Genomic DNA, 230686 nt, shown 5'->3' on the forward strand with positions numbered 1-230686 from the left:
TATCGCTATGATATCAGTATTCTCTATCTGCTTCAAGGGCAATATGCACTGGAATGTTGAATTCAGGTCATCAAATTCCTTTATCACCCTGCAAAGTTAAAGCACTACATTGTTTAATTCAAGGAAAAGCCTCCGAGAGCGTGTCCCGGAGGCTTTAAGTTGGAACAAGGACTGTTCCGACCTCGACCGATTAGCAGTCGAAGTAGAGGCTGTACTCGTGCGGATGAATGCGGATCGCTACTGCTTTTGCTTCATCACGTTTGAGGTTGATGTAGTTTTCAATGAATTCTTTTGTGAATACGCCGCCTTCAGTCAAGAACTCATTATCAGCTGCCAATGCATCAAGTGCTTCTTCGAGGGAAGCTGGCACACTGCGGATGTTTTCTTTATCTGCATCAGACAGGTCATAGATGTTTTTGTCGAGCGGACCATATCCAAGTTCAGTTGGGTTGATTTTACGTTTGATTCCATCCAGACCCGCCATCAACATTGCGGAGAATGCCAAGTATGGGTTAGCTGTGGAGTCTGGTGTACGGAACTCGATACGACAACCTTTTGGCGTCACAGCTGCAACAGGAATACGAACTGCTGCGGAACGGTTACCTTTGGAGTAAACCAAGTTAACTGGTGCTTCGTAACCAGGTACAAGACGTTTGAATGAGTTTGTACTAGGGTTAGTCAAAGCGATCAGTGCCGGAGCATGGTACAAGATACCTCCGATGTAGTGCAGAGCCATTTCACTCAGGTTAGCATATCCCGCTTTGTCATAGAACAATGGGGAATCGCCATCAAAGATGGATTGGTGAACGTGCATTCCGCTACCATTATCACCGAACAATGGTTTTGGCATGAATGTTGCTACTTTACCATATTGACGTGCCGTGTTGTGCACGATGTATTTGTATGCAAGCAGGTTATCTGCTGTTTTCTTCAGTGTATCAAAACGGAAGTTGATTTCGGCTTGACCCGCTGTCGCCACTTCATGGTGATGACGCTCGATAGACAGGCCCGCTTCTTCCAAAAGGCGACACATTTCGCTACGAATATCTTGTTGTGTATCCACTGGCGCTACTGGAACATATCCACCTTTAGTGCGTACTTTGAAACCAAGGTTTCCGCCTTCTTCCTGACGGTTGGTATTCCAAGAAGCTTCTTCTGAATCTACGAAGTAGGAAGAGCTGTTCGTGCCGCTCTCATAACGTACATCGTCGAAGATGAAGAACTCGGATTCAGGTGCGAAGAATGCCGCTGTACCTACACCGCTCTCTTGCAAATAAGCTTCTGCTTTAACAGCGATGCTGCGTGGGTCACGCTCATAACGCTCGCCATCTGGAGTGAAGATATCACACATAACATTCAATGTAGGGTGTGCAGTGAACGGATCGACATAAGTCGCTTCAGGGTCTGGCATCATAACCATATCGGACTCTTCAATTCCGCGGAAACCTTGGATAGAAGAACCGTCAAAAGCTACTCCATTTACGAACGTGTCTGCATCAACAGCCGAAGCTGGCAACGAGATGTGATGTGCACGACCAGCTAAATCTACAAAACGAAAATCTACCCACTCGATGTTGTTCTCTTGAATTGATTTCAATACGTTTTCAACCGACATGTATTCGTCCTCCCAAATATTCCGAACATTAAACAACCCCACTAAGAAAATGTCTAAATTCGAATTTTTTTCTGTCGTCATTATAAATTTTAAAACATAACATCGTCAATACTTATGTAAGGTATTTTTTGAAGGGATGTTAGATATACTCACACTTTATAAATAACATAAATTCATATAACAACTATTTTTATATACATTTAACTGGTTTAATGCGGTAAAGCGACCCCTATTTTAACCTAAATCATGGGAAAAACTTCACATCATAAATGTTTCTTATCACTATTGATTAATAAATACGTTCAAAACTGCAAAATATGCAAAAAACCGAGCATCTATCTGATTCCGTTGCAATGAACGAGATCAGAGGAGATGCCCGGATGATGATCCAGACCTTGACTATGAAATTCTTATTAAACGCCTACACGTGCCGGGAAAAATTCTGCCGGCTGTTTGGCTGTGCTGAATGATTTACCCACGATTGGTGCCAATTTCTCCAGATCCTGCAATAGGTTAGCGAATTGGTCAGGGAACAAGGATTGCACACCATCTCCTGTCATGGAGTTATCCGGATCGGTATGCATTTCAATGATCAAGCCATTGGCACCCGCAGCAACGGAAGCTTTTGTCATCGGTTCCACCAGTTCACGTCGTCCAGTACCATGGCTCGGGTCAGAAATAACCGGCAAATGGCTCAGAGACTGCAGAACAGGGATCGCGGACAGATCCAGCGTATTCCGTGTGTAGGATTCAAACGTACGAATACCACGTTCACACAGCATAACATTTGGGTTACCACCCGCAAGAATGTATTCAGCCGCATTCAACAATTCATCGTATGTCGCACTGAAACCACGTTTCAACAATACCGGCTTGCCACACTCACCCAATTTGCGGAGCAGGTCAAAGTTCTGCATGTTACGTGTGCCTACTTGCAGAATATCTGCGTACTCGGCGCAAATATCCACATACTCAGGTGTCATGACTTCTGTAATGGTCAGCAGATCATGTTTCTTGCCTGCTTCCGCCATCATGATCAATCCTTCTACACCCGTTCCCTGGAAGCTGTAAGGACCCGTACGAGGCTTAAATGCACCACCACGTAACACTTGCCCACCAGCAGCTTTCACAAGCCCTGCAATCTCATCAATCTGTGCAGCGGATTCAACCGCACATGGTCCGCCCATGACAACAAGTTCTTTTCCGCCGATATCTACACCTTTGATGGAGATCACCGTATCTTCCGGATGGAAGTCGCGACTTGCCAATTTGTAAGACTTCGAGATTTTAACGACATTCTCGACACCTTTCATTTGGCGAAGATGCTCTTGCATTTTAGGTTCAACTTTACCAATCAAACCAATGATAGTACGATCCTCTCCGCGAGAGATATGCACCTGAAGCCCTTCTTTTTCAATAACTGCAACGATATCCTGAATCTGTTCCTCCGGTGTAGCTTTGCCTGCAATAACGATCATATTAATTCCCATCCTTCCTTGTATGAGAGCACAATCATTTCTTAATGTGCGTCTGATTAAATTTAAAAACTCTGTCTCGCTTAAACGCTTGTTCGCTTTTAAGCTTTTATCCGTTAAAGTGAATATACCATAGTTATCTGATTGCGTCAAGGTACACATTCCTTATCCATATACAAAAAGAATCCTGCTCCGCAGGCTCCGACATTCGGATCTGCATAACAGGATTCTTCTCAATCACATCTCGTTTTTAATTCAGACTTACTTTTACATTTCCTTTGCCCTAAGGTGTACGTGTTTTTTCTCTAACTGGAGGCAACAGTTTGCTCATGTTCACGGTACGTTTGATCTCCCACGTCTCCGACTTGTCATGTTCATACTGTTCCAGGTAAAGGATGACTTCTTTCGTGATCGGTGTTGGTGTTGATGCACCCGAAGTAACCGCCACCTTATTTACACCTTTCAGCCATTCTTGCTGAATCTCGGAAACATCAGATACACGGTAGGCCGTAACACCCGCAATCTCCTCCGACACTTGTGCCAGACGGTTAGAGTTATTGCTGCGAGGATCACCCACCACGATAACCAGGTCCGACTGACCTGCCTGTTCCGCAACAGCTTCCTGACGAACCTGAGTTGCAAGGCAAATCTCATTATGAATCTCTGCGCCCGGAAACTTCTCCAGCAGACGGCTCATAATGTGTTTGATATCCCACTGGCTCATCGTTGTCTGATTTGTAATAAGGATTTTGCCTGGAGATACGTTCAGCTCTTCGATCTCTTCTTCCTTCTCGATCAGATGAACGAGATCTGGTGCAACACCAACGGCACCTTCTGGTTCAGGGTGATTCTTTTTGCCGATATAGATGATCTGATAACCTTCTGCCGTCTTCTCCCGAATGAGATCATGGGTCTTGGTGACATCAGGGCATGTTGCATCCACTGTTGTCAATCCTTTGTCCCGTGCCAACTTGCGCACTTCAGGAGATACACCGTGAGCTGTGAAAATAATCGTGCCACTCTCCACTTGGCTCAAAATATCCATCCGGTTCGGACCATCCAATGTAATAATACCTTCATCTTCAAAGGAATCCGTCACATGTTGGTTATGCACAATCATACCCAATATATAAATAGGTCGTGGTAAATCCAGATTGCGTGCCGCTTGACGCGCGAGCACCATCGCATCCACAACGCCGTAACAATATCCCCGCGGCGAAATTCGTAGTACTTCCACTTGGTTGCCACCCGCTTTCTTTCTCGGCAACGTTGCCGATGTAATTGCAGTCCTGTCTATTATACCTTTATTCGATAGGCGGAGCAAAGACAACCGGCAACCAGATAATAAAGGTGGTTCCTTCTCCACGTCTGGTCACAACCTCAACCGATCCATGGTGTTCCTCAATAATCCACTTCGCAATCGAAAGTCCCAGACCTATGCCCGGTGTAGCCCCGCGGGATTCATCTGCCCGATAAAAACGATCAAAGATGAACGGCACTTCGTCCCGATCCATCCCAATACCGGTGTCGCTAATGCGTAGTCCCACCTGGCCCTTGTATAATACGGCATCCAGCGTCACAGAGCCTTCAGGTGTGTATTTAAACGCATTTTCGATGAAAATAAACAGCATCTGTTGCAGATAGTCCTTGCTACCATTCACATAAATGCCGTTCAGGATGGAAAAATCTCCTGGAAGCCAGTCTGCCTGACGATCCAGAAATTGTGCTCTGCGTGCTACTTCCTGTACGAGTATCTGCAGCGGGATCGGATTCAGTTCAATTTTCTGACCCGTATCCGCTCTCGCCAGCGATAACATGTCGCTGATCAGCCTGCTCATACGTTTTCCCTCGTCCGCCATATCTTCAATGGCTTCCAGCGACATTTGTTTGACAGTCTCCTCATCCAGATTCGGTCGGTCGCTTCCTTCCTGATCCCACAGCTTCTTCAAGAAGTCTACGTTCCCGCGAATGGTGGTCAGCGGCGTACGCAGTTCATGCGATGCATCGGATACAAAGCGGCGCTGGGCAGCATTCGTCTCCTCCAAACCACGGAATGACAATTCTGTACGTTCAAGCATATTATTCACCGTTTCAATCAGACGCCCGATCTCATCCTTCGGCCCAGCATATTGAATACGTACACTTAAGTCATCTCCAGATTGAATCTGATTGGCGGCATCAATGACAGTCACGAGCGGACGCATCGACTTGCGAGCCAAGACGAGACCTGAGGTAATAGCGAGGGCCATCGCTACCAGCCAGCCAAAAACCAAAATATTAAGCAACGCTTCCAGCAAGCGCTCTTGTGAACTTACATTCGCACCAACCTGAAGAATTCCACGTACTTCATTGGTACCCTGAAGAGAAAGGGGAAGCTGATTCACCAGAAACGGTGTACCATCCACATAGATCTTGGATATGCCTCGCTTTTCAAGAATTTCATTGGCTTTTAATACCGGAAACTGAATCTCCAGTTTTTTCATATTGCCGGAAATTATGCCTGAGCGACTCTGATAATCCCAGAGTTGAATGTAAATTTGTGCCTCCTGAAGCTGGCTCTCTGTAAATGGGTCCAGATCCAACGACTGCGAAAGAGGATTTACACCAATTTGATCCGTAATCCGGGCACTTTTCACCTTTAATTGCTGTTCGACTTCCTGATAGGAATTAAAATAAACAAAGGCATAGATGACAACGCCCCAAAAAATAAGCACGGCGGCCAGAATACCAGAATACCATGCGGTTAGTCTTAACCGAATGGACATGTCAGGAGTCACCTCTCAGAATATAACCGGCTCCCCGGATGGTCTGGATTAGACGTTTGCCACCGTATTCTTCAGTCTTCTGTCTGAGCATGGCAATGTATACTTCAAGCACGTTAGACTCACCGCTGTAATCATAACCCCAGATTTTATCCATAATCAGATCACGGGACAGTACCCGTCTTGGATTTTGCATGAACAGATTCAACAGTTCGAATTCTTTGGCAGTCAGCTCCAGACGCTGCCCATCTCGCAATACTTCACGTGAGTCATTGTCCAAAATGATATCTTCATACATTAAGCGGTTGTCCGGCGTACCCGCACTATCTGACTTGCGGCGTAGCAATGCACGGACACGTGCCAATAATTCTTCCAGCGCAAAAGGTTTTACAAGGTAGTCATCGGCTCCTGTGTCCAGTCCGGTCACCCGGCTCTGTACTTCATCCTTGGCCGTAAGCATCAGCACAGGCACTTTGCTGCCTGCTTCTCTCAATCTGCGACATACCTCAAATCCGTCAATCTGCGGCATCATCACATCCAGCACAACGATGTCCGGCTCCTTGTCCATCAGTTTGCTGAGGCCTTCGGCTCCATTGGAAGCCGTCTGTACCTCATATCCTTCAAAAGCCAGCCCCCGGCGGAGCATGGATACAATTTTTTCGTCATCATCCACAATCAAAATAGTTGAGCGCATGGTGGTCTTTCTCCTTTATCCTAACGTTTTATCCCATTGTAACAGGCAGAAGCACAATCTGCATCTTCAAGTAGGCGTCTCCAATCCGTCCTGGTCCATTGTAACCCTGCTTCATCAGGGCAAAAAAACGGAAGGGCCTTCAAACCCTTCCGTTGTGTTAATCCTTGCCCGATATTTATGGTTGCTGCTGTTGTGTATCTGTGGTTTGTGAAGTATCAAAATCATTTTTGTTGCCGATTTTGATTTTCAAATCCATCTTTTTACCATCACGCACCACGTTCAGTGTAACTTCACTACCGATTTCCTGTTTCTTGATAAAATCAATCAGATCTTGACTTGTCGCGTACGGCGTACCATTGGCACCTGTGATGATGTCATATGCACGAAGATCTGCTTGGTAAGCCGGTGATTGGAAGATCGTGCTGGCTACAACTGAACCTTCGGTAACGTCTGTTCCCATTTGTTTAGCAACTTCAGGCGTGAGAGCCATCAGAGACGCACCGATAAAGGGTACTGGCTCTTTGGGAACTTCTTTGTTCTCTTTAAGATATTTAACGGCTTCAGAGATGACGCTCGACGGGATTGCAAAACCAATTCCCTGTGCATCTGCGCTTACTGCAACGTTCATTCCGATAACTTCCCCATTCAGGTTAAGCAACGGACCACCGGAGTTACCCGGATTAATCGAAGCATCTGTTTGCAACAAATGGCTGTACTCACGTGTTTTTCCTGTTTCTTCATCTGGAATGCTGATCGTACGTTCTTTGGCACTCAGTACACCTGCTGTAACCGTGTGTTCGAATCCTTCAGGATTACCAATAGCTACAAGCCATTCACCGACTTGAGTACTGTTGGAATCACCCAGTGGAGCTACAGGGAACGCATCGTCACCACTGTTTTTCTCAATTTTCAATACAGCCAAATCCAGATCAAAGCTGCTTCCCAGCAATTTAGCCTCATAAGGCTTGCTGTTGTTCTCCAGGGTTACCTGGATTACATCTGCACCCTGAACAACGTGTTGGTTCGTCAGGATATATCCTTCTTTGTCAAAAATGAACCCGGAACCAATGCCCATAGGCACAAGCTGATTACCGCTTTGTGGTTGCTGGCTTTGGCCTTGATTGCCTTCCGTTCCGCCCCCATTACCAAAGAAGTATTGGTACAGCGGATCACTTGTATTTGATCCACCCTGACCCAATCCTGTACGTGAGGACTGCTTCGCGAGTGTTTCGATTTTGACGACAGCCGGACTTGTACTTGTTACTACGGAAGACACATCTTCTTTGCCTGTTGGCAGTAACGACGCTGTGACATTGTTGCCTCCGCCTGTGTTTGTAGACGCTTCCTGTCCTGAACTTTGATTGTCTGTGTTCGTAAGTGCCGTCTCCGGTGTGAACATGTTTGTTCTATCAGCTGTGTACATGAGAACGGTGATGACCAGCATCCCGGCAATAAAGGAAAATAGAAGTGATCTTACGGAAGAACGTGGCTTGCGGTTATTATAGTTCCAGTTGCCTTTGCCGCCATTCCCTTGATCTCCACCGTTACCTGAGCCGTTTCCGCCGCCTGCTGATGATCTTTTCGCTTGTTCGGATGGTTCACTATTATAGTAAGTAGGTACGGGTCTCACCGGATCAGGTTTTGTAATCTCTACATTTCCTTCTTCACGCTGATTAGTGCTTCCCATGTGATTTGCTGTATCTTCCTGATTCACGGACTGAAAAGGTCCATAAGAATAATAATAGGAGGATTCGTCCGTTCCGGAAGAATTGCGATTCTCCGTTTGTTTGGTTTCGTTTTCCTCGTCTTGACGGTTCGATCTATAGTTGCGTTCGTCCATGCCTCTCTACCTCCCAATCTCTTATTCCCAAGAGATATTCTTTAACTGTCCTTATTTTGTACTTTAAACCTTAACCGTACCTTAAAAACAATTAAAAAGGAGATAAAAGCACATAAGAATAGACTCTTTTCCCCGTCACGACAGCATTTTACCCTTTCGTTTTCACCCATCCCTGACGATGAGCATAGATGGCCAACTGTGTACGATCGTCCATCTCACATTTCATCAGCAGGTTACTTACATGTGTTTTGACGGTTTTGATACTGATATGTAATTCTTCTCCAATGTCTTTGTTGGTCTTTCCCTCTGCAATAAGCAGCAGCACTTCCTTCTCCCGTTCAGTCAGACCCGATTCACTCTCTCTCGCTGTACGTTGTCTGATTCCCCGGGTTAACGCCTGCGAAACATCACCTGTCATAACAGGCATGCCTCTATATGCCCCTTGCAGAGCATAGATCAGTTCTTCAGCAGAGACTGTCTTCAGTACATAACTTACCGCACCCGCTTCAATCGCTTGCACAACCAGATCATCCTCCAGGAAACTGGTGAGCATCACAATTTTCATCCCTGGAAATTCAGTCATGATGGCTTTTGTTGCTTCAGCGCCATTCATTACAGGCATCATCAGATCCATCAGGATCAGGTCCGGCATTTCACTATCATTTAACTTACGTAACTGATCAAGCGCATCTTGCCCGTGGCCCGCTTCTCCCATCACATGAAAAGTAGGTTCCAGCATCAGATATGTTTTCAACCCCATGCGCACCATATCATGGTCATCCACAATCATCACGTTTACTTTACCACTCATTGCGTCTCCCCCTCTGGTTCACTCAGCAACGTTCGGGAATTTCGGGATCAATACCCGTACCGTCGTTCCCGCTCCCGGTTTCGATATAATCTGAACTTGCCCCCCAAGCTTCTCCGCCCGTTCACGCATGGTAGATAACCCGTATGAACCCGGACGCTCCGCTTGCTGTAAAAATCCCTGACCATCATCGCTGATGCTCATGCTGATCTGATGTTCACTCTCCCGTATGGACAGACTAACCACTCCCGCTTCTGCATGCTTCACAACATTGGCAACCGCCTCCTGAATAACAAGAAACAGCTGGTGCTCAATGGCATCCGAGATTCCGCCATCCAGTTCCAGCTCTTTCACACCTTTAAGACCATTCTGCCTGCAATAATCAGGAAACCAACTATCCAGTGCTGCGGTGAGGTCACGCCCTTCCAGCTCCACCGGTCGAAGTTGGGCAATCAGTCCTCGCATCTGACGCTGTGCAATATGTGACATCTGGATTAACTGGTCCAGTACTTTGCCACCATGTTCCGGATTCATCTCCAGCAGTCGCGGTAAGGACGAAGCCGACATATGCATGGCAAACAGCTGCTGGCTAACCGTGTCATGGAGGTCCCTTGCCATTCGTTTGCGCTCTTCAAGCACAGCCCGCTCCGAGGCTTGCTCCTTCTCAATGACTTCCTGCTCACCGAGGCGCTGAAGCAGTCTCATCTTTTTCTCAATCGAATCCATCATGACATTGAACTCCTGATAGACACGACCAAACGAAGCGTCATCCGCTTCAGGCATGCGCACCGCCAGATTACCCTTGGACACTTTCAACATGTTGAGATCAAGCAGGTCGATCTTGCGTTGGAGTCGTAATGCAGCGATATATCCGGTGATAACGGTGGCCAGCACAACAACAGCAACATAGGTCCATGCCCGCTGACGACCAGCCCCCATCAACACCTCTCCATACAATAGATAGAATCCGCCCAGCGTAATCAGACCAGTTAGCGCAAAATACATCATCAGTTCCCATTTATTGGCCTTGAGAATTGTTCGAATCATGCATTAACCCACCTTATTCACTTTGACGTCTCCGATAAACACACTTACAATAATCCGTACTTTTTTGCTTGCTTCATGGTAATGGGCAGTTTCAGCCTGGGCACTACTCAGGAATCCGCCGCGTTTCTGGTTCAACAGTGACATATCTCCAATGAAGGAATTTGTCGTCACCGTCACACCCAGATCCATATCTTCTGGTACAAATACTTTCACATCCCCAATAAATGAAGAAATGACAATCTTCGTCTCCCCATAAGGAATCTGTGCCTTGGTCAAATCAATTACAGTATCTCCGATAAAAGCCGAGATGTTCATTGGTTTTAACGAGAACACTTCCTGCCCCATGTACAGATCACCGATGAACGCCGATTTATTAATGGTATTGCCACTGCCATAATCCCCATAACCATTTCCGTAGCCATCATCATAATGTTCTCCATATCCCGTATCGTTAGAGTTATACGATTGATGTTTCTTCTTATATTGATGCCCTTGTGATGATGAATCCGTTGATCCTGTGAAGTGAGGGCCATGTGCATCGTTTTTCTGTTCCTGTTTTGGTTTGCCAAATGTTTTCTCGAACTGTTCGTCAAACGACGACGGCATCTCCAGATCCTCCGGAGCCAACGGTTTATAAGGTTGCTCAGGTGCTGGAGGTGGCTGCATCTTGTCATGATGTTTCCGATCACGACGTCGTGGCCCGATCAGTACGAACAATCCTCCGCCAATCAGCATAACCGGGATCAGATAACGAATGAACTCCCCCATGGAGTAATCAATCCATCCCAGGTTACGGGCAAGAAAGTAACCACCAATTGCCAGTACAATTACCGGTCCTATAAAGGCGTAACCCCCGTTGCGACGAATCTCGGAGATTCCTTTGACCCCCCACCAGATTAGAAATAACGGCCAATATGTTCTGAAAATATATCCTACATCAATGTCATATCCCAATTGTCTGAACAAGATCATCGCACCAATAGCAATAAGAGGTATGCCAACCCACCAGCGGTCACGCGTCGATCGTTTCATCGCTCATGTCTCCTTTGTCTGTATTATGTAATCAGTGTAACTCAGACAAGACAATGAGAACAGCGGCGGCAGGTGGAATTCATCTCGGTCTCGAGACTGAGATGGGAGGATATTAATGTAAAAAACTTCGCATATGTAAAACACCCCGGAGCTGCTGCTCCAGGGTGCTGAATCATCATTTGATTAATGAATCTTCAATTATTTTTTGTATTTCGATGCTTTGCCTTGACCTTGGCCAGTTTGGCCTGTGTTTTCTACACCGAACTCGGCATTGTATTTTTCATCAGGTGTTTGGAAATTATCTTGTACTTTGTTTTGAGCGGATTGCTTCACTTTTGCTGCTGCATTCTCTTCTCCAAACTCTGCATTGTACTTCTCGTTTGGCGTTTGGTACCCTTGTGATTTTTTAGCCACAACGAATCACCTCTCTCTTCATATTTACGATGCATTGCTGCACCGCGGGGTTCGTCCCCAGTCAGTATTATGTGAAGAGAGCACTTCAGTTATTCATGTTCAACATGTGAAATTAAATGGCCTTGTCCAACCACGAATCCGGTACAGATTTGTACACATCGATTGCATCGGCCAACTCGCTGAGCATCTTCTCTGTACATTTCCCAGCGCCTTGCCTGATCACCTGTACCTCCACATCTTTTTTGCCCCACTCTTTGTACACTTGCTTGGTTGTCGGGAAATACAGATCGATTTTATTACCTTTAATCGCTGAACCCGTATCTGCAACAATTCCGTAACCATAGCCCGGAATGTACAGAATGGACCCCATTGGGAATAATTTTGGATCAGCTGCAATCGTGGAAACTGTTTCTTTATCACGACGTACTTTGACACCGGAATACGTAATTCCGTATTGAGGATGTTTGGGTCCTTTTCCTGTAGACTCAACACCTGCCGTATATCCCGTTGCTGTAACCTTTTGTGTACCCAGGATTTGTTCTGAACGCGGAGCAAGCACCGGCATAGACGGATCTGCCACTTGTTTCTCTGGAAGCTCAGGTCTTGGAATGACCATTGGTTGTGGTGACCACAATAAAGCCATATACACCATGGTCGTCAACTGAGCCTCATCGCTGTATTGATGGCTAACCTGTTCCGGAAATTCTTGATCAGACTTGCTCGAAGTTTCAATAATTGGACCTTCAATGCCGCTGCTCTGACTCTCGACATGCAGTACTGTACTTTCCTCTTCAAATGTATAGGCATCCGCCTGATTCAGGTTGATCATCATCCCGGCGAATATTACACAGCCAACCAATAAACCCCGTATATGTTTCTTTTGAATTGAGAATTGCTTTTTCATTGTATAACCTCCCCCTCACTGCAAAGGTTTTCCAAAAAGCAATTAATCTATACTTTTTACTGCAAACACTACGAAAAAACGCCTGAATAACATAGGTCAATCCCATGTCATTCAAGCGTTATGCAGAGTGATCAGCGCAACTTATGCACTGGTTATCTGATAAATCATTTGTTCATTTATACCAAACGTGTTGCAATTTCTTCTTTCAATTGAGCGATAATTTCATCGACCGGTTTCATGCCCAGATCGCCTTCTCCCCGCTTACGCACGGATACGGCTTCTGCATTACGCTCATTCTCACCAACAACAAACATATAAGGCATTTTCTCAAGCTGCGCCTCACGGATTTTATATCCAAGCTTCTCGTTCCGCAGATCGGCTTCAGCAGAGATTCCCGCACGTTTCAGTTTCGCTTCCACTTCACGCGCATAATCGTCGAAGTTTCCGGATACCGGGATCACTTTTGCCTGTACCGGAGACAACCACAATGGGAAAGCTCCTGCAAAATTCTCCAGCAAGAATGCTGTGAAACGTTCCATTGTACTAATTACACCGCGGTGAATAACGACTGGACGATGTTTCTGTCCGTCATCGCCCACATATTCAAGTTCAAAGCGCTCAGGCAACAGGAAGTCCAGTTGAACCGTAGACAATGTCTCTTCTTTGCCCAGAGCTGTTTTGATCTGTACATCCAGCTTCGGACCGTAGAACGCCGCTTCACCTTCAGCTTCATAGAATGGAAGGTCAAGTTCTTCCACAACTTCACGCAGCATGCGTTGGGACATCTCCCACATCTCGTCGTTCTGGAAGTATTTCTCGGTATCCTGCGGATCACGATAGGACAGACGGAAACGGTATTCGTTAATACCGAAATCCTTATAGACTGTTTGAATCAACTCGATAACACGAGCGAACTCTTCTTTGATCTGATCCGGCCGTGCAAAAATGTGTGAGTCGTTCAGTGTCATTGCACGTACACGATGCAAACCTGTTAATGCCCCCGACATTTCATAACGGTGCATCATACCAAGCTCTGCAATACGGATTGGCAGATCACGGTAGCTGTGCATGCTGGACTTGTACACCATCATATGGTGAGGACAGTTCATTGGACGGAGAACAAGTTCCTCGTTATCCATTACCATTTTCGGGAACATATCTTCCTGGTAGTGCTCCCAGTGTCCAGATGTTTTGTACAATTCCACGTTACCCAGAACTGGTGTGTATACATGCTGGTATCCCAGGCTTTCTTCCAGATCCACAATATAACGCTCCAGAGTACGGCGCAGCTTCGCACCGTTAGGCAACCAGATTGGCAAGCCTTGACCGACCAGTTGGGAGAATGTGAACATTTCCAGCTCTTTACCCAACTTACGGTGATCCCGTTTTTTAGCTTCTTCGAGGAAGTGCAAATGCTCGTCCAGCTGTGCTTTTTTCACAAAAGCCGTACCATAGATACGTTGAAGCATTTTGTTTTTGCTATCTCCACGCCAGTAAGCACCCGCGACATTCATCAGTTTGAACACTTTGATTTTGCTAGTTGATGGTACGTGAGGGCCACGACACAAGTCGAAGAATTCACCTTGCTCATAAATCGTAATCACGCTGTCCGCTGGCAAATCACGAATCAACTCAAGTTTGTAAGGATCGCCCACTTCTTCGAACGTTTTGATCGCGTCCTCGCGGCTAACTTCCTTACGTACAATTGGCAAGTTCTCATTCACAATACGTTCCATTTCCTTCTCGATCTTTTGCAGATCTTCAGGATTGAGCGCATGTTCGAGGTCCATATCATAGTAGAAACCATCTTCAATGACAGGGCCGATACCGAGGCGTACCTCTTTGTTACCATATAAACGTTTCACTGCTTGAGCCATCAAGTGAGCTGTACTATGACGCATCACTTCAAGTCCTTCTGGTGAATCCAGAGTTACGATCTCCACCAATGCTCCTTCATGAAGTGTTGTGGACAAGTCCACCACGATACCATCCAGCTTGCCGGCTACGGCATTTTTGCGCAATCCGCTGCTAATTGAAGCGGCTACGTCCTCAATGCTACTGCCATCCGCGTACTCACGTACCGAACCATCCGGTAATTTAATGTTCACTGCCATTTGTCTCATTCCTCCTGTTAATGTAACCTTCGTGTCCAGATATTTATGGACTGATTATCTATTGCTATTCCAGTCATTTTGCAAAGGAACGCAAAAAACACCCGTCCCGGCAAAGGGACGAGTGATATATACTCGTGGTTCCACCCTAATTCAGCTGATTCATCCATATTCGGAAATACAGCCCTCATTGGCATGACGATAACGGGCATGACCCGGCAGATCCTTACTCGCGGATAATCCCCAATAAAGGCGATATTCTAACTCCACTTTCAAAATTGCAGCTACAAAGGGGTAAACCATACGTGATATCCGGAGGAAATTTCAGCCTAGGTTCCTCTCTCTGCACCGATCTTGCGTGTGGTTGTTGTCTTTGTCAACGCTTTTGGTTCAATGGTTCACATGAAAAATTCATGGATCAACAGTTATTATAATTGCCGAGATCACTTGCGTCAAGACCTGTCAACAATCCTGAGCGCAACACTTCGCATTCCGGGCAATGATGACATATTTGCACTTTGTCTTCAAAGATCTGGCATATGGTCGAGATGATTGGCAGATCCGGGGTGCGTGTATGGAGCATGACCTTCTCAGGAGAGATTGAGATGAGTGTACTTACAATCATATCTTCAATATCCATCTCCAGTTCAAGACCCGGCATTTCCACAACGACCTGTTCATCCTTTTGCACGGGTAACAGATTAAGTCCAGCATCCAGGACCTGAAATTCATGCATTCCCTTGTGTACAAGATGAACCAGAGGTACTTTGGCTTCTTGAAAAAACACAAAATATTTTAACAACCCCATAAACTCTTCATACTGCCGATCCATCCAGAACTCATCCAGCGCATACTCCACTAATTCCTGAAGCTCCTGCTTATATGGCCGTATGCGGAAGTTGATAATGCCTTCAAGGTGAAAAAAGTGAACATCCTCTAGGTCCTGCCGTAGTCCACTGGCTAACGTAGTACGACGGCGCTCTCGAAGTCCGGGCTGATCCAGATCACCATTTAATAGAAGTGGCATGCAGATTCGATTGACCTTTTCCACCTCATGCTCATCCATGACAGAACACGCCTTGGCGATCATATCCTCCACCATGCTCCGTTCTTGTGTCTCCATAATGAAGTCGGCGAGTCCAAGGGAGAGCAGATCACTGATCCGGGGAAGCCATTGCTGGAAGTCTTCGTGATTCTCATTCCCTCTGCACACCCAGGTTGCTCTTCCATCATTATGTTTGAAGGTGAGCCGAAATCCTCTTTTACTTATATGTAAACCTTTGGTTTTTTCCTTGACACAACGATAAAATTGATCCGCTTCCTCTTGCCCCGATACATCGGTCCATACAGCAAACAGTTCCACAAGAATCACTCCTTTCCTTCCTGTTCAAAGTATATGGCAAGGCCGATGGGGATATACGAAGCGGATTGATGGAAAGCGTGTCATGATTTCTCAGTATATTATAAAGAGGTTTGGAGTTAAGACAAAAATGTGTTATTATTTTAATAACAGTATATTTCACGGGAAAGGAGGGAAGCCAAAATGAGACAACAACCTAGAATACTCCACTACACTATCATTATCATTTTGTGCGTTTTCCAAGCCTTGTGCTTCCCTATTCCGATGCAGTCCGAATCTGCCGTTGGGGTGTCTGTAGAAGCAACTTCCAACAAGGAAGTGCTGTTGCAAATACCCGAATCCCAGCAGAAACCTGTCATTCGCAAATATCCACAAGTTATGTCCAAGCTGATTGCGGTTACGCATAATAAGCCTGTCTTTCTTGTCCTCGCATTGTTATTGATGCTGCGAATCCCTACAACGGGTCTGTCCTTTAAACCGTGGTATTGTCTGTTTAAACGCAGATTATTTCTGCTACCTATTAAGTTTACCAGCATGTATGTATCCCTCACCCCTATAGCACCAAAATACGTGAACGCTCTTCACTAGCCGTTACGACGTATTTACAGGTTGCTTTTGCATGAAGACACCTCTGTAATGAAAGACGGTGCGCTTGTGCATAACTTATAACCCTTTTAGCACACGTTAGATAAACCCATGTTTATGACAGTACCTATTTTTGTTGTACCCACACCGACAAATTCAAATCATATGGCTGTGTCAGGAATTTCTGGCTCTGTTTACCCGCATCTTTTGATGTTCCCTTGAGCAGCAGATTAATCATTTTCGGGAAATAAGCCTGTCTTCTGTGGCCAGCCCCTAATTATAAGGAGGCAACAATCCATGGATGTACGCGAAACAGACTTGCCGGGAATCGGCAAAAAATTTCAGATTGAAACAAGCAGCGGTGATAAAATTGTCATTATTATTCACGATGACGGTCGCCGGGAAATGTACCACTTCGAGTATGATGATCCCGATCAAAGCATCTCGATGATCACACTTGACGATTACGAAGCACGTCAGATCGCTGCTATTGTTGGCGGATTAACTTACAAGCCAAAACAGCTTGAAAATATTGAAGTAACGTTTGACGACCTGATTATCGAGTGGTACAAAATCGAACCATCCTTCGGAAGTATCGGTAAATCCATCGGTGAATTGGACGTACGTCAAAACTCTGGGGCAACGGTTATCGCCGTTGTAGAGAAAAATCACAAAAAACATATCAGCCCAGGTCCGGAGGTAGTTATCAGTGCAGAATCCACGGTGGTAGCCGTTGGCGAACGCAATCAGCAGAAACTGTTTAAATCCCTCCTCCTGACTGGAAGGGGGTAAATAGATGGATCATTTGATATTCGAAGTAGGTCTGGCCCTTGTGCTCATTGCAGCAGCCGGCCTTTTATCGGCAAAACTAAGATTTTCGGTCGTTCCATTTTATATTCTGATCGGGATGGCCGTTGGGCCACATGCCATGAAAATCTGGCATCTGGACTTCCGTTTTATTGAGAGTCAGCCTTTTATTGAATTTATGGGTCGGATCGGTATCCTGTTCCTTCTCTTCTACCTTGGACTTGAATTCTCGGTAGGTCGTTTAATTAAATCGGGTCGCTCCATTGCAGTAGGCGGCTCGATCTACATCGGCATTAACTTTACGCTGGGATTAATATTCGGTTTTGTGTCCGGTTTCCCAGTTGCAGAAGCACTTATTATCGCAGGTATAACTACCATCTCTTCCAGTGCCATTGTGGCCAAGGTACTCGTCGATTTGAAACGAACGGCCAATCCGGAAACAGAGATGATATTGGGTATTATTATGTTCGAAGATGTATTCCTCGCTGTATATATCTCGATCTTGTCCGGACTTGTGCTTAGTGATTCATCCTCCATCGGAGGCGTCATCATGTCCGCACTTATTGCCCTCGGATTCATGCTTATCGTGATTATCCTTGGACGCAAAGCAACACCGCTACTAAACAAATTGCTTAAAATTCGATCGAATGAACTATTCTCTCTCGTTGTATTTGGAGCCTTGTTCCTGGTAGCTGGTTTCTCTGAAACCATTCATGTTGCCGAAGCGATTGGTGCATTACTGGTTGGTCTGGTGCTTGCTGAAACAGAACACGCAAAACGGATTGAGCACTTGATTCTACCGTTCCGTGACTTCTTCGGAGCCATCTTCTTCTTCAGCTTTGGATTGTCCATTGATCCGTTGTCCTTGGGTGGCGATGCCGTATGGTTAGCTCTGATTGCAGTTGTTATTACATTGTTCGGTAACTTCCTGGCGGGTATGCTGGCCGGGCGCAGTGCAGGACTTTCACCCAAAGCATCGGCGAATATTGGATTAACCATTGTGTCACGGGGTGAGTTTTCCATCATCTTGGCCAACATGGGTAAAGCCGGGGGACTGTTGCCAATGATTCAACCATTTGCCGCGCTGTACGTCCTAATTCTGGCCATTCTGGGTCCTTTATTAACCAAAGAGTCCAAACATGTATTCCGTTTATTGGATAAAATATTCAAGTTCAAAGATCCTCGGAAAAAGAAAGAAGAACCAAAGGTGCTGCAGAAAGAAGGATAACACCTATGTCTGTACAGAACAGACATACTAACGTACTTCGCGGCTCTTACGCCGATCTTTCTGTGACTAACCCAGGGAGAATGGCTCGAAAGCCGCACTAAGGAGGATGACCTATGAAAGCACCTCTGATATCGGCTAATCCGGTGCCAAACACCGCCAAGACCAGGATATCGTCTACCCGCCGCTGGTTAAACCTGTTTCTCGTTATTGCGGGCGGAATTCTGGCCTCCGTGGGACTTGAATTGTTCTTACACCCCAATAAAATTATTATTGGAGGCATTACAGGCATTTCCTCACTCTTCGCCCACTGGACCGAAATGAGGATTGGATTGTTCCTATTTTTATTCAATGTGCCGTTTATATTTCTGTCTTACAAGATTGTGCAGAAGAAATTTGTACTGGTTACTGTTCTAGGTCTGGTTGTCTTTTCGATCGGTGCCATTGTGCTTCATCCCATGCCGCCACTTGTAGAGCATCCGCTGGCTGCTGCCATGTTTGGCGGATTATGCCTCGGACTCGGAATTGGACTCGTCGTGCGGTATGGCGGGACACTGGATACGCTGGAAATCGGTGATCCGTCTTCCCGCCCACCTGAACGTGTGTTTAGCGGAAAACGGATGCTTATCGAAAAAATAATCATGCTTCTTAACTTGTTGATACTGACAGCCGCTGGTGTTGTCTTTGGCTGGGACCAAGCGATGTATTCCGTAATCGCCTACCTTATTGCTTATGAAATGGTGTACATTGCGTTCAGGGGCTTCTCTTCCAAACGCAAAGTATGCATATTGACCACACAAAGCTCTCAAGTTGAAAAAGCTGTACGCAAACGGCTACGCCGTGAACCTGGAATTCTGGAAGCCACTTCTGACTCAACACAACTCGCGATGGCGGAAGGATGGATCAGGCAAATCCCGGGTGCACTTTATTATGAGGTACATGTGCTGGAGATGATCTGGTTGAAGTCCATTGTGCGTCACATTGATCCACATGCGGGTATTGTAACGAATCCGGAAAAATAAAAAAACGCTCTCTTACCCTATGGATGGACAGTATTGTCCACCAAGGTCAGAGAGCGTTTTTTTCTGTTATTATAATTAATTGATATTATAGTTCAACGATAGCTTTGACTACATGTGAATCTGGCAATAACCATTGATCTATTGCCGTAGGTAGCTCATTAAATTCCACTCGGTGTGTGATGTACCCATCCATACTTAGTTTCTTTTGACGCAAGGTCGACAGGACCTGTTCAAAATCTTCACGGGTTGCGTTTCGACTGCCCAGGATACTCATCTCCCGCTTGTGAAATTCGGGGTCATGAAAGATAATATCCGCTTTCACCAGTCCAACAAAAATGAGTTGACCACTATGCGCCACATATTGAATGGCCTCATTCATGGAATTCACGTTACCTGTTGCATCGAAGACAGCTGTAGCATAGTCGCCTCCCGTAATTTCAGCCACTTGTTGTACAGTATGTTCATTGGCCTGTACTAGGTCATCCGCTCCAGCCCAAGTCCGGCTAAGCTCCAGCCTGTCCAGATTACGATCAACGGCAATAACACGCGCTCCAGCCTGTTTGGCGAATGCCATCACACCCAATCCAATGGGGCCAGCTCCAATCACAACCACATGCTCACCAGGTTTAATTCCTGCTCTTCTGACGGCATGGGCTCCAATGCTTAATGGTTCTACCATTGCCGTCTCATCCAGCGTCAAACCTTCTGCTGAGAGCAGATGTGAGACAGGCACGCTGATTTTTTCTCTCATGCCTCCGTCTACGTGCACACCCATGACTTGCATGGACGCACAACAATTGGTTTTTCCACTGCGACATGCAATACATTGACCGCAGTGCAGATACGGAATAATACTTACCTGATCCCCAGGCTGTAACCCAGCCTCGTTCGGACCGATTTCTTCAATAACAGCCGCCAGTTCATGGCCCAGAACACGAGGATAGGTAAAGAATGGCTGGTTGCCTTTGTACGCATGCAGATCCGTTCCACAGATCCCAATCCGCCGAATGGCAACCAACGCCTCTCCTTCTGCTCGTTCCGGTTGAGGCAGGTCCTGGAGCTTTAATTGATCTATTTCTTCACATACAATGGCTCTCATCGTAGTTCCCCCTTGGATGCTTCTGCTGTCGTGTTGCTTGGCTTCGTATTATATTCAGGTCTTCCGCTTGACCATGTCTCGTTATGCAATGGAGCCAGAATGCGCAGCACTTCATCCAGCAGGCTCTGATCCATCGGTTCCTCTATCCAGGCTGCATTATTGAGGATATTGCGCTGGCTGGCACTGCTCACCAGTGTTGTCGGAATTCGTTCATTCGACGTGGAGAATTGCACGGCCAACTTGGTAATGTCACTGCCTTGTTCTGCACAGAAGCGGGCAGCCTTTAGGCAGAGCTCTTTCACCCGATCATCTGCCGGATGCCAGGCAGGAGCCCCTCGGGTACTCAACAAGCCCATAGAAAGAGGCGAAGCATTGACGAGGCCAATTTCTTTTTTTTCCAACAGGGGCAATAACGATAATAATGAGGTATCATTCAATGAATAATGACAATACGAGATGATCGCATCCGCATCGATCTGTGGCAGAACCTTCTCGAACAACGGCAAGGGCAATCCACAAATGCCCGCATGTCGTATAACTCCCTGCTCTTTCAGACGCAGCAACGTTGGAAAGGCTTCTTCTACGATGATCTCTGCTGGCACAAATTCAATATCATGCAGGAACAGAATGTCGATATAGTCTGTATGCAGTCGATCCAGGCTCTCTTGCACGCTATCCAGAATCCGCTGACGTGAAAAATCAAACTCATTTTCCCCATACCGTCCGGCTTTGGTTGATAACATATATGAACTGCGCGGCAAGCTACGGATGGCTTCACCCAACACGGACTCCGCTTTTGTCAGCCCGTAGTAAGGCGAAACGTCTATGTAATTCATCCCCGCATCTACGGCCGCATGTACAGTGCGAATCCCTTCGTCCCGGTCAATGTTACGAAATACAGAACCGAGTGAGGATGCTCCAAAACTCAATACAGGTACGTCCAGTTCCGTCTTGCCAAGTATTCTTCTCTTCATCGGTTTAACCCCTTCCAGCGTGTCTGACTACACAAGTTCCCTTTCATTGTAACAGTTCAATTTCAATATAAAATATCGGCAATTGCGTAACATGTACTGTTTGATGACCTCGAACCGCAGAAAGAAATCAAAAAGCCCGCCGTCTCTCCAAACGGAGTAGTCAGCGGGCATGGCTTCATAAATACTTATCTAACGATCAAAGTTTATAAAGAGTAGTATTGAATTAATTAGAATTAGTTCTGCATTACGAAATCTTCATGTACGGCATTTTCTTCGTCGAACATGCGCACAATCTCGTATCGGGTGTTACGTTGTGCCGGGATATAACCGGACTCCCGAATCAAACGGAGAATGGATTCAATGTTAACTTTGTAAGTTGCACCAGCAGCAGATACAACGTTCTCTTCAATCATCGTGCTACCGAAGTCATTACAGCCAAATTCAAGCGACTTCTTACCGATCTCAGGACCCATCGTTACCCAAGAGGATTGAATGTTCTTGATATTATCAAGTACCAGGCGGCTGATGGCTACAGTCTTCAAGTACTCTTCTGGAGTCTGACGCTCCAGCTTGAGGTTTGTATTATCCGGCTGGAAAGTCCAAGGAATAAACGCCAGGAAACCTTCGGAGTCATACTTGTTCGCAATACATTCGTCCTGAGCTTCACGTACACGGAGCAAGTGTAATGCACGCTCTTCCATCGATTCACCAAGTCCGATAACCATCGTTGCCGTGGTGTTCATACCGATGCGGTGTGCAGTTTGCATAACGTCCATCCAATCACGCCATGAACCTTTCAAGCGACTGATCTTCCGACGTGTGCGGTCATCCAGAATTTCAGCGCCGCCGCCAGGCAAGGAATCCAGTCCAGCTTCGTGAATGGCACGAACAACTTCTTCCAATGTAAGGCCATCGGATACTTCAACCATTTTCATAATCTCCGCTGGGGAGAAAGAGTGCATCGTGATGTTCGGGAAACGCTCTTTGATAGCTTTCAACAGGTCTGTATAATAGCTGAAAGGCAAGTTTGGATTCGTTCCACCTTGCATCAAAATCTCGGTACCATTCACATCTTCCGTTTCCTGAATCTTCTGGAAAATCACTTCGTCCGGAAGCACATAACCTTCATCCGAACCAGGTCTGCGGTAGAAAGCACAAAAACGGCAGTACACATCACACACGTTTGTGTAGTTGACGTTACGCCCAATTACAAATGTTCTGTATGGTTCAGGGTGCATGCGTTTCATAATGACATTAGCAGCTGCCCCGATTTTGTCCACTTCATTGGATTCAAATAACTGAATCGTGTCTTCCAAGTCCAAACGTTCGCCCCGAAGGGCTTTATCTAAGATACGGTCTACCGTACTCATCGTAAAAAAGCCTCCCTCATGAAGAGAAATTATATAACGATCCGTCCCAACTTGTTCAAGAGAAGCAAGTTCTGGTGGCAACATCGCATTTCTGTACTCCACATATCGTAACACAGGTTACATGTGAAAAAAAGCACCTTATGTACAGGTGCTTTAAAAATAAGTAAAAATTTTTACATATGGAAAAGAATTAGTTCGAACTTAAGTGATACACATCGGCGGATTCGGGCATCCATTTTTGTTAGGATTCCTGAAGTGCTTGCTCCAAATCTACAATGAGATCTTCGATATCTTCCAGACCTACAGAGAAGCGCAGCAACCCATCTGTAATGCCACGGTCACGGCGAACCTCAGCCGGCATTGCCGCATGAGACATCATCGCTGGGTAGGACAGAATACTCTCCACAGCTCCCAAGCTTACAGCAACAATGGGGAGCTTCACCCGGTTAAGAACTGCTTTTGCACGATCACCTGAACCGACGTCAAAAGAAACGACAGCTCCATATCCTGTGGACTGGCGCTCATGTGCCTCACGGCCCGGATGATCCTCAAGTCCAGGATAAAACACAGCGGTAATATCACTGCGCTCATTAAGCCATGCCGCCAGTTTGGCTGTGCTCCGTTCACTATGAGCCATACGAGCCCCCAAGGTTTTCATCCCGCGCATCAGAAGCCAGGATTCTTGTGCCCCGAGTACAGTTCCAAGTCCATTTTGCAACTGTTTCAGTTGTACGCCAAGTGATTCCGTGCGAGCAACCGCTAACCCTGCCAGTACATCACTGTGACCTCCGAGAAACTTCGTAGCACTATGTACGACGATGTCCACACCAAGCTCAATTGGACGCTGATAGTACGGTGTCATAAAGGTGTTATCCAGAATCGTGATCAGGTCATGTTCCTTCGACCAGTCAGTTACGGCAGCGATATCCGTAATTCGCAGTGTAGGGTTGGAAGGTGTTTCCATATAAACTGCCTTGGTGTTTGGCTTGAGTGCCGCTTTTACTTCATCTATATTGGTCATGTCTACAAAGGTTGTCTCGATCTGCATACGGCTTAATATGGAAGTAAGCAAACGATACGTACCTCCATATACGTCTTCCGTAACAATCATGTGATCCCCTGCGGAGAACATCATGAACACGCTGGATATCGCGGCCATTCCCGATGAATAGGCGAATCCTCGTGCACCGCCCTCCAGCAGTGTGATGTAATCTTCCAAAGCCTGACGTGTCGGATTACCCGAACGACTGTAATCATGTTGAGGCGGATTGAAGATATCAAAATGATGGAATGTTGATGCTTGGTAGATCGGTACACTGGACGCTCCAGTCGTTTTGTCAATCTCATCTCCAAAATGGAGCAATTTGGTATCAAATTTTAACTCGGATTTGGGCTTGTTGTTGGACTCACTCATGAGTGCACGCCTCCTTCCACTTCCTGTTGTGCAACTGTCAGAGCATTGCCGAGATCTGCAATCAGATCTTCGGCATGTTCAATGCCTACGGAGAACCGGAGCAGACGGTCATCCACACCTACGGCTTCACGAATTTCAAGCGGAATATCCGCATGAGTCTGTACTGCTGGATAAGTCATGAGTGATTCAACTCCGCCGAGACTTTCGGCAAAAGCAATGAGTTGGATATGACGTAGCAACGGTTCAACATAACGTGCATCCTTCACTTTGAAAGAGAAGATACCTGTGTTACCCGTGGATTGTTTGTTCTGTATCCCATACCCCGGATGATCGGATAGACCTGGATGATACACTTCAACCACCGCTGGGTGCTCAAGCAAGTATTTGGCAATAGTAATTGCATTGTGCTCATGACGCTCCATGCGAAGAGCCAGCGTTTTCATACCTTTCATCAGCTGATAGGAGTCACTTGGAGATAATACCGCTCCAATGGAATTATGCAGGAACGCCATCTCAGCAGATAACGCCTCACCTTTGGTAATAATTAGTCCGGCGAGCACATCATTATGTCCGCCCAGATATTTGGTAGCGCTATGAATGATGATATCGGCACCCAGTTCAATCGGACGTTGGAAAAATGGAGTCAGCAACGTGTTGTCAACAATGGTCAACAGGTTGTAACTTTTCGCCCAGGAAGCGACAGCTTCCACATCTGTGATCATCATCAGTGGATTGGTTGGTGTCTCAATAAATACAGCTTTGGTATTCGGCTGACGAACCTTCTCCAGTGCTGCCAGGTCATTCGTGTCCACATAACTTGCAGTTACGCCGAAACGGGACAGAATACGTTCCAGCAGACGATAGGTTCCACCATACAGATCCAGCGATACAATCAGATGATCCCCTTGACCAAACATGGCAAAGATCGTTTGCAGCGCGGCCATTCCCGAGCTACAGGCAAACCCTGCATCACCGGACTCCAGCGCTGCGGCGGCTTCTTCCAATACTTTACGGGTTGGATTAGTCGTACGAATATAATCAAACCCCGTGCTTTGTCCAAGCTTCGGGTGGCGAAACGCAGTGGATTGATAGATCGGAAAGTTAATGGCGCCTGTTACCGGTTCATTAATGGACCCAATTTGTGCTAAGCGGCTTTCGATTTTCAACTTGTTGTTGTCTTCCATTGCTGCATCCTCCTGTAATCTCGATTAGATTTGCGGGCCAATATCGTAAGGTGTTTCTTGATACACATAGTAATTGAGCCAGTTAGAGAATAATAAGTTGGCATGAGCGCGCCAAGTAGCTGGTGGCACACGGGAAGGGTCGTCATTCGGATAATAATGCCTAGGCAATGCGATATCCAAACCTTTGGCTGCATCCCGGTCATACTCCCACTTTAATGAGAACGGGTCATACTCGGCATGTCCTGTGGCAAAAATCTGTTTGCCGTCTTTGGTAGCAACCAGGAAGATCCCCGCTTCCTCAGATTCAGCCAAAATCTCTAAATTCTCATTCTTTTCAATATCTTCGCGTCTCACTTCCGTATGACGGGAATGTGGAACGTTGAATACTTCATCGAATCCACGCAACAACGGAACATGTGGTTTATTGATGGTATGTGGGAAAACGCCAAAACACTTTTCATCAAGTGCAACCTTGGGTACGTCAAAATGATGGTATAAACCTGCCTGAGAAGCCCAACATATGTGGAGGGTTGAAGTCACATTGGTTTTGGTCCATTCGAAGATCTCCTGGATTTCATTCCAATAGTTCACGTCTTCGAAATCCATCTGTTCCACCGGGGCACCCGTAATGATCATTCCATCGAAACGACGGTGCTCAATCTCATCAAAGGTTTTATAGAACAGATCCAAATACTCTTGAGACGTATTCTTCGACGTATGGGATTTGGGATGTACAAGAACGACATCCACCTGAATAGGCGTGTTTCCCACCAGACGAAGCAATTGTGTTTCGGTCGTTTCCTTTGTGGGCATCAGGTTTAATATAGCGATACGGAGTGGACGAATATCCTGCTGATATGCAGAAGTTTCATCCATGACGAAGATATTCTCTCCTTCAAGTACTTCTTTTGCTGGTAGCGTATCGGGTATTTTGATTGGCATAGTAAGTCTAACTCCTCCTTGTGCATAGATAGATGCAGCCACCCTTGGCTTGATGTCTTCACATCAATACAGTTATAGACTGCCTTGAGCTTGTAAAAACATTGAATTGCTCTTTCATCCAACGTTACAAACAACCTCAAGTTCCTTAGCGAAAATCACTGCTGAGAAGTCGGGGCATATGACAAAGACCTTCCTCGGATTTCGAGAAAGGTCATATGTAAAATAGATATGCGCCTCTCTCATCTCTCAGTTACAACAGTGCCACCTGACACTTAGTCGCTGCAAGAATTAGCACCGTGCGGTATACCGCCGGTTGCCGGGTTTCATCGGGCCAGTCCCTCCACCTACTCTTGATAAGATTTCGCTGTATTAGATTGTAATTAAATATGGTTCACCGTCTACTTTATTACATTAATGCCCTCACGTCAAGTTGCAGTTCGATGTCTGCTTCCCAGATCGGAACCGTTCATCATCCGTTGTCATACACTGCCTCAGGGCGCGAAATAGACACATTTTTGCGCTTGAAAGCACCTTGTACCAGCGGTATACTAAACAAGGTGTTATAAACCCTTATGTGAGAGGTGACATATTAAATGGATGGCGACCCGAGGCCTGACTGGCAGCCGAATTCCGACAAACTGCATAGAGAACTGACATCAGCATGCCGGCAGCGGGACGTGACTTCCGTTTGATTATATAGTGAACGCAGCCCTGATCTCCAGGCTCCGCTGCCGACCGGCTGATTTGTTCTTTTTGCGCCCATAATGATAATATCCGCCAAGTTGGCGGGTGCAGAAGGAGTAGATTAACGATGAAAATCCGGTTGGTAAACAACGGTGTATTTATTCCGGTGGACGACATTCAGCAGGCGCTGACTCCACCAGCGGAAGGATTTTACTGGATTGATGCAGACGTAGACGATTTGGCGGTACTTCAGCCGCTGTTCTTGATGCATGATCTGGCTGTAGAAGACTGTCTTAGTGACGAAGAACAACGTCCGAAGATTGAAATTTATGAGAACCATTATTTTATTGTGATTAATAGCATCCGTTTTGATGATGAAGAGATATTTCTACGTGCGGTCAACTTATTCCTTGGCAGACATTTCATTATTAGTGTTACCAAGCACAAGATCAGCGAATTGCGCACACTGAAACCGATCCTGTGGGAACAGGAAATCAGTACACCGGATCGTCTGCTGTATTTGCTGGTTGACTTGATTGTTGATAATTATTTCACCGTAGGTGACCGAATTGAAGCACGAATCGAGAAGCTTGAGGAAGACATTCTGATGCACACCAAAAAGTCACATTTGAGTGAAATTATCGGGCTGCGCAGTGAGATTCTGTGGCTGAAGAAAGTGCTCGGACCTCAGAAAGAGGTCATTAATACACTCAACAAAAAAGATCTGCGTCTCATCGATGATCAACTGCAAAAGTATTTCAGTGACATCTATGAGAATGCTGTAAAAATATCTGAAACCTTTGAGACTTATCGCGACCTGATGGGCAACTTGCGAGAAGCCTACCAATCCAGTATTGCGAACCGGGCGAATGAAATCATGCGTGTATTTACCGCCATTACCACGGTCTTCATGCCGCTGACGGTCATTACCGGTATATACGGCATGAACTTTACGAACATGCCAGAGCTTAACTGGAAATACAGCTATTTTGTTGTGATTGGCCTGATGGTTACTCTGGGCCTGAGCATGTTCTTCATTTTCCGCAAGAAAGACTGGGTATGAACTCGTATGAAATAACAAAGACGAAGCGCTCCTCCGGGAGAAACGCCTCGTCTTTTTTCATTTCTGATTATTAACCAACATTCTTCTCTGTCTCTGCGTGCCGACGGAAGCGGATTCGAATCATGCGCAGTCTTTCATAGACCTGCTCCAGACTTCCTCCATCGGGTTTCTCTCCTCCATACACCTTATGTAATACTGGCTTCAGGAACGTATCTCCCAGCTCCTCATACGCACTCCATACGGCCTCTTGTTCGTTCTCTGGCATCACTGCCAGCTCCACATCAAGAAGACAATCGGTGTCATAACCTTCGTGATCCAGTGCCTCTAACAGCTCAACCAACTCGCGTCGGGATAATCCAGATCGATTAACAATCTCCTCTAACGTATGCCCTTCCTTCATGCCTTCAAGCACCTGCTTACGCGTGGTGAACTTATCAAGTTCCTGCTTGTACTTCTGCTCTCTCTGCTTGTATAACCAACTCTCATACTCTTCTTCCTTCAGCGCCGTGTATACCCAGTCCAGCGGGAATGTCGTTGAACGCTCCAGTCCGGTTGTAATCTCCATCCATTCCGCACCATACTCAGTTGCTTTGCTCTCTCCTACGCCCGGAAGTTGCATCAGTTCATCCAGCGATTGCGGAACAAAGGCACTGATCAAACGCAGCAGACGATTCGTTGCAATAAAATACGGTGCCTTCCGGTCAGACACAGCTCTCTTCCTGCGCCATGTGCACAGATCCGTATATAATTGTTCATTGCCGTATAACTCACTGTAACAATGGAGCCGCTGTCCACCATAACTGCGTGACTTCAGATCATCATTCTCATGAAATAACCCCTGCAACTGCGGTCGGTACCCCTCACTCATCTGTATGGTAAGCTGATGACGGTAAATATGAAGCAGCTCCTCCCAAGAAGTCCCTTCATACCAGATGCTGTCCTCACGCTCTCCTTCCTCGTAGCGACTCCATCCCAGCTGCCAACTATCTTCCTCTTCCCCAATCCATAACTGTGCATACTCTGCATTCTGATCTGACATTCTGGACAATCTGTTCATGAAAATGACTTCCATTTTCGTTCCCTCCCTTTGAATATTCAGCTTATACGAGTTAGAGATACTACCTATAGGCAGCACAAAAAAACACCCCTCCTGCAAAATCCATGCAAGAGAGGTGCTTCCTCATTAACCGTACTATGCTGTTGCCCATATCATACCACAATGGTAAAATTCGTCAATCCCTTAATGACCTACTTATTCAATGCCAACTTGGCAAGCGCCAGTGAACCACACAGACCCGCATTGTCACCAAGTCCTGGTGAAACAACATACTGGTCAATGTCGGATTGAAGTGCCGGATGCTGAACGTATCCAGCCAGCAACTCCTGCAGTTTGCTACGAACCATCGGGAACAGGTGCTCCTGCTTCATTACTCCGCCACCCATGACAATTTTCTGCGGAGAGAGAATCAGAACATAGTTCATCAGGGCGTGTGCCAGGTAATGTGCTTCGATCTCCCAAGCTTTATGATCTGCAGGCAGTTCATAAGCCGGTTGCTCCCAACGTTTGTTAATGGCCGGTCCTGCTGCAAGGCCTTCGAGGCAGTCACCATGATACGGACAGAAACCCTCGTATGTATCCTCCGGATGTCTGCGTACAATGATATGTCCCATCTCTGGATGTGACAATCCATGGACCATTTTACCGCCAACCACAGCACCTGCACCAATACCTGTACCCACAGTGATATACAGACAGCTCTCAAGACCTTGTGCAGCGCCCCAGGTTGCTTCTCCAAGTGCCGCACCATTCACATCCGTATCAAATGTCATCGGCACATCAAAATGCTCCTTGAGCTTGCCAATCACGTTATACTGTCCCCAATGTGGTTTCGGTGTTGTTGTGATATAGCCATATGTTGGGCTTCCTTCAATCGGATCAATCGGACCGAATGAGCCTACACCCAGAGCTTCAATGCCTTTGCCTTCAAAAAATGAAATCACTTGAGCCATGGTCTCTTCCGGTGTTGTTGTTGGAAAACTTACGCGTTCCAGAACTTCTCCGTTTTCTGTGCCAATACCACATACAAATTTGGTTCCTCCTGCTTCAATTGCGCCTAAGATCGTCATGTTAGTCACACTCCCAAGTTAGTTTAAAAAGGAATTCGAATTGCTTTACTTGATGACACGATAATTACCCTGCTACTTGTTCTCCAGCTTGGACAATCGTTTCATTAACGTTTGCCTCCAGCTGTCTGACAGCGCAGGAATGGCCAGCAACGCCTGAATACCTTCGACATTTTCTTTCCCCTGATGCATGATTCGATTGGCTTCAAGAACCGTCATTGAGGCTGGATCGGTGCTGATCCGTCGAAATATCGATAAAGGCCCTACCTCACCTTCTTGCAGTACACGAAAGTAAAAGCCGGTATATCCACTCTCCTGAAAATAAACAGGCAGCTCCTTATAGTCATACCTCGCACCCAGCTTGAAGCAAGGTTGTCTGGGCTGACTGACCTGCACTGTGGCTTCGCCCAACTCGTACACATCACCAATCCGTACGTCTTCTTCGGCACAGCCTTCAACCGTCAGATTTTCTCCACAAGCTCCCCAATCCAGCTTGCGATTCATCAGTTGTTCCAGCGCCGGATAACGACTGTAATCGTATACACAAACGGCTTTGTCCGGGCCGCCATGATGCACCAGATCCGCCTGCGCGTCCCCTGTCATTCCAGTGAATGACAGGAAAACCGCGTCGGATACAGGATGTTTCACAATGCCGCTCAGCACTTCACGCTTCTGCCCAGGGAGCGGCCGCGGCAGTCCTACATTAATGGCCAGAACAGCTGTATTGCCCTTCCCTGGCTTTCGATCAGATGTGAGTGTCATTTGCGTCATACCTCCCATAATCACTTTCTTTTAACGCACAGAGCCGCCAAATACGAGTGTATTACTCAATAGCCGACCTGGAGAAGTCAGCATTTTGCCCCCTGCATACATACCCGAGGAAGCACCGCCATCCAGATTCATGGCCTGTTTGGCGCCAAGCTTCTGCATCACCGCTGCCCACTCCTTGATTGTTGCTCCGGAAACGGTAGCCAGCATAACAGAACCGTCCGCCATGATCGCAATACCACTTCTGGCTCCGGAAGCATTAAGAATCTTGGCATCCTTGAAACCTTCGCTCGTCGGATTGACAGCTACCTTGCCGTCTTTTACCAGACGGGGTCCTGCCCCAACAGCAGTCACTACATCTTGCCAAGGGATCTCTTTGCCTGCTGCGTTCGTATACTTATAATTCATTTCTACGGTCGAACCAACGGTGAAACGGTCCGAAGAAGACTTCTGATTACCTGTGAAGACCAGTACCGAGCCATTCTTAGGAATCGCTACATTTGTATTGGGCACTTTTTTGGTCACGATACCTTTCTCCATGACAACCGCAGTGCCACCTTTGAATCCGACTGTGGCACCTCGTTCAGGCGTATACAGCATCGTAATGCTTGCGTTCGCTGAAGGTGTTCGATTAATAAAGGTTGCATACCAACTCCGTGATTTACCTTTTGTATCCGTTACTTTACCTGTCAAACTCACCTGAAGTGAATCCATGATCGCCGAGCCGTCTTCCTTAAATCCGATGGATGTTCCGTATCTTCCAATATGTATGACCTTACCATTTGCTATTAACATACCGTATGGATCTGGTGCTCCGTTATATGCTTCAAAAAATGCTCCGTTAATGGCTGCTTGCGCACCATAGGCTTTCACAATCGATGGCAATGTTGCCGTCTGGCCAACTTGCTTCTTCGCGAGTCCCACGGTAACCGATGTTCCCTTTGGAATCGAAACGGTCTGTACGGTAAAATTACGTCCTGCTGCTTTTACTTTCTGTACTTTGGTGTTAATTGCTGCTTTGGCATCCACTGTCTGTGGTGCACTTACTGCTCCCGAAAGAATTACGGGCAAGGCCAGGACGAGGGCCATAGCCCCTGTCCACCACTTTTTGCCTGTTCGTACGTTATTCATGTTGCTCACCCTATTGCCACTCCCATCCAAGAGCCAAGGCTCTTCATCTCAAGTTGTTCAAACTTGTCCATCACCATATCCGGATCAAGACGCAATTCACAGATATCCAGCGCGCAGGCAACCGGAACAGCACAATGAATCTCTGCCAGTTTGCGGGACAGATGAAGCATGTCCAAATCATTCTCAATCTTGTTACGCACCGAAGGGGTCAGTTTATCCATGTTGCTCAGAATCCCTTCAATGGAGCCGTATTCCTGTACAAGCTTCAACGCTGTTTTCTCACCAATTCCCCGTACTCCCGGATAATTGTCGCTGGCATCTCCCATCAGACCCTTCATGTCAATCACTTGACGAGGTGTCAGTTGTTTCTCAGCCATGAGCGTTTCAGGGTTGTACACCATGTAGTTGCCATGGCCTTTTTTCATAATAATGATACTTGTGCGGTCATTAATCAGTTGCAACATGTCGTGGTCACCCGTCAGTACCATAACATTCATATCGGTCTCTTCGGTATAATACTTCGCAAGCGTCCCGATGCAATCGTCGGCTTCGAATCCTTGTGCACCTATATTCGGAATACCCAGGCTATCCATGACTTCACGAATCAGAGCAAATTGGGGAATCAGGTCATCCGGAGCTTCGGCTCGGTTGCCTTTGTAGGCTGCATATTCTTCACCGCGGAACGTCTTACCGCCCATATCCCAACAACATACGACATGACTTGGCCCAAAAGTCTGAACCGCATCCCAGAAATAACGGATAAATCCGTAGACTGCGTTGGTAGGCAATCCTGCCTTTGTACGTCTGATATATCCGCTTGAAGATGTCGCATAAAAAGCACGGAACAACACCGCCATACCGTCTACCAGCAACAAAGTAGGTTCATTACGTTGATTCACTTGAATTTGTTCTCTCCTATCTAAATCTAGCATATAAAATATCGAAACTAATTCTATCATTATAGCATAGTTCCGCCAACCATCGTTCAGCCAAAAAAGCCCTGAATTTTGAACAATTCAAGGCTGATATTCAGCGCGTTTATGCGTTATTCCATTCCTGCTCGTACGTTTCTTCCTTGAATCCAACCGTCACCTTTTCTCCATCCGTAACGATCGGACGTTTGATCAGTCGACCATTGGAAGCCAGTAAACGAATCTGTTCATCAGCGGACATGCCTGGAAGCTTGTCCTTCAATTGTTGTTCTTTGTATACTTCCCCACTCGTATTAAAGAACTTTTTCACTTCCAGCCCACTCTTTTGGATGAGTTCTGTTAGTTCAGATTCTGAAGGCGGTGAGTCAAAAATAGGGATTAACTCCAGCTCATGTCCTTGAGCTTCAAGCCATTTTACAGCTTTGCGGCATGTGCCGCATTTGGCATATTGATATACTTTTAAGTTACTCATGGTATGTGTTCCTCCTCTGCTCCGGTTTCGACTTCTCACTTCCCTTGGTTTGCTTTGCAAATCCAAAAGTCGCTCCAAATCGATACCATCGCCATGTAATTTTACTGACTTTTGCGAATGAGATCAAAAACTCACATTCGGCTATATTTTTTCGGATCAAAATCTTACAGCTTTTGTATCCTTAAAAGCTTTTGAGATTTGAATTCTTGAAATATTTAACATGAAATGGGTAAGCATCAATACATTAAACCATAAAGATTAGCCTACGGTATGTTGTTCGGGTGCATAAAGCATCCCTCACACAAGTTAGCCAACTAGCGTTGACTGACAAGCAGGACGGGCTTTGCACAAAACTACGGCAAAGCCGTCATTTCTTAGGGAAGTGCTTTGGCGCTTTCTCCTAGAGCATCTCCCTTGGAGCTGCCTCATCATTCAAACGCTTCTCTAGCGCGGCCATATCTGCTGGAAAAGGAGCTTGAAACGTTATGCGTTCCTTTAGAATTGGATGTTCAAACGTCAGCTCACAGGCATGTAATGCCTGGCGTTCGATCCAGGTATCCCGTTCTTCTCGAACAGCCATGGTCTGCTCATCGATATCATGCACAGGTAGTGTCTTGTACATTCGATCACCGATTAATGGACAGCCGATGGACGTCATATGTACCCTGATCTGATGGGTTCTGCCACTTTCCAGCTTGAGGCTTATCGCACTGGCGCTGCCCCCTGACCAACGTGTTACGGTCGTGTACAACGTTCTTGCAGCGTAGCCATCAGGTGTTACGATTCGGCGGTGTGGCTCTTCAGGATCGCGATCGATCGGTCCATCTACTGCCCCCTGTTCCGGGACAGGACTGCCGTGCACAAGTGCAATATATTTCTTGTCCACTGTTCCTGCAATCATCTGTTCAGAGACATGTTGATGCACATAAGGGTTCTTGGCTATGGCGAGCACACCTGACGTTTCCTGATCAAGTCGATGAATCGGTCTGAACCGAAAGCGCTCGCCCTTGGTTTTCCAGTAATGAACAACGCCATTTGCCAAAGTACCCGTATAATGTCCATGTGTCGGATGAACGATGATGCCCGCATCCTTGTTAACAATAAGCAAGTGCTCATCTTCATACAGGACGGTAAAGGGAATAAGTTCAGGCAAAATATCATCCGATTCCTCTTGCTCCATCCGAACTTCAACGACATCACCCGCAGCTACCTTGACGCTAATGTACACGCGCTCTCCATTAAGCATGATACCTTGCTCCGTCAGCTTAATTTTGGACAAAAGCTTACGCGACACCAGCAGCCGGCGCTGAAGCACGGTCTTCAGCAGCCAGCCATCTTCTTGTTCGGTCACCGTGTAGACAATCGGCGAATAATACTGGCTCATTCTTTGCGGCGGAAGACTTTTTTGCTCCGCACATATTCAATATCCGCCACCTGTTGTCTCGCGTTGGCCGTCCGTGCAACCACGAAGAAGTAATCAGACAGTCGGTTTAGATACCGTCGTACAGACGGATTAATATCTGTATGTTGTCCAAGTGTTACCGTGCGACGCTCTGCGCGACGACATACAGTACGGCACACATGAAGAGCAGAAGACAGCTGACTGCCACCAGGAATAATGAACCGTTCCACTTTTGGGTTCTCTGCATCATACTGGTCGATCCATTGTTCCAGACGTGTGACCATTTCATCTCTCACCTTATATTTGGTCTCACTAATCTTCACAAAGGCCAGATCCGACCCGCAATCAAACAGTTCCTGCTGAACTTCCAACAGGTGTTCACGCAGATCTTCAAATTCCCCTTGAGCCGAGTCAATAAGGCTGATCGCCTGGCCTACAAAACAGTTCAACTCATCAATCGTACCATAAGCCTCAACTCGGTCATCATCCTTGATGACGCGTCCACCGATGACCGAAGTCTGTCCTTCGTCACCTGTTCGTGTATATATGCCCATCGTTATCCCTCCAATTGGTAATATAATAATGAATACGGGAATGCCATTTTTTCAGAAACCCGTCTATCGCTTTACACGTATATAAGAATTGGTGTGCTCTGCCGAGTATACGACAAATCAAAGGAAACCAAAAGTAAAGGAGACGATTATGCAAAACTGGATAACCGATTTCATGGAACAATACGGCTACATAGGCATTGCACTCATTATTGCTCTTGAGAACGTATTCCCCCCGATTCCATCCGAAATCATCTTGCCGTTTGGCGGATTCATGACCACCTATACCAGTCTCACTCTTCCGGGAGTTATTATCGCTGCAACTATTGGTTCTGTCTTTGGTGCTGTGATCCTGTATGGTATTGGTCTACTCATTGACGTCGAACGCCTTGAGAAAATTGTGGAACGCTGGGGACATGTTCTGCGCATCAAAAAAGAGGATATTCACCGTGTCGATGCATGGTTTGACAAATATGGCATGTGGACCGTATTATTCTGCCGAATGGTTCCCCTCGTTCGTAGTCTTATCTCCATTCCCGCAGGCATGTCCAATATGAAATTTGGTTTATTCCTTCTCTTCACAACCATTGGTACATTGATCTGGAATGTCATTCTAGTCTGCGTTGGTGCTGCGCTTGGCGCATCATGGGAGAGCATTTTGCACTTTATGGACGTCTATTCCATTGTAGTGTATGTCATTCTGGCCATCATTCTCATCGGATGTATCATCTGGTGGATCAGACGTAGCAAAAAGCAGAAATAAAAAGAATAGCTTAATAAATAAAGCCTCCTCGCCACCAATTCGTGGTTAAGGAGGCTTCTTTATATCACCCGTTTATGTCATCTCGCTATCGTTCATCTTCATTTCGCATGCCCTGACTTTTAAGATCGATAGCCAGACCAGATACCAGCAAGTACATCTTTTCAGCATGTATCTGCAGCATCCGATTAACCGAAGCCATTCTCGCTGTAAATATTCGTTCTTCCTCGGTAGGATGCAATGTGCCATGCATTTCATTGGTAATCACAAGCAACTTCCCCTGATAAGACAATAATGCATCAAGCAAAAGCTGTGTCTCTGAACGCTGATGATCCAGATCCTTTGTTGCCCTGAAACCGGCAGCCATCCAGGAGGTCAGACTGTCTACAATTACAATTCGCTGATCCGCCAAAAACAGATTGGATTCCCGATTAATCTGGGTGATCACCTCTGTCAGATGCTGACCGTTCCCGGCATGAATGGCACGATAATGAGCGGATGGCAATTCGGGAATAACGGGATCATGATCACCGGTGGATAAATATACACCCTCCCGGCTAATCCCGGCTGCGTACTTGAGGGCAAACCGGGTTTTACCACTACCTATGCCGCCTGTGACCGTAATCAGCAATCCGCTTCCCTCCTTCCATAGCCATTCTGAATTTTCTTTACTCTGTCAGCGCCTTCAGCACTTTTTTGGATTCTTCGACATTGGAAGATGACACTGGAATGGTAGCGAACAAATTGCTCGCAGCATATTCTACATCTTTAAACATTTTCATATCTTCGAGTGGAATGCCGTAAAGATGTGATTCTTGCTTGAGATCTGAACCTCCATCTCCTTCACCCTTCTCTACCAATACTCCACCCTCAAATACACCCCGTTCAAACTTCTTGGGATCAAAAGTATCATCCAGCGGAACATTGGAGCCATTACTTCCGTATTGTTTCATGTCGGATTCAGGCAAAATAAAGATATCATGTCCTCCAGCCGCATATTCTACCATAATTTTCTGAACATCATACATCGCACTGGTGATCACTTCTACCTTGGGTTCCTCGCCCAGTTTCTGTTGCAGATTGGCCTGTAACTGCTCTGAGATTACAGATGGATTTCCTTGGTTATCAATGATGAATATGGAAAAACCATCTTTACCTCCACAACCAGCAAGCAGAAAAACGATAGAAATGATTGCAGTAAGCCCCCAAAATCTCTTCATTCCAGTTCCCCCTTTAGTCTCCTATGTCCAATATATCACAATTGTTCCACGCAAAAAAATAACCTGGCTTATCGGGGGATCACCCTGCCTTTACACACAAAAAAAGAAGACCTTCTCAGGTCTCCCTTTCTTTACTTTCTAATTCGATTAATGAAACGTTTCAATCCAGCATAAACGTTATTTTGCTTTAATCGGGTTAGCCTTCATATATTCATTAATCTTTAAATCCAGCAAACTGCTGATCTCAATTACAATATCGGATGTGAATGATTTCTCTTCGAGGAAGATCTGTTCCATCTTGCGACGAAGCATATGAATTTCATCTTCCAAGGAAATGTCATGCAAAGATGCGTTATCGGGTTTCACCGACCATCGGTCGCCATGATCGCCTTCTGCCAGATAGTGCCCACGATTCGTCGGTAAATCATATTCAACACAAAACAAAGCTAACCCCTCCTTGGAAAAATGGTTTCCAAATTTATGAAAACTTATTTCAAATTGAAATTATATCACATTATTTTGTAAAAGAAAGTTATTTTTTTCCAATGATAAAAATGTAACTTTTGTAAAAAGATTCTACTTTAGTATTAACCCTCTTTTTGCAGTTTGTAAACAAAGTTTCCGATTCGTTCCAAAGCTTCATTTAATTGGGTTACAGAAGTAGCGTAAGAACAACGCAAGAAGCCTTCACCCTGAGGGCCAAAAACATTGCCCGGAACAGCAGCCACTTTATTCTCCGTTAACAATCGCTCAGCAAACAGGTCTGAACTCATACCCGTCTTTTGAATGCTCGGGAATGCATAGAATGCTCCCTGAGGTTCATGACAATCAAGTCCAATATCTCTGAAGCCCTGCACAATTAAACGTCTACGCTGATTATACGATTCTACCATCCGATCTTTCTCACCCAAACCATTTGTCAACGCCTCAAGTGCAGCAACCTGACCCATGGCCGGCGCACACATTACCGTATACTGATGGATTTTGAGCATGGCTGCAATAAGCTCAGGATGACCACACATGTAACCGATCCGCCAACCTGTCATTGCAAAAGCCTTCGAAAATCCGCTTACGAGAATGGTCCGCTCCTTCATGTCAGGGATAGCTGCAAAGCTAACATGTTTTTGCGTATACGTCAATTCAGCGTAAATTTCATCCGCGATCACAATCAGATCATGCTTTTTAATCACTTCAGCAATAGGCAGCCACTCTTCATACGTCATGATGGCTCCAGTGGGATTACTCGGATAACACAGAATAACCACTTTCGACTTCGGTGTGATACCAGCTTCAAGTGCTTCGGCCGTTAACTTGAACTGATCTTTCGCGTAGGTTTCAACACCAACTGGTATACCGCCACCGATAGAAGCGATTGGTGAATACGCCACGTACGAAGGTTCAGGAATGAGAATCTCGTCGCCAGGTACGATTAATGCGCGCAAAGCCAAGTCAATCGCTTCACTGCCACCCACGGTAACAATAATCTCATCCTTGGGATCGTATTTGGTATCAAACTGAGTATCCAGATATTCACTGATGGCTTCTCTCAACTTCGGCATACCTGCGTTGGATGTGTAGCTGGTCATACCTCTTTCCAGCGAGTATACACAAGCTTCACGCATATGCCAAGGGGTAACAAAATCAGGTTCACCCACACCCAATGTGATAATATCCTTGTTGTCTCCAACCAGATCAAAAAATTTACGAATTCCGGATGGAGGTATCTGCTGCACGAGGGGTGCCAGATAAGATGTCATTTTCTTGTTGTTCCCGGTTGTCTGTTCATTCACTATCATGACACATCTTCCTTTACGGCGAGATCATGAGACGGTTGTCTTCCTGATGGTCTTCAAAGATAATCCCGTCCTGCTTATATTTTTTAAGAATAAAATTCGTTTTGGTTGAAAGTACAGAGTCTATCGGAGACAGTTTCTCCGACACAAAATTAGCGACTTCACGCAGGTTGCCACCTTCCACTTCAACGAGCAGATCGTATGCACCGGACATGAGATATACGGACTTTACTTGCGGATAGAGATAAATACGTTCGGCAATCCCTTCAAAACCACGACCACGCTCCGGCGTGATCTGCACTTCAATCAGGGCCGTTACTTTTTCATCATCTATTTTGCTCCAGTTCACGACGGTTGCGTATTTCACGATGACGTGGTCTTGTTCTAGCTGTGCCACGGCGTTCTTGATCTTGTCTTCCGACTCCCCCAGCAGCGTCGACAGCAGTGCGGGAGTCCTTCTCGCGTCTTCCTTCAGCAGATCCAGAACTTTTAATTGCAGATCGTTCAAATCTTTCATGGTTTTCCCTCCAGCGTCATCCAGGTTCCTGAAAATGAATTAATACTTATATTACATGAATTTGACGTTGATGCATAGACAAAAGACCGCCTGCCCTGAATTCAGGCAAGCGGTGGTATGGTCCTCTAACGTTAGGTGCTTCAAACCTCTTTTGCAAAGGTTACATGTAATAAGGGTTACCGTAATTCGGTTGATGCTGAGACACATTAGGAGCTTGGCTATATGAACTGTTCTGCGTATTCTTTTCCTGAATGAATTGCTGACACTTTTGTTGGGTCTGGTGGGCGGACTGAATTTGCTTGTCCACGTCCTGACGAAGTGCCTTGGACGAGACAGAATACATGTTGTTTTGCTGCATCAGATTGAACAGTTCCCCTTGTAATCTTAGGGTATCGTTTGTCAGGTCTGTGAACATTCGACGTGTCATGGGGCAGGAAGCTTCCGTTGTCGCAGTCGTATATTCGCGCGAGGTTCGTCTTAAATCTGCAAGAATCGACTTCAGCAGATCCTGCTCCTGCATAAAAGCGCCATTAGATGATAAAGATTGAGAATACATGCGTTTTCCTCCTATACAGTTAGAGTTGTCTTCAATTACTGACTTGCGCCGGTGCAAGAGACTGATGTTGCTGCAATGCATTGACAAGCGTGTTCAGATGTTGTTCATGTGAGCGAACATAGTGATTCAGAGCTTGTTGAATTTGTGGATTATGTGTGATGGAAGCTGTGGCTGCACACTGCTTAATCAGCAGTTCTTCATTGGTGATAGAGTCCGCAATGTAGTTCAATTCCTTAGGACTCAGCGCTTGCATAGTATGATTCTGCATGTTTCGATGGCCTCCTCGGCATAAAGTTTATGCGCAATTATTGTTAACCCGGTCACACAAAAGTATACAAATTTAAATTATAAAGGAGATGTTTCTAATGGATCTGGTCTATGGCACACCTTTCTGGCCCTCCACTTTCAATTCAACATTTAATTATTCTGCTCTGCAAGAAGACATCTCTTGTGACTGCCTCATCATTGGTGGGGGCATGGGGGGCGCATTGACATCTAAACTACTCACGGAACAGGGTGTTAACACTGTTGTGATTGATAAGCGAGACATTGCCAACGGCAGCAGTTCTGCCAATACAGGTCTTTTACAATACACCAATGACAAGACACTAACCTCATGTATCCACACTTTTGGTGAAGCAAAAGGCGTACGTTTTTATGAGCTTTGTCGTGAAGCCATGAAACAACTTGCTCAAATTGCAGACAGCCTGGATACAGACCCTTGGTTTATCCCACGAACAAGTTTTTGTTTTGCGAGCAGTGAAGATGATGTGGCCCTATTGGAGGAAGAATATCAGACCTTGAAGCGTTATGGTTTTGAAGCTGAACTGTGGGATGCCGACAAAATAAGCCAGCATTTCCCCTTCAGCAAACCCGCTGCACTGTACACCATGGGAGATGCGGAAGTGAACCCCTATCGTTTTGTTCATGCCTTGTTTGAATCCGCCAATAAGCGTGGCGCTCGAATCTATGGTCAGACGGAGATGATACACTGTGAATACGATGAAGATGGTGTAGTCTGCCACACTGCCAACGGTAAAATCCGTGCCAAGAAAGTCATATTTGCTGCCGGTTACGAGACACAGGACATCAAAAAGGATCGCGGAGCCTATCTGAAAACGACCTACGCGATTGCTACCAAACCGTTGTCTGATCTTAGTGAATGGTTTGAACACAGCATGATTTGGGAGACAGCTCGCCCATATTTGTATATGCGAACAACACCGGACGGAAGAATCATCGCAGGCGGTTTGGATGAAGAAACACCTCGAGAGGATCAACGTGAAATACGTTCAAAACACCGGGGAGATACACTACTGGAAGAGGTCCGTTCCTATTTCCCTTTAGATGATCTTGAAGTCGATTATGCCTGGGGCGCTGTGTTTGGTAATACGTATGATGGCCTCCCCCTGATCGGTACACATCCCGATTATCCGCATTCATATTTTGTAGAAGGATATGGAGGTAACGGGACCGTATACAGCATGATTGCTGCTTCCTTAATTGTGGATGCTATTACTGGCAAACAAAACCCTGATATGGATCTGTTCTCTCTCACACGTACAAATAAACCATCTCCTGTATAACCAACAACTGAATCAATACAACTACAAACAGGGTACAGCACACGGAAAGTTCTCTTTTCCCGCCGCTGTACCCTGTTTATATAAGCCTGCTAAGCCGAGGGCTCTTGTCCTTCCGTTCGGTTCAATAACTTGCGCATAAAGATCCATCCAATTAGCGGAGAAGCACCAAGGACAATAATAAGCCAGGTCAACATGCGTAGAGACGGAGCATTTAAGACCGTCACAATAAATATGGCCAACCCACATAGTCTGCCAAGCATCAGGCATAACTCTCTCAAAACGACAAGTTCAACCCTTTTCTCCACATTTTCGCCACTTGTGCCCATCATGTCGAATCCCGCTGATATCATCGGTAATACATATAACGGCATCGCAACAGCACTCCCAATCCCCATGATTAACAGCGTACCATAGGTCACTTTCCAGAGAAGAGGAAGAAGCACAACGAGCAGAATGAGGGCTCCAATGAACATGCCTTTTGATCTATACTGTGGTTTAAACCATTTCCCGGCTGCCCAATAACTTACTAGTGCCACAGCAGAAGTGATGAGTGAGAACTGCCCCAATTTGTACTCCTGTGCGGTAGCCAAATATACAAGCAGTGCAATCAGGAAGGCAAAGACACCTTCACGTGCACCCTGAGCGAATAAACCCAAGCCTAAGGTCCTCCAGGGACTATCCCGCTTGGATAGCTGTATCCAAGGTTCCGACCAGCGGTATGTACCGCTCACCTTTCTTTTTTTCAGAAAAAAACTAAAAACTACTGCTATGACATAAATAACGAGTGATACCGTGAAGATGAGCCGATATCCCGTGTTGTCTGTCATGCGAGTAATAATCAGACCGGAGAACCATGGACCTATAATTCCTGTCATCGAACCAAGTAACCCGACCCAGCCATTGAATAAATCCCTGTTTTCCCGATCCGTTATTTCAAAATACACAACATTAAATGCAATCCAGAATAACCCCAAGGAACAACCTAGTAGCATACCCAGAGGCCATATCCAGTCTACAGCTTTGGAACCAGCCCAGAGGACTATCATATAAAATATGCCGGACAGCGCAGTACCTAGTCGTAGTGCACTCATTTTATTGTGTTCCTTGACCCATTTGCCAGCAAGCCAGAATGTCAGTCCAATGGCCAGTTGCTGGCTGAGAGTGAACCACCCCAACATGGCATAATCCGGACGGCTTTTCCACAGAAACACATTCAAAAAGGTTCCCGACAGCGCTCCGGCTAACGCAAACAATCCATTCACGCCCAAAAGCAGAATGGATTGTCGGCCTAAAGTAATCTTCATCTGCTCCTCCTTCATCCACCTGAATTGAACTATGTACAGGTAGGTCTTAGGGTTAACGTGCCCCAAGCAAGAGGAAAACATGATGAATCTTCAGGATTGCTATGAAATTGGTTAGAATCTCCAAAATGTTTATTCCTGCGTACTCAGGTTCTTGATCAGACGCAGACGATCTTCCTCAGACAAACTGTATTGAACTTGGAAACATCCCGAGCATACATAGGTCAATACTTTAAACGGTGATGCCAATAGTGACCCTTCGCCTGAAGCTGCGTTAGCAACTGGTGTGAAGTTATCCTGCGTTGCAACTTGTGTACCTGCGAGAATCATGAATTCCCGGCAATTCGGGCACTCCGGTACTTCTTCTTGATGATCAAGTTGCTTCTGTACACCTTGTTCATACTGAATGAGATCATTACCTTCATCCGCGTATTTGGTTAACGTTCGCAACTCCGGCAATTTGAGTTCAACTTCATCCCCCCACAGATCTGAAAGATCCGTAGTCTGTTTCTCGTTCGTTACATCGTCTACATCATAGATGTCGTCCTCAGCTTCATCGTTCTCTTCATCATCGATGTTAATGTTGAGTGTACGGTATCCTTTTAACTCATTGTGACAATAAGGACACTCTTCTTCAGGACCGAGTTCCTCATCCCATACAATCTCCGTCTGACACCAAGGGCATACTGTTGTTTCCATATTGATCAACCTTTCTCTTTCATATAATCATGTATTCATTACATAGATGACACCGATGGCAAAAAACACGATCGATGCCGCAAACAGAATCCGTATCAATATCTTCATGACCAGTCCCCCTAGATAATGCTCGCGCCAATAACAAACGACAGCGAGACTGAAATAATCATGGATATCAATCCGACAGCTCGGTTATCCGATTCGATCTCCTTGTCAATGGAGAACACGGGTGTCAGGAATTCGAACAAAAAGTAGGCAATGAGCAGAAGGATAAACCCTACGAATGACCATGTCATGGCTTCATATACCGAAGATTTCGCTTGTATGCAGAACCGCAATACGTTGCAGATCCCGAAGATCTTACCTCCTGTAGCCATCGCAACGGCCACATTGCCCTTCTTGATCTCCGTCCAGCATTTATACTTGGTCACCAGTTCGAAGCAAGCCAGAAATACGAGCAGCTCCATAATCGCTACCGAGAAAAAACCGAGTACCATCCCCAAGGGATGAGACAGCAATTGGTCAATGCTTTCTATCACGCACCGTTCCCCTCTCCCATCTGCGACCTTCATGAATAAGGTCGCAGAATATCATTGATTCATGGACCGGCTATTCCAATTCTGCGACGGTCACACCGTTCCCGCCTTCTCCGTAATTGCCCAGCCGATAGCTTTTAATATGTTTATGCTTACGCAGGTAATCCTGAATACCGGAACGTAAAATTCCTGTACCTTTACCGTGAATAATATAAACTTGGCCCAGGTTGGCAAGGAAAGCTTCATCAATGAACCGGTCTGTCTCCATCAGGGCTTCTTCCAGGTTGGTACCACGCAGATCCAATTCACTTTTCACATTGTCATCACGTGTGCGCTTCATACCCGTTACCGGTTTTTGCTTTGGTTTGACTGCGGGAGCCGATTGCTGCAGTTCCAGGTCATCCAGGGATACTTTCATTTTCATAATCCCCAGTTGTACCATAGCGTCTTTGCTACCCGCCATCTCTACAACATGGCCTTTTTGATTCAAACTGTAGACAAGCACTTCATCACCAGGACCGATAGCACGAGTCTTCGGCGCTGTTGCCGTCTTCTTGACCGTTTTTCTGCGTTTCTCCGGTTCAGCCTCGTCCAGCTGTTTGCGGGCAGCAATGAGTTTGTGCTCCTTCACAGAAGCACCTTCTTCCATAGCCAACAGGCGAAGATCTGCTATAATCTTCTCCGCTTCCGCGCGAGCCTTGTCCACAATGCTGCGTGCATCTTCTTCTGCTTTTTCAATCCGGCGATCACGCTGTTGTTCCAGCTTCTCCAGTTCGGTCTGATGACGACTGCGTAATTTCTCCATATCCTGGCGCAAGCTCTCTGCCTTCTCACGCTCTTGTTCGGCCGTAAGACGGTTCTCTTCAAGAGAAGCAATCATGTGCTCAATCCGTTGATCCTCTTCCTTCACTTCGCCACGGGCGTAGTCGAGAATGTAACCCGGCAGTCCCAGTCGCTCTGCAATGGCAAATGCATTACTTCGTCCAGGTACACCCACCAGAAGGCGATAGGTTGGACTCAGTGTATTGATGTCAAATTCCATGCTGGCATTAATAACACCTTTACGCTCATATGCGTATGCTTTCAGTTCACTGTAGTGAGTGGTTGCAACCATGCGACATCCCGTCCGGTGCATATGCTCCAGCATGGAGATCGCCAGTGCGGAACCTTCAGCCGGATCTGTCCCTGCGCCAAGTTCATCGAGCAATACCAAACTTTTTGGTGTCATGTTTTTCAGAATACGAATGATGTTGGTCATATGACTGGAGAAAGTACTCAGATTCTGCTCGATACTCTGCTCGTCCCCAATGTCTGCATAGATCGCATCAAATACACATAACTGACTGCCATCCTCAGCCGGAACAAATAAACCGGACATGGCCATCAGGCTCAGCAATCCAATCGTTTTGAGCGTTACCGTTTTACCACCCGTATTGGGACCTGTCACGATAATGGATGTGTAATCATTGCCCAACTCTATGTCAATTGGAACCACGTTTTCAATCGGAATCAGTGGATGACGGCCTTTCTTGAGCTTCAGGAACCCGCGGTCATTCATGCGAGGCAATGTTGCTTTCAGTTCACGAGCCAGACGTGCTTTGGCAAAGATAAAATCAAGTGATCCCAGCAAGTCGACATCATACAACAGCCACTCTCCCTGCTCACTGACAAGTGCCGTCAATTTCTGCAAAATAATTTCTATTTCGCGTTCTTCCCGAATCCGGGTTTCACGTAATTTGTTGTTCATTGCAACAATCGATTCCGGCTCAATGAACAATGTCGCACCCGAACCGGATTGATCGTGCACAATCCCGCCAAAGTACGAACGATATTCAGCTTTCACCGGGATAACAAAACGGTCTCCTCTGATGGTGATGAGCTGATCCTGAAGCATCTTGGATACGGTAGAGGATCGAATCATGGAATCCAGTTTTTCGCGAATCCGCGCTTCTCCGCCTCGCAGCTCACGACGAATCTGCGCCAACGTAACGCTTGCACTGTCGGCAACCTCTGCATTATCGTCAATACAGATTTTGATTGCATCCTCAAGCGTTTTTTGCTCTGACAGTTGATCACTGATATAGAACAAAGATTCGATGGGCTCATCTTCATGCAAAGTACCAATCTGACGTTTCAATCGCCGCGCTGCAAAGGTTGTATTGGATATTCCCAAAAGTTCGTGAGGGTTAAGTGTCCCTCCAATTTCAGCACGTTTGATGGAAGCCGTAATATCTACAATTCCCCCAAACGACGGTGAGCCTTTCAAGCGATCAAATGTGAAGGCTTCATCGGTTTGCTGCAGCAACCGCTTCACTTCTTCAAGTTCACTGCTTGGTTCAAGTTGCTCCGCTTTCTTTTTTCCCATGGTCGTCTGGGCAAAGCTAAGCAATGTATTTAAAATTTTGCGATATTCCAGTGTGTGTAAAATTTTCGTGTCCAAGTGTACAACTCCTTCCAAACTATATCTGTATTATAACGAAAGAAACTTTCTTACGCTATTTAACGAATCCTTCCACACATAACTTCAACCATAACACCACAAACTACAGGTGTCAGGATTGTGCAACCTCTCCATCCCCTTGGAGTTGCCCTGCTCAGTTCAATCCGAATAAAAGGAGGTAAACACCATGAATTTCCTGGGACATGTCGTGCGATTTGTCATCGCTGCAATTGTATTAATGGTGGTCAGCTGGATCGTTCCCGGATTCGCCGTTGGTGGCTTCTGGAGCGCTCTGTTGCTTGCTCTTGTCATTGCCCTGCTCGGCTGGATCGTTGAAGGTATCTTCGGCAAAAGAGTCAACCCGTTTGGTCGCGGTATTGTCGGATTTATCGTTAGCGCACTGGTGATTTGGCTTGGTCAATATGTTGTAGATCATGTTGAAGTCAGCCTGCTCGGTGCCATTCTCGCTGCGCTGGTTATCGGGATTATCGATCTATTCATCCCGGTATCCACCCCTTTTGATGCCGGACGAAGCTCCAAAAGTTAATCTCCACTTCACCCTAACGTCCCCGTGTATTCTCCTAAACCTCTGAAGGCCCTGTGCCGGAAGGGGTTTATTTCATTCGGGCAGTACACACGGCTCTGCCGTGCACGTACAATTTTCAAAAAAACGACATACGCAGCGTGTACAGGCATCCACATATTGCGGTATGATGACTGGAGCAATCATTCAAATTTTATCCATATCACGCTTTAAGGAGGCACATGATGAAGAAAGGCATAACATGGCTTGCTGCCTGTATGTTAATTCTGGTCCTCACTGCATGTGGAGGAGCAAAACAGTCCGCAGAATCTGGCAGCAATGGATCCGATGCTGATGCTGGAGTTACAGCCAGTGAAGAATTGGTCATCAAGGCAAGTAACTATGAATTCGATCAACCTGAGTACCATCTTAAAAAAGGCGTTCCCGTTAACATTGTTTATAAAAATGAAAACGGAAATCACGGTATCCTTGTGCCTGAGCTGAATCTTCAACTGGATACCAAAAATAGCTCCAAAGTCATAACCCCGGACAAAGTTGGTGAGTTTGAAATGTCCTGTTCTGTCTTCTGTGGTTCAGGACACAGTAGCATGATCTCCAAAATTATCGTTGAAGAATAGTATTCAAGACAAGGAGCCCCCGCAGCGACGGGAGCTCCTTCTTTTAGTATAACAAATTGTACCAGAGTACGTTGCCCACGAGCCAGTTCTGCTGCATTCATTCCGCTAGGTCTGGTCCTGTTCAATCAATTCAATCCATTCGTTATATTCCGTCTGCAATTTCGTATATTCATCATGCAACTGACGATATTCCGTGTTCAGCTGCTCTGCCTTCTCCTGCTCCATTTCACGTTCAACCTGTAACAAACGTAATTGATTGGCCGCTAGTTCGTAACGCTCCCCCATCTCAAGCAGTTCAGTTTCCATGATCTCTTTCTCTTGGGTCGCTTCTGCACGTAACTTGTCCAGCTGCTGTCGTTCTTGTTCCAGTCCCTCCAGCAACTCACTACTTGCCGCACTTTCTCTCTTCCAAACCGTCAGTTCATTCTCAAGTGTAGCCCAGCGTTCCTGCCAGGATTGTTCCTGAGCCGCCCATTCATCTGCACGGCGTTGCCACACCTGGTCGTTCTGCTCTGCTTGTTCAACGCTTGAGCGAAGTTCTTCTTCACGTCTTGTCAACTGCTCCAAACGGGATGCCAACTCGGTCTGTTTGGCTGACAGTTCTTCGTATTTGATCTGCCATTCCAACGCTTCTTCCTCAGTCTGGGCTAGCCGGCTCTCTTGCTCAGAGTAACGCTCGGAAAGTTTAGCCGAAGACTGTCTCGCTTCTTCAAGTGCGCTCACAATCTCTTGTTTCTCCTTGCTCAATTCATCCAGCTTGGAACTGTAATTCTCTTCCCGTTGTAATGCATCACTGTAATCATTACGGATTTGTTTATAGTTATCCTGAAGTCGGTTCAGCTCTTCCCGAACAACATTTAGCTCAACTTCAAGCTGATTGCGTTTCTCTTCCAAAAGCTCTGCATCCTTCTGGTATTGCACAGCCTCTTCATGGTTGAAACGAGACTCTTCCTTCACCACGGACAATTCATCATGAAGGGATTGCACACCAGACTCCAACGTTTCATTTTGTTCAGCAACTTCAAGAATCTGATTCTCCAGGTCTCCGATTTCAGCCAATCGCTGCTCAGCAAGATCCTTCAAGGACTGCTCACGTTCCGTAAGCGTCCCGATCTCATTCTGCAATGTACGCACCGCAGCATGAGCCTGTTCAAGCACTTTTTGCAGTCTGCGCTGTTCCTCTTCCGACTTCACTTCAGCCTCACGAAGCTTTTGGGCTTCCTGTTCAAGCTGTGCATGTTGCTCCTGAAGTTTGCGTAGCTGCGCTGCGAGAGAGGTTTCTCTATCCACAGTTTCATTATACTTCTGCTTCCATTGTTCCTGTAGATCACGGGATTGCTGGGCAGCCTGTTCCGTTTCACGCAGAAGCTCCTGCAACTGGGAACGGTCCTCTTTCAACTGCTCCAGTTGTTGCTCCAGTTCCGTAATTCGACGAGTCTGAACTTCCTGTTCCTGTTTACGGACCCCATGCTCATGACGTAACGATTCCAATTGACCACGCTCATGCTGAAGCTGCTGTTCTTGCTCTGCAACCAAGTCCTGTGCACTAATGAGCTGGGTCATTACTTCTTCTAATTGTTCTTCGACATCTAATAGTCGAGCCTCCGCCTGTTTACGTTGTTCCTCAAGTTGCTGCTTGAGCTTGCCCTGTTCTTCTTGCAACAAGGCCTCTGCCGCCGCTTCGGCTTCTTTCGCCTGGGACGCTGCTGCTTCCTTGGCTTGCTGCAATTGTTCCTCGAGGGCTGCTTCTTTCTCCATCCATTCGAGTTCCAACTGCTCGGATAACGCCTTGAACTCCGCATTCAACTGATTTATCTCAGTCAGGCGCTTCTGCTCCGCTTGTTCCTGCAAGTCAGCCCGTTCCTGATTCGCCTGATCCGTGAGCTCTTGTGTCTGTTGCAGCGCTTTTTCTTCAGCCTGTTGAAGACGAAGTTCCATCTGTTGCTGAAGTTCGTTATATTGCAGCGCTGCCTCTTCCTGAGCTTTCTTCAGATTGCTCTCTGCCTGCTCCAACTCTGACAAAATGGCCGACTCGGCTTCTTCCTTGGCTGTCTGGACCTGCTGCGCAGCCTTGGCTTCAATCTGTTGACGTTCTGCAACGGCACGGCTTTCGGCTTCTTTTAATTGAGCTGCAGTCTTGTCCTGCAACTCTTTATATTGCGCCGCAGCTTTGGCCTGCGCCTGCTGCAATTCGGCTACAGAACGGTTTTGAGCTTCTTTGAGCTGGGAAGCAGCCTGTGCCTGTGCATTTTTAAGCTGGTTAGCCGCTTTCTCTTCCATTTCCTTCAGCTGTTTCGTTCCCTTGGCTTCTGCTTCCTTCAGTTGTGCTGTCGCTTGGGCCTGCAATTTCTGCACTCGCTCCGTTGCTTGAGCGCGTTCTTGCTCCAGCAGCTTATTCAACTTGGCTATCTCTGAATTTTTGTCCGATTCGGACTTTTGCAACGCCTGCTCTGCTTCAATCTTCAGCTGTTGCAAATCAGCAAGAGCCTGGTCACGCCGTTCCAATTCTTGTTGATGTTCATTTTGTATGGCGTTCAACCGATTCAATTCGTTTCTCAGTTCTGTACGTTCTCCAGTGAGCATCTTCAGTTCATTACGGATTTCCTGAGTCTGAAGAGACTGTTCAGCCATATGTACAGCCGCCAGTACCGCAATACGCGGAGTATCCAGACGGGAATTTTGCTTGGAGATTGCGCCCATACGCTCATCCACCAGGTTAGCTACTTGTTTCATATAGTCGGCACTGCTGCCAACCAGTTTATAGGAAGTCCCGTAGATCTCTACGGTGACGCGTGTACGATCAGGTGTAGTCACAGTTGTGCCCTCCTTCAAGTCTGTATGTTGATTCTAAGCTGTAATCACAAAAAAGTCACATCGATCCTCTAATGCTAAGGATTCGATGTGACTTCAAACAATTCCTGCTAATCTTTGTTCAAAAAATCTTCTTTTGTCCTATTTACGCAATTCCGCTCCGAATTGCTCTTCCAGACGAGCCACTACACGGGCGTGAACTTCAGTAACTTCCTCATCGGTCAGTGTACGTTCACGATTCCGGTATACCAGTGCCATCGCCACGCTTTTCTTGTTTTCACCCAGTTTACTACCAGTAAACACATCGAACACCTGTACAGTTTGTAACAATTCACCCGCCGATTCACGAATGGTGCGCAGCATATCTACCGCTTCAATATCCTCATTCACAACAACCGCAATATCACGTTCCATGGCTGGGAAACGCGGAAGTTCACGATAACGAATGTCAGCGTCTGCTTCATTGTAGATCGATTCAAGTGCAATCTCTGCGATGTACACATCATTCAGATCATACTGCTGTTGCAGTTCCGGATGCAATTGACCCAATGTACCGATCAATGTGCCTTCCCCGCCATCCTTACCTTCCAGGTAAACCGATGCGGAACGTCCCGGATGGAATCCTTCAGGGCTGTTTGCTACCAAGCGAATGCGTTGTTCAAGCCCCACATAGGCGAACAGATGCTCAAGAGCACCTTTCAGATCGAAGAAGTCTACTTTCTCCGCTCCAACATTCCACTGCTGGCTTGCACGATTACCAGTGAGCAACAAGCCCAGTACCGGAATCTCATGTGGTTGCTTGGTCAACTGATCTTCTTCAGTGAAGAACACATTGCCCACTTCAAATACAGCCAGTGAATCCTGTTTACGGTTCATGTTATACACCGCTGCATCCAGCATTTGCGGCAAAATACTCGTACGAAGCACACTGCGGTCCTCGCTCATAGGCATCGCGAGTTTCACGGCTTTACTTCCTTGTGTCAACGCCGGAAACAGGGTCGCTTTATCCGGGTGTACAAAGGAGTAACTGATCATTTCCTGCCAGCCACTGCCTGAGAGCAATCCACGAATCGTGCGGCGCATTGCTTGAGAGCGTGTATATGCCCCTGGAGTCGTCGGTCCTTCAATCCATGTGGTTGGAATGTTGTCGTATCCGTACAGGCGTGCAATCTCTTCAAACAAGTCTACATCAAGCGTAATATCCCCTCTGCGTGTTGGCACTTCCACATCCAGCAATCCTTGATCAGCATCACCACATGCAAAGTGCAAGCGAGCGAAGATCGTTTTTACCTCAAGCAAAGACAGATCGGTTCCCAGATAACGATTCAGTCGGTCCAGCGACAATTGAATTACACGTTTCTCCGCAGCTTCTGCTCCAGCTTCCACGATTCCCTGGTGCACTTCACCTTCAGCATAACGCTGAATCAGTTCAGCCGCACGATCCAAAGCCGTAATGACCGCACCCGGGTCTACTTCCTTCTCAAAACGCATGCTTGCTTCGGAACGCAGCCCCAGTTGGCGCGACGTTTTCCGAACGGTTCCGCCATCGAACTTGGCGGACTCCAGCAACAGATTCACCGTGCCTTCCGATACTTCGGAATTCTCCCCACCCATAACCCCAGCGATGGCTACCGGTTTCACGCCGTCTGTGATGAGCAACATGTGCGGCTCCAGCTTGCGCTCTTGGCCATCTAACGTAACAATCGTTTCGCCTTCGTTGGCCATCCGCACTTCAATATGGCCCTTTTCCAGCTTATCCGCATCGAATGCATGTAGCGGTTGACCGTATTCCAGCATGACATAGTTCGTGATATCAACGATGTTATTGATTGGGCGAACACCTGCCGCCATGAGACGGTTTTGCATCCACAGCGGGGAAGCACCCAGCTTAATGCCAGTTACATAACGAGCTGCATAGTGAATGCATTGCTCCTGTGCCTTGATCTCTACAGAGATATGATTCGCGGCTGCATCACCAATTTCAACCAGTTGGTCTTTGGGACTTGGCAGCTTCACTTCACGACCCAGAATGGCACCCACTTCATAAGCTGCACCACGCATGCTGAGACAGTCGGAACGGTTCGGTGTCAGGTCCAGTTCAAGCACATGATCGTCAAGACCAAGAACCTGACTGATTGGCGTGCCAACCTCTGTTTGTTCCGGCAGAACGAGAATACCTTCCTGCTGATCTTTCGGCAGCAATTTGTCGTTCATGCCCAGCTCTTTGGCGGAACAGATCATGCCAAGGGAGACAACACCGCGCAGTTTGGCTTTTTTGATATCCAATCCACCAGGGAGCTTTGCTCCAACCAGGGCTACGACTACTTTTTGGCCTGCATCCACATTTTTCGCACCACACACGATCTGAAGATCTTCTTCCTGACCAGCATCAATGACACATACATTCAGTTTGTCTGCATCGGGGTGTTTCTCCTTGCTCTTCACATAACCTACAACAACTTTATTGACGCCCTTGTTGCGGTTCTCCACTACATCAATTTCGACACCCGCACGGGTGATTTTCTCCGCCAATTCCTGTGGCGTCACACCTTCAAGGGAAATATAATCAGACAGCCAATCTGTCGATACTCTCATGGACGTTCACTTCCTTCATCTATAAATTGGTGTTCCCTGTTCATTCTTCATCCGCTTGCTCTATATGGTTAATCTTTCTTGTCTTAAAGTTACAGCCGTCCAAATTGCTTCAGGAAGGTCAGATCGCTATTGTAGAAGTGACGGATATCATCGACACCATACTTCAACATCGCAATACGTTCTACGCCCATTCCAAATGCAAAACCACTGTATTTCTCCGGATCATAACCACCCATTTCCAGTACTTTCGGGTGAACCATACCGCCGCCCAAAATTTCAAGCCAGCCTGTTTGCTTACATACCCGACAGCCGCTGCCGCCACATTGTACACAGGTTACATCCACTTCTGCACTTGGCTCTGTGAACGGGAAGAAGCTTGGACGCAGACGAATTTCTGTGTGGGAACCGAACATTTCGCGTACGAATTGCAACAGGGTTCCTTTCAGATCGCTCATACGAATGTTTTCGCTGATGACCAATCCTTCAACCTGGTTGAATTGGAAAGAGTGCGTCGCATCGTCGTCATCACGGCGGTATACTTTACCTGGGCAGATGACTTTGACAGGCACTTCGCCCTTCATGCTCTGCATGGTACGTACTTGAACCGGAGATGTATGGGTACGCATCAACAAGTCTTCGGTAACATAGAAGGAATCCTGCATATCGCGCGCCGGGTGATTCTTCGGCAGATTCAATGCTTCAAAGTTGTAATAATCCATTTCGACTTCAGGACCTTCTGCAACGCGGTATCCCATACCGATGAAAATATCTTCGATCTCCTGTACCACTTTGGTCAGTGGATGCAGTCCGCCTTGACGTCCACGACGTCCTGGCAGAGTCACATCAATTTTCTCGGATTGCAGACGCTTCGCCGTCTCTTCCTTCTGGAACTGATCCTGCTTGCTGTCGATGACTTCCTCAATGGCAGCCCGAACATCATTGGCTACTTGACCAATAACTGGACGTTCCTCCGCACTAAGCGCACCCATACCACGCAAAATCTCAGTTAATGCACCCTTTTTCCCCAAATACTTTACACGCAGATCACCGAGCGTCTGCGGATCATTCACACCAGACAACTGCTCCAGCGCTTCGATCTTCAATGCCTCTAAACGTTCTTTCATGTGTAATTGCCCCCTTTTTGTGGTGTTTTTGCAACAAAAAAAGGCCTTCTCTCCCCTGAAGGGACGAAAAGACCGTGGTACCACCCTTGTTAGACATCCATTGCTGCGTGGCCCTTCTGGCCTGCAACTGGTTCTGTCTCACTTTGTACGGAATAACGACCGTTAACCGTTTGCCCCTACTGTTGCCTTTGTGTCTGCACACAAACAGGTTCAGGGAACCGCTTCGGAGTGAATTTCGGCAGCCTTGTTCTACAGAAACGCTCTCAATCTACGGCGCTTCCTCCCTGTCCAGAGGCACTGCTTACTTATCTCCATCATCACGTTTGCTTTTAAGTTAAACCTCTAGAGGTTGTCAAAAAGTCCGCTTTTGATTACGAATGATGCCTGACGGCATCATCAGCGTCGAATATGGCATTCAGCCGAATAAGCAGATGCTTACGAAGTATGTTTCCTTCGGAAACATTGTAGTTGCTCACGTAGTTTCCTACGCTCCGCTACTCCATTTCTATCTTCATCCCATCTTCTTGGTACTGAAAACCGATCTTTTTGAACACTTCCCCATATCGATGTAATCATCGATGATCGTTCATAATTATATGCAAAATAGATCGAAATAGCAAGCCGTCCATATTCTAATTTATGCTTGCACCCTTATCTTTCAATTGTTTCAGGCGCTGCTGGATTTCCCGAATCTCAGCTGCCTCGACTGCTCGCTCATTCGAATGCTCGGGCTGTGTCAGACTGTCTTTTCCAACAGTGCTCACAGGAGACAGCAACTCCGATAGGCGCATCTCCAATCGTAACCGCTCGTCATCGGATTCCCGGGTCTCCAGCGCCACCTCCCGAAGTTTGGTGGACTGCTCCCAATCCGACACACCTCCTTCAAACAGAGTTGCTGTGCCACCAGCCTCCAGATCGCATAACCGATTCGCGAGCGACTTCGTCAGCATCCGGTCATGGGATACAAGCACCAAAGCACCTGAAGCCTGTTTTAATACATTCTCCATGACTTCCTGGGTATCGATGTCCAGATAGTTGGTCGGTTCGTCCAGCACCAGCAGATTCGCTCCGCCAAAATACAGTCTCAGAAATGCCACTCTGCACTTTTCCCCCATGCTCAAATCCCCAATGTGCTTGAATACATCATCTCTGGAAAATAGGAAACATCCCAGAATGGTCCGTGCCGCACTTTGTGTCATGGATGGAAGGGTAAGCAAGCTGTCCAGCAGCGTCAGATTTTCGGGAAGCCCTTCCAGCTCCTGTGAAAAGTAACCGATTTTCAGCTGTGGATGCCGTGTGACCTTGCCTTGCGAAGGTTCCAGTTCACCAATCATCAACTTCAGCAGTGTTGTCTTGCCCGTTCCATTAGGACCTCGTACAGCAAGCCGATCTCCACGTTCCACAGCAATCCGAAGATCGCGCAGCAATGGTTTGTCGCCCGTATATGAAAAACTCACCTCTTCCAGCGCAAGCAGCTGGCGTGCAGCCAGTGGATTCATCTGTAATTCCATGTTCAACTTTGCAGCTTCACGAGGTTTATCCACCCGTTCCCGCTCTAAACGTTCCAGCTGTTTTTGTTTCGCATGGTAACGTGAAATATTTTTGTTGGCTTTGGCTTTGTAGAAACTCTGGGTGATCTTCACCTCCACATCAGTCGCCGAATTATGCGCTTTATGGAACCATTCCTGATAATTTCGAATCGTTTCTTCCAGCGCTTTACGTTCCAACTCCTGCCTGCGGTAGATCGTTTCCTGTTCCCGTAATTCACGCTCTTTGTGGATCTTGTAGTCGGAGTATCCGCCCTTGTATTTGGTTAGGGCATCTGGACTAAACTCAATGACTCCTGTTGCCACCTGATCAATAAACGTACGATCATGTGATACAAATAACAGCGTACCTTCATATGAGGATAACCACTCTTCCAGCCAGCGCATGCTTCCCTCATCCAGATGATTCGTCGGTTCATCCAGGATCAGGAATTTGGGTTTGCTGACAAGCAGCCCCGCCAAACGAGCCTTTGTTTTTTGTCCACCACTCAAGGAATGATAGGGTCTGTTCCAATGCTCTGCGGATAATCCAAGGCGAGTCAGTACCTTCTCTACCTCAGTCTCCCACATATAACCGTTCAACTGTTCATATTGCTCCATCACTTGTGTATAAGCTGCAAGCAGCTCTTCATCCGCTTCAGTGCTCATGCTCAACCGTTGTTCCAGTTCTTCCAAGTTCCGTTTCACTTCATAGATCTGACCGCTCTCACGCCGGACCGCATCCAGTACATTCATCCCGGTCTCAATCTCCGAGCGCTGGCGCATGAACCCCCATTCCTGCTGAGGGCTATGACGTTCGATCCGTCCACCACCATGCTCCTCACCCAAAATGATGCGTAACAACGTTGTCTTGCCGCATCCGTTGCGACCCAAAATGGCGAGTCGTTCGCCCTCATTAATCTCCAAATTCAATCCTGTAAACAATTCAATACCGTTCCACTCTTTTGATACTTCATGTAAGCGTACCAATGTCACCATGAGGCCTCATCCTTCCTGCATCCTTTTTGCCGAACAAAAAAAACCGCTGGCATCAGCCGGCGGTTTGGCAATTCAGGGTTGGATCAAGCATTCAAAGACAGATCTAAGGTAAGCTACGGCATGAACAAAGAAACCCAAAATACAGGGTACACGTAAACCTCAATGGCTTACTTGCTCCATACCTTTTCCCATAGCTGAATTTGGACACACGAATCCCCTCATTGCTCAGCCGCTCTGGCTGACTGCGTCATAAAACCGTCTGCAGTTAACTGGGGTTCAATTCATGTGTTTTACTTCATGGGACGTATGGTTACCTCTCATTCATGTGTAGTATCAATTTCTCCGTTATTGTACCAGATCATTGTAAAAAAGCAAAGGGTATATACATTAAACTAAAGAATACTTACTTACTCGCCACTCCGAAAACAGAACAATCTTCTGATCGCTGTTACCACGAGATTTCTTTTAAGGTAATAGAAAAAGCCCCTGCATCGCAAGGGCTTCGGTACTGCTTCGTTAAGCGGGTGATGGGAATCGAACCCACGCTATTAGCTTGGAAGGCTAAAGTTCTACCATTGAACTACACCCGCATGATTGAAGATATATTGTTAAGTTCCTTAGGAATTTAACAGTGATTTTACAAATAATAATATACCATGATCCTCTATAGCATGCAAGTCATATTTTCCATTTTTTTCATTACGCATCCATCAAAAAAAGCAGGAGCACCCTCGCGCCCCCGCTGTTCCCTATCCTGTAGGCTTATCCACATCTCTCAAAAACTGCTTTTCAAATTCAGCGGCTTTAATCGGTTTGCTGAAGAAATAACCCTGAGCCTCGTGACAGTGTTGATTGCGAAGAAAGACCATCTGATCTTCGTTCTCCACGCCCTCAGCTGTGACTTTCAGTTGTAAATGATGCGCCATTGAAGTGATGGTAGATACGATCGCTGCGTTATTGCTGTCCTCCATGACTTCATTCACAAATGAACGGTCAATCTTAAGCCGATCAATCGGCAGATCCTTCAGATAGTGCAACGAGCTGTATCCCGTTCCAAAATCATCAATACTGATATGCACACCAATTTCTTTGATTTTGCGCAACTGTTCGAATGACCGGTCTTTATCAAATGTCATGCTCTCTGTAATCTCCAGTTCAAGCCATACAGGCTCTAGTCCCGTCTCTTTGAGAATGCCATTGATATTGTCCAACAAATGGGAGTGCCTGAATTGTCTCATCGACAGATTCACCGAAACACACAGTTTACGATAACCGGCTTCCTGCCACTGTTTGTTCTGTGCACACGCTTCACGAAGCACCCATTCACCAAGTGGCACAATGAGCCCACTCTCTTCTGCCAGAGGAATAAAATCCGCCGGAGATACCGAGCCTCGCTGCGGATGCTGCCAACGCACCAAAGCTTCCATGCCAACGATTAGCCCACTTTGCAGATTAACCTGCGGCTGGTAGACCAGGTAGAACTGACCTCGATCCAACGCCTTGCGCAGATCATTCTCAAGCTGCAAACGCTCCTGTGCCTTCATCTGCATCGCATGGGCAAAACGATTCAGTTCCATTCCTTGTTCCTTAGCACTGTGCAAAGCCGTATCGGCATTTTGAATAATCTCCAGTGGTGACTCCCCATCATGTGGGAAAATGGCCATCCCAATTCCAAGTGTCAGATGATACTCATTGCCATCAACCAAGACGGGCTTCTCAAAAAGTTGCAAAATGGATCTTGTCCGACGCAACGCTGTATCGGTTGAACTGAAATCTGTCATCGTTAATGCAAACTCATCTCTTCCCAATCCAAAGACTTCTTCTCCTGGAAGGGACAATTGTTTCAGTCGTTGACCTACCTGACGCAAAACACGGTTAGCCGCTTGCTGTCCAAGCGAATCATTAATGGTTTTGAACCGATTAATATTCAGGACCAATACACCAACAAGCTGTTCCTGTACCACGGCATCATCCATCATCTTTTTCAACTGCTGTGAAAGGCGACGACGGTTTGGAAGTCCCGTTACATCATCATGATGAGCAATATAGTTCATCTTGGCTTCCGCGACCTGCTGTTGCAGGAAAGGTGTGTCCACTACGGACGTATACAGTCCTTTTTGGATGAAAAAATATGCCATACAATTACTCAGCAATCCTAATAACAGATTGAGATCGTTCACCCCAGTTGCTGAAACAAAATAACATTCACCAAAAAAGAAACACAGAATGCCACATAGAATGGTTGGTAAATCACTGTCTTTGGTTTTTTTCCATTGTACAAACAAAAGAACTGCAATAATGCCATAGAGCAATCCAACCATAAGATGAACTCGAGTGAAGATACCACCAAGCACTTCCCCATCAAGCATACTCGGCAATATGCTCCATTCCTGAATAGCCAGTATGTACAAAATAACAAAGGTACCCAATGTCCCACTTAACAGTAAGAATTTGCGTGGTAATGCAAACTCTTTCTCATTTAAGGTATACACGAGCAGTAAACCTACGGAACATACCAAAGATCCCATGGTTGACATCATTAAGGAAAACTCCGATTCCATCATGGCTCCATTTGGAATCTCTTCTGCAAATGAAACGATATGAACCAGTTCAAACAGACCAATCAATAAAAAGAGTGTTGTCAATAATGTCCTCCGAAGCGTTAGCTTCTGTGTCCGAAACAACCAGCTTTGATTATAGATGCCGATACAAGCCGCTACCGCAGCAAATCCACCCAAGAGTGTCAAAACCGGGTAACCCGATATGATCAGATCAGAGCTTGAAGAAGAACGAAACCATTGACTTGCGAGGAAACATAATAAGCCGCCCACAGCGACCCAACTTATTTTTCTCTGATCTTGCAGATTAACCTTCATGCCGTGTTTTCCTTCCCGGGATCACCTATCCTGAATTACATTAACCAAACTCAACAACTTACTACACGATTCGACAAAAAACATATTAACCAACGTTCAATTCACATGCATACACATGCTATCTGGTACATAATAACATTTAATTTTGTATACGTGAACTAAAAAATAGTTACTCCTAGGAATATTTATTCACAAATATAGAGAAAAACAAGGCATTAAGAACTAAAAAAACATGGATCTCCAGTTAGAGTCCATGTTTTCCTATTTTACAACTGTATTTCAGACTATATTACTTCTCAAAATTCACTTCTGGTGTTGTTAATTTATCATAAAAATCAACAACCTTATCCTTGTCTTCCGATGAGCGAATCGCCATTGCTGAACGTGGATGCTCGTCCAACGCACCTGTAATCATGTAAGGCAGAATGTAACCCCATTCTTCTTTTTCTCTGAGCGGAACCATCAACTGTTCCAATACACCAAGTACTGGACGCAGATTGTATTTTGTTCCTTTCAGATGAGCTACGAGCAATTCGGTTGGACAGTTTCCAGCAGCACGGCCCATACCATACACAGAAGCATCAAGCAGTTCGACGCCAAGCTCTGCCGCAACCAATGTGTTAGAAAACGCAAGTTGCATATTATTATGTGTGTGAACACCAAGACGTTTGTTAGGCAAGTGAGTCTTGAACTTCTCTACCAGATATTTCACATCATTATGGTCCAAGCTACCGTAGGAGTCTACAATGTAAACAACATCCACAGCGCTTTCTTTGATCAATTCAAATGCTTCCAGCAATTCATTCTCCATAACATTGGAGAGTGCCATAATATTAAGTGTAGTTTCATATCCACGATCATGGAATGTTTGAACCAGTGCAAGTGCCTTGTCTACATCTTTGCTGTAGCAGGCAACCCGGATCAGATCCAGCATGCTCTCACTGCGAGGCAAGATATCATTTTCGTCCACACGTCCAACGTCAACCAGTGCAGACAGTTTGGTATTGCCTTTTTGAGGAATAACTTTACGCAGGAAATCATCGTTCAGGAAACGCCATGGTCCTGCTTCCTCAGCACCTTTAAGCAACTTCGGAGAGTTCTTATATCCAATTTCCATATAATCAACGCCGGCTTCATTCAATCCAGCATATAGCTGTTGAACAAAGTCCACGCTAAAGTCCCAATTATTCACCAATCCGCCATCACGGATCGTACAATCTACAATTTTGCAATGATTTGTCTTCATTAATGTCTGCTCCTTTTCTGACCAACTTGTGTATTCCTCTCATGATACTTGAACGTGACAAGAAAAGTAAAGGGATTCCGGACTTATTTACTTCGATAAGATCTCCAGATTCGGTCAATCTCAACCATATCAGAACGATCGGGAGCTTTCTCTCCATAACGAACGGCATTATACGTATCTGGTAGTCTCGCAGACAGCTCATCTTCTTCTACCTTCACACCATTCTGAATAATGGTCTGTGCAGCCTCCAGCGGAGTATGCGTCCCCTGTATTTCCACGCCTCGATGAGCTGCTCTTTCAATCCAAGTCCGATAGTAATACCGAACACGTTCGGCATCCTGTGCAGGGGGCGCCTCTTTCTTGCGAAACCAATTCTTTCGGACTTTTGCTGGCGCATCAAGCGTCTCACTGACATCGATATACTCCGTCCGTGGTTCTGCCTTCTTTTCACCTGGTTGTAACATCCCCTTGAATCGGTCCATAAGTCTGTTTATCGTTTTTTGTCCCAACCTCAGAAGCAGCCACAGAATTGCTCCTGCTACAGCACACATCACTACCCATCCGAGGATGTTCCAGAAGACTGAGGGCTCGGATGGCGGCTCTCTCCAGTCATTCGGTATATTTAACTGCTGATTGGGGTTGTCCATTGGTAATCGTGGCTCCTCGCCGGAAATCGGACCAAACCATCCCCTGATCCATGCGAGCAAGCGATCACGTAGCGGTCCCAGCCAGGCAGCCAGACTTGGGAAAGCACCAATCGCTACGATAACAATAAACATCCACATGAACCGCTGATGATTCGCACGTGCAAAATCTCTTAATACCAATCTTCTCTTGCCGTCATTGAGTATTGCCTGATCCAGTTGTAGCATATATCGTCCAACCAGCCAAAAGGCAAAACTGATCACTCCCGCAATATAGATCCATAGGGTATAGGTTTGTATCGGCTGCATGAATTCCAACGAATTCGAAGCAATCATAAGCACGATTGCACTAATTACACCCATAATCTGCAAGCGCCATAACAACACTGAATGAAAGACTGGCTGGAAGGTCAGACCTGTATAAGCCGATATGACTCCACACAGTACCAATGTGATGATATCCGGCAACGGGAGAATAAGGCTCATCCCAACAACGAGTGCGAAGAGAAATCCTATGACGAGTGCCGTTAATCCACGAATGAGTGTGCTTTTCTCGCTAAAACCTGGAATTTTATGCTGAATGAACTGTCCTAACCAACCTACAAGAACAACCAGGATGAATAATGTGTACGGCAAATGTTCCATTGCGTAGAATGAAGCAAGCGTAAATATCGGAAAAAGGTATATGGCAGCCATCAAGACGGCAAGCATTGCTATGAGTCCTGTGGTCGTCGCTACCGGTCTGTTCCTCATGCACTCACCGCCTTCGTATTACCCTTCACGTCCTCTACCGGGAGAATCGTTACACGATGTCCTTGTTCGTGCAGACGTGCAATCTCGTGCTCCATAGCGGCAGATACATAGGATGTAATCAGCAGATAGCTGCGGATTTGCTGTGCTTCTTCATTCAGACGTACTTCATCATTCAGGAATTGCTCCATGGGCACCATGCATTTCAACTCTGCCTCAGCCATAGCTTCCAGTAACCGTTCCAGATGGGGCGTGCCATAATCCGGTTCAATCCGAAGTGTATCGCGGCCTCCACCCACATGATAACCATTATGGGCGAAACCTGCTGGCAACCCTCTACCGATGGCATCCACTGCAGCCGTGGCAGCGTAACGAAGTGCCCGCTCAATCTTTTCCGGTCGAGTAACAACACTCCACATATCTGCAGATTCCTGAATGTTGACTACTATCCAGGATTGCGGATCAGCCGTCCATCCCTGTTTGTAGACTTGTAATTCACCTGTACGTGCACTCGCTTTCCAGTGAATACGATTCATGGGGTCGCCTGCACCATAAGGCCGAACACCCAGGATCAAGAAAGGATCTTCAACGATCCATCGTGATACTTCCACTTCTCCCTGCCATACCTGATAAATTGCAGGAAGATCCTCTGCATTCACTAATGAAGGATACACGATCATAGACATTTGCAAAGGAATCGGTTTGGTGGAACGCCACACGCCAAAGAGATCCCCCCCTGTCATCGTTGCTGTATTTAATGGATAAATCCCACGCTGAGTACATGTAAAAGGATGCTTGCGCGTAATACGAGTAAACGGTTTTAACGTAAAAATACTCTTATGGTTCTGATAGATCTCGCCTTGACTAATATCCATACCTGAGCCGGAACGAAATACAAACGACACTGGCATCATCGATTCAAGTCTGAGCCACGGTACGGAGACTCGTTTCTCATTCGATATCGTCTCCACCATCTCAAGTTCATCTCCAGCGTAACAACGCAGCTTGCTGAATTGTCTGCTGTACCTGAGTTTTCGCAGTGCAGGTCGTCCAAACCACACACCATGTATAACAACGACAATGCCTCCAACAAGGACAAGCCATAATAATGCCATAAGATTAACGCCCGCTTGTAGCGAGATTCTCCGTAGGCACTTCTGTCTGATTCAGAAGTTCCTGGATGATACGCTCCGCCAAGCCCTCTTGTTGTCTGATCCGGTTACGGAATACCAGTCGGTGGGCCAGCACAGGTTCCGCCAGTACTTTAATATCATCAGGCAAAACAAAGTCTCTGCCATGCAGTGCAGCCCAGGCCTGACTTGCCTTGAGTAATGCCTGAGCCCCTCGTGGACTTACGCCAAGCGAGAGCTCGGGATGTTGCCTTGTCGCTTCGGTTAACTGAATGATATATCGTAGCAAATCTTCATTGATTTGCACTGTTTTATACGTATCCTGCGCCTTCAAAAGTTCTTCACGACTGATCACTGCCGAGAGATCATCAACAGAAAGACTGGCTACCGTACGTCTCAAAATTTCTACACTCTCTTCACTGCTTGGATAACCCATGCGAATTTTCATCATAAAACGATCCATCTGCGCTTCAGGTAGTGGAAAAGTTCCCTGGTTATCTACAGGATTCTGGGTGGCGATAACGATGAATGGCCGTTCCAGCTGTCTCGTTGAACCGTCGATACTGATCTGGCGCTCTTCCATACACTCCAGTAAGCTTGATTGTGTACGCGGTGTAGCCCGGTTAATCTCATCGGCTAGTACAAGATTGGCAAACAAGGGGCCGGGTCGGAATTCAAAATCCCCTTCTTTTTGATTAAAAAAATGAATCCCTGTTAAGTCCGAGGGCAGCAAGTCCGGTGTAAACTGTATCCGTTGGAATGTGCAGTCCAATGAGGAAGCTACCGATTTGGCGAGCATCGTTTTCCCAGTACCCGGTACATCCTCCAGCAGCACATGTCCTGACGCTATGATCGCTGTCATCACCAGCTCTATCGTATGCTCTTTTCCCACAATCACTTTTCCCACATGATCCATCAGTTGTTGATTCATTCGTTCCATTCCTTGGATTTCCATCTGCATCTCATCCTTCCGTTATGGAGCTTATGTATTCGCATTCATTACTAACTATAACCGTTATTGGCAACATAAAACAAAGGAGTTGGCAAATGGCCAACTCCTCGACTCCCCGCTTTTCTCAATATACCAAGGGTAACATAATTATAAACCGCGTGCCTTCGCCCTTTTTGCTATCCACAGAGATGGTGCCTCCATGGTTCTTGATGATTCGGTAACTCACCGAAAGTCCAAGCCCCGTTCCGCTCTCCTTGGTCGTGAAGAATGGATCAAACAGACGTACAAGCGTGTTATGGTCCATCCCATGACCGTTATCCGCAATGGAGATCTGCACGAACTTGTTTTCCGTGGCGGTAGATATTCGAATTAGACCCGTATGTTCTTCGCCAACTTCCTCAATGGCATCCATTGCGTTTTTCACCATATTCAAAATAACCTGCTTAATCTGTTTGACATCAATGGACACATTCAGCGGGGCATCCCCTTCATCCAGTACGATCTCGCATCCCTTCATCAACCCTTCGCTTTCGGTCAGCAAGACCACCTCTTTGAGCAAAGAGTCGACGGATATCACGGTCTTCTGTGGAGCTGACGGTTTGGAAGAATTCAAAAATTCGTAGATGATGTCATTCGCCCGATCAATCTCCGTCAGTATGATTCGAGCGTACTCGTCTTTGCCGAGCTGCAGCAAATGGGGCCTGAGCAGTTGGATGAACCCACGGATTGCAGTCAACGGATTACGAATTTCATGAGCAATAGATGCTGAAATTCGCCCCAGCATCGCAAGTTTGTCATTTTGATAAGCGGTCTGTTCAATTTGTTTATAATCAGATACATCTTTGACGCTGAACAAGAAGTCGCCATCCATCTGATCACCGTACGTCACAGTAACCAGCCAATGCCTTCCGTATTCATCAATCAATTCATGATAGCGCTTACGGTGAAAAATAGTTTCCCGATAGATACGTAAAATTTTCTTTTTCTTGAATCGGCTCATCTGCGGATGATGCAGCATTTGCATCAGGGTGCAGCCGCTCAACAGACTTCTTGGAAGTTCCAACAACTTTGCCATCTGAACGTTAATAAACGTCAATACACCGTGACTGTCAAACAACATAATACCGCTATCCAGATGTTCCAGTACATTCTCGTACTTGTTGTTATCCAGATGCACAGGCGGGAAACCATCCGTTGGTTGAGGCACTGTATCCTGAAATTCACTAATCATGTCAGGTTCCTCCTTTTCACGTAAATGATAAACTTGCCATTCGGACATCATATCATCACAGAAACAGGAAGGGCCGATTTTATTGTTCATTACCGGTGCCCTTTCGTTGGGGGGCTGAGCCGAAAATATGGATGGCATGGCCGGAACTCAAGCTGGTCTATTCCCGGTAACCAACAGTCGATCCGGAAAATCATATACGTTTGTTCCATTCTGACCTTCTCCTATTCCCAAACACGAACATTTTTTGCTCCGCCTCTTTGCAAGTCTGTTTTTATCATAGACAAGTTTATAGAAGAGAGTCAATCGGAGAAAGTGTCGAATGGAAATTATTTTTAAAAAAACCTCGAATTAGTTCCAGAACACAGCACAAAAACGAAGCCGTTTCACCCAGTAGGCAAATCAGCTTCGTTTTTAATATCTTTAATTGGTGATATATCCGAGAGCATCTATAGTCCGGTCTTATTATGCTGAATTTTCAGTCTGCGCTGACTCATCACAGCTAATCGACGTTTAAGTTCGCTTTCCCACTTCTCGTCTTTGGTTTCCTTGGCGAGCCTGAGCAAATCCAGAGCCATATCAATCTGGCGCTGCACAATGACCATGGCATCCTCGCTCTCACGGTTTACACAGTTTTCGAAAATGGCATCCTCATCTTCTGTAACATAATCTTGAAAGTCGATCTCGGATGCACCGTCTCCATGCGCATATTCAGCCAGGATTTCGTATTCGTTTTCCACTTTATAATGCACCTCAACCCGGTGACACACCGGGCAAAACAGCAGGGGAACATTATGAACCTGGGTGCGGTAATGCTTCAGCGTGCCCTTCGTTCCAACCATACTTGCCCCACAACAGTAACTCATTTTTGTTCACCCTCCTTATTACGTGCCGGGACTTTTTTGTTAAAATGCAATCCCGTACACTTACAGCACTTCCAAAAAGGAATAGTTCCATCAGTGTATCACATTCATGTACAGATTATAAATGCAGAGCACCGGAATATTTACCGGGTTTCCATACCCTATTCGCCTTAAAGGCCATCAATTCCTCTTTCAACAGATAAAAAGAAGACTTTCTTCTAATATATTATTAACACGCTTAGCTGCTTGTTCAAACACTTTTGATTAACTTCGTGATAACTTCCGGCAAAAGGGTGCAAAAAGCCCTCAATCCCTAACGGGATGAGGGCTTGAACAAAAACCGTTCAAGTTAATCTGGCTTACAGGTTAGTGTCGCCTGGTTTCCAGTTCATTGCACACAATCCGCCGGATTGCAGTGCTTGCAGTACGCGAAGTGTTTCTTCAACACTACGGCCTACATCGTTGTGGTTAACCACTTGATATTTCAATTCGCCTTCTGGATCGATGATGAACAGACCGCGCAATGCTACGCCTTCTTCTTCGATCAGAACGCCGTAATCTTTAGCCACTTGCTTCGTGATGTCAGAAGCCAGCGGGAAGTTCAATTGACCCAGACCATTGCTGTCTACAGGTGTGTTGATCCATGCTTTGTGGCTGTGTACGGAGTCTACGCTCACGCCAAGAATTTCTGTATCCAAAGCTTTGAATTGCTCGGAAGCAACGCTCAAAGCTGTAATTTCAGTTGGGCACACAAATGTGAAGTCCAAAGGATAAAAGAAGAATACAAGCCATTTGCCACGATAATCGGACAGTTTAACGGAACCGAAGTCTTGTCCGTCTCCCGATACTGTTTCCATTGCGAAATCCGGTGCTGGTCTACCTACCAAACGTTCTGCCATAACTAAAAATTCCTCCTTTGGGATTATGTAAGCAACCTTGCGGATTGCTCATCATCAAGAAAAACGCGTACGCTTTTCCTGTAATTAAAATAATTTAATACTTGATAACAAGTACAAGTAAAATGTTATCATCCGGACTTCCCAAAGTCAAGATTATAAACATTATTTTTTTATAATCATTATAAATAAGGGTTTTTCGTGGCAAAAATGATAAAGGAACAGCCCTCTGTACATTCCATAACTGGAAACAAAGGGCTGCCTGTAGTTGGTAATATAATTACGCCTGTTTCTGAATAGCCGCCACGATCAAATCGCCCATTTCGGTCGTGCTGATCGCTGTGCTCTTGTCTACAGCAATATCACTCGTGCGGTGTCCTGCATTCAATACATCCGACACAGCTGCTTCAATGGCATCCGCACCTTCTGTATAACCAAAGGTTGTACGGAACATCAACGCCAAAGAGAGAATGGTTGCAATCGGATTAGCGAGGCCTTGACCTGCGATATCCGGTGCGGAACCGTGTACCGGCTCATAGAGTCCAAAGCTGCCCTCTCCCAGTGATGCAGATGCGAGCATACCGATGGAACCTGTCAACATCGCTGCTTCATCACTCAAGATATCTCCAAACATGTTTTCCGTTACGATGACATCGAAGCTGGACGGACGACGCAGCAATTGCATCGCGCAGTTGTCTACCAGTACATGCTCCAGTTCAACATCCGGATAATCCGGTGCTACCCGGTTCACGACTTCACGCCAGAGACGGGAAGTTTCCAATACGTTGGCTTTGTCTACAGAAGCCAGCTTTTTGCGACGTCCTTGCGCAATTTCGAACGCCTGACGAACGATCCGCTCCACTTCTGTTACATTATATGCACATGTATCCACAGCCTCTTCGCCCTGTGCACTTTCACGTCTGAACTTCTCTCCGAAGTAGATACCACCTGTCAATTCACGTACCACCATCAGATCTGTACCTTCCAGTACTTCAGGCTTCAGAGTTGAAGCATCCTTCAGGCAATCAAATACGACAGCCGGACGCAGATTGGAGAACAATCCAAGTGCTTTGCGAATACCCAGCAGGCCTGTTTCCGGACGAAGCTCCTTGCTGTTGTTATCCCATTTTGGACCACCAACCGCTCCAAGCAGGACTGCATCTGCACTTTTACATACGCTCAGTGTTTCTTCAGGAAGAGGTGTACCCTTCTCATCAATCGCGATTCCGCCAAACAACGCATGCTCTGTCTCAAAACGATAACCGAATACTTCCTCCGTACGTTTAAGAACTTTCTCAGCCTCAGCTACGACTTCAGGGCCGATTCCGTCACCTGCAATAACTGCAATTTTTTTTACGTCTGCCATTGGGTTGTCCACTCCTTATATTTCATTCATTAATTATTCATAAAGTAACGTCTCATATTAACTCTCTCTTTTGTATCATATTCCAAGGTCATTTGACCAAGATATACAATCTATGACTTTAATAGATTTTACCTATAAGCCAATAGAGATTGGCCTTTCCAAGTTGTTCTGACCTCCCGGCTGGGTTAAAATATAGCTGAATTCAAATCAGGTACGCAGGAGGGATAAGCAATATGCAATATTCGTATTTGGGTAAATCAGGCCTCAAGGTCAGTCGAATCTGTCTCGGTACCATGAATTTCGGGCCTGCTACAGATGAAAAAGAAGCTTTCCGCATTATGGACGCAGCACTCGATGCAGGCGTGAACTTTTTTGATACCGCTAACATCTACGGCTGGGGTGAAAATTCCGGCCTTACCGAAGAAATTATCGGACGCTGGTTCAATCAGGGCGGGGGCAGACGTGAAAAAGTAGTGCTGGCCACCAAAGTCTATGGCTCCATGCATGATGATACAGATGGCCCTAACAACGAAGCCGGCCTCTCCGCCTACAAAATCAGACGACATCTGGAGGGTTCCCTCCGCCGCTTACAGACCGATCATATCGAGTTATACCAGATGCATCATGTAGACCCTGCCATATCGTGGGACGAGCTGTGGGGTTCGTTCGAGAATGCCGTTCAACAGGGGAAAATCGGTTATGTAGGATCGAGTAACTTTGCTGCATGGCAGATTGCAATCGCTCAAAGTGAAGCCAAGAATCGCCATTTCCTCGGCCTGGTTTCCGAACAACATAAATATAGCCTCAACTGTCGTTTGCCTGAGTTAGAAGTACTGCCCGCAGCCAAAGAGCTGGGCCTCGGCGTCATTCCATGGAGTCCACTGGATGGTGGATTACTGGGACGTAACGCTCTGCAGAAGCTGGAAGGAACACGCAGCGGGGGCATCGCTGGACGGATTGAGCAGCAGCAAACTCAGCTTGAAGACTTTGCCGCACTGTGTCGTGATCTCGGTGAACCACAGGATACGGTGGCTTTGGCTTGGGTTGCAGCCAATCCGGCAGTGACCGCCCCGATTATCGGACCGCGTACGCTGGAGCAGTTTGAGACCGCACTCAAATGTTTGGACGTGACTTTGGATGAAGCCGTTCTCAAACGTCTGGATGAGATTTTCCCGGGTCCAGGTGGACATGCACCTAATGCATACGCGTGGTAATAGCTTGATAGCGTAAGCCAATACAATAGGTAATTGTAGAAAATGTACTGTGTTTTACTGCCATAATTATATAAATCAGCATTTTGCATAATTCGAATTATACCGCTCACGGGTACAAGATATAGACGAACAGAATCATTTCGATCTATATCTTGCTGATTGGAAGACGCTTAGAGGATTTATGCAAAATGCTCAAATACAAGCAAAAGAGTCTGACCCTCCACAGGAGAGTCAGACTCTTTACGTCCCTCACTGAACGTAACAAAGCAAGCCGAACGATCTTCTATATCCATTAAATTAAAGATAGATCATTCTAGCAGCATACATGTGTCTCAGCTTAAAGTTCAGTTCAATGAAAGGTGCGTGCTTCTTGCATTGGAGCCTACAGATTAACGTTTACACGGTTCGTATATGTCTTGCGCTTCTCAATCAATTGATTCAGGCCGTCTACATAGGCACGTGCACTTGCACCCAATATATCTGTGCTTACGCCACGTCCTTGTACCGAAACCTGATTCTGAGTCAGCACAACATGTACTTCACCCAATGCATCCTTACCATGTGTTACCGATTTGATGGAGTAGTCAGACAACGTTACGTCTTCCCCACTCACTTGGTCAATCGCATTGTAGATTGCATCTACCGATCCGTTACCCTCTGCTTGCTTCTCAATCGTATCCCCGTCAAGCGTTGCAATGCGGACTTTGGCCGTTGGTACCGATTCATCTCCGTACGTTACAAAGATGGATTCCAGTTTATACACCTCAGGTGCATCCTGCAATTTCTCTTCAATTACGGCAAGCAGATCTTCGTCAGTAACTTCTTTTTTCTTATCAGCCAGATCTTTGAACTGGGCAAATGCCCGATTCAATGCTTCTTCTTCCAGCTCATACCCCAGATCAATCAACCGTTCACGGAAAGCATGTCGCCCAGAATGTTTACCCAGTACAAGTTTACTTTCCTTCAGACCGATGGACTCTGGAGTCATAATCTCATACGTTGTTTTTTCCTTCAGCATGCCGTCTTGGTGAATGCCGGATTCATGTGCGAAGGCATTTGCCCCAACAATGGCTTTGTTTCCAGGCACAACCATACCTGTCAAACGGCTAACCAAACGACTTGTCCGTGCAATTTCAGACAACTGCAGAGATGTTTTCGCCTGGAAAAATTCCTGACGTGTCTCCAGTGCCATAGCAATTTCCTCGATCGCCGTGTTTCCCGCACGTTCACCAATGCCATTGATCGTACCTTCGATCTGATCGGCTCCGTTGAGAATGGCTGCAAGTGTATTGGCCGTCGCCATACCCAAGTCATTATGGCAGTGGGCACTCAGCTGTACCTTTTCAATACCGTGTACATTCTCCTTGAGATGTTTGAAAATGTTTCCGTATTCATATGGGCTCAGGTAACCAACCGTATCCGGAATATTCACGACGGCTGCACCTTCTTCAACAGCCATATTCACCATTTCCACGAGGAAATCATACTCGGTACGACCTGCATCCTCAAGGGAGAATTCGATCTTCGAGAATGTTTTCTTTGCATAACGAATCGCGGAACGAGCTGTATCCAGTACCTGCGCTTTGTCCATACGCAATTTATGTTGGCGGTGAATAGGTGAAGTTGCCAGGAAAACGTGAATGCACGGGTCCTGTGCACCTTTAAGTGCTTCCTTAACCGCATCAATGTCTTGCTCTCTGGAACGGGACAAGCCAATTACAGTCACATTTTTGACCGCATTTGCTACTGCATTGACAGCTGCCAGGTCACCTGGAGATGCCGCCGGGAAACCCGCTTCCATCCGGTCAATGCCAAGCCGCTCGAGCTGATGGGCAATTTCCACCTTTTCACGAGTGTTCAGATTGACTCCCGGGGATTGCTCTCCATCACGCAGCGTTGTGTCAAATACATAGATTTTACGCACGCTTCGCACCTCCTGTACTTGTTATATATGTTTCTCTGAACCAGCAATAGCGGCTCACGCATAAGCACGGCCGCTATTCCCAGTTAAAGCTCTAAGTTTACTTGAATACCTTAAAGTGCATGTTCTAGAAGTTAATGCTTACTTCTTGATCCAGTGCATCATCTCACGCAATTGTCCGCCAACCACTTCGATTGGGTGTTCAGCTTCGTTACGACGAGTTGCTGTCAAGAATGCACGTCCGGATTGGTTTTCCAGAATGAAGTCGCGTGCGAATTTACCTTGTTGGATATCAGTCAGGACTTCTTTCATTGCTTTCTTCGTATCTTCAGTTACAACGCGAGGTCCAGTTACATAGTCACCGTACTCAGCTGTGTTACTGATGGAATCACGCATGCTTGAAAGTCCACCTTCATACATCATGTCAACGATCAGCTTCAGTTCGTGCAGACATTCGAAGTATGCCATTTCAGGAGCGTAACCCGCTTCTGTCAATGTTTCGAATCCAGCTTTTACCAATGCACTTACACCACCACACAGAACAGCTTGCTCACCGAACAGATCTGTTTCTGTTTCTTCACGGAAGGAAGTTTCGATAACCCCTGCGCGTGTACAACCGATACCTTTAGCATAAGCCAAACCGATTTCTTTAGCTTTACCCGTTGCATCTTGCTCAATCGCGATCAGGCCCGGTACACCAAAACCTTCCACATAAGTACGACGTACCATGTGACCAGGGGACTTAGGAGCTACCAGCAATACATCGCTGTTTTTTGGAGCAACGATTTGACCGAAATGAACGTTGAAACCGTGTGAGAAGAGCAATGCAGCGCCTTCTTTCAGGTTTGGTTCGATTTCGTTTTTGTATACAGAAGCTTGAGTTTCGTCTGGCAGCAAGATTTGAACTACATCTGCGCGGCCTGTTGCTTCAGCCGGGGACAGAACTTCAAATCCGTCATTTTTTGCAGTGTCGAAGGATTTACCTTCACGAAGTCCGATGACTACGTTCAATCCACTATCACGAAGGTTTTGAGCTTGGGCGTGGCCCTGGCTACCATAACCGATTACCGCGATCGTTTTTCCTTTCAATACGTTAAGCTCTGCATCCTGTTCATAATAAGTAGTTACTGGCATGTTTATAAGTCCTCCTTTGTATTGTAAAGAACCCTTCATTAATGAGCGGGTGTCTCAAGGGACCGCCTCGCTTGGAGTGTCAAAAGCATCTCTGGTCTGATCCGTTCAGACACCCGCCCATTAATGCGGGAATGAAGCTATATTTTCAAGCGTTACATCACTAAAATGTTAAATTACAACTGTTAAGGGACTGACACTCACATAAGATCAACTGTATATGTTAGCTAACCGTCGTCCCTCTTCATTCATTATAACTTTATACGTTGCCGCGTACCAATGCAGTTATGCCTGTACGGGACAATTCGCGAATGCCATATGGCTTGAGCAATTCAATCATAGCATCAATTTTGTCCGTATCTCCGACTACCTGCACAATCAGGCTACCTGGACCAACATCTACAACGGATGCGCGGAATGTTTCTACCACACCCAGAATTTCAGGACGCTCGGAAGGCTCAGCTTTCACTTTAATCAAAGCGAGTTCACGGGCTACCATCGGTTTCAGGCTGAAATCAACCACTTTAATAACATCGATGATTTTGTACAATTGTTTCTCAATCTGCTCCAGCGTTTTATCGTCACCAATGGTGACAATAACCATCCGGGAGAGTCCAGGTTCTTCCGATTGACCTACGGTAATACTCTCAATGTTAAATCCGCGTCGACCGAACAACCCTGATACACGCTGAAGGACGCCTGGCTGATCGTTTACCAATATTGAAATCGTATGTCTAATCATTCGTCAGCATCCCCCATCAGCATTTGATCAATTGTTGCTCCCTGCGGAACCATTGGATACACATTTTCATCCTTGCGTACTACGAATTCTACAACGACTGGTCCTGGTGTATCCAAAGCTTCCTGCCAAGCACGCGCTGCTTCTTCCTTATTCGTTGCACGCAATCCTTTCACGCCATATGCTTCAGCCAGTTTTACAAAATCCGGGCTTCCTGCCAGATCAATGTGGCTGTAACGGTTCTCATAGATGAGTTCCTGCCATTGGCGAACCATTCCAAGTACCTGATTGTTAATGATCACAATTTTTACCGGTATATTGTTAATGGCACAGATTGCGAGTTCTTGGGAACACATCTGCATTCCGCCGTCACCGTTAATGGAGATAACGAGTCTGTCCGGATTGGCCATCTGAGCACCAATTGCAGAAGGGAATCCAAAGCCCATCGTTCCGAGACCACCCGAAGTTACCCATGAACGTGGTTGATTAAACTTGTAATATTGTGCCGCCCACATCTGATGTTGTCCCACATCCGTAGTCACAATCGCTTCACCTTTGGTTGTATCATTCAACATTTCAACAACCCACTGCGGTTTCAGCACTTCGTCTGAATCCGTATAGCTGTATGGCTTCTCTTGTTTCCACTGTTTGATCTGGTCTCTCCATGCATCTGCACGCTCTGCACGTCCAACTTCTTTGTTGGCTATTTCAAGTACGGTCTTCACATCACCAACGATTGGAATATCGGTTGCAATGTTTTTACCAATCTCAGCCGGATCAATATCGATATGAACGATTTTGGCATGTGGAGCGAATCCGTCCAGCTTACCTGTTACCCGATCATCGAATCGTGCGCCGATATTAATCAGCAGATCCGACTGTTGGATGGCCAGGTTGGATGTGTATGTTCCGTGCATTCCTGGCATCCCTGTCCATAATTCATGCCCACTTGGGAATGCACCAAGCCCCAGAAGGGTTGTCGTAATCGGAATGCCTGTCTTCTCAACAAACTCGAACAGTTCTTCATGTCCTCCCGAGTATACCACACCGCCACCAGCCAGAATCATTGGACGTTCTGCTTCCTGAATGGCCTGAGCCAAACGGTCTACCTGCAATTTGTTTGGTACTGTTCGTGGATTGTACCCTCTTAATGTAACAGGTTCAGTACTCGGTTCAAACAAGGTTTTGTTGGCTGAGACATCTTTCGGAATGTCGATCAGTACAGGACCTTTACGGCCGGTGTTGGCAATATGGAATGCCTCATGAATGATACTCGACAAATCCTTAACATCTTTTACCAGATAGCTGTGTTTGGTGATCGGCATTGTAATCCCGGTAATATCCGCTTCCTGGAAAGCATCCGAGCCGATCAGGCTGGAATTAACATTTCCCGTAATGACAACCAGCGGCACAGAATCCATATATGCCGTGGCTATTCCAGTAACCAGATTGGTTGCTCCCGGCCCGGAGGTAGCGATACAAACACCAACTTTGCCGCTTGCACGTGCATATCCGTCAGCTGCATGAATTGCACCTTGTTCGTGACGGGTTAAGACGTGTTTGAAATCCTCGAAACCATACATTGCATCGTAAATGTACAACACTGCGCCACCCGGGTAACCAAATACGCAATCCACACCTTCAAGCAACAAGCTTCTCAGCAGAATCTCGGAACCGCTAATGACCTCCGGCTTCATCCATTTTTCACGTAATTCATCTGTCGATCGTACTTCTGGAATTTGAGCTCCCATTAGTCATCCTCCTCTCGGAATTTACACCATTCTGACATTTAAAGTTACAAAAAAAACCTTCCATCCCCTGCAAACAAGTTCATGCTTGCGAGGGACGAAAGGTTATCGCTTCCGTGGTACCACCCAACTTTGCCCGAAATTTCGCAATAACGGACCTTACCAGGTACAACAAAACGAATAGCTCAAACGAACATAGTCGTTTCCCATACCTGTTGTCTGTAACGCAGACATACGATTTTCCCTAATACGCGAAAGGAGTGACATCCAGTGCTTTTCAGGAAAACAGCTCCGAGGTGAGCTCGTATATAAGGGGTAATGGTGGTGGTTTCAGCAATTCCAGCCACTCTCTGAGCAAAAGAGCCCTTAAAACTTCGTCCTCTTCATAGCCGATGAAATATTCTCGTTAAATGTTAGGAACATTATATGATTCCTCCAACCGATAAGTCAATACCTGTTTTGCATAAAAATTCAGAGAACCTTCTTTCCTTCCTCTTCAGCCTATAAGGTTGCCCTAATCCCAGCGCTTCATTCAGTCACCTTTTATCTTGCTTCGGGCATAGGATATACGAGCAGCACGACTGGTCCTGAAAGGAGGCTCCGCATGGTGATTCGGCAACGCACATCCAAGCTGGATGATGGCGCCATCATGAAGCTGATTGACACTCAACTTGTTCCTTTATCCCATATGAGCGAAAAGGAAATTAATAAAATCCGCAAAGAAATACCCCTGCGAATGAACAGGGGCATGACCTTTGTTGTCTCGCCGGAGCCAGACAAAGCTGCTGTGGCATTCATCCATTTTCTCATGCATGGGGAATTGCTCTATGTCGATATGATGGCCGTTAGTCCGAAAGAACAACGCAAACGTTACGGGCAAACTTTGTTGCTCAAAGCAGAGAGCTTTGCGGTATCCCGGGGTTGTCGAAGATCTAAAGTGATGGTGGATGAGGGCAATACCAAAGGGCTTCAGTTTTATCAAAAAAATGGATACAGCGCGATTCGATACATCATGATAAGCCGCTGCTACGAATTGGAAAAAACATTATAGAATGTCCTAGAAAAATCCTGGTGGGCGTGGACCTGGACCATAAGGGCCGAATCCAGGACCAGGTCCATATCCGCCACCAGGTCCTCCAGGTCCATATCCCGGTCCGTAGCCTGGACCATATCCAGGCCCTGGTTTTGGTCCAGGTCCATATCCGGGACCACCTCCATAAGCATAAGGCAGTGTGGCAATAGCGAGCAGATCAAACAATACCAGTGGCAGAATCGCTTTTGTACGTACTTTTTTGCCATTCAAACGCTTGAGTACCAGTTTGTTGCCCGATACTTTCAACAGCTTTCCCGTAACCCGAGTGCCGTCTTTTTTGATTGCAACAATATTTTTGCCTATTAATTTCATCGCTTCATCACGCGTAACTTGTTGTTTCATACTTTCCCCTCCTCCTCGGATCGTTCAAAACAGTGTATTCGTCCATCACTGAATTCGCCTGTTTCTTTGTCCCTACCTGAAAATATGGGTATCTGCACGAGAACCAAGTTAAGCGTGTAAAAGTCGATGGGCGTTCAAGAAAACAAAAAAAGGCCCGCACATGGCGGACCCTTTATCAGAACTCTGAATAGCTAAGCTGATATGGAAAAGGTTGTTACCTTTTACCCGGATCATAAGCTTCACCGAGTGCAGACGGAGCCGAAGAACGTCCAACCGCTGCAACGAGAACGATGATGGTAAGCAGGTAAGGCAACATGAAAATAATTTCCTGGGGAATACTTTGTGACCATTCAAACAACTGTACATAGTTTCGGATCGCTTGTGAGAATCCAAAGAAGACAGCCGCACCAAAGGCACCAATCGGATTCCACTTACCAAAAATCATAGCTGCAATGGCAATATAACCTTGGCCGGAAACCGTATTGTGTGAGAATGTACCCGTAGTCGTCAACGTAATCGCAGCTCCACCAATAGCCGCAAGCGCACCACTGATCATAACGCCAATATAGCGATAACGAAGCACTTTAACACCAACTGTATCAGCCGCACTTGGATGTTCACCTACAGAACGAAGACGCAGACCAAATGGCGTTTTGAACATGATGTAATACGTCAGGAATACGAACAGAATGGCCAGATATGTTGTTGGATATACGTTCTTGAAGAAGGCTTCTCCAAGCAAAGGAATGTCTTTCAACAATGGCACATCAAACTTGCTGAAACCTTGAACCAACGGTGAATCACCAGAACCTTCAAACAACAGTTTAACCAAGTACAACGTACTTCCTGCTGCCAAAAAGTTAATGACGATACCACTGATAATCTGATCTGCTTTAAATGTGATAGACGCAACGGCATGAATCAGAGATACCATTACGCCCAATACAATCGCGAGCAAAACCCCCATCCAGGCCGATGTCGTTCCGCCCATGCCCGCTTCTTGAGCATAATGCGCCCCGATTCCAGCTGCAAAGGCACCAAAGACCATAAAACCTTCAAGTCCAAGGTTGGTTACACCTGATTTTTCCGAAAAAATTCCGCCGAGTGATGCAAAAATCAATGCCGTAGCAAAGACAAGCGTCGTATTGATAATTTGCCCAATTGTCAACAAGTCCATCTACAACACCTTCTCTTTCTTACGCTTCGAATAGAACGGTTTAAGTATCCAGCGCACGATGCCTTGTGCCGCAATGAAGAAGATAATCGAACCGATCACAATCCGAATAATCTCAGGCGGAACATCCGCAGCAAAACTCATACCTGCAGATCCGTACGTGAGGGTACCAAACAATACCGCCCCCAATAACACCCCAAATGGATGATTCAAACCAATCAGGGCAACCGCAATTCCGTCAAAGCCTGTTCCCGGTGAACCCGACATTACGGTTTGGTATTGGAACACACCAAGAACCTGGAATGCACCACCAAGACCGGCAAGCATACCACTGATAAACATCGCTTTTACGATATTCCGGTTAACATGCATACCTGCATATTCAGCCGCATTAGGGTTGTAACCTACCGCGCGGATTTCATAACCTTGTTTTGTTTTCCACATATAGATATAAAAGAGCACAGCCATCACAAGGGCAATCAACGTCCCCATGTGTACACGCGAATTGCCCATCAGTTCAGAGAGCCATGTCAAACTAATCGAAGCCGATTCGCTGATATCCACGGAACGATTCTCGCCCTTCAACAGCAAGAATTGGCGAACGATAAGGTTGGCGAGATATAGACCAATCCAGTTCAACATGATACTACTGATAACTTCATTGACCCCACGTGCCGCCTTCAGATAACCAGCAATAGCGGCCCACAGACCACCAAACAATGCACCGGCAATCAAAGCCAGTGGCGCATGAAGGTAGATCGGCAAACCTGCAAACTTAACACCAACAAATGTTGCAGCGGTCATACCAACGAGAAATTGACCTTCTCCCCCGATATTAAACAACCCCGCACGTGATGCAAATGCAAATGCAAGTCCAGTCATAATTAGTGGTGTCATTTCCCGTACTGCTTCACCAAAGTTGTACATGTCGCCAAATACCTTGGTGAACAATGCACCATAGGCTTCAATTGGATTGTAACCACCAATCAGCATGACAACTCCACCGAGAATAAGACCCATAATAATAGCTACTACAGGTAAAATAAATGAATCTCGCGTAAACCATTTCAATACGTTATTCATGCGCAGTACCTCTCTTTTGGGTGCTGCCCGCCATCATCAAGCCGAGCTCCCTGTCATTGGTTTCTTCCGGCAGCACCTCGCCAACGATCTGACCTTCATAAATAACAGCAATTCGGTCAGATACATTGATAATCTCATCAAGCTCAAATGAAATCAGCAGAACAGCCTTCCCTTGATCGCGCTGTGCAATCAGTTGCTTTTGAACGAACTCAATAGCCCCTACATCCAAACCACGTGTTGGTTGCGCAGCGATAAGCAGTTCAGGGTTTTTATCTACCTCACGGGCGATAATGGCCTTTTGCTGGTTTCCTCCGGACAAGGACCGAGCTTTGGTCTCGATGCTTGGTGTACGCACGTCAAATGCCTCAACAAGCCGCTTCGCCTGCTGTTTGATGGCATCGAAGTTAAGGAACCCTTTACGGGTGTATGGTGCTTTATAATACGATTCCAGAACGATATTTTCACTCACTGAAAAATCAAGTACAAGTCCGTGTTTATGTCGATCTTCCGGAATGTGGGCTACACCCGACTCCGAGATATGGCGCGGAGAATGATTGGACAGCTCCTTGCCCTCCAAAAGAATCGAACCGCTCTCTACTTTACGAAGTCCGGTAAGGGCTTCAATCAGTTCACTTTGACCGTTACCATCCACGCCTGCGATTCCGACAATCTCTCCTGCACGTACGTTCAGGTTAAGTTGGTTTAGAACCGAAATACCTTCTTTATTCTTGGCCGTTAATTTACTGACTTCGAGCACATTGGCTCCAGGTGTAGCCGGTTTTTTGTCCACTTTGAATGTGACATTCCGCCCCACCATTTTCTCTGCCAGCTCATTCGGATTGGTTTCCGATGTTTTAACCGAATCAATTACTTTACCCCGACGGATAATCGTTACCGTATCGGAGATTTCCATGATTTCTTTCAGTTTGTGCGTGATCAAAATAATGGACTTTCCTTCAGCTACAAGCTTCTTCATGATAATCATCAGTTCTTTGATCTCTTGAGGAGTCAATACGGCTGTAGGCTCGTCAAATATCAGAATGTCTGCACCGCGATACAACGTTTTAACAATCTCTACACGTTGCTGCATTCCGACAGAAATATCATGAATTTTGGCATGAGGATTCACCTTAAGTCCATACTGTTCGGAAAGACGCTGAACTTCAGCGGCTGCTTTTTTATAGTTAATATTGAGACCCTTCGTTGGTTCAGATCCCAAAATAATGTTCTCTGTTACCGTGAACGGCTGTACAAGTTTAAAATGCTGATGCACCATGCCTATGCCAAGATCGATCGCTCGGTTAGGGCTGTCGATGATGACAGGCTTGCCATTCACTTCAATGGAACCTTCATCTGGCTGATAGAGACCAAATACAATATTCATCAACGTTGACTTACCAGCGCCGTTTTCGCCCAGTAGCGCATGGATCTCGCCCTTACGAAGCTGAAGGCTGATGGCGTCGTTGGCAACAATGCCTGGGAAACGCTTCGTAATTTGTTTTAACTCAACGACGGGGGTTGCTGCACCCATGTAATCACCCTTATAACTGATATAGTGTGGTTCCGCAAACGTAAAAAAAAACGTCTATCGACGTACTTTCAAAAAAGACAGACCGCGCTTAGCTGAAGTTTTTCTTGCGATAATCGAATGGTTCAACTCATTAAGAACAACTCAATTCCATTATCTTAAGAAAAGCTCCTACCGGAGCGTTGGTGCACAGTGACCTTGTACAATTGTTATGATGACTTGATCAAATGTTCCTGTTCTTGCAATCATAAGGCCGGTCAAGACCGGCCCCAATGATTATTCATTTGCGACTAAGATCAAAATTACTCCGTAGGAACTTTGATTTCGCCGCTGATGATTTTTTCTTTGTACTCTTCTACTTTAGCAAGTGTATCAGCAGGTACATTGGCAGTAGAGGTATCAGCAATACCTACGCCGTTTTCTTTCAAAGTCAGGTTCTCGGAACCACCAGCGAATGTACCATCAACTACTTCTTTGTTAACGCGCTTAACTGCTTCGTCAACTTTTTTGATCATGGAAGTCAAAGTGATCTCATCACCAAACTCAAGAGATTGGTCTTTGTCTACACCGATAACCCATACATCTTGACCTTGCTTCTTACGAGCACTTGCTTCGTTAAACACACCGTTACCTGTTGCGCCAGAAGCGTGGAAGATAATATCTACGCCTTCATTGTAAAGTGTTGCTGCTGCTGCTTTACCCAAGTCAGGTTTATCAAATGCACCTGTGTAGTTAGAAATGAATTGAGCATCAGGGTTAACTGCTTTAACGCCTTCTCTGAATCCTACTTCAAACTTTTTGATCAGTGGGCTTTCCATACCGCCTACAAAACCAATTTTGTTGGATTTAGTTGTCAGACCAGCCACAACACCAACCAGGTAAGATCCTTCTTCTTCAGCAAATGTTACGGATTTAACGTTAGGAGCATCAACAACACTGTCGATGATCGCGAGTTTAGCATCAGGGTTTTGCTCAGCTACAGTTTTGATTGCATCAGCCAATTGGAAACCGATACCCCAAGTCAGATCATATCCGCCTTTAACAAATTCGTTCAGGTTAGGAATGTACTCTTCATCGGATTTACTTTGCAGGTATTTAACAGCAGTACCTGTTTCTGTTTCGGTCGCTTGCAAAGCTTCCCAAGCGGATTGGTTAAAGGATTTGTCATTAACTCCACCTACGTCAGTAACCATACCGATTTTGAGATCGGATTTCGCTTCAGTGGGTGTACCACCTTTATCTCCTCCGGCATTTGTTTCTTCTTTCGGTTTGCTACCGCAACCTGCGAGCATAACCGATACCGCCAGCAACATTACCAAAGACAAGCTGAGCATCTTTTTCATTTCTCTTTTTCCCCCTTAATGATATATCCCTCATTCCAATCCAGCCTACAATTGAACGGTTAACAGATAGCAGGAATGACTTTTATGCAGAATGTATGGTTTCTTCGACATTAAAAGCGCATTCTCACCCTTAAAGCATCCTATCATCTGTCGAAAAACCGAACATTATGACATGGAGAGAAAAATCTAGGACTAGCCTACTAGAGGTGATTATACAATCAACCAGTGTTAAAATCCAGATGTTTCATCACCAAATATCACATATTTTTGTTCTTTTTTTATTGAAAACGCTTAATAATTTAGCGATTTAACACACTAACGTTACAACGATGTGATGTTATATAACAAAAACATATCGCGAACTTTAGTGATGAGTGGGATTTACCTGTTTTTATTTGTATTATTTCACCGTTCGTATTTTATGTATTCCCATGGATCGTTATTCACCAGTTATCTAGTTTCATTGTTCCCTTCCAGACTACAGCCTATTCGCTCTACTCATTCAGAGATTCATCTTCGAATTTCTTCCAAGCCGTAAAAAAAGCCGCCATATAGGTACGGCGGCTTGTATCATACAATTTAAGCGTTGATTTTGCCTTTAGCTACAGTAGCCAAAGAGTTGAACGCATTGATGTCGTTAACGGCCAGATCAGCCAACATTTTGCGGTTCATGTCTACTCCAGCAAGTTTCAAACCATGGATCAGTTTGTTGTAAGACAAACCATTCATACGTGCTGCAGCATTGATACGAACGATCCACAGTCTGCGGAAGTTACGTTTCGTGTTGCGACGGTCACGGTATGCGTATACCAGGGATTTCATTACTTGCTCGTTAGCTGTTTTAAAAATACGGTGTTTGGAACCGAAATAACCTCTTGCCAGTTTCAAAACCTTTTTATGACGACGACGTACTACAAAACCGCCTTTTACTCTTGCCATATTAAAGAACCTCCCAAATAAATATAAATGTATCCGTGGTATGTGTACGGCCGTAGCCGATCCCCCATACGGAATGTACTAATTAAAATTAGCCTTTCAAGTTAGCCAAGCCTTGTTTCAAACGTCTAACATCCCCGGCAGCCATAACTGGGTTACCGTTCAGAACGCGCTTAGCACGTTTGGATTTGTGGGAAAGCAAGTGGTTTTTGTGAGCTTTGTAACGAAGGACCTTACCGGAACCGGTAATTTTGAAGCGTCCTTTCAAACTGCTGTGTGTTTTCATTTTAGGCATTTTGTGTTTCCTCCTCCAATGTTATCAGGCTTTAGGAGCCAAAATCATGATCATACTGCGGCCTTCCAATTTCGGTTGACGTTCAACAGTACAAAGTTCTGCAACTTCTACCTTAACGCGCTCCAAAATCCGTTGACCAATCGCGGCATGTGCAATTTCACGTCCGCGATAACGAACAGAACATTTCACTTTGTCGCCTTCGTTCAAAAACTTAACTACATTACGAAGCTTCGTTTGATAATCGTGCTCCTCAATATTGGAACGGAACCATACTTCTTTAATATCAACAATTTTCTGGTTCTTACGGGCTTCTTTATCTTTCTTTTGTTGCTCATAGCGGAATTTGCCATAGTCCATAATACGACACACCGGCGGTTTAGCCTGTGGTGCCACATTGACCAGATCCAAATTCAGGTCAATCGCCATTTGCAGTGCTTCGCGAATGGGCGTAATCCCAATTTGTTCTCCTTCAGCTCCGACAAGGCGTACTTCCTTCGCCCGAATCTCATCATTAATCATGTGATCTTTACTAATAATCGTCCACCTCCAGGTCATTTTGAATATCCAGTTAAACAAAAATAAAAGGGATGCCGGTCAAGCTACCGACATCCCTGTAATCAACACAATTCTTCATGAGTATACACTTCATAAATTATTGGGATCGTTGACCAGCCAACATGTTTGTTGATCAGGTGAGAAGTCGGACTTCTGCTTGTGATTCCATTGCTATTCGCTTTAAGGCACTTGAATACTATATCACCCATGAAATACATTGTCAACATTCTTCACAACTTTTTTTTCGTGAATTACCCATTTGTGATATCAGATGTCAACAAAGTATCGCATGCATGTTCCTTACCCTTGTTTGCTTTGCACCTCATCCAACCGTACAACACGTGTATGTTGAGTGTGGCTCCACTGTTTGTTGTTCTGCGTAAAGAAAGCGTAGAACGTAATCGGGTACCAAGACAGCAGGTAGATCGGGAACAAAATCAGATATAGATAAACTTTGGCAAAGGTAACCTTCTCCAGCGCCATGGACAACAGGAACGTCAGAATGTTCAAACCAATAGCCACGAACCCAACCCATAACGGGAAGTATCCATAAATATTAGCAATGTGCGGACCACTGAATATAGCCATGTCTACCCACATCACAGCCGTCATCAGGAACGTAAGCAACACCACATATACATTGGCTCCGTAGATAGCAAGGTCAAATTTCACCAGGCTTCTTTCCTTAATGGACTGCCATAGCAGCGGGAAGAAGTATCTACGCGCAACTGTAAAGTGACCTTGCATCCAGCGCAGACGTTGTCTCGCTGAAGCTTTGAAGGTTAATGGCTTCTCATCAAATACTTTGGCGTCATAGTTGAAAACAGGATACACATTACGTTGCACACTGCGCATCGTAAACTCCAGATCCTCAACCAGACTTGTTGCCCCCCAACCAATTTCCTTCAACAGGTTGGTCTCAAAGCACATTCCGGTTCCTCCGAGGAAATTCGCCATATTCAAGTTATGACGAGACAATTGCCACAGACGGTTGATGTACCAGTAAGATACACCGTAAGCTGCAGTAATCCAGGAATCCTCCGGATTTTTCGTATCAATGTATCCTTGGATAACACGCGAACCATTGTTCAAGTCATCATTCATCTCAAGCAAGAAGTTACGGTCAACCAGGTTATCCGCGTCAAACATAACAACTGCGTCATACTGACGTGGCAATTTCCACAGGTACTTAAGCATCCATTCGATGGCGTACCCTTTACCTCTTAAATCGGCATTGGTACGCACACAGGCGTTTAATCCATGCTCTCTGACAATTTGAGCCGTTCCATCCGTACAGTTGTCACAGATGACAAACACATCGTACAGATCTTCCGGATAATCAAGTTGTTTCAAGTTCTCCATCAAGGCACCAATGACTTGTTCCTCATTGTGTGCTGCGACGAGTACAGCGAATGACTTTGTAGCCGGATAATGTTTCTTTTTCTTTTTCTTAATCAGACCGAACAGCGAAAACGTGAATTGGTACACGGCTAGCAGTGCCAGAATGACCTGCATCGTGACGAATATAGCGTCCAACATCGTTCTCTGTTACCCCCTTTTTTTCAAAACCCAGTTTACTCAAGCATTTCTCTTCCTGATTCTGCAATTTATTTTTTTTTTGATCTGCAGAATATGACCCTGTTCTTTTGTGTACTACGTGAATATATCAGGCAATGTTTCAAAGCTTGGTTGCTATCAGTTGGCTGCTTTATCGATTCTGTATCCTTTTCAGTCATTTGTCAAAACCCCAATTCCACTTTTTGAAGCAGAAATGTGATCTTTAAACGCTGAATAGACACTTCGTGATACCACAACCTCGCATTCATGCCTGTTATATCTTATTTTCAGCCGTTTACTTGATTTTTATTTCTAAAGTCCCTGCTTTTTTCATCAGCATGTTATTCTTCGTCAGAGGCTCTATAACAAATAACGCAAACAGACCTCAAAAAGTTTGAAACAGAACTCACATTTTTTTTACCTCATTTCAGCCATGTTGAATCATTGTATCTTTTTTGGCTGACCCAAGTCAAAAAGTTAAGATGGGTATATATCCACTCTTTAACATGAATTTCACTTTCTTTACATGGGTTCTTCTTGAAAAGGACAACATTTAAAAATATGATAAACATATACCTGAAATAACCTCAAGTTCATGAAAAACGGTTATATACTAATCAGGACGAAACCGGATGCAGAAAATCACCGGAAATAATGCCGCCATTACGGGCGGCCTGACTGGCAGGAGGCCAATATGAGCCGTTTATTCTTAAAGTTTCAAGATTATGATCGAAATGTTTTTATGTGGATCAACGGCCGACTTCATAATCGTTTTATGAATTTTTGGCTGTATTATTTCACCCATCTGGGTGGAGCAACTTCATCTATTGCAATATCGTTGTTAATCTGGCTGCTTGCTCCAGCTCCATGGAGCACAACAGGACTCCAGGCATGTATCGCCCTTGCGGTCAGCCACATCCCTGTAGCCATCGCGAAAAAATTGTATCCCCGCATTCGACCTTATCTGGCCTTGCCGGATACAATTACGTTCCGTAATCCCCTGACGGATCACTCGTTTCCTTCAGGGCACACAACTGCCATTTTTTCGGTCACAGTTCCCTTTATGACCACTGATCCGATCTTATTGCTAATATTGTTGCCTGTGGCCCTTATTGTCGGATTCTCTCGAATTTATCTGGGGTTACACTATCCTTCCGATGTTCTGGCGGGTGCCACAATAGGTACTTTAGTCGCACTTGCAACAGTTGCATTCTGGTCTTAAAGCCGATATGTTAGACTCAGAAAAACCTAGCAGGAACAGGTGAAGTAAGCGTGGAGAAAAAAAGAGTATTACTATTATCTGAAGGCTTTGGTACGGGTCATACTCAAGCCGCCTATGCACTGTCCAGCAATTTGCGAAAGCTCTCGCCAGACGTGCAGACAAAAGTGCTTGAACTGGGAAGTTTCTTAAATCCAAAGGTTGCACCTCTGATTATAACAGCATACAAAAAAACGGTTACCAACCAACCCAAACTTTTCGGATACGTATACAGACACCAATATAAAAAATCATTGAACAGGCTGACCACACTGGCGTTGCATAAACTGTTCTATACACACACACGCAGCGTTGTGCGCCAGTTACGTCCCGATGCGATTGTCTGTACACATCCGATTCCAAGTGCTGTCATATCCAGACTGAAACGTCTGGGTGTACAGGTTCCCCTATGCACAGTCATCACCGACTATGATGCACATGGGACGTGGATTAACCGTGAAGTAGACCTTTATCTGGTTTCTTCAGATGAGGTTAAGTCCAAACTAATGCTACGAGGCGTACCTGCAGACAACATTCGAGTCACGGGCATTCCGGTGCATCCAAATTTTTGGGAGCATCCCGGACGAGAAGAGATCCGAAGCAGATTTAACCTCAAGAACATGCCTACTGTACTGGTGATGGGCGGCGGTTGGGGAATGCTCAGCGACAAGCTGGTCCATCCGCTGCTGACACGTTGGCATGAAGATATTCAGATCATTTTTTGTCTGGGTCGCAATGATAAAACACGGATCAGCATGGAACAGAACCCGATGTATCGCAAAGAAAATATTCACATTATGGGGTACACCAACGAAGTGGACAAATTAATGGAAGTATCCGACCTTCTGATCACCAAACCTGGGGGAATGACATGCAGTGAAGGCTTGGCGAAAGGAATTCCCATGTTGTTCCACAACCCTATACCTGGTCAGGAAGAAGAAAACGTCCATTATTTTACAGCAAGAGGGTTGGGAGAACCCATAACTTCGCCCGACGTAGTGGTTAAATGGATGAACAAGCTGTTGCATTACTACCCGGATGTTGTACGCAAACGTCATTTGGCGGAAATCGCCAAGGTTCATCCAATGCAGAGCGCTCAAAGTATTATCGATCTGCTGGAGGACGTTCGTCCTTCATCCGCAGAAGAGGCCCATTTATGAATTTATCCCATTAGGATGTCGCTTCCTGTATTCTTCGTCCAATCACGCCTCTAACCAACGGCTTCAAACAAGCCTGCAACCACATTGAAAAGGTGCCTTCGAATTTGAAGGCACCTTTTCTTTATGAAGGAAAGTACAAACTATTGTATGCCTGTAGACTTCAAATACTCCTGCCACTGCTTGGTGTATTCTGCCTGAATTTTTTCCAATCCTGCTTGTTTAGCCTTCTCCATAAATGTGTTCAATCCAGCCCCTACGTCTGCCACCAAACCTACATTAAGCGGATACAGATATTGTTTTTCCACTTGTTCCAATGCAGCCTTCTCGGCTTGGTACGGTGTCCAGTCTTCAGCAAATCCGGTATAAATATCCGGCTTTTTGATTTTGTCGAGATCTTCAAACATGGTCAGCACGTCATCAAAGGTTTTATCATAGAGCATGAATTCCGGATTACGCCATGCCCAACCATTCATACCCTCACGTGGGAAGCCGTTGGTTTGTGCATCTCCGACCATTTTGTAGTATCCATTATCTACCTCGAAGTTTTTGCCTTCAACGCCGTATTCAGTCAACCAATTATATCGTTTGTCTGTCACCAGTTTCTCATAAAATGCCAATGCTTTTTCCGGGTTTTTACTGCTACGCGGAATCGCAAAACCATTGTGGATCGGGTGAACCGGTTGTGCAAACCCTTTCGCATTCGGGTACGGGAAATAAGCCAGTTTCCAATCTGGATGAGTAGACTGCACCTTGATAACATCTGCATTAAATTTGTTCGGGTTCTCCCCGGACAGAACAACAGCCGCTTTTCCATTTTGCAGCAATGAGTTGGAAGTATCCTTTACATTCAGTACGTTTTTCGGGAAAAAGCCTTTATCCATCCAGCGTTTGTATGTTTTCAGGTCTTCCAGATGTTGCGCCGATCCCCAGTAGGACGTCACGGTTGTTGGTGTTTCATACATAATATCCAGTCCATATGGAAGTTGACCTGCTGTATTAACCAGCTTGGATGTCAATTGACGAATACCATGGGTATGGTTGGCATTGCTATCCGCAATCGGAATCATATTGGGTTCGTTGGCTTTGATGCCCTCCAGATACGCTTCTAGCGTCTCCAAGGATTCCGGTTTTGGAAGATTGTACTTCTCGCGCAAGTCCTCACGGTACGCAATTCCCTCGGTTACATACTCAATCCAAGTTGATGGAACAGTATAGATTTTGTCATTGATTTTGACAGCATTCCACATGTCATCAGGGACATGAGCTTTCAGCGCCGGCGCTGCTGTAGGCAGCATTTCATCCAGTGGCAGGAACGCGCCCTTCTTGGCATAGGACTGGTAGAATGTCCAATCCGCTGTGAAGATCAGATCGATCGGCTGCCCGGAAGACAGCAACAATTTATATTTTTGATCCCAGTCGGTCCATGAGGTGTAGTTGAATTTCACATTGACGTTCAGATCAGCCTCAGCCAGCTTATTGATCTCGGATTCAATAACAGGTAGATCTTTCGGAGCATCCCCAAGCATGTAAAATTGGAGCGTGACTTTCTCGCCTTTGTTCCCGGATGTTCCTCCCTGCTCGCTTCCTTGCGTCGATCCCCCCGAATCGTTATTACATGCGGCAAGTACCCCGGCGAACAACATCAGGGCAAGTACCAGAGACAGGTGCCGAATTGTTTTGTTACGCATACGCATCCTCCCTTTTTGTGGTGAACCTTTATATGTTAGCGCAGACTCGCCATGTTTCAGACCTGAAATGATATCAGTGGCCTGACGCCCACAGCGCGTTCACGTTCTAACCTTTCACTGCACCAATGGTGAGTCCTTTAACAAAATAACGTTGTACAAACGGATACAGGAACAAAATCGGTCCCGTTACAACGATAGCCATTGCCATCTTGGTTGATTCGGTAGGCACATCCTGACTGAGTGTGATCCCTGTGCCAATCGCCATCTGGTCAATGAATGTGATCGTGTTCATCGTGTTGTAGAGATAAAATTGCAGTTGGTACATATCCGGGTTGTTAATGAAGAGGGATGAGGTAAACCAGTCATTCCAGTAACCGAGTGCCAAGAACAGACCTACGGTGGCGATACCAGGCATCGCCAGTTTCAACACAATGCTGAAATAGATGCGGAAGTCATTCGCTCCATCAATTTTGGCGGACTCAATCAATTCATCCGGCACTGCCGAGCGAATGAAGTTTTTCATCAGGATAATGAGGAATGGCGTCATCAGCCCCGGGAAAATAAGTACGGTGTACGTATCTGTGAGATTGAAGTAGTTCGCCAGCATAATGTACCAAGGCACAAGTCCCCCACCAAACAGGGTTGTGAAGTAGATAAAAAACGAGAACGTGTTCCGATATTTAAAATCCTTACGTTGGAGCACAAATCCGGCCATCGTGATGAGGAACAGCCCTAGCGTAGTCCCCACCACCGTTGTAAAGACCGTTACCCCATAAGCTTTGAGTACCTGAGTCGGGAATTTGAACACCATTTTGTAACCTTCCAGGGAAAAGTCCGTTGGAAAGAGGTGATAACCATCCCTCACAATGGACTCGTTGCTGCTGAATGAACCGGATAGAATCAGCAGAAACGGTAGCAAGCACATGATTGATAAAATGATGATGAAGCTGTAGGAAATCAGTTGGAACATGAAAGTGAATTCCGAATCTCTGAGACGAGTATTCGTACGAGTGTGAGTATTCATTGGCGTGTTCATGATCGTTCTCCCTCCTGCCCTGCGGGCGTTCTAGAACAAGGCGTAGTCCTCATTTACTTTGCGGATAATATAGTTGACGGTCATGATCAAAATGAATCCAAACAAGGACTGATACAGACCAGCAGCCGTTGCCATCCCGATATCAAACGTTACTTTCAGTGAACGATACACATACGTATCAATAATATCTGTAGCGTTGTACAACACCCCGTTGTTGCCGATCAGTTGATAGAACAGGTCAAACTGCCCCTTCATAATGCTGCCGAGTGAGAACAACAACAGGATGACAAAGGTTGGCTTCAGCATTGGTACCGTAATGTACCAGATCCGCTGAAATATATTCGCCCCGTCGATTCGGGCAGCTTCATAATACTCGTCACTGATACCCGTTATGGCGGCCAGATAGATGACCATGCTGTATCCAAGATTTTTCCATAGATAAAAGATGATGATCAGGAACACCCAGATCCAGGGTGTGTTATAAATGTCGACCGGGCCGGCCTCAAAACGTTTGAGCACCGTGTTCACAAAACCCGACTCGTAGTTGAACATGTTGTAAGCGATTACACTTAATAGTACAAATGAGATGAAATACGGCAAGAACATGACGGATTGCGTGATTTTTTTGAATAACCTGCCCCGGATCTCGCTAAGCATGATCGCACAGAAGATCGCCAGACCGTTTCCTAATATAATGAAGGCGAGATTGTAACCCACGGTATTGGTTGTGAGCTTCAGCAACATTCCGGATTGCCATAGGAACTTAAAGTTCTCCAGACCGACAAATGGACTACCAAATAATCCGCCTTCAAAATCATACCGGGTGAACGCATAATAGATGCCGACCATCGGAAAATACGAGTTAATCAGAAAAAAGATCAGCGTGGGCAACAGCATCAGAAACATGATTTTGTTTTTGTTCAATTCTTTGAGCATGGCTCGATCCCTCCCGAATTTCTTGCGGTGCTACGTGGTGGAGCTCTCTTTTTATTGTAGATGCTCTCTTCACTCACGGATACTGAAGCTTCCCTTCAGAAAATGAACGATTCTGCGAAATGAACTATGAACAAAATGAACGAACCATGAAATGAACAGACATTCACATACATCCGTTCACAAATGTTGATATCGTGCATAGGCTACACCTAGTGAACAATCCAGCGAAAGTTGAACTTTATGTAGAGAAAACAGGCAAAATGGCCTGTCCAGCATTGATGTAAACGCATACATAATATATAATTCAAGTTACTCTTGCTCTTCTGTACATCGATATATGAAGCCTCACATATGTATATGAAATTCTATGTTGTTCACCCAAAATAGGAGGTCTGAGGGGGAAACAGAATGCGTAAACGTTCAGAGGACAGTCAGAAGGTCTTCACACGGATTCTGATCGGCATTATTATCAGTACCGTCGCTACCTTACTTGTGGCTTCTTCTATTTTGTACGTCAACTATAATCGAATTGCTCTTCGTCAGGTGTATCGTACAGATATGAACAGTCTTACTCAAACCAGCCGTGAAGTGGCCAAAATGACCGAGACTGCAAAATCATTGTCATATCAGATTTATCAGGACTACACCATCTCTTCATTACTGCTCTATTCCAAACCAAATATCTATGAAATCACATCGGCGATGGAGCAGCTCGACAACTACCGTATGTCCCTTCCCTTTATTGAATCCATCTATGTATATAACTCCAAAAGTAATGAATTCTTTATCAGTTCCAACGTGCGCAATGGGCAGCAGTCCATCTCGGAGATCGATGATCAGGGGATTACAAGCATCCTCCAACGCTTCCATGACTATAAACCTTTTGTGCCCATCCCGCGTACATATCAGGTCGGCTCTACCGAAGCAACAGAGGTTAACAGCTACACCTATCTCTGTTATGACACGATTAATGATAACGCGAAGCTAAACTATGCTGTCATCGTTAATATCAAGGATGATTGGCTCAGTCCCAATATGAATGCTGTGGATCAACCAGGCAAAACCTTTATCGTGAATGAGAAGGGAGACCTTTTATCTGACTTTGGCGACCGTGCATTGATGAAAAATCTCTCCAGCGAAGCTTTTATGAAGCCAATTATGCAGGATACGGGGCAATCAGCTTACTTTACCGAGAAGGTCGACGGAGAAAAATCTCTCATCACCTATACCGCTCCCGATGACCTGGGTTGGCGTTATGTGAGAATAACACCTTATGATCTGATTACTTCAGATATACGGAGTATGCGCACACATACCGTTCTGTTTTGTGTTGGACTTCTCTTCGCAGGGTTGCTGCTCTCTTACCTTGTGTCCCGCAAACTATATCACCCTATTGATAAGGTGCTTGTTCGTTTACGTGTGATGGAAGCAGAGCGACGTGGCAGTCTTCATTTGTTACGGCAGGATTTTCTACGAGGGGCCCTGCAAGGCCGCGAAACAGTAACTGGAGGTATGCTGGAAGAACGGATGAAGTTCTATGGTTCCTCCATTGATGTTCAGCGTGCATCCAGGCTGGTATTGCTGCGTATTGACCATTTTACCGAATTCTGCGAAACGTACCGTGATGAGACCCAGCTTGTAAAATACGCCATGATGAACATATGCACCGAGACAGCCGATCTCCACTACAATGCGGAAGCTGTCGACATGGGCGGTGATCTGATCACACTCGTCTTCAATGAAAAAGAGGAAAGCGATGAACTTGGACAACCTGCTCATAACCGGATCGAAGAGCTGCTGCGTATGATGCAGGCCGCTGTAATGACCCATTTGAAATGCTCCATCTCCTGTACGATCGGTACGGAAGAAGATTCATTGGAAGACAGTATTGCATCCTACACCAGATCAGCCGAAGCCTCACTGCATCGTTTGTTCATGGGACCGGGCTGTCTGATCTATACCTCTGACATCATGGCTTATCATGCCAAGGAGTACGCATTCCCAGCAGGTAAGGAAAGACAACTTGTCGATCATCTAATGACAGGCAAGACGCGAGAAGCAAAACAAGTCTATGCAGACATCGTCGGCGAGACAGCCGATTATCCATTTACCGTCTTCCAACTAGCCTTATCCCATCTGACGATGACACTGAACCATGTACGAAATACCCTCAAGAAGAATAATCAACTCACGCTTGATTCAGTCTCGGATGGTCTAATGCTGCCTGTCAAAGACGCGGAAGACATTAGTGAAGTACATGAACACTTCTATCGGATGTTTGATGAGCTTGGTTCCAAAGTTGAGGAGAAACGCACGCTGAAGCACGAAGAGTTGATTCGCAAAATCAATGGCATTATAGAGCGGGACTATGCGGACCCCAATCTCTGTCTAACTTCCATTGCAGATGAGTTGGGCATGTCGCCCATCTATGTGAGCAGGCTCTACAAACAGCTCACCCTGAAAGGGCTCACGGACGTGATTAACGAAACCCGCATAGCCAAGGCTCAGCATCTGCTGGTGGAGACGGAGAACTCCGTTGCCGATATTGCCGAGAGAACCGGCTTCACCAACAGTTCATACTTCTATCGCATGTTCAAAAAGTTCAACGGGGTTACACCAAACGATTATCGCCGCAAAGAATTTCATTCAGAAAACTTCTGAAATCATCCCAGACTTGAGTTTATGGAGTAATGCACATCGATTGTTAATGCAAAAAAAGAGCGACTTATGAGAATGAATCATTCACCTCATGTGTCGCTCTACTTAATTGAGTTTAAATTAGATTTCGATTTATTCCTGTTCCTGATCTTCGCCAGACTCATCCGAAGCTTCACGAACTTTATACTTGTCCAGACGTGTCTGCTGATACTCACGCAAGGCCTCTTCACCCACAATCACTTCAACCCGGTGAATGTTCATACCTTTACCCATGAATTTCTGCTCGTACTCCGTCATCACATGTTCTTCATTCAAACCATCACGATGCAGATTCAAAGAAATATTGGTCATTTGCAGGCCGAAGTCGGCAATGGCGTTGAGTGAGAAATCAAACAGCGTCTCCGAATCGGTTTTGAAATGAATCTCACCTTTGGGATTAAGCAATTCCGTGTATTTCTTCAGGAAGCGCGGGTGCGTCAAACGACGACGTGCATGCTTTGCTTTTGGCCAAGGATCACTGAAGTTCAAATAAATGCGTTCCAGTTCTTCCGGTTCAAAAACTTCTTCGATCTGTTCAATATTCGCCAGCGCAAGCTTCAGGTTCGGAGGTGTCTCCACATCAGCCTGACTCCACGCATTACGAGCTTTCTCACTGGCACGACGCACCAGTTCATCATACATATCAATACCGATGAAATTAAATTCCGGATATTTATAACTCATTTGGCTGATAAATTGACCTTTACCCATACCAAATTCCACGAAGATCGGGTGATCATTGCCAAACAGTTCAGACCATTTTCCTTTATGTTGCTTGGGGTCCAGTACAACAAGATCAACTTGCTGCTCCAGATTTTCTCTTATCCCTTTTCTGCCACGTAAACGCATTTTATTCCTCCGTTTGTCCCATACTTGTCTCAGACTTATTTTGCCGAAGAACTGGCAAATTGTAAAGAGCAATGAAAAGGGAATCTTCGGATCTGCCACTTTGGGCAAATCTCAAAGATTCCCTCTTCGATTTATTTGGAATTGGGGTCCAACTACTTTAGTAGTTCATAGTCTACCTTATCTTGGTGTGAAAAATCAAATGTCTTTTCGAAAGCATCGCGAACTTTTTGTCTTGCAGCCGCTTTCACTTTCGGATTTCCATTAAAACGAACACCTGTTAAAGCCAGTGCTTCTTCTGCCGTCAATTCAACAGACACATGATTCAATTCATTGTTTTTAACTTGGGAATTCATTCATATCACCTCACGGTATAGTATGGTCCATGACGTCAACGTTGATTCAAATGCTATGATGAATAATACCCATTAGATGGTGTCTGACGCTGATTTAAATATAACATAAGGTGTAAACTATAGCAAGGAGAAAACCTTGATTTTACGGCCTATTTTTGCGTTTCGATTCCCTTTTTTTTTAGTTTTTTGATACAATGATAAAAGTTCATGAAGACACCTATAATCGCTATCCATCGTCTATGACGGAAATCGCATAGCGCTTCTTCTTTTGTTCACGTATGATTACGGTAATTCGACAGCCAAAGGAGTACCCTGAAGATGAATGCACCTGCATTACAGTCCCCTCTGTTGTGGGGAGATAAACGATTCCATACCTGGAATTATGAGATGCGAGATCAATTTAACAATAAGGTTTTCAAAGTGATGCTGGATGCTGGATTCACCTGTCCCAACCGCGACGGTTCCATTGCCAAAGGTGGTTGCACCTTCTGCAGTGCGCGTGGATCAGGCGATTTTGCTGGCAGCAGACGTGAAGATCTGGTCACTCAGTTCAATACAATTCGAGATAAACAGCACCTCAAGTGGCCTACAGCCCATTATATTGGCTATTTCCAAGCCTATACGAATACGTATGCTCCGGTTGAGGAGCTGCGTGAATATTTTGAAGAAATTCTTGAGCAACCCGGTGTTGTTGGTTTGTCCATCGCCACTCGCCCGGATTGTTTGCCAGATGACGTTGTTGATTATTTGGCTGAACTGAACGAGCGCACCTACCTGTGGGTTGAGATGGGGCTTCAAACGATCCATGATTCCACATCAACATTGATTAATCGCGCGCACGACACGAAGTGTTATGAAGAAGCGGTTGAGAAACTGCGCAAACGGAATATACGTGTGTGCACACATATCATATATGGTCTGCCTCAAGAGACACATGAGATGATGCTGGACACTGGACGGGCAGTTGCCAATATGGATGTACAGGGAATCAAGATTCACCTGCTGCATCTGATGCGCAAAACACCAATGGTGAAGCAATACGAAGCTGGTCTTTTACGTTTTCTGGATCAGGACGAGTATATCAAGCTGATCGTAGATACACTGGAGATGCTTCCACCGGAAATGATCGTACACCGTCTTACAGGCGACGCACCGCGTGATCTGTTGATTGGACCGATGTGGTCCATGAACAAATGGGAAGTGTTAAACTCCATTGATCGTGAGCTGCGAGAGCGGGATTCATGGCAAGGTAAGTATTGGAGGCGAGCATAGATGGGCTTTCTTTCGGTTCTCAGCTGTGCGCATCAGTGGATTGCTTCCCGTCTGCAGCCAGGTGATCTGGCGATAGATGCAACGGTGGGTACAGGAGCAGACACACTATTTTTGGCACAACAAGTTGGCCGGCGTGGTCAAGTCATTGGATTCGATATTCAAAGTGAAGCCCTCACGCTGGCACAGGCCCGGATTCGAAAACAAAATGATGAAGCCAAGCTTGGCTCCATCTCCATGCTTCAACTAAGCCATGATCGAATGGCAGAAGCAGTTCCTGAGTCATGGCTTGGTACGGTTGGTGCAGTTATGTTCAATCTGGGGTACCTGCCTTCAGAAAGTGCAGATTCCTCCATCATCACCGAGACTGACAGCACGATCGCTGCACTCGAGGCTGCACTGGCTTTATTACGTCCTCGCGGAATTATTACGGTTGTGCTCTACCCCGGTCATGACGGAGGGGCACAGGAAGCAGAAGCTGTATTGGACTGGTCCTCTGCCCTTCCGGTGGAACAGGCACAGGTTGTGATCTATCGCCAATTGCAGCGAGAAACTTCTCCTTTTCTGATCGGAATCGAGAAAAAATAATTTCCTTTGTTCACCAAATACAATAAACTAGACACAATCGCAAGGCGAGCTATTAACGGCTTTTTCTTACTGCGATCTGTGTTCTACATCTACATATGCAAACGTATTCACTTGTTTGCTCATGGCGACTACATACCCATGACTGATTAAAGCGATCCACCATTTCATATACTAGAGGAGAGATTACTGATGTCTACGCCATACCCATTACAATTCCAACCTGAGTTCAAAGAACGTGTGTGGGGCGGTCGTGCGCTGGAGCAATTCGGCCTTACGCCCCCTGAAGGACATATCGGAGAAGGATGGATGATTGCGGATCATCCCAACGGTACAACCAAGGTATTAAATGGAGCACTGGCTGGCAAAGGTCTGGATGAAGTTCGTGAACAACTGGGCACCGAATGGCTTGGAACCAAAGGTGTCTCTGAAAAAGGCGGCCGTTTCCCCCTTCTGATTAAGCTGCTTGACTGCAACGATGACCTGTCCGTTCAGGTTCATCCAACAGACGATTATGAGGCACTTCCTCCAGGCGAGCTTGGCAAAACAGAAATGTGGTATGTACTCGACGCAAAACCGGGCGCACACATCATCTATGGCTTGAACGACGGCGTTGATCGGGCAACATTAAAAGAAGCATTGGAAAACGGCACGGTGATGGATACCCTTCGTCAGGTACCTGTAGAGGCCGGCGATACGTTCTTTATCCCTGCGGGAACAGTGCATGCGCTCTGTGCAGGTGTCGTTGTCGCTGAGATTCAGCAAAACTCGGATACGACGTACCGCATATACGATTATAATCGTCCAGGGCTGGATGGCAAACCACGTGAGTTGCATGTTGAAGACTCATTAAATGTCACCGCCTATGAGGGCGCAGGTGCCTCAACGATGAAAACAAATAACGCTACTCCTGGTGAATGGCTCAAGCTTGCGGAATGCCCTTATTTTGTAGTTGAAAAAGGTATTGTGAATAAACGTTGGGAACTCTCCACCAATCCTGACAGCTTCACGATTCTCGTTGTCTGTGAAGGAGAAGGAACTTTGGAGTGGGCACATGCTGAATCAGACAGCATTGAATTGAAAGCTGGACAATGTTATCTCTTGCCAGCCAATCTGGGTTCTTATACATTGAACGGGAATACCACTGTTCTTCGCTCTTATCTACCCTAAATCAAGCTTATATGTGACCTGTGAAGGAGGAATTACACGAGATGCAGGAATCTACCTTTGCCTTGGTCGCTAGTGAAGGTACCCGTATTCATGTGTACCGCTGGCTTCCCGATCCGGATTGTAACGTTAAAGGTGTAGTGCAAATTGCACATGGCATGGGCGAAACGGCAGCCCGATACGCCGAATTTGCCGACATCCTTACCCAAAATGGCTATGCGGTTTATGCCAATGACCATCGGGGTCATGGCAAAACTGTGGAGAATGCCAAATTGCTTGGTAATGCTGGTATCGATGCCTTCCGCTGGATGGCGAGTGATATGATCAATCTGGGCGAAGTAGCCGCCAAGGAGAATCCTGGGGTGCCCCTGTTTCTAATGGGACACAGCATGGGCTCATTCTTGGTACAACATCTCATGTACGCTGGTCATGAGCAGTACCATGCCTTTATTTTATCCGGGACAAACGGCAGACGCGGTCTGCTCCGGTTTGGAGAGAAACTCGCCTTTTTACAATGCGGCATTCAGGGGGCTACCCACCCCAGCATGCTGCTCAACGCGATTGTATTTGGTGGATTTAATCGCTCTTTCCGCCCTGCAACTACACCGTTTGATTGGTTGTCCCGGGACTCACAAGAGGTTCAGCGATTCATTGATGACCCCCTGTGCGGAGCCGTCTGTACAGCAGGCTTTTTCCGCGACTTTTTCAAATTGCTGCTTGAAGTCCATTTTCCACACAATATGGAGCGCATACCCAAACACAAACCCGTATACCTGTTCTCAGGTGAGAAGGACCCTGTCGGACTTCATGGCAAAGGCGTTCTTAATCTGGTCTCGCAGTATAAGAAACTTCACCTGGAGAATATTGAGTATCGCCTTTATCCGGATGGACGCCATGAAATGCTGCATGAGATTAACCGAACAGAAGTGGCCCAGCACGTTGTGAACTGGCTAAAGCGGAATACCCCTGACTCGAATACACCCCCTAGTCCGTTGAACCTGACTGAGACCGCTGACTCTATATAATAGACTCGGAGAACAACATATCAAAAGCCAAAAGAAACCCCTGAATCGGATACACAGCTCACGCTGCACTCCAGTTCAGGGGTTTTCTTGTTAAGCGATATGAATAATAGCTATAATCAAACGTTATGGATTAACCTTCAATTAACAGGGATTCCGGGTCTTCAAGCAGTTCTTTCACGGTCACGAGGAAACGTACCGCTTCACTACCGTCGATAATCCGGTGATCGTAGGACAACGCGATGTACATCATTGGACGGTTCTCCATCCGCTCTGCATCAATCGCCACTGGACGAAGCTGAATCTTATGCATCCCCAGAATACCCACTTGAGGTGTATTCAGAATTGGCGTAGACAACAAGGAACCAAATGTTCCACCATTGGTTATGGTGAACGTTCCACCTTGCAGATCAGATAACGCCAGCGTGTTGGAACGAGCTTTGGATGCCAGGTCCGCAATGCTCTTCTCGATCTCGGCAAAGCCCAGACGATCGGCATCACGCACAACCGGTACAACCAGTCCTTCCTTCGCAGATACGGCGATGCCGATATCATAATACTTTTTGAGTACAACATCTTCGCCATCAATCTCTGCGTTAATTGTAGGGAATTTTTTCAGAGCCCCCACAACCGCTTTGGTGAAGAAGGACATGAAGCCCAGGTTAATCTCATGTTTCTCTTTGAACTTGTCCTTACGGCGTTTACGTACATCCATGATCGCAGTCATATCAACTTCATTAAACGTAGTCAACATGGCTGCTGTCTGCTGAGCCTCTACCAGACGTTTCGCAATGGTTGCACGACGGCGAGACATCCGCTGACGCTCCACTGGTTTGGTATAGGTAGAACTTCCAGCTGCTGGAGCTTTACTCGCAGGTGGAACAGCAGGAGCAGGCGCCTGATTGTTATGGCTCTTCACATCATCCTGGTATACCCGTCCAATCGGATCTTTGCTCTGGACCTGATCCAGTTCGATACCACGTTCACGTGCAAGCTTACGGGCAGACGGTGAAGCCGTCTTGGCACTATCAGATGACTCTGGCGCTGCCGCAACAGGTGCCGATGGTGGTGTTGGAGCTTCAGGTGCAGGAGTAACGGCCTTTTTCTCTTCAGCTGCTGGTTCGGAAGCGGGTGCACCGCTTCCTCCTCCAGAACCAGCTGAGAGTGTACCGATCGTTTCACCGATCTCGACCGTCTCTCCTTCCTGACGAATGATCTTCTCCAGCACGCCACTTTCTTCTGCGCTGATCTCAATATTTACTTTATCCGTTTCCAGTTCAAGAAGTACATCACCCTGATTAACGGTATCCCCTTCTTTAACCATCCATCTGGATACAGTTCCCTCAGTTATTGACTCACCCATTGCAGGTACTTTAATTTCACTCACAGCTGTTACCTCCCCAGTGGAATATTATTCTTCGTCGTTTGTTTCAACGCAGATGTAATAATCTGTTGCTGTTCCATACTATGCACAAGCTGATAACCGCTGGAAGGACTTGCGTGTTCCGGGCGACCTTCGTATCTAACGGTTGTGCCTTCAGGGGCAACTTCACGAAGACGAGGCTCCATGTATGTCCAGGCACCCATGTTTTTGTTTTCTTCCTGTACCCATACCAGTTCTTTTACATTGCTGAAACGTGCGAGTATGCGTTTAATCTCTTCTGCCGGGAACGGATATAGCTGTTCCACTCGAATGATGTGAAGCCATGACCAATCAGCTTTATCTTTTTCAAAAGCATCTTCCAAGTCAATGGCAATCTTGCCACTGCACAAAATAATGCGCTCTACGCGATCCGGCTGTGTACCCAGTCCGGCTTGCTCCAGCACAAGCTCAAACTTGCCTTCACTGAATTCGACTGCCGGTGAAGCAACACGCGGATTCCGAATGAGACTTTTCGGTGACATCATCACAAGTGGACGAGCATCTTCCGTTTCAGTCAAGGAAGCTTGACGACGCAACAAGTGGAAGTACTGAGAAGCACTCGACAAGTTGGCAACCGTCATGTTGTCTTCTGCACAAAGCTGCAGGAAGCGTTCAAGACGAGCACTTGTATGCTCAGGTCCCTGACCCTCATTCGCATGTGGAAGCAACATGACCAGACTGGATTTCTGAGACCATTTGGCACGACCCGCTGATACAAACTGATCAAAGATAACCTGTGCACAGTTGGCAAAGTCACCGAATTGAGCTTCCCAGATGACCAGTGTATCGGGTGAATATACGTTATATCCGTATTCGAATCCAACAACGGATTCTTCAGACAACGGACTGTTATAGATTGCAAAGGATGCTCTTGCCTGTGGCAAGTGATGTAATGGGCAGAACTTTGCTCCATTTTCCGAATCATGCAACACCAGATTCCGATGAGCGAATGTAGCACGCTCGGCATCCTGTCCACTAATCCGAATTGGCTTGCCATCTGCCAGAATGGTTGCAAATGCGAGTGTCTCCGCAAGGCTCCAATCCACTTTTTCCCCTTCGTTCAGGGAAGTGCTCCGGCGTTGCAAAATTCGCTGTAACTTCGGATACACATTGAAGTTCTCAGGCCATTTCAGCAGATCGGCATTAATGCTGCGAAGATTCTCAAGCGGTACCGCAGTCGGAGTAATCGTAACAGCCTCCGGCTCACTGATTTTCCGCTGATAATATTCATGTACTTCATTTTTCTTCATCTGGTCATAAGCTTCTTTTAATTTGTTCGTTACTCCATCGCGAATGCTCGTAATGGATGCATCATCGATAATCGATTCCTCTTTCAACTGATCCTGATACAAGTGGCTTACCGTTGGATGGTTTTTCACCTTGTCATAAACGATAGGTTGAGTTGTTTCGGGATCATCGGTTTCGTTATGGCCGTAGCGACGATAACCGATCAAGTCGATCAGGAAATCCTTTTTGAAGCGATTGCGATACTCGGCTGCCATACGAATGGCTGCAATACAAGCATCCGGATTGTCCGCATTCACGTGTACAATCGGAATTTCGTACCCTTTAGCAAGGTCACTTGCGTAGTACGTTGAACGGGAATCACTGCTATCTGTAGTGAAACCCAGACGATTGTTGACGATAATATGGATGGTTCCGCCATTCTGATATCCTGGCAGAGCTTTGAAGTTAAGCGTCTCTGCAACGATCCCTTCTCCAGGGAATGCTGCATCACCGTGCATCAAAATGGTAGCTGCCTTCGTCACGTCTTGCTTCGGATATCCAGGGTCACGACGGTCATCCTGAGCCGCACGAGCAAACCCTTGTACAACCGGATTAACGTATTCCAGATGGCTCGGGTTATTCGCCAGAGTAAGGCGTGCCTGCACAGTTTCCCCGTCTTTCACAAAACGGTTGGCACCCATATGATATTTGACATCCCCCGTCCAACCGTAGTTGATCCCAGTCGAACCTTCCGATGGAACCAAATCTTTGTTCGGAGCATGATGAAATTCAGAGAAAATCTTGCTGTACGGTTTGCCCAAAACATGAGCCAGTACATTTAACCGTCCACGGTGGGCCATACCCATCAGAATGTGGCTTGATCCGGCTTCTGCCATGATGCAAACTGCTTCATCCAGCATCGGCACAAGCACATCGTTACCTTCGATGGAGAAACGTTTCTGCCCAACAAATGTTTTGTGAAGATAATCTTCAAATTGCTCGACTTCAACCAAACGTTCCAGCAAAGCCTTACGTTCTTTCGGCGTAAGTGGAGCCGGTGATGTCCGAGATTCCGCACGACGATTCAGCCACTCACGCTCTTGAACTTCGTGCACATGACTGAATTCGTAGGCCATGGGTCCAGTGTATATCTGACGCAAACGTTGAATTGCATCCCATCCGGTTGCTGTCTGCCCATCTGCACCTTCCCAGATCAGGGAAGCAGGCAAAGCTTTCAGATCTTCTTCGTTTAATTCAAAATGCTGAGGTTCCAGCAAAGATGTGTCTGTATCTTCACTGATTCCAAGCGGATCTATATCTGCAGCAAGATGACCATAGGTGCGGATGTTCCATACCAGTTTACCCGCTGTAACCGCTTTCTGTAATAGTTGAATGTCTACGCTTCCGGAAGCCGATTGGGCGTTGCCGGAATTCAAGGTTGTGCGTGCATCCCTACCAGACATCGGCGGTGCACCCCATTGTTCAAATAGTTCACGATAAGCCGGTGTAACCGAACCAGGGTCTTGAGTGAATAATTCATATTGTTCCTGTACGTATCCCATATTGGGGCCATAGTAACTTTCCCAGGGCTTCTTGTTGCCTTCCACGATCGTCATCGACGTTCCCTCCGTCTTGATTTAGTCATAAGTTTTTGACGGAAATCATTGACTAAGCCGTAATTTGCGTTCGTTCAACATTTTAAGCGAAATTTTTCATGAAGTCCAATAATCGTGCTGTTGGTGGTAGTAACGTTAGTCCGACGCTCCCGTCAAGGTTTGTCTGCGTTTTCAAAATCAAAGTAAAACAATGATTGTATATACCGTCGCACAGATGTCGAATACTGTCCTGATCCGTTCGAAGGTTACACTTTCTCCACTTCTTCAAGTGAAGTCCATGTTCTACTATCTATTCTATAAACTTTTACGCTCAGGAGCATTTCCTATTTTTAGTTCAATTGATGCATAAATTAGATGAATCGAATAAATCGATCAATTTGGGTAGAACAACGAACGCCTAATTACAACAAAATAGGCATACGATCTCCCATTTTACCTCCTTAATTGAATTGTGGTCCATTATGTGCAAAAACAAACCGTCAAGTTAAACATTAACCATTTGACGTCACATTCAACAAATAATTGGGGTTTTCTTCAGGAGACCCACAGCAAAAAGCTGGCCCAGACATAAATTATCCGAGCAGCTTCTTTGGATTCATCAAATTTAAGTTAACAATAAAGTTGAGGATGCACATCAAGATGTACTTTTGCTAATCATATACTCTGCAAACGGCGTTAGGGAAAGATCTCTAACTTGCTCCAGTGTAAACCAGTCCGCGCCCAACGAATCTTCACCATCGGGTTCTTTTTTGATATGATCCGGCTGACTGGCTGCGGTCAAAACAACATCATACAACATCCCGATATGGTGCAACTCTTCCGGCTCACCTTGATACACCCATTCCAGTACCGTAGACTCCGCAGAACGAATCATCACTTGTAGATGGGTCAGGCCCGTCTCCTCTTCAATCTCACGATGAAGAGCAGTCTCTGGCTGCTCGCCAAATTCCAGCCTTCCGCCTGGTAAATCCCATTGCCCCTGATATGCTCCGCGAGCCTTATGAATCAACAGGAATTGGCCCTCCCAAGCTACCAAGCCATATACCCCAATATGTGTATGCCGATTCACTTAAGGACTCTTCCTTTCGTTTTCATCCTCTGTAACAGCATCCAGATCTATGGCCATACGGATCATATCCACACAGCGGATACCATCCTCTATAATCTCTTCCTCATAATGCCTCACAAAGAAGTCACGATCAACCCCGATAATGCGGAAACCGCAACGTTGGTATAACTTCAATTGATGAAAGCTGGAGTTGCCCGTCCCAATCTCGAGAATTCGGCATCCCAATCTACGTGCAGCTTCCATCGCTTCCTTAATCATGTGTTTGCCTACACCTTGTCCCTGCAGTTCTTCCTGTACGGCAATATTAACAATCTCCGCAGTCTCTGGACGAGTCTTCAACAATACGAACTCCCCAACCATCTCTCCTTCATACTCGGCAATAAAACAAACACCCCGACTCAGGTATTCATCCACAATTGCTTTTGAAGGATCAGCCATCAATAAAAGTTCGTAGGGTCTCTCTTCTTCCCAGTCCAAAATCCGGAACGACAATTTCATGCCAATCTCCACCTTTTCATCGTACAATATTCATTTACGTTCTGTTTGCAGAAGCCTATGTATGGCAAATCCACAAATATATCATTCTTCATTTCAACAAACTAGTTTACTAAATCTATTAATCACACACTATTACCCACAGACTAGTCATCTCCTATAAAAATAGTAAACTTCATTATATCATAATATTTGGATATAAATATATAGATATGGATGATACATTATGAGGCATTATTTTTTATCCTAACCCAAGCTTAAATGCTCATGGATTAATTTCCATTCCCCATCAAGCGTCGCCGCACTGTATCCTTGCAGGGCATGCTGGTATCCCATGATTTTTACTCCTTCTGACGGTTTAACTTATTGGGTCTCACTCTGTTCAAGTACGGAATCGCTATACACCATAAATGTTTCTTGCAACGTACGTCCGGATGACTTCTCCCAGATCACACTCCGCTCAAAAGTGCCTTTTTGGAAAAAACGTGGGAAACGTTCAGCGAACCAATCCTGCATAGGCAGCTCAAAAACCCGCTTCATCGGCACCCATAACAGCTCGCCTTCGGGCGGATCTTGCAATAACCGACCCTCGAATGAAGTCGCCAAATAGTTAAATACCATGTACCGCAATCCTTGTTCGGGATCACAGAACTCATCAAGCCCTTTATACGTAATCTCATTAACTATTAGCCCCGTCTCCTCCAGAACCTCCCGCACGGCGCCATCCACGATACTCTCCGGAAAGTCTACCTTCCCCCCAGGAGCAATGTATCCCGGAAATCCTTTGCGGTCCGGCCGATTCATTAACAACACCTGATCATTCATTTTGTCCCATACCATACACATCGTTAATATTTCTATCCTAGTATCCATATTCGTCCTCCTGCTAACATGCGCTTCTCTGCTGTACACTAACATTTCTGGGAATAACCTGTGTTTTCCTTCTTTATTCCCACTCTGATTCATTCGTATTTTCACCGGTCTCACAGTATAGTCTATGATGATATATATGCATACGAAAGGCGGACGCCCTGTACACCTGTACATCAGAAGCCCGCCTGTTTTGTTATATTCTATGCTGCTATTTCCTCAAGCCTGGAGTTTCCAGTTCTCAGTTCAATTCCGTAATCAACACCCGGCGTTCCTTCCATTCAGCCCGGCGATAAGCCTGTTGCATACCAAATTTGCGGATACTTGCCTTTGGTACCGATTTATATGGTAAAACGATCGTAAAGTCCTCATCAAACGGGAAAAAAGACAGGCCTACTTTTTCATTGGATAACCACTCTGCCTGAATCGGTTGTCTGGAACAGGCATCAAATGTACAACTGAGTCCTTCTGCAAAAAAATCATAACGCGCAGCAGGTGTTCCAGGTTCCTCCATACAGAGAAACAGACTGAGCTGATCACAGAAAAGCATAATCTCCACATCACTTTGCAGCCTCTGTTTCAGTGCTTCAGCATCACCACCAAGCTGTTTCTCCCAATCCAGCTGACGTTCGTGTTCTTGTTGCAGATAATCTCGGATGTCATCATCATCCTGAGCATTGGCCCCCAGATTTTTCTGAAATAGCTCCGTGTACATCAAGCTACACAATAATCCGGCGTAGAGGTTTTTCTGACGAACTTCTTCAATCCCTTTATGGTAGAATACAAAACGCGGACGCAATGGAAAGTCACGAAACGAATACGGCGATTGACTGTAATCATTCCAGAACGGAGATGAATCCAGTTCAATCCAACCACGGTCATGTTCCTTGGCCGCTAGAATCAATTCATCCCGATGCGCAGCATCGGATAATAATTCATTTTTCCAGTGGGAAGCCATCTCTCCGGCTACTAATCCATGCTCATGCTGTGCGGTCAAAACAAAATCATGCTCTCTCTCATATACGATCATGTACTGTCACCCTTCCGCATGGTATACGTTGACTTTAACATAAATTGGGTTAAACTTTCCTAGTAAGTTGTTTTTCGCTCCATTTTGACGAAAGGCATTATGAAAGGCACAATGTAAAGGTGTTGTCAGTTTCCTGAAATTTGATACACTAAAGGTTGTGTCCACAATTATATTACATACAGAAAGCGGGATCTCATGAATTTATACTCTCCTTACATCGAGTTTAACCGCAAGGAATGGGCTGAACTTAAAGAACATCAGACCACTCTTCCACTGACGGAAGCCGAATTAGAACAGTTAAAGGGATTGAATGAAGAGGTATCGATTCAAGAAGTCGAAGATATATATTTGCCTCTTACCCACTTTATTGACCTATATGCAAGAGTTTCACGAGAGCTGAATCAACTGACGGCCTCCTTTATGAAAAAAGAAGCCCTCCCCACCCCCTACATCATTGGAATCGGGGGTAGTGTTGCCGTGGGCAAAAGTACAGCGGCCCGCTTGCTACAGGCACTGCTCGCCAGAGGTAAGAATAGCCCGAAGGTTGACCTTGTCACAACCGACGGTTTCTTATATCCCAATGCGGTGCTACAAGAGAAGGGCATCATGAACCGCAAGGGATTCCCGGAAAGTTATGATATCAAATCCCTGATTCAGTTCATGGGTGATGTGAAATCTGGCAAACCCGAAGTGAAAGCACCCGTCTACTCTCACCTCGCCTACGATGTCATTCAAGGAGAAGAGAAGCAGATCTGTCAACCGGATATTCTCATTATTGAAGGTATCAATGTACTTCAGATCAAAAAGGAAACGCCTTTGCTGGTTAGTGATTTCTTCGATTTTTCCATCTACATTGATGCGGAAGAAGAACATATAAGGCACTGGTACGTTGAGCGTTTCAAGCTACTCCGCAATACAGCGTTCCAGAACACAGATTCCTTTTTCCATCAACGATTCGCCAATATCGATGAAGAAGAAACCGTGCGTACGGCCAACCAGATCTGGCAAGATATCAATGCCAAAAACCTGCATGAAAACATTTTGCCAACCAAAGGACGTGCCAGACTGATTCTGAAAAAGGAAGCCGATCACTCCATTGGGCAGATTCAATTGCGCAAACTGTAGACAACACTCGTGCAGTAAACTTTGATGTTATATCTAATTACCCTTAAAAGGAGAGAAAAACACATTGCAAACCCTGATTATACTCGGCAGTATTATGATGTTCCTGGCTGTTGCATTGGGTGCTTTTGGCGCACACGCGCTCAAGCGCAAATTATCCGCTGACATGATCAAAATCTATGAAACCGGTGTTCAATATCACCTCATCCACGGACTTGGCATCATCCTGATCGGACTGCTGGCAGACCGTCTTGAATCCTCTTCACTCGTCATGCTTGCCGGATGGCTGATGTTCGCCGGGATTATCCTGTTCTCTGGCAGCCTGTACGTTTTAAGTGTGACGGGTGTTCGCAAATTGGGAGCCGTTACCCCACTTGGCGGAGTCGCATTTTTGGCTGGATGGGTTATGATCATGATTGCTGCATTGTAATATGCCCCGTGGATAAACGAAAAGAGTGTTCTGGCTGATATAATATCGCTGGAGCACTCTTTTGCTGTTTAATCTGTCCAGATTCTTCGAATGGTGGACAGCCCTGCATCCGGTCGTTGTCTCTCCAGCACATACACATCCGGGTTAGACAGTTTGGTCCACTCTTCATAACCAAAGGATGGTTCATACTCACGAATAAGCAGTGATAACAAGTTTCCATGTGTAACCACGGCCGCGTGCTGTTCCGGTCTGCTCCACAACTCTTCCAGTAGTGCCAGCCCCCTTGCAGCCGCGTTTCTCGAAGATTCCCCGCCTTCTTCCATCCAATCCACATCATCGTATGTACGTTTCAGTACATCCATCCAGTTAGGCAGATCAAGAGAGCTAAGTACCCTCTCCTGAAGACGTTCATCCGTATGTATATGTTGCATCGTTGCTATGCCCAGTGGCATAGCCGTCTGAACGGCCCTTTTCCATGGACTGGAGACAATATACGTTATGGAATGATGAGCCAAGATATCTGCAAGTTTTTCAGCCTGCCTGATCCCTTCATCAGTAAGCTCTGCATGGGGTTCCTGCCCTGTGGCCTTGGCGTGACGGATAAGATAAATGGACTGCATAGCTATCACCTCCTATGGTGTAACTTACTTGGAGTTCATCTCAAGATATTGAAGTGCACTGTACATCTTCTCCTGCTCTTCCGGTCGGCCTGATGAACTGAGGAAAGTGACCTGTTCCCCTGTTCTGTCTCCATGTTGAGCCACCAGTCCAAGCCGCTGCTTCAGATGGTTCACTGTGCCTTTACTGCCATCAATGATCTGTATATGATCGGGCAGAACCGTGCGCAGAATGGACGTATAGAATGGATAATGCGTGCAACCAAGCACCACTGTGCCATACCCATGAACATCAACATCTGCCAGCTTGAACCGGAAATAATCAGCGATTTTGCCCGGATCAAAATCCAGCTGTTCACACCACTCCACAAGTTCCGGCAACGCAATGGAATCCACACTGTGGTGATCATCAACACGTGATACCAGTTCGTTATACTTGGTTTGGCTCAAGGTGAGGGCCGTAGCAAATACAAGCACCCTCTTCCCACTGTTGCGATTCATCTCCACGGCTGGTTTCACTGCAGGCTCCATGCCAATGATCGGGATATCATACTTGGCGCGCAGATCCTTCACAGCCAGACTTGTTGCTGTATTACAAGCAATCACGATGGCTTGAACATCCTCCTGAACGATGGCTTCCACACAATCAAAAATATGTCCTCTAACCTCATCCGCAGACTTCGTTCCATAGGGGACATGCAAGGTATCTGCGTAATACAGAAATTTTTCTTCCGGAAACTGTTGTAATGCCTTATGCAAAACGGTTAAACCACCGATGCCTGAATCAAAAAAAGCAATTTTTTTAGTCAAGGATTTCACCTCTATAATGTATTCTTCGGGTTCCAAGAACCTCTCAATGCTGCTCATGCTGACTGGAGGTGAGGTTTGTACTTCCGGCTCATCACACACTACAGTGCTTGACGGCTTGCGGGAACCATTCCGGTTACGGATCGTTCTTCTGATCGGAGACAAAGGCGAACGCTATCGCTTCTTCAGAATCGATTCCGCCCCCTCCATTACTTCCGCTAAGTCAGGTACTATAGAGAAGATAAGCCATTATTCTACGCTCATTTTATACTGTCTGAGCCAGTCCTTGCCACTATGCCACGCCTTTACAGGGTTAAGCTCTCCAAGCAGTTCAGTACTTGCCTGAGCCATGATCCATTCCTTGAGACCATTATCCGGACTGGATTCGAGCTGCTGTAGCAGGAAAGGCAGTCCTGCCTCCCCCGTATTCAAGATGTCGTCGTAAGCCTCCCGGTTACCAGCAATATAATCATTCGGATTGCTGCTGGTCAGGAGGACAGGGTCGCTAACCATCTGCTGCAGGTTGCTTTCAATCGATGCTGTTAATGCTTGGTCTTCTGTCCGAATCGAACATGCTGCTACCGTCAATGCTGTGCATACGGATAACAAACCCAGAATCAGTCTTCTCCGATTCACTGTACCACTCCTTTCAACAACGAGAGTTATAGAACAAGTTCCCATTGTTCTTCGGTAAGCTCCTGACCTGACAACATCTGCTTGCGAACTTCCTTCACTTCAAAGCCCACAGATTGATATAATCTACGCGCGCCGATCAAAGACTCATTGGTCCACAGGATCACGGATGTGTAGTCCTTTTCTTTTGCAAAAAGAATTGCCTGTTTGATAAGCTCCCCGCCCCATCCTGCACCACGTGCTTCCGGTTCGATCAAAAACCAGCGAAGTTGAGCCGTATTTTCATTCACCTGAGTAAGTCCTATGGAGCCAGAAGCTGTCTGATCTAACTCAACAATCCATAACATCTCCCTCGCGTGATTGCCTTTAAGTCCAAACGAATTCACCGCGTTGGTGATAAATTCAGCAAAGCTATGATCATAATTATACTCGTTTCGATAGATTCGGATATGTGCTTCAATGACATACTGCAGATCCTTTTGTACGAAAGTGCGAATCATCAGACATCACAGTCCTTCCTCAAATCCACAGTTGTGATACTGAAATCCACACCGAACTGAATTAATCCGAGTTTACGGGCAACTTGCTGTGAAGCAAGATTATCCCAAGATGTACTGTAGATTGGCATGCGTCCACGCTCCTTGACATAATACTGCCAGCACTTTACTGTCTCCGCTGCATATCCATGTCCTCTATAACCGGGTGCCGTATACAGACTCGCTTCCGCCCCATGATCGGAAAACCTTGCGGAGCAACACACTGCCACAGCAGAATCCCCAATAACATAAGCGGCAACAGGGCTTTTTTCATACAAGTAGTCTGTTAATTCAGGGAAATGCTCTGCCAGCAAATAACGCTGCTCCTCACCAATCAACTGAACCTTCTGATTCCACTCGTGAGATAACTCAGGAAAAGCATAGGCAGGTCCCATCCACACACGGTTAACTGGCTCAAAGGTTTCCACCTTGCGAATCAGTTTTGGAATATCCAACGGAAGCTCGAAATCCTTACCCAACTCATTCATTAGATCCGGCGGTAACTGCTCATGATAATAGATCAGTGAACCGGCAGAAGTCATGCCAATAAAAATGGCTGGAGCCTGCCCACCACCCGGCTCGTTAATGCTTAATAGACGCTGCTGCTCATTGATTGTATACAACGTGCTCACCTGTATTTTCAACATTTCCATAGACGACAGGTTGGATTTTGGAACCATAACTATGAAGTTAACCTTTGCAATAATCGTTTGCCTACACTGCCTTTACCAGCTTCCTGCTGCTCCAGAAAATCGGATAATTCACGTAAATCAGCTGGGCGATATCCAGCCCCGCACCCGCAATTATGATAGGTATAACCATGACGGTACAGCATCATTACTTTGGTCCATTGTTTGGTATCATTTTGCTTGGGCGCCTGGAAATCCTGTCCCATGCTGACCATAGAAGTGGCACATTGCGGGCATTTATATTCAAGTTGTGCCACCACCTCAGGGCTCAGGTCATGTCTAGAAACTTGTTTAAATGATTTGCGACAAATGAAACATGCATAGATGTCTTTATATGGTCCTGACAAGGCATATCTGCACATCATCTGCACCCCCTTAATAATTTCCATTATACGGGATTTCACACACACTTACGAATGGATTTTGCATATTTGCGAAAATTCCACCACTCACTCATTGACCTTTAATCGCAGCTTGTTTCCAGGCCTCACCAAGTTCCGCAATCGATGCGTACCGCTCGGACCGATCATCGCTCACTGCACGTATCACAACCTGATACAATGCTTCTCCGGCATCCCATCTGTCATAGGAACGATCTTTCTCCCCACCAAGCAACCCAAACGCCATTGCCCCCATGTTGAATACATTGGTAACCGCATCTATGGGTGCACCCAACTCAAATTCCTCAGGGGACATAAAGCGGGAAGATCCCCACATGCGCCCCATGGTATTGGTAAAAGAGCCCTTCCGATACAAGTCGATATCACAAATTTTCATAAAGTTTCTGTCAAAATCATAGATCAGACTGCCATCATACAAATCAACAGCCACATAACCTCTTCGTTCCACCTCGATATGAAAATTCAGAATCTGCTCCATTGCCTGAATGCGTGTCTCAACAGGAAGCTGTCTGAACCGATAGTAGGGCGAACGCGGATCTTCATATTTGGCCGGAGGCGGAAAATACCAGTGGGAATGCAAACACTCCCCATCCACCCAATCGAATACACAGGCATACCCCTCATCCGTTGCAAAATGATCCGTTAGTCGAATCAACGTGTCATGCGCCAAATCTTCGTAAACGGAAACAGATGATTTCAGATTAAGAATGGCTTCCGGGGGACTTCCCGTATGATTCGCATGAATTGTATGTGCTCCCGCATACTTTACGAACAATCTCTTTCCATCCTTTTGCACAATACCGAAGGAGATATTCCCCGAATCCTGCTGATCGAATACGCGAAAGACCGTACCCAATGGCTGTAACCAATCGAAAGAATGAGACTCTTTTAAAACAAAGGAAATACCATCGATCTCGAGTTCAACTTGATCTGTCATCGGACTCCTCCTGTGCTGGTATCTTCATTCAATGTTGAATGCTCCGTATAAAAGTAATTCATATGCGCCTCATCATATCCCTGACCGTTGACTTCCAATGCGTTACGCTCGATGCCGTAGACTTCAAATCCATATCGCTCATATAAACGTCGGGCTGATTCATTTGTTGTCACTACACTCAGATTAATCTGCTTGATACCTTCCAGATGTCTTCCCCGATCCAGCACCTCGCGGAGCAAGCGCGAAGCCAGCCCACTTCCCCGATATGGCGGAGCAACATAGACGCCCCAGATCATACCTTTGTGCCTGAGTTTCAGGCCGTGTTCCCTTTTGAAACCCATCATTCCCGCCAAAGTTCCTTCTTCTGTATATGCGCCCAGAATATAATCATCCGGTTCATTATGTATGCGCTCCTGCACTTCACTCATGGGGAGTTGAATGGACAACTCGAACGAAGCCCCAAAGGCTTCAGGATGTGTTTTCAGTGCTTCCAGTCGCAAAGGCCAGTAAATGTCTGCTTCATCCCGCTGAATATTGCGAATGATATATGTCTCTTGCTTTCGATCTTCGTTCATTCTTCGACCACTCCCTGCATCTCATAAGGATAATCGATCTGAAGTTTTACACTCGCTGCCGCTTCCTGTCCTGCAAGTAACCCAACAACATAAATCCCAAGGTCAATGGACGTGGCTACTCCACCAGCCGTAATTACATTTCCATCTTTTACAATCCGCTTCTGAATCACCTCGGTGACATACGGCTCAAGCAAATTATATGCACGGGGATGTGTTGTTGCTTTTTTGCCGGATAAAAAACCAGCCGCACCCAGCAGCAGAGAGCCTGTGCACACGGAAACCTTCAAAGGCACAGACTCAGCCTGTTTCAGCCAACCTACGAAGGCCTCGTCATATCGAAGCTTACGCGTTCCCATACCTCCAGGGATAAACACGAGATCATATTCCGACAGGTCAGGCTTCACTCGATCCACTTTCAACGTTAGACCAGACTCATCCGTGACCTGATCTGTCATTGCACAGGTTTCCCACGTCGTTCCTTTGGTAGGTTCAAAGAAATTCAACCGATTGATCACATCATAAAACCCTGCAAAATCAAGGAAAGTCAGTCCATCAAACAAAACGAATGCAATTTTCATTGGTAACCTCCGCTTTTTAATTTGGAGCATCCTGATTATGTTTCTGATTCCGATCACGTTCCATTGCTTCCTTCACCCGGTCACGCGCTGGCAGCTTGCTATTGATATGAAAGAGCAGACCCACAATCGCAAGAAGTAAAATAATGACGATGAATTCGAATATGGCTAACCCCTCCCATTCGCAAACTGTACAATTTTGGCTCCTGCCTAATCTCTATTTTAAACCACGGGCGATAATCCGCTCCAGCCACTTCCACGGTAGCAGTGCTTTACCTATGATGAGCACACGCGAACCTTTTCCGAGCGCATATCGAAGTCTTGGTGCACGCATCTGCGCAATTCGGCCAATCAGATCTGCCACTTCCTGTGGATCAGGTGCCGTCTCGCTCGCATGTTTGGAATAACGAAGAACCGCATCCAGCTTATGCTTATATGGGGAGTTCTCGCTCCGGTGAATCTCACCCAAACCTTTATTCCAGATCGGCGTGCGATAAGAGCCAGGCTCAACCAATACCACCCGAACACCGAACGAAGACATCTCATGCCGCAGACTTTCCGTGAATCCTTCCACAGCAAATTTGGAGGCAGCATAAGGCGCATACCCTGGAAAACCGGACAAACCACTGACACTGGACAAATTAACAATTAACCCCTGCTTCTGTTCACGCATCACAGGCAGGACCGCACGTGTCACAGCGATTAATCCAAATAGATTCGTTTCCATCTGGCGCCGCCAATCCTCCATCGATACTTCCTCAATGAACCCGCCCACCGCAAATCCCGCATTGTTCACCAGCATGTCGATTCGGCCATTGTTGTGAAGTACGTTCCCCACAGCTTTCTGCACCGATTCAGCATCGGTTACGTCCAGTTGCACATATTGCAAACGTTCGGATATCCCTGCCTGTTCAGCCAACCTCACCAATTCTTCTCTTCGACTCAGATCACGCATTGTAGCAACAACAAGATATCCCTGCTTGGCAAGGGTGATTGCCGTAAGCATACCAAAACCACTGGAGGTACCCGTAATTAAGGCCACCGGAGCGTTCGCTCTCTCCTTTGTCTTCTTTACTGCACCAAGACCCATGTTAATTCGTCCCTGCCCGTCCTTTGTTAAGTGTTCCTCTGCTGTCACGGTGTGTCCTTCTTTCCTCGGTAAATTACTTACTTCCGTTTCTACCTATACCGCACGGCCCCTGCTGCTTAATCCGCCACTCCGTTATCTTTTCTCTCCACCCTGCGCAGCTTCGTGATTCCCGGTTCGAACGTATACGGAACAAATCTGATCTCAGGTAAGGTGCATTCCAGACGCTCTCCCAGCTTCATCAGCTCACTCCGTACATCCGTCTCGACCTGCTCCAGCACTGCGCTCCCGCCAAGCCGAAGGGATACTTCCATTGTTCCGTCTCCTTGCTGCACCACACGATAATGTTCAATATCCGGCGAAGCCGCAATGACCGAACGGGTAACGAAATCCGGAAAGACCGGTACCGCCTCACCCGTATGCATGTTTGAAAAATAAAGCGTGTCATCACAGCGGCCTTCAATCCGCTCAATGGCGGTAAACGGGGAACCACAGGCACATGGCAGCGCCGCCTCGGTCAGAATATCATTCAGCCGATATCGGATAATCGGCTGTGATGTTCTGGAGAAGTCTGTGATAATGGGCACGAACCGCCGGGTGGCGGGATCAATGAACTCTTTTTCAATATGCACAATGTCTTCGTTCAAATGCAGTGTGCCGTAACGACAGGTCGCACCCAGGAACCCTTCTGTACACTGATAGACTTGATGAACGGTCTGTCCGAAGACCTGCTCCAACACCTTGCGATCCAGGGGGTCCAGCACCTCGGCAACAGAGATGATTTTATCCGGTACAGCAGTCAGATGGCCTGCCACATAGGCGTCCGCCAACAGACGCAGCATAGAAGGAGGAGCTACCCATACGGTAGGTTGGTAGGTTTCCAGCCGATTGACCAAGGTCTCCACACGCTCCAGCAGATCAAAGTACTGAAACTGCAATTTGCCACGTTGCACGGATTCATACAAATTACTATTGGCCCGCAGGAAAAACGCAATCTTCGCAGGTTTCCACAGTTCACCAGGCAGCAACTTGGCCAACACCGTACCCGTCCACGCATCCTGCTCCCGATCACTCACCAGAAATATCCCCCGGTTCCCTGACGTGCCCGAAGACAGTCCAACCGTCACACCTAGAATGGAAGGTTTGAAATCACGTGTTTCTTCACTTTCACCTGCAAGAGTCAGAGCTTTGTCCTTGGTAATACCCACCGTGTTCAGTGTATCAAAATGTTCCATCATGGTTGATTTGTCAATCAACGGAAAGCTTCTCCAGTCGGTTGCGTCCAAGCTACCCCACCACTTCCGGTAAAATGGAGATCGGGCACGGATCTGATGAACATGCCGAATAATCCGGCGCTCTTGCCAGCGCTCAAGTTGTTCTCGTGTTTTCCATGTTCGCAGCCCACGTGCGAGTGCATAATGAACCACAATACGAAAGGTATTACTCATCGTTTCGGCCCTCCTGTACCCCAAGCGTCCAGTACATCTCGACAATGACTCGGCACAATCCGAATGTGGGGAAATTGCTGATGCAGCTGAACCAGCTTGTCAAAGTTACGATGGTATTCCTGTCGATTCGACATAATGATTCCAGCAAGAATATTCGGTCTGCGCTGTTCACGAAAAGCCCGACTCGACCATACCGCGTCCGCACAGAGAAAATAGTCATGTTCTTCTGTACGCAACAGGAGTCCCATCATGCCTTCCGCATGACCGGATACATCCACCCCAAGCAGACTGCCATCACCAAAGATGTCGTAGACCTCATCAAAAGGGAAAGCTTCCCCCGCTCTTATCCATCGCTCAGGCTCACACGTAACTGGCAATGATCTGACTATAAAATCCTCGGGCAACAGCCCCGCAAGAAAACCTGCTTTTACAGCCGCAATCGGACCAAGTGAGCGCACAGCATCATAGGCCCTTGGCAGATAAATGAATTGTGCCTCTGGGAAATCTCGTACACCCGCAATATGATCGCCGTGAAAATGAGAGAGGATGATATACCGAATATCCGATGCTTTCAGTCCAATTCGAGCCAAAAAATGAACGGCACTATCCTCTTCACGATAGACCACTGGTGTAATATGACGATACATTGCATTAGGCAAATGAGCCGTTCCCTCAAAAAAGCGGGAACTATATCCCGTATCCAAGAGGATCGGTCCATGTACGGGATGAATGATGCAGGCAAATCCTGCCGGGAAATGTACTGGACTCAATCGACCACCACGCAGCGTCAGAAACTCTGGATGTGTACAGTAACCCGCCGCACCCAAATATAGTTTCACCGGAGTTGTTGTCAGCATGATTCAGCCCTCCACCAGTCTGCAAATTGTTGCAATCCCTCTTCAATGGACACCCGAGGGATGTAGCCCAATTGCTCCCGTGCATCCGTAATATCCAATGTCTGTGGAATAGATAAGGAGCCGACTGTATACCGTGTTAATGCAGGTTCACCCAACGCAGGAATATAGCCATGAACTCGCTCCAGCAACGCTGCCACACCATATGCCATCCGATAAGGAATGTTTCGACGACGCAAGGGCATATCCAGCATGGCAAACAGGCTGCTCACCAACTCACTGAACGCTCTCGGATCGCCATTGGAGATATTGTAAGCTCTGCCGAGTGCTGCGGCATCAACATCACGGCATAACAACAAGGCATCCACCACATTATCCACACAGGTCAGATCGATTAACGCCTGTCCACCACCGATCATGGGCACGCCTGATTTTGCGTTTGCTGCGACAATTCTGGGAAATAACGTCTGATCATACGGACCAAAAATGGCTCGCGGTCGAATCATGATCGATGGAAGTCCCTTCGCATGCCCCTCCATTACAACTTGCTCAGCGAGAAGCTTCGTGGCTGCATAATGATTGGCTGGTTTGGATGGCAACGGATCATTCTCATGTACGTTATATCGCAGATTGTAATTAAAATATATACTCGGAGTTGAGACATGTATGAATCGCTGTACCTCATTATGCAGGCATACATCTACAAGATTCTGCGTCCCTTCCACATTGCTGCTATAAAAGTCACGATATCGGCCCCATGGCGAGGATAGAGCTGCACAGTGAAACACCACATCCTGTCCCGTACACGCTTTGTTCACTGCAGCCTCATCCCGTATATCTCCATTCAGGAATCGGATTCCTGCCAACTCAAGTTCTGCACCAATCTTTGGCTGTCGGCCCATGCCAGTGACTTCCCATCCCTCTTTGGCAAGTCGTATCGCGAGATGCCTGCCCAGACATCCCGTAGCTCCTGTAACCAATGCTCTATTCATTGTTGTTCACCGTTCCATTCTATGTCATGAGTCAAAGCTTCAGTCAGCGAGCACTTCTGCGATCTTGCCAGACGCCATGCGGCTAGCACCACTCCGAATTGTTCAAATACAGGCTGGATATCCTGCCCTACATAGACCACATCCCTAGCTCCACGCCACGCAGCTATCCATGCACGGAGCTTCCCTTTGCCTAAGATCTGCTGCAACCCGCTTCCCAGCATGGGAAGCATGAGCATGGCTTTGGTGCCACGTGCGGGAGTGATCATTTTTCTTTCTTTTACCAACGTCTCCGGTTCAGTTAGTGCACGCACCAAGTCATCTCCGGGGTGAAACAGATGAATCCCACTTGTTGCCCTCGGATTACACTCAATCGCGTATACTTGCCCATCCGGACCTTCTATAAAATCAAACCCAATCTGTCCACTAAAACCCGTTGCATCAACAAATTGTCTCACCCACGCAAGGGCACCCTCATGTTCCACCTGTTCAAAAAAAACACTGGCTCCCACGCTTCCTGTACGATAGCGACTGTCGTAAGTGGCATGTGCAACCAGTTGCCCTTCATGCGCTATGCTGTATGTACATAACATCTGACCAGGAATGTAGGCCTGTGCAACCCAAGGTGCAGCAACGGATAACTGCCCTTCTTCTGGAGGGTCGTTACGGAAATGTCGACGTTTCTTTTCGCTTAAGTTTCCTTCCTGATCCGTCCCTGCCCCAGCGTCATCGGTCATGAGTGTTGGCATGCGAACTTTGGCTGCAAAGCGGGAATACACCGGTTTCCACACCCAATCTCCTACTTTTTCTATAACAGACTGGGCTTCCATCCATTCCTGCCGACTGTGGATCAGACGTGTATCCGGAACCGAAAGACCGAGTGACCTTGCAAGCTGGATAAATTCATATTTATGGTGCAACTCATGCAGCTGCTCCAGAGTTGTAACCAGAACACGGCAATATTCACGCAATCTGTCTGCCCCTTGGGCAACATAGAAGACTTCTTCACACATCGGAATCAACAGGTCGATCTGCCAATCCTGTGCCAACCGTTCCAGCTCTGCCAGATACGCACGTGTGTCATGACGTGGCGACGGGACCACAGCGCACTGTTCCACTGCACGAGATAATCTGGTCAGATGCCGTACGGCACTCTCCGCGACATAGACCCGATGGCCTGCCCGATGAAGCATGCGTGCCAGATCCAGCGTTACGGGAGCCCTTCCTCCTGTAAGCAGCACACGGAGAGAAGCAACTGTACGATGTCTGGTTTCCCCAGATCTAGTAGTCAAAAATGAGTCCTCCCAATGATAATCCGGCAGCCGTGCCAATCATCAACACCCGATCACCACGCTGAATACGCTGTTGTCTAATCGCTTCATGCAGACCCATCGGGATCGATGCCGCAATCGTATTGCCGTGATTTCGTGTGATGTCCATAAACCGATCTTCAGCAATGCCAAGCTTCTTGCGAATCAGTCTCATCGCCATGGCACTTCCCTGATGGGGAATGACCAATTGGAAATCCTCCATTCGATTCCCGGTCGCCTGCAGCATATCACCAATGAAGCCAGGCAAAAGTCTGGATGCCATGCGGAAGATCGCCTGTCCATCCATATGAAAAAGGTAGGGTTCAGGCTGATCCGCCTTATAATTCGAAGCATGCAGCCGTGTACCTCCACCTGCAATCTCCGAGAAGCGAGCACCTCGGCTGTAGGTTTGAAGGGAAGCATGTACAATCTGAGAGGATGACCCTTCAGGCGAACGCTCAATAATAACAGCGGCCGCTCCATCTCCGAACAGGGCCGCACTTTCTTTATCCGACCAATTCAGTCCGGCTGAGGCAATCTCAGTGGCTACGAGCAGTACTCGCTGGTAACGTCCAGCATCTACCATATAGGAAATCACATCCAGTCCGTTCAGGAAACTTAGGCAGGTTGCATCCATATCAAAAGCAGGTACGCCCGAATCTTGCTGCCCCATGGCCTGCTGGATAAATACCGCCGTACTTGGCAACGGTTGTTCCTTCGTGCCACTGGTACACACCAGACAGTCGATATCACTAAATTGTAATCCTGCATCCGCCAGTGCAGCTTCCGCAGCCCGTGCGCCCATGAAAGAGGAGGTTTCTTCACCCGAAGCATAATGACGTACACCTACGCCTGTAGCTTTGCTAACCCAGCCCGCAGGCACGTCCAAGCGGCGATCCAGTTCCTCATCGGTGACTTCCTGTTCAGGCAGGTACTTCCCTGTCCCTACGATCCTTACTCTTCTAAGTTGCATTTCCCCAACCTCTTTCTGTTCATCTGACTGATATAATATAAGCTCGTATTCAAAAAGACCGGTTTTCAGTACCGAGAAGATGGGATGAAGCTAGAAATGGAGTAGCGGAGCGTAGGCAAACTACGTGAGCAACCACAATGTTTCCAAAGGAAACATACTTCGTAAGCCTCCAGCTTATTTCGGCTGAATTCCATATTCGATGCTGATGATGCCGATAGGCATCCTTCGTAATCAAAAGCGGACTTTTTGAAAAACCTCTATAAGTTCAGCTAATTAGTATTTACACAGACACTGCGATGACAGAACAACTTTCCGATCGCTGTTATCCCCAGATTTTTTTGATTCCCTTCTTAAAAAGGGAAAATCCGGGGATAAGCATATGCTTCCGGTGCAGCTTTCTTTCAGAAAGCTTTTAGGCGAACGCTTCGCTTCTTCAAGTTATTTCTGTCCTCTCCGTTATCGTGTAAATGTTTAGTTGAACATATATAACAAAAGGGCAGATGCCTCTGCCCTTCCTGTTGTATTTTCTTTTGTTATGAAGTGTTATTTCTTCTTATTCAAAATCTCGGCAAGAGCGGCATCTAGCGTACCGTATGTGAACGTGAATCCTTCCCTCTCCATTCGCTCAGGAATTACCCAACGGCTTTTGAGAACCAGTTCCGTCTCGGTCTGAATGAAGCGTGCGCCCAGTTCAAGCATCCAGCGAGGAGAAGGTAGTCCAATCCGCACCCCCATCTGTTCTCTCAGACGCGCCATTAACTCCCGATTCGTCACCGGATGCGGAGAGGACGCATTGAACACACCATTCAAGTGTGGATGCTCTTGCAAATAAATTACCATGCGGAAGAGATCCTCGATATGAATCCAGCTGAACTGCTGTGTTCCTGCGCCTTGCGATCCTCCCAGTCCAAAACGGACGAGGTTCGTCATGGGCACCATCACGCCGCCCTCGCCCAGCACAATCGCAATCCGCAGTGCAATCTGACGTGTAGACGGCAGACTGAATTCAAAGAAAGCCTGTTCCCATGCCTTGGCAACGTCGACCGAGAACCCGGAGCCAATCTCGCCCTCTTTTTCCGTCATGGGACGATCTTCAGCATGTCTGTATATGGTTGCTGTACTCGAATTAATCCATAATTCAGGAGGTTGATTACAAGCCAGGACGGCTTCGCCGAGAATGCGCGTTGTCCGGGTTCTGGATTCCAGAATGACTTTGCGATTCTCCTCCGTATAACGGCAGTTCACCGATTTACCTGCCAGGTTAATCAACATTTCTGCCTCTTCCAGTGCCCCTATAATTCCCGCACGATCCTCCCAGGCAATATGACCGGGCTGACGCGAGATAATTAACACCTCATAACCTAGTTTCTTGAATCTTTGGGCAAAATCCTGTCCGACAAATCCCGTTCCACCAGCTAATACAACCTTCTTCACGGTATCCCCTCATTTCCCATACTGGGTAAAGAATTCGCAAGATATAGATTGGAATGTTTCTATGCATGCAAAATACAGATATTAGATTAACACCGCCGGTGACCCGTTGGTTTGATTTATTTCGCACCCAGAGCTGCGTACAAGCGATCCCGCTCTTCGATAGCCCATGCGTTTGCAGGGTTTTGTTCCAGCTGATATCGGAGTTCATCATAAAAATCATGGATCATGAATCCATCTGGCAGATTGCCAAGCATGGCTGTAAAGTTGTACTCGGGCAGTGTTCTCTTTCCTTCACTGATCTGCTTCAGCCAGTCCATCCACTTTGCAAGAGTAAGCACTTCCTCCTGCCATAACTCAGCCTGTAACCCAAGCGCATCCTGAAGTTGCTCGTACGCCAATGGATCAGCGAAGGCGCGGCAGGCCTGAACAGCCAGTTCATACAACTCGGTCACTGCACGGCGTACCTCATGTTCAAGTTCGACCTCCAAGCCACCCATGTAATCCTGAACCTGGATGCCCTGTCCATCATCATATAATAGCGGTGCCTGCGCCAACAGGCGTACAATCTCTTCCATCGCTTGCATTGAAACTCGCTTCTGCTCATAGAGAGCAGGTAATTGATATGCTGTAATGATCATTCACTCCTACATCGTTCTTCTATTAATGACCTATATTATAACATGGTTTGGCAATCATCTATCAGGATAACTTGACTATCCACTACAAGTTGTAGTAGTTTATACGTACTACGTAGTGTAGTAATACGATCGTTATGGACGCATAACGATGTTAAGGAGTGTTCACTGTGAACCAGATTCAAAAATTATCCGAAACAGAAATGGAGTTAATGGTTGTTATATGGTCATGCGCCCCACCGGTCACCTCCACAGAACTATTAGACATATTTGCTGAGAAGGGGAAAGCGTGGAAAGCGCAGACCATGTCTACCTTTCTGTCACGGTTGGTGGATAAAGGCGCACTTACCGTCACGAGACGTGGACGAACCAATGATTATGAACCTCTTCTAAAGCCCGAAGATTACAAACTACAGGAAACGCAGCACGTTCTTGATGGACTCTACCAAGGTTCAGTTAAAAATTTGGTTTCGGCCATGTATGACGGTGACAAGCTTTCAGACGATGACATTTCAGAATTGAAAAAATGGCTTTCGGAAAAGTAGGTGCAGATGATGAATATCTTTTTTGAGATTCTGTGCAGCCTGACCGTGGCGGGAAGTATCGTTTCTGTTTGTATTTTGGCACTACGACTTATACCCGTATCTGTTTTTCCGACCAAGTGGCTCTACAGACTCGGTAAACTGGCTATCTTGTTTTATCTCTTCCCGGTATCTCTTGGCCTTTCATGGCTTTTGGATATTGCATTCCAAACGACATCAACTATACCGGGTACGGAGAATGCAGCAACTTCGGGCGTACTTGCAGGAACATTTATCCCGGAACAAACCATTTCGGTAACCACAGCCTGGTTCTTGTTATGCGTCTGGGGCATTGGAGTCATTGGTTTTTCGGCATGGCAGGCGTACTGTTATCGAAGATTTCTGAATGAATTATCTCGTACACGTACCCCAGTCCTCTGTCATAGTGAGGCAGCTGTACAGCTACCATTAATCAAAGAGGCTTTGGGTCTCAAACGTAATATCACGCTTGCTCACAGCACGCTAGTACGAAGCCCTATACTGGTTGGCTTGTTTAAACCAACGATATATCTGCCACCCGAAAATACGGTGAAAATGGACATCAGCATGGTAATTCATCATGAGTTGGTACATCTAAAACATAAAGATCTGTGGGTCAAAGCTTTGACCTTGGGGGTTAGTGCCCTGCACTGGTTCAATCCCCTGATTCATATCATTCGCCGGGACATTCATACCTGGAGCGAGTTGGCTTGTGATGAAGATGTGGTGAAAGAGATGTCCCACGAAGAACGAAGACGATATGGTGAGACAATTTTAAATGTGATGGCGGGAACCAAGAAAATGCCTGCTCAATTTTGTTCGTCCCTATCGGGTGAAGGCAAACAATTAAAAAGGAGATTGATGATTATGTTTAATGTAAAGAAACTGAAAAAGAAACATTGGATGTTAAGTATGGGAGCCCTCCTGCTTATTACAGGTGTAAGTACGTCCACCGCCGTATGGGCATCAAACCACACAGTTAAAGTGGAGGCTGAGGCTTCTGAAGCTGTGACTGTTCCTTCTACGGGTGGATCTTCTGAAATCGCAGCTTCTCCCAACAAGGTTGGAATTTCCGAAGCTGTAACTGCTCCCTCTACTTCCGAAACTCCTGAGATCGTGGCTCTCCCTGAGGATGAAGTTTCCGAAGCTGTGCCAGTTCCGTCTGCTACTGTACCTTCTATTACTGTTCCATCTACTACTGAACCTTCTGAGGCTAAAGTTGTAGAATCAGCCACTGTTCCTTTTACCGGTGAATCTCCTGAAATGGTAGCTCTCCCTGGGGATAAGGTTTCAGTAACTGTACCTGCTCCTTCAGAAAAATAACCTATCGTTAAGAAGCAATAGCCATCCTTATATGGAAACAGGACGAAGCATAGATCATAGATCTCCGCTTCGTCCTGTTTCCGTTTTTCTGTCATGTGCATTAGAGAAATGTTTTGATCGTAGCAAAATATTCGCGGATCATGTTGACGGGTTTCAGATAACCCGGTGACGGAGCCGATATGCCGTATTCTGCTGCATAACCGTTCTTGGCAGCGATATACTTGGATCGAAACATATGATAGTCACTGGTGACAATCATGATCTCGGGGTGCTCCAGCCCGGACTCATTAATGATTTTTTTGGAAAAGGCCAAATTCTCCTGTGTACTTGTGGAGCGATCTTCCATAATCACTTGGGCAGGGTTAATCCCCTGTTCAATCAGATAGTTTTTCATGGCGAGCGCTTCGGGAATCGATTCCCCAGGTCCCTGCCCACCCGATACAATGACGGGTGTCTGAGGGTGACTGCGAATGTAGTCCAGACTGGCATCCAACCTTTGCTTCAAGGTCAATGACAATTCCGTTCCACGGATGCCTGAACCCAGAATAATGACATAGTCCGCTTCTTCCGGATCATTCGCACCAAGCTGTGTGAATACAAGGGCTTCAATAATGACAAAAGAGACGGCAACCACGCCAAATCCGGTAAGGATAATCCGTTTCAGAATAACATGCTTCTGATAGTCAATCCGTCTTAGTACGATAAAAGCCACCGTGATCATTCCAAAAAACATGACTGGGAATCTTTGGCCCCAGAAGGCCAGGAACGCCACAAAACATGCCAACAGGACAAGATCAATGATCAGTCCATATTTTTGTAAGAACTTTTTTATCAAATCCGTAGACACTCCTTCTTGTACCCATTATTCCGCAAATCACTTATTATTCAATATTTACGAATATATCCTGCACCTATGTAACTTTGAGGCAAATGGAGACTACGAACTCTCCGCAGGTCATGCATTAATTGCTCGTGTTGGATGATCGTCTGAATGAATGGGTCCTCATATAACATATCTGCCTCCTGCGGTTTACCTCATTGTCCTCTTATAGCTGTTAACCTTCGTTCCAATATATCATGTTTACCTGGCTGCAATAAAATGAACAACGCTTGAACATCCTCTGTACAACTTCGAATCTCTAATTAATCACAACCAAATAACCCATAAACAGCTTCGGTTATCCGAATGTTTATGGGCGACAATGATCGAGTTTGAAACGGTTAAAATTTATTTAATCGGTATCCAGATTTGTGGCGGTTGATTGGGCCCCGGGTATACTTCCAGCTCCGGCATATATGCGTGCTCATAAGGGTTAGATGGAAACCATTCCGAAATAATCCGTTTCCACAGAAGCTGCATACTCTCCGGCATCGGGCCTTCTACCTCAAATACACTCCATTTGGAAGCAGGCATGGTGAAGCTTGATAATCCTTCCGGTACTTCACCATCGTAAGTCGTAGCAATCCAGTATTGCATCTGTTTCTCCTGGATTTCGCTCTGATCCACAACGACACCGAGTAAACCTGGAATATCCCCGTTGTTCAGTTCAAATAAACGATCCTCTGTACCGCTCGTCCACGCTTCCTGCCACATCTTCCCGATGCCTTGCAGATGTTCTCCATCTGCATATGAGAAAGTTTGCTCTACTCCGACCAACGTAAATTCGGGATATTCAACGATTTTATATTTCATCGGCTCTGCTCCTTTTAGACTCACTTGAATCACCAGACGATTATACGATTGGACAGCGTTACTATTCTTTCGAGCCTCACTGGGTGCGATCCCATGTTGTCTACGAAATGCTTTGGAGAAAGATTCCGGTGTGTCGTAACCGTATTTAAACGCCAGATCAATAATTTTGTGATCACTTTGAAGCAGCTCATGTGCCGCCAGTGTCAATCGTCTGCGTTTTATGTACTCGGCTACAGTAACATCAGTTAATAAGGCAAAGGTACGTTGAAAATGAAAAGGAGAGATATGGGCCTGCGCTGCAATCTGCTCCATCGTCATATTTTCGAGTAAGTGGTCTTCCATATATTGAATAGCGACCTGTAATGCGTTGATCCAGTTCATGTAATAATCACTCCTTGATGTCTAATATAACGGATAAACCACCCAAAAACCTGTCATGTTGTGCTCTCATATGTCCGGTTAATGTGCAACGACGTTATTCATATAACGCCCTGCCCAGGCTTTGAACTAACCAAAGACAAGAGGAGTCACAACATTTGACAATGTAAAAGATATATTATAGCCTACAAGTATAATGATCGTTCTATCTTATTTTGAAGGGAGAGTATCACTGATCATGAGCAGCAAAAAGGAAATGCTTTTGAACGTGGCTGAAGAATTATTCTACCTCCACGGCTTCCATTCTATCGGCTTGAAGCGGATTATCACGGATGCCGGGATTGCCATCATGACGTTATATAATCATTTTGAGTCCAAGGATGATCTCATTGTCCAGGTACTCTTGCGACGCGAACAGCGTTATTTAGAACAGCTCAGGCAATATGCAGACAATAAAGCACAACCTATGTTCCTCAATCTGGCTGAGGGACATGCAACTTGGTTGAAGGAACACGAATCAAGAGGTTGCTTATTTCTACGCGCCAAAGAAGAATTCGGAGGTCATGCAGACCATATCATCGTGCAGACAGTGAATGCGCATAAAAGACATATGCGAACTTTAATCCAAACATTGGCGCCTGTTGCAAGTGATCGAGATCTATTGCGATTCTCCCTGCTGCTGGAGGGTTCCACGGCACTTGCTGAGACAGAAAATGTAAATGACGTCTGCCTTGAACTGATCCATATGACGCAGACCAGTTTCAAATAAAGCTATTCCGGGTGAGTTAATATTTCAACTCACTTTTTTATTTATCAAGAAATATAATGATCGTTCTATCTAAAAGGCGGTGGATTTAATGAAAAAAATTATCTTTCCAGGCATTGCACTTATCGCTGTATGTTATGCATTCGGGCGATTCAGTTATGGATTGTTTATGCCGGAAATTTCGGAGGCCTTAAAATTAAATGATGCAGCCTCTGGCGCGATTAACTCAGGAACGTATATTGCCTACTGTCTGTCCCTTCTAACTGCACCACTGTTGATTAATCGCAAGGGACATCATTATGTCATTCAATTGGCAGGGATCAGCGCAGTGCTCGGATTAACCGGCATCGCCTTGGCTCAGAATGCATGGGTTCTTACATTTAGTATATTTCTAGCAGGTTTGAGTACAGGCTGGGCCTCTCCAGCCCTCGGTAACACGGTTAATGCCGAGCTTGCTCCCGAGCTACAAGCAAGAGGCAACAGCTGGATTAACACAGGGACCAGCTTCGGAATTGTAATATCAGGTCCACTCTACTGGCTGTTCACGGATTACTGGCGTCTAACCTACATCCTGTTTGCTGTAATCGGTGTTGTGGTTCTTTTGTGGAACAGACGTGTTATTCCGGCAACCAAGACACTGCCTTGTACCAAGTCTCTCTGGACATGTATGAAACCTACCAGACCAGGGTCTGCTCTGCTCATGGCTTGTCTGTTGACAGGTTTCAGTTCTGCAATCTACTGGACGTTTGCCCGGAACTTCCTCACAGACGAGAAAGGGGCCTCCGATTCGGAAGCCGTGTTGTTCTGGATTGTGATGGGGGTTATGGGGATACTCGGTGGATGCGCTGGTCGCATTATTGAACGGTTCGAGATTGGGTGGTCCTACCGAATAGGCATACTTTTATTGGCTATTTCGCTCGGGGTTATCCTTCTGCCTTCAATGACTGCCAGTCTCATCTCTGCGATCATATTTGGCAGCACGTATATTTTCCTGACCAGTGTATTTATCGTTTGGGCGACGAGACTATTCAGTCCAAATGTGTCCATCGGAATTAGCCTTGCCTTTCTCGCGCTGGGTGTTGGGCAATTTCTTGGCTCATCCATGGCAGGGTATACGATCGAAGTGTTTTCCAATACAACGGCATTTCTGGCCTTTGCTATACTCGGTCTGTTTGGAATGTTAATTCGGGTGAAATAAATGACAAAACAACCTTCTGATCCCTGTTATTTTACCCGGCGAACACTTCCGGTCACTCCATGTTGAAGCTGTACGTCTGTAAAAGTAACCGTGGTCCCTTGCCCAATGGGGGATTGGGCCACAATGCCAACTTTGATCTCTTCCGCGCAGTCGAGTCCGAAATAACGAACCAGCTTCCACTTCTCTCCATCCTGAGAATAATGGAAAGCAAAGCTGTTGCCTGCCCGGGCTACACGTAAATAAGGCTTATTAACGTCTACAGGTGCGGATACACAATCATCCGAGCTACCACGAGTAACAACACTAAGAATAGATGGCTGTTCTTCAAAATATTCAAAGCAGACTTTAGCCCAATTCGTATCGTCCACCCTCACCATCAGGCAGCCGGAGTCATACTGTTCTTTCATATCCACCTGTACTTGAGTGATGATGCTGAAATCTCCCTTGACTATCGTATGTAAAAATGGAGCTGAAGCTTTCACCGGCTCACCTCCCGGATCAATGAAAAAGTCACTGATCGGCGAAACGGTTATCGTTACTTTGCCGTCTTCAATGGACCAATCTGTTGGCTCGTTCAGCCATCCCAGGTTGGCGGATAATGTTTGACCTGAACAATGTTCGAATAGATTCGTCATGTGGCACACCCTTTGTGTTGGAGTTGGAGTTTAAGTTTTCTAACTTCTCTATTTGTATTCGATATGTAACATGGTTAATCCTGTAGGTTTTTCATTAAGTTCCCATCCCTGATATCAGTTGATAGAAATCGGAACTCTTTATTATTAATAAGGTAATTTTATCCAAAATATGATAAACTGGACATACGAGATTACTTCAATAATTTGAATCACAACAGGAGGTCATCCTATGTTTGGTGTTAACGTGAAAAAAGTAGAAGATCAACTGGTTATCCGGTGGCAGTTTTCCAAAATTGAAATTCCTATCACACATATCACATTGGTCACCCTGGATGATACGTACGGTGGAAGCGAACCATCCGCCATTCGGATCGGTCCAGTCAATGGCACAAGCGAGAGGATTCTGATCCGTACAGTGAATCAATCGTATATTTTATTCACTTCCAGCGTGAATTTATATCCCAATATCCAAGCTATGTTACACCCGTCAAACTAGATTCTTGTTCAACCGGATTCCAATGTTTCTCGGAAGAGGGGTTCCATTTACATACGTGCGCTACCAACAAATGAAGCGTTAGTATTCGCATGAATTCTTACAGCGAATACTAACGCTTCATTGATTCCAATTCAAGTTGGAAGTGGGGTTCTTATAACCAACTCCACTTCGGTAACTGATCGAGCGTAATGACCTCTTCGCTGTTATACACTCTCTTTAAAAACGCCACATCATTATGCGTCCCGTCTCTCAGGAATCCACCTGTCCAGGTACAGAACCAACTCCAGTGTACATCCTGTTCCTTCATCTGCTTAGGGTCAGGGATGGAGCCGTTCTCGGCCAGTGCAATGATTTTACTATCCTTCACAAGCTCTCGCAGGTTGGTGTAACGTGCCGCCAGCGGGCTGTGATCTCCCGCTTCCGGGTATACATCTACACTCACAATATCCACGATATCATCCCCTGGATACCATTCCGGTTTTTCCGAGTTCCAGACCCAGATAAGATTGTGCAGCTGATGTTCTTGAACCAATCGATCATACAACAAACGATACAACTGTTTGGCAGGTTCGGGGCCTTTCGCTCCCCACCAGAACCAGCCACCCTCCGCTTCATGAAGTGGTCGAAATAATACAGGCACACCAGCATCCTTCAACTCTTGCAAATGTGTAGCAATAACATCGATATCCCGAATCAATAACTGATATGCTTCCGATTCAGGATGCGCCAGCGCTGAACCCAGATCATAGGTGGTAGCATCCGTATAGAACCCCCGCCACCACTCTTTACCCGGTTCATCGATCAGATCCGTCGGTGCGTTCCAGTGCCAGCATAGTGTCACGATCCCGCCTTGTTTGTGCCAGTCTATCGCATCCCGAATCTCTTGGGAGACCGCACCGCGCTCTGTTCTTGATGGCGAATATTCCATGAGATCAAAGCCAATCACAGCTGGTTTCCGGCCTGTATTTTCATTAATCCAGTTTAGATTGCTATAATCCTGCTGGCCTGACAACATCCCTTTTTGATAACACTCTACCAGGAACGCCATCAGTTCTTTTGCTTCGGGAGTCGCTGCTTTATTCACCGGAACTCTGCTGATCTCACGCACTGTCATCTCTACACCTCCAATTGGGTTTACCATGTTAACCCACTACACCGGAACGTTCAATACTCTCCACGAAATAACGTTGCACAAACAGATACAAAATGATCAGGGGTGCAATAGCCAGCAAAATGCCTGTATCCACAATCATCGCCACATAGTTTGGATCGGCCTTGATGCCCGAGTTCGAGCCAAAGCCCATCAGTTGCGGAATCAACTGGTTCGCCTGAGCAGGTAAGGAAGCCACTTTCAGCGAGATCAGTGGACTTTCACTCATGAATAATGCCGAATAGAAGGTATCGTTATACTGCCATACAAACGAAAACAGAATAACCGTAATCAACGGCGAGATTGCATTGGGCAGCATGATTCGAGCAAACGTTTTGAATCCGCCTGCACCGTCAATCAGTGCAGCCTCCTCGATTTCCTTTGGCATGCCCTTGAAGAACTGACGGAAAATATAGATGAACAGCCCCGCCTTCAGCCCTCCCGCTGTAGCAGCCGTGATCATGGAAGGCCAATACGTATTCAGCAGATTGATACCATTTTTTCCAGAGAACAACTGGATGATGCCCATAAAGTCAAAGCTGCGGAAATGCAGATACATTGGCACCATAAGTGTGCTTGTCGGCACCAGAATCGTCAGAATCACAAGGATGAAGAGTACATTACTACCCGGAAACGAAAACCGGGCGAAGCCATATCCGGCAAGTGCACAGGATATCGCTGTCAGAAGCGTTGTGATGGTAACAAACAATAACGTGTTCGCCAGCAGAGGCAGGTAATCCATCACTTGCGCCGCTAGCCGGATATTATCCAATGTAAAGTGCTGGGGAATCATATAGATCGTTGGATTGTAGATATCCTGTTTATCCTTAAACGCAACTGACACTTTGAGAAATAACGGGTACAAAATAATAAATGAAATGCCGATGACCAGTGCATATCTGAATATGGAATAGAGAAGGTCCGATGTTTTGTTTCGCACCCGATGCATGTGATAATTCTGCTTCGGAACTACCACCATGCGATCTGTCCCTGATGCAGCCATAATCTGAAGCCTCCCTTAATGTTAACCGTCAGTTGTAGTGAACCCGCCGTGACAAGACCCATCCCACTACGATCAATACAAGACCAATCACCAGTGTATACAGCCAGGACATCGCCGAGCTTAAGCCAAAGTTCTGGGTTTTGAATGCGGTTTGGTAGATGGCCTGTGTGACTGGACTCCCGGCAAATGAATCAATGATCGTATAGATGACATTTGTCAGGATCAACGGACTGACCATGGGAAATGTAATTTTCCAGAATGATTCATAAGCTGTCGCCCCTTCGATCTTCGCAACCTCATACATCGATCCCGGTACCGATTGCAGTGCAGCGAGGAAGATCAAAATCTGAACACCTGAGCTGCTAATAATCTCATAGATCCGCATGATGGCTTCTACAATGTAATCCACATAGGCCATCGGCAATCCCACATCCGCCAGCATCCGCACAATGGACACCACATTGAACGAAGCCCCGCCATCTGCAGATGCATCGACCGCACTTGCATCTCCCATCAGATTGATTAATCCTGCAGACTCGGCTGCTGCGACTGCACTGGAAGCCAGAATAACCGGCAGGAAAAAGATCGCACGTGCCATCGTTCTGCCTCTGAACTTCTGGTTGAGCAATGTCGCCGTGAACAGACTGAAGAACAGAATCATCGGCACGTTCAGCAGCATCGCTCCAACCGAATCGACCAGAATCCGGTTGAACGTCGCGTCAACTAGAAGTGCATCCTTAAAATTTTTAAATCCAACGAAGTCCAGCACGTACCCACCCGGAGCAACGGACAGATTACTCAGACTGAACCGAATCGATTGCAGAAGTGGTGTGGCAAAGAGGAAGATGAAACCGATCAGCCACGGGGAAATAAATGCAAGTCCAAGGAGCGCTCTCCGTGACTTCAGCGATAATCGAATGGTTCTCATCGGTTCACTCCTCCCACCACATAGTCCGTCCCAGCAACCGTTGTTCCATCCACGGTTACTGCATCCGCATTGTAATTCACAAGGATGGATGTACCGCCAGTATAGGTGATCCGGACCACGCCATCCTGGATGCGTTCATGCTTCAGGATCTGCTCATTCTCCAGTTCTCCCAGCACTTCATTGGCCTGCTTATACAAGGCAACAGCGTCATCCACCCAATAGCCATACTCGGTCGCGTAGGCCGAATCATAATTCGTCAGCTTTAGCCTGGATGATGGTTCATAGGTCCATTGAAAATACGGAGCTGCCCCGAATTCCAGACTGCGCAGCAACTGTTTGCGGAGATCCTGATCCCCCGACGTGTTCATCGGAGATGCCGCATAGTTCATGTATCCATGAATGACCATCGCATAAAAAGGTACTTCTTCATCGGTAATATTGAACCGACTCGACCCTGCGGGTACATTCACAACATGTTGTGCACTTCCCCAAGCGTAGCTATTTGCGGCAGATATCATCATGTTCGGATAGGACTTTGCCAACTTGCCAAGTTGCTCCTTCACAATGTTTTTCGCCGTCTCCCGATGAATCACCCGACTATCCCGATAATCGGAAGTCAGGACCTGCCCAAGATCACGAAGGGATAATCCGCCGAGGTCCAGTTGATTGTACTTGTCGGCAAACTCATTCACCACATAAGGAAGCTTGGCCGCTGAGAGCAAATAATAACTGTCTCTACTCTGATCCATACGATTAAGTGCAGGATTGTACGGATACAATTCTGCTGTCTCCTTTGTTACAAACCGCGCTGCATCCGAGGAAGGAGCAAAGCGCATATCATCGTGATAAATGTGCTGGAAAGCCACATCCGGGAACAGAGCTCCACCCGACTGCTCCAGCTTGGTGGACAACGCCTGCAGTTCGGAACGACTGCCCACTTCACTGTCCAACTTCACCTGGGTTGGCATATGATGACTGATGCCACCGCCAAACCATCCTTGATACCGCATTTGTACACGTTCAACACCATCCTGCTGTAACTTTGCTGCCATTTCTGTAGCCTGTTCGTACGTGGTCATGGCTAAAGTGGTCCGATAGGGTACACTCAGGAACGAAGCCTTTTTGTCCACTGCACCAAGCACATCCACATAAAACGGCAACTCCGTCTGTTCTGGGAGCGACTTCAGTACATCCTGCTCTATCAACTGCTGCTGATACAGGCGGGCCATACCCGAGTAACTGGCATCTTCTCCATGAAGGAAATGATAACGGGCCTGAATATCTCCACGGTAAGGCTCTTCGCTAAGCAGCTGAATCTCCTGCATTTTCTGCGAGGTGTACATTTCCAATTCATCCTCCCCCCGCAGGGAGAAGGTCGCATGCACGTGGTTGTAACTATTCTGTCTGCCTCCAATATCCGCGGAGATACTGGCAATGCCGTCCCCTTTTTCAATGACTGCAAACCAGGCATTCTCCCCGTTCTTCAGACCAAACACAGGCATATACGCGGATTCACTCACCTGAGGACGACTGAGCGAATTATCATTTGGATCTGCGCCATAGACACGCTGTACATACTGCTCTTCTTGGGTTTTTCCGTTGTTCAGATGGATCAGACTGCCGGAACCATCAGGTACGAGCATATAACCCTCACCCTTTGTATCCGCAGCACCAAAATAAGCGAGCAAATCAATGTTCCGAATGCGGTATTGCCCACTTTCTTCTATTTGGCTTAGAGGTACAGTCACAACGAGTGCCCCCTGCTCAAGTCGATATTCCACAGAAATGACGAAGCTCGGCTTATCCGACACACCTCCGCCTTCGACTCCGTTCTCCTGATTGTCAAAAGCCAGATCGTCCGCCGTATACCCCGCCGTCTCAAAGGCACCCAGCATCTTGTTCAGCACAAGTTGCTTCGAAATCTGTCCATCCAGCCGTTCCAGAATATCCGGATTGCTCTTGGTTGGATAATATCGGGCAGATGTGTACCTTGCGACAGTAGCATCCAGCTTGGAAAGCACTCTCTCCTCCAGCCGCTGCTTGCTAATCAGTTTGGGCAGCGCATCAATGCCAAGTGACGTATCCCCAAGCGTATAGTTCACCCGAATCCCCTGATCGATGTGGCCCACTGTGAATTGTTTGTTGCTAATGCTGGAGCTGAAATTCGGAAAGTTCTCCAGTGTGCCCATCGCATCCCGGAAAGACACATTCAACTGGGAGGACAGCACCTCTTTTTCATACGCGGAAGCAAGACCGTCCTCAGCCCGTTCTTTCGGGTTGCTATACCAGATCTCTCCACTTTTCCCGTCACGTACTGCAATTTCCGTGGTCTCCTCGTTATAGTACAGGGCGAGTCCCTGATCTTCAGCGACCAGTTGCATACCAGGCACACCCTGCGAGGAGTCGCTAAGGAACTGCAACGGTTCTTCCGTGACGGGCATGGCTTTGGTTGTCGTATCCAGATAAGCCGCGGCTTCTACGGCAGGAACTCCCCTGTTGTTTATATACAGCAGCCCGGCTGCAATCATGATTACAGCTGTACCACCAGCCAGCACCGTATATAATCGTTGCCTTTTGTTCACGGATGCCGCCTCCTTTAGGTCCGAAAAATCAACTCGCGGTAAATGTTATAACCGAATTCGTACAACTGTTGCAACATGCTGAAGATCAGTGCGCCAAGGAATACGATAATGCCCATCACAATGAGCGTCAGCACCATCGTAATGATTGTTCTAATCACCGTGTACTGGTGTACCGTCATCATGCCAATGAACAGAAGCAGTACAAACCAGAAGAACGCGATACTATTGAACAGATAATAAAAAGCAGTCTCCTCCTGCACCATAAAACGGCTGATCACGATCATTGGGGCATAGATCAGAATAACCGGAATGAGCGAGTAACCTGTCGCCAGAACGATTTCCTTGAACTTGCCTTCTCCTTCCATCAAAGTTGTTACCGCCCAGTTGGCCATGCACCATAGAAAGAAAGGGACTGCAACCGTGGCGATCTCGATGATGCTATTAATCGTACGAGGATCGATGTAATTAACGAGGAATCCTGCGTACTGCTTTTGCAAAATCATCATGACAATAGTAAGCGCCAATGCTGCAAAAGCAACAAGCAGCCGTCCCCGGTTATCCGACTTGAGATCCCAGAATGCATCAATGGGGTGAAAAATGAGATGCAGCGGAAACTTAATGAAATCCTGCTTCACGATCAACCTGCCTCCTCCGTCTCCATTTAACTGCTACCCGGGTCAGGATCAGAATGACAATCAGCGCGATTGCAGCGGTCAGGAATGTACCAAAATGTTCCTTCATCATCTCCCGCCGATGCCTCTTGAACGCGACAGAATAACTCTTGCGGTCCATTCCAAGTTCGAAGTAACCTAGCGCTTCCTCGTTTTTCTTCTCCATTAATAAGGACTTGCCGATACCGATATAAGCGATGTCATAGTTGGCATTCAGCTTCAGCACTTCTCTCCATATATTCACGGCCTCCGTGTCCTCGCCCCGATAATGGAGTACCACCGCTTCATTCACACGGGCACCAAAACGGGTTGGCGCATAAACGACAAGGTTGTTCTTGCCCCGATCCAGAACCAAGTGATGCTCACCCGATTGTTCAATCGCGACAGGTGTTTTGAGCGTGCCCACCTGATTTCCTTTGCCACCGTATATGTAGAGCAGATGACCTTCATCGTCGTACGTGAACACCCGGTTCTGTGTCGCATCCAATACACTGTACATGCCGTCGCCCAGCACTTTCACATCGATCAGTTTGGATGGACCCGGATTGTTGCGGAACCGGATATCGCCTTTGACATCGTAATAACCAAACCGTTTCAGTACATCTTCACCAGACGGGTTAAGCCGCTTAATCGGTTCATTCGAGCCGGGATCAATATTCGTTGCATACACAAATCCTTTGTGGTCGATATCTGCATTGGAGAACTCCGTTGGGACAAACAGGACCATTTGTGCACGCTGGGCTTTGGTGGATAACATGCGCCAGATATATTCGCCGTAGTCCCGCTCCACTTTGTTCGTACCGACGTATCCGATAAATTTCCCACTCTCGTCAAACTGCATAATCCCTTCGTAGACCCCCTGCGCCACAACGTACACTCGGCCTACATGGTCCACCGTTAGTTTCAAAGGCTGGAACTGGAATTGGGTCGACAGGATATCTGATTCTGGCTTCGTGATGGTTTGAATCAGCGCCCCCTCTCCATCCAGGACAACCACACGACCGTTGCCTGTATCGGCAACGTATATGCGTTCTTGTTCATCTACAAACAATCCACCTGGAAGGTTAAAGGTCTCCTTGCTACCCTCCATCATGAATCCATCGATGACGTGCAACAGCTTAAAGTCTGGGTCCAATATAACAATTCGGCTGTTGCCGCTATCCAAAATATAGATCAACCCGGAGGGAGAAACGTTCACATCACCGGGGTCTTTGAACTCACTAATGCCGAGGTCACGGCCTGATATCGTACGCTCGGGCAGATAGGCATCTGGTGAAGGTACAGCCTCTTTCCAGTAGTTGTAGTTATAACTCTCATACGGCGCCGGGGAGGCCGCCGCAGGCACGGCATTCACCAGCAGCAGAGATACTGCCGCCAGGAGAACAAGCCATCTTTTCACTGTGCGTGCCATATCGTTCCCCCTTAATCCTTCATGCCCGAGCTCGCCATCGTCTCAATGATTCGGCTCTGAGAGAAAATAAATAGCGTGATCGGCACACTCATCAAAATCAGTGCTACCGCAGCACCCGCTCCTGCCCGGGATATTCCGCCCTGAATAATCTGACCTGCTGCATAATGCAGGGTCTTGAGCTGCTCGCTGTAGATGTACCCATTGCCATCACTGCCCCATAACATCTGAAACAGCAGTATGATCAATGTAAGCCAGGCTGGTTTCACATTAGGCATGACAATGGACCAGAAGATTCGGTATTCACTGGCACCGTCAATCTTGGCTGCTTCCAGCAGTGCATCCGGGATCTGCTCCATGAACTGTTTCATCAGATACAACCCGAGTGAATAGGCAAATGCCGGAATAATAACAGCCCAGTACGTGTCGATCCATCCGAGCCATGACATGATCATATAGTTTGGAATTGCCGTTACCGCAGGTGTGAACATCAATGACAGTACGACCACTTGGAACATGAATACTTTGCCCGGAAACTTGTGTTTGGCAAGCGGGTAGGCAGCTGCCGAAGCCAACAATACATGGCCTACGATACCGATACCTGTAATAAATACCGTGTTGAATATATAACGCGAGAACGGCACCCACGAGTCACTCAGCAGATTCAGCAGATCCGTAAAGTTGCTGAACGTGGGATTTTTGACAAATAGCGTTGGTGGAAAGGTAAAAATCTCATCCAATGGTTTGAATGCATTGTTGATCGCATAGATCAACGGCAGCACCATGAAGGCACCAAAAACGAGCAGAAGGGCAAACAGGGAGAGGCTTCCCGATAACGAGCGATTCACGCGTTTTTTGCCTGTCGCAATTGAAGCCATAGCTATTCTCCCACCCTTCGAAGCAGTTTCTGGACCAGCAAGTTGGTGCCCACCATAATCATGAACAGCACGGTGGCAATTGCTGATGCATACCCCATCTCAAACCGCGTAGTACCAAAGTCGATCAAATGGGTCACCACAGTCTCTGCTGCATAGTTCACACTTGGGAACCCGGCCAGCGCGATCGACACATCGGCCACGGCAAACGAGGTTGTCAGCTGAATGACTGCGCCGAACATCAACTGTGGACGCATCGAAGGCAGGGTAATGTACCATAGTTCCTGCCAGCGATTCTTGATCCCATCCACCGCTCCCGCTTCGTACAATGTCCGGTCCACCGTCTGCAAACCAGCGATAAACGCAAGAAATCCGGTTCCGAGACTCAGCCATAGCTGCACGAGAATGAGAATAGGCATAATGTAGGCTTCCGTCTTCAGCCACTGGATTGGCTCCAGCAGAAACCCCCATTTGATCAACAGCCCATTGGCAATACCATAACGATCTCCCGAGAAGATCATCAGCCAGATAAAATACACATTGCCCGAAATGGAGGGCGCGTAGAAGATCAGCGTCATGAACGCTCTCCATTTCGGTGTTAACTCATTAATGATCCACGCGAAGACAAAGCAAGCAATATAACTGATCGGTCCGGTAATGATGGCGAACAACAACGTATTCTTGATTGCAATCAGGAATACATCATCCTCCAGAAACAGGCGAGTATAGTTCTGCCAGCCAATAAAACGCGGGAATTCCAGCATGTTAAAGTAGGTGAAGCTGAGTATGATCGAGATGACAACCGGAATCACGGTAAACATGAGGAACAGGAGCATATAAGGTGCAAGCAGAACATAGGAATGTTTGCTGGCCTTCATTTCCTGGAGCTTCCAGCTCCACCACGATTTCATGCCCATCCTTGACGCTTTCTCAGGAGGACTGTTTTGTCCGTCTCGGAGTGATATTTGTGGCACGATTAACCCTCCCTCTACTTACGGAAGACCAAATTCATTACGTTTGACTCGAATCTCGTCCTGAATATATTGGGTATAATCCATGATGGATTCCCTGGCTTCCACTTGGCCAACAACGGTTTTGTAAAATGCATTGAACAGATGGCGGCCTGTAAAATAACCACCGGGTACTTCAGGAATGCCCTTCACCGTTTCGAATTGTGCCTTGAGATTGGCGTAATCCTCCGCAGGCCACGGCAGGGAATCCAGCGCCTTGATGTTGGCCGTTGGATACCGGGCAGCGGCACCCATCAGCCCTTCCATCTCCCGCCCGAATTCAGCTTGAATCGGTGTGCTGGTCCACCACTTCATGAACTCCCACGCCGCATCCTGATCTTTGGCACCCTCCAGCATCATGACTGCGCTACCTCCACCCGGTACGTCCCGATTCAAGGTACCATCTGCTTGAACGGTTCCCGGGACAGGAACGAATCCCCATAGTCCGCGAATCTCCGGTGCAAATACGGACAATTGGTTGTACATGGTGTAATCCGTTAGTCCGATAGGCATCTGTCCTGTCCGGAAACGGTTGGCAAAGTCATATTCCCGCTCCAGCTTGTAATCGGTATAGAATTCCGTCCACTGCTTGAACGTCTCAATTCCGATCCTTGAATCCAGATCCGACTCCTTGTCATCGTTACGATAGAAGGCGCCTCCGTTCTGAAGCAGCATCGTTGCATACTGCGAGTTCGGGGGGATATTAACACCCTGCATATTAGCTTGGGTCACAATCGGCATACCAAATTCCATATGATTTTTGCTCAGAATCGCGAGCAGAGCTTCGACATCTTCCCAGTTCTGAGGCACTTCAAGTCCGAGTTCTTCGAGCACGTCTTTACGATAAAACAGCATGTTAAAAGTTTGCGTTTCCGGCAGGGCATATACGCCTGAATCATAGGCATACGGCACGATTGCACTTTCCCTGAACTCCTGTTCCACGGTGCTATAATCACTGAATTGCGTCAGATCTACAGCCGAGTTCCGCATCGCAAAGTTCACCGGCAGATCATTGCCGATCTGCATCGCTACATCCGGACCTTCACCGGACAAAGTCGCTGGCAGCAAGGTTCCCATATTCACCAGCTTCAGATTGACATTGATACCACTGTCTGGTGTGAAGGTCTTGTCAATCATCGCTTTCATCGTATTCGCCTGATCACGTCCGCTGCCAATCCAGACGGTTACCGTACGCTGATCTTCAGATGTAGCTACATTACCAATCTGGTTATAATCAATGAAGAACGAATGATAGAATATCTTCGCTTCATGACCAAGCTTGGCAAGTGGCCCCATACCTGTTCCAGGAATATCGCGGTCAATCGAAGTGACGTACAGTGCATCGATTTCAAGGGGCTGCTCTCGTGCCTGCTGCACCCATGTGCCGAGACCGCCTGTATTGGTTTTATAAGCCGCAAGCCGTCTTGGAATGGTATCTGGCTTGTCAATCATCTCGTCCAGTTGCAGCGCCATCGTCTTAATCAGTGCTTCCTGATCGCTGGACTGTCCTGACAGAAGACGAAGCTGTGCGGCCACGTCCTTGAGGCGTTTACTTTCTCCGCTGAATACTTCCAGCAGGTTCGGGATCTGTTTCTCCACCCGGTAATCCCGGAATTCATCAGGCTTCGTGCCTGTAATCATCAGAATGCGTCGGTACATGGAGTTCAAGTTGTACAGACTGTCCTCCACATTGCGGATAAGCGGTGCAAAATCCCCAAGGCTGTTCTCCAGCCGTAGCACATGTTTTCCTTTTTCCATGTGAAACTTGTATGCTTCCTTGCCGCCCATCACGTCAATACGATAGTCACTTTGATAACGGAAAGGTGCTTGAGCCATCTCTGCAAACGGAACTTCACCATCGATGGTCAGTTTGCGTGTAGAATAGATGCCTTTGACAAAATTCTGCTGAGCGGTAAAACCGATATGATACAGTCCACTTTCCGGCACATCCACTTCCCATTCAATCCATTGTCCTGGCAGACGCCAGTTAAAGCCGCCAATCGTATTGATGCGTACCTGGGAAGCGCTATAAGGAGATACAGCAGAACTTGACCTTTCGCTGGTCGGGTATAACGTAGGTGAAGATTTGGCAATCGCGGCTTCTCCTTCAATGCGAATCAGTACATCCTTCGGCTGCCCAGAGGAGTCCGATTGTTGTGCCCCTGCAGTCTCTGTGTAAGGAACAGCTGTCTTCTCATTGAAAAGACGAATGGACCGAATCACCATGGGTTCACGCGATGATTTTAGCGTTAGCGTGTGTTCCCCTTTTTCCAAATAAAACTTGAATGGAGTCTGTTCGTACCCGTCGGAGTCCTGAAACATTTCTTCCAGCCAGCGTGGTTGCTCCACTTGTCTCGGGCGAAGGTCATTGCCTTGGTTATCCTGTTCAACGACATCTTTCTCATTCGCCCATACCCGGTCAAACTGCAAATAGGCGGCTTCCGCAAAAGGAAGTTCACCATCAATGTACAATGCACGCTCAATGGCCGAACTCTTGCCTTCTACGGGAAAATAGATTGCGGACAGGTTATACAGCCCGGTCTCCGGCACATTAATCGTCCAATCGACTTGTCCGGTCTCTCCGGTATGGAGAGATACACCATCCATTCCTTCATAATTAGTCAGTTTGCGGACGTCTTCACCTTCGGCTTTTATGTAATCTCCTGCTTCAATGGTGATGTCCACATTCGGCTGTGTAGCCTGATCCGTTCCGGATCGATACTGTTCGTATCCCTTTTTCTGCCGGGTCTGCTGCAAGACTGCATCCACTTCAATGGCAGGCAGACTGCCAGGTGGAATGTTTGCACTCTTTCCATCAGCGCCGGAAGTTACATATAGAATGATGCAGGCTGCCGCCACGATGAATACTGTGGACAATATCCATGTCTTACGTTGTAGAATTCCAGCCATCCTACGAGTCCTCCTCATCAAGGCTGATGCCAGCAATGCCGATTTGGTGGTTCAGGAAAAGGGGCTCCGTGCAACATTGCCGACACGAGCCCCCCTGCCTGAATCGTTTGCTGGTGATAAGTGTTGTTATTGTTTGCCGAGTTTATCAATTGCAGCTTGTGCCTGTGCCTTGTATTTCTCGGCTGTTGCTGTCACGGAAGCATTGTTTTTGATGATATCGTTCACATAATCCCCGAAAGGGTATCCTGTGTAGGCATCATCCAGCAAGATGCGGCCGGTTCCAGCGATGTGCTCGCGAATGATCGCAATATCCTTCTCGTCGGTATAACGACTCTCCAGATAATCTTGACCTGGATACTCTTCAATCTGCGGGATGTCGAAGGTCTCTTCATAGATTTGGTAGACGATCTTTGGATCTTCCACACCTTTTGGAATGAACTTCGCTGATGCTGCATTGTTTGCATACGTTACCTCTTTGCTACCCTGTGGCCCGTTCGGAATCGGCACAACACCAACAGCAAAGGTGAGATCGCCCAACTGCCATTCAGCAGCGGTGAACAGAGCTACATCTCCATCTTTGAACGTATTGCTTTCCTCCCAATTGGTTTTGTCGCCGGTTTTGACCTTCACGACATTTTCCACGTTATACAGGCGTTTGACGAATTCGGCAGCTTCAATCGTTTTCGGATCGGACAATCCTTCTTTGCTATTGGTATCATCCACGATCGTTCCACCATTGGCTGCGGTAAAATGACGAACGACATCAAGCGCCCAGCCAGAAAATCCGTATACGTCAGTTTTGCCGTCGTTATTGGTATCTTTGGTTGCCTGTTTGGCAAGTTCCATGAATTTGTCCCAATCCCATTTGCCTTGGTTATACAGTTCTTGAGGATCAGGCAAAGATAATTTTTTGAACAAGTCACGGTTATAGTGAAGTCCCAGACCAATGCTGGTTGGAGATTCGAAGGCATATTCGTTGCCTGCAATGGCAGGAAATTTTGCAATCAGGTTAGCCTCTTGGTTGATGTTATTCTCAGGTGTAGTGAATTCGGAGATGGGCAATAGTTGCCCTTTGAGGATGGCGGGTAGTGCGGATTTGTACTCCATCTGAACGATGTCGGCGAACGGTTCGCCAGCCAGTGCAGACGTTGTGAATTTGTTCATGTATTCTTCAAAAGGTACGTTAACAAACTCCAGTTTCACGTTGTATTTCTTCTCGACCTCTGCAATTTTATCAAGTCTGGCCTTATCGGAGGCCGTCTCTCCCGCCGGTTTCAAGTCCCACCAGGCCGCGACCTTGATGACACGCCCACCCAGATCAGGCACATTAACCACAGCTTCTTCCGCCTCGCCCTCTTTCTCTGTCTCAGCGACCTCGGTGCTGTTACCTGAGTTCGTTGTTCCCTCTGCTTCGGTCCCCGTCTGCGCTGCCCCCCCACCACTGCAAGCGGATACAAAAAGCATCACAGCCAATAACATCAGAGGTAGAACATTCCATCTTCTCATCATGATTTTAACAACCTCCCCGAATGTGTATACCAATCATGGTTCACCCTAAATCGTTAACCCCATTCATCAACCAATCGAAAATAAACAACCACCACCATTTGTTATTTATTTGTTTGCTTTAGACAAACAAAATTTAACACAGCAAAATGTAAGCGTCAACATTTTTGTTGTTAACATTTTCTAATTATTCTGATAAAATGCTGATTAAGCTGTAACATGCCTGTATCACAGCTTATTCAATATCCTGGACTCTAAGTACAAACATATTAAACCATGATTCTAACTTTGTTTATTTTGTTATTTTTATAAAATAACAAAATAATAATTAAGCAGACAAATTTCGTCATACTATCTGAAAATATGCTTACCGTCACGTTGAACGTTCATCCTAAAATACTGTGCATCACTAACATTTTGAATTCTCTGTCCGTTATTAGATTAAGAGAAATACATCATGCTATACTAGAATCGTTGGATATCGCTCCAAATAAGGAATACGGCAGAACTACGAGTGTAAGGATGGTATGATGAAGACAAAGGTAACAATTCAGGAGATTGCACATTTTACGGGTTTGTCGAAATTCGCGGTGTCACGAGCTTTGTCTGGAAAATCGGGAGTTAGCGATCAAACGAGGGATGTCATTCTCAAGGCCGCTGGCAAACTTGGATATTTCAAAGATAACAGCATGTTGTCTGGTGAACTGTATAACAGCCATGAACTTCAGGAACCTAAGAACACACGTTCAAGCGGAACGATCTTGATTTTGTTCCCCAATGTTCGGTACCAAAATCAAGACTCCGTATACTGGGGCCCCGTCTTTAACGGGATCTCTTCCAAGCTGAACCGAAAAGGGATTAATATTCTGACCTTAACGGAACCCTCAGCAGACCAGCTATTTACCCTGCTCAACCCGGATGCCATTCGAGGGATCATTACCGTTGGCTCTATCTCGACCCCGATTCTGCTTGAAATCAAACGGCTCAGTATTCCGGTTGTGATGGTGGATCATCTGGACCCTGTTTTTCACAGTGACAGCATATTCACCGATAACTTCGCATCCATGCGAGAGATCATGCTCTATTTGCTCCGCAAGGGTTTCAAAACATTCCAGTTCGTTGGCAATATCGGGGATGCTCATAGCTTCTATGAACGCTGGATTGCGTATACTTCTGTGCTTATGGGTCATGGGATGGAAATACATCAGATTCCCGAGCTGAGTAATCAGGCATTGGATGAGTTCCGCCAGACGTTCACTTCGGTGATCAGTGAGGATAACCTGCCTGAAGTGTTTGTATGTGCGAATGATTTCTATGGGCTATACACCATAGAAGCACTTGAGAGTATGGGTATTCGTGTACCTGATCAGTGTGTTGTCACGGGATTTGATAATCTATACGACAATATCCCATTACTTGCCACAGTTAATGTGAACAAGGAGTTACTCGGTGCGCGTGCAGTGGATCAGATGTTATGGCGCATTGCGAATCCAGAGAGCAACGTCGAGAAAAAGTTGATTCTTGCTGATGTCATTATTCGTGAACAGTTTGGCAGACATAGTGGGTAAAAGTATAATACATGTTGGTGAATATGTGTGGATATACATATTCACCATATATGGAATAACGCTTATGTCCACACAGAACAGCACACCAAATACCCCTTTAACCGTATTCGTGCGGCTATAGGGGGTATTTGTATTGTTGTATGTTGTGTAATCCCGTTTTACGTATCTGTACGCACATCATCCCAGTCCTGGTCCAGATAACAGATCAACCAGTTCAATGCACGGTGACGTTCATAAGCCACTCCACCATTCAGGCCAGCGGGAGGTGTTTTGTCATTCACACGACTATCCACGCACACCCAGTTATAACGGTAGATCAGATCTGCTTCATCCAGAATCTCGCTCTTGCTGCGCAGAGATGCATCGGAGAGAAAGTCGGTAAAACTATCCTTCTGTTGCAAATAACCGACATCCTTCCCTACGTTACACAACTCCGTTGGTGCACCCAGTTCCTTCACATAACCAAGCGCCCACAACATCACGTGGTACGCTTCATATCCCCAAGAGAAGGAGATGATCTCCTGCTGCTCTGCTCCTTGCTGGTCGATAAACCTCTTCTCTACGGGTGAGAAAAAGGAGTCAGCCACATACTTGTCGATCACTTCCTGAACCAGTGCTGCGGTATCATCCGCACTTTCGCCGGCTCCCAGACACTCACCCTTAAGCGCGGCAAGACATAGGGCAACCGCACGGCGCGCAACTTCCTCTTTACTCCGAATCGTGGTGTGCTCATCTCCGGCCCTTGCGGGCAAGTGCGCATTATACGGAATGCCTTGTTCAGTCAACAGTTGCTCTGAACGCGCTTTACGTTGAATGCCAGACTCCGACTGGGGGCTGTCACCGTCAAGGAAACTGGTGTGCGCTGTCACCGTGTAATCCTCTACCTCAGATTCTCCATTCACATCCAGCAATAGCTGACCTTGTGCGTTCAGCAGAGATCCACCTCCCCAGAAGATGACAGCATCCAGCGCATCAGCCAACCGCAACAATTCGCCGAAGAATTCTTCCGAGATGTCCTCTTCCGTCTCAATACCAACCACCATATTCAATGTGGAACATTTGATCAGTACCTTTTCCTGTAGCGAAGCATTGCGCCCTTTAATCTGACCCAAAAATCCAAGCATCCCCTGAATCATTGTCGTAAATTCCTCAGGATGTGTCTGGCTGGTCATGATATTAAAGCCTTTTGTTTTCTTACTGAGCCATTTTTTCTGAGTCACTTGAATATGGGTCTTGTCTTCCCGGCGTTCAATCGTACCCTCAGGATAAATGGATTGAATCAATTCAAACAGCTGATCCAGGTCAAACTGAGAGCTATATATCGCACAATTCCTCATGAAGTTCACCCTCTTTTCTAACTAATCCTTGTATGGATCGAATTCATTACCTCCGGCCATGGCGACACCAACGGGACGCAGCACATGGTTGATCTTCAACGTATTCGCATGTGCGTTCAGTACGTCTTGCAGTTTCTTGTACACAAACGGACTTTCGTCTGTGCCCGCTCCCCGCAGCTCGACACCATAGGCACGAATCGCCTCATGCATCTGTGCTTCGCTAATCTCGCCACCTATGCGTGTGCGCAGCTTGTAATTCATTTTGCCAGCCGCCTGGGTTCGGCTCATCGTGCGCCCTGCCCCGTGCACAGTGCTACGGAATGACTCGGTATTCTCCTCGCTATGGATCCCCTCCACAATGACCGAGATATCACCCATACTGCCTCCGACAAAACCGAGTTGCCCGGGTGCCAATGGCGTTGCACCTTTGCGGACCACCACTACCTCTTCACCCATGTGTTGTTCTTTCCAGGCAAAGTTGTGATGGTTATGAACGGCATATTCAGCACTTGCCCCCAGAATTCCGAGCACCTGTTCAATAACATAATCACGTCCTGCATAGGCATATCGGCCCGCCAAAGTCATTGCGTCCCAATACATATCACCCATTTCACTGTTCAGGTCAAACAACGTAGGCGGTTGATCCATCGATTCGCCCGGCGCTTTGCCACTGAACTGACGCCCTGCGGCAAGGTTAAGGAACCCACTCGCCACTTTGTGACCGAACCCGCGGCTGCCAAAATGATTTGCGATCCACACCTTTCCCGTTGCCTCTTCTACAAAAATATCCACGAAATGATTGCCACTGCCTACGGTTCCAAGTTGGTTACGTGCAAGTGTCTTCAGCTTATGTTGTAATCCCGGTTCAATGGTATCAAACAGCTTCCAGCTCGCGTCGTCGAACAGTTCATGATCCACGGGTGTTGGATTGTTGCGGCCCACGCCGAAAGATATGGTCGAATTGATGTTATCCATGATCGTTGCAATCTGATCCCGAATATCATCCCACATCAGATTCGTGCGCACAGCCTTGTTGCCACAGGCAATATCATATCCGACACCTGACGGACTGATCATATTCCGATAAGCGACAACACCACCGATGGGTTGCGAGTAACCTTTGTGATGGTCGGCCATCAGAGCCACACCCAATACATCACCATATTGCGAGCAAGTCACCGCCTGACTTACGGCGTTCTCCAGCGGTTCCCCCCAGACTTTAATGTTATCTACAATCCGCATGATTGTGTTAACCTCCTATGTACTTTTTTTTGAAAATACATCTTTTATTTCTATACTGTTGTTCTCATTAGTTTAACAAAGATTAGCGTGGCTCGAAACGTCGTCTTCCTTCAGTTCACCATTATCTGCACATTAAAAAAAGAGAGCTAGGCTCCCTTTTCTCACGGTTGGTTCCTATTCACTTCTTGCTAATCTTAAACTTGAACTCCCAAGTTGCTGTGTTACCAGAATATCGACCTCTGTTCTCGGTCACCACCACGGAAAGCGTCTTGTTGGTTGATTTGGAAAACGAAGATAGTTTGACGTTGGTGCTTTTATCCCCGTAATCGGGAATTTTGTCCTGTTCTTCGGCGATGGCCTCCAGTTTCAATGTACCCGTGGATTTCAGGTTTAAGGTGACCGATGAACCCTCTTCCAGATCTTTGCCGTTCACACTTGCTCCGATGGCCCACTCATTACCGACAGAGTTATTCTCGACAAGTTCTGCGCTCACCAGCGTAACGGTTACCTTAACCGTTTTGGCGGCAGCATAGGAGGTTGGGGAACATACGGCGAATACCAGGCTCAGAACCATGAAAACATTAGCCCATTTTTTGAACACGAGAGTGCCTCCCTCTTATTCGTTTCTTTTATTAAGACTATGCCTTATTCGCCGTGTTCCTTAAGTAATCCTTCCACTCGTGTAAGAAATTTTCACTTGAACCTGTCTGTTAAAGATGCTTCCGGTAACCCTGAACCTTCTCATCCTTGAAACCTAACTTCTCATAAAATATATGTGCTTCCTTACGCTGATCGCCAGACACCAGAATCATGTAACCACAACCCATATCTTTTGCAATCCGCTCAATCTGGAGCATTAACCTCTGCCCAATGCCCTGCCTGCGTACCTGATCCGATACAATCACATTCTCCACAACCATGAACGGTTTGCAAGACCCCACCAGATCCATACACTCAACCCCCATAACGGACCCGACCAGCTTGCCATTGTAAAATGCCCCAAGCACATGATAATGACCATTCTGCTGTATGTAATGGAACATCTTTTTCATCTGCTGCTCATTGGTAGGCATTCCCATCAACTCATTGTATAGCTGGCTTAGTGCAGGTAAATCTTCAAGTTCGATTCCTTTAATGGTAACCATGATAACCCTCCTGATTTTTCCTATTTCGCATGCTTTGTCTTAAGTAAGGTCCTTCTTAAAATAATAATGACTGTGTCCGGTCGGTGCATTCTCGATCGTTGTGATTAATTGGTAGCCATGTTTCTTGTAAAATTCCGGTGCTTGATAGGAGAAAGTGTTCAACATAACAAAATCACAAGATTTCTCTCGCGCAATTTGCTCAACTTTAAGCAACAACTGGGAACCATATCCCCGATGCCGTTGTTCAGAATCCACCCAAAGAATATCAACCTCCAGCCAGTTCCAGCAAAGTGTACTAAGCACACCTGCAACAATCTCGCCGGTCTCATTTTTGATATTGAAATTCAGTTCTTCGTACCGATGCCTTAATTCCTCGCTCACATGTGCAGCATTAAATGCGATAAGTTGCTGGCGAACATACTCTGAATCCTCTGAAGTACTTGGATTAATATTTATTTGGGACATCTCCTAATCACTCCTTTTATCTCAACAGTTTATAATTTACGATAATGTAATTCATTCCGGATAAGAGAGTAACGCCTGTTGCAACCCATAGCAATGCCACATCTACTCTGATATCAGTCAGCAAACTAAACGGAACATTGTTCAACAAAATGGCAATGATGGCTGCCACCTGAAGCACCATTTTGATTTTTCCATAACGATCAGCTGCAAGAGCAATACCCTGTTCTGTGGCTACCATTCGCAATGCAGTAATGACAATTTCACGTCCTATAATGATTACAGCAATCCATGAACTGATCATATTCTCCTGAACCATCATGACCAGCGCAACCGCAATCAACAGTTTATCCGCCAGTGGATCAAGCAACTTTCCCAGATTCGTGATTTGGTTATATTTCCTCGCCACATATCCATCCAATTTATCCGTACCTGCCGCTACTGCAAATATAATTAGTGCAATCATCACGCTTTGCTGATTGAGAAAACAGATCATAAACAATGGAATCAACGCGATTCTAGCCAACGTGATTTTATTTGCCAGATTCATTAGACATCTATTCTCCCCTCATCCATGTTGGCTAAGTGACCTTTTTTCCATTTACGTAATCGGGTCCGAAAGGATTTAAAAGGAGCTACCGAATTAATCTGGATCCACTTCACCATAGCCCATCCGGGCTTGGTCCCCGTCCACTGTCTTATCCCTTGTACAAATAATTCCTCTTCGCTCAGCGAGGCAATCCAGTTCTGCCATTGTTGTTCTGTCTCCCGAAACAATGAGCGTAACTCCTCCAACGTACAACCTGAATACTTTTCGTAAAATGATTCATTTAATGACCCTAGTTGGTTCCATTTATATCCTGGTGCCGGCATATGGAATTCATTTCCCAACTGTTCATTTCGCTCCCAATCCATCACCAGGTTCATCCATCCTAACTGGTAGGCGATCATCTGGGCAGGCGTCTTGTCCACACCTTCAACCCACTTATCTTTGTCGCTGTTATGGATGTCATTGAATTCACCCTCAAACAATTCATAGGTGAGTCGAATCGTCTCACTTAACTCTTTCTTCGAGGCATATAGAACTCCAGGCACGCTACTCCACTCCTCTCGTTTCACCGGTATACATGAATCAGAAGCATGGACTCTATCATCATTTCGACTCAATTCCATAATCATCCTTTTTTTCATGAGGCATTATACTTAGAAAAAGAAAAAAGGGCAGTCTGTAAACAATACAGCTGCCCTTTACTCAACCTATTTTGCTATATCAGCATACTCCTGATCCCAATTCTACAAAGCTTCCTTAATCACCCGTTTATAGTACCACACAGACAACAGACCAAAGATCGAATATAACAATGTATAGACTATCATGACAATGACCGTAGGTGTCGCCAGCTCCGTACCAAAGAAAAACCAACCTGATTTCACGGCAAAGTAACTATGACTCAACCCCACCACAAGCGGAATACCAAAGTTAAACAACTGCTTGATCTGAATTCCATGCAACAGATTGCCTTGCGTAAATCCGAGTTTTCGCAGAATGGTATAATTCCCCTTCTCCTCTTCACTCTCGTTCATTTGTTTAAAGTACAGGATACATCCCGATGTAATCAAGAACGTCAAACCAAGGAAACCAACAATGAACATAATTAAGCCCATATTATTACGTTGGTTATTTCTGAACTCAATCTGGGAGAAGCTCGGTGCTTCCAACTGTAGCTCCTTATATACGGCATATGCCTCTTCAGCCTGCCCCTCATTCAGAATACGTACACCATAGTAATCCGCCCACTCGGATTTTTGCAGCTCGGGATCGAGATCCTGCCGCAACTGCTGGTATACCGTTTCATCTACTACCGCTACAGGCGTGCCCCCAGAATAGTATCCAGGAAGAACCCCCTTTTGGGTGGTTCCGATCAGTTGTTGTTCTAGCGTTCGCTTCAATCCATGCAAGACAATTGGACCTGTCTCCTGAATGGAAATCAACTGCTGAACGGCATTTCCGTATCCCATGAAGACCGCTTCGCCTGGTTGCAGATCAATGTTATCTACCATCTTGTCACTCAACACACTACTGAATAGGTACTTTTCCGTCATGGACTCATCCATCACTTTATGAGCATCAATTTCAATATAAATGGGCTGTCTATGCTTCTCTTCATATGGAATCTGTTTGTGTTCCAAATCCGTTACAAAGCGATTTTTCACATCAACCTGAGCAAAAGAGAAATCCTCCGGCAAGCTTTCTTTCGCCTGAGCCTCTGCGGAATAATACGAAATGTAACTGAGTGACAGCATGCCAATAGCAAGCGCCGATACGGTTGTAATAATTGTAAGCAGCAATGCATTGGACTTCATGCGGAACATGATTGAAGATAAAGACAACACCTCATGAATGGATAGGTATCCGTTTTTACTTTTGCGAATCAGATTAAAGATAAAACTTACCGAACCCTTATAGAACAGGTATGTCCCCAGTATGACCGAGAAGAGAATCAGGATCATCGTATACATCAACTGCTGCATATCCATTGCCTCACCGCTGAACAGCCGTGCAGACATGAAGTATCCATACACAATCAGAGCAATGCCCAAGACGCCAACAATCATCTGTCCGACAGACATCTTCTGCACCTGCTGCTCCGAAGTGGCCGACACCCGAAAGAGTGAGAGAATGCTCTGTCTCTTGATAAAAGTGTAGTTCATCAGCATGATGAGCAGATACATGATCGTAAAAACAATCACCGTTTGCATCAGTGCCATCGGAGAGAAGTACAGTTTCGTAATCGCATCCACACCGAGAATTTTGAACAATATCATCAATACCAGCTTGGACGCAAGAAACCCAATTAACACACCGATAGCCATGGAGCCAAAATAAAGAATACTATTCTCCGCACTCAAAATACCAAAAATTCTGCCTTTCGTCAGTCCGATCAATTGAAATAATCCAATCTCTTTGCTACGCCGCTTGATAAAGATCGTATTGGCATAGAGCAAAAAGATACCAACAATGACGATTAACAGTACCGAAGATGCGCCTATAGCCGCCGCACCTTTTGTTGAAGCAGCTACCTCATCCATGGAAGGATCATACTGTAACGTCACAAAGGAGAAATACAATGCCACACTGAACACAAGCGCAAATACATAGAGATAATAATTCTTCAGATTTTTTCTGAGATTGCGGAAGATAATATAATTCAAGCTCATTGCTGCACACCACCCAATACGCCCTGGGTTTTGATAATATCGTTGAAGAACGATTGCCGTGATTCGTCTCCTTTATTCAACTGGGTGTAGATCTGACCATCTCGAATAAAGATCACTCTGCTGCAATAACTTGCGGCAACCGGATCATGGGTAACCATAATAATAGTCGCTTTTCGTGCGCTGTTCATATCACTTAACTTGCCGAGCAGATCCGAAGCGGACTTGGAATCCAGCGCTCCTGTCGGCTCATCCGCAAAAATGATACTCGGCTCGTGGACAAATGCTCGTGCTGCCGAAGTCCGCTGCTTCTGACCCCCTGAAATCTCAGATGGATACTTGTCTTTCAATTCGTAGATTCCCAGTTCACGGGCGATCTGTTCAAACTTCCGGTGCGCCTCCTGCTTTGGAATGCTCGTAATCGAGAGCGGTAATAATACATTTTCCTTCACCGTAAGGGTATCCAGCAGATTATATTCCTGAAAAATAAAGCCCAAATGATGTTTGCGGAACTCAGCCAGCTGTTTCTCCTTCATTCCGGTGAATTCCTTGCCCTCAATATCAATCGTGCCCTGGCTCACCCGATCGATGGAGGAAAGTACGTTAAGCAGTGTCGTTTTGCCTGAACCCGAAGGCCCCATAATACCTACAAACTCTCCCTTACTTACCCCAAGATCAATCCCCTTCAGCACTTCCTGTTTATTCAGTTTATTACCATAGACTTTATGAATTTTTTTGGCTTCCAGTATCCACATATTACACTCACTCCTCTTAGATCTTCTGCAAAATGCTCATGTCTATATCATAGGCGGAATGTGCAGTGTTATCGTGTGATTCACCGAACAAAACCAAAAAGCATGTGACATTGTTGTCACACGCCTGCAAGATGCACCATGTCGTTTTTTCGCGGAAAAGTAAGTGTGACGATTGTGCCCTCGCCAAGAGAAGATTCTACATGAATGTTCATATGCAGCGTCTGGACCACCTGACGAACCAGATACAGCCCCATCCCGGTTGCCGCCCCATCCATTCTGCCTCGGGTAGACGTAAAACCTTTATCAAATATACGCGGCAGATCTTGAGTCTCAATCCCTCGCCCGTGATCCTGAATCATGAGTATGATGTGTCCATCCTGTTCCCAACTTTCAATGAGGATGTCCGATGAATCGCTATATTTCACCGCATTGCTCAACAACTGCCGGAGGATGAAGCCTAACCATTTGCTGTCTGTGAGCACGCGCGATACCATTAAAGACACATCAAAGCCAATGCCTTTGGAAATGCACCACGATTTCAACGCTCGTATCTCGCTATTCAATACTGGTTCAAGTTCCGTCTCTTCGATGAACAGATCATTATGCATAAACGGAATACGCTTCTGATGAAGCTGCTGATCCAGCAACTGATGAATTCGTAACCATTCATATGTCATTTGGCTCTGTAACTTGTCATCTGGCATGCGCTCGATCATCAGTTGCAACGCAGTCAGTGGGGTCTTCACCTCATGAATCCAGGACAACATCTCGTCCTTCTCCTGTTCCAGAGCGATAAAATGATGTGAAGACTCCTTACGATACCGCTGTGTCTGGGAACTGACGGCCTCATGTACAATCTGCTCATATGGACTTTCGGCGATATCAAGTTCTCCCAGATCATAGGTATGATCCCAGATGCTCAACTTTTTATAGAAACGGGTCTCTTTCAGGTATCTCGCCCAGATAAAAACAAGGCATACCACCACATTCAATCCTACGATATACACCACAGATTGGAATGGAATGGACGAGTCCAGGTAGGCCACCAATAAAATAATAAGTTGCATGCTTACCAGTAGCCATAACCAACTAGCCCTTTCTCGTATGTACTTTCCGATCATGCTTCTGCCTCTTCCGTTGCCATGTACCCCTGCCCTACTTTGGTTTCAATGTACCGCTCCAAGCCGATGGGTTCAAGTTTCTTCCGTAACCGATTAACGTTAACTGTTAGCGTATTGTCACTCACGAAATGCTCATGATCCCACAAGCTCCGGATGAGGTCCTCACGGGTAACAATCTGATTTTTGTGCTCCACCAGCACTTTAAGGATAAACATCTCATTTTTCGTTAACAGGACAGATTCATCCCCGCAGGTCAGTGTATTTTTCACATATTCAATAGTGGCACCGCGCCAGGTTCGAAGTTCAATATGCTCTGTATTATAGTTATACACCCTCCGCAAAGTCGCTTGGATCTTGGCAATCAATACATCGAAATGAAAAGGCTTCTGGATAAAATCGTCTGCACCCAAATGCATGGACATAACCATATCCGCAGGATGATCCCTTGAGGACAAAAAGATAATCGGCACATTGGAGTGCGAACGAATGATCCGGCACCAATGGAACCCGTCATATTGGGGTAACTGAATATCTATAATGACCAGTTGCGGCTGAATTACGCTGTACTCCTGCAGTACCTTTCCAAAATCCTGCACACCATACACATCATACGACCATTGGGACAAACGTTCCTTGATTTCACTGAATAACGACTCGTCGTCTTCAATGAGCATAATTTTAAACAAGAGACTTCACCACGTTTCTGATCTTCTAAGGTTGAATAAGGTAATTAGACTCCGTTGTTGAAGGATCACCTTTACCGTAACGTATCGTTCTTCCGATCGCTGATTCCAGTGTACAGGGAAGTTGGGCTTATATCAAAAGGTATCCATACTTCGTAAGAAAACGAGCTGAAAGAAGTATCGTATATCATATTAGCTCTCAACAGTGTGTATAACATGGCTTGAATCACTATTTTCGTCCATCCGCTCGATCAACTGCATCGCTACGTCTCGTGGCGATCTTAATTGTCCTGCTTCATATACTTGATTGAACATACCTGCAAGAGCGAACTCCTCTGCACTTTTGCCTCGTGCAACAGCCTGCAATTCCGTATCGACCATCCCCGGATCAAAAGCAATAATCTCAACAGGGTTCTGTTGACCCGTTTGTTCCAAAGATACGCATTGGGTGAACATGTTCATACCTGCCTTGGATGTACAGTACACTGCCATTGAAGGCGCGGGATAACTTCCCGAACCCGATGAGAGATTAACAATTTTACGTCTGGCGGACAGGTGATTTGTTTGTTGAATAAAAGATGAACTCAATATCATTGGTGCTGCGAGGCTGATGTTAAGACTCTGACTTATCTCTGCCGCACTGCATTGATCGATAGGTTTTAGAGGCTCCAGCATCGCTGCATTATTAATGAGTCCAATGAATTCAGCTTCTTGAGAAGGTATTTGGTCCAATATGCGTGTAATCAAATCATCGATCCCATTCAGGTCGGCAAGATCATACTGAACATGGCGGTAACGCCCGCTCCATTCCTCGCTTGATTCCAACAGATCCGAACCCCCGCGTGAAATACCGTAAACGTAATCCCCCTTAGCCAATAATAACTCTGCAAGTTGTAAACCGATCCCTTTGGATGTGCCTGTAATGATAAAGTGTCTTTTTCCTGTTTCTGTTCCCATTCCGATACCACTCCTCCTCTATTTTCAATGCATGTTTATTTCACTATTCTTACGAGTTTTTCTTTCTCCACAACGTGGCCCAGAGAAAAGGTACACCAAAATACGGTTCATGTTGCTCCAGCGACTTCATTGCACGGAACTCCACACATTCAAAGCCATCTTCCAGCATGTAGCGAAGCTTCTCCTCCGTGAACGCAAGACCACCGCGCATCGACTTCTCTTGATACACCTGCCAATCATTCATAACGATCTCAGGCCCACCAATATCGCCAAAACCAGGAGCAAAACAAGTCATTCCAAAGTATCCTCCAGGCCGGAGTGCATTGTGGATCATCTCTATGTAGGGAATGCGCTGATGTGGCAACAGATGGTGCAGACAACCCGAGTCGTAGACAAGATCATATTCTTGCTCTGGGGATAATTCGAACACAGATCGACATTCAAAATGCACGTCCAGTTGCTCCTCTGCCGCCCTCTCTTTAGCCCAAGCAATAGCTGTCTCCGAAAGATCATAAGCATCTACCTGATATCCTTGGCGGGTTAAATACAACGCATTTCTGCCCGGGCCACACCCCAGTTCCAGTGCCTTGCCGCCGCTCAGCACACCTTCGTTCACATGCGCTACCAGATTCTCATCCGGTTTGTTTGGGAAAAAGGGGATTGGTCTGTTCCGATCCTCATAGAAAGGTTCCCAAAACTGCTTGGCAGATCTGAAATCCGCATCGAGCATATCATATAGATCCTGTACACTTTTAATCGTCTTTTCCACAACCACATTCCTCCTTAACTGCTCCATTCAAACCTTCATTTCAGACTATTCACTCCTCGTCATTTTCAATAAATCAGCCACACTCTATTATAACATTTTTACCCAGTAGTTCTCTATTTTTCTTGCGTTTTTCTACTCCAAAACATAAGCTTTTTCCCAACAAAAAAACGACCGACATGAATGTCGACCGCTTGCAATGGTGCTGTTTTAAGTTGTAACTTACTTCGCCCGTTCCAAAACTGCAAAGTAATTTCCTTCGTTATCAGCAAAGTTGAAGACACGCCCCGTTGGCATCTCGACAATCTCTCCGACCGTTACATGTTTACCAGCCAAGTCGGCATATAACTGATCCAGATTTTCGGTGAAGAACATTAACGAAGGTGTGCCCAGATTTACACCCGCCGACATCCGCTCCACAAACTCCTTGTCATGAAGAATAATGCTCGTCTGCGAATTTGGGGTAGGCGCAATCTCAATCCATCTCATGCCCTCGTCAAGGTTTACTTCATCCACAATGTGGAACCCCGCAACTTCCGTCCAAAATGCCAGTGATTCATCCTGATTGTTGACATACAACATAATCTGGCCGACTTTGCTAAACATGCATCATTCACTCCTCTGATCATCTAATCTCTTAACATCCTGCTTATCATTCCTCAAATTCCAATAGAGTATAACATGCAAGACAGCTTTTTGATCATCTTTCTTTGCAAATACTAACTACACATTAGACTTATTGCGTGGCTTTTAACTTCTTCGTAAGATAAAGTACAACATCGTCGTCCACAATCGTTTCTTCACCCGGCTGAATGTAATGATCATGTTTGTGTACACCGTGACCGTCTGGTATGTACCCGCGATGGGCATATAGAACTTGCGCTTTGCCATAATCGGAGAACACACCTACACCAATGCCTGCTACATCCGTTCGTTCCAGAATAACTTCCTCTGCTCGGTCCATCAACCGTGAACCAATACCTTGGCGCTGGAACTTCATCAGCACATTAAAATCGTTAATTTCGGGAATGCCTTGTTCCCTGAAAGACGGGTAGCTGGAATTCCACAATACATTCACGTATCCGGCAAATTCTCCATTCAACTCGGCTACCAAGGTTACGCGTCCCCCATTCTGTTGTTCAGCCAAGTAATGAAGATACTGCTCAGGGGATCTCCCCCAACCCTGCTCCTGAAACGCCTTTGATATGATTACAGGATCGTTCTCATTTAATAGTCTGATATGTACACTCATTGATGAATCCTCCTTAAAAGATATTTCTAATAGCTATATTCCCAATCTATCCCGAAGCGATGTGATGTGAGCAACATGGTGTTTGCCGTGCCAAGCATACATGCCCAGATTGTAATCCAGTCTTGTCGTTTCTTCCGATGAGGGATGATAAAATTGTTTGGCATAATCTGCATCTGTCAGCGCGTTTAACAGAAACACCCAACGACGATGGAGGGCATCCAGAATCTGAAGCGAGAATTCGACATCCAGGTCTCTTGAATCACTCAGTTCAGCCCAGCGCTCTTCATAATAAGGCCGAATCGTTGGTGTATCCTCTGTCAGCGCCAACTTGAAACGAATCATACTGTTCATATGGCTGTCTGCCATGTGGTGAATAACCTGTTTGAGCATCCATCCACCTTCTCGATACGGTAGACTTAATTGCTCTTCACTCAATCCCTTTACCGCTTCTCGTGCGCGTTCAGGCAACTCAGCAATGTCCTGAATCCACTTCTCCCGTTGTGCCAAAGTAACTTCACCCGTGTGTACAAATGGTCCTATCGGAAATCTTTCATCCATCCATTATTCCTCCTTGTTTATATGATTCAAATAACTTTAAACAGGATCTACAGGGCATATTCCATAAGCCAACAGTCTCGCATCTGTCCTTCGTGTTGCTCATGTTTCTCCAACAGCTTAATCTTTTGGAAATCACATTTCTCGTAACAGGATATCGCCCTTAAGTTCCAGGATTGAGGGTCCATAACCACTTTACGGGCTTGTTTTTCATTAATCAGATAAGCAAGCATGGATTGCATCAACTGTGTACCAATGCCTATATTCCAGTAGTCTACCTCACCAATAAACTGATCCGTTCCATAGATGATCTCATCCGTGTCTCCATAACCATACTCCGTTCGCTCTTCTTCCTCAAGCTCATAGAACTGAATGTATCCAATCGGATGTCCTTCATACTCAACGATACAGCGGGTAGCATCATCTTTCTGATTGTAAAAATGCTCTCTCACCTGTTCCAGATCATGCGGCCGATCACGCCCTTCATAGTATTGAAGAACTTCCGGGTCTGACAGCCACTTCACCAGATGTTGTTCATCTTCTGTGTCCAAGAAACGTACGGTGATTTCATTCGATTCATATACATTCATCATTCTGATTACTCCTTATTGATCTCCAAATTCTCACTCGTAACCCAACTCAGATCCTTCCCTAACAAATGCTCGTTGTGAACATAATACACCACGGGATTCTCAAGCGGCTGAGTCGTTCCATCCAAAGATCTGAGCGTTAACCGCAACTTGTAGCTCCCAATCTCATCAGGTATCGCAAATCCTATCAGATTATCAGCTGATTTCATGGTTTTCCCCTGCGCCTTCAGATACTTTTCCAGAATGACTTGATCAAGATAGGAGCTACCAACAGACGAAGGCATGTACCACGCATCATCTTGTTCTTCAGTGAATGTGACTCCTTCCCATCCAGGGACAACGGGATACACCATATGCTGGTCCTTGTCTTCTCTTTTTCGCGTTATCTCTAACTCTAACTCAACTACATCCGTATCAATCTGCCTGATTGTGCCTGCCATCACAACATCCTTGGCACTCACACTTGGAATAACATAGCTGTATATGAGCAGAGTCACCAAGAAGATTATCGTTATTCCCGTAATCCAAAATATTGTACTTTTACGCATCTGTGTGATCCTCCCTTCTGGTTAATCATACTTCTGGAGTAGCTCCTCCTCTGTTAAAGATTGAGTTAACCTATCCAACTCAGGGGATGCCATCCAATCACTGGAGGTGTTCAATCCATGCTTGATGGTATGTATCGCGCTATGTGCAGACATGTATATATTATGATGGATTCCAGGTTGGACAATGATGTGCTCTCCCGCACGTATCACTCGAATCGAAAACATCTGATCGTCTCCATAACTGGCATACGCAATCCATCCGGTTTGCACCACATAAAACTCCGTTAGATTGATATGTACATGACTGTTTTGCCATGCTCCGTGGGAAGATGCAACGGTTCTACAATAGTAACTGCCATCTTCTGTTATCATTTTATATTTTTGTTCCCCATTCGCCATCTGCTCGAAGCTGGTTTTGACACCCGTTTCACCATATTTCTGTTCTGAAAATTCTGTGTTCAATCGGCTTCACCTCCTCATGGCCTGCCAAATATACTTGCATTCTCTTACAGCAATCCTACCATCAACCTGATTCTCCTTCAGCTTTACTTCCAGCTGTTCCCGGTACTCAGGCTGTGTATAATCCGGGTTTCCGGGGATATCGGAGAGAAAGATGGCAAACTCTTTTTCATCCGAGAAAATCATAAGTGCCTCGTTATATTCCTCAATCTTGATCTCCTTAAAAGCATTTCTTTCCAAACGCTCACGTACCTTTGTTATATCCGTATGAATACCAATCATAACTCCACCCTTTTGCAGCAATCTCCCATGCTCAATAATGGAAGTTGGACCTCTGCGATCATAGATCAGACCAAATTGCTTATCTTCAAATGGCATCTTTTCTTTTGTGCTAACGCAGACAAATTCTACATTTGTTATCCTGCTTGAATGAAGACTGTTCCGAGCTATCTTTATCATCTCTTCCGAATTATCAAACCCCATAATGTGATCGGTATATTCTGACATTTTCAACGTAAACTCCCCATGTCCACAGCCTGCATCGAGCACGGATGTATACTGAGGCAGAAGCTTAATCAACCGCTTTTCAAAAATATCTTCAGCAGTGTTACCTTCCAGCGTATACAAAGCTCTACCCTTGTATCCCCCATTACGTCGTGCAATCATATCGTACCATTCCATGCTCATAGAGTTCCTCCTGACAAAAAATCCCTTTATTTAAACATTCGACATAGGTAAGTCGATTCTCCTGTTTGGATATACGATATATCTTTGCTAAAATATGAAACGCTTCTCTTCCAGCTTCCGTATTAAGGTCGAAGCCGTATGTATCCCATATAATAAACCATCTAATCTGGAGGTCGAGCGCATGTCATTTTTCAAGAAAATGTTAGCCAGTGTAGGTGTTGGAGCAGCCAAAGTAAATACGGAATTGCATACACCAGAGGTCACGCCTGGAGGAATCATCTCGGGGGTTGTGTACATTGAAGGTGGAGATGTGGAACAGAACGTAGATCGAATCTATCTTTCAATCAAAACCCATTACATACGGGAGCACGATGATCGTAAAGTAAAAGAAACAGCCGTTATAGCCAAATATCTGCTCACCGAAGGTTTCACCTTACAGCCTGGAGCCAAATTGGAGAAAGACTTTTCATTTGACCTCCCAGAAAATCTGCCAATTACACTGCATCGTGCAGAGGTATGGGTGGAGACGGGCCTCGATATTTCAAGTGCTGTAGACCCCTCAGACCGGGACAGACTGCATGTTGTTCCTAGCAAAGACATGAACACCGTGCTCGATGCAATTGATATCCTTGGTTTCAAGCTTCGTGAAGTAACCAATGACTATGCGCCGAAGCTGGGCGGTAATCTGCCATTTGTGCAGGAATTCGAATTTGTACCAACAAACAAGTTTCGTGGGCATCTGGATGAGTTGGAAGTGCTGTTCTATCCCATGGGCGATTCGCTGGAGCTGCTATTACAGATCGATCGCCGCGCTCGTGGACTCAGTGGAATATTCTCCGAAGCCATGGGTACGGATGAGAGCTTTGTCCGCCTGCATCTGTATGAAAGACATCTGGCGCGAGGGGCGCATTCTGTCGCTCAAGGACTGGAAGAAGTCATATCCAAACATATTTAATCAATAGTTTGTGTAAACGAATAAAAACCGTCCTTTATCAGCAAATCTGATGAAGGACGGTTTTTCCCTTTCAAAAAGGGAATTAAAAAAAAGTTGGAGGATAACAGCGATCGTAAGGTTGTTCTGTACTCGGAGTGTCCGTGTAATTATCCATTAGCGAACATATATATTAATACACTTCGGTACTTTTCAGACTCAACGTTTCACATACAAGTTGGGCAAAGGCATCGAAGCTGCCACAGGATCGCAGGCTTTCCAACTTCTCCTCCTGCCGGATTAACTCTACAAACAGATCATAGATCCCCATCGCCTGTTCGTAATCCTCTTTGCAGATAGATAACATAAATACAGCATGTACTTCATTCTCCTCATCCCACGGAATCGGCTTCTCGAGCAGACATACCGATACGGTCGTACGAGTTGAACTCAGCTCCATGGGATGCGGAATCGCCATACCTCTTCCAAGCGCAGTTGAAGCCATCTTTTCCCGCTCCTGCACAGCTGGCCAGAACTGCTCCGTCACGATTCCCTTCTCCAACAGCGCTCCGCTCATCTCAGCCATAAGTGTCATTTTGTCAGGCTGATCGGACCGAAACATGAACAACGCTGGATCAAAGTAACGTAGTAGCGTCATTTCCTCCTGCTCATCACTAGTTCGCACCAGATGAGTGATCGTTGCCATGTCTCGTTCCGATGGAATCGCAGCAATGACAGCTGACGGCTTGCCTTTGAACTCCCGTAACCGGATCGTGGAAATGACCAAATCTTCGGGCACACTCCCCATCTCCTCGTACTCCCGTAGCGAAACTACACGTGAGACCTCCAGCTCTGCAAATAAAGAACGCAATCTGGATTCAAGAATACGGGCTGTGCCGTATCCTGACCCACAGACCAGCAATACGGATTTCCGTTTGCGATGAGGAATCTGGTATTTACGTTCCAAAGCTGCACCAATGTGAAGAGCCAAATAACCAATCTCGCTGTCATTGATTTCATGAGGTACGTATGTCTGTAGCTGTTTCACTGCACTGATCGTAATCTCATAGGCCAGTGGATAATATTTACGTATATGTCCGAGCAGTGGATTCCGCATATTCATACCATGTTCCAACCTAGTAATCATGGGCTTCAGATGGGCATACAGATCATTCGGCAAGCGTTCATCATCCCGCAGATCATAGGTGTACCGATCATAGATATGACCCAGCATCTGCTGTACAGCAACATATAATGGGTCACTTCGTAGTCCATTCCAATCGGTAGCGGTCATTTTTTTGCTAACAATGTGCAGCAGCAGATAATCTCGCTCTCCAACTGGACAGTGAATGGAATATAACAACTCCAGATCCTGAATAATCTGCTGTGCAAGTTGCTGATCCTGAACATTCGCCTCCACTTTCTCGAATCGCTCCAGTTCATGCCCCTGCTTAATACGTAATACCATAACAGCCAGATGCGTAATCAGATCTTTCAGGACCACATCTGCAATACGAACATTCTGTTTGCCTACATGGCGAATGACGATCTCGCGGATGTGTGCGGGTTCGATTGGGTACAACAAACGTTCCTGTGCAACGGTCATTCCTTCGGGGCCCAGTTCTTCATCTCGCGCATCGGCGTACTCGGCAAGGCAATAGCGAAACCTTTGCTCGTCTCCGACGACCTTCACACCATGTCCTGGCTTGATCTGAAGCTGAAGTTGGTAGTTCTCCAGAATCTGACGAATGATTTTCAGATCATTGTTCATCGTTGCACGGCTTATATACAGCTGATCAGCGAGGTCTTCCATCTTGATATGACCCGGTTCACCAAGCAGCTTGAACAATTCATACCGGATACGCTCATCAGGCGATCCAGGTACTGGTGCACCTTTTTGCCGATCATCCTTCCGTTCCTCCAACAGCTCAGTATACCGCTTCGCATCATGCACACGAATGGAATAACCCCGCCCACGCTTGGATTCCAGGCTCCCACCATGCCCCGCAAGGATATGATCCAGCTTTTTCAGATCATCCCGAATAGTACGTACCGTAACTTCCAGCCTGTCTGCAAGTGCTTGGCTCGTCCAAGCCTGTTCCTGTCCTTCACCATGAATGAGGTGGAACAGCTTTTTCAACCGTTTAGTTGGAAAAATCATACCCATATCCGACCTCCCTTCTGATCAGGATTATGTCAAACTAAAGTTCAGCTTATATGGATACAAGTACCGTCATTAATTTGCAATGTTCGAGTTCCGGCAAACGCACGACCTCTTCTCCATCGGTTAACTTCTGCTGAGGCTCCAGTGGTTGTTCAGCAAGGGATACACGCTCTGCATGTACAGGTTGATTAAAGTGTATGTTCACGTTTGCAGACTGCGTCAAATATGGATTGAAGACACGTACAATGTAACCCTCACTCTGCTCTGCTTTCTTGAAACTGCTTAACACCACGTTGGAATCGTCGCTGAACGACATCAGGCTGTAGTCTGTATCAAGAACACGTGCCTCATCGCGGAAAGCAAAAATCAGACGTCCATTCAAAAAGTCGCATAGCTGATAACTGCTGATCGGTGTCAAATATTCACGCGCAGCACGGGCCACATTCGCTTCGTCGAATCCAGAAGTCTGGATATGCAGGCCAAAGGTAAAGGAGAGCTCGCCAAGCAATTGCGCATCAGGTGTAGCCACAATTTTCTCACCGGAGGCCCGGCCAGGACGATACAACAGGTTTTCCTTACCCATGAAACCGAATGTGCGGAACAAGGTCAGGGCAATGGTATCCATTTGCTCGCCAACAATCTCGTACTCACGTACACCTTCCGTCATCACAGCCATACCATGCGAACCATTGTTCAACCCGGCATAACTCTGCATCGCTTCAATGGTGATCGGTTTCTCCTGCCATTGTTCGCGCTCCCATACGTCCACTTCTGGCAATGAGGTTGGACGAGCAATCACACCGAAAGGCTGGTCTGCAATGGATAGGGCGGAAGCAATTCCTGTATCAAAAAGGACACGCAGACGGTGGCTGAACACCTCATTCTGCACCTGAACCTGGAAACGGATCAGATTCTCTCCTATGCGAAGAGATATCTCCACTTGCATTGGCAATGCTCCCGACGTGATGCCTGCGGCGCGCTCTTCCAGATCGTAGGGGACATCCAGCGTGAAACGCAGGGATAGTGTCTGAGATACAGACGTTTGGGTGGTCGTTGCACTCATCTGGCTACCTGCCGAAGAAACAATCAGATCCCGCTCGGGAGGAGAATAATTGTAGGAATCTCCGTCATCCCCATTATCTTCAAAGACCATTTGATCTGCATACACTCGGCCTGATCTTTTGTCCGTAATTTGCAAAGTGCCGTTTGCTTGCAGCGCAATGATGAAATGTTCATTTTCAATCGTGTCCCCGTTACGCCGCTCCATGACGGGGGCAGCGCCCTGACTGAAATCAAAAACAATCTGGGTGTAGCCCAATGCTGGGACCTCTTGCAGTTCCACCAGCAATTTGGCGCGATATACCCGTTCTGGCAGATGCACTTTGCGGCTTGGATTGAGATCGATGTGCTGTCCAAGCACATAATCGGTCTGGTCTACTTTTTCCACAATGGTATAGGCCAGCTCGCGTCCCTTCGTGTCCCGAATCACAAAGGATTCTTCCGGAATATAAGCTTCAATCTCCGTAACCCCGCCTCGCACATACGGTAGCGTGTTGAACAGGGTGAACGCAAATGTCTCCTCCTGCTGTATCGTTGAAGCAATCATCCGCATATGCAGGTCGAGCAGATTGAGTGCGATATCATAGGCCTGCTTGTAACGAAACGCAACGTCCTGATTGGTTGTATCACTGTTACAACCACCGATGCTGTCATGTGCCGCATTCTCAAACAACAGCTTCCAGATGTCCTCCACAATGCGATGCGGGTAGTCATGTCCGAGAGAATGGCTAATGGCAAGTACAGGTTCGAGCGTGTTAGCAATCAGATTCTCAATTCGGTTATTCTGTTGCTTGAGATCTGCACGGGTGGAAAAAATGGACTTGTGAATCCGCATGTGCTTGGCTTCCATTAATTCACCCCGAAGTACAGGCAGATCCTGACTATCCGCTTCGATCTCCGCCAGAAAACGTTCCGGTTCATTCATCACATATTCGCGTTCTGTATCCAGCGCATTGAAGCGTTCAATCAACTCCGGCAGGTTCAACCGGACAGGCGCCTGGTCAAACCCATTAGGGAAATAGATATGCTTGGTCGAGGCTTTCCGTTCAAGCGCACCAATCTGTTTCTCCAAATAAGGGATCAGATCTTCTTCATTTTCCGGAATGTTACCACCGTAGTAATACCCGAATGGCATCTGTACAGCAAATACACGACTGCCATCCGACCCTTCCCACGTAAACTCGGTATGTGGATTCGTATTATCTGATACGCCTCTCCAGAACAGGAAACGTTCAATGCCAAACTCGGTATAGATCTGCGGCATCTGTGCTGATTGTCCAAACGCATCCGGGACATAACCAACCTTCATCGCATGTCCGTACTTTTGTGCTGTTTTCATACCATAATACAGGTTTCGGACCATGGATTCACTGGAAATAACCAATTGATCCGTCTGTGTATACCAGGGTCCAGTCATCAGTCGTTTGGCTGTAACCAGTTGGCGGATCCGTTCCTCATCTTCGGGACACCAGCGGATGTAATCATCCAGCAGAGAGCCTTGTGCATCCAACAGGTAATAATGAAATCCATCGATATTCTCCAGTGCGTTCAATACTTCCTTGACGTGTTTGACAAGATACACTTTGGAACGGGAGGTCGTAAAATACCATTCCCGGTCCCAGTGCGTATGTGGAATCACATGTACTTTGGTACGATTTCTTTCACTCATATCTCTATATCCCTCCAGATGCTTTTTAAAGGTTGTTCAAGATACTGAAAACCGATCTTTTTGAACATGTACTTTTAGTCAAAAACGAGTTCGATTTCTTCCCCGTTTTTCTTCACTGAAGCTTCCTGAGTCTTGGCAGGCTGTTTCTCTTCTTCATCACGGAAGTTCACCAGCATGGTGCCTCCCGCAACAATCAGTGCGCCGACGATGCCTCCGGCGAGGTACGCGATTGGGGTACCTACCGATACGGCTCCATATAAGCCGCCAATTGGTGGCATGATGATATGTGCTCCCAGCAGTGCAGTCAAGGCAGCGCCCGTTGCACAGGCAAACATGTTGACCAGAATCATCTTGGCAGGGTTACGCAGTGTGAACGGAATTGCACCCTCCGTGATGCCGATCACACCCATAATCACTGCACCTTTTCCCGCTTCCTGATAGGTTTTGGAAAAACGTTTCTTCATCAGCAATGTTGCCAAACCATAACCAAGCGGCGGAATGCAGATGGCAATATTAATGAAAATATTCGGCAGATACACACCGGACAGGAACAGGGCATTGCCTGCCATCCATGCCGCTTTGTTGACGGGTCCGCCGAGATCGAATCCAATCATTGCCCCTAGAATAATGGCAAGCACAACGGTATTGGTTCCGCTCTGGCTCATGTTTTGAACCCAAGCAATGAGATACTCATTCAGCGCACCCAGCGGGCCACCCAGAATGACTGCCATCAGAAATCCGGTTAAACCTACGGTAATCAGCGGTAAAATGATTAACGGTACCGAGCCAGCGGCCGGACCTGTAATCTTAACTTTGTTTTTGACCCACAAGGTGATGTATCCGGCAAAAAAACCGGAGATTAATGCGCCCAAGAAACCAGCGTTGGTCTGCTGTGCCAGCACCCCGCCGATCAGACCTGCGGCCAGCGCAGGTTTGTCAGCAATGGAGTAGGCAATGTAACCGGACAGGACAATCGTCAATAATCCGATGCCGCTCCATCCTACATTTTGCACGAGATATAAAATATGCAAGAATCCGCTTCCATCTTTGTACGGATCAAGATCAGTAATACCCATTGATAGTGCGATAATTTTGCAGATGGCAACGACCAGGGAACCCGCGATAATGACGGGCAGCAGATAGGAGATACCTGTCATTAGATGTGTTTTTGCTTCACCAAACCATTTTCTCATCGTACTCTCTCCTCATGTGGAAGGTGGGGTTAAGCTTGTGCGTTCACAGCCTCGACGGCTTTGGTTAATACCGCTTCTGCCTGACTTACGGCATGACCGATTTTGACACGTACGATTTTTTTATCGCCAAACCGATCCATGTCCTTCACCGTTTGATCCGCTGCAATCAGTACAAAATTCGCTGCAGCAATATCTTCTTCCGTCAGCTTATTGACTTGTCCCATGGCTCCCTGCTGTTCCACTTTGATCTCATATCCCAGTTGCTGAGCTGCTTTCTCCAATGCTTTGGCGGCCATCGGGGTATGGGCGAGACCTGCGATACATGACGTTACACCTACGATTTTCATTATGACACCAGTCCTTCCGTATATTGATGAAGCAACGTATATACATCTTCCGGCTGCACCGCTTCTGCGATGGCCTCTTTGAATGAATCTTCCAGCAATAAGGTGGCAAGTGAAGAGATAATTTGCAGATGGGATACGTCTACATGACCTTTAGGCACAAGGATGGCAAAAATATATTTTACCGGCTTGCCGTCATGAGATTCCCAATCAATGGGCTCCCGCAATCGAATGACCATCACTGCCGGACGTGTTACAACTTCACTCTGGGTATGGGGAATTGCAAAGTGATCCTGAAGTCCGGTGGAGTAGACACGTTCGCGTTCCCACAGATCAGCCGCAAGTTGTACACGGTTTGTAGTGATGCTGTAACGCTCTGCCTCCGCAGATATAAAATCAAATACATCCTCTTTACTATGCAATGTCTGATCGAGATAAATCTGATTGGTTGTAATCATGATCTCTGTCTCTCCTCCTCTCTCTATCCAAAACGATAAGCGCTTACAAGATCATTGTAACGGATTCTACCTTGACCTTGGATCTAGAAAATTTCCCCTTCGAAGCGGAAAAACATTAGCCATAGCAAAAACCCTGAGTCTAATAGACTCAGGGCAGTTGTAAATGAGTTTCAATTGATATGCTACAAAGGCAACGTAAGTAAGTACAGAACATGGACTCTAAGCGGATAAAACATCAAGAACGCTGTGTCCAACGCTGCATTCCTGATCGAAGACCGTAATATGCGGCGGCTAGCAAAATAAATCCGGCAACAGCCATAATCATGGATGTTGTATCCCATTGAACACGGCTTCCAAAAGCAATCTTGGATTGCAATGGGGTAACAGAAGAAGCGGTGTTCGTAAGATCAGGTACATAATTCATGGTCATGATCATGCCTTGAACGACATTCCAAGCTACAAAACCGATGATGAATAACAAGGTAACCAAAAAGGATTCCAGCGCTAATCGTTTGTTCATGATTGTCATTTTGCCTCCTCTTCCCACTCAATTAGACAAAACGTGTTGCATCTCCTGTTTCAAACGTTCTTTATTTTCGTCCACATATTGATACAGCAGATCAAAGCTTTCTTCGTTATCCGATTGCATGCTCAAATTCGCGGCTTCCAGTTCAATCTGCTGTAATACCTCATGAATCTGTTCCCCGTGTGTTTGCAGGCTTGTCGTGATGTCATCTTCGGACAGGCCATTCACATTATCTCGTAATTGCCCTTGCGTTACGCCGCTTTTGGACAACATCTGCTCTATTTTCTTCAGGATCACGGTATCTGCATCATTGCCGATCCGCTCCATAGCTGTTATCGTCTCACCCAGATACTGCCCGCTGGCATTTTCAAGGAAACCGGTCATCCCGTTCATGGACAGCTCGGTATCCAGATCAATGATTAGAATGATATCTCGCAATACTTGCGGAAGTTCCGACCCACTCTCTCGAATCGTCGCAAATTCAGCCCGATAAAGGTCCATGGCAACACTCCCCACCACTTCTTCACCTGACATCTCTTCAAGCTGATCAAGTGGTAACAACTCCTGCAATTCTTCTTGTAACTTGTTCATCTTTCTCTGCCTCCTGTATCTCTCTGTCTAAATAGGTTTGAACGTGTTTTTTACACTGGACCACTACGCGGTCAGAATAAACTTCCTATCGCTGTTATCCCCAGATTTTTTCAATCCCTTTATTAAAGGGTAAAATCCGGTGATAAAGGCGAAGTGTAAGCTTCCGAAGCAGCTTTCTTGCAGAAAGCTTTTAGCTCCGCTTCTTCAGTTTTTTTCTGCCCTCTCCGTTATCGTGTAAATTTCAAGTTCAACTACGCCGACACGTTATTACATCATAGCAGAATACGCTATACAAATTGAAGTTATGGAAGTTTACATGTTCGTGCCGAAGTCATTTTACAGGGAATATCGTCAAGTTAACATGCACTTGACCTCTGGAAAATGTTCCGCTGTTATGATCTTGGCATCACGAGTCTTGGGAGGGGTAATGATGCGCCTAGCCTTGTTCACAGACACCTATCTTCCGGAAACCAATGGTGTTGCTGGCACGCTCCACCGCTTGAGTAACCATCTGAACCGCAGAAGAATTGAACATCTGCTGTTTACTCCGAACTCCATCATTGAAGGAAGCCATGAGACTCAAGTCCGGTCGGTTGCCAACATCCCTTTTTTTCTGTATCCCGAATGCCGCATTGCTCTACCCAACAGAGCAGACACACACAAGCAGCTACAAACCTTTCAACCCGATCTGCTGCATATCGCTACGCCTTTTAATATGGGGCTGCTTGGTCTGAGGTATGCGCTCAAACACCATCTTCCGCATGTTGTCTCCTACCATACCCACTTCGATCGTTATCTCGAATACTACCGGTTGAAAAGTATGATTCCTCTCTACTGGAAGTATATCCAGTGGTTCCACCGCGCCTGTGATGCAACCCTAACTCCATCGCAGGAAACGTTAAACACCCTGCAAACCCAAGGCATTCAGCGTCTGAAACTTTGGTCTCGCGGGATTGATTGCAACCTGTACTCACCTAATAAACGCAGCTCGGATATCCGTGAACGATACCACATCACCGCTCCCCTTATTCTACTCTACGTTGGACGCATTGCCCCGGAAAAAGATATCGCTACACTCACGACTACCATGCAGCAGTTGCCCCAGGAAATGCAGTCCCGTGTACACTGGATCATCGTTGGCGACGGCCCATCTCTCCCGAAAATGCGTCTGCAATCCCCACCCAATGTCACCTTTACAGGTTATATGCATGGCGAAGAACTTGCTGTTATGTATGCTTCGGCAGATCTGTTTGTGTTTCCTTCCTCTACGGAGACATTTGGCAATGTGGTACTGGAAGCGATGGCTTCAGGACTCCCTGTGGTGGCGGCCAATGCTGGAGGTGTAAAGGATCTGATATCCCCTCACCGCAATGGTGTGTTATTCGAGCCAGGTCAGGCTGATGCACTGATTCGGGAGATATGTCTCTGGGGAAATCACGTGAACCAATTGAGGATGATGGGACTGGAAGGCAGAAAGCTGGCTGAGCAGCGGTCGTGGGAGCATATTTTTGATACACTGATCGGGGATTATGAGGAAGCGATAGAACATCGGAACAGACAAACGAAAGATCGAATTATTACAGCGTAGTCTGATGAAATCATCTTCTTCCAACAACCCATAACTACCGCCTCTGTCCTATGCAAAATTAAACCGGTTCGCTCGTTCAGGCTGTCATAGCATTTACACTCTGCTACGGTCAGCCTGAAACATGTTTCCAATACGTTTCATAACAAAATCTCCTTCTTGGAATGGGTTAAGCTATTTACACGGTATGTAGAAACATAGAAGCCGAAGTTATTGAAATTATTTAGAGTATTTTGAATGATTGTATATTTAGAAAAAGACATGACCTCATTGAACTGGATCATGCCTTATATTGCAAAAACTCTATTGGTTGAATTTACTGAACGGGACTTTGATATCTACAAACCCTTTAGCGTAGGGTGCAACCTCATAAGGGTGGAATCGGACGACAATTCCTTTATCATATAAAAAGAATTCAGATGTTTGATCAAGCTGAAAATCATAAATATTTTCTTCAAAAATAGAAACTCCTGCATTATACATGGCTAATAGACTGTTGGAGATTGATTTCTCCACCTTCTCCATATGAGTATCGTCTTTGACATACTCGCTTAGCTTCAGTTCTTTCCCCGTTCTTAAATCATAATTATATGATTTTGTCGCATCCATTCCATGTGCTCCGCCAGTGTACACATGATCTTCATATACCACAGATAACTTTTCCTTTGCATTGTATTTTACACTGGCCATGGTAATGTAGAAATAATTTTTGTTTGATTTCTTTTCTTCTTTGTCCAGGCGAGCCGCTTTCACTGCGTGGATTTTAAATGTCTTGTTCAGTTTATCCGTCACAGATTTATTACCACCTGTTAGATGTATGTATGGCTGTCCTTTGTAATATTGGACCTTCGTTTTCACTGTAATCGTGCTGCCTGCCTCCACATGACTACTCGGAAGAATGATAGCAATCAGTACAGTGATCAACAGGTAATTTATCCATCTCAATTTTTTTCTTTCCATTCTATATTTCAACATTATCGATTAACCCCCTTTGGCTCAAATGATATCGTTTCCTGCATTCTGTTCCATATTACCTGTGGAGTACCCTTTAGGTCTGTTCCGCTCTGAACGTTGCCAATCCAGATGTCTTCTGCTCCCGGGTGTTGTAAATAGTGCCTGAGCGTTGCTTTGATCAGAATAGACGAATGTAAGTCCAACACCTCATCCAGTGGTATCCAGAATAACTCGCCTTCATCCGAGGGCACAAAATGTCGATGCGTGGTCTCTCCGAAATATACAAACTGCTGCCAAATCTCACCACCGTTAACTTCCAACAGAATATACCGAAGCCGAAAGTGTTCGACATCCTCTTGCTTGAACCCGGTCTCTTCTTCAATCTCCCGATAGCTGGCGCTCATGGGTACGTTCAGTTCCCCTTGTTCCAGATGTCCGCCAATGCCACCCCAGAATTCAAAATCAAACAATCTGCTACCCGCCTTCTTCATCATCAGCATGTCTGAGCCATTGCTCAAAAACGCTGTAGCCATCTGTCTAATTTCCATATGTTCCTCGCTTTCCAAACTGGGGTTATAGTAGTCCTTATCTATTTAAACTGAACTAAAGAATATTTACACTAGCCACTCCGATGACAGAACAACCTTCCGATCGCTGTTATCCCCAGATTTTTTGATTCCTTTCCTAAAGGGTAAATCCGGGGATAAAGGCGACCGCTCCGCTTCTTCAGGTTATTTCTGTCCTCTACGTTTTGTGTAAATGTTATATTCAATTTATATAACCGCCTTCTACAGCAATTCCTTTAGCTCACTTAGATGCTCAATCGTATGTAAAGGACTAGTCGTAATTCTGTCCTGCCACGGCTGGTTGACCTTCATCCAGATGGTGCTTATACCTACGCTTGCTGCTCCCTCAATATCGTTCACCGGATGATCGCCAATGTAGATGCATTGCTCAGGGCTTAGACCGAAATGATCTAGCGCAAGCTGAAATATGCGTGGATCGGGCTTTTTGACTCCAGCCTCTTCTGAAACAATAATATGGTCGTAATCATTCCGGATACCGAGTTGATCGATCTTCCCATACTGAATATCGGTCTGCCCATTGGTAATTAACCCGGTTCGATATTTCCCCCGAAGATGCTGAACGACTTCTCGCGCCTGTTCCATCAGAACTGAACTTCGCACATACTCTCTGCCATAGAACTCCATCAGTTCTGCATGTGGTGGATGCTCTGCCCAGGGCAGTTCATGCAACAACTCGTTGAACAGAAAGGGTTTGTCCTTATAACCATCCTGGTCGAGTTCAATAATTCGTTTGCTTATATCTTCGGTTGACTCAAGGTGACCAAAATAGGTTTTAATCAAATTCTGCGTGAAGCCGTCAAAGGTCATTGTTCTGTTCAGAATTGTATTGTCCAAATCAAAAATAACCGCTTTAATATGATCCATCTTCCTTCTCCCCCAATTCCAGTACATGCGTTATCTTCTCCATACTCGTCACTTCTCTAAATCCCAAGTCGCGATAAAAAGATCCAGCAACCGGTTGATCCGTGTACAGAACCAGTCGAGCGTAATGATTTTCCGCTTTTTGAATAACCGCATCCATCAGGCTGCGCCCAACCCCATGTCTTCGAAATTCTCTCATCACATAAAGCCTGCGAATTCTTCCTGTATCAGTCACTTCAGAATAAGGATCTCTGTTCAGACCGCAGATCCCAACCACCTTATCGTCCATTCTGCATTCAAAAAGCGCTTCATCTTCTTGCTCGAATGTATTGATTCCTGTCTCATATTCATGGATTAATCGCTCGATATGTCTGAACCCCTCACTGGAGCTTTCAACCAGCATCGCCACTAAATCGTCATGATTCCACACCGATATCTCCTGTATCTGCATGGTGTAACCGCCTCCATCATTTTAAATCAATGGTACACATGCAAACCCAACCATACATTGAACGATGGCCGGGTTTATCTTGTACAGCTCATTCTCATTTTTTCTTTTTGTGATAGTGATAACCTGTGCACAGACCCTTTTGTTTGGATTTGGCTGAACAGTTATGTCCCCCGTTCTTATCCAGTCTGCCTGGATGAGCATAAGCGGAAGAGGATACACCAACAAGTACGACAAGAGACAGGATTACTATAACAACCTTTTTCATAAGTCACCCTTCGATCAACACCCTATGCTTTAGGGCTTAATACGTGCTATATCATTCTACATGAAAATCCACAATTTGGATATCCTTCATCTTTTTAGCCGATCCATTCTCATAAAATCTTAAATTGCTTCAATGCATGGAAGACCCCATCTTCACTTGCCCGCAGGGTGACATAATCAGCGCTTTGTTTAATCCGTTCTCCGCCATTTCCCATCGCAATTCCGATTCCCGCATACACTAGCATATCCACGTCATTCTCCCCATCGCCAAAGGCCATTGTATCCTCTCTGGATATCTTCAGGTAGTCGAGAACTTTCTCTGCGGCTATAGATTTGCTGACTTCGCTCGCTTCCAGCACATTCACTACATACGGATGGAATCTCACGAATCGTAAGGAAGGAAATCTGGATTGGAATTTCTCCGTCTCCGCTTCATCCGCGTATAAACAAATGCAATATACGTCCTGTTCCAACGTACCGATTTTCTGCGGCGCATCCATGAGTCCAAGCGTATCTCTTAAGGCATCAGTAACACGACCATCTACTGTACACAACCCGTTCGTATCAAATGACTCTGTAAAATATGAAATACTGTGCCCCTGCAACTCGGCAAACTCACTAAATGTTCTAACCATCTGTGCTGAAAGTACAGACTTATGTATCACTTCATCACCTGCTTTGATCAATGCCCCATTAGCCGAAATGATTGTATCGATTCCGAGATTTCTGAATTCTTCGCATAAATTATAGGGCCTGCCTGTGACGAGTACAACTTGAACGCCTTTAGGAATCAATTCCCGGATCGACTCAGCTGTACGCGGTGATAAACTCCGATCTATTTCGCTCAGCAACGTACCGTCCACATCAAAGAACACAGCTTTAATCAAATTGTTCTTCCTCCTCTGTCTTCAATTAAAAAGAGCAAGTACAGAATAACCTTGTTTGGTCTTCCTGCACTTGCTCTACAATTAACGGGTCTGAACATCTTGGGTACGTCCCATATACCATGATTGAAATGATTTGGCCGTATCCAGGGAAATGTCATGTGCCCGATGATACAGTACTGGTTTGGCGCGGTTTACGGTATGAATGGAAGCCACACCGAACCAACGCTGTAACACATTACGGGTGATCTGCACTTCGATGACTTTCTCACGTTTGGAGATAAAGAGTGTTGACGTGAGCGCACCGGTTCGAAGTTGAATGAAATTCTGATGCAGAATGTATCGGGTATGGAAAAAGTCCATCACTCTGCATGTTGCAATCCACACGAGCAGAATCGCGGAAATCATCCACCAAGCATGTTTCTGCCCAAACACCAATGGTTTGAAATACCACAATAAACCCGTGATCATGATCCATCCCCAACTTGGTTTGAGCAGGCGCAGCCATAGTGATATTCGTGGAAGTTTTTCCATCTCTTGCGTAACCCGATAGGATGGCAGGATCTCCTCAATCAGGGTATAGGCTTGCTTCACAGGCAAGAAGGGATAGAGCGAGTTCACTTCCTGCTCGGATTCTCCCAGACTACCTGCAGTGGTCAGTTCTACTTCCGCCAGTCCAAGCAGCCTTTTCATTGGCGACTGTGTAATTTTCACGGCCTGGACTCGTTCTTTCAAGATTGAAAATGACGTTTGCTCCATCATGCCCTTCGAGATATAGATCCGCTTGGCATCCGAGGTGATCTGGAAATTGCCATACTTTACGAAGGTTCTGACTATGCCCAGAGCAATAGATATGATCAATAAAACTAAAATCATCAAACCGGCAATCCACCAGGAATCAAGCCAGGTTAATAACAAACTTTCCGTTACTTCTTCATCAGGGAAGAAGTCCTTCACCCAGGAATAGAGCGTAGCCAGGACCGGAATCAGTACGAGAAAACTGAGCGAGGTAAAGGATGCTTTGAATATGTCCTTGCGGGTGGAATGATAATGAACAACCCGTTCTTGTTTTTCTTTTGCAGGCAGAGACATGACTTCATCAGTTATAACAGGTTCGGATTGCGCCTCTCTCTCTTCCATAGCCTGAACCGCATCCAACGTATCATGTTCCTCTGTTGCTCCTGCTGTTTCTGCTTCTTCAGCCATATGACCTGCTACAATCTTCTCCAGCTGCTCCGCTTCGGAAAGTGAAACAACGTGTAACTGAAAGGTAGCATCTTCTCCCTTAATTCCGGTCTCGAATCGAATCGACGTCACCTTGAACAAACGATGAAACAGCGTTGTATGACGATTCACATTCTGGACCTTCGTATAAGGTATCGTTCTTCGAGTACGGTTAAACACACCACTATAGATATGAAAGGCTGTATCGTCTGCTGCATAACGCGAGGTGAACCACTTCAGGATCATGGACAGGATGCTAAGGGAGACACCTACATAAAAAGCGATTCTTCCATAGAATATCCATTGGGACTCCGAGCCCTGACGGAAAACAAACAAAAAAAGGACGATGGCGAACCAATTCTTTACCTGTTTCCACAAGCTCCACAGCATGGTTAATGGATGATGTCGCTTCATATCGATCATTCATCCACCTCATTAATCCGCGCATAGGACGCAATCTGATGACGGAGTGCAAGCGCGACTTCCTCTGGCAATGCGGGGATTTCATGCGATGAACCCATCGTGCCAACCGATACGGAATAGAGTCCATATTTTCGCATTAAAGGTCCCTGATTTGTTGTAACCGATTGCACTTTCGCCATGGGGATGATCTGATGTACCTTGGTTAGCGCCCCACGCTTCAGTTGCAGGAACTCCTCATTCACATCATAGTACCAATGCTTGTATAACCATGACGGCTGGATGAAAATATCCCACACCGCATAAAGCACCGATATGGCCGTAACGCCCCACAAAACCCAACCAATCCACGTCTTCCATCCATAGATGGAGTCGAGTATTAACAGTACGGCAAGGATCAGGAAACCTATTGCATTCCATATGATGGCGCTAATTCTCCACAGGTTTACCGCATGAGGGGACAGCCGTTGCTCGGGTGTATTCCACTGTATTGACATATGTTCACTCCTTTTTTCCTCGGGTACATAAAAACACACATGGTACACTGTACGAACAATCGTCCACGATCGATGCAAAAAGATAAAGAGATGACCCCTATACAATACAGGTCGTCATCTCTTTTGTTCATGTCATTTTACTTTAGTGCATGTTCAAAAAGACTGGTTTTCAGTACCGAGAAGATGGGATGAAGCTAGAAATGGAGTAGCGGAGCGTAGGAAAACTACGTGAGCAACGGACATTTCGGCTGAATTCCATATTCGATGCTGATGATGCCGATAGGCATCCTTCGTAATCAAAAGCGGGCTTTTTGAACAACCTCTATAAAACCCTGTACTTCACACAGCCAAACCATATGATCTGTTCCTTCTCCCCAATAGTTGTTCGCCACCACATAGGGTTCACCGAATTTGCGTTGCCACTTCTTCTGTGCGATCTGGTAACCGCTATCCAGGCAGAATTGCTGAATTCCCAGCCGTTGCAGTTCAGTAACCAGTGCAAGAATGAGCGCCGAACCAACCCCCTGTCCTTGAACCTCGGGCAACACATACAGGCTACCCAGTTCTCCGATATCGTTCAGCCGGCCCTCTGTACATTCTCGAATCTCCTTACCACACGGTCCATACGAGATTGTGCCTACAATAACATCTCCCATTTTGGCGACGAGGAAAAACACACTTGGTTCTATGTTGTCCTTTGCTTGCAATGCCATGTGAATCATCGCTTTTTTCTGTGTTATTTCATCCTGAATATCATCCAGAAGCGAGCCTATTCCCTCCTGATCAAATGCTGCGGGAATGGTTGTCTCGAACACCTGATACACTCCATCTGCATCCGATTGTTTCAAAGGTTCAATGGTGATTTTGTCATCCACAGGTTCTTCTCCGTTCCATATACCTTCTTAATCTATACGTCGCTGAATCAGTCTTCTTAGTTGATTCGCATCCTCAAGAGGAATGCTATATCCAGTATGCGTGTCTTCCTCGTTTACTAACAAGCCTTGCATCTTGGGATCCATTCCTAGTGAAAAATCATACCTTGTTATGGAGCTGTCCGCATTTGTTATGCTCATCTTGTACTGCGTACCATAATCAATAATACCTGGCATACGCTCTGCCTTATGTATGGCCTCCATCATGATTCGAATCTCGTCAGATCGATCAAACACAACATCTTGGCATGGTTCCAAGGCAAGGTTGGGATTACACGTTAAAGTGATCAGTACAGGAAGCCCTTCTTCCGCGTTCGATTCATTCGGTTTGCTACACCCTGCAATGAACGTGGCAATGACAAATACGAGCAACATTCCTACATATTTCACCATACTGCGTGCCTCCCTGACTTAGTATTAAATAAACTAGTAATGAGTAGAGAAGTAATAAATACAGTATATAATGAAATGACTCAACTGCACTAACTATCTATATTCATATCAAGTTACGTAACTCCGGGTCCCATGAAGACAACATAGAGATCAGTCGCTCTATGGTCTCTTCCACAAATACCTGAACTCTCTCACCCGTGATGAACTCAGGAGTAATTCCTGGTTCTTCCCCATTAAGAAAAGAAAACGTGTGGTCCCGCCAGCGTACAATCTCATCGGCAGTTAACCGATCCGTCATGTCATAACCCGGTGAACTGTTGAGCACCTGCCATACCTCTTCGCTCCAACTTGAACCTTGATAGAGATTAAAATCGATCTGGTCCGTCTCCTGGTAATATAAACGCGCCAGTTCATCCTTCGATCTGCTACTGTCTGTATGTTGATCTACCTTGTTGACCCGTTCGACGAATTCAGGATGCACACTCCGGAACCAGTAATAGTCTGTCAGCACATGCATAAAGTATCCTCGCACAAACCACTTCCATCCTTCATCGGTAAGTTGTTGCATATAGAATGAGTAAAGATCCTTCAGTTCACCAACGTGATCTCCATCATCTTTCGGGTTAAAATGGGTGTATTCCTTATCATCTCTAGTTGTACCTTCGCGCATATGTATGGAATCTGGGGCGATATTCCCCAGATAGAATGAACCTCGATCAGCCTGCATTTGCAGCGAGTCTGCAATTCGATTAGCAATATTGAGATGAACCATAGGTAACGGCATAGAGTTGATCTCCTTTTATCGGGAAGTATTCTACTATACTTAGTAAAAAGAAACGATATAACCTACTGGTGCAACGCAGATCACTGGAATAGTAAGAATTCGCTAGGTTCCACCTTTTTTTCACCGTAGATGCGTGATTAACCCTGAATTCTCTCAACTTGCATGCGGTCAAACAGCTGCTCCAGATCGGTATGGTACTCCGGATGCTCCTCCACAAGTAGACTAATGTATTCCGATCCACATTCATAGAATACTAGACGATTATACGGAGCAGTATCTCCAAAATGATTACTTTCCTGCCCAAATTTCGCTCGAATCAGATTCTCAATATAACGCGCGTAACCCTCGTTCCACTCTAACCAGCTCCAGTACTCGGCTTGTTCTTCATTTAATGAAGTGAACAACGCCTTTCTAGCTGTCTGTACTTGTGTCAGGTCTTTACTCTTCAAAGCAGACAACAATGAGTTAATCCGTTCCACAACGATTTCATCTTCATACGGAAATTCATAATCCAGTTCCCATGTCACACGCTTCAGTTGGTCCATTTTATGTTTAATCTGAAGACGGTTCACGATCCGTTCATCATATTTCTCATATACATAACAATGAACATATTCGTGGAACAGATAAACTTTCTGCTCCAGATCTTTGAACGCTGTATCCGTTACAATCGCACACATTCGTCCGTTCATATGATGCACCGGCATCGCAGCAAGGCATTCATCCGGAATATATAAATCGTCAGGTACTGTCTTCACCCACTCATACTGCTGCGTTTTGGACGAATAATCATAGATATATAATAAAGCTTCATAGGCTACAACCACTGGATAATGTTCTGCAAACAAAGGATGTAGGCTAACCAAGTCTTTCTGAAGCTCGTTTAACTCGTTAATTTTCTCTAAAAAAGCATCCATATTCATGAACCTCTCTTTACTGGATTGATGCGTTAATCATACTAGAATAGGAAAGATAAAACACTGAGAGAAAAATGATAATTCTGTTCGAATGTGACCTAGGAACTTTAGAATCGCTCTCCGCGTTTCTCATACAAGTAGATATCCAGTGCCTGAATCCCACGCCGGGCCAGCTTAATAAACAGGATCAGTGCATACACACCCAGTCCGTATAACAACACATTAATCAACATTGCAAATATCGTAACTATAGAACCAACCATCATTATTATTCCTCCTAATTGACCCTTTTAAATATTCACTCCCTATTCTAGCATATTTTTCCTTAGTTCATTTTGGGGTAGATGTAAGAGTTGTTTGGTATGTTTAGTGGTTCAAAACGAAAAAACTTCCACATCCGTATGTGAAAGGTGGAAGTTTTGTAATCCGGTATACAGTTTCCTAAGTTCGCTCACCACTGACTATATGCCAATGCTGATGCTTCGAGTCTTGATAACTGCCCAAGTTAGTTACAATCTTCGATGAGCCTGTCTGAGCTAACAAGTCAGCAGCAATCTTTTTAATGACACGCATCATTTCTAAGAGTAGTTCATCATTATTCTCTTCTTCTTCTGAAATGAGGGACTGGATATGAATCTTGGGAATTACAACAATGTGATGCTTGTAGTAAGGCCGAGTGTGATGATAAGCCATAACGTTATTTGTTTCCATGACAACTTTGACTTGCGTTTTACCACTCAGCACCTCATCACAATAGAAGTCCTGCGTCATAACATACCCTCCTCTTACTAGTTAGTTCTAATATATCCTGCCTTCTTCAACACATATTCCGTAAACGGATTGATCTCAGGGATCGGCTGATTCAGATCAAAATATCGGAGTTCCAGCCCTTCATTATCCATAATGGTTGGGCTGCCCTTGATGCCTGAAGCTTCATAAACAGCCATGACGTTGTAAACTTCATCACCATGTGGGTATTGATAGTACATGTCTTCACCTGAAAAAACGCTAATGAGTTTGTACGATTCCGCTCTCAGTCCGGCTTCTTCATACAATTCCCGCGCAGCTGTTTCCTCCAAAGACTCCCCGGGTTCCATTGATCCCCCAAGTGTCCCCCAATCCAAGCTATCTGTACGTTTTTGCAGCAGTAGGTGACCTTCCTCATTGAAAACGAGTACACATGAGCCCGTCATAATTAAAGGACGCGGGCCTACCAATTTTCTCAGCTCCATGATATATCCCATAGATGCTTCTCCTCCATCTTCAAAGTGCATACGTGAAAACATATCCTCATGATTTGGTCAAGATTCCCTGATCCACGGATTTCTGAATAAGCTGGTGCGCATACTCCCACAATGTTTCGGAACCGTTTGCAATTTCACGGTTTCTGTTTAACACCTGTTCACTTGTAATGTTATATTTCTGCCACGTATCTCCCTCATTCTGATGATTGTGGATGAGAGGCTGCAACCGATCAAGAGATGAGGCAAATTGTGCTTCAGGCGTCTGCTTTGCTTCAAACTCTAACCATAACTGGAGTAGTTCTTCAGCCTGTTCCTTAGGCAACATCCCAAAAAGCCGATGAGCCGCTTTGAGTTCACGATCATATTTATCCGTATTTCCCACCGTATCGTAGGCAAAAGTATCTCCCGCATCGATCTCAACCAGATCATGAACGAGAAGCATCTTAATGACTTTAAGCATATCCACATCCTTGTTGGCATGACTCTGTAAAACCAAGGCCATCATCGCCAGATGCCAGGAATGCTCCGCATCATTTTCAAGTCTCTTACCATGCATAATTCTCGTCTTTCGTTCAATCGTTTTGAGTTTATCAATCTCAATGAGAAATTGAATCTGATCCTGTAATGATTCGCTCACAGCACATCCTCCTTCATATCCATCTACGAGGATAGATCATACCAGTAAACTCTATAGTTAAAATCGAGTGACATCCCCATGCCTTGTGCCAGATGAATTGAGCCTGCATTGTCCGGTGAACAATCCCAATACGGATGTATGCCTACACGACCGCATTCTTCCACAAAAGCTTTTGCCACCATCGCACCATAATTCCTTCTTCTGTAGACTTCAACCGTTTCAATATCAACCGCATGTGCCTGATCTGCGATAAATGCCGAAAGGCAAACACTCGCGATATCATCGTTATGCACTGCAATATAGCCAAAGCCATGTTGTAAAAAATCATCTATTGTCGTCCAAAAGTGAGAGATTTTATCTTTCAGGAATGGAGAATTGTTATATCTTTTCTCTCCTAATAATACTTCATCTATCCTGACAATTCTGACTTTCTCGTCCCGTGAAGCACATATGTCGAGAGGTACTTGCTGACTTATCGAATTTGGATTCAACTTGAATACATGCTGAATATCACTGGAGATATCTCTTTTCCCGGAGATGTGCTGAAGAACATCTTCCCAGGTTTCATCCACCACACCAATCTCAACAGCATGAATATGTAAGTTCAATAACTCAGGTTCAATACGTTCCCGCATGTACTCTTTCAATTCATTCAGAAAGGGCTCACTTCGAGAGTCGCCGATCAACTGAAAACCAGATTGTCCATGTATCCAAATTAGAGCTGCTGTGATATTCTCTGCATCATCTACATAGATCCGTCCTGGGTTCAAGCCATACGCCACCGCTTTGACTTCAATATTCTGACACGAGTCCGTGAGATGTTTTACTTTATGGAATTCATGTTTATTAATCTCGGTAATCATAGGTTCATTCCTCCCGAATTCAAGACAGAGCCCTAAAACGTGTGTAACCTCTATCAAATCTTATATTCATAGATTCGCGTCTCTTCATCATCAAGCAGGTATCCTTTACCGATATAGGCCCAGTTATTTTTTTCATAATAATCAGTCAGATCAGTACATAAATACAGCTTGTCATACCCTTTTGCTTTCACCTCATTTAATGCATGGGTCTGAAGTTGTCCACCCAGATTCTGGCCCCGATATTCTGGATCAACATGAAGACATGCAAACCAGGGAAAGAGATCCTGCCTGCTATTCAGATCACTTCGCAACAAAGCGTACCCACCGATAATTCGGTCTCCGTCCAACATCACATAAAATCTTGGCACATCACTCTCTGTATCCACAGAACGCTCTATACAATCCCGATAGAAATGGAAGCTTGATTCCGAGCCCCATTGTTTCCAGAAATACTGTACTGCTTCTTGCATCACGTCCGGCTTCTGCCGAATATCAATAATTTGCAAAATGTTAATCTCCCTTCGCGCTTTTTGCTTTCGTATATGATCAAATGTCCAATTCAACATTCAGTTCACGCACAAAAGCAGCTGTCCCCTTCATTCTGACATCCATATCCTCACCATCCCGAATCACACTCACTTGAACCTTTCCATCTCTTCCAATCTCATGCCCTTGCTCTATCACAAACTGTACCTCATCAATCTCCGGTTTCACATAGGTTAAATAATAAGCACCCATCACCCCGGAGGCTGTTCCAGTCACTGGATCTTCCGTCGTACCAGAGTAAGGTGATGAAAAATGTCTGGCATGCATCATCGCATCGGAATCACGAGTTTCGAAACAAAAGGGATGTAGGGAAGCTTTGGGATTCTCAATTAAAATCCCTGGGAACAGGGAAGAATCCGGTTTCATTTTCATAAAAGAGTTCAGTCCACGAATCGGGATTAATACCGTCCAGGTTCCCGTACTTCCATAAACGATTGGCGTAGAAAGGTCAACCTCATCCAGAGTGAGATTGATGGCGCTTACCAGCTTCTCGATATCCCCCTGGAACGGTATAAACTGCGGCTGATCCTGTTTCATTTCCATGTAAATGGTGTCGGCATTGCACTCAAATCGTATGGGTAATATACCTACATTGGTTTCAATCGTGATTAGCTCTCTGTCACTCAACATCCCACGCGTCTTCAAACCATACAGTGATGCCATTGTGGCATGACCACACAGATTAATCTCATGGCCCGGCGTAAAATAACGTAATCTGACGTCAGCTACTTCAGAATTCAACACAAATACTGTCTCATTAAAACCAACCTTATAAGCGATCTGCTGCATCTCCGTCTCACTGAAATGATCAGCATCAAAAACCACTCCTGCCGGGTTACCTTGACCCGGAACGGTAGAGAAAGCATCATAATGATAAACCGTAATTCTCCCCATGGTTATAACCACCTTTGCCCTAATTTACGAGAAACACAACAGAACCAACGTAGTCATCTTATTTCCTCCCGTACCTATTAGACTGACTTAAATTCTCTATCCAAAATCGAGAAAAAGTACTGGTCTGTCCACTGATTGTTCCACCATAGTTCTTCCTGGTAGACGGCCTCCCGTGTCATACCCACATGCTTCATCAGTGCTGCTGAGCGAACGTTTTGTGAATTGCACATACCGACGACCTTATGAGCTTGTAACTCTTGAAACGCAAATTGTAACAAAAGATGTGTAGCCTCGCTCCCATACCCGTTGCCTGCGTATTCCGAAAGCACACCGTATCCAAGTTCCCAGCTTTTTCGGTAATCCACATAACTCCACATCTGAACAATACCAATGGGTGTATCTTCCGGATCATTCAAGCGGCGTATAACAAAATCATAGGCATACGGTTTCTCATCTGCAACAGCAAAATGGCTGCGATATTTCTCGCAAACCTTCTCCTCATCCGTCTCAACAGTTTCCTCAAAGCTCCATATGTTTGCGTCACATTCAAGTTGACATATGAAGTCGAGGTCCTGTTCTGTGACTGTTGTTATTCTTACCTTCTCTCCCACGAATTCCATGTGTATTCATCCCCTTTATAAAAAAGATCATTGCTTCGGAATCTCCCACTCTGTATTAAGCACACCTCTACCAATATTCCATTTGGCGAGCAAAGCTCTCTGTCTGTTTTCCAGATCAAGATAGGGTGCTGCAACACAGGATAACGTGTCAAACATATGGATAAAATGAGGCCCTTCCTTGAAACGTCGAAGCCCGCCATATTCTTCATCATCCGCTGCCCATACAATCTTTTTAATACCCGACATTAATATGGTACAAGAGCACATAGGACAAGGTTCACAGGTAGTATAAAGCGTCAAGTCTTTCTTCTTCGAGAATTTCTTCTTCTCTACATCCAGCAAATGTTTTCCTGCCCGACGAATGGCATCCACCTCAGCATGTGCGGTGGGGTCGCAATCCGAGAAAACTCGGTTCCTGCCTTTACTCACGACAATCCCATCCACATCCACGATTATCGCACCAATCGGATACGTTCCTTCAATAAGTGATTGTTCTGCTTCTTCCAGAGCCAAAGTTAAATATTCATAATCCGATAACTTCATTTGAAAGTCCCCCTAAGTACAGTTATAGACCACCTACAAAACAGACTCCTTGTGCAATGTGTAATAGAAGAGATTGACGGAATCACCTTTAATCGTTAAACGTTTCGGATTGTGTACTGCCCTGCTTCACCAAGAAAATCACTTTTGGTTAACCCTTCTTCTCCGAGTAACATCCTGTAGTTCGATATCGTACCATCATGGGAAATGATAAACGTATTGCCGCTCTGTTGCCTGCACCATTCAAGAAGCTGTTCAGCTAATATCTGGAACCGATGTGCATCCATTTGATTAATACTTTCTTCCCAATAATCGAACCCCAATTCAACGATTCTTATGTCAGTATACTGATGACTGAGCTCTTCCTTGGAATAGATTTGATCACAGACGAAAGGAACAAACTCTGGATTCTGAGGAAACATTCTTGGGCCAACCAGTGGGCTGAAGAACGCAAGATTTTTGTTAGGGGTTAGGAGTTGTGCTGTTTCAATAGTACGTTTCGTTGGACTAATCAAAATGACGTCTTCAGGCGCAAAAACCACTTGTTTACGCAACGCTATAACCTGACTTTTCCCCAATTCAGTGAGGCCCGGATGCTGACAATTTAATTGATTTGGGTAATCCATCAAGTGTTCGCCATGACCATGACGAATAAATGTAATGTCCATAGGCACCTATTCCTCTATTTCTGAATGAAGTGTTTGATGCCTTTTGCATCAAGAAGGTTAGTCAGTTCCTTTTTCAAAAACACAGGATATACTTCCATCCGCTCCAGTTCGTCCAAGGAAAACCATTGGAAAGTTAACTTACCGTTATCTTCTAAACCTTTGAATTCAGTTTCACTATATAGCTTATGGGCTTCCGGCAATGTGATGAGATAATAAAAGCCAACTTCATGATACTTCAGGCCATCATATTCAAAGAAATCTTCACTAACATATGCGAGCCTTTCTGCTTCTACATGAACACCCAGTTCCTCCATCATTTCTCGACCAATAGCCGCTTCTGTTGTCTCGTTTAATTTCACCCGACCTCCGGGCAGATTCCAGAAATCATCCTGTTCAGTCGTATGCAAAAGAACTCTTCCCGCATCCATCACAATACCTGCCACACGGAAGTTGAATTTGTCGTTATTTTGTTCATACGATACATTATTGTTATCTGCAGTGGTCATCTCGCTGACCACCCATCAGCAAATCCGTCCATGAATCCCATGATGAATGAGGGAATGATGAGTACGAGCAATAAAATTAAACTGGCTATGCCCCATCTAAGAATTACTTTCCGTTTGCTTCGAACACCTATTATAATTAAGATTGCGGTTGTTGCAATTAAGGCTACTCCATAAAATGTCATAAAACTGACCTCCGGTATGTATTCGTATTTCATTAAGGTTACTGCAGAATCTTTTCTAGCTTGTGCCTACAAGCCTCGCGGTCATAATCCGAATTATCCAGCCATACCTTATCCATTTGAAGTAACCCATAGATTTTGGACTCCAGCCTCTTTCTTTCCTGCAAAACTTGTACCGTACCCTCAACACCCTGATAACCCTGTGCCTGCCCCAAACCCTGGTTCGTATAATAATTAATGAATCCCTCTGACCATTCTTTTGGTCTTTCACTGACTGCCTTATCAAAGGTATAAGATATATCTTTCTGGTCGATATAGATGAGAAGCGGATTCAGAGCATGAATGATACGCCCCAGTTCCAATACATACTGCACGTTCTGCTCTTTGGATTGATTGCATTTTACGAGACCCATGGTTAGTGGATTCTGGATAAAACAACACTCAAATATCGTGATGCAGTCATCATTCGTGCTTAACACGTTTTGGGTGAAATCTTGCCACTTCCCGGTGATCAGCTTAACATTTTGCTCAAAAGGAATTTCGTAAATATCTCGGCTGAAAATATCCTGTACAATGTGATCGGGAAGCTCTATTCCCCATTGCTCTTTCATCTTACGGTATGGAATCAGGAAACCTGGATCATGAGCAGTCGCATTGCTTTCCAGAATCTCTCTGTATTCTTCATGTGTTTTCAATAAAGCCTCGAAGTCTCCAGCATAATAAAAAGATACGCCCTCGTAATCAGCAGGGTGATCCAGGTTCCCTTCTTGAAATAGTTGTACCTCCTTGCCTTATCCTATCAAAATTTCGGATACCATTTTGGCAACCGTTGACTTGCCTGAACCCGGTAATCCTTCAATGAGTATTAATCGCCTATCCATCATTACATCATCCTTTAGGTTGTATAAAATTTTCAGCTCCATGATCAAGACAGTGTTCTACTGTGCTTAATCAATGTCTGCAAAAATCCATTGCGCGTTATCGCCATCTTCTTTCTTTTTCCAAAACACCATCGTATTGCTATACTCTTCGTCGTTCTCATTTAACTCATTAACTATCACCACTGCCTGATAGAGTTTCCTTTGCTCCTGTATAGTGATATCGCTCATGGAAGTAACCTTGAGAACTTTGTATCTTCCCATACCTGATATAGGAGATTCAGGATCAATCAAACTCATATATGCTATTTCATCCTTTTCGTATAAATAACGTATACGGGCATTCATAAGTTTGACGATTTCCAATTTGTCACCGGTATAGTTTGTTTCATCGAGATACTCTGGTGGGATGTCTTCCTTCTCATGGGATGTCGATATTTCTTCATCCTGTTGTGTCTCTTTTGCTGTGACACTTTGAGCCAAGGAATCTATTGATTGTTGTGCATCTTCAGTGTTTTCCTGGTTCTGACAGGCCACCAGAAGTAGTAATAATAATGAAACTACGTTTAACTTTTTCATAGTCAGCCCTCCATTCAATCATGGATAATACTCCCCTCGTAAAGACCTTAAATGCCTTTAATTTAAAATAGAGACTTCCTATGTATGTAAAATTCTCTCAAGGTACATCATAACCCATAATGTGGAATTTGCGAATAAACGAAGTTAACCATCTCTGTTTCTATAGCATTTCGCGCAAAAAACCACGCTTCTCTGCACGAGTTATATCATGCAAAGCGCGTGGTTATCAGCAGAACTTTCATTCAACTTTTGTAACTGTCCACAATCAATCTAGCTACCTACTAAATAGCATATTCATTATGCCGACCGCTTCAATCTGGATCTCTTTTTCTTCATTATCCAAGAAAAGGTAACTATATGTTGAAAAGATTCCCATATGCAGTATATGTCCACCTTTATAATGAAGCGTCTTTTCCTCACCGTCGATCGTCTGCGTAAACGTCCTGCCTTCATTCACATCATACGAAGAATGGATGTCATGTTCACTTGCGAGCCACGCAACAAAATCTTCTTCGTTTGGATTGGTCATTACTAGAATAACGAGCAGAACAACAAGAACAACAATGCCCTTTCTTAGTCCTGCGCCCTTCTTGCCACCATGCTGTGTGTATTCACGCTCCATCCCGTTCACCCCGTTTCTTGAACAGAAATCTCTACGTTCTTTGCCAAAACCCAACCACTCAATCCATACGAGGATGAGATCACCATATACTTGTATTTCTCCTCGATCAGCCGGATTTGCAATTCGTCATAGGAATCATAACTGACAGGCCAAGCTTGACCCTTCCCTGACTCTAACAACTCTCGATTATAAGGGATAAAATGCTCTATTTCCCACTCATCCAGATCCAAAATAATGCTGCCATGCAGCGGTGTATCAAACGCATGGGCCATTACACCAGAGAATAAAACATCCATATTTTTCGGCACATCATGACTTGAACGAGTACGCATCCTAATTCTTTTGTTCTCTAAATCAACTTCGTAACTTAATATGATGTTGTCATGCAAACTTGGCATAGTCCCCCTCCTTCCATACCTTATAAATCCGAATCAAACACCATAATATTGTTTATAGTGTGAGACCCATTCCGCGTTGGAGAAATTAACAAAATCATACGGTTCTATGTTCCACCCCGTACAACTGCAACAGTTCTTCCTCGTTCATATTTGTTCCCCTTACCTACTTGAGAATGTTGTTTAACTCTTCCGCTTTTTTCCTGCTATCCATTCTAGCATAAAAATAAAAAGCGATGACGTGCAGCACGATAGATAATAACCACATGCCGGGGAACCAGGGAGCGATGAATTGGAACATGTCTACCGAGAATAACCATACCATCGCCATACCTCCTGCAATATTGAATGTGGAAGAAATGACGATATTCCATACCGGTTTTAACGTAAAATAGTTCCACAGTATGTTATACATCATTCCAAACAACAAAGCTGCAATAAAAGCAATACCCGCTATGTTCCATAAATAGGACATCTGAATGGGCAGATCACCAAAGAATATTGTAGCCAAGAGTGTGATCCATAGCGTCATTATAGTGAATACTTGAAAAAAAGAATTTCTAAGTTGAGTAATCATGATAATTTCCCCCTAAAGTTTTTAATATAAAATCGGCTGACGAAGTAACTGGAGCTATCGCTCAGGTCTACCTTAATTCGAGCTTGGTCTGTTGCAGAGAATTCGGTGATGTACCGCGTATTGATGATCGTTTGATTATTTATTTTTACAAAATGAAGGTCATCCAGATCCTCTTCTACAAATTTCAGACGTTTATGAAGCAAGTACCTCTCACCTGAGATCACCCGGACACAGCACATCCGATCCTCTGATTCAAAGGCAACCACCGAGCTCAACTGGATCTGTATATTGCGATTATTCTTGGCATGGATGACCGTTAATTGAGTTTCCGATTCACAGATTGCCTTCTGAATACGGTCCCACTTCGACTTCTCCGCAGGATGGGTTATGACCTTGGCTAACCTTTTTTCAACTGTCGTGTCCTCTTCAAAAATGACTTTCATGTGTTTGCCCCTCCTCTCACAACTCATATTACAAGCATAGTTACGGCAATCCCACTGTATTGCGTTTTGTTGCATGATTTTGCAAGTTTGTTGCATCGGTACTGCATAGATACTAAAAAGAACCACTCCATGGGAGCAGTTCTTTTATTATAAGGAGGTGCTACGTTAACCTTACTCAATCTCCAGATACATATCCCGATTTTGCAGAATTATCTCGTTCATGTGTGTAGTAGCTGCTTGCGCCACGGTCTGATAGGTCGCATATAACACCTCTGTTCTCTGAAGCAAGATTGGGTCCTTATCCAGATCCGTCGCTAACACCTCACGCCACTCTTCACACACTCTGTTTTTGTCCGTAATCAGGCATTCAATCTGTTCCAGTACATTCACCATCTCATCTAAATGAAAAAAGTGCATCCCATTTTTAATTCCATTCCAACTCTTGATCTCAATGATGTTATATGCCGAAAACCAGTAAAACTCTGCCAGACTCTTCGTGTGATTGTGATAGGAATAGAACAGAAATAAGGCTTGTTGCCCTTCGTGTAACTTTCGGTATATCTCTGATTTGGCTGCCATATCTCTGCCCCGTACTGATACAAGCATTGGTTCAATACACAGCCAGCTCAGTTGCTTTGAATATATATCTTCCGGTCGAAGTTTAGCCTTCATAACATGCTCCTCTCTATTCACCACTTTAAGGATTCTCCGGTGCTTCCACTGCCGGGTCATTCTCTCCGCCCATTCTGCGTCTGGATGTCTCCATCTTGCCTGTCGCTGGTACATGTTCAGAAGCTTTAGCTAATCCGAATTTTGGCATGTTGGCGTATATGGTCTCGAAGGAACCCGACTGAGCCTTGTATGTTTCATGATAAATTCCTACTGTTCCATCTGTACCAATAGATCGGTTGAATTTTTTCCAAGCTTCCAAGTGCAGTCCACCTCGTGCGTATTTCTCCAATTCATCGTAAGAGCGCCAGTATTGTAACAGGGTCACCCCACGCCAGCTTATAAAATACTCTGTACTCAGAAATCCGGTCTCCGGATTCATATACAGCTCTTTAATCATCGGGCCCATGGACTTAAAGACAGGCAGCCATTTGTGTATAGCCCACAGACGATTAATCCTCATTCCGATGATAAAAACAACAAATTCTCCCTCAATCTCAGCGGAATACCTTCCCTTATGTATGTTCGCCATGTCACCCCTCCTTCTCGTCAAAAAATATCGATTTCATCGGATCTGGACAACCCTTCCTATCCGCTCATAGGCATTCAGGGGAAATTCAAAACTCCACCGTTTGTGATATTCCTCCGGTCCCATTTCCTTCATTCTGCTTAGTTCTCTGTAAAATAGCTTAGTCAACTTGACCAAGGATAACTCCTCAGACATAAGCAATCGCCCCTCTGTAACGGCTTCCGTGCTAAAGTTATCACTCATCTCATACACCATGAATTGAACGATTATCTGCGAACGTTTCTTGATCCAGAAGCGATATTCTCCAGGTTCGGTCTGCATGGTCATGGTTACCTCCGTCGCTCCTTTGTGCAATGCAACGAATTGACGTGTTATCTCATCCACCGCATCCGACAAAAAAGAAACCGGAATCTCAATCTGTTCTCCCTGATCGGGTTGAACAAGAATATCCAGCCATCCGTGCGGTTCAAGTGTCATAACGATGTCCATAGTCATCCTCCTTTATGCAATTCTGTGAAGCAGTATAACTGGAAACCCATTTTCAGATATAACCGCTGTGCCGCAATATTCCCTTCATTTACAGCTAAAATAATCTCATTAATCTTGGGATGCAACTCACAAACGCATTTGTGCAGTGCCTTCATTGCTGCGTAAATCTTCATACACATTCCATTTTGTATACAATTCTTTTAGCGCTAACGCCGTTTTATGTATGAACTCTTCCATAGCTTCCATGGATAACATATTTAAATCACCCAAAGGTTCGTTGTCAGGGTTAACTAAAAACTCAATTTTCTCTTCTCTATACTGGTACACCTCAGATTCCAGCAATCCGCCTAAATCAAATGCTCTTCCCACATTCAGCTCATTTAACCAATCGTTGGCCCTGTTCCAATTCCGTAAAATCATAAACTCCAGCTTTGTGACATCCTGTGTATACACACTTCTTCCGTTGGGATGGACTTCATATGCAGGATAGATATCGAATGTCCACGCGCGATCCGTAGATATGGGCGATGTAACCGCACAGATATTGCAGGAATTTGGGATCACTATAAGCTAATTTCTTGTTGGATTCAAAAAATCCTTTAAGTTCTTCGTCTGTTGCGAATCTTCCTGCCTCTGGCATGAGGTGGGTTCTTGCCTTTTCTGTACGAAGATTAGTTCTTACATGGATCGAATCAGGAGCAAGGCTTCCCAATAACAATTCAGGGGATGGCTCGGATATCAATTCGGATGCAATTGCAAAATGTACCATCGGCCAAGGCAATGTAAAAACTCCTTTCTTTAGTCAATTGGTCTTAAAAGAGTTAAATTTCATATCCCAAAATGCACAATGCTTTTCCCATTTATCTCAGCATACTTTGCCATGTTCGCAAGCTTATGTAATTCGTTGATTAATTCAACTTTGTTGTACACGAGTTTCTCGTAGTAGCCCTTCCGTTCTTCTCCATCAAAACAGTAACTCCCTGTAAGAACAATCGGATCCGTCGCATGGCTGAATAGATCAATCCAGGCCTGAATCAGTTGATGAAACTTCAACAAAACATCCTGCTCTTTAATCACGGTTATTCCATAGTTGTTCAGTCCACTACCTCTCATACAGGTAGATGGATTCCATGTATCCAACCAGCAAAGGGAATCATAGATGTACGCAATGAATTCGTCTTCCAAGGTCGCATGATTCTCTGTGGTTAATCCATTTCCATGTATCACGCCGTTAGAGTCCCAAGAATAGAAAGTATAGATATCTTCGTTTACTTGCGATTTGTTTTGAATAACAAAATGATGCTTCGACATACCCGCACCTCCGTTACAGTTCCCCATGCTTCAATATCTGTTCAATCCTCTTAATTCATCATAACCCATGTATTGGTAAAAGCGAAATCATTTTGAGCATTGAACTCTCCCATTTATATTCTACTCTTTTCAGAAAATCAAAAAAGCCTCCACAGTCTTATTCGACAGTGGAGACTCTATTAGCATCTATACCTTCATCAGAAAAGTCACTAATGAAAATGGTCTTCATACATAAATATCAGGGTGTAGCAGTAATCTCCCCCGTACCAACCGTCTGAGTTGCTGGGGCAATATAATTTCCTGCATCAAGCCCTGTAAGAGTATACTTAATTGTTATTACTTTACTGGTACCAACAGCTGCATTATTGTATGTCGCTACAGCATTTACTTGTACGTCATCCCCATAGATCACGTTAGTTAATACTCCTGGTGTTACATTTGCTGCAAGAGTTCCGTCATATACTTTGGAGAGTATTAATGTCGGATCCGTGATCATCAATTGCTTTGCAGTGATCACACCAACTACTTCAATATCCTTTGGTGGAGAATAATTCCTTACTTCTACAGGTGGTCCCAATAGAGTATACGATATAGTTATCTTCTTATTTGTTCCTACATTTTCATTATCATAGACTCCTGAAGCACTTACCGTTACGTCATCCCCAGGACAAATGCCTTGTTCATCTACTCCACAAGATCCAACTCTAGAACCCGCTAGTGCAGTTGTTGCTAAGGTTCCATCATACACTTTGGAAGTGGTGATCAGATCTATAATCGTTCCCGTATCCACACTAAATTGTACATAAACAGTGTAGTTCGTATTATTAGCTGGAGCAATATATTTGCCACTATCCGTACCAGCTATTGTGTAAACCACAGTTACAAGTGCCGAATTAGGCGGGGAAGTTGTATCATATACAGCCTCTGCACTCACCGTCACATCCTCACCTGGAACAACCCCAACTAAGGAACCTGAAGATACGACTACCGATGAATCTCCATCTGTCTTCTCAATAACAGTCAACATCGGCTCCCCGATCGTCAACTGTGCGGCTGTAATGGCCCCTGTCTGGGTTGTATAGTTTGAAGGCGCAATATACTTGGCTGCATCTGCTCCGCCTAACGTATAAACTACAGTGATTGTTTTACCTGTGCCTATTATTGCATCATTGTAGGTGGCTGCTGCATTTACGGTTACATGGTCTCCAGCAGCAACCCCGGTTAGTGAATCTGCTATTACTGTAGCCGAAGACGTTCCATCGTACATTTTCTCGGTTGAGAGTACTGGAGCCGAAACGGTTAACTGATTTGTACCAATAACGATCTCTGCCGAAGCCATCGATATATTGTACGCGAGATCAACGGCATATACGACATACGTACCTGACGCTAAACCCGCTGTACTCATTGTCGTATCTACGTTTGCTGTCACCGACTGCTTCTTGCCAAACAACCCTGCAACAGATTGGTTTAGACTAGTGATTGTTTTTGGTGTTGCGGAAGGAACCAAATACAGATACCCATTTTCATTGCTTCTACCCACCACAGGATCTCCACCTGCAATATGACCACTCGTTACATTGGACAGAGTAGGAGCGATTGTATCCGTTCCTCCAGTGGAAGGTGAAGTCACATGAGCAGTTGGAGTAGCTGGAGTCACTGTATTTATGACTTTATCCAACAGTCGAATTGTAGTTTCAAAAGTCGTACCACCTTTAGCAACGGAACTCAGCGTCACCTTTTCAATAGTACCCGTGCCTAGAATCTTAGCGACTGAATCTAAGAAAAGGTTTACAATCGTTGCATCCGTGCCTAAGTTAAGTGTCGTCCCCGTTGCTGTAACTGCTACGATAACGTCCTTAATACGGCCTTCAGGAATATCCACCTGAACCCCGCTGCCTTTAATGGTTAAGGAATCAAATGTTCCTTTCAAACCTACTTTTGAACCCGCAGGTAACCGCTCGGATAATGTAATCTTGCCGAAGCCATTCCCCGTAGTATCCGTTTCTTGTAGCGTAGCAGGGGAGTGAATGGTTACTTCTCCAACTGTCGTTGAACCTTCTACAATAATGAGAACGGGTCCTTTTTTCTTATCAACAATAAGGGTAGATGTTACGGTATTTTTTAAATAGATGGTACTAACGCCCCCACCCTCTACCCGTGTCACACCTTTAATCGTAACATTCGTAAGGTGTACATCTCCTTCTTGGATACCTTCACTAAATAATAGATTCCCGTTAATGATCATATTCTTCAATGTAACCCCAGCTGCGCTAATGAGCACATCCCCATCGATGGTCTGCGTTCCCGCCTCAGGGCCATATGTTCCAGCTAAGCTGTAATCCGTTGCTCTTGCATTCACTGAACGATCCAGCGCAACGACTGCTTCAGCACGAGTGATCGGTTTATTCGGATTGAAGTTATTATCGTAGTCCTGTAAAATCCCTTTAGCCACTATAGCATCTACCGAATTTTTAGCCCAGGAGGCTATCGTATTCGAATCCGTAAAGTGATTTCCAGTACTAGCTTCATTCGATAGATCCAGAAGATCACTGATAATAACTGCAACTTCTTGTCTAGTAATGGGTTTATTGGCACCGATAGTACCGTCCCTATAACCCTTTATGTATCCAGCTTTCACAGCTTTGGAAACCTCAGCATATGCCCAGTTAGATGAAGTAACATCCTTGAACGATACAGTTGCGGTTTCAGTAAATCCATATGAACGATTAACCAATGAGAAAAACTCTGCTCTTGTTATAGTATTGTTCGGTTTAAAGCTGCCGTCTTCATAACCATGAATAAAACCTTTGTCGATCCATTTCGTAATTTGGCTTTCTGCCCAGTTTCCCTCGATGTCTGATGCCGAAGATTCGGCGGCACCAAATACTACATTAAACGATGAAAACAACATAACTGTAATCAATAGAGTGGTCACAAGCTTTTTAGCACAATTCATGATATTAGTCCTCTCACTCATAGTATGATTACTGGATCTTACTCGCTCAACTTATCACAAAGATCAGCAATAGTATACATAAAATACTGACCATGAAATATGGCTACAAAACCCAGTCTGTTAAAGAGTTTAGAGCCCAACTTTCGGTGCATACAGTATACATTTTTTCTGCTCCTCCCTATCACATCAGAACTGAAATATAACAAAAAAAAGGACACCTCGTTGTCACATCCATAGGTATCCTCGTTTATTAAATTAGGTAGTAAACTAAAATGCTGAATCACTAGTTTCCTCAATTCTCACATTCATAAAATCCTTCGTCTACTCAGAAACGCTGTTCCTTCTTCTCGGTACATCTCTATAGATTCATTGGTCACATGATCATGCCTCAGTGCTCCCATATAATCTGTTCCAGGTTTGTTCGATCTATAATCTGAATCAATCGTGTAAATATTGAAGTGCACCTCATCTTCATCCTCTGACACATCTGTTTTATCAAAAAGTGAAATCACTTCATCTTTACCAAGAAACCTAAATGGAGAATCCTGACGCTCTATAATATAAAATGGATATGTGATATTCTCTATTTGAATGAATTCCTGGTACGCCTTAAGCTCATCAGGTATGAGATCCATGTACTGTCTAGCTACATCTTCTGCCTGAAATACACCTGAGACCCACTTCAAACTCCCCTTGGTTGCTACGATAATGAACATACTAATCACCTTCTAATTTAAATATTATTTCTCTCTTTCACGCACAAAAGTCTGAGACAAAATCCGGTGACTGCCAGCGATATTGTCAATCTCAATGTTATATTCAGACTCAGTGTATTCAATCTGATGTTGCTCATAATATTTTTTCCAGAATGAAACTGCTGTCGCATTGTTAGCGAGCTGTTCTACTTTGAATGTACCCTCAAATTGAGCAAAAACCAAGTCAACCGTTTGTGCTGCCAGCCCCTGTCCGCGATATTTTTTGACCAAGAACAGCTCTTGCACGGTATAATCCACACCTTCCGGCACATATGGAGGTGAGCAGACCAGTACGAATCCAATAACCTTTCCTTCATACTGAATCAAAAACGGATGTAATTCATCGCGTTCCAGATATAGATAGGTGTTCGTTGGATCATATTTCCCCTCTTCTAGTAGATCCTCGCCAGAAAATTCGGACAGATCATATAAGTACAAGTTGTACAGGTTGAGGAACAATTCCTTTTGTTCTGCCAAAATACTCGTAATTTGTACATTCATCTTCATTGCACATCTCCCTTAGTTAATGAGTTGGCTAGTGGTCCATACATGACATTACCGATCTCCACAACGAGTTTGCTGTGCCCTGTTCTCAATATATTCTTTCAACCACAGCAGATATAGGCAAAGTTTGGTTTAAACCATGGAGTAACCTTACTTTCACAGTGGACATGAACATTTGGACAAAAAAAGACTCCCTAAAGAGTCCGATTATTGGTCTTGTCTTTATTTTTCACCAGATATCCATTAGCACTTAGCTAATAATTATCGAATTATATAGGTTCAACTAAACTTTTTACATAAAAACGGAGAGGACAGAAATAACCTGAAGAAGCGGAGCGTTCGCCTGAAAGCTTTCTGAAAGAAAGCTGCATCGGAAGCATACGCTAGCACCGGATTTCCCCCTTTAAAAAGGGAATCAAAAAAATCTGGGGATAACAGCGATCGGAAGGTTGTTCTGTCATTGGAGTGCTCAGTGTAAACCTCTTTAGTTGAACTTATATAGATAATCAACCACAGGATATGAGATCACATTGCGATCTCTGTACATTGAAGCCACCGCTTCGGGATGGGTGCTAAGAATTCCATTTTGCAACATCACCGGCCGGAAACCTCGCTCCATCGCTCCGTTGTAGGTGAATAGAACACATTCCTCTGCGGCAAACCCGGCGATGATCACCAATTCAATTCCATGACTCTTCAACACCTGCTCCAAGTCAGTTTGCCAGAAGGCATTGGAGGCTTCCTTGGTAACGGTGAGATCCTTCTCATTCACATCCACCTCGGGAATGATGCGATACTCATCTGACGCTGCCTCCTCCATGCCCTCCACATCCTGCACGTGAACGACCGTATGATCATTCGAGCGCAGCACATTAGCCACATGGTTAATGTACTCACAGGCATGGTCTATCGAAGTCTGATCCATCTTTTTCCGCACAATACTCTCTTGCATATCAACAATCAGCAAACCTACTTTCATCCAATCTCTCCTCATAAATAAATTTCACGCCGCATGGTTGAGTAACTTCCCTTGTTAAACTGAGAACTTAATCTTTAAATAATTCATTCAGCATCCGGTCGCGGTTCTCCAGAAAGCTGCGAGTAATCTGATAATGATCGGTCTCCTCGTAGGCTACCTCTTGAATATGGCTATCGTCAAAACTTAAAATCTCTGCCCCCGGATATCCCAGCAAAATGGGTGAGTGGGTCGCAATAATGAATTGTGAAGTGCCCGACAGATCATGAAGGATACGCAATAAGGAGAGCTGCCTAGCTGGAGATAAAGCGGCTTCGGGCTCATCAAGCAGATAGATGCCTTTGGAACTGAAGCGATTGACGAACAGACTGAGAAAAGACTCTCCATGTGATTGTTCATGTAATGAACGCCCGCCATAATATTGAAGCGATGCCGGCATCTCATCGACATGTGATGCGAATTGATAGAATGATTCTGAGCGCATGAAGAAGCCATTCGTTATTTTGGGCAACCAGGCCAGCCTGAGATAATTCCCGAGCGAGGATTCTGAAGCATGTGTCTCATAGGTATTATTCCTGCCGCCCCCTGCGGTATTGAATCCACATTGATGAGCGATGCCTTCGAGCAGCGTAGATTTCCCTGAACCATTTTCACCTACAAAAAAAGTAACGTTATTCGTGAGCTCCAATCGTTCCAAGGACCGGATCGCGGGGATGTCAAAAGGATATTGGTTCCGATTCTCGATCTTGGCCGACAGGAGTTCCACACTTCGAAGATACATAATCATCCTCCCATATTTATTTTATATAAGTTCAACTAAAGAATATTTACAATTATGAGGATAACGAAAAGCTGCGGGTTTATTGCCTTCATAATAGAAGTGCCCCATCCAGGATAAAGCGTAATGGGTTACAGCGAGTAGGAGCGTGACTTTGATATCAATAAACAAAAAAATCCATGCCACAAACGCCGACAAAAACGCGAAGTAATGCAAAATGCGGTTTTTCCGATCCTGATGCTCCTGAAGGTAATAACGCAAGTCCTTGCGCACACGATTCAACATCAGCCCACATCCATTTCACATAAAATAAGGCTCCTTATTTCCCACTCCATCGTAACCTATTTCAGGGTACATATGAAACCGTTTCAACCAAAAAAGAGCAAGCCATAGGCTTACTCTCTCTTCAAAGTTAATAGACAAATCTGCGCTGTGCCCAATAGCTGAATACAAAGATGGATACCTCGGTCAGCAGCTTAGCTGCGAGCAGCGGGATTATTAGTTTTTCATTATAAAAATACAATAAAGTGTAGTTTAATAACAGCACCAGTAGGACAAGTGAGAAATATTTGGGCAAAGACTGCCGAACCTTAGAGGTTCGCCCTGCGGAGAACACGTACTTCCGATTAATCGTATAGTTGAAGATGGAGCTGCACAGTCTTGCTGCAACAACCGACAGAAACAGATTATGCGTGAAATACTGAATAACGAACAGTAATCCAAAATCAATCAGTGCCGATAGCACCGAAGATGTGCTGAACATCAGGATTGGCATATAGATCCGGAACGAATCTACCAGTGGGCGGAAATGGGAGGACTCATTGTGATCCAGATACACCGTATCAATAAACTCCTCCGTAATCTCATACCCTTCCTTGTGTGCCGTTAACAACATGTTCATCTCATATTCAAACTGATCCCCGGGAATCTGGTTCAGCCAGTCCAGCATGGAGTAGGGAAAACCGCGTAGACCGGTCTGCGTGTCATATACTTTGGTACCTGTTGTGAGGGAAAAGACCGCCCTTGTGACTGTATTGCCAAACCGGCTACGTGCTGGAATTTTACCACTGAAGCGACGGCTGCCGAGTACAATTCCTGGTGTGCTTTGTGCGAGTAGCACTTCGAAGATACGCTTAATATCATGTGGCAGATGCTGTCCGTCACTATCTGCGCACACTATACCGCCCTGAGGTCCATACTCCTTAATATACTGAAAGCCAGTCTTCAAGGCCCTGCCCTTACCCAGATTGACGGGATGTGTCAGGACCGTACAGCCATACGCTTCTGCCGTTTCAAAAATTCCACGGTAACCGGGGCCACTGCCATCATCCACAATCACAATGGGTCCAAGTTTAAAGGTTTGCAGTTGCAAAACGAGATTCAGTAAACGCACATCTGGTTCATATGATGGAATTAATATCGTCATGATCCTTGTCCCTCCGTCAGATATAAAATGTCACTTACGCCACGTTCCTGATTACGCCCCAGCGGATTATTGACAACTCTGCCCATAAAATACATCGTGGATGAACCCCCGCCGTCCAAGTTGTAGGCTTCGGTTGCTCCCAGACCTTTCATGACATCAGCCAGTTCTGCCAAGGTCATGCCACGGCTGTTGTCCTGCCGTCCGTCCACCACCACAAAGACGTAATGATTCGGAGCAATCATGCCGATCGCTGTTCTTGGATTGGTATCCTGGATGGAGCGGTTACCGAAGTTGTTATCGATTTTTACACTGCTAAAATCACTGACGATCTCGCCATCCTGAATCAGAATTGGCCCAAAAGATAGTGTGTTGGTTGCACCTTCGGCCAGCAATTCCGAGGAAGTAATCTCGTTCTCGTTATATGTTTTCATCGTACCATCGTTGAACAGGGCAAGTGCATCCCGCGTTGGGCTGTCCCGGTACAACGTTCCATTTCGGATAATGACACCATCGTCGCGGAATCCGTAATAATCACCGTTAATGGCAAAGATCGCATTATTGGCAGCAGCAATCTCTGACGTATTTTCGGTAATGTTCGTTCCAAAGCTGTTGTCCGCCAGCGCAGTTCGCAGGCTGCTTGCATCCGTTAGCTGAACATCAGCGACATAATACGTAATCTGATCCGAGCCTGAACCAGTCTGTACCTTTTCAATACTGACTTTCATATCATCACTCGAATAATTCCAATCATCTGACGTTACACTCACCTCAGTCGCTGTGGTTGAAGTGTTGGTGGAATCATTGGCGTTGTTCGTTGTTGCCGTTGCCGTGTTCTCATCCTCCACAACCACCTGCACATGCCGGATCAGGTAACGGTCAGCCAGACTGTATAGGATTCCACCTACCGCAAGCACGATGACAAGTGTGATGATAAGCCATCTGCGCTTTCTTGGAGAGATCGGCCTTTTATGTGGTTCTTTCCGGGTTGGTTTCTCATCAATCTTCATCATGTGAAGCTCACCTCTTCATCTAAGTCTTAAGGCCATATTAGGCCGGGTAGCTTAAATGAATCTGAAACCATATCAATTGAACTAAAGAATATTCACACTGACACTAAGATGACAGAACCACCTTCCAATCGCTGATATTGTGTAAATGAATAGTTTAATAAAAAAAGGTGATCCGTTTTCCCATTGAGGAAATCAGATCACCTTGATTTATAATCTATACAATCCTAAGGCCACTAATATCGTGTACATATTTCGTTCAACATTCATATCACATATCTTCATCAGGTCTTCCTGTTATGCGTCTGCAAAAAGAGCATCGTACGCGGGACAAGGCCGCTTTTCCAAAAATTCCGTTAACGCCGGTGGCTGTTGGGCATAAATATCCTTCAACGACGTTCCAGTGTAGATGTTGCCAATCACAACAGGATGGCATAACTCACAGATGAGAATATCCCCATTGCCGTGCAGGTGCAGCTGTTTCGTGCCATCCACACAATTAGAGAAATACACACCGGGTTGTTCGCGCAAATTTAACTGTTCAGCGAACCGATCCATACAGGTGAAATAGAGCGTTGTATCTGGCTTTTTATGTTTAATTAATTCCGTAACAGATCGAACAAGGGACTCTTTGGATACAATCTGGGTCCAGTCGGTATGCGGCATCTTAATACTGTTCTGGATCTCATGGATGCGCACCCCCAGGTCATACACCTTATCGCTAATGGCCTGCATGTTCGCTTGGTTCCCTTCAAACAGTAACGTTTCCAGCACCGTCTCCAGACCGGCTTCCGTACACAAACGGATATTCTGCTCCAACCTTTCATACATGCGAGGATGCACACGGTAGTACGCAGCATAGGCCTCCGCATCCGTATAATTAAACGAGATATGAATGTTGGACAAGCCTGCATCTCGCAACGCGATGATTCGTTCTTCAGTCAGCAGACTGGCATTACTGTTCAATTGTGTATCGATGCCATGTGCCGCACAGTACGTCACAATCTCCAGGCAATCCTGATATTTCAGAGTAACTTCTCCCCCTGACAATCGCACTCTCTTGAGACGAGGAAGCTCACTAATAATACGGATGACTTCCTGACTATTGATGCACGCTCCATCATCCCGATTGTAGGCGCAGCAGTAGTCACATTTATAATTGCAGTTCGATGTCACTCCCACTTCAAGCCCTTCTAGCTCATATACGCCGGGGGTTTCCAATTCGAGTGATTTATATTTGTTTTTGGTCGTCAATTCGTTGTACCTCCTGGTTCCTTCATTCAATCCACATTTGGATAACTTGAAGATTATAGCGGAAGGCACCAGGTTCAAGATATGACATTATGTACGTTGCTTGCTGAAAACAAAAATAAAACCCATTTCCTCAATGATCGGGAGTGATGTAAGGTAATCCCATAATCCTCTATTGTATGTCATCCTTGTTGAACTCAGGATTATAGGCAAACTCATGGCTCGCCAGCATAATGAATGACACACGACCCTTTTGATCAAAATTCATGGACAACCCTTTCATGTTCTCAAATCCTCCTTCCAATATTGCATGATCAAAGGACGGTATGACATGGTAATTACCTTGTTTATTTTCCTCCATGACATATGTAATACTTTTTACTTTTCCTGTTTTAGTATCTATAAAAGCTTTTTTTCCATATTTTTGGAAGACCTCCTGAACTGTACTTCCATAACCTATCCCGCTTGGCGTTTTGTACGTTTTGAACTTTGCCGGGCCATCAATCATAATGCCATCCACAATTCCATCTTTGTAATGAATTCTCATATCTTTGTACTGATAGACATTCGTGTAGTAGTAATAATCCACGTGGAGTCCAAGTTGCTGCTCAACCTCTTCACGAGTACTTCCTAATTTAATCGTAATATCTTTGGATTTAATCTGAAATTGGAATTCATCCTCAGTAAATATCTTTGTTACATGAGATGCAGGAGGTTCTTTTGAAACGGCATTACGATTGTATGTCACTTCTGAGCTACTTAAAAAAGTCATGAATAACATAAGATACAGAATTCCTTTGTTCAACCTCGATCGCCCTTTCAAAAATACGTTCTTTATTTAACACGAGTATAGAAGTCTTCTTTTACGATAGCATACATCTTCAGATCTTGAAGCTCATTTTTTACCTTCATGTATTTCCTCAGCACACCTTCGAAATGCATGCCTGCCTTCTCCATAACCTTGGCGGAACCCGTGTTCTTCACCAAACATCTGGCCTGAATTCGCTCGAGCCCCATTTCGTCAAATCCAAATTGGATGATTCGTTTCACTACCTCAGTCATGTAACCTTGATTCCAAAATTGATCAGATAACACGTATCCCAGTTCAACTCTCCTGTTATCGCTATCACACCCTAGATAGTTACAACTACCAATCAGCCCCTTGGTGTGTTTATCTTCGATCCCCCACGGGCCTATTAGATCCGTCTCATAGCGACTCATGACAAAATCTAAAAAAGCTTTGGTGTCTTCTTTGCTCTGATGCGCGTCCCAGGTCGTGAACTCCGATACAGCAGGTACAACGCAGTAACCGTACATATCCTCCAGATCATCATAAGTAAGAGGTCGCAGTAACGTCCGTTCGGTTTCCAACACGGGAAATGGTTCGAAGAAACTTTCAATCGTTTTCATAGATTTATCCTCCCTCATATTGTTAGAAAAAAGAAACACACAGCAGTTCGGTCCGTGTTGCCTAACTCACCTGTTGTAATATCAAGGCCACAATCTGAGTGTCTTCCACTGCCCATCATGCATCACATATTGGACTCGTACATGCTTGCGCTCCGAATCTCCCTGCCAAAACTCCACCTCTTGTGCATTCACGGCATATAGACGCCAATGAGGTGTAACAACACTGGGGTCAAGTCTTATCTTTTCCTTCTGAGCTTCAATGGAACTATCCAGCACTTCCTCGCTATCCAAAACCTCACTCTGATGTCCTGTCATGGCAACTGCTCTTGCTCCAGCTGAACGTTTGCGGAAATCATCAGCGCCCGCTTCATCTCCCCGATCCTCGGCAATTCCCCTTATCCGAATCTGTCTTCCAAGGGAAGGCCAGTAGAATGTCAGAGCGACATGAGGATTCTCCTTCAACTGCTGCCCTTTTCGACTCTCCGAACTGGAGGCAAAATAGAACGTTTCATCAATTACGTTTTTCAAAATCAACACCCGCGCATCAGGATAACCATCTTGATCCACGGTGGAGATTGTCATAGCGTGAGGTTCTTTCACTTTGTTCTCAACCGCCAATCTCAACCACTCCAAAAATAGCTTCCCCGGCCGCTCCGGCAACTGCCCCGTATCCCACGTTGGAAATGGGCCGGATAAAGATTTTAAACGTTGCAACAGTTCAATTGGTTTATCGCTCATGTCATCGCCTCCGTCTTCTATTTAACATGGAAAAACAACTAATCTAGATGACTTAACACATTTACGCTGCTAAGTTTCCAACCATGCCTTCCCTTTTCAACGGTATGTACACTGGTGTTGTCCATGGGATAAAAGCTGGACTTATTGCTCCATTCCTTCTTCTCAAGCAGATAATACAGAATATTAATCACTCCGCCGTGAGTAATTAATAGAACATTGGACTTGACTGTTTGTCCCTCTATATCTCTAAGAAGATTCTCGAAAGATATGCTTATCCGGTTATAAAAATCCCTTGGACTTTCTCCTCCCGGAAAAGGTGAATCCATTTCAAGGGTGTTGAAATAAACCCCTGGGTAATGTTCTTCAGCATCCTTTTGGAGCATGCCTGCCAAATCTCCGTTATTCATCTCCCGCCAATCTTTCATTAAGCTAGCCTGCATGTTTAATTGTTTCTCAATTTCCCGTGTAGTCTGTACTGCACGAGGAAGATCACTGCTAATAATCGTCTGTATGTTGTACTCCTCAGCATGATGATGCAAATGCTCTCCCAGTTTCCTGGATTGATTGATTCCCTGTTCCGTAAGTCCACGATCACTCCATCCGCCTCGATACCCTTCCTCATCCATCCCATGCCTTACCAGATAAATCTTCAAGATCTCTCCTCCTTTTCACTTCTATAATGAACAATGTACCTTTACACTGTATGACTAGCCCGGCATATATACAATAAACCCGACCTCAGATAGCTTCTATCCAAGATCGGGCATTTCCTGCTTACCATTTATCTTACAAATGTGTTATGAACTCGCTCGGATTTGATAAAATAAGGAATCCAAATGGCACAAGTGATGACAGATTTAGCAATTTCTCTGATCGAGCTTCCATCTTCCAATTCTTTTGCTAACGGAATCTGGAGCAATAATAGGTAATCAATAATACCTACAATCAGACTGAGACCATAGAAGATGATCATCAGACGGGGTAATATTGCTTTCTTGCTATAAAACACAAAAATTGTATATACACTGAATAATAAAAACAGCGTATTGTACACCATCTCAAAAATAAGTACTGGACCCCATAATGGGTGATAATAGTCTGATTGTTTGGAAGTTAGCATTTCCCAAGTCTCAGTTGTGAATGTGGGTATTATCTGCTGAAATAATTGCACTGCAAGTAGAATTACCGTAACAAATAATCCAATCTGGATGAGAATCAGCCAACCACCCAATCCCGACACACCTAGTGGACGGTAGTCTGTTTTTTGCTCTTCAATATGTGGTTCCACCTCGTAACACTTCCTTATGCAGTTTTGTTTTTCTGAGATGAGTCTTCCTCGTAATAGTCATAATGCAAATCGAATCTACGGGTGCTTCTATCCCTTTACTTCACGTCCGTTGTATGTATTTTCACACTCTCCTTATAGCGATCTCTCCGCCCTCCTCTTATATAGAATTTTACACAACTTCCTTATTGTACTACGAGTGTCAAGGCACAGGTTACTTATTTTATCAGGTAACGATGAAGGAGATTACTTCCGTTGTGGATTAAAGGAAAGGAGTAATGAGAGTTATTTCTTAAAAGACAATCCCTCTTCTTCCAAAGCGCTTCGCAGTTTGGGCATGGCAGATGGCCCGATTCCGTGAAGTTTCAGGATCTCTTTCTCCGTGTACTCCGCAAGTTGCAGTAGTGTTGTGATGCCTTCATTCTCCAAGGCCCGTCTGGCGGGAGCTGACAATAAGGCTAGAAATCCCTCTGTCGGTTTACGTTCAGCTTCGCACGTCGGACAGGTTGGGCAATCACTTTTTTTATAATACAAATGTCCTTGTTCGCATGTTCTGAGTGTTCCTTTATCGTTTGCCATGTGGGCATCACTCCTTATAAATTGTATAATATAACCAAGGCAACCTGAATGATAGTTTACTCTTAGGAGTGTGTAGAATGGAATTAAAAGATAAGTTGTTATTAATAAAAGAGAATGACTACCAAGCACCTTCAGATATATTTCCATTAGTACAAGAAATGATACATAACATCGGTTCTTTGGATGCCCAGCTACGTGATGAATTAATTTACACAACCTTATCGAATTGGATTCCTGGTCATGCTCTGACTGTGTACGAACTAGAGCAAATCTTACCCGTAGTCTTGGATGAAAACCATTTGCATTTTAGACTTGGAGAAACAAATTCAGACGCTGTATTCACTCGATCTTTCTCTATGTTGGTTATATCACTCTTTTTATCCAGGCATAGAGAATCACCATTTCTCTCAAAAGAACACATTCATCAGATCAAAGGGAACGTATTCTACAATGTACAAAAAGAGCGTGATTACCGTGGACATGACGAAGTAAAAGGCTGGGCTCATGCCATAGCACACGCAGCAGATGTTTTGGATGATTTAGCTCAATGTACCGAACTAGATGAGACGGATCTCTTAACTATCCTCGACCTAGTTTATCAAAAGATAACCGTTACAGACTGCGTATACTCCGATGGGGAAGATGAAAGAATGGTGAAATCCATCATTAGTGTCTTAAATAGAAGGATACTTAGTGAGACTTACATAAAGCAATGGATTCAACGTTTTGGTGATGTAGAGAAAAATGCAGAATTTCTTCCCTCGTTTAGGCAAAAGAATAACATAAAAAACTTTCTAAAGAGTCTATACTTCAGGATTAAATTTCACCAATTGGATGCTGATCTCGGTCCAACTATTGAGCACACATTATATAAAGTAGAACCCGTATATTACTCATGATTATCAGTCCTTCCAAATTAACACCCTTATCTCAGACATATTATTGGAAGGAATCGCAATTTTAATTATTGTTAAATTCAGCTCCAAACAAATTAAAATTAGGTTATGAATTCGGCTTGTTTTCTTACCATATAACTTACATTCCGTACTCGGCAAAAACAGCTGCATATTTCTTTTCTAATATCGTCCAGCGCTTTTCGGCTCCGTATTTGGCGTGCAGTTGCTGTAAATAATGCTTGGCTTCTTCCGTATCGCCGGCTTTTAGCAGGAAACGGAAGGTTACTTCGCTTAAATGTAGCGCTGTCTTGTCCATATAATAATGGACTATATCTCTGGCCCCTGTTAGCGAGTGTAAGAATGACATACCCTCTTCCAAATGTGACACCAGTTCTTTCGATAAAGCGTCTGGATCGATATCAGGCGTTAAGGTATAGTGGGCCGGAGCGGAAGGGGCTATTTCTCTGATTCGGCAGGTAAAATGAGATGTGAACTCCAATATGTCTCCATTCAATCCAACGGAATGCAACTCCGCAAGTTCGGTGGAATGAACACCACAATTAACATAAAACTGGACTTGTCTACTGGTGTTATACTTTGCTCTTTGAATGTTGAACTTATATGCGAGGTTTCCATCCGCTTTGTAGAAATTCAGATTTTTCTTCGAATAGCCGTGTTTGGCAAATACGGGTTTGACGTCTGTTTTGATGATCTTCTTAAAAAGTTCCTGCATTGATATCACTCCCAAGGCAAAGTTTATTTAATTCGTTGTTACCCTTTTTTGTTCAGAATCATGCTTGTTCTATTTTATAAAAATAAGGGCCACACATGGATTCGTGCGTATACACGTACGTCCATGTAAACGCTCGGTCGAAGATATAGATATCCTGCTCCGAATCAAAATCCGCTGCAATGACCCGATTCGCGTTTTCGTATAAAAGCACCCAACCACCACTTTCATACATCACATATACTTCATCTTTCGGCTCGGCATCGAAAGCATCTCGTGCTTCATCATGTGTCAGACATTTCTGTTGTTCATAACTGAACATATGCCACTTGTACTGGCTATAATGGATAGACTCTTTGACCACATCATCGATATTATTGGAAAATACGCTGTCCCATTTCTGTACAATCTCTTCGGATTCGTCGTACAGTTCGGACACAATAACTCCCTTATCCTGCAAGTTCTTCTTGAATATATATTCCTGATGGATACGCTCAATCCCCCAATATGCTCGGTTCAGTTCCATTTCGGGTAATGCATCCAGCAGCTCGTTAATTTTATCTCGAATCATCATTACCTCCGTAAGTTATCTGGAATTAGAATACCTAACCATTGCCTCTCACTGTTTCGCTTCATCTCGCAGTACATAAGCCAGTTTGTACATCTCCGCAATGTCCTGCCTGTTCTGTTCCTGGAATCTTCGGATCGCTTCATCAATCTCAACCACTTCCACCGCAACCACCTGCTCGCCATCCTCCGGATTCAGCGGATCACCGACAAGTTCAACATCTCCATAACCGATGATTCGTACGAAATGGGGATGCGGGATATACGGTCGATACGGTTCCAACGCACTGGATGTGCAATAGAATTGACCAAAGATCTGATAGGACCGCATGTCTGCCCCAAGTTCCTCCATCAGTTCGCGCTTCAGTCCATCCATATACTGCTCACCTGCTTCAAGCGTCCCTCCAGGCAGCTCCCAATCTCCATTATCCAGTTGAAAGACGACACATTGATCCCCGACAAAAGGAATGATGCTAATATTACTCACCAGCTTTTCATCCACGATGTCGTTCAATCTGAACTCCGCCTCAATAATTCCCCAATGAATTGACGTACTCAGCGCCGGAAATAGTTCCGCACTCAAGCTACTCATCCGCACCCGATCCTCTCTATCTAATTCCACTATTCTTCCAATTATAGTCGAAAACACAGAAAGAAGGCCACCTTCCCACCGGGGAATACGTGACCCTCTTCTTACGCTCTCTGCCCTTAAGCCTTGAATCAGTGTTCTCTCCAGACTCTCAGACCATTCTCCTTCTAATGCTGCACCAGCTTTCCATTTTCCAAAAAAAGAACCCGGCTACAGAGCGGCAAAATCCGCTCATCATGCGTAACCATCACTGCACTCTTGCTCTGCTCCTTTACGAGCCGTGCAATCATGCCGACAATATCCAGTCCACGTTCCGCATCCAGACTGGCTGTCGGTTCATCCGCGAGCAGAACAGCCGGATCATTCATCAAGGCCCGTGCAATGGCGACCCGCTGACGTTCCCCGCCAGACAGCTTCTCCGCATACGCCTTCCGCCGATGGGTTAACCCTACCGTATCCAACAACTCATCCACTCGTTTCTCCGCCTTGTTTTTATCCGATCCGGCGAGCTTTGCGACCACCATGAGTTGTTCTTCTACTTTCAGATACGGAATGAGGTTAGCACTTTGAAAAATAAAGCCTAGCTGCTGAAGCCGCATATCGGATATCTCCTGTTTGCCTTTACCCATAATCGAGGCCCCATCCAGTAGAACCTGCCCCTCCGTAGGTTCAAGAAGTGCGCCAGCAATGGACAGGAATGTACTTTTGCCCGAGCCAGAAGGCCCCATTACGGCCACAATTTCCCCTTCGGCAACCTCAAGGTCCAGTTTGTCCAGAATCGTGCGTTTGCTGCCACCATCTTCAAAGGTCTGTGTAATTCCCTGTAATACCAATCGGTTTCTCATGCTGCTGTCCTCCCAATCGCATCAAGTGCATCAATTTTGGTAACCTTCCACACCGAGAATAACGAACCCGCCACAGACATGAGAATGAATAATACACAGGTCAGTGCGAGGGTGGACAAGCCTAATTGAAACGGCATCGATGCTGGTAGAATGGACTCAAACAGTCGAACCAGTAGTACGCTTATCACCAAACTGCCAACCGACAGAACTAATACTTGTAACGAAACACTACCCGCCAGATAAGCATTCCGCGTTCCTATGGCTTTTAATATCCCGAACTGACTCGTTTTCTGAATTGTGATGACATAGAAGAATACCGCAAGCACAAACGCCGAGATGACATATAGAAAAGCGATCATCATGAGCAACGATCCCTGCTCTTCCTTATAACCAGGAATGGCCGATACGGCATCCGACTTTGTGATGACTTCCGTATTAGGCATTGCAGCACTCAGGCGGTCTACCTGATCGCCCCCACCCTTAATCGCAATAGCATTGTATATCGGAGCATTGGCATTGGTATCTGCTGAACCTTGCGAAGTTTGTGAACCTCCTTGAAGCGTAAGCCATTCCTGTTCATTCAGGAACACCACTGGGGAGTGACTGAAGGACTCATTTTGTACAAATCCACCAACGGTCCACTCCGTTCCCGAAGCTTGATCGACCAAGACGGTGCCAATTGTGACACCAGATTCAGACAACTTTTGGTCCACCACAACTTGCCCTTTTGTCTGATCCGTAATCGGAGACCCTTCAGTCACCGTTGGAGCAAGCCAGCCCTCCGGATTAACCATGAACAGCGTGACATCGATCTTTTTTGTGTCGCCGGTTGGACTGACGGTTGTCATTTTCACACCGAGTGGCTCAGCGTTCTCTTGCCCCACTGCGGAGCGAGCTTGATTAAGTTGATCCTGATCCACTTGTGACCGGGTGAACCGATGATTCGAATCCTGCTCCAGCACAAAGTGGGTTGCTGCCATATTTTTGACCGAAGCTGCGTTATCATACGCCAGCCCCTGTGCAAGACCTGTAACAAACAGTACCAGAAATGAAACCAGCACCATGATTGTAGCAATTAAGGCATAGCGCCCTTTGGCATACCTCATTTCCCGAATAGCCAAGTACATGTTCTGTGACCTCCCTCTTGATAATCCAAGTATAGGAGGCGAAAATGAACGGCAAATGAATAACAGATTACATCTGCGGAAGTGTCACCGTAAAGACCGTACCCTCAGGCGAACTGGAAACCTCGATCGTACCGTCATGAATTCGGATAATTTTCTGCACAATGGCAAGTCCAAGCCCGGTTCGTCCAGAAGAACGTTCCCGCGCACGATCCACCCGATAGAATCGATCGAACAGGAAAGGCAGATGCTCCGCAGCAATCCCGTCTCCTGTATCCCGAATCTGAATCACACACTGGTTATCCGTCTGCTCGGCGTGAATCTCGATGCTTCTTCCCTGCGGTAGATGATTTACCGCATTGCCCAGTAGATTCATCCAAACTTGCATGAGCAGCACTTCATTACCGACTAGCTGGATGGATTCGGGCACCGAAATCCGAAGCAGCAGTTCTTTTTCTTCCAATTGCCATTGCAGCACCTGAACGGCTTGCCGGAATTGATCTCGCAGAGAGAACTTTACTTTGCTCAGATCTTCGTTGCCTTGTTCTAGGGAGGACAGGAGTAGCAGTTGTTTGCTGAGCAAAGAGAGATGACGGCTCTCCTCCTCAATGATTGATGCATAGTGCTCTCTTTCCTGTTCAGGCAGATCCCGATCCGCCACCAATTGGGCAAAACCCTGAATCGAGGTCAACGGCGATTGGATCTCATGGGATACGTTGGATACAAACTGCTGCCGAGCCTGATCTACCCTTTCCAATTCACGACTCATGGTCATGAAATGCTGGGCCAGCTGTCCAATCTCATCCCGCCTTGCGGTAGGCAATTTCAGATTATATTTTCCTTGCGCAATCCGTTTGGTTGCCTCGGACAGACGTTCAATCGGATTGACCAGATAGCGGGTACTGATCAGAAAGATCAGGATACTAATACCTATCGTCAATGCTCCAATCAGCGCAAAAAAGATCCGCAACTCACCGAATTGCAAAATTACATCCGGACGCATAAAGAGGGCGTAATTCGCGTTGCCTAGCTGTAGATGAACACCCACGGTATTGCTTAATTGATTATCAAAGAAGCCGGTAATGAACGGTTTGCTTGGAAACTGGGCGACGCCATGGTATACCTCACCATTCAACACCAGTTCTACAGCTTGTTTGTCCAAATCTTTCTCTCGAAATTCGCGGCCGTAGAATTGGTCGTTGCCTTTTCCATCCGTCACATAGATTTCGTACCCAAGTGCGGCGGCATTGTTCAAATACTGCTCCATCGTGCCGGGTTGCTGTTCCACAAATTGCTTCATTTGCGTCGCGATGCCCACCAGCTTCTCATCATTGAAATCCTTGAGCTTTGTATGATAGTAGATGTTGGACAAAAGAAAACCGAGCATGCCGCTGACCATAATCACGGCAATTGTAATGAGGAATACCCGGACGTACAAGGTCCTCAAGGTGCTTTCACCTCCATCTTGTAACCAATACCCCGCACAGTCTGAATGACAAAATCTTCCGTATAATCGGCAAAACGATCACGCAGCCGCTTGATGTGCACATCAACGGTACGGTCATCTCCTTCGTAATCTGCTCCCCAGACGAGCCGAATGAGTTCATCCCGCGAGAACAAACGGCCCGGAAACTGGGCCAGCTGTGAAAGTAATTCAAATTCTTTCATTGGCAAAAAGAGAATGGATTGCCCATCGGTAACCTCCACATTGTTTCGGTCAATGACGATCCGGTTCATACGGATGATATCGCTGGATGTGCGATGGTACCGACGAAATAACGCCTTTACCCGGTAGACCAGTTCTTCCGGTTCAAATGGCTTGGTCACATATTCATCTGTTCCTTTCAAATAACCATCTCTCTTGTCAGATAGCTGATCTCGTGCCGTCAGCAACATAATTGGAATATCGTAGTGCTGCCGAATGTAATCACATAACTCCAGTCCGTCCATGCCGGGCATCATCACATCGAGGATCGCCAGATCGATCGGCGTTTCTTGCATCAGTTTGACCGCTGCCAATCCATCCTGCGCTTCATGGACCCGATACCCTTCCTTAGTCATGACATGCCGCAGGAGTGCTCGAATATTGGCATCATCGTCTGCCAGCAGCAGATGTTTCATATCGTTGTCCGCCCTTCTATGTAGCGAGTATATCTCACTTTGATCCTGCACAGATGGTAGCATAAAAGCAATCTTATTCGCCAGCACATGCATGGAGACACCCTGGACATGTTTATATTTTCTTAAATCTGGTTGACACTACTAAGAGGCAGAACTATAATAAATCCATAACATATGAACGAACGCTCATATATTCATTTGTAGATGATCACACATTGCCAAGAATCATCTATATTCCACACTAGAAATCATATTACATAACGGAGCAAGGCTCCAAAGGAGAGGATTTATATGTCCGGACATCATCACAGTCATAACCATGGGCAAGATCATGGACACAACCACGCTCACACCACCAATAACAAGAAAGTCCTGTTGTTTTCCTTCATTATTATTACCATCTATATGATCGTTGAAGCCATTGGTGGATTCATCACCAACAGTCTCGCGCTTATCTCGGATGCAGGTCATATGTTGTCCGATTCCATTGCACTTGGGATCGCTTTGCTGGCGTTCACCTTTGGTGAAAAAGCGGTGAATACTGGCAAAACGTACGGATACAGAAGATTTGAAATTTTGGCCGCTACGTTAAACGGAATTACGTTAATCGCCATTTCACTCTACATTTTCTACGAAGCGATTGGGCGTTTCATCAATCCCCCGGAAGTTGCAACCGTAGGCATGTTGATCATCAGCGTCATTGGGTTGCTCATCAATATTCTGGTGGCCTGGATCATGATGCGAGGTAGTGATACGGAAAATAATCTGAATATGCGCGGTGCTTATCTCCATGTCATTAGCGACATGCTGGGATCGGTTGGGGCCATTGCGGCAGCCCTGCTCATGATGTTCTTTGGCTGGGGTTGGGCCGATCCACTTGCAAGTGTAATTGTCGCGGCGTTGGTATTACGAAGTGGTTTCTATGTCACCAAATCATCCCTGCATATTTTGATGGAAGGCACTCCAGCCAATGTCGATGTGAATGAACTGGTGCAGACCATCAAACAAGTCGATGGCGTCAAAGGCGTTCATGATGTGCATGTCTGGTCCATTACCAGTAACCTGAATGCGCTGACCGCTCATATCGTGGTGGATGGAACGATGGATGTCTATGCATCCGAGATCCTGGTTCAGAAGATTGAACATATGCTGGAGCATAAAGAAATCAAACATGTGACGCTCCAAGTCGAGTCCGAAAAACATCTGCACGATACCTCGGTACTATGTACCGTCAAAGGCGACGCACCAGATGCCCACGCGCATCATCACCATTGAGATGGTATAACATTATAGCTGTAAACAAAAACAGGGCAGTTTCCCGTTAAAGGGAATGCCCTGTCTTTTTGTTTGCAGAAGTTCAGCTTTTTGCATGAATAGAAAATGGAATAGCCTTTACTTTATCTCAGCAGGCTCTGAACTACTTGTACCTGGCGAGTAACTTCTCTTTCTTCTGATCGAATTCATATTCTGATATGATATTTTTCTCTTTTAATTCACCCAACTGAAGCAGTTGTTCATGAACATTCACAGGGGTCTTTTTTCTCTTGCTTGATATGATCAAGGTTAGAATTGAGAAAAGCAGACCATACAGGACACCCAAAATCCCCAAACCTGCCTCTACCTCCGCACTTTCTTGCGAACCATCTATAAAAACTACGATTAATAAAAAATTGAGTACGAACCCAATAAGGCTGACGATTGATAATACTTTCAATGAATATTCCTCCTAAATGTTATGTATGTTCTATTCAAACTTCAGGAAAGGTCGGTCAGAAGACTAAACATTAACCTCGTCCCAGTTTATAATGACGTATCCAAGCTGAAACAACAGGATGACAATATAACTGATGTTGATTCCCAAACTGGTCTTAACTTTCTTGATCTGATCCAAGTAGTCTTCTTTGTTCATTTTTCCGTGTTCCAGCTTGGACTTCATATTTTGTTTTTCTTTCCAGAACATGTAGAACTCAAGTATAGCAAATACTCCCCATGCCAATGGATATACCAGCAACACTGCATTAGCAACTGACAACAGCATAAGGGAACCTTCTTCCAAACCTTTCTCAATTCCTAATTTGAAACTTATATGCACACTCAGGGTCAGAATGACTAAACCAAAACCTATAAAACTTAAATACGGTGTAAATTTGTCGCTTCGCATATGATCTTCCTTTCCGGCAATCTCCATTGGTCTTGTGACTGTTTCATTCAAGATTACAGAGTCACTGTAGCCCAAATACTCAACTTCATTAATCTCCGCCACCACCACAAGATGAACAGCTGGATGAGCTGCAAGAAGAGTCGGAAGATGACCCCGAGGATGATCCAGATCCTCCCGAGGAACTACTACTGTCAGTACATTGATCAGCATAACAGCTGGAACTGCTCGTGCAGCCACTGCTTGACGAGGAACCATAGGCTGCCTTTTCCTGTGGAAGAATTTCCTGTTCTAGCCGCCCCATGTGTAGCCCATATGTCGCCTCGCTATGCATGGAGTAATACACCATGGCGCTAGCCATGACGAGAGCTACATCGCTACTTCCGGAAAATGCTGGAGATAGCTCTTCTTCACTTAGCGTTGCGGATCTACGTAGTTGATCAATCAAGTAGGCAATCACCTGAGCAGCTTCAGGATCTTCCTGCTTGCGTCTGGCATGAAACAGTTCATTCACCAGTTCAGATTGATCTCCCTGTGCGATCAGCTTCTGTACATCACTGGTTAATGGGTAAGTGAAAAAATCACCCCAGATTGCAGCACTGTAGGGAGTGAACTCAAATAATTGACAGTACACCCAATCAAACCATGCACGTGCTCCTGGCGTTTCGCGGCGGGTGATTGCCGGCTCATGGTGCACCGTGGAACCCATGAATTCTGCACAAAAATCAGCGTAAGATTTCGTGAACATCAGCATCTCATGCCACAAATCATCAACTTCATCACTGAACATGGGCACCTGCTTAAGTAATGAAGTCATAATGAAATATCGCTTAAGCTCTATCAATTTCCACCGATACTCCAGCGTTTTCATGTGAGGATATTCCTTTTGAATTCGGATCTTGAGTTTGTTGGCAAAATGCTTATTGTAACTCTTCTCCAATTGAAGAATGGTTTGCTGATAGGAGACTTCTTCTCGAAGTCCAAGATTCAATGGTGCTTTTTTTCGTCTGTACGTAACTTTCATCTGTTTTCTGCGTCTTCCTGCTGCTGGACGGAAAATCTTGAACTTACGTCGAACCAAATAGGCTGTTACAACTAATAAAACTGCTGCAAGGTAGTAGTAGATCGGCATAATATAACCGCTCCTCTCCGTTGATCTTCTCTATGTAGGGTTAAACTATCATTAGTATAAATGAGGAACGGCAGTTATTAATAGAGCCCTTTGGCATACATGCCAGGGCTCTAGTTTAGTATATTCCATTGTTGCTCATTGTTATGAAATGGCAATGATTATTGGAGATAGGGTATTTCCCGGGAAACTTTCCACCCATGGCGTACTCCCCCCAAGGCACACCTACCGCTAAAGCAACTTGAAAGAGAATCACGATTAGGATCAGGAAGGTAAATGCTATTGCTGACGTTAATACGATCATGACCACACTCCTAAATCATAGGTGATTATAATGGTTTATCATAAAGTACCCGAGCTTGATCACAGTTCAACGGTTCGGTAAAAGACACTTTCAAGAAGTATTCCAGCTGCCATTGCTGCGTTTTTACAGCCTGCTTACTTGTTGGCTTATCCCAAGGCGGATATACACGTATGGCCCGTTTGCCACCTTTGCCTTGATCCGATACGATATCTCGCTGTAACAATACATGCTTTGGAAACACAAATTGACCAAAGTGGCTGCCTGTGCGCGTACTAATGACATACATATCTGCTGGATCTGATACATCATATGGCTGTGTCGTTCCATCCTCACTCCGCTGCCATAGGGTAACAAATTGTCCGATCTTGGTTGGCGTCGTTTTGGCGACGCGGAATCGAATGGAGAGAGAATTTAAGGTAAACACATATGCCCCATATTCAGCATTTTGTGCTTCTTCATGTGGTTGTGAGCATACAAAACCACACTTGTCATAGATAAGTTCTTTACTGGCAAGTAAGTCGCCATGAAGCATATCGGAGGTCCATCCATTCGGACTATGCAAACTATTTTTGTTATCCAACTTGTGATACCTCTCCTATCTTGTTTAGTCTGAACTGGAGCATTCACGATAGTGTGAAAACTTTGTTAGTTCAAAGTTCCTGACATAATCGCTTCCATTCCTGCCATGCCTTCAAGTATTCAGGCAGATCATCAGGATGATGCTTGTTACTCAGCCCAATTCGGCAATATAGATGAACCAGAGCTTCCTCTATTAATCTGGATTTTTCCATTTCCACCTGTTCCAGAAGTTCGAATGTAGCAAATAATGTTTCGGTGTTGATATTATCTGGCGAGGAGCTAAACGCATACAAAAAATCATAGAGGATAGGTCCAACCATTGGAGATGGATCAATGACGCCTATGAGTTTATTTTGAGCAAATACAAAATTATGAACCCCCGTATCGCCATGTAAAAGAAACTTCTCTTCTTCCTCATGAAAAAGACGATCCACTTTGAATTGAACCAGATTATAATCATCTGTTGTTAAAATACTGCCGATATTCATCTTTGCTTCTTGAATACTAATCTGATTGAATTCTTTCCATGTCCTCTGCGGGAACTCTATTCTGCCCCATGATTTCGTATCTGTAGAACGCACATATGTATTGAATAACTCTTTCACCAGACGAGTTAACCATTCTCTCTTCAGGCCCCGGTTGAAATGGGTCGTACCTTCCATATACGTATAAATAAAATGAGTGTTAGCCGGGTCAGTGTACAAAACTTCAGGCAATAACAAAGAATTCTTATACGTATCCAAAAACTGCTGGGCGATGTGAATCTGTTCGGGTTCATCTGATTTCAAAATATAGTGCTTATTCAGACTTGTACTCAACCGATAAACACGTCCAGCTGTGGTACCTGACAAACTTTGAATTCCAGATATTTCTTCGTTGATATGATGCATCTTGAATAAGTTATTGATCTCATTAATCGTTGGATTAATTAACATATGGTTCTCCTCATAATAACTAGGATCTGAATTCATTTGTCGAAGATAAGGTGAGTATAAATTCCAGCTGCACAGTGGGTTGGGTTATCTTTCAAAATGGGCCCGTTCTTCTTGATTGGAACTAAAAATATAATCTGGATACTGGTTTGCCATGGGTGGAAGCTGATCCTCGGGGAAAAACTGTAAATCCTTCATCTCTTCATTATCGGGCGTGAGTTGCCCGGATTTGATCCTGCATTCAAATACGATAGTCAAATATTCGACCTGATGACCATTGCTGTATGTAATCCTTCTTGCTTCACCCCCGTATATTCCGATAATCTTCTCGGGTTCAACAACTAAACCTGTCTCTTCCAGTGCCTCTCTTACCATCGCTTGCGCCGGTGTCTCACCAAGCTCAATTGCTCCAGCAATCAACCCCCAGGTTGATTCGTTATGTTTACGACCGAACAGGATCTCCCCTTGTTCATTTCGGATAATCCCAGCTACACCCGGCATAAAAACAAGCTCGTTGCCGATCTTTTCCCTCAGGTTTTTGTAATAGTCTGACATGCCCATACACAGTTACCTCCTGTCTTTTAATTACTGAATTCTCTTCCATGAATGATCCATTGTACGGCATCCCAAATATCTTCTGCGATATAATCAGGTTCGGTCTCCATCCATTTGTCTCTGAATTTGGTTAATGAAGATTCCCCCCAGCCTGTTCGCACCATGATCTTGGTCGCTCCTACGGCATGGGCAGCAAGCATATCTGTATCTCCTACATCTCCAATAACGATACATTTGGATAAATCCAAACTGTGTTCCTCTGATGCCTGTAATAACATTCCGGGTTTAGGCTTTCTGCAACTGCATTCTTGCTCATGCGGACATATATAGGAGTGATCGAATCCGTACTCGCGAAATTGCTCTTCAAAATCCTCAACACTCGCTTCTCCACGTGAGATTCGATATTGATTCGTAAAAGCCAGTACCATAATTCCTTCTCGTTTTAAATGCATAATTGCTTCTTGAGCATTTGGGTATAATCTGAAATCTCTCGGATGAATAAAATGACCTGTACCACCAATTGTTCCATCTCTGTCTATAAAAACAGCTTGTACGTTTCCCTGTGGTTTCATTATGGTCTGTTCCCTTCTTAAAAAAATTTCAAGTCTTGTCGTTCATCTATACTTTCTCATCAATAATATGCTTGCTACCATCTTGCTGCTTATGGTGTTGCAATTTTTTAATTTCAGTTTTCAGATAGTGTACTTCTTTGATTAATACATCCAGCTTTTTCGATGTTTTGGATGAATCTATCGCATAACGTACAATTGCAGCAAAGATAAGAACGACAATTAAACATATAAGTGATACTACTAAAGCTCCATAAAACTCCAAAATGGTGTTCAACTCCTTGCTGTCAAAATAATATGTTATAAAACTCTTCTGAAAACCAAAACCATATCATCCCTAATATAACCATTATGGTGCCTAGTACTTTTAATATTATTTCGATATGTTTAGGGATATCACTATTAGGTGGGTTATCTTCAAACTCGTAATTCGGTTTAATTTTTCGATATCTCATCAGAACAAATATTTTGTATAGAAAATCAGGAAAGAAGTAACATGCAATGCCCACGACAAATACGGGAGTAGATAAATAACCAAAGGTACTGGTGGTCCATTCCATCTCTATTCCCTCCATATTCATCCTCTTGGCCTCTCTCATTCTTCCTCTACGAGAATATCAGCACAGCGAACAATCAACTCAGGCATATTCTCTCCATCAAATAGAACATGAAGCTCATATCCGTTATCGATCCGATACAGCTCTTGATACAGCCAGTAACTGCCTACAATCTCACCATCTTGCTTAAGGATTTCCGGCGCAACGAGCGTGAGTTTATTTATATTGGTGAAGCCCCCACGGGTGTCAAAACGAATGACCACTTCATCTCCCGTCAGTAGTTCCATCACTGTACAATCATGAAATTGAACCCGACTACGGATTTCATCGGGAATATCCTGCGCTAGAATGGCTTCCCTGTATTCATTCGATACACGCTCCATCTCTCTCCTATTTTCTGCACTCTGTTTCTTCAGCTGGAGCATAACTTCTCTCGTGCAATAACCCAACGTAAATACACGGATATCCGCAATTTGCTCATATATTTCCTTTGGTAATCGTTCTTTCTGGTGTTTGTAATCCCATTCCTGCATCTCTTTAAATGCAATTCTATGCTGTAGCTCGTCAAAAGGAGGCCTCACATCATAATCCGCGATTAATTTCTCGATCCGCTCTCTTTCTTCAGCAGGCATCTGATATACTTTTTTATCATCTTCCGATATTTCATTCCCACTAAGAAACTTTTCGGCAGGTACAAAAACATGGCCATTTTGCTCCAGCAAAAAACGAGGATCTGTATTATACATCTCACGCTGAAACTCTACATACTCTTTTTCTTTTCTCTTATAACGTCGCAGGAAAAGTGCTTCGTCCAATTCGTAAGTTCCTCTATGTACCCTCATCCCAAAATGAAGCCCTGTCTGCTGACAAAGCTCATACCATTCTTTAGTTCGATATCTCATATGCATCTCTCCTGTTGATTTATAGAATCTACTTTGCTATTGAAACTTAGAGCTTTTTAATTAGTGAGGACATGATCTCCTGCATCAGGCTCCTCGCCTTCTTGGGAATTCCCCAACTGGGTCATCATTTAAGCGCTCACCGCTCGTTAGGAATTGCTCATTGTTTTCATCGCTACTCCTCCAAAATCTTCAGCCTCAACGATTCCTTATACTCAACAGACGTACTGGTCTACCCCACGGTTTGAAAAAATTTATGTTTGATCTCTTTGTCGTTTCGCGCCGCCCATTCATACACTGATTCTACGCCTGCGGACTCCTGACCTCGTTGAAAATAAAAACATAGATCCATCGGCACTAACCGTTTACCATAGAGTTTGATGCCAATCCGTCTGTAATTCATATAAATACACTCAATCTGAGATGCATCATATCTCTGATGTTTCATAGAAATCACATGATCGCTTTCCAGCGTAATACTGGGTTTAGTGAAAAACAAACGCCAGAGCAGAAAAACGATGTAACCGAGAATAAAAGTCAATATAACGATCAGGAAGTACTTCATAATACCATTTTCATCATAAATAATATTTCTGAAAAACATAGCTTCAATGACCAACATACATAATAGGCTCAACCATGCTCTTGGATAAATCGTCTTGTATGTGATGAGTTCCACCTCCTAATTATTCTAACCATTAATCCGAAGCCACTCGGAAGGGGCTTTTCTGACAAAATGCTTTTCAACAAAATCCAAGATGTCTTCAATTCCGGGCAATGCCGCATTTTCTTTAGCTTCGTCAAACGTCATCCATTGGTACTCGGTATGTTCATGATTTAACCGGACAGGCTGGCGTTCATCCACATATCCTACGAATACGGGAGCGGTATAGATATACTCCCCCATGGGTGAATAATATTGTTCGAATTGATTGGCAGAATACAACCGGACTTCCGTAATACCTGTTTCCTCATGAACTTCTCTGAGTGCAGCTTCCCATGCCTTCTCGCCCTTTTCTATCCCGCCGCCAACATAACACCACTCGTTATGCAACATACGACCAGCCCGCTTTAGCATCAGTACACGGTATTGATCGAGGCTTTTCTTCAACAGAACTACAGCCACGCCTTCACAACGAATAGGGACTACCTGTTTCACGTGCTCCGCACCATTCAATTTCTCGCCCCCTTCTCTTCAGAATCGAAGTCCTCCAAAACTTTAAACTTATCTCCGTGGATTTTATCCAGATGCTCTTCTCCCCAATAACACAAATGGTCCAGGGCAGGCTTGAGTCCCCAGCCGTAGTCCGTCAACTCATATTCCACTTTGGGAGGTACCTCTGAATATACCTTGCGCTGTATGATCTCATCCTTTTCAAGTCCTCTGAGCTGTGTTGTCAGCATCTTCTGCGTAATGTCCGGTATTAACCGCCGAAGCTCCGACGTGCGTTTCCGTCCGGTCATCAAATGATAAATAATCAAAGGCTTCCACTTCCCACCCATTACTTCCAAGGCCGCTTCCACGCCTACTTTATATTTTTTTGGAGCACTCGTTTCTCCATGTTCTGTCATTTTTGAACCCCTCCATAAATAGGCTATCAAGGTGAAGCATGATCTTTTTTTCTGCTATTTTTTCCATTATTCAAATCTATTTCAAGGCATTCATTTAGGGTACTTTGATGTTCCTATGGCACTTCATTCTTCCTATAGAACATCAAAGTGCGTACTTCCAGATGTTTTCATACCTGTTTATAATAGCATCAGCCACTGATTTATGGCTACAAGACTGCAATCCAGAAAGGTAGTGAAAGATAAGATGAACGTACTCGTTGTAGTATCCCACCCAAGAAAAGACTCCTTGACCTTTCAGGTAGCTCAACGTTTTGCACAGGGTCTTACCGATGCCGGTCACGGTTATGAGATATTGGATTTGCATGGAATTGGCTTCGACCCAATTCTCCGAGAGATGGATGAACCAGACTATACCCAAGAAACTCAGGTGTTCTCGCCTGAGGTTGAAACCGAGATGAAGCGATTGAAGAAACACGATGCTGTGGCTTTTGTGTTTCCTCTCTGGTGGTGGCATCTGCCAGCCATTTTGAAAGGTTATGTGGATCGTGTCATGAACAACGGATTTGCCTACGGCGCGAACAAGCTCTCTCATAAGCAGATATTGTGGATCTCTCTTTCGGGTGTGACGGAAGAACAGATGCATAAGCGCAACTATGGTCAATCGATCACCAACCTGCTCAATGTGGGAATTGCCGATTACTGCGGCGTGTCCCAATCGAGGGTTGAGTTTTTATATGAAACGTTGGAATCCAAGCCTGAGCATTATGAGGCACTGCTGAACCATGCACATCACTTGGGACTGAACTATGTCAACGATATTCCGACTCCATGATCGTATGAGAAAAAAGGTGTGAACCTAATATGAATTCTGAAGTTTAGTGGTACGTTCAATAGCGGATTACTATACTTGAACACGGCAAAAAGGTCGCTCCGAAGAGCGACCCTGCCTGTGTGTCTTGCATTATTTTACTGTCGAGAGAAGAAACTTCTCCAGCATAGTGATATCGGTAATACTATGGTTGCAAGCTGTGTTATCCATGCATACGTACTGGGCAATGGAAGAAAAGTTATCCGGCGAATGAGCCTTGGTCTTCACGTTGAAGAATCCGAGCTCCTGATGACGATGACAGAACATGCAGTACCCCTTTTTGTTCGTAGGTGTAATCCGTCCCTCAATACCGAGGAATCTGCCTTCGTACGGGTACACGATGAACAAACGGCTCGTCGCAATGTCAGTCCATCTCAGATAGGTTGTGTGTGCGTAATCGATGGATTCGAGATCGGGCACTTTGAGCTTCTTGGCCTTTGGAAAAAGCTTCTGAATCTGCTTCGCTGATACTTGCGGATATGGAATCAGATATGATTCGAGCTGGTTCAGATACGTCTGCAATTCATGTGTCGTCTCATACGTGGATAACTGCTCCAGCAGTTGCTTCTGCTCCGAAGTGAGTTCATCGAAGATGCTCACCGCATTTGTGCCGACCGTATAACGGACGGTTTCCAATACTTTGGGATCCACAACCGAGCGTAGCGTTTTAAGCAGGAAATCAGCTTGTTTTTGAATATAATTAAATTGATGATTCTGAATAAATGGTGTTTGCATGGCGTTCAGCCCCTTATTTTTATTGGAAGAACAAATAAGGTGCAAAGCCTGCGGGATGTAACATTATGTTGATGTTGATTCCAGGGCAACAATCTCATTTTTGTCGCGCCCTACACAAAGTCCGCCCCTATTCAGGCTTTGCGTAAGGCTTTCTAGCGAACGAGCAATCCGGCATTATCCATATTGCCACGTCATAACCCCCAATGCAGTAGATATACAGGAATTATAGCAGGGCAGCATAGTGTAGGCAACGGGCTTCGTTCCAATTTCCTCTGTTCAAGAAATATGATTACATCTCAGGCTTTCTTCCCATTCTCCACGAAATGATCTACCGCTGACTGCTCAATGGCCAGTCCTTCCGTGTAACGCTCCATGAACAAGGCAAATCCATTCACATCCGTGCTATTTGGAGAAACCTCTTGTCCTTCTGCATCAATAAACACCTTGGTAGTAAGGTACTCCGCCAAACCCTCGTGCTGCTGCTTATTAACCATGTAGGAAGCCAAAATAGCCATTCCCCATGCGCCACCTTCACCAGCGGTAGACATGACCGACACGGGAATATTCAGTGCGGATGCGCACATTTTTTGAGCGACTAGTGGGGTTTTGAACAATCCGCCATGCGCCCAAATGTGCTCAATCGTTACGTGCTCCTTCTGTGTGAGAATATCCAGCCCGAGCCTTAGTGCAGCAAACGCAGCAAACAGATGGACTCTCATAAAGTTTGCCAGGTTGAAGCGGCTCTCTGGAGAACGTACGAACAACGGACGACCTTTTGCAATTCCTGTAATGTTCTCGCCTGAATAGTAGCCATAGCTCAGTAAGCCACCGCCATCAGCGTCAGCTTTCAGTGCTTCATTGAACAACACACTGAATAACTGGTTCATATCGGGCTTCTGTCCCATCGCCTCATAAAACTCACGGAACAAGTCGACCCAGGCATTAATATCGCTGGAGCAGTTATTCGCAAGAACCATAGCCACAGGATTGCCATCAGGTGTAGTCACGATGTCAATCTCAGGGTATACCCTAGATAGGTTTTTATCTAATACAATCATGGCAAAAATCGATGTACCTACGGAAATGTTACCCGTACGTTTTTGGACGCTATTCGTAGCAACCATGCCTGTTCCAGCATCGCCTTCCGGAGGGCAAAGTGGAATATTGGATTCCAGATTACCTGATGGATCTAACAGTCGGGCACCAGCTTCACTAAGATATCCGGCATGTTCACCGGCAGTGTACACTTTAGGTAAAATATCTTTAAGATTCCACGTGTAGCCTTTGTCGGCAATTATATCGTCAAACTTCTTCAACATATCTTCATGGTATTCCAGTGTGGATTCATCAATTGGGAACATACCTGAGGCATCCCCTATACCAATAGCTTTACTGCCAGTTAACAGCCGATGTATGTAACCCGATAACGTCGTAATATAATTGATGTTCGTAACATGCTCTTCTCCGTTCAAAATCGCTTGATACAAATGTGCGATGCTCCAGCGCTCTGGAATTTTAAACTGGAATTTCTCGGTTAGCTCTGATGCAGCCTTACCCGTTGTGGCATTACGCCATGTACGAAACGGAACCAATAACTCCCCTGTTTGATCAAGTGCAATGTAACCCTGCATCATAGCAGAACATCCGATTGAGCCAATTTTTTGTATCGTTACACCATAATTTTTTTCAACCTCTTGCTTTAATTGATGATAGGTTTGTTGCAACCCATGAATCATTTCATCCATAGGGTAAGTCCAGTAACCGCCAATCAATTGATTTTCCCACTCATAACTGCTTGAACAGATGGTATTAAAATGGTGATCCATGAGTACAGCTTTGATTCGTGTGGATCCAAATTCAATACCTAGCGAAGTTTCTCCCCTGACTGTTGCTTGTTTCAAGTTTTGATCCATCATCGTATTCATCCTCTCTCAATTTGGAATTCGCCCGATTCGGAAATAGTTGATTTGAATAGCCCAAATCAAGGTGTAAATTTCATGAAGAAAGAGCAGGATTGGAGCTGTAACGGACAATTACAAAGTTAATACCGCCTGTACTTCGCCACATGCCAATATTTCACCGGTTTGAATAAAACCAAGAGAGTCATAAATTTTCTTCGCAACTACATTTTCAGGTTTGTAGGTGAGTTCTACAACTTTGGCTTTTCCACGTGGAAAAGTTCTCGCATACTCGATTGCTTTTACTACCATTTCTTTACCATATCCCTTACCTTGGTATCGCTGGTCAATCATCATCTTGAAGATGCCATAACTGCTATATTCAAAATTGCCATCCCCGTCATCATAGTACATCGAAATAAAACCTACCATATTGTCTTCCTTATAGACTGCAAAAGTAATAATAATCTGCCCCTCATCTGAGGCCACGTACGCTTCAGCAAGTGCATGTTGGTTCGAGGATATGAATCTTTGTTGATCTGGAGTGACTTTAAGTTCAATACATTCGATAAAATTATCCCAAGTTATTCTTCTAAATTCCATTTTGAATTCCCTCCCGCACTCATCATCATTACTATTTTCTTCCTATTTTGTTGCACTAATATAGCTCAATTTAAAAATACGATCATACATATATGTGTAAGAATCGTAATACTCAAGCGCCTTTTTTCTCTCTTCGTGGAAAGACTTTAATCTTTCCTTGTCCCCGGTATGAACATAGGCTATTAACTCAGTACTCGCTTTTTTATATGATTCCACACTATAACCCGCATCAGAAAAATCAAAGGAATTATAGTCTTGTACTGGAGTAAACACCTCTGGACGGATCCAGCCCTTAAATTCGGCTTCCTTTATTAACTGTTGTAATCTGGAGATGTCAACTTGCTCTTCTAATATTACTTTACTAAGAACATCAACCACTTCTTGCTCGATCTTGATGAATTTGCTTGTGAATTCATGATTGGAAAGATGCATCTCTATTAAATTTTTGGTGTAATGAGAATAACTATTCACTAGATTAAGCTTGGAATTCTTATACTCTACCGCAAATCTTGCATCACGAAGAACACTGGCCGGGATATAAGCACGATTTTCAATTATTTTGACTTCTGTCCCTGCCCTGGTCTTTAGTTCTTTTCCATTCAAAAATATACTTATCTTCTGTGGTGCGCTTGTCGCTGCAAAAGCAAGAGAAGCGCTTACTAACGACAAAGCAAGAGTAACAATTATTATTTTTTTCACTTCGTACACACCCTCTGATATGAATAATAAAGATAAGTTTCAATCAGCTATCATCGTACCATTTTATTCAAATAAAGGTAATACACTACATATATGCAACGTTCTTTATCCATACACAAAAAGAAGCCACCTCCCTGGCCTTCCCCAGTTCAGTGACTCCATTTTACAATCCTATTCATTCCCTACATTTAACTACTCCTTAACAGCCCCAACCACGATCCCAGTAACAAAATAACGTTGCAGGAACGGATACACTAACAAGATCGGCAGCGCGCTGATAAAGATCTGCGAAGCCCGAATCGTCCGTTGGGACAGGTTCTTCACCGCTTCTGGATCAAGCTTCGACATATCCGCTTGCACGATGATCGTCTGCATGAATGTAGCCAGTGGAAGTTTTTCCGCATCACGGATGTAGATGATTCCGTCAAAGTATGCGTTCCAATGCCCAACCATCATGAAGAGCGAAACCGTTGCAATAACGGGTACCGAGACAGGCAGATAGATTTTGATAAACGTTTTAAAGTGTCCTGCTCCATCGATGAATGCCGCTTCTTCCAGATCCTTCGGAACGGTACGGAAGAAATTCAGCAACAGAATGATGTTAAATACCGCAACCAATCCTGGCAGGATCAAGGCCAGCAATGTGTTCATCAGTCCCAGCTTCAGAATCAGGATGTACCCCGGAATGAGGCCACCGCTGAACAGCATCGTGATGACAAAATACCAGAGATAGATGTTACGTGCGCGGAACACCCGCGTCTCTTTGGAAAGTGCATAGGCTGCAATCGTATTAACGATTAACGCAAGTCCAGTACCAAGTACCGTCCGCTCCACAGATACCCATAAGGAGGAGAGGAAGTTGGTATTGGCAAATGTCTTCGCATACGCCTCCAGTGTAAATCCAATTGGCCAGAACGTTACGAGACCAGC

Annotated in this window: 237 protein-coding genes, 1 tRNA gene, 1 pseudogene and 1 riboswitch (1 of these 240 only partly in view); of the genes and pseudogenes, 31 read left to right on the plus strand and 208 right to left on the minus strand. The window is 45.5% G+C overall.

All coding sequences use genetic code 11. From position 1 onward, the window contains the following. Positions 1–190: 190 nt before the first annotated feature. From glnA to C170_RS13035, 13 genes are all read right to left on the minus strand, one after another. Entirely contained in the window at positions 191–1615 is a 1425-nt protein-coding gene (glnA, locus tag C170_RS12975; protein ID WP_036610037.1) for a type I glutamate--ammonia ligase, read from the minus strand. A 413-nt stretch (positions 1616–2028) separates the two neighbouring features. Beyond that, entirely contained in the window at positions 2029–3093 is a 1065-nt protein-coding gene (aroF, locus tag C170_RS12980; protein WP_036610039.1) for a 3-deoxy-7-phosphoheptulonate synthase, read from the minus strand. 280 nt (positions 3094–3373) lie between these two features. After that, the gene (locus C170_RS12985; RefSeq protein ID WP_036610042.1) at positions 3374–4327 is read right to left on the minus strand and encodes a 4-hydroxy-3-methylbut-2-enyl diphosphate reductase; all 954 of its coding nucleotides are present in this window, start codon (positions 4325–4327) and stop codon (positions 3374–3376) included. Between the two features lie 67 nt (positions 4328–4394). Further along, positions 4395–5855: a sensor histidine kinase gene (locus tag C170_RS12990; protein ID WP_036610045.1), complete on the minus strand. Its 1461-nt coding sequence runs from the start codon at positions 5853–5855 to the stop codon at positions 4395–4397. A gap of 1 nt (position 5856) precedes the next feature. Continuing rightward, positions 5857–6546, minus strand: coding sequence for a response regulator transcription factor (locus C170_RS12995; protein WP_036610048.1), 690 nt, complete (start codon positions 6544–6546; stop codon positions 5857–5859). A 175-nt stretch (positions 6547–6721) separates the two neighbouring features. After that, entirely contained in the window at positions 6722–8386 is a 1665-nt protein-coding gene (locus tag C170_RS13000) for a S1C family serine protease (RefSeq protein ID WP_036610051.1), read from the minus strand. Between the two features lie 148 nt (positions 8387–8534). Beyond that, positions 8535–9197, minus strand: coding sequence for a response regulator (locus tag C170_RS13005; protein WP_017689597.1), 663 nt, complete (start codon positions 9195–9197; stop codon positions 8535–8537). 18 nt (positions 9198–9215) lie between these two features. Further along, positions 9216–10241 (minus strand): HAMP domain-containing sensor histidine kinase, encoded by a 1026-nt coding sequence (locus tag C170_RS13010; protein WP_036610053.1) that lies wholly within the window; start codon positions 10239–10241, stop codon positions 9216–9218. A 3-nt stretch (positions 10242–10244) separates the two neighbouring features. Continuing rightward, positions 10245–11273 (minus strand): cell wall-active antibiotics response protein LiaF, encoded by a 1029-nt coding sequence (liaF, locus tag C170_RS13015; RefSeq protein ID WP_036610055.1) that lies wholly within the window; start codon positions 11271–11273, stop codon positions 10245–10247. A 198-nt stretch (positions 11274–11471) separates the two neighbouring features. Beyond that, positions 11472–11687 carry a hypothetical protein gene (locus C170_RS13020; RefSeq protein WP_036610057.1) on the minus strand — a complete coding sequence of 72 codons (216 nt, stop codon included), beginning with the start codon at positions 11685–11687 and terminating at the stop codon, positions 11472–11474. A gap of 112 nt (positions 11688–11799) precedes the next feature. Beyond that, positions 11800–12339 (minus strand): 3D domain-containing protein, encoded by a 540-nt coding sequence (locus C170_RS13025; RefSeq protein WP_081595013.1) that lies wholly within the window; start codon positions 12337–12339, stop codon positions 11800–11802. A gap of 428 nt (positions 12340–12767) precedes the next feature. Next, positions 12768–14705, minus strand: a complete 1938-nt coding sequence (thrS, locus tag C170_RS13030; RefSeq protein WP_036610058.1) for a threonine--tRNA ligase — start codon at positions 14703–14705, stop codon at positions 12768–12770. Positions 14706–15120: 415 nt separating this feature from the next. Further along, on the minus strand, positions 15121–16074 hold the full coding sequence (locus C170_RS13035) for a putative sporulation protein YtxC (RefSeq protein WP_051447153.1): 954 nt from the start codon (positions 16072–16074) through the stop codon (positions 15121–15123). Between the two features lie 171 nt (positions 16075–16245). Here C170_RS13035 and C170_RS30055 point away from each other — a divergent pair, with 171 nt between their 5' ends. The 4 genes from C170_RS30055 to C170_RS13055 all read left to right on the plus strand — a co-directional run bounded on the left by C170_RS30055 (position 16246) and on the right by C170_RS13055 (position 19701). After that, positions 16246–16650: a hypothetical protein gene (locus tag C170_RS30055; RefSeq protein ID WP_051447154.1), complete on the plus strand. Its 405-nt coding sequence runs from the start codon at positions 16246–16248 to the stop codon at positions 16648–16650. 294 nt (positions 16651–16944) lie between these two features. Next, the gene (locus tag C170_RS13045; RefSeq protein WP_036610059.1) at positions 16945–17439 is read left to right on the plus strand and encodes a cation:proton antiporter regulatory subunit; all 495 of its coding nucleotides are present in this window, start codon (positions 16945–16947) and stop codon (positions 17437–17439) included. Between the two features lie 4 nt (positions 17440–17443). Beyond that, positions 17444–18682, plus strand: coding sequence for a cation:proton antiporter (locus C170_RS13050; RefSeq protein WP_036610060.1), 1239 nt, complete (start codon positions 17444–17446; stop codon positions 18680–18682). Positions 18683–18795: 113 nt separating this feature from the next. Then, a complete protein-coding gene (locus tag C170_RS13055) occupies positions 18796–19701 on the plus strand; it encodes a YitT family protein (RefSeq protein ID WP_051447155.1) in 906 nt (301 codons plus the stop codon). Positions 19702–19786: 85 nt separating this feature from the next. Here C170_RS13055 and C170_RS13060 read toward each other — a convergent pair whose 3' ends face one another. From C170_RS13060 to metA, 6 genes are all read right to left on the minus strand, one after another. After that, positions 19787–20800: a zinc-binding alcohol dehydrogenase family protein gene (locus tag C170_RS13060; protein ID WP_036610062.1), complete on the minus strand. Its 1014-nt coding sequence runs from the start codon at positions 20798–20800 to the stop codon at positions 19787–19789. Beyond that, positions 20797–21774: an aldo/keto reductase gene (locus C170_RS13065; RefSeq protein WP_036610063.1), complete on the minus strand. Its 978-nt coding sequence runs from the start codon at positions 21772–21774 to the stop codon at positions 20797–20799. The genes C170_RS13060 and C170_RS13065 overlap by 4 nt, the downstream gene beginning before the upstream one ends. A gap of 233 nt (positions 21775–22007) precedes the next feature. Further along, positions 22008–23144 carry a cyclic dehypoxanthinyl futalosine synthase gene (gene mqnC / locus C170_RS13070; protein ID WP_036611015.1) on the minus strand — a complete coding sequence of 379 codons (1137 nt, stop codon included), beginning with the start codon at positions 23142–23144 and terminating at the stop codon, positions 22008–22010. Positions 23145–23385: 241 nt separating this feature from the next. After that, positions 23386–24558, minus strand: coding sequence for a trans-sulfuration enzyme family protein (locus tag C170_RS13075; protein ID WP_036610065.1), 1173 nt, complete (start codon positions 24556–24558; stop codon positions 23386–23388). Further along, positions 24555–25742, minus strand: a complete 1188-nt coding sequence (locus tag C170_RS13080) for a PLP-dependent transferase (RefSeq protein WP_036610068.1) — start codon at positions 25740–25742, stop codon at positions 24555–24557. The genes C170_RS13075 and C170_RS13080 overlap by 4 nt, the downstream gene beginning before the upstream one ends. Positions 25743–25766: 24 nt before the next feature. Beyond that, the gene (metA, locus tag C170_RS13085) at positions 25767–26684 is read right to left on the minus strand and encodes a homoserine O-acetyltransferase MetA (protein WP_036610071.1); all 918 of its coding nucleotides are present in this window, start codon (positions 26682–26684) and stop codon (positions 25767–25769) included. Between the two features lie 236 nt (positions 26685–26920). After that, positions 26921–27044: riboswitch (SAM riboswitch) on the minus strand. A 451-nt stretch (positions 27045–27495) separates the two neighbouring features. Here metA and corA point away from each other — a divergent pair. Next, complete coding sequence (gene corA / locus C170_RS13090; RefSeq protein WP_036610074.1) at positions 27496–28431, plus strand: magnesium/cobalt transporter CorA; 936 nt, start codon at positions 27496–27498, stop codon at positions 28429–28431. Between the two features lie 70 nt (positions 28432–28501). Here the strand turns inward: corA and C170_RS13095 are convergent, their stop codons facing one another. The 8 genes from C170_RS13095 to C170_RS13130 form a co-directional block, all read right to left on the minus strand. Continuing rightward, positions 28502–29503, minus strand: coding sequence for an HRDC domain-containing protein (locus C170_RS13095; RefSeq protein ID WP_036610077.1), 1002 nt, complete (start codon positions 29501–29503; stop codon positions 28502–28504). A gap of 176 nt (positions 29504–29679) precedes the next feature. Next, positions 29680–30558: an ROK family protein gene (locus tag C170_RS13100; RefSeq protein WP_047842269.1), complete on the minus strand. Its 879-nt coding sequence runs from the start codon at positions 30556–30558 to the stop codon at positions 29680–29682. 72 nt (positions 30559–30630) lie between these two features. Then, the gene (locus tag C170_RS13105) at positions 30631–31317 is read right to left on the minus strand and encodes an MOSC domain-containing protein (protein WP_051447156.1); all 687 of its coding nucleotides are present in this window, start codon (positions 31315–31317) and stop codon (positions 30631–30633) included. Positions 31318–31347: 30 nt separating this feature from the next. Beyond that, complete coding sequence (locus C170_RS13110; protein ID WP_305955668.1) at positions 31348–32454, minus strand: phosphodiester glycosidase family protein; 1107 nt, start codon at positions 32452–32454, stop codon at positions 31348–31350. Positions 32455–32459: 5 nt separating this feature from the next. Next, the gene (locus C170_RS13115; protein ID WP_036610085.1) at positions 32460–33353 is read right to left on the minus strand and encodes a 5'-3' exonuclease; all 894 of its coding nucleotides are present in this window, start codon (positions 33351–33353) and stop codon (positions 32460–32462) included. Positions 33354–33492: 139 nt separating this feature from the next. Beyond that, on the minus strand, positions 33493–33858 hold the full coding sequence (locus C170_RS13120) for an arsenate reductase family protein (protein WP_017689621.1): 366 nt from the start codon (positions 33856–33858) through the stop codon (positions 33493–33495). A gap of 400 nt (positions 33859–34258) precedes the next feature. Further along, complete coding sequence (locus tag C170_RS13125; RefSeq protein WP_036610086.1) at positions 34259–35242, minus strand: RluA family pseudouridine synthase; 984 nt, start codon at positions 35240–35242, stop codon at positions 34259–34261. Then, positions 35239–35814, minus strand: coding sequence for a cob(I)yrinic acid a,c-diamide adenosyltransferase (locus tag C170_RS13130; RefSeq protein WP_036610088.1), 576 nt, complete (start codon positions 35812–35814; stop codon positions 35239–35241). Before C170_RS13130 ends, C170_RS13125 begins: the two co-directional genes overlap by 4 nt. 148 nt (positions 35815–35962) lie before the next feature. Between C170_RS13130 and C170_RS13135 the strand changes: the two genes are divergently transcribed. Beyond that, positions 35963–36574, plus strand: coding sequence for a DedA family protein (locus C170_RS13135; RefSeq protein WP_036610090.1), 612 nt, complete (start codon positions 35963–35965; stop codon positions 36572–36574). Positions 36575–36659: 85 nt separating this feature from the next. On the opposite strand, the gene C170_RS13140 is transcribed toward C170_RS13135, so the two are convergent. The 7 genes from C170_RS13140 to C170_RS13170 form a co-directional block, all read right to left on the minus strand. Further along, a complete protein-coding gene (locus tag C170_RS13140) occupies positions 36660–37202 on the minus strand; it encodes a bifunctional adenosylcobinamide kinase/adenosylcobinamide-phosphate guanylyltransferase (protein WP_036610092.1) in 543 nt (180 codons plus the stop codon). Between the two features lie 37 nt (positions 37203–37239). Next, positions 37240–37791: a hypothetical protein gene (locus tag C170_RS13145; RefSeq protein WP_017689626.1), complete on the minus strand. Its 552-nt coding sequence runs from the start codon at positions 37789–37791 to the stop codon at positions 37240–37242. A gap of 177 nt (positions 37792–37968) precedes the next feature. Then, positions 37969–38190, minus strand: a complete 222-nt coding sequence (locus C170_RS13150; RefSeq protein WP_179198508.1) for an aspartyl-phosphate phosphatase Spo0E family protein — start codon at positions 38188–38190, stop codon at positions 37969–37971. 188 nt (positions 38191–38378) lie between these two features. Beyond that, entirely contained in the window at positions 38379–39587 is a 1209-nt protein-coding gene (locus C170_RS13155; protein ID WP_036610094.1) for an aminotransferase class I/II-fold pyridoxal phosphate-dependent enzyme, read from the minus strand. A gap of 13 nt (positions 39588–39600) precedes the next feature. After that, on the minus strand, positions 39601–40101 hold the full coding sequence (locus C170_RS13160; protein ID WP_024628343.1) for an Lrp/AsnC family transcriptional regulator: 501 nt from the start codon (positions 40099–40101) through the stop codon (positions 39601–39603). A gap of 160 nt (positions 40102–40261) precedes the next feature. Beyond that, a complete protein-coding gene (locus tag C170_RS13165) occupies positions 40262–40657 on the minus strand; it encodes a spore coat protein (protein WP_017689630.1) in 396 nt (131 codons plus the stop codon). A 31-nt stretch (positions 40658–40688) separates the two neighbouring features. Further along, positions 40689–40925 carry a hypothetical protein gene (locus C170_RS13170; RefSeq protein ID WP_036610100.1) on the minus strand — a complete coding sequence of 79 codons (237 nt, stop codon included), beginning with the start codon at positions 40923–40925 and terminating at the stop codon, positions 40689–40691. Positions 40926–41022: 97 nt separating this feature from the next. Between C170_RS13170 and C170_RS13175 the strand changes: the two genes are divergently transcribed. Continuing rightward, the gene (locus C170_RS13175) at positions 41023–42243 is read left to right on the plus strand and encodes an NAD(P)/FAD-dependent oxidoreductase (protein WP_036610103.1); all 1221 of its coding nucleotides are present in this window, start codon (positions 41023–41025) and stop codon (positions 42241–42243) included. A gap of 89 nt (positions 42244–42332) precedes the next feature. Here C170_RS13175 and C170_RS13180 read toward each other — a convergent pair whose 3' ends face one another. The 4 genes from C170_RS13180 to C170_RS13195 all read right to left on the minus strand — a co-directional run bounded on the left by C170_RS13180 (position 42333) and on the right by C170_RS13195 (position 47219). After that, positions 42333–43547, minus strand: coding sequence for an MFS transporter (locus tag C170_RS13180; protein ID WP_036610105.1), 1215 nt, complete (start codon positions 43545–43547; stop codon positions 42333–42335). Between the two features lie 129 nt (positions 43548–43676). Further along, on the minus strand, positions 43677–44243 hold the full coding sequence (locus C170_RS13185) for a hypothetical protein (protein WP_036610107.1): 567 nt from the start codon (positions 44241–44243) through the stop codon (positions 43677–43679). A gap of 119 nt (positions 44244–44362) precedes the next feature. Further along, positions 44363–44782 (minus strand): DUF350 domain-containing protein, encoded by a 420-nt coding sequence (locus tag C170_RS13190; protein WP_036610109.1) that lies wholly within the window; start codon positions 44780–44782, stop codon positions 44363–44365. 70 nt (positions 44783–44852) lie between these two features. After that, on the minus strand, positions 44853–47219 hold the full coding sequence (locus C170_RS13195) for an endonuclease MutS2 (RefSeq protein ID WP_036610112.1): 2367 nt from the start codon (positions 47217–47219) through the stop codon (positions 44853–44855). Positions 47220–47406: 187 nt separating this feature from the next. Here C170_RS13195 and C170_RS13200 point away from each other — a divergent pair, with 187 nt between their 5' ends. Then, positions 47407–47766, plus strand: a complete 360-nt coding sequence (locus tag C170_RS13200; protein ID WP_036610114.1) for a phage holin family protein — start codon at positions 47407–47409, stop codon at positions 47764–47766. A 221-nt stretch (positions 47767–47987) separates the two neighbouring features. After that, the gene (locus C170_RS13205) at positions 47988–48380 is read left to right on the plus strand and encodes a cytochrome c oxidase subunit II (RefSeq protein WP_036610116.1); all 393 of its coding nucleotides are present in this window, start codon (positions 47988–47990) and stop codon (positions 48378–48380) included. A gap of 105 nt (positions 48381–48485) precedes the next feature. On the opposite strand, the gene C170_RS13210 is transcribed toward C170_RS13205, so the two are convergent. The 14 genes from C170_RS13210 to leuB form a co-directional block, all read right to left on the minus strand. Then, entirely contained in the window at positions 48486–51194 is a 2709-nt protein-coding gene (locus C170_RS13210; protein ID WP_036610119.1) for a cell division protein ZapA, read from the minus strand. Between the two features lie 138 nt (positions 51195–51332). After that, a complete protein-coding gene (gene pheT, locus C170_RS13215) occupies positions 51333–53786 on the minus strand; it encodes a phenylalanine--tRNA ligase subunit beta (RefSeq protein ID WP_036610122.1) in 2454 nt (817 codons plus the stop codon). Between the two features lie 89 nt (positions 53787–53875). Further along, the gene (pheS, locus tag C170_RS13220) at positions 53876–54910 is read right to left on the minus strand and encodes a phenylalanine--tRNA ligase subunit alpha (protein ID WP_017689641.1); all 1035 of its coding nucleotides are present in this window, start codon (positions 54908–54910) and stop codon (positions 53876–53878) included. A 632-nt stretch (positions 54911–55542) separates the two neighbouring features. After that, the gene (gene abc-f, locus C170_RS13230) at positions 55543–57435 is read right to left on the minus strand and encodes a ribosomal protection-like ABC-F family protein (protein ID WP_036610128.1); all 1893 of its coding nucleotides are present in this window, start codon (positions 57433–57435) and stop codon (positions 55543–55545) included. Positions 57436–57954: 519 nt separating this feature from the next. Beyond that, positions 57955–58025: transfer RNA gene (locus tag C170_RS13235), tRNA-Gly, on the minus strand. Between the two features lie 159 nt (positions 58026–58184). Then, positions 58185–60311, minus strand: a complete 2127-nt coding sequence (locus C170_RS13240; RefSeq protein ID WP_036610130.1) for a bifunctional diguanylate cyclase/phosphodiesterase — start codon at positions 60309–60311, stop codon at positions 58185–58187. A 289-nt stretch (positions 60312–60600) separates the two neighbouring features. Next, complete coding sequence (locus C170_RS13245; RefSeq protein ID WP_036610133.1) at positions 60601–61557, minus strand: aldolase catalytic domain-containing protein; 957 nt, start codon at positions 61555–61557, stop codon at positions 60601–60603. A gap of 83 nt (positions 61558–61640) precedes the next feature. Then, positions 61641–62954 carry a DUF4129 domain-containing protein gene (locus C170_RS13250; RefSeq protein ID WP_036610135.1) on the minus strand — a complete coding sequence of 438 codons (1314 nt, stop codon included), beginning with the start codon at positions 62952–62954 and terminating at the stop codon, positions 61641–61643. Then, a complete protein-coding gene (locus C170_RS13255; protein WP_036610138.1) occupies positions 62951–64066 on the minus strand; it encodes a DUF58 domain-containing protein in 1116 nt (371 codons plus the stop codon). Before C170_RS13255 ends, C170_RS13250 begins: the two co-directional genes overlap by 4 nt. Before the next feature lie 4 nt (positions 64067–64070). Continuing rightward, complete coding sequence (locus C170_RS13260; RefSeq protein ID WP_036610140.1) at positions 64071–65036, minus strand: AAA family ATPase; 966 nt, start codon at positions 65034–65036, stop codon at positions 64071–64073. 121 nt (positions 65037–65157) lie between these two features. Further along, complete coding sequence (locus C170_RS13265; RefSeq protein WP_036610143.1) at positions 65158–66264, minus strand: PAS domain-containing sensor histidine kinase; 1107 nt, start codon at positions 66262–66264, stop codon at positions 65158–65160. Between the two features lie 446 nt (positions 66265–66710). Next, on the minus strand, positions 66711–67127 hold the full coding sequence (locus tag C170_RS13270; RefSeq protein ID WP_017689649.1) for a hypothetical protein: 417 nt from the start codon (positions 67125–67127) through the stop codon (positions 66711–66713). 356 nt (positions 67128–67483) lie between these two features. Beyond that, positions 67484–68023, minus strand: a complete 540-nt coding sequence (locus tag C170_RS13275) for a peroxiredoxin (RefSeq protein WP_036610146.1) — start codon at positions 68021–68023, stop codon at positions 67484–67486. A 277-nt stretch (positions 68024–68300) separates the two neighbouring features. Further along, positions 68301–69386, minus strand: coding sequence for a 3-isopropylmalate dehydrogenase (gene leuB / locus C170_RS13280; RefSeq protein ID WP_036610148.1), 1086 nt, complete (start codon positions 69384–69386; stop codon positions 68301–68303). A gap of 233 nt (positions 69387–69619) precedes the next feature. On the opposite strand from leuB, the gene C170_RS13285 reads away from it, so the two are divergent. Continuing rightward, positions 69620–70600, plus strand: coding sequence for an aldo/keto reductase (locus C170_RS13285; RefSeq protein ID WP_036610151.1), 981 nt, complete (start codon positions 69620–69622; stop codon positions 70598–70600). Between the two features lie 382 nt (positions 70601–70982). Here C170_RS13285 and C170_RS13290 read toward each other — a convergent pair whose 3' ends face one another. The 4 genes from C170_RS13290 to ilvB form a co-directional block, all read right to left on the minus strand. Then, positions 70983–72524: a 2-isopropylmalate synthase gene (locus C170_RS13290; protein WP_036610154.1), complete on the minus strand. Its 1542-nt coding sequence runs from the start codon at positions 72522–72524 to the stop codon at positions 70983–70985. A gap of 138 nt (positions 72525–72662) precedes the next feature. Further along, positions 72663–73655, minus strand: a complete 993-nt coding sequence (ilvC, locus tag C170_RS13295) for a ketol-acid reductoisomerase (RefSeq protein ID WP_036610156.1) — start codon at positions 73653–73655, stop codon at positions 72663–72665. Positions 73656–73911: 256 nt separating this feature from the next. Continuing rightward, a complete protein-coding gene (gene ilvN, locus C170_RS13300) occupies positions 73912–74394 on the minus strand; it encodes an acetolactate synthase small subunit (RefSeq protein WP_024628317.1) in 483 nt (160 codons plus the stop codon). After that, positions 74391–76142, minus strand: a complete 1752-nt coding sequence (ilvB, locus tag C170_RS13305; RefSeq protein WP_036610160.1) for a biosynthetic-type acetolactate synthase large subunit — start codon at positions 76140–76142, stop codon at positions 74391–74393. Before ilvB ends, ilvN begins: the two co-directional genes overlap by 4 nt. A 604-nt stretch (positions 76143–76746) precedes the next feature. Between ilvB and C170_RS13310 the strand changes: the two genes are divergently transcribed. After that, positions 76747–77190, plus strand: coding sequence for a GNAT family N-acetyltransferase (locus tag C170_RS13310; RefSeq protein ID WP_036611020.1), 444 nt, complete (start codon positions 76747–76749; stop codon positions 77188–77190). Between the two features lie 6 nt (positions 77191–77196). Here C170_RS13310 and C170_RS13315 read toward each other — a convergent pair whose 3' ends face one another. From C170_RS13315 to C170_RS13355, 9 genes are all read right to left on the minus strand, one after another. Continuing rightward, positions 77197–77574: a hypothetical protein gene (locus C170_RS13315; protein ID WP_036610162.1), complete on the minus strand. Its 378-nt coding sequence runs from the start codon at positions 77572–77574 to the stop codon at positions 77197–77199. Between the two features lie 214 nt (positions 77575–77788). Then, on the minus strand, positions 77789–78751 hold the full coding sequence (locus C170_RS13320; RefSeq protein WP_036610165.1) for an ABC transporter permease: 963 nt from the start codon (positions 78749–78751) through the stop codon (positions 77789–77791). Continuing rightward, positions 78752–79831 (minus strand): ABC transporter permease, encoded by a 1080-nt coding sequence (locus tag C170_RS13325; protein WP_036610168.1) that lies wholly within the window; start codon positions 79829–79831, stop codon positions 78752–78754. After that, positions 79824–81362, minus strand: a complete 1539-nt coding sequence (locus C170_RS13330) for an ABC transporter ATP-binding protein (RefSeq protein ID WP_036610171.1) — start codon at positions 81360–81362, stop codon at positions 79824–79826. The genes C170_RS13325 and C170_RS13330 overlap by 8 nt, the downstream gene beginning before the upstream one ends. Before the next feature lie 299 nt (positions 81363–81661). Next, on the minus strand, positions 81662–82702 hold the full coding sequence (locus C170_RS13335) for a BMP family lipoprotein (RefSeq protein WP_036610175.1): 1041 nt from the start codon (positions 82700–82702) through the stop codon (positions 81662–81664). Between the two features lie 579 nt (positions 82703–83281). Beyond that, positions 83282–83641, minus strand: a complete 360-nt coding sequence (gene rplT, locus C170_RS13340; protein ID WP_017689664.1) for a 50S ribosomal protein L20 — start codon at positions 83639–83641, stop codon at positions 83282–83284. A gap of 88 nt (positions 83642–83729) precedes the next feature. Continuing rightward, entirely contained in the window at positions 83730–83933 is a 204-nt protein-coding gene (gene rpmI / locus C170_RS13345; RefSeq protein WP_017689665.1) for a 50S ribosomal protein L35, read from the minus strand. 24 nt (positions 83934–83957) lie between these two features. Continuing rightward, on the minus strand, positions 83958–84452 hold the full coding sequence (gene infC, locus C170_RS13350) for a translation initiation factor IF-3 (protein ID WP_017689666.1): 495 nt from the start codon (positions 84450–84452) through the stop codon (positions 83958–83960). A gap of 336 nt (positions 84453–84788) precedes the next feature. Next, the gene (locus C170_RS13355) at positions 84789–86027 is read right to left on the minus strand and encodes a glycosyltransferase family 2 protein (protein ID WP_036610177.1); all 1239 of its coding nucleotides are present in this window, start codon (positions 86025–86027) and stop codon (positions 84789–84791) included. A gap of 712 nt (positions 86028–86739) precedes the next feature. On the opposite strand from C170_RS13355, the gene C170_RS13360 reads away from it, so the two are divergent. Further along, positions 86740–87267: a phosphatase PAP2 family protein gene (locus C170_RS13360; protein WP_017689668.1), complete on the plus strand. Its 528-nt coding sequence runs from the start codon at positions 86740–86742 to the stop codon at positions 87265–87267. Between the two features lie 50 nt (positions 87268–87317). After that, a complete protein-coding gene (locus C170_RS13365; RefSeq protein ID WP_036610179.1) occupies positions 87318–88463 on the plus strand; it encodes a UDP-N-acetylglucosamine--LPS N-acetylglucosamine transferase in 1146 nt (381 codons plus the stop codon). Positions 88464–88603: 140 nt separating this feature from the next. Here C170_RS13365 and C170_RS13370 read toward each other — a convergent pair whose 3' ends face one another. The 3 genes from C170_RS13370 to C170_RS13380 all read right to left on the minus strand — a co-directional run bounded on the left by C170_RS13370 (position 88604) and on the right by C170_RS13380 (position 92123). Next, complete coding sequence (locus C170_RS13370) at positions 88604–90157, minus strand: extracellular solute-binding protein (RefSeq protein ID WP_036610182.1); 1554 nt, start codon at positions 90155–90157, stop codon at positions 88604–88606. 100 nt (positions 90158–90257) lie between these two features. Then, positions 90258–91121, minus strand: a complete 864-nt coding sequence (locus C170_RS13375) for a carbohydrate ABC transporter permease (RefSeq protein ID WP_370511436.1) — start codon at positions 91119–91121, stop codon at positions 90258–90260. A 96-nt stretch (positions 91122–91217) separates the two neighbouring features. Further along, positions 91218–92123: an ABC transporter permease gene (locus C170_RS13380; protein WP_017689672.1), complete on the minus strand. Its 906-nt coding sequence runs from the start codon at positions 92121–92123 to the stop codon at positions 91218–91220. A gap of 408 nt (positions 92124–92531) precedes the next feature. Between C170_RS13380 and C170_RS13385 the strand changes: the two genes are divergently transcribed. Next, complete coding sequence (locus tag C170_RS13385) at positions 92532–94784, plus strand: AraC family transcriptional regulator (protein ID WP_036610185.1); 2253 nt, start codon at positions 92532–92534, stop codon at positions 94782–94784. 129 nt (positions 94785–94913) lie between these two features. Here C170_RS13385 and trmB read toward each other — a convergent pair whose 3' ends face one another. Both trmB and C170_RS13395 read right to left on the minus strand, forming a co-directional pair. Continuing rightward, positions 94914–95669 carry a tRNA (guanosine(46)-N7)-methyltransferase TrmB gene (gene trmB / locus C170_RS13390; protein ID WP_036610187.1) on the minus strand — a complete coding sequence of 252 codons (756 nt, stop codon included), beginning with the start codon at positions 95667–95669 and terminating at the stop codon, positions 94914–94916. Positions 95670–95821: 152 nt separating this feature from the next. Continuing rightward, entirely contained in the window at positions 95822–96022 is a 201-nt protein-coding gene (locus C170_RS13395) for a hypothetical protein (RefSeq protein WP_036610190.1), read from the minus strand. 318 nt (positions 96023–96340) lie between these two features. Between C170_RS13395 and C170_RS13400 the strand changes: the two genes are divergently transcribed. The 4 genes from C170_RS13400 to C170_RS13415 all read left to right on the plus strand — a co-directional run bounded on the left by C170_RS13400 (position 96341) and on the right by C170_RS13415 (position 100068). Beyond that, positions 96341–97294 (plus strand): TIGR01212 family radical SAM protein, encoded by a 954-nt coding sequence (locus tag C170_RS13400; protein WP_036610193.1) that lies wholly within the window; start codon positions 96341–96343, stop codon positions 97292–97294. Next, positions 97295–97879 (plus strand): class I SAM-dependent methyltransferase, encoded by a 585-nt coding sequence (locus tag C170_RS13405; protein ID WP_036610195.1) that lies wholly within the window; start codon positions 97295–97297, stop codon positions 97877–97879. 189 nt (positions 97880–98068) lie between these two features. Continuing rightward, positions 98069–99046 carry a type I phosphomannose isomerase catalytic subunit gene (locus tag C170_RS13410; RefSeq protein ID WP_036610197.1) on the plus strand — a complete coding sequence of 326 codons (978 nt, stop codon included), beginning with the start codon at positions 98069–98071 and terminating at the stop codon, positions 99044–99046. A gap of 41 nt (positions 99047–99087) precedes the next feature. Beyond that, positions 99088–100068, plus strand: coding sequence for an alpha/beta fold hydrolase (locus C170_RS13415; protein WP_036610200.1), 981 nt, complete (start codon positions 99088–99090; stop codon positions 100066–100068). A gap of 130 nt (positions 100069–100198) precedes the next feature. Here C170_RS13415 and odhB read toward each other — a convergent pair whose 3' ends face one another. The 6 genes from odhB to C170_RS13445 all read right to left on the minus strand — a co-directional run bounded on the left by odhB (position 100199) and on the right by C170_RS13445 (position 107795). Beyond that, entirely contained in the window at positions 100199–101452 is a 1254-nt protein-coding gene (gene odhB / locus C170_RS13420) for a 2-oxoglutarate dehydrogenase complex dihydrolipoyllysine-residue succinyltransferase (protein ID WP_036610202.1), read from the minus strand. A gap of 5 nt (positions 101453–101457) precedes the next feature. Next, complete coding sequence (locus C170_RS13425) at positions 101458–104331, minus strand: 2-oxoglutarate dehydrogenase E1 component (protein WP_036610204.1); 2874 nt, start codon at positions 104329–104331, stop codon at positions 101458–101460. Between the two features lie 634 nt (positions 104332–104965). Next, complete coding sequence (locus C170_RS13430) at positions 104966–105400, minus strand: NUDIX domain-containing protein (RefSeq protein ID WP_036610206.1); 435 nt, start codon at positions 105398–105400, stop codon at positions 104966–104968. Beyond that, on the minus strand, positions 105401–105898 hold the full coding sequence (locus C170_RS13435) for a GNAT family N-acetyltransferase (RefSeq protein ID WP_036610208.1): 498 nt from the start codon (positions 105896–105898) through the stop codon (positions 105401–105403). It abuts the gene before it with no gap. Between the two features lie 360 nt (positions 105899–106258). Then, a complete protein-coding gene (locus tag C170_RS13440) occupies positions 106259–106768 on the minus strand; it encodes an 8-oxo-dGTP diphosphatase (protein ID WP_036610210.1) in 510 nt (169 codons plus the stop codon). A 238-nt stretch (positions 106769–107006) separates the two neighbouring features. Further along, positions 107007–107795, minus strand: coding sequence for a DUF3891 family protein (locus C170_RS13445; protein WP_036610214.1), 789 nt, complete (start codon positions 107793–107795; stop codon positions 107007–107009). A 195-nt stretch (positions 107796–107990) separates the two neighbouring features. Here C170_RS13445 and coaA point away from each other — a divergent pair, with 195 nt between their 5' ends. Both coaA and C170_RS13455 read left to right on the plus strand, forming a co-directional pair. Then, entirely contained in the window at positions 107991–108920 is a 930-nt protein-coding gene (gene coaA / locus C170_RS13450; RefSeq protein ID WP_036610217.1) for a type I pantothenate kinase, read from the plus strand. A gap of 64 nt (positions 108921–108984) precedes the next feature. Then, the gene (locus C170_RS13455) at positions 108985–109347 is read left to right on the plus strand and encodes a DUF423 domain-containing protein (protein ID WP_036610220.1); all 363 of its coding nucleotides are present in this window, start codon (positions 108985–108987) and stop codon (positions 109345–109347) included. A 68-nt stretch (positions 109348–109415) separates the two neighbouring features. Here the strand turns inward: C170_RS13455 and C170_RS13460 are convergent, their stop codons facing one another. From C170_RS13460 to C170_RS13540, 17 genes are all read right to left on the minus strand, one after another. After that, the gene (locus tag C170_RS13460; RefSeq protein WP_036610223.1) at positions 109416–109967 is read right to left on the minus strand and encodes a histidine phosphatase family protein; all 552 of its coding nucleotides are present in this window, start codon (positions 109965–109967) and stop codon (positions 109416–109418) included. 24 nt (positions 109968–109991) lie between these two features. Then, positions 109992–110774, minus strand: a complete 783-nt coding sequence (gene murI, locus C170_RS13465; protein WP_051447195.1) for a glutamate racemase — start codon at positions 110772–110774, stop codon at positions 109992–109994. 246 nt (positions 110775–111020) lie between these two features. Further along, entirely contained in the window at positions 111021–111407 is a 387-nt protein-coding gene (locus C170_RS13470; RefSeq protein ID WP_036610226.1) for a hypothetical protein, read from the minus strand. A 26-nt stretch (positions 111408–111433) separates the two neighbouring features. After that, the gene (locus tag C170_RS13475; protein WP_036610229.1) at positions 111434–111904 is read right to left on the minus strand and encodes a GNAT family N-acetyltransferase; all 471 of its coding nucleotides are present in this window, start codon (positions 111902–111904) and stop codon (positions 111434–111436) included. Next, positions 111904–112563 (minus strand): GNAT family N-acetyltransferase, encoded by a 660-nt coding sequence (locus tag C170_RS13480; RefSeq protein ID WP_162158971.1) that lies wholly within the window; start codon positions 112561–112563, stop codon positions 111904–111906. Before C170_RS13480 ends, C170_RS13475 begins: the two co-directional genes overlap by 1 nt. A gap of 59 nt (positions 112564–112622) precedes the next feature. After that, positions 112623–112994, minus strand: a complete 372-nt coding sequence (locus C170_RS13485; RefSeq protein ID WP_327196639.1) for a hypothetical protein — start codon at positions 112992–112994, stop codon at positions 112623–112625. Between the two features lie 88 nt (positions 112995–113082). Then, positions 113083–113967 (minus strand): serine/threonine-protein kinase, encoded by an 885-nt coding sequence (locus tag C170_RS13490; protein WP_036610236.1) that lies wholly within the window; start codon positions 113965–113967, stop codon positions 113083–113085. Further along, positions 113964–114542 (minus strand): GNAT family N-acetyltransferase, encoded by a 579-nt coding sequence (locus C170_RS13495; protein WP_036610239.1) that lies wholly within the window; start codon positions 114540–114542, stop codon positions 113964–113966. The genes C170_RS13490 and C170_RS13495 overlap by 4 nt, the downstream gene beginning before the upstream one ends. Next, complete coding sequence (locus tag C170_RS13500) at positions 114539–115120, minus strand: DJ-1/PfpI family protein (protein WP_036610242.1); 582 nt, start codon at positions 115118–115120, stop codon at positions 114539–114541. The genes C170_RS13495 and C170_RS13500 overlap by 4 nt, the downstream gene beginning before the upstream one ends. Before the next feature lie 214 nt (positions 115121–115334). Next, on the minus strand, positions 115335–116255 hold the full coding sequence (locus tag C170_RS13505) for an SDR family oxidoreductase (RefSeq protein WP_442789459.1): 921 nt from the start codon (positions 116253–116255) through the stop codon (positions 115335–115337). Positions 116256–116323: 68 nt separating this feature from the next. Beyond that, the gene (locus tag C170_RS13510) at positions 116324–117652 is read right to left on the minus strand and encodes a F390 synthetase-related protein (protein WP_036610245.1); all 1329 of its coding nucleotides are present in this window, start codon (positions 117650–117652) and stop codon (positions 116324–116326) included. Then, positions 117649–118509: an MBL fold metallo-hydrolase gene (locus tag C170_RS13515; protein WP_036610248.1), complete on the minus strand. Its 861-nt coding sequence runs from the start codon at positions 118507–118509 to the stop codon at positions 117649–117651. The genes C170_RS13510 and C170_RS13515 overlap by 4 nt, the downstream gene beginning before the upstream one ends. Then, positions 118503–119498, minus strand: coding sequence for an NAD-dependent epimerase/dehydratase family protein (locus C170_RS13520; protein ID WP_036610249.1), 996 nt, complete (start codon positions 119496–119498; stop codon positions 118503–118505). The genes C170_RS13515 and C170_RS13520 overlap by 7 nt, the downstream gene beginning before the upstream one ends. After that, a complete protein-coding gene (locus C170_RS13525; protein ID WP_051447157.1) occupies positions 119495–120787 on the minus strand; it encodes a hypothetical protein in 1293 nt (430 codons plus the stop codon). The genes C170_RS13520 and C170_RS13525 overlap by 4 nt, the downstream gene beginning before the upstream one ends. Next, the gene (locus tag C170_RS13530) at positions 120777–121778 is read right to left on the minus strand and encodes a beta-ketoacyl-ACP synthase III (RefSeq protein WP_036610251.1); all 1002 of its coding nucleotides are present in this window, start codon (positions 121776–121778) and stop codon (positions 120777–120779) included. Before C170_RS13530 ends, C170_RS13525 begins: the two co-directional genes overlap by 11 nt. Before the next feature lie 543 nt (positions 121779–122321). Beyond that, a complete protein-coding gene (locus tag C170_RS13535) occupies positions 122322–123212 on the minus strand; it encodes a TIGR01777 family oxidoreductase (RefSeq protein WP_036610253.1) in 891 nt (296 codons plus the stop codon). Positions 123213–123328: 116 nt separating this feature from the next. Continuing rightward, positions 123329–123850 carry a hypothetical protein gene (locus C170_RS13540; protein WP_036610255.1) on the minus strand — a complete coding sequence of 174 codons (522 nt, stop codon included), beginning with the start codon at positions 123848–123850 and terminating at the stop codon, positions 123329–123331. Positions 123851–124017: 167 nt separating this feature from the next. Here C170_RS13540 and C170_RS13545 point away from each other — a divergent pair, with 167 nt between their 5' ends. Together C170_RS13545 and C170_RS13550 are read left to right on the plus strand one after the other, a co-directional pair. Continuing rightward, complete coding sequence (locus C170_RS13545; RefSeq protein ID WP_017689706.1) at positions 124018–124392, plus strand: BlaI/MecI/CopY family transcriptional regulator; 375 nt, start codon at positions 124018–124020, stop codon at positions 124390–124392. Positions 124393–124398: 6 nt separating this feature from the next. Further along, positions 124399–125730 (plus strand): M56 family metallopeptidase, encoded by a 1332-nt coding sequence (locus C170_RS13550; RefSeq protein WP_235200759.1) that lies wholly within the window; start codon positions 124399–124401, stop codon positions 125728–125730. A 100-nt stretch (positions 125731–125830) separates the two neighbouring features. On the opposite strand, the gene C170_RS13555 is transcribed toward C170_RS13550, so the two are convergent. Both C170_RS13555 and C170_RS13560 read right to left on the minus strand, forming a co-directional pair. After that, positions 125831–126565, minus strand: a complete 735-nt coding sequence (locus C170_RS13555) for a YdcF family protein (RefSeq protein ID WP_051447159.1) — start codon at positions 126563–126565, stop codon at positions 125831–125833. 393 nt (positions 126566–126958) lie between these two features. Beyond that, positions 126959–127804, minus strand: coding sequence for an AraC family transcriptional regulator (locus C170_RS13560; RefSeq protein WP_036610258.1), 846 nt, complete (start codon positions 127802–127804; stop codon positions 126959–126961). A 235-nt stretch (positions 127805–128039) separates the two neighbouring features. Between C170_RS13560 and C170_RS13565 the strand changes: the two genes are divergently transcribed. Further along, positions 128040–128570 (plus strand): TetR/AcrR family transcriptional regulator, encoded by a 531-nt coding sequence (locus C170_RS13565; protein ID WP_036610260.1) that lies wholly within the window; start codon positions 128040–128042, stop codon positions 128568–128570. Between the two features lie 88 nt (positions 128571–128658). After that, positions 128659–129765: an MFS transporter gene (locus C170_RS13570; RefSeq protein ID WP_036610262.1), complete on the plus strand. Its 1107-nt coding sequence runs from the start codon at positions 128659–128661 to the stop codon at positions 129763–129765. Between the two features lie 26 nt (positions 129766–129791). Here C170_RS13570 and C170_RS13575 read toward each other — a convergent pair whose 3' ends face one another. Next, the gene (locus tag C170_RS13575) at positions 129792–130400 is read right to left on the minus strand and encodes a DUF1349 domain-containing protein (protein WP_036610264.1); all 609 of its coding nucleotides are present in this window, start codon (positions 130398–130400) and stop codon (positions 129792–129794) included. A 229-nt stretch (positions 130401–130629) separates the two neighbouring features. On the opposite strand from C170_RS13575, the gene C170_RS13580 reads away from it, so the two are divergent. Further along, positions 130630–130896: a SunI/YnzG family protein gene (locus C170_RS13580; RefSeq protein WP_036610266.1), complete on the plus strand. Its 267-nt coding sequence runs from the start codon at positions 130630–130632 to the stop codon at positions 130894–130896. A 151-nt stretch (positions 130897–131047) separates the two neighbouring features. Here the strand turns inward: C170_RS13580 and C170_RS13585 are convergent, their stop codons facing one another. From C170_RS13585 to C170_RS13630, 10 genes are all read right to left on the minus strand, one after another. Continuing rightward, a complete protein-coding gene (locus tag C170_RS13585) occupies positions 131048–132010 on the minus strand; it encodes a glycosyl hydrolase (protein WP_051447160.1) in 963 nt (320 codons plus the stop codon). Between the two features lie 28 nt (positions 132011–132038). Further along, a complete protein-coding gene (locus tag C170_RS13590) occupies positions 132039–133049 on the minus strand; it encodes a carbohydrate ABC transporter permease (RefSeq protein WP_081745928.1) in 1011 nt (336 codons plus the stop codon). Between the two features lie 28 nt (positions 133050–133077). Further along, entirely contained in the window at positions 133078–133977 is a 900-nt protein-coding gene (locus tag C170_RS13595; RefSeq protein ID WP_036610268.1) for a carbohydrate ABC transporter permease, read from the minus strand. Next, the gene (locus C170_RS13600; RefSeq protein ID WP_036610270.1) at positions 133974–136559 is read right to left on the minus strand and encodes a DUF5696 domain-containing protein; all 2586 of its coding nucleotides are present in this window, start codon (positions 136557–136559) and stop codon (positions 133974–133976) included. Before C170_RS13600 ends, C170_RS13595 begins: the two co-directional genes overlap by 4 nt. A gap of 14 nt (positions 136560–136573) precedes the next feature. Beyond that, on the minus strand, positions 136574–137194 hold the full coding sequence (locus C170_RS13605; RefSeq protein ID WP_036610272.1) for a YIP1 family protein: 621 nt from the start codon (positions 137192–137194) through the stop codon (positions 136574–136576). Next, a complete protein-coding gene (locus tag C170_RS13610) occupies positions 137175–138641 on the minus strand; it encodes an NHL repeat-containing protein (RefSeq protein WP_036610274.1) in 1467 nt (488 codons plus the stop codon). Before C170_RS13610 ends, C170_RS13605 begins: the two co-directional genes overlap by 20 nt. 11 nt (positions 138642–138652) lie before the next feature. Next, on the minus strand, positions 138653–139516 hold the full coding sequence (locus C170_RS13615; protein ID WP_036610276.1) for a carbohydrate ABC transporter permease: 864 nt from the start codon (positions 139514–139516) through the stop codon (positions 138653–138655). A gap of 2 nt (positions 139517–139518) precedes the next feature. Further along, complete coding sequence (locus tag C170_RS13620; RefSeq protein ID WP_047842211.1) at positions 139519–140430, minus strand: carbohydrate ABC transporter permease; 912 nt, start codon at positions 140428–140430, stop codon at positions 139519–139521. Positions 140431–140505: 75 nt separating this feature from the next. Continuing rightward, entirely contained in the window at positions 140506–143433 is a 2928-nt protein-coding gene (locus tag C170_RS13625; RefSeq protein ID WP_036610277.1) for an extracellular solute-binding protein, read from the minus strand. Between the two features lie 126 nt (positions 143434–143559). Continuing rightward, entirely contained in the window at positions 143560–144942 is a 1383-nt protein-coding gene (locus C170_RS13630) for an ABC transporter substrate-binding protein (protein WP_442789460.1), read from the minus strand. 524 nt (positions 144943–145466) lie between these two features. On the opposite strand from C170_RS13630, the gene C170_RS13635 reads away from it, so the two are divergent. After that, the gene (locus tag C170_RS13635) at positions 145467–146507 is read left to right on the plus strand and encodes a LacI family DNA-binding transcriptional regulator (RefSeq protein WP_235200760.1); all 1041 of its coding nucleotides are present in this window, start codon (positions 145467–145469) and stop codon (positions 146505–146507) included. 158 nt (positions 146508–146665) lie between these two features. Here the strand turns inward: C170_RS13635 and C170_RS13640 are convergent, their stop codons facing one another. From C170_RS13640 to C170_RS13735, 20 genes are all read right to left on the minus strand, one after another. Next, positions 146666–147844 carry a DUF4272 domain-containing protein gene (locus C170_RS13640; RefSeq protein WP_036610279.1) on the minus strand — a complete coding sequence of 393 codons (1179 nt, stop codon included), beginning with the start codon at positions 147842–147844 and terminating at the stop codon, positions 146666–146668. A gap of 21 nt (positions 147845–147865) precedes the next feature. After that, a complete protein-coding gene (locus C170_RS13645) occupies positions 147866–149086 on the minus strand; it encodes an RtcB family protein (protein ID WP_036610280.1) in 1221 nt (406 codons plus the stop codon). A 178-nt stretch (positions 149087–149264) separates the two neighbouring features. Continuing rightward, a complete protein-coding gene (locus C170_RS13650) occupies positions 149265–149687 on the minus strand; it encodes a hypothetical protein (RefSeq protein WP_036610281.1) in 423 nt (140 codons plus the stop codon). Positions 149688–149796: 109 nt separating this feature from the next. After that, positions 149797–150231 carry a GNAT family N-acetyltransferase gene (locus tag C170_RS13655; protein WP_036610283.1) on the minus strand — a complete coding sequence of 145 codons (435 nt, stop codon included), beginning with the start codon at positions 150229–150231 and terminating at the stop codon, positions 149797–149799. A 39-nt stretch (positions 150232–150270) separates the two neighbouring features. Beyond that, a complete protein-coding gene (locus C170_RS13660; protein ID WP_036610285.1) occupies positions 150271–150696 on the minus strand; it encodes a GNAT family N-acetyltransferase in 426 nt (141 codons plus the stop codon). 16 nt (positions 150697–150712) lie between these two features. Then, on the minus strand, positions 150713–151243 hold the full coding sequence (gene pgsA, locus C170_RS13665) for a CDP-diacylglycerol--glycerol-3-phosphate 3-phosphatidyltransferase (RefSeq protein WP_036610288.1): 531 nt from the start codon (positions 151241–151243) through the stop codon (positions 150713–150715). Next, positions 151243–151788, minus strand: a complete 546-nt coding sequence (locus C170_RS13670; protein WP_036610290.1) for a ClbS/DfsB family four-helix bundle protein — start codon at positions 151786–151788, stop codon at positions 151243–151245. Before C170_RS13670 ends, pgsA begins: the two co-directional genes overlap by 1 nt. Positions 151789–151986: 198 nt before the next feature. Further along, complete coding sequence (locus C170_RS13675) at positions 151987–153912, minus strand: ABC transporter permease (RefSeq protein ID WP_036610292.1); 1926 nt, start codon at positions 153910–153912, stop codon at positions 151987–151989. Continuing rightward, positions 153909–154664: an ABC transporter ATP-binding protein gene (locus C170_RS13680; RefSeq protein ID WP_036610294.1), complete on the minus strand. Its 756-nt coding sequence runs from the start codon at positions 154662–154664 to the stop codon at positions 153909–153911. Before C170_RS13680 ends, C170_RS13675 begins: the two co-directional genes overlap by 4 nt. Before the next feature lie 116 nt (positions 154665–154780). Then, positions 154781–155785: a sensor histidine kinase gene (locus tag C170_RS13685; protein ID WP_036610296.1), complete on the minus strand. Its 1005-nt coding sequence runs from the start codon at positions 155783–155785 to the stop codon at positions 154781–154783. Next, entirely contained in the window at positions 155782–156471 is a 690-nt protein-coding gene (locus tag C170_RS13690) for a response regulator transcription factor (protein ID WP_036610298.1), read from the minus strand. The genes C170_RS13685 and C170_RS13690 overlap by 4 nt, the downstream gene beginning before the upstream one ends. Before the next feature lie 189 nt (positions 156472–156660). Further along, a complete protein-coding gene (locus C170_RS13695; protein WP_036610299.1) occupies positions 156661–157425 on the minus strand; it encodes an SDR family NAD(P)-dependent oxidoreductase in 765 nt (254 codons plus the stop codon). A 49-nt stretch (positions 157426–157474) separates the two neighbouring features. Then, positions 157475–158221, minus strand: coding sequence for a class I SAM-dependent methyltransferase (locus tag C170_RS13700; protein WP_036610302.1), 747 nt, complete (start codon positions 158219–158221; stop codon positions 157475–157477). 192 nt (positions 158222–158413) lie between these two features. Continuing rightward, on the minus strand, positions 158414–158797 hold the full coding sequence (locus tag C170_RS13705) for a VOC family protein (protein WP_036610305.1): 384 nt from the start codon (positions 158795–158797) through the stop codon (positions 158414–158416). 130 nt (positions 158798–158927) lie between these two features. Beyond that, entirely contained in the window at positions 158928–159443 is a 516-nt protein-coding gene (locus tag C170_RS13710; protein ID WP_036610308.1) for a GNAT family N-acetyltransferase, read from the minus strand. Between the two features lie 33 nt (positions 159444–159476). After that, entirely contained in the window at positions 159477–160001 is a 525-nt protein-coding gene (locus C170_RS13715) for a YfiT family bacillithiol transferase (RefSeq protein WP_036610311.1), read from the minus strand. Between the two features lie 47 nt (positions 160002–160048). Further along, positions 160049–160588, minus strand: a complete 540-nt coding sequence (locus C170_RS13720; RefSeq protein WP_036611041.1) for a GNAT family N-acetyltransferase — start codon at positions 160586–160588, stop codon at positions 160049–160051. A gap of 8 nt (positions 160589–160596) precedes the next feature. Then, a complete protein-coding gene (locus C170_RS13725; RefSeq protein ID WP_036610314.1) occupies positions 160597–161136 on the minus strand; it encodes a hypothetical protein in 540 nt (179 codons plus the stop codon). A 21-nt stretch (positions 161137–161157) separates the two neighbouring features. Beyond that, positions 161158–161598, minus strand: coding sequence for a hypothetical protein (locus C170_RS13730; protein ID WP_036610317.1), 441 nt, complete (start codon positions 161596–161598; stop codon positions 161158–161160). 6 nt (positions 161599–161604) lie between these two features. After that, positions 161605–162282: a class I SAM-dependent methyltransferase gene (locus C170_RS13735; RefSeq protein WP_036610319.1), complete on the minus strand. Its 678-nt coding sequence runs from the start codon at positions 162280–162282 to the stop codon at positions 161605–161607. A gap of 181 nt (positions 162283–162463) precedes the next feature. On the opposite strand from C170_RS13735, the gene C170_RS13740 reads away from it, so the two are divergent. Then, positions 162464–163237 (plus strand): sporulation protein, encoded by a 774-nt coding sequence (locus C170_RS13740; RefSeq protein WP_017689745.1) that lies wholly within the window; start codon positions 162464–162466, stop codon positions 163235–163237. A 169-nt stretch (positions 163238–163406) separates the two neighbouring features. Here C170_RS13740 and C170_RS13745 read toward each other — a convergent pair whose 3' ends face one another. The 7 genes from C170_RS13745 to C170_RS13775 all read right to left on the minus strand — a co-directional run bounded on the left by C170_RS13745 (position 163407) and on the right by C170_RS13775 (position 171217). After that, positions 163407–165380, minus strand: coding sequence for a BglG family transcription antiterminator (locus tag C170_RS13745; protein ID WP_235200761.1), 1974 nt, complete (start codon positions 165378–165380; stop codon positions 163407–163409). Positions 165381–165426: 46 nt separating this feature from the next. Then, positions 165427–168105, minus strand: coding sequence for a mannosylglycerate hydrolase (mngB, locus tag C170_RS13750; protein WP_036610322.1), 2679 nt, complete (start codon positions 168103–168105; stop codon positions 165427–165429). 74 nt (positions 168106–168179) lie between these two features. Next, positions 168180–169298, minus strand: coding sequence for a PTS fructose transporter subunit IIC (locus tag C170_RS13755; RefSeq protein WP_036610325.1), 1119 nt, complete (start codon positions 169296–169298; stop codon positions 168180–168182). 29 nt (positions 169299–169327) lie between these two features. After that, entirely contained in the window at positions 169328–169645 is a 318-nt protein-coding gene (locus tag C170_RS13760) for a PTS fructose transporter subunit IIB (protein WP_036610328.1), read from the minus strand. Beyond that, positions 169645–170100 (minus strand): PTS sugar transporter subunit IIA, encoded by a 456-nt coding sequence (locus tag C170_RS13765; protein ID WP_036610331.1) that lies wholly within the window; start codon positions 170098–170100, stop codon positions 169645–169647. The genes C170_RS13760 and C170_RS13765 overlap by 1 nt, the downstream gene beginning before the upstream one ends. Before the next feature lie 235 nt (positions 170101–170335). After that, complete coding sequence (locus C170_RS30060; RefSeq protein ID WP_155985062.1) at positions 170336–170620, minus strand: hypothetical protein; 285 nt, start codon at positions 170618–170620, stop codon at positions 170336–170338. Between the two features lie 27 nt (positions 170621–170647). Continuing rightward, entirely contained in the window at positions 170648–171217 is a 570-nt protein-coding gene (locus C170_RS13775; RefSeq protein WP_036610334.1) for a DMP19 family protein, read from the minus strand. Positions 171218–171644: 427 nt separating this feature from the next. Between C170_RS13775 and C170_RS13780 the strand changes: the two genes are divergently transcribed. Next, entirely contained in the window at positions 171645–172805 is a 1161-nt protein-coding gene (locus tag C170_RS13780) for a glycosyltransferase family 4 protein (RefSeq protein WP_235200762.1), read from the plus strand. Positions 172806–173105: 300 nt separating this feature from the next. Here the strand turns inward: C170_RS13780 and C170_RS30065 are convergent, their stop codons facing one another. The 50 genes and pseudogenes from C170_RS30065 to C170_RS14025 form a co-directional block, all read right to left on the minus strand. After that, entirely contained in the window at positions 173106–173777 is a 672-nt protein-coding gene (locus C170_RS30065) for a DUF3298 and DUF4163 domain-containing protein (protein ID WP_051447163.1), read from the minus strand. Beyond that, a complete protein-coding gene (locus tag C170_RS13790) occupies positions 173777–174304 on the minus strand; it encodes an NUDIX domain-containing protein (RefSeq protein WP_036610339.1) in 528 nt (175 codons plus the stop codon). The genes C170_RS30065 and C170_RS13790 overlap by 1 nt, the downstream gene beginning before the upstream one ends. A 240-nt stretch (positions 174305–174544) precedes the next feature. Next, positions 174545–175207, minus strand: coding sequence for an HAD family hydrolase (locus C170_RS13795; RefSeq protein ID WP_036610342.1), 663 nt, complete (start codon positions 175205–175207; stop codon positions 174545–174547). Continuing rightward, positions 175194–175655: a GNAT family N-acetyltransferase gene (locus C170_RS13800; RefSeq protein ID WP_036610345.1), complete on the minus strand. Its 462-nt coding sequence runs from the start codon at positions 175653–175655 to the stop codon at positions 175194–175196. The genes C170_RS13795 and C170_RS13800 overlap by 14 nt, the downstream gene beginning before the upstream one ends. Before the next feature lie 94 nt (positions 175656–175749). Next, positions 175750–175920: a YHYH domain-containing protein gene (locus tag C170_RS30770; protein WP_094030640.1), complete on the minus strand. Its 171-nt coding sequence runs from the start codon at positions 175918–175920 to the stop codon at positions 175750–175752. A gap of 109 nt (positions 175921–176029) precedes the next feature. Next, positions 176030–176806 (minus strand): Cof-type HAD-IIB family hydrolase, encoded by a 777-nt coding sequence (locus C170_RS13805; RefSeq protein WP_036610349.1) that lies wholly within the window; start codon positions 176804–176806, stop codon positions 176030–176032. A gap of 81 nt (positions 176807–176887) precedes the next feature. After that, positions 176888–178450, minus strand: coding sequence for a PH domain-containing protein (locus C170_RS13810; RefSeq protein WP_036610351.1), 1563 nt, complete (start codon positions 178448–178450; stop codon positions 176888–176890). Beyond that, entirely contained in the window at positions 178447–178944 is a 498-nt protein-coding gene (locus tag C170_RS13815) for a PH domain-containing protein (RefSeq protein ID WP_036610354.1), read from the minus strand. The genes C170_RS13810 and C170_RS13815 overlap by 4 nt, the downstream gene beginning before the upstream one ends. Before the next feature lie 296 nt (positions 178945–179240). Further along, positions 179241–179819 carry a GNAT family N-acetyltransferase gene (locus tag C170_RS13820; protein ID WP_051447165.1) on the minus strand — a complete coding sequence of 193 codons (579 nt, stop codon included), beginning with the start codon at positions 179817–179819 and terminating at the stop codon, positions 179241–179243. 27 nt (positions 179820–179846) lie between these two features. Then, positions 179847–180269: a hypothetical protein gene (locus C170_RS13825; RefSeq protein ID WP_036610356.1), complete on the minus strand. Its 423-nt coding sequence runs from the start codon at positions 180267–180269 to the stop codon at positions 179847–179849. A 103-nt stretch (positions 180270–180372) separates the two neighbouring features. Next, positions 180373–181053, minus strand: a complete 681-nt coding sequence (locus C170_RS13830; RefSeq protein ID WP_036610359.1) for a zinc dependent phospholipase C family protein — start codon at positions 181051–181053, stop codon at positions 180373–180375. 137 nt (positions 181054–181190) lie between these two features. Beyond that, the gene (locus C170_RS13835) at positions 181191–181970 is read right to left on the minus strand and encodes a hypothetical protein (RefSeq protein ID WP_036610361.1); all 780 of its coding nucleotides are present in this window, start codon (positions 181968–181970) and stop codon (positions 181191–181193) included. Between the two features lie 107 nt (positions 181971–182077). Beyond that, a complete protein-coding gene (locus C170_RS31020) occupies positions 182078–182236 on the minus strand; it encodes a hypothetical protein (RefSeq protein ID WP_162158967.1) in 159 nt (52 codons plus the stop codon). A gap of 175 nt (positions 182237–182411) precedes the next feature. After that, positions 182412–182741, minus strand: a complete 330-nt coding sequence (locus tag C170_RS13840) for an HIT domain-containing protein (protein ID WP_036610365.1) — start codon at positions 182739–182741, stop codon at positions 182412–182414. Between the two features lie 17 nt (positions 182742–182758). Further along, entirely contained in the window at positions 182759–183214 is a 456-nt protein-coding gene (locus tag C170_RS13845; RefSeq protein WP_036610367.1) for an NUDIX hydrolase, read from the minus strand. 46 nt (positions 183215–183260) lie between these two features. Then, the gene (locus tag C170_RS13850) at positions 183261–183851 is read right to left on the minus strand and encodes an HD domain-containing protein (protein WP_036610369.1); all 591 of its coding nucleotides are present in this window, start codon (positions 183849–183851) and stop codon (positions 183261–183263) included. Positions 183852–183874: 23 nt separating this feature from the next. Then, complete coding sequence (locus C170_RS13855; RefSeq protein WP_036610371.1) at positions 183875–184714, minus strand: GNAT family N-acetyltransferase; 840 nt, start codon at positions 184712–184714, stop codon at positions 183875–183877. Between the two features lie 53 nt (positions 184715–184767). Continuing rightward, positions 184768–185220, minus strand: coding sequence for a GNAT family N-acetyltransferase (locus tag C170_RS13860; protein ID WP_036610373.1), 453 nt, complete (start codon positions 185218–185220; stop codon positions 184768–184770). A gap of 40 nt (positions 185221–185260) precedes the next feature. Further along, the gene (locus tag C170_RS13865; RefSeq protein WP_036610376.1) at positions 185261–186154 is read right to left on the minus strand and encodes a PhzF family phenazine biosynthesis isomerase; all 894 of its coding nucleotides are present in this window, start codon (positions 186152–186154) and stop codon (positions 185261–185263) included. Between the two features lie 77 nt (positions 186155–186231). After that, complete coding sequence (locus C170_RS13870; protein ID WP_036610379.1) at positions 186232–186774, minus strand: GNAT family N-acetyltransferase; 543 nt, start codon at positions 186772–186774, stop codon at positions 186232–186234. A gap of 27 nt (positions 186775–186801) precedes the next feature. Continuing rightward, complete coding sequence (locus C170_RS13875; protein WP_036610381.1) at positions 186802–187317, minus strand: nucleoside deaminase; 516 nt, start codon at positions 187315–187317, stop codon at positions 186802–186804. Between the two features lie 95 nt (positions 187318–187412). Continuing rightward, entirely contained in the window at positions 187413–187982 is a 570-nt protein-coding gene (locus C170_RS13880) for a phosphoglycerate mutase family protein (protein WP_036610385.1), read from the minus strand. A gap of 14 nt (positions 187983–187996) precedes the next feature. After that, positions 187997–188488: an NUDIX hydrolase gene (locus C170_RS13885; protein ID WP_036610388.1), complete on the minus strand. Its 492-nt coding sequence runs from the start codon at positions 188486–188488 to the stop codon at positions 187997–187999. 220 nt (positions 188489–188708) lie between these two features. Then, positions 188709–189443 (minus strand): annotated as a pseudogene (locus C170_RS13895) (hypothetical protein); the annotation flags it as partial. A gap of 171 nt (positions 189444–189614) precedes the next feature. Beyond that, positions 189615–190124 carry a hypothetical protein gene (locus C170_RS13900; RefSeq protein WP_036610394.1) on the minus strand — a complete coding sequence of 170 codons (510 nt, stop codon included), beginning with the start codon at positions 190122–190124 and terminating at the stop codon, positions 189615–189617. A 274-nt stretch (positions 190125–190398) separates the two neighbouring features. Next, entirely contained in the window at positions 190399–190746 is a 348-nt protein-coding gene (locus C170_RS13905) for a hypothetical protein (RefSeq protein ID WP_036610397.1), read from the minus strand. 5 nt (positions 190747–190751) lie between these two features. Next, the gene (locus C170_RS13910) at positions 190752–191144 is read right to left on the minus strand and encodes a hypothetical protein (protein ID WP_036610400.1); all 393 of its coding nucleotides are present in this window, start codon (positions 191142–191144) and stop codon (positions 190752–190754) included. Between the two features lie 163 nt (positions 191145–191307). Then, a complete protein-coding gene (locus C170_RS13915) occupies positions 191308–191718 on the minus strand; it encodes a hypothetical protein (RefSeq protein WP_036610403.1) in 411 nt (136 codons plus the stop codon). Next, positions 191715–192161 carry a LytTR family DNA-binding domain-containing protein gene (locus C170_RS13920; protein ID WP_036610406.1) on the minus strand — a complete coding sequence of 149 codons (447 nt, stop codon included), beginning with the start codon at positions 192159–192161 and terminating at the stop codon, positions 191715–191717. Before C170_RS13920 ends, C170_RS13915 begins: the two co-directional genes overlap by 4 nt. A gap of 171 nt (positions 192162–192332) precedes the next feature. Then, entirely contained in the window at positions 192333–192833 is a 501-nt protein-coding gene (locus C170_RS13925; protein WP_155985064.1) for a hypothetical protein, read from the minus strand. A 25-nt stretch (positions 192834–192858) separates the two neighbouring features. Next, a complete protein-coding gene (locus C170_RS13930) occupies positions 192859–193362 on the minus strand; it encodes a DUF4188 domain-containing protein (protein ID WP_036610414.1) in 504 nt (167 codons plus the stop codon). Positions 193363–193395: 33 nt separating this feature from the next. Beyond that, positions 193396–193848: a hypothetical protein gene (locus C170_RS13935; protein WP_036610417.1), complete on the minus strand. Its 453-nt coding sequence runs from the start codon at positions 193846–193848 to the stop codon at positions 193396–193398. Between the two features lie 126 nt (positions 193849–193974). Further along, entirely contained in the window at positions 193975–194301 is a 327-nt protein-coding gene (locus C170_RS13940) for a hypothetical protein (RefSeq protein WP_036610421.1), read from the minus strand. Positions 194302–194323: 22 nt separating this feature from the next. After that, positions 194324–194629 carry a hypothetical protein gene (locus C170_RS13945; RefSeq protein WP_036610424.1) on the minus strand — a complete coding sequence of 102 codons (306 nt, stop codon included), beginning with the start codon at positions 194627–194629 and terminating at the stop codon, positions 194324–194326. 47 nt (positions 194630–194676) lie between these two features. Next, on the minus strand, positions 194677–195159 hold the full coding sequence (locus C170_RS13950) for a hypothetical protein (protein ID WP_036610427.1): 483 nt from the start codon (positions 195157–195159) through the stop codon (positions 194677–194679). Between the two features lie 238 nt (positions 195160–195397). Continuing rightward, the gene (locus C170_RS30070) at positions 195398–198118 is read right to left on the minus strand and encodes an S-layer homology domain-containing protein (RefSeq protein ID WP_051447166.1); all 2721 of its coding nucleotides are present in this window, start codon (positions 198116–198118) and stop codon (positions 195398–195400) included. A gap of 305 nt (positions 198119–198423) precedes the next feature. Continuing rightward, positions 198424–198834, minus strand: a complete 411-nt coding sequence (locus C170_RS13960) for a hypothetical protein (protein WP_036610430.1) — start codon at positions 198832–198834, stop codon at positions 198424–198426. A 24-nt stretch (positions 198835–198858) separates the two neighbouring features. Continuing rightward, the gene (locus C170_RS13965; protein ID WP_235200763.1) at positions 198859–199380 is read right to left on the minus strand and encodes a GNAT family N-acetyltransferase; all 522 of its coding nucleotides are present in this window, start codon (positions 199378–199380) and stop codon (positions 198859–198861) included. A gap of 481 nt (positions 199381–199861) precedes the next feature. Then, complete coding sequence (locus C170_RS13970; protein ID WP_036610433.1) at positions 199862–200356, minus strand: cysteine hydrolase family protein; 495 nt, start codon at positions 200354–200356, stop codon at positions 199862–199864. A gap of 67 nt (positions 200357–200423) precedes the next feature. Next, the gene (locus C170_RS13975; RefSeq protein ID WP_036611058.1) at positions 200424–201134 is read right to left on the minus strand and encodes an AAA family ATPase; all 711 of its coding nucleotides are present in this window, start codon (positions 201132–201134) and stop codon (positions 200424–200426) included. A 21-nt stretch (positions 201135–201155) separates the two neighbouring features. Continuing rightward, on the minus strand, positions 201156–201416 hold the full coding sequence (locus C170_RS13980; RefSeq protein WP_076252634.1) for a DUF962 domain-containing protein: 261 nt from the start codon (positions 201414–201416) through the stop codon (positions 201156–201158). A 127-nt stretch (positions 201417–201543) separates the two neighbouring features. After that, a complete protein-coding gene (locus C170_RS13985; protein WP_036610436.1) occupies positions 201544–202557 on the minus strand; it encodes a bifunctional glycosyltransferase family 2/GtrA family protein in 1014 nt (337 codons plus the stop codon). Continuing rightward, positions 202554–203567 carry a phosphodiester glycosidase family protein gene (locus C170_RS13990; protein ID WP_051447167.1) on the minus strand — a complete coding sequence of 338 codons (1014 nt, stop codon included), beginning with the start codon at positions 203565–203567 and terminating at the stop codon, positions 202554–202556. Before C170_RS13990 ends, C170_RS13985 begins: the two co-directional genes overlap by 4 nt. A 294-nt stretch (positions 203568–203861) precedes the next feature. Next, positions 203862–204818, minus strand: a complete 957-nt coding sequence (locus tag C170_RS13995; protein ID WP_036610439.1) for a radical SAM protein — start codon at positions 204816–204818, stop codon at positions 203862–203864. A gap of 169 nt (positions 204819–204987) precedes the next feature. Then, positions 204988–205620, minus strand: coding sequence for a hypothetical protein (locus C170_RS14000; RefSeq protein ID WP_036610442.1), 633 nt, complete (start codon positions 205618–205620; stop codon positions 204988–204990). A gap of 29 nt (positions 205621–205649) precedes the next feature. Then, positions 205650–206225, minus strand: coding sequence for a GNAT family N-acetyltransferase (locus tag C170_RS14005; protein WP_036610445.1), 576 nt, complete (start codon positions 206223–206225; stop codon positions 205650–205652). A gap of 81 nt (positions 206226–206306) precedes the next feature. Further along, positions 206307–206963, minus strand: coding sequence for a pyridoxine/pyridoxamine 5'-phosphate oxidase (locus C170_RS14010; protein ID WP_036610449.1), 657 nt, complete (start codon positions 206961–206963; stop codon positions 206307–206309). Positions 206964–207001: 38 nt separating this feature from the next. After that, positions 207002–207616, minus strand: a complete 615-nt coding sequence (locus tag C170_RS14015; RefSeq protein WP_036610451.1) for a histidine phosphatase family protein — start codon at positions 207614–207616, stop codon at positions 207002–207004. Positions 207617–207744: 128 nt separating this feature from the next. Next, complete coding sequence (locus C170_RS14020; RefSeq protein ID WP_036610454.1) at positions 207745–208251, minus strand: DUF2569 domain-containing protein; 507 nt, start codon at positions 208249–208251, stop codon at positions 207745–207747. 282 nt (positions 208252–208533) lie between these two features. Further along, complete coding sequence (locus tag C170_RS14025; RefSeq protein WP_036610457.1) at positions 208534–208827, minus strand: RNA polymerase alpha subunit C-terminal domain-containing protein; 294 nt, start codon at positions 208825–208827, stop codon at positions 208534–208536. 77 nt (positions 208828–208904) lie between these two features. On the opposite strand from C170_RS14025, the gene C170_RS14030 reads away from it, so the two are divergent. After that, positions 208905–209726, plus strand: a complete 822-nt coding sequence (locus C170_RS14030; protein ID WP_036610460.1) for a DUF2785 domain-containing protein — start codon at positions 208905–208907, stop codon at positions 209724–209726. 136 nt (positions 209727–209862) lie between these two features. Here the strand turns inward: C170_RS14030 and C170_RS14035 are convergent, their stop codons facing one another. From C170_RS14035 to C170_RS14065, 7 genes are all read right to left on the minus strand, one after another. Then, positions 209863–210456: a DUF4304 domain-containing protein gene (locus tag C170_RS14035; protein ID WP_036610462.1), complete on the minus strand. Its 594-nt coding sequence runs from the start codon at positions 210454–210456 to the stop codon at positions 209863–209865. 58 nt (positions 210457–210514) lie between these two features. Next, complete coding sequence (locus C170_RS14040; RefSeq protein ID WP_235200764.1) at positions 210515–211027, minus strand: DUF4275 family protein; 513 nt, start codon at positions 211025–211027, stop codon at positions 210515–210517. 45 nt (positions 211028–211072) lie between these two features. After that, positions 211073–211612 (minus strand): NUDIX hydrolase, encoded by a 540-nt coding sequence (locus C170_RS14045; protein WP_051447168.1) that lies wholly within the window; start codon positions 211610–211612, stop codon positions 211073–211075. A gap of 164 nt (positions 211613–211776) precedes the next feature. Beyond that, positions 211777–212454, minus strand: a complete 678-nt coding sequence (locus C170_RS14050; protein WP_036610467.1) for an ABC transporter ATP-binding protein — start codon at positions 212452–212454, stop codon at positions 211777–211779. Next, positions 212451–213581, minus strand: a complete 1131-nt coding sequence (locus C170_RS14055; RefSeq protein WP_036610469.1) for an ABC transporter permease — start codon at positions 213579–213581, stop codon at positions 212451–212453. Before C170_RS14055 ends, C170_RS14050 begins: the two co-directional genes overlap by 4 nt. Before the next feature lie 67 nt (positions 213582–213648). Next, positions 213649–215025 carry a sensor histidine kinase gene (locus tag C170_RS14060; RefSeq protein ID WP_036610471.1) on the minus strand — a complete coding sequence of 459 codons (1377 nt, stop codon included), beginning with the start codon at positions 215023–215025 and terminating at the stop codon, positions 213649–213651. After that, on the minus strand, positions 215022–215699 hold the full coding sequence (locus tag C170_RS14065; RefSeq protein ID WP_036611065.1) for a response regulator transcription factor: 678 nt from the start codon (positions 215697–215699) through the stop codon (positions 215022–215024). The genes C170_RS14060 and C170_RS14065 overlap by 4 nt, the downstream gene beginning before the upstream one ends. 291 nt (positions 215700–215990) lie before the next feature. Here C170_RS14065 and C170_RS14070 point away from each other — a divergent pair, with 291 nt between their 5' ends. Then, the gene (locus C170_RS14070; RefSeq protein ID WP_036610473.1) at positions 215991–216974 is read left to right on the plus strand and encodes a cation diffusion facilitator family transporter; all 984 of its coding nucleotides are present in this window, start codon (positions 215991–215993) and stop codon (positions 216972–216974) included. A 142-nt stretch (positions 216975–217116) separates the two neighbouring features. Here the strand turns inward: C170_RS14070 and C170_RS14075 are convergent, their stop codons facing one another. The 13 genes from C170_RS14075 to C170_RS14140 all read right to left on the minus strand — a co-directional run bounded on the left by C170_RS14075 (position 217117) and on the right by C170_RS14140 (position 224953). Further along, positions 217117–217413, minus strand: coding sequence for an SHOCT domain-containing protein (locus C170_RS14075; RefSeq protein ID WP_036610475.1), 297 nt, complete (start codon positions 217411–217413; stop codon positions 217117–217119). A gap of 63 nt (positions 217414–217476) precedes the next feature. Beyond that, a complete protein-coding gene (locus tag C170_RS31025; protein WP_162158972.1) occupies positions 217477–217860 on the minus strand; it encodes a hypothetical protein in 384 nt (127 codons plus the stop codon). 88 nt (positions 217861–217948) lie between these two features. Continuing rightward, the gene (locus C170_RS14085) at positions 217949–218989 is read right to left on the minus strand and encodes a hypothetical protein (protein ID WP_036610479.1); all 1041 of its coding nucleotides are present in this window, start codon (positions 218987–218989) and stop codon (positions 217949–217951) included. A 326-nt stretch (positions 218990–219315) separates the two neighbouring features. After that, a complete protein-coding gene (locus tag C170_RS14095; RefSeq protein WP_036610484.1) occupies positions 219316–219870 on the minus strand; it encodes a MepB family protein in 555 nt (184 codons plus the stop codon). Positions 219871–219940: 70 nt separating this feature from the next. Beyond that, entirely contained in the window at positions 219941–220804 is an 864-nt protein-coding gene (locus C170_RS14100) for a phosphotransferase (protein WP_036610487.1), read from the minus strand. A gap of 84 nt (positions 220805–220888) precedes the next feature. Further along, the gene (locus tag C170_RS14105; protein WP_036610491.1) at positions 220889–221362 is read right to left on the minus strand and encodes an NUDIX domain-containing protein; all 474 of its coding nucleotides are present in this window, start codon (positions 221360–221362) and stop codon (positions 220889–220891) included. Between the two features lie 20 nt (positions 221363–221382). Continuing rightward, positions 221383–221928: an HAD-IIIA family hydrolase gene (locus C170_RS14110; protein WP_036610494.1), complete on the minus strand. Its 546-nt coding sequence runs from the start codon at positions 221926–221928 to the stop codon at positions 221383–221385. Positions 221929–221974: 46 nt separating this feature from the next. Next, positions 221975–222190, minus strand: a complete 216-nt coding sequence (locus C170_RS14115) for a hypothetical protein (RefSeq protein ID WP_036610495.1) — start codon at positions 222188–222190, stop codon at positions 221975–221977. A gap of 22 nt (positions 222191–222212) precedes the next feature. Next, positions 222213–222506 carry a hypothetical protein gene (locus C170_RS14120; protein ID WP_143781019.1) on the minus strand — a complete coding sequence of 98 codons (294 nt, stop codon included), beginning with the start codon at positions 222504–222506 and terminating at the stop codon, positions 222213–222215. 14 nt (positions 222507–222520) lie between these two features. After that, entirely contained in the window at positions 222521–223384 is an 864-nt protein-coding gene (locus tag C170_RS14125; RefSeq protein WP_036610499.1) for a DUF4085 family protein, read from the minus strand. 229 nt (positions 223385–223613) lie between these two features. Beyond that, on the minus strand, positions 223614–224003 hold the full coding sequence (locus tag C170_RS14130) for a hypothetical protein (RefSeq protein ID WP_036610502.1): 390 nt from the start codon (positions 224001–224003) through the stop codon (positions 223614–223616). Between the two features lie 69 nt (positions 224004–224072). Then, positions 224073–224558: an NUDIX hydrolase gene (locus C170_RS14135; RefSeq protein ID WP_051447169.1), complete on the minus strand. Its 486-nt coding sequence runs from the start codon at positions 224556–224558 to the stop codon at positions 224073–224075. Continuing rightward, positions 224555–224953, minus strand: coding sequence for a winged helix-turn-helix transcriptional regulator (locus C170_RS14140; protein ID WP_036610505.1), 399 nt, complete (start codon positions 224951–224953; stop codon positions 224555–224557). Before C170_RS14140 ends, C170_RS14135 begins: the two co-directional genes overlap by 4 nt. Positions 224954–225197: 244 nt before the next feature. Here C170_RS14140 and C170_RS14145 point away from each other — a divergent pair, with 244 nt between their 5' ends. Beyond that, a complete protein-coding gene (locus tag C170_RS14145) occupies positions 225198–225785 on the plus strand; it encodes an NAD(P)H oxidoreductase (RefSeq protein ID WP_036610508.1) in 588 nt (195 codons plus the stop codon). 129 nt (positions 225786–225914) lie between these two features. Here the strand turns inward: C170_RS14145 and C170_RS14150 are convergent, their stop codons facing one another. The 5 genes from C170_RS14150 to C170_RS14170 form a co-directional block, all read right to left on the minus strand. Continuing rightward, positions 225915–226556 carry a FusB/FusC family EF-G-binding protein gene (locus tag C170_RS14150; protein WP_036610511.1) on the minus strand — a complete coding sequence of 214 codons (642 nt, stop codon included), beginning with the start codon at positions 226554–226556 and terminating at the stop codon, positions 225915–225917. 296 nt (positions 226557–226852) lie between these two features. Beyond that, entirely contained in the window at positions 226853–228469 is a 1617-nt protein-coding gene (locus tag C170_RS14155; RefSeq protein WP_036611069.1) for a xylulokinase, read from the minus strand. Positions 228470–228589: 120 nt separating this feature from the next. Then, positions 228590–229057, minus strand: a complete 468-nt coding sequence (locus C170_RS14160; protein ID WP_036610514.1) for a GNAT family N-acetyltransferase — start codon at positions 229055–229057, stop codon at positions 228590–228592. A 42-nt stretch (positions 229058–229099) separates the two neighbouring features. Next, complete coding sequence (locus tag C170_RS14165) at positions 229100–229756, minus strand: hypothetical protein (RefSeq protein ID WP_036610519.1); 657 nt, start codon at positions 229754–229756, stop codon at positions 229100–229102. A 192-nt stretch (positions 229757–229948) separates the two neighbouring features. After that, positions 229949–230686, minus strand: the 3' portion of a protein-coding gene (locus tag C170_RS14170) for a carbohydrate ABC transporter permease (protein ID WP_036610522.1). It continues 135 nt past the right edge of the window; 738 of the gene's 873 nt are visible here — the last part of the coding sequence; the start codon falls outside the window, past its right edge; its stop codon occupies positions 229949–229951.

The sequence above is a fragment of the Paenibacillus sp. FSL H7-689 genome (assembly GCF_000517905.1).
Taxonomy (GTDB): domain Bacteria; phylum Bacillota; class Bacilli; order Paenibacillales; family Paenibacillaceae; genus Paenibacillus; species Paenibacillus amylolyticus.

Excerpts from the sequence above, each read along its gene's own strand:
- glnA (WP_036610037.1), bottom strand. The coding sequence starts at position 1,615 with ATGTCGGTTGAAAACGTATTGAAATCAATTCAAGAGAACAACATCGAG.
- aroF (WP_036610039.1), bottom strand. The coding sequence starts at position 3,093 with ATGATCGTTATTGCAGGCAAAGCTACACCGGAGGAACAGATTCAGGAT.
- C170_RS12990 (WP_036610045.1), bottom strand. The coding sequence starts at position 5,855 with ATGTCCATTCGGTTAAGACTAACCGCATGGTATTCTGGTATTCTGGCC.
- C170_RS12995 (WP_036610048.1), bottom strand. The coding sequence starts at position 6,546 with ATGCGCTCAACTATTTTGATTGTGGATGATGACGAAAAAATTGTATCC.
- C170_RS13000 (WP_036610051.1), bottom strand. The coding sequence starts at position 8,386 with ATGGACGAACGCAACTATAGATCGAACCGTCAAGACGAGGAAAACGAA.
- C170_RS13005 (WP_017689597.1), bottom strand. The coding sequence starts at position 9,197 with ATGAGTGGTAAAGTAAACGTGATGATTGTGGATGACCATGATATGGTG.
- C170_RS13010 (WP_036610053.1), bottom strand. The coding sequence starts at position 10,241 with ATGATTCGAACAATTCTCAAGGCCAATAAATGGGAACTGATGATGTAT.
- liaF (WP_036610055.1), bottom strand. The coding sequence starts at position 11,273 with ATGAAACGATCGACGCGTGACCGCTGGTGGGTTGGCATACCTCTTATT.
- C170_RS13025 (WP_081595013.1), bottom strand. The coding sequence starts at position 12,339 with ATGGTGTATATGGCTTTATTGTGGTCACCACAACCAATGGTCATTCCA.
- thrS (WP_036610058.1), bottom strand. The coding sequence starts at position 14,705 with ATGGCAGTGAACATTAAATTACCGGATGGTTCGGTACGTGAGTACGCG.
- C170_RS30055 (WP_051447154.1), top strand. The coding sequence starts at position 16,246 with ATGAGACAACAACCTAGAATACTCCACTACACTATCATTATCATTTTG.
- C170_RS13045 (WP_036610059.1), top strand. The coding sequence starts at position 16,945 with ATGGATGTACGCGAAACAGACTTGCCGGGAATCGGCAAAAAATTTCAG.
- C170_RS13050 (WP_036610060.1), top strand. The coding sequence starts at position 17,444 with ATGGATCATTTGATATTCGAAGTAGGTCTGGCCCTTGTGCTCATTGCA.
- C170_RS13055 (WP_051447155.1), top strand. The coding sequence starts at position 18,796 with ATGAAAGCACCTCTGATATCGGCTAATCCGGTGCCAAACACCGCCAAG.
- C170_RS13060 (WP_036610062.1), bottom strand. The coding sequence starts at position 20,800 with ATGAGAGCCATTGTATGTGAAGAAATAGATCAATTAAAGCTCCAGGAC.
- C170_RS13065 (WP_036610063.1), bottom strand. The coding sequence starts at position 21,774 with ATGAAGAGAAGAATACTTGGCAAGACGGAACTGGACGTACCTGTATTG.
- mqnC (WP_036611015.1), bottom strand. The coding sequence starts at position 23,144 with ATGAGTACGGTAGACCGTATCTTAGATAAAGCCCTTCGGGGCGAACGT.
- C170_RS13075 (WP_036610065.1), bottom strand. The coding sequence starts at position 24,558 with ATGAGTGAGTCCAACAACAAGCCCAAATCCGAGTTAAAATTTGATACC.
- C170_RS13080 (WP_036610068.1), bottom strand. The coding sequence starts at position 25,742 with ATGGAAGACAACAACAAGTTGAAAATCGAAAGCCGCTTAGCACAAATT.
- metA (WP_036610071.1), bottom strand. The coding sequence starts at position 26,684 with ATGCCAATCAAAATACCCGATACGCTACCAGCAAAAGAAGTACTTGAA.
- corA (WP_036610074.1), top strand. The coding sequence starts at position 27,496 with ATGAAAATCCGGTTGGTAAACAACGGTGTATTTATTCCGGTGGACGAC.
- C170_RS13095 (WP_036610077.1), bottom strand. The coding sequence starts at position 29,503 with ATGGAAGTCATTTTCATGAACAGATTGTCCAGAATGTCAGATCAGAAT.
- C170_RS13100 (WP_047842269.1), bottom strand. The coding sequence starts at position 30,558 with ATGACGATCTTAGGCGCAATTGAAGCAGGAGGAACCAAATTTGTATGT.
- C170_RS13105 (WP_051447156.1), bottom strand. The coding sequence starts at position 31,317 with ATGACACTCACATCTGATCGAAAGCCAGGGAAGGGCAATACAGCTGTT.
- C170_RS13110 (WP_305955668.1), bottom strand. The coding sequence starts at position 32,454 with ATGAATAACGTACGAACAGGCAAAAAGTGGTGGACAGGGGCTATGGCC.
- C170_RS13120 (WP_017689621.1), bottom strand. The coding sequence starts at position 33,858 with ATGAGTAACTTAAAAGTATATCAATATGCCAAATGCGGCACATGCCGC.
- C170_RS13125 (WP_036610086.1), bottom strand. The coding sequence starts at position 35,242 with ATGAGCCAGTATTATTCGCCGATTGTCTACACGGTGACCGAACAAGAA.
- C170_RS13130 (WP_036610088.1), bottom strand. The coding sequence starts at position 35,814 with ATGGGCATATATACACGAACAGGTGACGAAGGACAGACTTCGGTCATC.
- C170_RS13135 (WP_036610090.1), top strand. The coding sequence starts at position 35,963 with ATGCAAAACTGGATAACCGATTTCATGGAACAATACGGCTACATAGGC.
- C170_RS13145 (WP_017689626.1), bottom strand. The coding sequence starts at position 37,791 with ATGAAGAGATTTTGGGGGCTTACTGCAATCATTTCTATCGTTTTTCTG.
- C170_RS13155 (WP_036610094.1), bottom strand. The coding sequence starts at position 39,587 with ATGATAGTGAATGAACAGACAACCGGGAACAACAAGAAAATGACATCT.
- C170_RS13160 (WP_024628343.1), bottom strand. The coding sequence starts at position 40,101 with ATGAAAGATTTGAACGATCTGCAATTAAAAGTTCTGGATCTGCTGAAG.
- C170_RS13165 (WP_017689630.1), bottom strand. The coding sequence starts at position 40,657 with ATGTATTCTCAATCTTTATCATCTAATGGCGCTTTTATGCAGGAGCAG.
- C170_RS13170 (WP_036610100.1), bottom strand. The coding sequence starts at position 40,925 with ATGCAGAATCATACTATGCAAGCGCTGAGTCCTAAGGAATTGAACTAC.
- C170_RS13175 (WP_036610103.1), top strand. The coding sequence starts at position 41,023 with ATGGATCTGGTCTATGGCACACCTTTCTGGCCCTCCACTTTCAATTCA.
- C170_RS13180 (WP_036610105.1), bottom strand. The coding sequence starts at position 43,547 with ATGAAGATTACTTTAGGCCGACAATCCATTCTGCTTTTGGGCGTGAAT.
- C170_RS13185 (WP_036610107.1), bottom strand. The coding sequence starts at position 44,243 with ATGGAAACAACAGTATGCCCTTGGTGTCAGACGGAGATTGTATGGGAT.
- C170_RS13200 (WP_036610114.1), top strand. The coding sequence starts at position 47,407 with ATGAATTTCCTGGGACATGTCGTGCGATTTGTCATCGCTGCAATTGTA.
- C170_RS13205 (WP_036610116.1), top strand. The coding sequence starts at position 47,988 with ATGAAGAAAGGCATAACATGGCTTGCTGCCTGTATGTTAATTCTGGTC.
- pheT (WP_036610122.1), bottom strand. The coding sequence starts at position 53,786 with ATGAGAGTATCGACAGATTGGCTGTCTGATTATATTTCCCTTGAAGGT.
- pheS (WP_017689641.1), bottom strand. The coding sequence starts at position 54,910 with ATGAAAGAACGTTTAGAGGCATTGAAGATCGAAGCGCTGGAGCAGTTG.
- abc-f (WP_036610128.1), bottom strand. The coding sequence starts at position 57,435 with ATGGTGACATTGGTACGCTTACATGAAGTATCAAAAGAGTGGAACGGT.
- C170_RS13240 (WP_036610130.1), bottom strand. The coding sequence starts at position 60,311 with ATGAAGGTTAATCTGCAAGATCAGAGAAAAATAAGTTGGGTCGCTGTG.
- C170_RS13245 (WP_036610133.1), bottom strand. The coding sequence starts at position 61,557 with ATGAAGACAAATCATTGCAAAATTGTAGATTGTACGATCCGTGATGGC.
- C170_RS13250 (WP_036610135.1), bottom strand. The coding sequence starts at position 62,954 with ATGAGGAACAGACCGGTAGCGACGACCACAGGACTCATAGCAATGCTT.
- C170_RS13255 (WP_036610138.1), bottom strand. The coding sequence starts at position 64,066 with ATGGCATTATTATGGCTTGTCCTTGTTGGAGGCATTGTCGTTGTTATA.
- C170_RS13260 (WP_036610140.1), bottom strand. The coding sequence starts at position 65,036 with ATGGAAATCCAAGGAATGGAACGAATGAATCAACAACTGATGGATCAT.
- C170_RS13265 (WP_036610143.1), bottom strand. The coding sequence starts at position 66,264 with ATGATTAGTGAATTTCAGGATACAGTGCCTCAACCAACGGATGGTTTC.
- C170_RS13270 (WP_017689649.1), bottom strand. The coding sequence starts at position 67,127 with ATGAGTTACTGTTGTGGGGCAAGTATGGTTGGAACGAAGGGCACGCTG.
- C170_RS13275 (WP_036610146.1), bottom strand. The coding sequence starts at position 68,023 with ATGGCAGAACGTTTGGTAGGTAGACCAGCACCGGATTTCGCAATGGAA.
- leuB (WP_036610148.1), bottom strand. The coding sequence starts at position 69,386 with ATGGCAGACGTAAAAAAAATTGCAGTTATTGCAGGTGACGGAATCGGC.
- C170_RS13285 (WP_036610151.1), top strand. The coding sequence starts at position 69,620 with ATGCAATATTCGTATTTGGGTAAATCAGGCCTCAAGGTCAGTCGAATC.
- ilvC (WP_036610156.1), bottom strand. The coding sequence starts at position 73,655 with ATGCCAGTAACTACTTATTATGAACAGGATGCAGAGCTTAACGTATTG.
- ilvN (WP_024628317.1), bottom strand. The coding sequence starts at position 74,394 with ATGATTAGACATACGATTTCAATATTGGTAAACGATCAGCCAGGCGTC.
- ilvB (WP_036610160.1), bottom strand. The coding sequence starts at position 76,142 with ATGGGAGCTCAAATTCCAGAAGTACGATCGACAGATGAATTACGTGAA.
- C170_RS13315 (WP_036610162.1), bottom strand. The coding sequence starts at position 77,574 with ATGAAACAACAAGTTACGCGTGATGAAGCGATGAAATTAATAGGCAAA.
- C170_RS13320 (WP_036610165.1), bottom strand. The coding sequence starts at position 78,751 with ATGGACTTGTTGACAATTGGGCAAATTATCAATACGACGCTTGTCTTT.
- C170_RS13325 (WP_036610168.1), bottom strand. The coding sequence starts at position 79,831 with ATGAATAACGTATTGAAATGGTTTACGCGAGATTCATTTATTTTACCT.
- C170_RS13330 (WP_036610171.1), bottom strand. The coding sequence starts at position 81,362 with ATGGGTGCAGCAACCCCCGTCGTTGAGTTAAAACAAATTACGAAGCGT.
- C170_RS13335 (WP_036610175.1), bottom strand. The coding sequence starts at position 82,702 with ATGAAAAAGATGCTCAGCTTGTCTTTGGTAATGTTGCTGGCGGTATCG.
- rplT (WP_017689664.1), bottom strand. The coding sequence starts at position 83,641 with ATGGCAAGAGTAAAAGGCGGTTTTGTAGTACGTCGTCGTCATAAAAAG.
- rpmI (WP_017689665.1), bottom strand. The coding sequence starts at position 83,933 with ATGCCTAAAATGAAAACACACAGCAGTTTGAAAGGACGCTTCAAAATT.
- infC (WP_017689666.1), bottom strand. The coding sequence starts at position 84,452 with ATGATTAATGATGAGATTCGGGCGAAGGAAGTACGCCTTGTCGGAGCT.
- C170_RS13355 (WP_036610177.1), bottom strand. The coding sequence starts at position 86,027 with ATGTTGGACGCTATATTCGTCACGATGCAGGTCATTCTGGCACTGCTA.
- C170_RS13360 (WP_017689668.1), top strand. The coding sequence starts at position 86,740 with ATGAGCCGTTTATTCTTAAAGTTTCAAGATTATGATCGAAATGTTTTT.
- C170_RS13370 (WP_036610182.1), bottom strand. The coding sequence starts at position 90,157 with ATGCGTATGCGTAACAAAACAATTCGGCACCTGTCTCTGGTACTTGCC.
- C170_RS13375 (WP_370511436.1), bottom strand. The coding sequence starts at position 91,121 with ATGTTCCAACTGATTTCCTACAGCTTCATCATCATTTTATCAATCATG.
- C170_RS13380 (WP_017689672.1), bottom strand. The coding sequence starts at position 92,123 with ATGCTCAAAGAATTGAACAAAAACAAAATCATGTTTCTGATGCTGTTG.
- C170_RS13385 (WP_036610185.1), top strand. The coding sequence starts at position 92,532 with ATGCGTAAACGTTCAGAGGACAGTCAGAAGGTCTTCACACGGATTCTG.
- trmB (WP_036610187.1), bottom strand. The coding sequence starts at position 95,669 with ATGCGTTTACGTGGCAGAAAAGGGATAAGAGAAAATCTGGAGCAGCAA.
- C170_RS13395 (WP_036610190.1), bottom strand. The coding sequence starts at position 96,022 with ATGAATTCCCAAGTTAAAAACAATGAATTGAATCATGTGTCTGTTGAA.
- C170_RS13400 (WP_036610193.1), top strand. The coding sequence starts at position 96,341 with ATGAATGCACCTGCATTACAGTCCCCTCTGTTGTGGGGAGATAAACGA.
- C170_RS13405 (WP_036610195.1), top strand. The coding sequence starts at position 97,295 with ATGGGCTTTCTTTCGGTTCTCAGCTGTGCGCATCAGTGGATTGCTTCC.
- C170_RS13410 (WP_036610197.1), top strand. The coding sequence starts at position 98,069 with ATGTCTACGCCATACCCATTACAATTCCAACCTGAGTTCAAAGAACGT.
- C170_RS13415 (WP_036610200.1), top strand. The coding sequence starts at position 99,088 with ATGCAGGAATCTACCTTTGCCTTGGTCGCTAGTGAAGGTACCCGTATT.
- C170_RS13425 (WP_036610204.1), bottom strand. The coding sequence starts at position 104,331 with ATGACGATCGTGGAAGGCAACAAGAAGCCCTGGGAAAGTTACTATGGC.
- C170_RS13435 (WP_036610208.1), bottom strand. The coding sequence starts at position 105,898 with ATGAAATTGTCGTTCCGGATTTTGGACTGGGAAGAAGAGAGACCCTAC.
- C170_RS13440 (WP_036610210.1), bottom strand. The coding sequence starts at position 106,768 with ATGGATACTAGGATAGAAATATTAACGATGTGTATGGTATGGGACAAA.
- C170_RS13445 (WP_036610214.1), bottom strand. The coding sequence starts at position 107,795 with ATGATCGTATATGAGAGAGAGCATGATTTTGTTTTGACCGCACAGCAT.
- coaA (WP_036610217.1), top strand. The coding sequence starts at position 107,991 with ATGAATTTATACTCTCCTTACATCGAGTTTAACCGCAAGGAATGGGCT.
- C170_RS13460 (WP_036610223.1), bottom strand. The coding sequence starts at position 109,967 with ATGCAGTCCATTTATCTTATCCGTCACGCCAAGGCCACAGGGCAGGAA.
- C170_RS13475 (WP_036610229.1), bottom strand. The coding sequence starts at position 111,904 with ATGATTCGCACTTTCGTACAAAAGGATCTGCAGTATGTCATTGAAGCA.
- C170_RS13485 (WP_327196639.1), bottom strand. The coding sequence starts at position 112,994 with ATGATGTGCAGATATGCCTTGTCAGGACCATATAAAGACATCTATGCA.
- C170_RS13490 (WP_036610236.1), bottom strand. The coding sequence starts at position 113,967 with ATGACAGATCAAGTTGAACTCGAGATCGATGGTATTTCCTTTGTTTTA.
- C170_RS13495 (WP_036610239.1), bottom strand. The coding sequence starts at position 114,542 with ATGAACGAAGATCGAAAGCAAGAGACATATATCATTCGCAATATTCAG.
- C170_RS13500 (WP_036610242.1), bottom strand. The coding sequence starts at position 115,120 with ATGAAAATTGCATTCGTTTTGTTTGATGGACTGACTTTCCTTGATTTT.
- C170_RS13510 (WP_036610245.1), bottom strand. The coding sequence starts at position 117,652 with ATGAGTAATACCTTTCGTATTGTGGTTCATTATGCACTCGCACGTGGG.
- C170_RS13515 (WP_036610248.1), bottom strand. The coding sequence starts at position 118,509 with ATGCTGACAACAACTCCGGTGAAACTATATTTGGGTGCGGCGGGTTAC.
- C170_RS13520 (WP_036610249.1), bottom strand. The coding sequence starts at position 119,498 with ATGAATAGAGCATTGGTTACAGGAGCTACGGGATGTCTGGGCAGGCAT.
- C170_RS13530 (WP_036610251.1), bottom strand. The coding sequence starts at position 121,778 with ATGCAACTTAGAAGAGTAAGGATCGTAGGGACAGGGAAGTACCTGCCT.
- C170_RS13540 (WP_036610255.1), bottom strand. The coding sequence starts at position 123,850 with ATGATCATTACAGCATATCAATTACCTGCTCTCTATGAGCAGAAGCGA.
- C170_RS13550 (WP_235200759.1), top strand. The coding sequence starts at position 124,399 with ATGATGAATATCTTTTTTGAGATTCTGTGCAGCCTGACCGTGGCGGGA.
- C170_RS13560 (WP_036610258.1), bottom strand. The coding sequence starts at position 127,804 with ATGAACTGGATCAACGCATTACAGGTCGCTATTCAATATATGGAAGAC.
- C170_RS13565 (WP_036610260.1), top strand. The coding sequence starts at position 128,040 with ATGAGCAGCAAAAAGGAAATGCTTTTGAACGTGGCTGAAGAATTATTC.
- C170_RS13570 (WP_036610262.1), top strand. The coding sequence starts at position 128,659 with ATGAAAAAAATTATCTTTCCAGGCATTGCACTTATCGCTGTATGTTAT.
- C170_RS13575 (WP_036610264.1), bottom strand. The coding sequence starts at position 130,400 with ATGACGAATCTATTCGAACATTGTTCAGGTCAAACATTATCCGCCAAC.
- C170_RS13580 (WP_036610266.1), top strand. The coding sequence starts at position 130,630 with ATGTTTGGTGTTAACGTGAAAAAAGTAGAAGATCAACTGGTTATCCGG.
- C170_RS13585 (WP_051447160.1), bottom strand. The coding sequence starts at position 132,010 with ATGACAGTGCGTGAGATCAGCAGAGTTCCGGTGAATAAAGCAGCGACT.
- C170_RS13590 (WP_081745928.1), bottom strand. The coding sequence starts at position 133,049 with ATGGCTGCATCAGGGACAGATCGCATGGTGGTAGTTCCGAAGCAGAAT.
- C170_RS13595 (WP_036610268.1), bottom strand. The coding sequence starts at position 133,977 with ATGAGAACCATTCGATTATCGCTGAAGTCACGGAGAGCGCTCCTTGGA.
- C170_RS13610 (WP_036610274.1), bottom strand. The coding sequence starts at position 138,641 with ATGGCACGCACAGTGAAAAGATGGCTTGTTCTCCTGGCGGCAGTATCT.
- C170_RS13615 (WP_036610276.1), bottom strand. The coding sequence starts at position 139,516 with ATGGCTTCAATTGCGACAGGCAAAAAACGCGTGAATCGCTCGTTATCG.
- C170_RS13620 (WP_047842211.1), bottom strand. The coding sequence starts at position 140,430 with ATGGGCATGAAATCGTGGTGGAGCTGGAAGCTCCAGGAAATGAAGGCC.
- C170_RS13625 (WP_036610277.1), bottom strand. The coding sequence starts at position 143,433 with ATGGCTGGAATTCTACAACGTAAGACATGGATATTGTCCACAGTATTC.
- C170_RS13630 (WP_442789460.1), bottom strand. The coding sequence starts at position 144,942 with ATGATGAGAAGATGGAATGTTCTACCTCTGATGTTATTGGCTGTGATG.
- C170_RS13635 (WP_235200760.1), top strand. The coding sequence starts at position 145,467 with ATGATGAAGACAAAGGTAACAATTCAGGAGATTGCACATTTTACGGGT.
- C170_RS13640 (WP_036610279.1), bottom strand. The coding sequence starts at position 147,844 with ATGAGGAATTGTGCGATATATAGCTCTCAGTTTGACCTGGATCAGCTG.
- C170_RS13645 (WP_036610280.1), bottom strand. The coding sequence starts at position 149,086 with ATGCGGATTGTAGATAACATTAAAGTCTGGGGGGAACCGCTGGAGAAC.
- C170_RS13655 (WP_036610283.1), bottom strand. The coding sequence starts at position 150,231 with ATGGTTACCATTAAAGGAATCGAACTTGAAGATTTACCTGCACTAAGC.
- C170_RS13660 (WP_036610285.1), bottom strand. The coding sequence starts at position 150,696 with ATGTCCCAAATAAATATTAATCCAAGTACTTCAGAGGATTCAGAGTAT.
- pgsA (WP_036610288.1), bottom strand. The coding sequence starts at position 151,243 with ATGAATCTGGCAAATAAAATCACGTTGGCTAGAATCGCGTTGATTCCA.
- C170_RS13675 (WP_036610292.1), bottom strand. The coding sequence starts at position 153,912 with ATGAGCTTGAATTATATTATCTTCCGCAATCTCAGAAAAAATCTGAAG.
- C170_RS13680 (WP_036610294.1), bottom strand. The coding sequence starts at position 154,664 with ATGTGGATACTGGAAGCCAAAAAAATTCATAAAGTCTATGGTAATAAA.
- C170_RS13685 (WP_036610296.1), bottom strand. The coding sequence starts at position 155,785 with ATGATCGGAAAGTACATACGAGAAAGGGCTAGTTGGTTATGGCTACTG.
- C170_RS13695 (WP_036610299.1), bottom strand. The coding sequence starts at position 157,425 with ATGGGAACAGAAACAGGAAAAAGACACTTTATCATTACAGGCACATCC.
- C170_RS13700 (WP_036610302.1), bottom strand. The coding sequence starts at position 158,221 with ATGGAGCAGTTAAGGAGGAATGTGGTTGTGGAAAAGACGATTAAAAGT.
- C170_RS13705 (WP_036610305.1), bottom strand. The coding sequence starts at position 158,797 with ATGTTTAGCAAAGTCGGCCAGATTATGTTGTATGTCAACAATCAGGAT.
- C170_RS13710 (WP_036610308.1), bottom strand. The coding sequence starts at position 159,443 with ATGAGTGTACATATCAGACTATTAAATGAGAACGATCCTGTAATCATA.
- C170_RS13715 (WP_036610311.1), bottom strand. The coding sequence starts at position 160,001 with ATGGATGAAAGATTTCCGATAGGACCATTTGTACACACGGGTGAAGTT.
- C170_RS13720 (WP_036611041.1), bottom strand. The coding sequence starts at position 160,588 with ATGAATGTATATGAATCGAATGAAATCACCGTACGTTTCTTGGACACA.
- C170_RS13725 (WP_036610314.1), bottom strand. The coding sequence starts at position 161,136 with ATGCGTAAAAGTACAATATTTTGGATTACGGGAATAACGATAATCTTC.
- C170_RS13735 (WP_036610319.1), bottom strand. The coding sequence starts at position 162,282 with ATGAGCATGGAATGGTACGATATGATTGCACGACGTAATGGGGGATAC.
- C170_RS13740 (WP_017689745.1), top strand. The coding sequence starts at position 162,464 with ATGTCATTTTTCAAGAAAATGTTAGCCAGTGTAGGTGTTGGAGCAGCC.
- C170_RS13745 (WP_235200761.1), bottom strand. The coding sequence starts at position 165,380 with ATGGGTATGATTTTTCCAACTAAACGGTTGAAAAAGCTGTTCCACCTC.
- mngB (WP_036610322.1), bottom strand. The coding sequence starts at position 168,105 with ATGAGTGAAAGAAATCGTACCAAAGTACATGTGATTCCACATACGCAC.
- C170_RS13755 (WP_036610325.1), bottom strand. The coding sequence starts at position 169,298 with ATGAGAAAATGGTTTGGTGAAGCAAAAACACATCTAATGACAGGTATC.
- C170_RS13760 (WP_036610328.1), bottom strand. The coding sequence starts at position 169,645 with ATGAAAATCGTAGGTGTAACGTCATGTATCGCAGGTCTCGCCCATACC.
- C170_RS13765 (WP_036610331.1), bottom strand. The coding sequence starts at position 170,100 with ATGATTACAACCAATCAGATTTATCTCGATCAGACATTGCATAGTAAA.
- C170_RS30060 (WP_155985062.1), bottom strand. The coding sequence starts at position 170,620 with ATGAACAAACGATTAGCGCTGGAATCCTTTTTGGTTACCTTGTTATTC.
- C170_RS13775 (WP_036610334.1), bottom strand. The coding sequence starts at position 171,217 with ATGAACAAGTTACAAGAAGAATTGCAGGAGTTGTTACCACTTGATCAG.
- C170_RS13780 (WP_235200762.1), top strand. The coding sequence starts at position 171,645 with ATGATGCGCCTAGCCTTGTTCACAGACACCTATCTTCCGGAAACCAAT.
- C170_RS30065 (WP_051447163.1), bottom strand. The coding sequence starts at position 173,777 with ATGTTGAAATATAGAATGGAAAGAAAAAAATTGAGATGGATAAATTAC.
- C170_RS13790 (WP_036610339.1), bottom strand. The coding sequence starts at position 174,304 with ATGGAAATTAGACAGATGGCTACAGCGTTTTTGAGCAATGGCTCAGAC.
- C170_RS13795 (WP_036610342.1), bottom strand. The coding sequence starts at position 175,207 with ATGGATCATATTAAAGCGGTTATTTTTGATTTGGACAATACAATTCTG.
- C170_RS13800 (WP_036610345.1), bottom strand. The coding sequence starts at position 175,655 with ATGCAGATACAGGAGATATCGGTGTGGAATCATGACGATTTAGTGGCG.
- C170_RS30770 (WP_094030640.1), bottom strand. The coding sequence starts at position 175,920 with ATGAAAAAGGTTGTTATAGTAATCCTGTCTCTTGTCGTACTTGTTGGT.
- C170_RS13810 (WP_036610351.1), bottom strand. The coding sequence starts at position 178,450 with ATGATCGATATGAAGCGACATCATCCATTAACCATGCTGTGGAGCTTG.
- C170_RS13815 (WP_036610354.1), bottom strand. The coding sequence starts at position 178,944 with ATGTCAATACAGTGGAATACACCCGAGCAACGGCTGTCCCCTCATGCG.
- C170_RS13825 (WP_036610356.1), bottom strand. The coding sequence starts at position 180,269 with ATGGTGAAATATGTAGGAATGTTGCTCGTATTTGTCATTGCCACGTTC.
- C170_RS13830 (WP_036610359.1), bottom strand. The coding sequence starts at position 181,053 with ATGCCGTTACCTATGGTTCATCTCAATATTGCTAATCGAATTGCAGAC.
- C170_RS13835 (WP_036610361.1), bottom strand. The coding sequence starts at position 181,970 with ATGGATGCTTTTTTAGAGAAAATTAACGAGTTAAACGAGCTTCAGAAA.
- C170_RS31020 (WP_162158967.1), bottom strand. The coding sequence starts at position 182,236 with ATGATGGTTGGTTCTATAGTTACGATATTTGCAATGTTGATTAATGTG.
- C170_RS13840 (WP_036610365.1), bottom strand. The coding sequence starts at position 182,741 with ATGACGCAGGACTTCTATTGTGATGAGGTGCTGAGTGGTAAAACGCAA.
- C170_RS13845 (WP_036610367.1), bottom strand. The coding sequence starts at position 183,214 with ATGGGATATATCATGGAGCTGAGAAAATTGGTAGGCCCGCGTCCTTTA.
- C170_RS13855 (WP_036610371.1), bottom strand. The coding sequence starts at position 184,714 with ATGATTACCGAGATTAATAAACATGAATTCCATAAAGTAAAACATCTC.
- C170_RS13865 (WP_036610376.1), bottom strand. The coding sequence starts at position 186,154 with ATGGGGAGAATTACGGTTTATCATTATGATGCTTTCTCTACCGTTCCG.
- C170_RS13870 (WP_036610379.1), bottom strand. The coding sequence starts at position 186,774 with ATGGAATTCGTGGGAGAGAAGGTAAGAATAACAACAGTCACAGAACAG.
- C170_RS13875 (WP_036610381.1), bottom strand. The coding sequence starts at position 187,317 with ATGAAGTTATCGGATTATGAATATTTAACTTTGGCTCTGGAAGAAGCA.
- C170_RS13880 (WP_036610385.1), bottom strand. The coding sequence starts at position 187,982 with ATGGACATTACATTTATTCGTCATGGTCATGGCGAACACTTGATGGAT.
- C170_RS13885 (WP_036610388.1), bottom strand. The coding sequence starts at position 188,488 with ATGACCACTGCAGATAACAATAATGTATCGTATGAACAAAATAACGAC.
- C170_RS13900 (WP_036610394.1), bottom strand. The coding sequence starts at position 190,124 with ATGAAAAAGTTAAACGTAGTTTCATTATTATTACTACTTCTGGTGGCC.
- C170_RS13905 (WP_036610397.1), bottom strand. The coding sequence starts at position 190,746 with ATGGAGCGTGAATACACACAGCATGGTGGCAAGAAGGGCGCAGGACTA.
- C170_RS13910 (WP_036610400.1), bottom strand. The coding sequence starts at position 191,144 with ATGCCAAGTTTGCATGACAACATCATATTAAGTTACGAAGTTGATTTA.
- C170_RS13915 (WP_036610403.1), bottom strand. The coding sequence starts at position 191,718 with ATGATTACTCAACTTAGAAATTCTTTTTTTCAAGTATTCACTATAATG.
- C170_RS13920 (WP_036610406.1), bottom strand. The coding sequence starts at position 192,161 with ATGAAAGTCATTTTTGAAGAGGACACGACAGTTGAAAAAAGGTTAGCC.
- C170_RS13925 (WP_155985064.1), bottom strand. The coding sequence starts at position 192,833 with ATGAAGGCTAAACTTCGACCGGAAGATATATATTCAAAGCAACTGAGC.
- C170_RS13930 (WP_036610414.1), bottom strand. The coding sequence starts at position 193,362 with ATGGCGAACATACATAAGGGAAGGTATTCCGCTGAGATTGAGGGAGAA.
- C170_RS13935 (WP_036610417.1), bottom strand. The coding sequence starts at position 193,848 with ATGGACATCGTTATGACACTTGAACCGCACGGATGGCTGGATATTCTT.
- C170_RS13950 (WP_036610427.1), bottom strand. The coding sequence starts at position 195,159 with ATGTCGAAGCATCATTTTGTTATTCAAAACAAATCGCAAGTAAACGAA.
- C170_RS30070 (WP_051447166.1), bottom strand. The coding sequence starts at position 198,118 with ATGAATTGTGCTAAAAAGCTTGTGACCACTCTATTGATTACAGTTATG.
- C170_RS13960 (WP_036610430.1), bottom strand. The coding sequence starts at position 198,834 with ATGTTCATTATCGTAGCAACCAAGGGGAGTTTGAAGTGGGTCTCAGGT.
- C170_RS13965 (WP_235200763.1), bottom strand. The coding sequence starts at position 199,380 with ATGAAGATGAATGTACAAATTACGAGTATTTTGGCAGAACAAAAGGAA.
- C170_RS13970 (WP_036610433.1), bottom strand. The coding sequence starts at position 200,356 with ATGAAAGTAGGTTTGCTGATTGTTGATATGCAAGAGAGTATTGTGCGG.
- C170_RS13975 (WP_036611058.1), bottom strand. The coding sequence starts at position 201,134 with ATGTATCTTCGAAGTGTGGAACTCCTGTCGGCCAAGATCGAGAATCGG.
- C170_RS13980 (WP_076252634.1), bottom strand. The coding sequence starts at position 201,416 with ATGTTGAATCGTGTGCGCAAGGACTTGCGTTATTACCTTCAGGAGCAT.
- C170_RS13985 (WP_036610436.1), bottom strand. The coding sequence starts at position 202,557 with ATGACGATATTAATTCCATCATATGAACCAGATGTGCGTTTACTGAAT.
- C170_RS13990 (WP_051447167.1), bottom strand. The coding sequence starts at position 203,567 with ATGATGAAGATTGATGAGAAACCAACCCGGAAAGAACCACATAAAAGG.
- C170_RS14005 (WP_036610445.1), bottom strand. The coding sequence starts at position 206,225 with ATGAAAACGATTGAAAGTTTCTTCGAACCATTTCCCGTGTTGGAAACC.
- C170_RS14010 (WP_036610449.1), bottom strand. The coding sequence starts at position 206,963 with ATGAGCGATAAACCAATTGAACTGTTGCAACGTTTAAAATCTTTATCC.
- C170_RS14025 (WP_036610457.1), bottom strand. The coding sequence starts at position 208,827 with ATGGCAAACGATAAAGGAACACTCAGAACATGCGAACAAGGACATTTG.
- C170_RS14030 (WP_036610460.1), top strand. The coding sequence starts at position 208,905 with ATGGAATTAAAAGATAAGTTGTTATTAATAAAAGAGAATGACTACCAA.
- C170_RS14035 (WP_036610462.1), bottom strand. The coding sequence starts at position 210,456 with ATGCAGGAACTTTTTAAGAAGATCATCAAAACAGACGTCAAACCCGTA.
- C170_RS14040 (WP_235200764.1), bottom strand. The coding sequence starts at position 211,027 with ATGATGATTCGAGATAAAATTAACGAGCTGCTGGATGCATTACCCGAA.
- C170_RS14045 (WP_051447168.1), bottom strand. The coding sequence starts at position 211,612 with ATGAGTAGCTTGAGTGCGGAACTATTTCCGGCGCTGAGTACGTCAATT.
- C170_RS14050 (WP_036610467.1), bottom strand. The coding sequence starts at position 212,454 with ATGAGAAACCGATTGGTATTACAGGGAATTACACAGACCTTTGAAGAT.
- C170_RS14055 (WP_036610469.1), bottom strand. The coding sequence starts at position 213,581 with ATGTACTTGGCTATTCGGGAAATGAGGTATGCCAAAGGGCGCTATGCC.
- C170_RS14065 (WP_036611065.1), bottom strand. The coding sequence starts at position 215,699 with ATGAAACATCTGCTGCTGGCAGACGATGATGCCAATATTCGAGCACTC.
- C170_RS14070 (WP_036610473.1), top strand. The coding sequence starts at position 215,991 with ATGTCCGGACATCATCACAGTCATAACCATGGGCAAGATCATGGACAC.
- C170_RS31025 (WP_162158972.1), bottom strand. The coding sequence starts at position 217,860 with ATGCGAAGCGACAAATTTACACCGTATTTAAGTTTTATAGGTTTTGGT.
- C170_RS14085 (WP_036610479.1), bottom strand. The coding sequence starts at position 218,989 with ATGCCGATCTACTACTACCTTGCAGCAGTTTTATTAGTTGTAACAGCC.
- C170_RS14100 (WP_036610487.1), bottom strand. The coding sequence starts at position 220,804 with ATGTTAATTAATCCAACGATTAATGAGATCAATAACTTATTCAAGATG.
- C170_RS14105 (WP_036610491.1), bottom strand. The coding sequence starts at position 221,362 with ATGGGCATGTCAGACTATTACAAAAACCTGAGGGAAAAGATCGGCAAC.
- C170_RS14110 (WP_036610494.1), bottom strand. The coding sequence starts at position 221,928 with ATGAAACCACAGGGAAACGTACAAGCTGTTTTTATAGACAGAGATGGA.
- C170_RS14120 (WP_143781019.1), bottom strand. The coding sequence starts at position 222,506 with ATGAATATGGAGGGAATAGAGATGGAATGGACCACCAGTACCTTTGGT.
- C170_RS14125 (WP_036610499.1), bottom strand. The coding sequence starts at position 223,384 with ATGAGATATCGAACTAAAGAATGGTATGAGCTTTGTCAGCAGACAGGG.
- C170_RS14130 (WP_036610502.1), bottom strand. The coding sequence starts at position 224,003 with ATGTTGGTCATTGAAGCTATGTTTTTCAGAAATATTATTTATGATGAA.
- C170_RS14140 (WP_036610505.1), bottom strand. The coding sequence starts at position 224,953 with ATGACAGAACATGGAGAAACGAGTGCTCCAAAAAAATATAAAGTAGGC.
- C170_RS14145 (WP_036610508.1), top strand. The coding sequence starts at position 225,198 with ATGAACGTACTCGTTGTAGTATCCCACCCAAGAAAAGACTCCTTGACC.
- C170_RS14150 (WP_036610511.1), bottom strand. The coding sequence starts at position 226,556 with ATGCAAACACCATTTATTCAGAATCATCAATTTAATTATATTCAAAAA.
- C170_RS14155 (WP_036611069.1), bottom strand. The coding sequence starts at position 228,469 with ATGGATCAAAACTTGAAACAAGCAACAGTCAGGGGAGAAACTTCGCTA.
- C170_RS14160 (WP_036610514.1), bottom strand. The coding sequence starts at position 229,057 with ATGGAATTTAGAAGAATAACTTGGGATAATTTTATCGAATGTATTGAA.